The sequence below is a fragment of the Burkholderia mayonis genome (assembly GCF_001523745.2).
Lineage (GTDB): Bacteria > Pseudomonadota > Gammaproteobacteria > Burkholderiales > Burkholderiaceae > Burkholderia > Burkholderia mayonis.
Genome location: NZ_CP013386.1, coordinates 229176 through 459861, shown reverse-complemented (window position 1 = coordinate 459861; position 230686 = coordinate 229176). Strand labels below are relative to the sequence as shown.

The window sequence follows — 230686 nt, the reverse complement described above, 5'->3', positions numbered from 1 at the left end:
CCGCCCGACGCGTGCTGGTACAGCAGCGGGCTCGCCATATCGATTTCTTTCGTGAACACCATGTCGCCGTGCTCGCAACGCTCCGACGTATGGCCGCCCGAGGTCGACGCGGTCGCCGAACGCGGCTGGATGATCGAATGGTCCCAGGATTTCAGCTCGATCCAACCATCATGGTCCTTGTCCGCGGACTCGCCCTTGACGGCAGGATTACCGAACTTCAAGTACATGTCTAACATGGCCTACGACTCCCCAAAGAGGTGGTTTTAACGTCCTACCCGGGCGGCCCGCCCGGGCGATCTCAACTCGCTTATGAATTTGCCGGTTTGGGCAGATCAGCGACAAGGCGCAGAGAAATCGACAGCTCATCGAGCTGGAAGTGCGGGCGCAGGAACGCGACCGAACGATACGCACCCGGCTTGCCGGGAATCTCTGACACTTGTACGGAGGCTTCGCGCAGCGGGAACTGCGCTTTCTGTTCCTGAGTCGCGTTGTCGTCCAGCAACACGTACTGCGAAATCCAGCGATTGAGGAACGTTTCGACGTTCTGCGCGGACGCGAAACTGCCGATCTTGTCGCGCATCATCGCCTTCAGGTAATGCGCGATGCGCGATACCGAGAAGATGTACTGCAACTGCGCGGACAGGACGGCGTTCGCATTGGCGCTGTCGGTGCTGTATTTCTTCGGTTTCTGCACCGACTGCGCGGCGAAAAACGCGGCGTAGTCTGAATTCTTGCAATGCACGAGCGGGATGAAGCCGAGGTCGCTCAGCTCCTTCTCGCGGCGATCGGTGATCGCGATCTCGGTCGGGCACTTGAGCGCGATTTCGCCGTCGTCGGTCTTGAACGTGTGGGTCGGCAGATCCTCGACGAGGCCGCCGCCTTCGACGCCGCGGATCGCCGCGCACCAGCCGAAATCGTCGAACGCGGCCGTCAGACGCGCGGCGAACGCCCACGACGCGTTGCACCACAGGTATTTATTGTGATCGGTGCCGTCGACGTCCTCGACGAAGTTGAAGTTCTCCGCGATCGCGCCGTCCTTCGGATTGAACGGCAGGCGGCCGAGGAAGCGCGGCAGCGTGAGGCCGACGTAGCGCGAATCTTCGGAATCGCGGAACGACTTCCACTTCGCGTATTCGACGGTGTCGAACACCTTGCCGAGGTCGCGCGGCTTGCCGAGATCCGCGAACGACTCGAGGCCGAGCAGCTCGGGCGCGGCCGATGCGACGAACGGCGCGTGCGCGGCCGCCGCGACGTGCGACATCTGCTCGATGAAGTACAGGTCCTCCGGCTGGCGCGAGATCTCGTAATCACCGACCAGCACGCCGAACGGCGAGCCGCCGAACGTGCCGAATTCTTCTTCGTACACCTTCTTGAAGAGCGCGCTCTGGTCGAACTCGGACGCGTTCTTGAAATCGCGCACGAGATCGCGCTTCGGCGCGTGCAGCGCCTTGATCTTGATCGTCGATCCGGTGTTGCTTTCCTTCACCAGGTAGTCGAGCCCGCGCCACGTGCTCTCGAGACGCTGGAACTCGGCCGCGTGCATCACGGCCGAGAGCTGCGACGAGATCAGGCGATCGAGCTCCGCGACGCGCGCGTCGATCGTCGCCGACAGGTTGTCCGACACGACCACCGTGCCGTCGAGCACCTGATTGACGAGTTCGCCGATCAGATCCTTCGCGCGCGCATGCTCGGATTCGGATTTCGCGACCTTGCTCTTCTCGACGATGTCGTCGAGCAGCGAGGATTCCGTGCCGGCCTGAGCGCCGGTCGATTGGGCCGCAGCCGTTTGCTGGTTCATTTCGCCACCCCGTTACTCATTCGCCCTGCTTGTCGCCGCCGTCGGCGCTTTTCTTCAGCGCGTCCAACTGCTGCGTGTTCGACAGCACTTCGCTCAGCAGGTCTTCGAGCTTGTCGTTGCCGGCCAGTTTGTTGCGCAGATCGGCGAGCTTCGAGCGCGCCTCGAGCAGACGCCTGAGCGGCTCGACCTGCTCGACGACTTCGTCCGGATTGAAATCGTTGATCGAACGGAACTTCAGATCGACCGCGAACTTGCCGCCCGCTTCGCTCAGGCGGTTCTCCACCTGGAACGCGGCGCGCGGCTCGATCGCCTTCATCACGTCGTCGAAGTTGTCGCGATCGATGTTGACGAACTTGCGGTCGCGCAGCTTCGACTGCTCGACTTCCGACTGCCCGGCCAGATCGCCGACGACCCCGACGACGAACGGCAGTTCCTTGATCTCGATCGCGTCGCCCCGTTCGACCTCGTACGTCAGTTGGACGCGGGGCGGCCGCACTTTCTGCAAGCGCTTTTGAATGCTTTCTTTCTTCGCCATCGACGGCTCCCGATTAGTGTGTGGATCGCGCGCGGCTTAACGCAGCGCGCTGAACGGATCGCCGCCTGACGCCTTCGCGGGTGCCGGCGCGGGTGCCGGCGTCACAGGCGCGGCGGGGGCAACCGGCGCCGCAGGGGCGGCCGCCGTGCTGTTTTCGGCGGGCGCGGCCTCGTGCACGGGCGGCTTCGCGCGACGCACGATGCGGCGCTTCTTCACGACGGGCTTCGTCTGCTGCTCGGGCGGGAACAGCGCGGCTTCGCCGAGCGTGTCGCGCAGCTGCTTCGCGAGCGCCTGCGCATCCGACTTCGCGTCGCCCGCGAGCGACGAATCCTGACGCAGCTCGCCGAGCGATTCGGTCGCGATGCGCAGGCCCGCGACGGCAAGCACGCTCTTCGCCTGACGGTCGGTCTTGTCGCGCTGCAGCGCCTCCTGAGCGGCGACGATCGCCTGACCGTAGTGGCCCTGCTGAAACTGGATCTGCGCGATTCGCGACCACGGCTCTTCGCGTGTCGGATCGGATTTCGCAAGTTGCTGATAAAGGCCGATCGCGCGGTCCTGATCGCCTGCCTTCGCCACCGCGTCGGCGTCGGCCAACGACTTGTTGAATGCTTCGGACGTGGGCGGAGTCGGCTGCGATGCGCAACCGGCGATGATGCCGCAGGCCAACACTACCCCAGAAAGTTTTGCGAAGAGACGGTCTTTCATCGTTTATTTCCCCGGCGCGGGCGTTTTAAATCGTTGAGAATTCGTGATTTTGCTTTGCTACAAGCGCGCGGGTATAGTACCGATCAATTTTTCATAATTCAATCTTCGCGTGAAGAGCGGCCGTTTTAAAAGCAGCGCAGCGCGCCGCCCGACGCGGCCGCGCACGCCCGGGGAATCACGCGTGTACCGCTCCCAATGCAATTATTGCCGCAAAGGAATTTGATTTCGCCCAATTTGTGGAAATTTTTTCCGAATACAACGATACGGACGGCGATCTGTTCAGCAATTGAAGACGCAGACGTTTTTGTGCGGCCAAATCGGCCAAGCAACTGATAGTTTTGACAGGGAGCAAAGGGCGCCGCGCCCGGAAAATCGATGAATCCGCATGTGACTCGTTACGCGCTGCCGCTTGCCGCCTGCATCCTGCTCGGCGGCTGCGCGGCCGCCGTGCCGCTCCTCGGCTCGGCGGGCAGCGCCGCGCTGCAGATGGTGGGCGTCGGCAAGCCCGACGTGCCCGATTCGCAGAAGCCGCCGCGCAACGTCGGCCTGACGCTCTACGCCGCGCCGAACCTCAACGCCGCGAACGACAATCGCCCGCTCGCGCTCGTCGTGCGTCTCTACGCGCTGAAGGATCCGACGTCGTTCCAGCAAGCGCCGTTCGACAGCTTCACCGATCCGGCCAAGGAAAAGACCGCGCTCGGCAACGATCTCCTGAGCGTGCGCGAGATTACGCTGATTCCGGGACAGCGCTACAACGCGACCGAAAAGGTATCGCGCGAAGCGCAGGCATTCGGCATCGTCGCGCTTTTTCGCGACCCGGCGCTGCAGCGCTGGAAGCTGACGTTCGATCCTGCGAAGTCCGAGAAATCCGGCATAATCATCGGCCTGCACAACTGCGCGATGACTGTGACGGACGGCACCGTCCTTCCTTCGCAACAGGGCATGCCGACGGAGCGGCTCGATTTGCTCTCGTCGGTGAACTGCGGATGAAATTCGAGATGACATTTAAAAGTCATTTAACAAGGATTAACGATTCGCTTGCCAATCGCGACGCGAATAAACCGACCAACGGCCTAATCACATTTAAGCGGATTTAACATGAGTTATTCGGCCAAGGTGCTCTGGGGAGAAGGCCTCTTTCTGAGGCCGCAGCACTTTCAGCGGCAGGACGCGTATCACGAAGCGCGCCTCTTCGAATCGATTCAGACGATCCAGCCGTACAACTGGGGCGTGCGTTCGGTGCGGTTCGATCGCGATGCGCTCGGCAGCAACGTGTTGCGCGCAAGCGAACTGTCGCTCGTGTTCCCGGACGGCGCGCTCTACTCCGCGCCGCAGGCCGACGAACTGCCGCCGCCCATCGCGCTCGACACGCTGCCCGACGGCATCAACGAATTCACGTTCTACCTCGCGCTGCATCCGCTGCGCGAGACGGGCTCGAACTACGCGGAAAACCGCGACGGGGGCTTCGTGTCGCGCTTCGTCAGCGAGCAGGCGAGCGTCGCCGACCACTTCACCGACGCCGCCGACGCCGACATCACGTTCCTGAAGACCAACGTCAAGCTGATCGCGCACAGCGAGCCGCGCGATCAGTTGCTGTCGATCCCGCTCGTGCGCGTGCGCCGCACCGCGACGTCCGGCTTCGAGATCGACGACAGCTTCGTGCCGCCGTGCCTCGCAATCGAGGCGTCGCCGATCCTGCATCAGCGCCTGCGCCAGCTGATCGACGCGCTGCAGGCGAAGGTGAACGCGCTGTACGGCTTCCATCGCGAGCCGACGAAGAACATCATCGAATTCCGCTCGGGCGACATCGCATCGTTCTGGCTGCTGCACACGGCGAGCGCCGCGTTCGCCGCGCTCGCGCACCTGCACCAGCATTCGGCGCTGCATCCGGAGCGGCTGTTCCAGGAACTGCTGCGCCTCGCCGGCCAGCTGATGACATTCTCGAAGGGCCACGTGCTCGCCGATCTGCCCGCTTATCGGCATGACGATCCGGGCCCCGGCTTCGCGCGCCTCGACACGATCCTGCGCGACCTGCTCGAGACCGTGATCTCGACGCGCTACTTCGCGATCACGCTCGAGGAAGTGCGGCCGTCGTTCCATGTCGGACGGCTCGATTCCGGCAAGATCGACGACAAGACCGCGTTCTATCTCGCGGTGTCTGCCGACATGCCTTCCGTCGAGCTCGTCGAGGCCGTGCCCGCGCGCTTCAAAGTCGGCGCACCGGACGACGTCGACAAGCTCGTGCTGTCCGCGATGCCGGGCGTGCGGCTCGCATACACGCCGCAGGTGCCGCCCGCGATTCCCGTGCGCCCGGGCGCATGCTACTTCGCACTCGATGCGCGCAGCCCGCTCTATGAGCGGATGCTGCAGGCCCAGTCGGCGATGATCTACGCGCCGTCCGGAATCAACGATCTCAAATTCGAACTGATCGCCGTCACGTCATGAGTTACGCGCCTTCCCTTTTCGGCGACAACACGCCGCCCCCCGCGCCGCAAACGGCGTCGTCGACCGACGCCGGCTTCCAGGCGCGCTCGCTCGTCGATCTGCTGTACGACGGCTTCTTCATGCTGTTCCTGCTGAAGAACGGCCGCGAGCCGGGCGATGCATCGGAGTTCGGCACACGCATCCAGGAATTCTTGAGCGAGTTCGAGCGCGGCGCGAAGAAGCTCAACATCGCCGCCGAGGACGTCTATGCGGCGAAGTTCGCGTTTTGCGCGGCGATCGACGAATCGGTGCTGTCGTCGCAGTTCAAGATCCGCGCGGACTGGGAGCGCCGGCCGCTGCAGCTCGTGCTGTTCGGCGAGCAGCTCGCGGGCGAGAAGTTCTATCAGTATCTCGAAGAATGCCGCGCGCAAGGCGCAGCGCGGCTGCAGTCGCTCGAGGTGTTCCACATGTGCCTGTTGCTCGGCTTCCAGGGCAAGTATCTGCTCGAAGGGCCGGAGAAGCTCGCGTATCTGACCGCGCGGCTCGGCGACGAGATCGCGCACATGAAGGGTAAGCGCGCGCCGTTCGCGCCGCATTGGCCGCTGCCGGATCAGATCTCGCATCGGCTCAAGCGCGAGGTGCCGCTGTGGGCGATCGGGGCGGTGTTCGCGCTCGTCGGGCTGCTTGCTTACGCCGGGCTCAATACGTATCTGCGCAATAGCACCGTGAAGGCGTTGGCGCCTTATTCGCAGGTCATCAAGGTCGGGCCAGAGTCGGCTAATTTGACGATTTCGTTGCCTTGAGGGGAGCCCGGCTGAATGCCGGGCTTTTTATTTCGACCGATGCGATAGTCGCGGGGGGTTATCGATCTGGATGCACACACCGTTTGTGGCGAAAAATCACCAAGTCCATGTCGTGCGGGAGGGTGCTAACGATCCGGATAGTCTTCAAACTCCCATGCGCCAATTCGGCATAGCTTGGACGAGATCAAACCGATTCACATTCGGAAGTATCTGGACTGGCGAAAGGAGTCACCCGTTGCTGCCAACCGGGAGATCGCGTTGTTTTCGCACATCTTCAACAAGGCGAGGGAATGGGGTGCTACCGACCGCTCAAATCCTTGTGTCGGTGTTCGTAAGCACAGGGAATCGGGAAGAGATGGCTATATTGATGACGCCGCATACCGGAAGCTGTGGGAAAAGGCCGACGTGCCTCTACGCGAGGCAATGGACCTAGCCTATCTTACGGGCCAGCGGCCGGCCGACGTTTTGAAGCTGGACGAGCGCCACATCAGGGACGGCGTTTTGGAGGTTCGGCAGAACAAAACTCGTGCAAAGCTCAGGATCGAGATCGTCGGTCAACTTGCCTCGGCGATCAATCGCATCGCATCGCGGAAGTCTGGGCTAAAATTGCACTCGACCAAGCTCATCGTCGATGAGTCGGGAAACCCGCTTGCTCGAAACTCGCCTATTACCTCTCGCCAAGGCCGCGTGCCTCGATTGCGCCGCCCTGTCGCTGGAGGCGAACTCACATCCGCCGCATCCCCTGGCAACTTCTCCGTTTCCTGCATGAACGTCCTCCCGTCATCGCAATGGGAGAATCGTCGGCCATCAGCGACGTTCGCTCAATAACGGGGATTCTCGGGCGGATACTTCGCAACGGCCTGTGGTATGAAGTCAGCCGCAAGTTCGTCGATGAGATTGGCACATACTTCAAGCGGCTCGACGCCGAGCCGGCGAAGATGCCCGTTTATCAACATGCCAACGAGGGGCTATACAACGAGAGCGTCGTGAAGGAGAACGCCGGATTCGAGCTGCTCGACAAGAAAAACATCTCGTTCGGCAACGGCTACGACAAGATCGAGTTTTGCGACCTCGTGCGCGACGGGCGTGATCTCATCCACGTGAAGCTCTACCGGAGCTCGGCCACGCTCAGCCACCTCTTCGCACAGGGGAGCGTGTCCGCCGAGACCTTCATGCGCCACGAGGACTTCCGGGTCAAGCTTAACGAGAAGCTCCCCGCCGGCATGAAGCTTGATGACCCTCTCCAGCGTCCGAAGGCCGAGAACCGCCAGCGAGGCGTACCCGCTTGACGTGCGCCATATACGGACAACGGCGTCAGGTAACGGGCAACGCTCCGGCAACCACCTTCTCGACCGAGTGCGGCAAACCTTGGAACAAGGACTCGCGGAAGAAGCTTTTCACGGATGCAGTCAGAGCCGCTCAGCTTCCCGCTTCTGTCCACGGCACATTGGCGCGGTGGACGATGGGCCAGATCAGCGCCTTCTCCGGGTTGAGTTTGGGATAGTGGTTAGCCATCCGTCGACTCTAGTTCCGTTGCCGGCCCGCTGTAGGTCAGCGCAATATTTTCCTGTACCGGCTGCGACAGTACGCGGCTAAGCAACTGATCGGTTGCGACGCCTTCATAGCGAGTCGCCAGTGTGTTACGCAGTTTCAACAAACGAGCATTGGCGGTATCAACCAGCGAACCGAACGTGGCCGCCCGGACGCGACCATATTCCGGGTTGCCGAACTTCATCTCACGCTCGACTCCCGCCGCAATTTTCTGCCCGACGACCCATGCGCAGATGTAGGGCGCGCCGGACATGGCGCCCGACTGCGAGATATCCTGCACGTAGCCGCCCGCCTGATTGATATCCTTGCGAGTAAGCTGGAAGCCGCCTTTCTTCAACTCAATGACCAAAATCCGCTCCATTCGCGTGATCGTTGCGTCGGCAGGGTCAAAGCACTCGATACCCGTCATCTGCCATGTGGCCTGTTCCGGCAGCACCACGATGTCCGGACGGTTCCGATCGTTGATAAAGTGCGCCTGACTGCCTTTGAACAGCTCGCTGGCTACTGTCTTCAGCGTGGCGTTCGAACAGTATTCCTCCGACTCAAACTCCGGGCCGAACAGCCAGCGCGAGCGCAGGATCAATGGATGCAGTGTGTGTAGTTCATCGGTGGCAGGATCGCTCGCCAGACGTTGGATGGTTTCGATCACGCCTATACGGCTATCGATTTCATCAAGCACGCGCAAGGCATCCTTGACTGACCATTCGGCCAGAAGCCGGTCCAGACCATCAAGGTCATCCGCCTGCAACGTTGAAAGTTTTTGCAGCAATGCCGTACCGCTCTTTGACTTCTCAAGATGAATGACTGCCTTGACCGCTGTGGCGAGGAATTCCGGCGATACGGTCGGATGCGCCTGCGCCACTGCCTTCGTGAACTCGGCCACCTCCAGCCGCGCCCCCTGCCCCAGCCCCGCCAGCTCAGTCCGGTTCTGCGTCAGTGCATCCTCCGACGTCGCATCAACAATCTCTTCGGCGAGCCCCTGCGCGACCTTGCCGATATGCTCGGCGGTGGCGCGATATAACTCGCGTACGGCGTCGGTGGATCGAAATGCGGTCCAGTCCTGCTCCACGTCTGCTTCGTACCCTTCCGTATCGACGATCACCTTGTAGCGGCGGGCAAACCGGGTACGCCCATCGAATGTCGCCTGTCCCACCGACCATGATGGAGTACCCACGAGCCGTCGCTGCACCCAGAATGCAATACCCTGATGCAGCGAAGAATGATTGAGCCGCGTCGAGTCGATCACAATGATCGTGGCACGGTGGTCATTACCAAGATCAAGCGTTTCCTCGCTTACACGACCTTCGATCTCAGCGAAGGAACGCTGCACGCCATTGACCCGGATTTCGAACTCTGGATCATGGACAAAACGTGCCGCCAGCACCGTCAGGATTTCCTCGGCGTCAGGCAATTTACGGGTCACCCGTACAGCCAGCCGCGTACCACTACCCTTTCGACGGCCCGGGATTTCGCTACGAAGCACAAAAGGACTGGGACCTGATTCTGTGCCGACAATGAAACTCGCCAGATCACCGTCGCGCCAAGTTTGGACTTCGTACTCGTCTGCGAAACACAGCAGCCCATGCCGACCGACGCCGTTGCGTCCGTAAGCCCGGCGTGGGCGTGCAGTGCGCCCCGCCGGAAACTCGACATTCGGACCCTGATGCTTCTCACGGTTATAGCGCAGCGTCATCCAGCGTTTCTTGAACTGCGCGGGCGTCATGCCATGACCATTGTCCGTGACGGTCAACGTTTCACCGATCGCTGCGGGCAAAATCAGATCCACCTTCGTTGCACCTGCATCCCATGCATTCGCCACGAGTTCGGTCAGCGCCACCTGCGGGACGTGTGCCACCTGACCCAACTCGCGCAGCAGGTAATCATCCTCAAACAGTGCAGCCTGGGACGGTATATCTGGCATCGGCGGATTCCTCGGTGAGCGCATCAGGTCGGGCGGGTTGTCCGGCAGACCAAGCTTGAATCGATTGGTCGATCGGAATGCTACGCGCGGTTGTCATTGTAGGCAGGTTCTACCATCCCATCGAAATCGCTACGAGGGAACGGGTTACCACCAGAACGATGGAGGCGTCGCGCCGGCTGTAGACTTCCGGTCGCCCATCGGCGTCCACTTGATGAGTGAGGTTGCTGTAGCTTCCAGGCCAGGGCTTCAGTTGGCCGCATTGGATTCGGATCGACAGACCGCAATGAATCCAGCGTCGCGACAGCAATCGTCACGCATTAATACACCCAGTGCTCGTGCCGTACTGGCAATCGGTTCACCTCGTCGCGAATCTGCCGCCACTGCGGCATGAACCGATCCATCAACGACTGGAACCGCGCGTTATGGGTCGGCTCGATCAGGTGCAGCAGTTCATGCAGGAGGATGTATTCCAGACAATCTGATGGCTTGCGAGCCAAGTCCGTATTCAGGCGGATGTTGCCCGACACCGGATTGCAGCTTCCCCACTGCGTTTTCATGTGCTGCACGAGGACGCGGTGGGCTTTTACGCCCAGAAGCGGCTCCCATTTTTTCAGCAACGCGGGCACGGCAGCACGAAGCTGGTCCCGGTACCAGGCGTCAAGCAATTCGCAGCGACGGCTCGCGTCACTGCCGGGGCGTATGCTGAGTTCGAGCGTGGAATGCTTCAGCCGCACGGCGGGTGCCGAGTCTGCCTCTACGATGCGCAACAGGTAACGCTTACCCCAAACGTAGTGACTCTCCCGGTCCAAATATTCACGGGACGTCTCCCTTTCCTGCGAAAGCAGTTTGCGCTGCTGTCGCCTGATCCAGTCCAGCCGGGTGATCGCATACACGCGGATGATGTCGGGCGTCATGTGCAGGGGCGCAGAAATCCGCACACGACCGTCTGGCGGATACACGCTCAGATGGACATGCTTGATTTCCTTCCTGATCACATCGACCTGAAGATCGCCCAGGTCGATGCTATTACGCAACTCCACGATCAATACTCCTGCTTCTGCGCTTCGATGACCCGGAAAATAGCCTCGACTTCCAAATCGTCCTTCAGAATCTCCCACAGCGCTTGCTTGATGATGTTCTCGCGCGGCAGCACACCACGCCAGCCATCTGGGCGCACGCGCTTCACGGCCGCATCGAGTTCGAGCGACAACACCAGCGCCTGCTCCGGCGTGCGGCGATTGGCAATTATGAGGTTATTGAACAACGCGCGCTTGCCCCCCGTATCGAGCGCAATAGGCGTATCGTCCGACTTGCCTGCGTGCACCCGGGCCGCGAGGTCGGCCATCTGTTTCAGGTATTCCTCGTACTCGATGGCTTTTTCTTTGCGCTTTTTGATGATCTCATCGAGCAACGCCGACATCTTCGCGAAATATGCCGGATCGGTCAGGTGATCCTTGACGATCTTGCTGCGCACATTGTTCTCGATGGCCTCGGCGACCGACTGCCGGTCCTTCATACTGCCCAGTTTCTTCGCGATCGCATCGGCGATGCCGGTCTTCACGATCAGGTCGAGCAAACCGACGTTCTCAAACTCGGAAATCTTGCGCGGTTCGCTGGCCGCGATGTACGTGTCGATCAGGTGGCGCATGTCGGCTTCGTACGGCTTGAGATCAAGCGTCTCGCCGCTCGCCAGGCGAATCAACTCGCGCAGCTTCACATACTGGTCCAGGTCCTGGCGGATGATGACTTGTTGCAAAGCGCTGTAGCCTGCCTCATCCAGTTCATCAGCAATGAGCGCATAGGCACGGAGCAAGCCGACCACGCCTGTGTAGAAGGCGACACGCAGCGGCTCGCGGGCCTTGAGGTCGTCGCCAATCTCGGTATTGCCGCAAAAATAATGGATGTGTTCCAGCTCGCCCTTGGGCGGCTCAACCTTCTCCACCAGCAGCGCCAGCGCTTCCAGCGCCGCATCCAGACGCTCCTTACCCTTCTGGACCCTGCTCTCGAGCAGGATTTCGGGATCTGCACCACCTGCACTGTGGTCCAGCTCAGACGCATATACCGCGATGGCGTTTTCGACCTTCTTGAACAGGTCCTTGTAATCGACGATGTAGCCGAAATCCTTGTCAGCGGTATCCAGCCGGTTCGTACGGCAGATGGCCTGGAACAGTCCATGATCCTGCATGGACTTGTCGATATACAGATACGTGCAGGGCGGTGAATCGAACCCGGTCAGCAGCTTGTCCACGACGATCAGCAGCTTCATGCCGGCCGGCTCGTTGATGAACCGGGCCTTGGCCTGCTCCTCATACGTCTCGGTCTTCGACATGCCCGCCTTCGGCTGGACGTCCTTCAGCAGTTCGGTGTAGGTGTTGTAGATGAACTGTTTGTCGGTCTCGGTATTCGCGCCGGTTTCTTCCAGCGTCACGTCCTTGGCCAGCGGGTTGTACGACGTGACGACCGCGCACTTGCCCTTGAACGGTGTCTTCTGGAATAGTGTGAAATACTTGCATGCCTCGTAGATGCTGGAAGCCACCAGCATGGCATTGCCGCGTTCGCTGGAGAGTCGGGGCTTGATGCTGAAATCGAAGATGATGTCCTCGACCACGCGATCCATGCGGGCGCGCGAACTGAGCACCTGCTGCATCGTGCCCCACTGCTTTTTCAGTTCGTTTTTCTGCCAGTCGTTCAGCGGCTTGGTCCTCGATTCGAACCATTTGTCGATCTTGTCCTGGGAGCCGAGCTGCTGATCAATGTCGCGCGCCTCGTAGACGAGATCAAGTACGACCCCATCTTCCACTGCCTCGCTGAACTTGTAGGTATGAATGTAGCTGCCGAACACCTCGAGGCTGGTCGCGGCGTCGCGCTTGAGCAGCGGTGTGCCAGTGAAACCGATGAATACGGCCGATGGCATCATCGCCTTCATCACACGGTTCAGACGCCCGCCTTGCGTGCGGTGGCATTCATCGACGAACACGAAAAGATCACCCGCGGCACTGCCGGGCTGTGACTCGAGTTCCTTGATGAAGGCATCGAAGTCGCCATCACCGAGTCCCTTACCCGCACCGAACTTGTGCACGAGCGAGCACAGCAGGCGCGGTGTCGGCTGACCTAACCGCGTCATCAGGTCACGGCCGCTGCTGGTGCGGTGAATCGTCTCTCCACTGTCCTCGAACACGCGCTTGATCTGCTTATCGAGTTCATCGCGATCAGTAATGACGACGACACGGGCGTGAGGATTGTTTTCCAGAACCCATCGAGCCAGCAGCACCATCAGGATGCTCTTGCCCGCGCCCTGGGTATGCCAGATGATCCCGCCCTGGCGTCTGCGCACGTGTTCCTGCGCGGCCTTGATACCGAAATACTGGTGCACGCGCGGTAGCTTCTTGACGCCGCCATCGAACAGGACGAAGTCGTGCATCAGCTCGATGAGCCGGGCCTTGCTGCACATCCCGAGCAGATACTTGTCGAGCTTGTAACCGCTGTTATCCGCCTCGTCTTCTTTCCACTGGAGGAAGAATTTTTCCGGCGTGCCGGTCGTGCCGTATTGCAGCCCTTCGGAATCATTGCCAGCGAAGACGAACTGCACGGTACTAAAGAACCATGCATTGAACTCGGGCTTCTGGTTGGACAGGTTCTGCCGGATGCCATTGCCGATGCTGACACGGCTGTTTTTCAGTTCCAGCACACCGACGGCGATCCCGTTCACATAGAGCACGATGTCCGGGCGACGCTCGTATCCGCCCTTCAGGGTGACTTCCTCGGCAATCGCGAAATGATTGCGCGTTGGCTGCGACCAGTTGATGAGCCACACAGTCTGTGCGACCTTGTCGCCTTCGACCTTGACGGGAATGCCGTAGCGAAGAAGTTGATAGACGGCTTCGTTGTTGGCGTTTAGGTCGCGCTGCGGGTGGTTGGCTTCGGTCTTGAGCCGATAGATGGCCTGACTGATCTGGGCAGGGCGATAACCGGCATTGGTCAGATATGCAGTCAGCAATGCTTCTTCGACATTGCTGTTGTCGACGCGATCGGTCCAGTCGTCCAGATAGTCGTACTTCAACTGCCCGGTGAACAGCTTGATGACGCGGTTCTGCGTGGCTTTTTCTGACTTACCGATCTCATCGGTCATGTGGATCCCCTATACCAGTCTTGTCTTGCCCGTGAGCAGTTCCTGCATCATGCCCTGCTTCAGCAGACGGGTCTTGTCGCGTCGCGCTTCCAGCGTGGCCAGTTCGGCGTCCATGTCGGAGAGCACTTCGGCGATCGCAGCTTGCTCAGCAATGAACGGTAACGCGATCTCAGCACTCGCTATGTGACTACGGTTCGTGGAAAGCACCTTCGTCCCAGCAGCCAAACTGCGCAGATGCGCGCCGAATGCCGGAATGAATTGAAGGTATGCCTTAAATCCATCAGCAAGAATTCTTTTGTCGAAACGCACAGCGATGGTGTGCAGTCCCGCGACTACTTCTGTCCCTTCCGCACCGACAATCTCCACCGACTTGCCAACACCTGCCAAGTCTTCGGTAGCATCGACGAAAACAAGGTCACCACTAACCAGCCGTCCAAGGCGAACAGCTTTGTCCGCATCAAGGAACGGCATGATTGCCTTAGATGGATTTAGATAAACAGCCCCGGAAGTATGGATATCGCCATAGTGCAAATACTTGACGCTGCCATCGATGGATAATTCCGCGCGACTATACACGCCGTTCCGAATAAGCGTCGCATGATCACCTAGCCGTGTCACCGTCCACTCCCCCTCAAACCCCGGCAACCGCGTCTTGCCTGTGAGCAGTTGCTGCATGGCCGCCTGCTTGATGTCATGCTTCTTGGCGATCAGGGCGTCCAGGCTGGAGCGCAAGGCATCGACGTCGCTCAGGGCTGAGGCGATGGCGGATTGTTCCGCTGGAGGCGGTAGGACGACTTTTACGTCTGAAATAGGCCCCAGATTAATTTTCCGCGGAATCGCCGACGCCAAAGAGTGAAGCTCGACCTCTCTCTTAAAAGAGTGTGTCTTTGAGTATTGCTCGAAGTAGGCAGACGAGGCGCCGTGAATCTTCAAAAGCGCTAGGCTGACATAAAAGCTTGCATCAACGTCCCAGTTGATTAGCTTGCAATCACCGATGGAACCGATTCGCGTCATCAAGACATCCCCCCTCTCCATACGGAAAGAGCGCGTCAAGAACTTATGCTCATCAACTGTAATGAATTTTGTATCGTCAAAATTTCCGCTTGTGACATGCTCAACGCTGTAGAACGGAATGCCGACGGGCACGTATCTGGGCGTTTGATGAGTCCCGTCCTTTACGGTTGCGATGTCCCCAATACGGGTGACTATCCAATCGTCAGGAATATCGCCCACCTCGGTCTGCTTGTACTCCGGCTTCATCTCCACGTCACCCCCATCCGCAGCAGGTGGCCGTTTACCTTTTCCGACAGCGCAGCGACATCATCCAGCAGCCCAGGCAACGGACTTTCATAACGCAATGCCAGCTCACGCACGCGCTGGGTCAGGGACTGCGACACACGCTCGACCTCAGCTGAGACCGTGGCATACAGCGCAGCCAGCCACTTGTCATCGACCACCAGCGACTTGATTTCGGGCACCGTGAGTTTCGGATACTGCGCGTACGCCTTGGCATCCAGCTCAGCTTCCAGCTCACGCAGCGCTTTCTTCAGCTTCGCTTCCTTGTCGGCCAGCGCCTGCCACTGCTTCAGCACGGCCAGTTCGTCCGCCGCATCGGCATCGTCGCCGATCTCCCTTATGCGCTCCTTCACCGCCACCGCATTGATCTTTTCATATCCGGCAAACGCCTGATCCTCACCGCTATGCTCTTCTTCCAGCTCGGCAAGCGCGCTACTGGCCACCTCCAGGCAGGCGGTGGTTTCGTCGATGGCCTTCTGCTCGGCTGCAAAATATCGCGCCACGATGAGAGACTTCGGCAGCAGGTCGCACGTCCAGCCCCTGTCCTTTTCCTTACCCTTTTTGTCGGTCTCGATGATGCGATAGGTCTTGGCCACCCAGCCGTCGCTCGCCAGCAGGTAGGCATCGTCCTGCATCGTTTCCGCCCAATAATCCATCAGGTGCTGGTACACGTCGTAGGCGTCGATCAACGGCTTGCCTTCGTAGTGGCTCAGCAGTCCATCGGCCAGCTCCACGATCAACTGCTTCGGATGGAATCCGGGTTCCAGTGCTTTCAGCGTGTGCGCAGTGCGGGCGCGCCATTGCTCGAAGTGAGCCCCCATTTCATCGATGAAGGCCGCAAACTGCGGATGCTGAAGAATCGTCGACTTGATCGCCGCCTTATCCACTGCGAGATCGTAATAGCCAGGCGTTCTCCGCTTGAACAGGGTCTTTTTCAGTGCCGGACAGATCGCCCAATAGTCATCGAGCGCAGCCACGTCGGCGTCAGGAATGCCGCCATGCAGATGGCCCTTCAGGTCCTGAATATCTTCGGCCACGCTGCTGTCGATATAGCGCGGCAGGTTCAGGTTGAAATCGTTCTTCTCAATCTCGGCCACGCTCACCATGCGCGCATAGCGCGGATCGCTTTCATCCTGACGGTTGAACACGTCCACGATGCGGTGGATGTCCTGCTCGCGCAGGCGATTCTTCGGGCCGTCCTTGATGAAGCCCTGGCTCGCATCGATCATGAAGATGCCCTTGCGTGCCTGGGCGTCTTCCTTGTCGACGACGATGATGCACGCCGGAATGCCCGTGCCGTAGAACAGGTTAGCCGGCAAGCCGATGATGCCCTTGATGTATCCGTAGCGGATGAGGTTCCGGCGAATTTCGGCTTCCGCGTTACCGCGAAACAGCACGCCGTGCGGCAGGATGCACGCCCCCTTCCCGGTGGATTTCAGGCTGCGGACAATGTGCAGTAGGTAAGCGTAGTCGCCTTGCTTGGCCGGTGGCACGCCGAACGTATCGAATCGACCGTAGGGGTCGTTGATCGGGTCGAGGCCGGTGCTCCAGCGCTTGTCAGAGAACGGCGGATTGGCAACCACGAAATCGAACGTCTTGAGCCTGTCGCCATCCCTGAACTTCGGATCGGTCAGTGTATTACCTTGGCCGATCAGCGCCGTGGGATTGTCGTGCAGGATCATGTTCATGCGCGCGAGGCCACTGGTCGCGGAATCCTTTTCCTGACCGTACAGTGTGACTGACGTGGGCGCGGCGTCGCCGACCTTCAGCAGCAGTGAGCCCGAGCCGCACGTCGGATCGTACACGGTCGTCTCGCTGCTCGTTCGCGTGCTGCTGATGCCGATGATCTGCGCCATGATGCGGCTGACTTCGGCTGGCGTATAGAACTGGCCTTTGCTTTTGCCACTTTCGGTGGCGAAGTGGCGCATCAGGTATTCGTACGCGTCCCCGAGAATGTCATCACCGTCAGCGCGGTTCTTCGAGAAATCCAGATCGGGGTTCTCGAACACGGAGATCAGGTCGGTTAGACGTCTGACCATCTCCGCGCCAGTGCCGAGCTTGCCACTATCGTTGAAATCAGGCATGTCGGACAGCTTGTTGGCTGCCGCCAGCGGCCCGACGATTTTCTTGTTGATCTGGTCGCCAATGTCCGGCTTGCCTTTCAGGGCCACCATGTCCGCGAAACTGGCGCCTTCCGGGATCGTGATCGGAGCATAGCGCTGGCCGGCGTATTTATCACTGACGTACTTGATGAACAGCAGGACCAGCACGTAGTCCTTGTACTGGCTCGCGTCCATCCCTCCGCGCAACAGATCGCAAGACTCCCAGAGGGACGAGTACAGGTCGGATTTCTTGATTGCCATAGGCTTGTGTTGGAACGTGGGTCGGTACCTGCACGACAACTCAGGTGCCGGTTTGCCCTGAATTTTAAGGCATGCCAGCACGGCAGCGATTGAAAACCGCATTGGACATATATCACCTCTCCGAGCACGGCAGCAGCCTGCCCGCTCCGCCCGCGCGATCCCGCGCGGGCGAATCTCCCCGTGGAGCCGTGATGCCCGCTTATCCTTCACCCTTCGACTACCTGATCGCCTACGTGATCGTATTTACAGCTGGCGTACTTACGTCGGTGTGCCTGCGCCAGTACACCGGAAAAATTCGTCGGGAGGCTACTGCACATGCATGACCGCCCGCCCTTCCTTCCGTTCGACGATGACGAAGGCGCCTGGCTGCCCGAACTCCCTCGCCCGCAGGCCGGTACGCCGCCGCGCTTTGGCGCCGACACTGCATCCCGCGCAGAGGACGGGCGCAATTCCTGTCCGAAGTGCCAGTCGGTGCAAACGGAACCGCGCCACGTCGCACGGCGCATCGGCGGTGCTCGACCGCGCGCGCGCCGGCGTCGACGCGACGCTCGCGACCTATCGTAACGAACTGCGGAGACTGATCGATGAAAACGCCGCCGTGCGCACCTGGGCTGCTGGCGCTCTGCCTGACGACGTTGTGCGCCTGCACGCAAGCCCCGCCCTCACCGGCGCCGACGATTACGCTCAACGAATGCGCGAGCGTGACGCGCTGCACGATGCCGGCGATGGCGCCACGAACCAACGGTGAGCTGAGCGACGCGCTGCACGTCGCGCGCGCGGCGTGGGCGCGCTGCGCGTCCGAAGTCGACATGATCGCGACGTGCCAGGCGCGCATGTGGCGGGCGGACGGCCATGAATAAGCCGAACAGCCTGCGTGCGGCGCTCGTCGCCGCGTTGCCGCAGCTCAACGCGTCGCCGGATCAACTGCTCGTGTTCGTCAACGAAGGCCGGATCGAAGCGACGGGCACGCGCACGGCGTCGTTCGACTACGAATACGAGTGCGAGATCATCATTCGCGACTTCATCGGCAGCGCGGACGACGTAATGATCGCCGTCGTCGAGTGGGCGCGCGCGAATCAGCCGGACCTCGTGACGAACCGGGACGCGCGCCGCGACGGCATCACGTTTGTCGCGGACGTTCTGTCGAACAACGCGGTCGACCTCGGGCTCAAGGTGAAGCTGTCGGAAAGCGTCGTGGTCGGAACGGACGACGACGGCAACCGGACGGTCGAGCACATCGACGACGCGGCCGACGAGTGGCTCGCATGAAGAACGATCTTCAAGCGCTCGAAAAATGGGCCGGCGCGCTGCTCGCGAAGCTATCGCCGGCCGCCCGTCGTCAAATGCTGCGCGAGCTCGGCCGCGATCTGCGCCGCGCGCAGCAGTCGCGCGTCGCCGCGCAGCGGAATCCGGACGGCTCGGCGTACGCGCCGCGGAAGGTAAAGCGCGGCGGCAAGCGCCTGCGCGAGAAGGCCGGCCGCATCAAGCGCGAAGCGATGTTTCGGAAGCTGCGCGCGGCGCGCTATCTGCGAATCGACGTTGACGACGCGGGCCTGGCGATCGGCTTCGACGAACGGCTGTCGCGCATCGCACGTGTCCACCAGGAGGGCAAGAAAGCGCCCGTCGAGCCGGGCGGCCCGCTCGCGCAGTATCCGGTCCGCGTCGTGCTCGGCTTCGCCGACGCCGATCGCGAGCTCGTGCGCGATCGGCTACTACGCCACCTGAACCGCTGAACCGTTCACCGCGGCGTTGGACCGCGTCGATGCGATCGCGCAAGAGGCCACATTCGATCGGCATCGTATGCGGCCCTCGGCTGTATGTAATGGAACTGGACAATCATTCCAGGGCTACGCGAAAGTCGCCAACCTCGCCAAGCATGCTCCCCCTGTAGGCTTTCAAGGCCGACTCCCATTCATATTGCTTAGGATGCGCTGCAAACCAACTGTTGACAAAATTTTCTAGGCGATAGGTGCCACTCCAACCTTGGTTATCGCTTATCCAAAAGTCGTAAAGGTTGTTCGGGACGTTATCCGGCGAAAGCGTCTCCGCAAGCCATGACCAGAGATGATCACAGGGGATCATTGCGACGACGCCATAGATCGGCTCCATGAATTCGGCTACATAGTGTTCATGGGCAACATAAGCTTTTACTGCATCGTTCGGATTAATCGCTAGGATGTCTTTGATGTGCCACGACTTCATGATGGAACCGGTGTAAGACAGATAACCTTCATAGCGAGCCTGCGCAAAAGCTGCCAGCATGTCTTCATGATGTTCTTTCGCGCGCGCCTCAACCAGACGATAATCTTGCTCTGCCCGAACGCAGTATGCTGCGTCTTGCACTGTGTATTGCCCGTAATTGCAGGGAGGCAAGGTACCGTTAGCAATGCCTTGAATGTAAGGCGAGTTAAGGGCATCTTGTGCCAAGCTATAGCATGCTTCCCAGAGTCGAGAAGTAATCGAGTTGGCTGGCGGTGGCGATGTGGAAACGTCTAACTTCGCCAGCGATGGATGGTCTAGTTGGATACGCCGCGGCGTCCTCGTCACGAGTGGCTTCATCATCATGCGCCTTCTCTTTTATCGTGATACATTATTTTTTAGCGAAATAATTAATTAAATTTCGCATCGAAACTGATTAAATAGAGCTCGCCCCGTAGCTGAAAATTTACATTTTTAATTATCCCGATAGTAATGAGCCCGTCCAGCGCATTAACGACTCTAAGGCGCCGACGTTATTATAGGAGATGGGAATTAATATTTTGCCGCCGCCATTTAGATTGAGATTGAATCACATCATTCAATAGTCCGCCGAATCGTTTCATTTAACTGCTGCGCTGCCTGAACCCCTGAGTCATCCGTCGTAGCGTCGAGCCGGGCCGACGCGATCACGTGATACGTCGCGTTCGTCTCGCATCCTATCCAGTGCAAGCCTGCCTCGCGCGCCGCGGCGAGAAACGTACCCGAACCCGCAAACAGGTCGCACACGACGCCGCCGGCCGGCACGAGCCGCACGACCTCGCGCGCTATGTCGAGCGGCTTTCCGCATGACCTGATCGCGGAAATGAACGGCCACGTCGCCGAGACGAGCGCCGATCGCGAGCCGTGGGTCTGGATCATGGAAACGGTGCTGTCGGAGATCGACGGCGGCAACTACAAACACCCGTACACCTTCGATACGGTCGACGGCGAGTTCTGCCTGTTGCTGCGCACGGGCCACGTGATGGACCACCTCGCGCACACGAGCGCGCTGCGCGACAAATGGAACGGCCTGCCCGTGAAGTCCGACCGCGTGTTCAAGGCGCAGCTCAAGCACGCCGGCGTCGTGGTCGGCGAGAAGGAAGTCGAGCGCCGCATTTACACCCGCCGCGTGCCCTACCTCACGCCGGTTTCGCTCGAGCGCCTGGCCGTGTTCGGCCTGCACGTGTCGATCCGCGATGACCTGGCGACCGATGCACTCGAACGGGGGCACGCATGACCCGCTCTCAGCCATCGCGGCCGCCGTGCGGCCGTGCCCCTTCCCTCGTTCATTCCGGCCGCGTAGCGGCCCTGAAATCGGGTTTCCGCTGCGTGCGCCGATGCGCGCAGCAGTCGGCGCACGCCAACCCGCGGCCGCCGCTTGGTTCACTTCCCCCCGTTCCCCCCGCGAGTCGAAACGGCCGGGCAACAGCGCGAGCCGAGAGGAAGCGGGGCCGCGTGGGTGGATTTTTCCACAGCGACCGGGCAGGCAGCGCACGCGAATCGTGGATTTCGACGGTGTCCGCTCGTAAATCATTGATTCTTGAAGCGAGTGCCGCCGCGAGTCTCCCTCGATTTGCCACTAGTCGAGCCGCTTTTGCCATGAGTCCGGTTTTTGCGCTGGCCGCCGCCGTCCTTCTCTCTTCTCTCTCTATTTCATTGAAAAAGAAAGAGAAAGAAAGCGAGGAAGGGCAAGGCATAGGTCGAAACGGACTGCCACGAGTTGAGCGCGTTTTGCCATCAGTAACAGACGCTGCCTATTTTTTAGGCCATGAGTTTGTCGGTGTTGCCATGCCTGAATGATGGCAATTGATAGCGCACACACACCTTAAAAATCAAAGAGTTATGAGAGATTTTGGCGAAAACCACGAGTCCACTAGTTGTTCTGCGTGTTCCCCCCTTACGCGTTGAATATCACCATGCAAGAATATCCACGCCGCGGTCCGCAGCGCGGCGCAGGCGCATATCTCGGCCGCCAAGAACTGCGTGAATTGACCGGCACGCCGCAACGCGCGCGCCAAATCCTGTGGCTTGCTCAACAGGGTTGGCCGCACGTCGTTGACGTGCACGGACGCGTGTTGGTCGCACGCGCCTACCACGACAAACAAATGGGCATCATCGAATCGAAGCACACGCGCTCGCTACAGCTCACCTCGCCCGCATCGCTCAACCTTGGCGCTGTGTGATGGGTCGCAGAGCACAAACCGCTGGAGCGATCCCGCGCTTTCGGTCGCGCACGAACGCAGACGGAACCAAGCGTTGCCACGATAGACAGAAGCGCTCCAGATTGACCGGCACGACAGTGCTTGCGGGCAAGACCAGAACGTACACGAAGCGCGAGTTTCATCATTCTGTCACTCGCGACACCGCTCACCGTACGGAAGACATAGCGACCGTGACCGGTCAGTGCGTGGAGCTCTCGCAAGATCTGAACGGCCTGGGTCGCGAGCGGAACCAGATGCTCAGTCGAGGTCTTCGTCACAAGGTACCGCCACTCACCCTTGTCAAGATCGAATTGAGCCCACTCGGCCTTGCGCAGCTCTCCGGGTCGAGTGAACAGCATCGGTGCGAGCTTGAGCGCGCAGAGGACGGGAAACGTGCCGGAAAAGCCATCGAACGCCCGAAGCATGGCGCCGACCTTCGCCGGCTCCGTGATCGAAGCAAAATGCGTCGTCTGCGCCGGTGGAATGGCATTGACCAGATCACGAGCCGGATCAAGCTTACAATAGCCTTCCTTGATTCCGTAGCGGAATGCGCGACTGATCTCGCCGCGAATCTTGTGGGCTGTGAAACGAGCACCGCGACTGTCGATCCGCTTGAGGACCGTGAGGACTTCGGGCGCATCGATTTCCGCTACCGGCCGCTTGCCTATGAGCGGCGCACAGGCATTGTTGGGGCACGGAAGCCAAGCCATGACAGAGCACTACGTTCGGAAACGCGGTGTTGCCGTCAACCCGACCAAATGACTTCTCAAGTAAACTCTTAAGCGATATACTCAACGAGTATATATCAGCTATGGCTCGCGCCTTTGCTATGGATGCCCCGTGTTCCCAACAAGACTTTCTTCGCGGTGCGATGGAAGCGTTGCAAATGACGCGCAACCAGTTCGCTACGCGTATTGGAGCTAAACGCCGTGCATTGGATAACTGGCTTCTACCAACAGAATCAAAGGGACACAGAGCTATGCCTGAACACCTTTGGAAGTTCGTTGCGGAGATCACGGCACATGAGCCCGCGAACCAGTAAGTTCCGAAACATAGCGTTCCTCGCACCTTTTACTGACGAATTCATAATGTCATCAAGCCTCGACGTGGCTAATTTTGAGCTGCGCCATTCGGATGTTATCGATGTTGAAGCTGCTCTAAAGCCAGCAGCGAAAAAGAGCAAGAAAACCGATCGGGTCAATACCGGCGTTGCTACCAATGATTTGGTGCACTCTGCCTACGTTGATTCGAATGACGCTGTATTTCCGAACGTCCTCGAACTCTATGTTGCTCCGGGGTCGGTTATTGCCGATGTGACATACGGGAGAGGCGTTTTTTGGAAAAATGTTGACCTTGAGGAATACGAAATTTATTTTTCGGACCTAAAGAAAACGGGGATCCCAGAATTTGTTCGTGGTGGCATTGATAGCAGAAAACTACCTTATGGCGATGAGTCAATGGACGCCGTGGTTTTTGATCCGCCGTATATGCATACGCCCGGCGGGACCGCGCATAACGGTCATCAAAATTTTGAGAACTATTACGCAAACAACGCCGAACAGGACCACGATGTAGTTCAGCAGATTTGGGAAGAGACAAACGGCAAGCCACCGAAATATCACGAGGCGGTGCTTGATCTCTACTTCCGCTCTGCCCGCGAAGCCATGAGAGTTCTTAAGCCGGACGGTATCTATATCGTTAAATGTCAGGACGAGGTATGCACGAATCGCCAACGCCTGACACACGTGGAGATCACGATCGAGCTTGAGAAACGTGGTTTTGTTACGGAAGACTTGTTCGTCGTGGTCCAGACTGGACGCCCGGGAGTTTCAAGGCTAAAGACGAAGCAATACCACGCGCGCAAAAATCATTCTTACTTTATGGTCTATCGCAAGCCCAAAGCAAAAAAGAGGGCTCGCAAATAATCCGAGGCACCGGTTAAACCGGTGCCAAGTTGTTCCACTCGTGAAAGAATTGGCCGAAGGGCCGCACGTGTAATGGCGGGAACTGGTTCGCCAATGCGCCGTAGGCTGTCGGCATGTCAAGATAATAAATTCGTTGCAGTCGAGCTATGTACATCTGATACAGACGCCATTGCTCCGGTGTGCATATCTCAGTCACTTCACGTCGCTCGCTGTCCATTTTCGTTTCAGCGAGAAGCACCGGCGTGCCCATGAATCGTTCAGTCCCGTAGACCCCGTCAAGCAGTCGCTGGTGAGCCCATAGCATGATTGCCCGTTCACGCGTGGAGGTTTTGATAGGCATGTGGAACTTGCGCTGGCCTCGCCCCAAATTGAAAAGATAGTCCGTCGGCAACTCGGTGTTCTCGTCGTCGATGTTGAGTACCTGGATACGGTTTTGAGGCTCGGTACGAACTCGCCAAGCGAAGAAGAACGCCACAAAATATTCGAAGTACGTTCCAGGGGTCTTTTGGTCGCCCCTCTTTAGAAGATCGATGGCCGCACAGAAGGAGATGGCCATCGAATAGAGGGTCTTCGTGATCTCTTCGGCGGCCGGAAGGGGCGTATTTTCAGCATCGTCCAATGCAGCCCGCAGTTCCGTCCACCTCTCGGGGCGCGGGTCATACAGTGCGCGATTGATGGGTCGGCTGAGCTTTTCGTCGCTTTCGAAGGCGTCGTATTGCTTTCCAGCAACCCTTGAAGTCACTTGAACCCGCTGGTATCGACTGAGGACATCAAGCGCAGCGTGGTATGTCGCCGCGACGGCGTCCCCGGTTGCGGCTGTAAGGTAGCCATTGCGAGCCTGACGCCGCATGGCTTCATACGTCGCGAAGATTGGATCTCGATGTCTCGTTACCATGCCCCGTCGGCCCCTTTGCGCGCCCGTTTTGTAGAACAAGCGCTTTTTTGTAGAACAAAAAAATGCGGGCCCCATTTCTGGAACCCGCATGGGATTTGGTGCCGGCTGCAGGACTCGAACCCGCCACCTGATGATTACAAATCAACTGCTCTACCAGATGAGCTAAGCCGGCGTTGAGCCGAACATTCTACCTCATTTCACAATCTTGAGGCGAGGCCGGCCGCCTTTCGCGCGATCGCCGTCGCCATCGGACTTCGGCGGTTCGTCCGCGCGATCGCCGGATTCCGGCGCCGCGTCCGCTGCGCCCCGCGCGCCATCGGTCACTGCGGCCTGCCCACCGACGTCGTCGCCATCGTCCGCAGCGGCAAGCGCCTCGCCGCCGCCATCGTCGCCAGCCTCCGCGACGACGTCGACCTGAAACGCCATCCCCTGACCGTTCTCGCGCGCGTAGATCGCGAGCACATTCGCAATCGGCACCTCGATCTTGTGCGCCTTGCCCGAGAACCGCGCAGTGAACTCGATCCATTCGTTGCCCATCTGCAACTGGCTCGTCGCCTCGAAGCTGATGTTCAACACGATCTCGCCGTCGCGCACGAACTGCCGCGGCACGCGCGTCGACTTGTCGACCCGCACCGCAATGTGCGGCGTATATCCGTTATCCGTGCACCACTCGTACAGCGCGCGCAGCAGATACGGCTTCGTGGAAATCTCTTGCATCGCCATCCTCGAACAGAAGCGGATGCGGCGACGTCGCGCCGCCGCATCCGCTCCCCAGTCACATACAGCTTAACGACGCATAACCTTTTCGGACGGCGTCAGCGCTTCGATATAGGCAGGACGGCTGAAGATCCGCTCTGCATACTTCATCAGCGGCGCGGCGTTCTTCGACAGATCGATCCCGTAGTGGTCGAGACGCCACAACAGCGGCGCGATCGCGACGTCGAGCATCGAGAACTCTTCACCGAGCATGTACTTGTTCTTCAGGAAGATCGGCGCGAGCTGTGTCAGGCGATCGCGGATCGCGAGGCGCGCCTTCTCGTGGCTCTTCTCCGCCGCCTTGCCCTTCTCGTTTTCGAGCGTGCTCACGTGCACGAACAGCTCCTTCTCGAAGTTGAGCAGGAACAGGCGCGCGCGCGCGCGCTGCACCGGGTCGGCCGGCATCAGTTGCGGATGCGGGAAGCGCTCGTCGATGTACTCGTTGATGATGTTCGATTCGTACAGGATCAGATCGCGTTCGACGAGAATCGGCACCTGTCCGTACGGATTCATCACCGCGATGTCTTCCGGCTTGTTGAACAGATCGACGTCGCGGATCTCGAAATCCATGCCCTTTTCGAACAACACCAGCCGGCAACGCTGGGAGAACGGACAAGTCGTGCCGGAATACAGAACCATCATGTTTGCGTTTCCTCAAAAAGCCGAGGGCCAGCGCGCGGAAAACCACCCTACTCTTCCTTGCGCTGACCCCACGCCAGTCACGGCGTGATTACTTGATATCTTTCCAGTAGGCGGCGTTGAGCCGCCAGGCGAAGAAGGTCAGGACACCGAGGAACAGCAGCACCCACACGCCGAGGCGTTTGCGGGTCTGTTGCGCCGGTTCGGACATCCAGCTCAGGTACGCGACCAGGTCGCCGACGGCAGCATCATAATCCACCGGCGAAAGCGTCCCGGGCGTCACCTGCTGGAATCCGACGAGCTTGTTCACCTTCTCGCCCGTTTCCTCGTCCTTCTTTTCCTCGAATTTTGCAATGCGCTCCCCTTGAAGCTGCCACAGCACGTGAGGCATGCCGACGTTCGGGAACACGGCGTTGTTCCAGCCCGTCGGCCGCGTATCGTCGCGGTAGAACGTGCGCAGATACGTGTAGAGCCAATCACGGCTGCGGGCGCGCGCTTCGACGGACAGATCCGGCGGTGCGGCACCGAGCCAGGTCTTCGCGTCTTCCGGCCGCATCGCGACACTCATCGTGTTGCCGACCTTGTCGGTCGTGAACAGGAGATTCGCCTCGATCTCCTTCTGTGAGATACCGAGATCCGTCAGCCGGTTGTAGCGCATCAGGTTCGCACTATGGCAATTCAGGCAATAGTTTACAAACAACTGCGCGCCATGCTGCAAAGAGACGAGATTCTCCGTGTTGTCGGGCGCACGGTCGAGCGGAAATTCGCCCTCCTCGGCCCGCACGGATACGCTCGTCAGCAGACATGCCGACACAATAAACATTGCGAGCGTCGAAAGCAATTTCTTCATACTTATTCCTCCTCGCTCACGTCAGTGGGATTTGAACCGCACGCGTTCGGGCGGCTGCTTGAATTTGCCAAGCGGCGTCCAGAACGGCATGCCGAGGAAGAACGCGAAATACACGAGCGCGCATACCTGCGCGATCAGCGTCGCGGCAGGCGAAGGCGGCCGCGTGCCGAGGAACGCGAGCGTCAGGAACACGGCGACGAAGATCCCGAAGAACACCTTGTGGAAAAACGGCCGGTAGCGGATCGACTTCACCGGGCTGCGGTCGAGCCACGGCAGGAAGAACAGCGTGACGACGGCCGCGCCCATCACGACGACGCCCCAGAACTTCGACTCCGTGAAGTACATGAAGACGACGAGCGCCGCGGCGAGCGCGGGCAGCGCGATCTTCCACTTGCCGCGCGCGCGCACGAGCGCCAAGAGGCCGGACGCCACGAGCACGATCATCAGCACGATCTTGAACGGGTCGGTCGTCGCGCGAAGCATCGCGTAGAACGCGGTGAAGTACCAGACGGGCGCGATCTCGGGCGGCGTCTGCAGCGGATTCGCCGGGATGAAGTTGTTTGCCTCGAGGAAGTAGCCGCCCATCTCCGGCATGAAGAACAGGATCGCCGCGAACACCATCAGGAACACGCAAACGCCGAAGAAATCGTGCACCGAGTAGTACGGGTGGAACGGAATGCCGTCGAGCGGCACGCCCTTCTCGTCCTTCTTCTCCTTGATCTCGATGCCGTCCGGGTTGTTCGACCCCACTTCGTGCAGCGCGATCAGGTGCGCGACGACGAGCCCGAGCAGAACGAGCGGAATCGCGATCACGTGAAACGCGAAGAAGCGGTTCAGCGTGACGTCGGACACGACGTAGTCGCCGCGAATCCACAGCGACAGGTCCGGACCGATGAACGGAATCGCCGAGAACAGGTTCACGATCACCTGCGCGCCCCAGAACGACATCTGCCCCCATGGCAGCAGGTAGCCGAAGAACGCCTCGGCCATCAGGCACAGGAAGATCGCGCAGCCGAAGATCCACACGAGCTCGCGCGGCTTGCGGTATGAGCCGTACAGCAGGCCGCGGAACATGTGCAGGTAGACGACGACGAAGAACATCGACGCGCCCGTCGAGTGCATGTAGCGAATCAGCCAGCCCCACGGCACCTCGCGCATGATGTACTCGACCGACGCGAACGCGAGCGTCGAGTCGGGCTTGTAGTTCATCGTCAGGAAGATGCCCGTGACGATCTGGTTGACGAGCACGAGTAGCGCAAGCGACCCGAAGAAATACCAGACGTTGAAGTTCTTCGGCGCGTAGTACTCGGAAAGATGCTGCTTCCAGGTGGAAGTCAGGGGAAAGCGCCGGTCGACCCAGCCGAGCAAGCCGGTTGTGGAGATCTCTTTGTTATCGGTCGCCATTTACGCTTCTCCTTTCTCGTCCTTGCCGATCACGAGCATCGTGGCCGACGTGAACATGTAAGGCGGGACGTCCAGATTCTGCGGCGCCGGCTTGTTCTTGAAGACCCGTCCGGCGAGGTCGTAAGTCGAGCCGTGGCACGGGCACAGGAAGCCGCCCGGCCAGTCGTCGGGCAGGTTCGGCTGCGGCCCCGGCGTGAAGCGCGGGCTCGGCGTGCAGCCGAGGTGCGTGCACACCGCCATCACGACGAGAATGTTCTTGCGGTCGGCTCTCGACCGGTACTCGTTCGCGCAATACGCGGGCAACGGCATCGAGTACGGGGATTTCGACTGCGGATCGGCGACTTCCTTGTCGGCCTTGACGACGTCGGCGAGCATCGCATCGGTGCGGTTCAGCACCCAGACCGGCTTGCCGCGCCAGGCGACCGTGAGCATTTCGCCCGGCTTGAGCGCGCTGATATCGACCTCGACGGGCGCGCCCGCCGCCTTGGCCCTGGCAGACGGCGCCAACGACGCCGCGAAAGGTACGACGGTGGCGACGCCTCCTACGCCACCTGCTACGGATGTCGCAATCAGCCATGTCCGGCGGCCGCTGTCGACGCGTTCCTCTTCTTTGTCTCGCATTACACGCCCCAATTACGAGTTGGATTTCCGTCACGACATTTCACACCGCCGCTAGTTTGCTCGAATGGAGTCGGCATTTACAAGACCCGGACGTTAAATACCTTCCGAAGCCATTATTAATCAAGGGTTTCCCCGGGCTATCGAAATTTCCGGACCGATAATCGACGGAATGCGCACCGCATCGTGTTTTCTTTGGATGCGGTGCGACAATTCACGCAGTTAAACCGGGTTATGAATGTCGATAAAAATATGCTCGAGATCAAATCGTTCCGATAAATGCTGGCCGAGCGCCTGGATGCCGAAGCGCTCGGTCGCATGGTGCCCCGCCGCAACGAACGCGACGCCGCTCTCGGCCGACGCGTGCGTCACGTACTCGGACACTTCGCCCGTCAGGAACACGTCGGCGCCCGCGTCGATTGCCGCGTCGAAATAACTTTGCGCGCCGCCCGTGCACCATGCGACGCGGCGGAGCTGCTGGTCCGCATCGCCGAGCACGAGCGGCGTGCGGCCTAGCGTATTCTCGACCTTCGCGGTGAAGTGCTCGAGCGTGACGGGCATCGGCAGCGTCGCGAGCCAGCCGAGGTCTTGGTCGCCGAAACGGGCGTCGCCGATCAGGCCGAGGCGTTCGCCGAGCTGCGCGTTGTTGCCGAACTCGGGGTGCGCGTCGAGCGGCAGGTGAAACGCGAACAGGTTCAGGTCGTTCGCGAGCAGGCGCTTCAGGCGCTGGTACTTGCGGCCCGTGATTTGCGGCGCCTCATTGCGCCAGAAGTAGCCATGATGGACGAGTACCGCGTCAGCGCCCCATTCGAGTGCGCGGTCGAGAAACGCGAGCGAAGCCGTCACGCCGGTGGCGATTCTTTCAATCTTGCGACGGCCCTCCACCTGGAGGCCGTTCGGGCTGTAGTCCTTGAACCGCTCAATTTCGAGGGTATTGTTCAAGTACAATTCAAGTTCGATCCGATCCATATAAACCTCTAATATCTTCAAATGCTTAGACGCTTCTGGCTGTTCTTCGCCCAAGCGGTGACGGTGCTGCTCGCACTGATGTTCATCGTGGCGACGCTCAAGCCGCAATGGCTCCAACGGCAAGGACAACTCGGCAAACAGCTCGCGGCGCCGATCGTCGCGCTGCGGGAAGTCGCGCCCGGCGTCGGCGGCGCGCCCGCTCAATCCTCGTATGCGGACGCCGCGCAGAAGGCGATGCCCGCGGTCGTCAACGTATTCTCCAGCAAGGACGGTTCGCTGCCGCCCGATCCGCGTGCGAAGGATCCGCTCTTTCGCTATTTCTTCGGCGATCGCAACGCGCGGCGGCAGCAGGATGAGCCCGCGGCCAATCTGGGGTCGGGCGTCATCGTAAGCTCGGAGGGTTACATTCTAACGAACCAGCACGTCGTCGACGGCGCGGACCAGATCGAAGTCGCGCTCGCCGACGGCCGCACCGCGACCGCGAAGGTGATCGGCAGCGATCCCGAGACCGATCTCGCGGTGCTCAAGATCAACATGTCGAACCTGCCGACGATCACGCTCGGCCGGTCGGACCAGGCGCGCGTCGGCGACGTCGTGCTCGCGATCGGCAATCCGTTCGGCGTCGGCCAGACGGTCACGATGGGGATCATCAGCGCGCTCGGGCGCAACCATCTCGGCATTAACACGTTCGAGAACTTCATCCAGACCGACGCGCCGATCAACCCGGGTAACTCGGGCGGCGCGCTCGTCGACGTGAACGGCAACCTGCTCGGCATCAACACGGCGATCTACTCGCGCTCGGGCGGCTCGCTCGGGATCGGCTTCGCGATCCCCGTCTCGACCGCGCGCAACGTGCTCGAGAGCATCATCACGACGGGCGCCGTCACGCGCGGCTGGATCGGCGTCGAGCCGCAGGACGTGACGCCCGAGATCGCCGAGTCGTTCAGCCTCGCGCAAAAATCGGGCGCGATCGTTGCGGGCGTGCTGCAGGGCGGCCCGGCCGACAAGGCGGGGATCAAGCCGGGCGACATCCTCGTATCGGTCGACGGCGAGGAAATCACCGATACGACAAAGCTCCTGAACGTCGTCGCGCAGATCAAGCCGGGCACGCCGACCAAGGTGCACGTCGTGCGCAAGGGCAAGGAGCTCGACGTGACGGTCGTGATCGGCAAGCGGCCGCCGCCGCCGAAGCAGGCGCTCGACGAGCAGAATAGCGACGAGGAGGAGTAAGCAGGCGTCGGGACGGCCGAGACAACGCCCGCGACGCACGCTTCGCCGCCTTCCGGCGTGACGGCAAACAAAAAAAGCAACCCAAGTGAACTGCCCCTCAAAGGTTGGATCGGTGTCCAACTTCCTGGGGGCGATTCAAAGATAGGTTGCTTTTTTGTTTCTTGCTTCTGCCGCGTCTGATCGAACCGACCGCCCGACGCGAAGCGGCTCTGAGCAAAATCCGCGCAGGCCGCCGCTCGAATGGTCCACCGGGCGGTCGATGGCCTTTTAGTGGCCTTTACAACCAACCCAGCTACGCGCCGGCAAGCCCGGCCCACCGCCCGCTCAGCTCGCCGCGGTTTTGCCTTGGTCTTCTTCTTTCGGCGGCGGCTTGACGAAGAGCCGCGCCGCGATGATCCCCGCCTCGTACAACAGCACGAGCGGCAGCGCGAGCATCAGCTGCGAGAACACGTCGGGCGGCGTCACGACGGCCGCGACGACGAACGCGCCGACGATCACGTACGGCCGGATCTCCTTGAGCTTCTGCACAGTCAGCACGCCCATCCGCACGAGCAGCACGACGACGACCGGCACCTCGAACGTCACCCCGAACGCAACGAACATGCCGAGCACGAAGCTCAGGTAATTGTCGATATCGGTCGACATCTCGGCGCCGAGCGGCGCGTTGTAGTGCGCCATCACGCGGAAGATCGTCGGGAACACGACGAAGTACGCAAACGCCATCCCGCACAGGAACAGCACATAGCTGCTGCTGACGAGCGGCAAGACAAGCTTCTTCTCGTGCTGATAGAGCCCCGGCGCAACGAACGCCCAGATCTGGTACAGCACGATCGGCAGCGCAATCACGAGTGCGACGAGCATCGTCACCTTCATCGGCACGAAGAACGAGCCGGTGACGTCGGTCACGATCATCTTGCCGCCCTTCGGCAGGTTCTGCATCAGCGGCCGCGCGAGCAGCCGGAAGATATCGGGCGCCCAGTAGACGAGCCCGAGAAACACGACGATCACCGCCACGCCCGCCCGGATGATGCGGTCACGCAGTTCGACGAGATGGGAGATGAAGGTCTCTTCCGGACCTTCGTCCGGATTGTGCTGGGGGTCGCTCACACCGGCCCTCGGTTGAAATGACAAGCGCGATTCATCGCTCAGAAGAAACGCGCGGGACGGCGCAGGCTCGCCGGCTGGTGCCGCGCGACGCGCGCGGCGCCCGACTGCACCTGCGTGCGGCGCATCGTTGCGCGCTTGTACCAGACGGGCGTCGCCGTCTTCCTCACCCGCCAGTTGCGGCGCTTCGCCGACGCGGCGACGACGCTGCGCCACGACGGCTCGCCGAACGGCGCAGCCGAACCGTCCGACGCGTCGACGGCCGCCGGATCGCCCGACGACACCGTCGAGTTCCACGCGGCGTTGAGATCGCGTTCGTGCTCGCGCAGGTTGTCGTGGATCGTGTTCTCGACGTTGCGCGCCGCCTGCTCGAAATCGGTCTTCATCGTGCGCAGCGCATCGAGCTCGATCTCGCGCGAGACTTCCGCCTTCACGTCGTTGATGTAGCGCTGCGCGCGCCCGAAGAGCGCGCCCGCCGTCCGCGCGACGCGCGGCAGCCGCTCGGGGCCGAGCACGACGAGCGCGACGACGCCGATCAGCGCCATCTTTGAAAGACCGAGATCGAGCATCGCGGCAGTCCGTCAGCGTGTCTTATGCTTTGTGCGAATCGGACGAGCGCGACGCGGCTTCCTTCGCGTCGACGTCGACCGATCCCGAGCGCGGCAACTGCTGCGCGTCGGCGGGGGTTTCGCTCTCCTTCATGCCATCCTTGAAACCCTTGACCGCACTGCCGAGATCATTGCCGATGTTGCGCAGTTTCTTCGTGCCGAACACCAGCGCGACGATCAGCAACACGATCAGCCAATGCCAAATACTCAATCCGCCCATGATGAAACTCTCCTAAACCTCGCCGGTCTCGCGGCGCAAATCGCCGGCCCCGCGCCGGCTTCGTTCGGATGACGGGCGGCGCCCGTCATCTCATCCCATCCGGCGCCACGGACGCGGCCCGGCCAGAATATGCGCGTGCAGGTGATAGACCTCCTGCCCGCCGCCCGGCCCGGTATTGATCACCGTCCGGAACCCGGTTTCGCCGCCCGTATACGCGCAGCCCAGCTGCTCGGCGAGCCGCGCGACGAGAACCATCATTCTACCAAGCAGCGGCGCGTCTTCCTCGGTGACGGCGGACAGCGTCGGCACGTGCTTGCGCGGAATGACGAGCACGTGCGTATCGGCTGCGGGCCGGATGTCCCTGAAAGCGACGAATTCGTCGTCCTCGTGCACCCTCGTGCTCGGAATCTCGCCCGCCGCGATCTTGCAGAACAGGCAGTTCGGGTCGTGACTCATCGTGTTCCCCGACGCGTCCCGCCAGGCGTCAGAACCATGCCTGCGGATCGAGCGTCTTGTTGTCGTTCAAGTACAGCCAGCCTTTGATGATACGGTACAGCGTCCAGATCCACACCGCACCCAGCACGACGAAGCCGATCCCGACAAACAGCAGCGCAAAGCCGATCAGATACGCGATCAGCGCGCGCCAGAAGGTGCGGATCTGCCATTCGAAATGAGCCTGATACGCGGTGCCGAGCGTATCGTCGCGCTTCACGTAGTTGATGATGATCGCGACGATGCCCGTGATGCCGCCCGTCAGCCAGTGAATCGCGTATAGCAGGTAGAGGATGTGCGTCAACGTGCGCAACGATTGCTGGCGTTCGCTCTCGGTCGCGTTCTGGTATGGCGGCGGAAATTGGTTCGGCGACTCTGACATGATGCTATTCCCCTTTGATGACAAATCTTGCGCGGCGTGCGGCCGCATCGGCTCATCCGCCGTTTTCTTCGCGCTCGCGGCGCTTGCGCAGCGCCTTTTCCTCGATGCCCGACAACCCTTCGCGGCGCTCGAGCTCGGCGATCACGTCGGCGGGGCTCAGGTCGAAGTGCGACAGCGCGACGAGGCAGTGGAACCACAGGTCCGCGACTTCGCCGACGAGCGCGGACGGCGCGCCGCCCTGGCGCACGTCCTTCGCGGCGAGCACTACTTCGGTCGCTTCCTCGCCGATCTTCTTCAGGACCGCGTCGTCGCCCTTGTGGAAGAGGCGCGACACGTACGATTGCTCGGGATCGCCGCCCTTGCGGCTGTCGATTACGGCGGCGAGGCGCAGCAGCGTGTCTTCGATCGTCGATTGCGTCATTTGTAGATGTGTTCGGGGTCTTTGAGCACCGGATCGACCGCGACCCATTCGCCGTCGTCGACGGTGCCCTCGAATTTCTGGAAAAAGCACGAGCGCCGGCCGGTGTGGCACGCGATGCCCTCGACCTGCTCGACTTTCAGCAGCACGACGTCCTCGTCGCAGTCGATCCGCACTTCGTGCACGTGCTGCACGTGGCCCGACTCCTCGCCCTTGAACCACAGGCGCTGCCGCGAGCGCGAGTAGTACACCGCGCGCTTCAATTCAATCGTCTTCGCCAACGCCTCGCGGTTCATCCACGCAAACATCAGCACGTCGTTCGTCGCCGCGTCCTGCGCGATCGCCGGCACGAGGCCGTTCGCGTCCCAGCGGACCTTGTCGAGCCAGTCGCCCGGCTTCATTGCTTCGCTCATCACAACCTCACCGGAATACCGCGCTCGGCCAAGAAGCGCTTCGCCTCGCCGACCGTATGCTCGCCGTAGTGGAAGATGCTCGCGGCCAACACCGCGTCCGCGCGGCCTTCGGTGATGCCCGCCGCGAGGTGCTCGAGCGAGCCGACGCCGCCCGACGCGATCACGGGCACGGACACCGCGTCCGACACCGCGCGCGTCAACGCGAGATCGAAGCCCGCCTTCGTGCCGTCGCGGTCCATGCTCGTGAGCAGGATCTCGCCCGCGCCGAGCTCGGCCACCTTGCGCGCCCATTCGACGGCATCGAGGCCCGTGCCCTTGCGGCCGCCGTGCGTGAAGACTTCCCAGCGCGGCGCCTCGCCTTCGCCCGACACGCGCTTCGCATCGATCGCGACGACGATGCACTGCGAGCCGTACTTGTCGGCCGCGTCGCGCACGAGCTGCGGATTCGCGACCGCTGACGAGTTCATGCCGACCTTGTCCGCGCCGGCGTTCAGGAGGCGCCGCACGTCCTCGACCGCGCGCACGCCGCCGCCCACCGTGAGCGGAATGAACACCTGCGACGCGACCGCCTCGATGATCGGCAGGATCAGGTCGCGGCCGTCCGACGTCGCGGTGATGTCGAGGAACGTGAGTTCGTCCGCGCCCTGCTCGTCATAACGCCGCGCGATCTCGACGGGATCGCCCGCGTCGCGCAGTTCGACGAAATTGACGCCCTTGACGACGCGCCCGGCGGTCACGTCGAGACAGGGGATGATGCGTTTAGCTAGAGCCATGATGTTGCGCGGCATGCCGCGGGTAATGCCGCCCGCACGGGGCGGGCGGCTTGGCGAAAAGGCGGAGTGCCGAGGCGGCGCGTCAGGCGTCGTCGAGCTCGCCGTTCAGTTCGTCCGCGCGTTTCTGCGCGGCGGCGAAATCGAGGTCGCCCGAGTAGATCGCCCGGCCGCAGATCACGCCTTCGACACCTTCGTCTTCCACTTTGCAGAGCTTCTCGATGTCGCCGATATTCGACAGGCCGCCGCTCGCGATCACCGGAATGCCGACCGCCTGCGCGAGCTTCACCGTCGCCTCGATGTTGATGCCTTGCAGCATCCCGTCGCGGCCGATGTCGGTATACACGATCGACTCGACGCCGTAGTCCTCGAACTTCCGCGCGAGATCGATCACTTCGTGGCCCGTGAGCTTGCTCCAGCCGTCAGTCGCGACCTTGCCGTCCTTCGCGTCGAGGCCGACGATGATGCTGCCCGCGAACGCACTGCACGCATCCTGCAGAAAGCCCGGGTCCTTCACCGCCGCCGTGCCGATGATCACGTACGACAGCCCGGCGTCCAGATACTTCTCGATCGTCTCGAGGCTGCGGATGCCGCCGCCCAGCTGCACCGGGATTTCGTTGCCGACCTCCCCGAGAATCGCCTCGATCGCCTCGAGATTCTTCGGTTTGCCGGCGAACGCGCCGTTCAGGTCGACGAGATGCAAACGCCGCGCGCCGAGATCGACCCATTTACGGGCCATCGCCGCAGGATCCTCGGAAAAAATCGTCGCCTGGTCCATATCGCCTTGTTTGAGGCGCACACACTGACCGTCTTTAAGATCGATGGCCGGAATCAGCAGCATAGCAATCGGGTGTTGTCAGGGAAAAATGAAGAGGTCAAGAGGCGCGCGCCGGCCCATCCGGCGCGGTGCCGTCTCGCTAGTTTAGTACAACTCTTTCTGCGTATCCGCTCGCAAGGCCCGTGCGGCGGGCGACTTGCGCACGCCGGATGCGGCTCTCGCGCCACGTTCAGGGGTTCCAATGGACAAAATTCCGGTATAGCCGCAACCCCACTTCCGCGCTCTTTTCCGGGTGAAATTGGGTCGCGAAGAGATTGTCGCGCGCAACCGCGGACGTGAAGATGTCGCCGTATTCGGTCTCGCCCGCAATGTGCGCCGGGTTGTCCGGCACCACGTAATAACTATGCACGAAATAGAAATACGCGTTGTCCGGCACCCCCTCCCACAGCGGGTGCGGCCGCGCCTGGCGCACGCGGTTCCAGCCCATCTGCGGCACCTTGAAACGCGAGCCGTCGTCCTGCAGCCGGCCTTCGAGCTCGAAGCGCAGCACCTTGCCCGGCAGCAGGCCGAGGCCCTTCGTGTCGCCTTCCGCGCTCCAGTCGAACAGCATCTGCTCGCCGACGCACACGCCGAGGAGCGGCTTCGCGCGCGACGCCTCGATCACCGCCTCCTGCAACCCGGACTCGCCGAGGCAGCGCATGCAGTCGGGCATCGCGCCCTGGCCCGGCAGCACGACGCGGTCCGCCGCGCGGATCGCCTCGGGCCGGTCGACGATCTTCACGTCGGCGGCAGGTTCCGCCTTCATGAGCGCCTGCGCGACCGAGCGCAGGTTGCCCATTCCATAATCCACAATCGCAATCGAAGTTTTCATGTCAGTGCAGGCAACAATGCCTTCAGTCCATCGACGATGAATTCCACCGCCAGCGCCGACAGCATCAATCCCATCAAACGCGTGACGATGTTGATGCCGGTGCGGCCGATCCAGTGCGCGATCGGCTCGGCGAGCCGCATCGCAATGAAACAGATGAGCGCGAGCGCCGCGCCGATCGCGACGAGCCCGAGCCGGTCGTACCAGTGCCGGGCGTTCGCCGCGTAGACGATCACCGTGCTGATCGAGCCCGGCCCCGTCAGGAGCGGAATCGCGAGCGGCACGACGGCGACGCTGTTCTTCGACTCCGCCTCGTCGCGCTCCTCGGGCGTCGAGCGCGTGTTGCCGATCTGCGCGTTCAGCATCGAGATCGCCATCAGCAGCATGATGATCCCGCCGCCGACCTCCAGCGAGCCCACCGTGATCCCGAAGAAATCGATGATCTGCTGGCCGAGCAGCGTCGTCACAGCGATCACGCAGAACACGGAGATCGCCGCGATGCGGATCGTGTGTCGCCGCTCGGTTTCCGTCTGCTGGGCCGTCAGGCTCAGGAAAAACGGCACCGCGCCGAGCGGATTGATCAGCGCGAGCAGGGAGATGAACGATTTGAGCAGATCCATCGCAAGCCGGCGCAGCCGCCGCGGCCAGTGGGGTCGTTTTCGCTCCGGCTGGGAATCAGAGGCTGCCCTTCGTCGACGGGATCTGCCCCGCCGCACGCTCGTCGAGCTCCACCGCCATCCGCAGCGCGCGGCCGAACGCCTTGAACACCGTCTCGAGCTGATGGTGCGCATTGACGCCGCGCAGGTTGTCGATATGAAGCGTCACGCCCGCATGATTGACGAAGCCGCGGAAGAATTCGATCGACAGATCGACGTCGAACGTGCCGATTCGCGCACGCGTGAACGGCACGTGGAATTCGAGGCCCGGACGCCCGGAGAAATCGATCACGACGCGCGACAGCGCCTCGTCGAGCGGCACGTACGAATGGCCGTAGCGGCGGATGCCCTTCTTGTCGCCGATCGCCTTCGCGACGGCCTGGCCGAGCGAGATGCCGACGTCCTCGACCGTATGGTGGTCGTCGATATGGGTGTCCCCATGCGCTTCGATGTCGAGATCGACGAGACCATGGCGCGCGATCTGGTCGAGCATATGGTCGAGGAACGGAACGCCGGTCGCGAGTTTTTGCTTGCCGGTGCCATCGAGGTCGATCTTCACACGGATCTGCGTTTCGCTGGTGTTGCGAACGACTTCCGCCACGCGCATGGTGATTCCTTGAATTGACTGGTGTAGATGGGGACGAGAAAGACGGCGCCCCGGGGTGGCCCGTCAGGGCAGCGCCAGCTTCAGTGCGGCCAGAAGACGCGCGTTTTCTTCGGGAGACCCAACCGTTACGCGCACGCAATTGGCGAGCAATGGGTGCATTTTACTCACGTTTTTGATCAAAACCCGCTCAGTCAAAAGTACGTCGAACACGGCGGCCGCATCCGGCACCCGCACGAGCAGAAAATTGCCGGCGCTCGGGAACACCGTCGCGCCCGGCAGCGCGCCGATCGCGTGCGCGAGCCCGGTGCGCGCGTCGCGCAACTGCGCGGCCTGCGCGTCGAGCACGTCGAGGCGCGCGAGCAGGAACTCGGCCGCCGCCTGCGTCAGCACGTTCACGTTGTACGGCGGGCGCACCTTGTCGAACTGCGCGAGCCACGCGGGCAGCCCGACGAGGTAGCCCAAGCGGATGCCGGCCAGGCCGAGCTTAGACATCGTGCGCATCACGACGACGTTGTCGAACTCCGCCGCGCGCGGCAGCCAGCTGCGCTGCGCGAACGGCTGGTACGCCTCGTCGATCACGACGAGGCTCGCCTCCGCGGCCGCGATGATCCGCTCGATGTCCTCGTCCGGATACAGCGTGCCCGTCGGGTTGTTCGGATAGGCGAGATAAACGAGCGCCGGACGGTGCTCGGCGATGGCCGCGAGCATCGCGTCGACGTCGAGTGTCAGGTCGGCCGCGAGCGGCACGCCGACGAACTCGAGCTGCGCGAACTTCGCCGACAGCTCGTACATCACGAAGCCCGGCACCGGCGCGAGCACCTTCGCGCCCGGCTTCGCGCACGCCATCGCGAGCATGCCGATGATCTCGTCCGAGCCGTTGCCGAGCAGCACGTCGCACGCGGCGGGCACGCCCATCGCCGCGCGCAGCTTGTCGATCAGCACGGCGGGACGCGGCGCCGGATAGCGGTTCAGCGCGACGTGCGCGAGCCGCTCGCCGAGCTCGGCCGCAAGCGGCGCAGGCAGCGAATACGGGTTCTCCATCGCGTCGAGCTTCACGAAGCCCGCCGCATCCGGCACCGGGTAGCTCGTCATCGCGAGCACGTCGCGGCGGATGATGTCTTCTGGCGTAGTCATGGTGGCAACGGCGCACGGCGCCGGCATAGTCCCGGCCCAAGCGCCTCGCGCGACGCATGCGTCGCGCGGGAGCCGCTTCGCGGGCGGTCTCGGGTTGTCGTCTTTTTGGCTGGTCTCGTCTCGCGCTTCCGACGCGCTGGGCCTACCTTTAGCCTTTCTGGCGGTCGCCCGCCCCCTTCATCCGGTACTCGGCGCTCTTCGCGTGCGCCTGCAATCCTTCCCCATAGGCGAGTTCGGACGCGATCTCGCCGAGCGTATGCGCGCCTTCGGCGCTCACTTCGATCAGGCTCGAGCGCTTGAAGAAATCGTAGACGCCGAGCGGCGATGAGAAGCGCGCGGTGCGCGACGTCGGCAGCACGTGGTTCGGGCCCGCGCAGTAATCGCCAAGGCTCTCGCTCGTGTAGCGGCCGAGGAAGATCGCGCCCGCGTGGCGGATCTGCTTGCCCCATTGCTGCGGCTCGAGCGCGGAGATTTCGAGGTGCTCGGGCGCGATGTCGTTCGCAATCTTGCACGCCTCGCTCATGTCGCGCACCTTGACGAGCGCACCGCGGCCTTCGAGCGACGCGCGGATCACATCCTGGCGCGGCATCGTCGGCAGCAGCTCGTCGATCGCCTTCTCGACGCGCTCGATGAACGCATCGTCCGGGCACAGCAGGATCGACTGCGCGAGCTCGTCGTGCTCGGCCTGCGAGAACAGGTCCATCGCGACCCACGACGGATCGGTCGTGCCGTCGCACAGCACGAGGATCTCGGACGGCCCGGCGATCATGTCGATGCCGACGGTGCCGAACACGCGGCGCTTCGCCGACGCGACGTACGCGTTACCCGGGCCGCAGATCTTGTCGACGGCAGGCACTGTCGCCGTGCCGTACGCGAGCGCGGCCACCGCCTGCGCGCCGCCGATCGTGAACACGCGGTCGACGCCGCCGAGGAACGCGGCGGCGAGCACGAGGTCGTTCTTCACGCCGTCCGGCGTCGGCACGACCATCACGATCTCGCCGACGCCCGCGACGCGCGCGGGAATCGCGTTCATCAGCACCGACGACGGATACGCCGCCTTGCCGCCCGGCACGTACAGGCCGACGCGGTCGAGCGGCGTCACCTTCTGGCCGAGCACGGTGCCGTCGGATTCCGTGTACTGCCAGCTGTGGCTGCCGCACTCGATCTTCTGCTTCTCGTGGTAGCCGCGCACGCGCGCGGCCGCCGCCTCCAGCGCCGCGCGGCGCTTCGGCTCGAGGCTTTCGAGCGCCGCCGCCAGCGCGCCCTGCGGCAGCTCGAGCGCCGCGACGCTCTCTGCGTTCAGCCGGTCGAAGCGGTTCGTGTAGTCGAGCACCGCGGCGTCGCCGCGCGCCCTCACGTCCGCGAGGATCTGCGCGACCGAGCGCTCGATCGCGTCATCTTCGCTCGCCTCGAACGCGAGCACCGCGCGCAATTCGGCCGCGAATCCTTCGCTTGCCGAATCGAGTTTGCGAATCTTGATAGCCATGCTGTCATCCGTTCCGGTAATGCGCCGAAAACCGCGAGGGTCAGGCTCCGCTCCGCTGCGACGCGCGTTCGAACGCGTCGAGGAACGGCTTCAGCGCGGCGCGCTTCAGTTTCAGCGCGGCCTGGTTCACGACGAGGCGCGACGAGATCGGCATGATCTCCTCGACCTCGACCAGATTGTTCGCCTTCAGCGTGCCGCCAGAACTGACAAGGTCGACGATCGCGTCGGCCAGGCCCACGAGCGGCGCAAGCTCCATCGAGCCGTACAGCTTGATCAGGTCGACATGCACGCCCTTCGCGGCGAAGTGCTCGCGGGCGGTCTCGACGTACTTCGTCGCGACGCGCAGCCGCGCGCCCTGGCGCACCGCGTTCGCGTAGTCGAAGCCCGCCGGCACGGCAACCGACATCCGGCAGCACGCGATGTTCAGATCGATCGGCTGATACAGCCCGCCGCCGCCGTGCTCGAGCAGCACGTCCTTGCCGGCGACGCCGAAATCGGCCGCGCCATACTCGACGTAGGTCGGCACGTCGGTCGCACGCACGACGATCACGCGCAGGTTCGGGTCGGTGGTCGGCAGGATCAGCTTGCGCGACGTCTCCGGATCCTCGGCGACCGTCACGCCCGCCGCCGCGAGAAGCGGCACGGTTTCCTCGAAGATACGCCCTTTCGACAGCGCCAGCGTCAGCGGTGCGGTCATGCTTCGCTCCCTGAAATGCGGCGCACGTTCGCGCCGACGGCCGTCAGCTTCGCTTCCATCCGGTCGTAGCCGCGGTCCAAATGATAGATGCGGTCGACGAGCGTCTCGCCTTCCGCGCAAAGGCCGGCGATCACGAGGCTCGCCGATGCGCGCAGGTCGGTCGCCATCACGCTCGCGCCGGACAGCTTGGGCACGCCCGTGACGAGCGCCGTGTTGCCGTCGACCGCGATGCTCGCGCCGAGGCGGTTCAGCTCCTGCACGTGCATGAAGCGGTTCTCGAAGATCGTCTCGATCACCTGCGCGGAGCCGTCCGCGACCGCATTCAGCGCCATGAACTGCGCCTGCATGTCGGTCGGGAACGCCGGGTATTCCGACGTGCGGATCGCAACCGCGCCGGGGCGGCGGTCCATCTTCACGCGCAGCCGGTCGCCGCCTTCTTCGATCGTCACGCCCGCTTCGCGCAGCTTGTCGATCACCGCGTCGAGGATCTGCGCGCGCATGCCGGTCAGCGTCACGTCGCCGCCCGCCGCCGCGACCGCGCACAGAAACGTGCCCGCCTCGATCCGGTCCGGGATCACCGCGTGCGTCGCGCCGTGCAGCCTGTCGACACCCTGGATCACGAGCCGGTCGGTGCCGATCCCGTCGATCCTCGCGCCCATCGCGACGAGCAGGTGCGCGAGATCCGACACTTCGGGCTCGCGCGCGGCGTTCTCGATCACCGTCTCGCCGTCCGCGAGCGTCGCCGCCATCAGCAGGTTCTCGGTGCCCGTCACGGTGATCATGTCGGTGACGATCCGCGCGCCCTTCAGGCGCTTCGCGCGCGCCTCGATGTAACCGTGCTCGATGTGGATCTCGGCGCCCATCGCCTGCAGGCCCTTGATGTGCTGGTCGACGGGCCGCGCGCCGATCGCGCAGCCGCCCGGCAGCGACACCTTCGCATAGCCGAAGCGCGCAAGCAGCGGGCCGAGCACGAGGATCGACGCGCGCATCGTCTTCACGAGTTCGTACGGCGCGACCGGATTGTCGACACGCGACGCGTCGAGCACGACGCGCGCGCCGTCCGTCTCTTCGCGCATGCCCATCTGGTCGAGCAGCCTGAGCGTCGTCCGCACGTCCTTCAGGTTCGGCACGTTGTCGAGATGGACCGGCTCGGCGGTCAAGAGACCCGCGCAGAGGATCGGCAGCGCGGCGTTCTTCGCGCCCGACACGGCGATCTCGCCCGCCAAGCGGCGGCCGCCCTCGATCACGAGCTTGTCCGTTGCATGCGCGTGCGCATCCCGATTGCCGGCCGGGGTTGCCGTGGCGACGCGCTCGACGGCGCCGTGTTCGTTGACGGTGACTTGCACTGGCTGTTTCCGGTTATACGTTCTGCCATTCGGCGGGCGTCAGCGTCTTCATGCTGAGCGCGTGGATTTCCTGCTTCATGCGGTCGCCGAGCGCCGCATAGACGAGCTGATGCCGCTGGATCGGCCGCTTGCCCTCGAATGCGGGCGAGACGATCGTCGCGAAGAAATGCTGGCCGTCGCCTTCGACTTCCAGATGAGTGCAGGCAAGGCCCGCCTCGATGTATTGCTTGACCAGTTCGGGAGTCGGCAACATGAAATGTGCTCCTGTCAGTACGCGCCGGGCCGCCCGACGCGAATCGACGTGCGCCCACGGGCGGCGGCGAACGCAGCGAGCGGCAGTCGTTTCATATCAATGACGCAGTTTGTAGCCGGTGGCGAGGAGCCGCATCGCGATCAACGCGAGCAGCACGAAGAACCCGGCGACGACCGCGAGGCTGGCGAGCGGATCCACGTCGGCGACGCCGAAGAACCCGTAGCGGAAGCCGTCGATCATGTAGAAAAACGGATTGAGCCGCGACACCTCGCGCCACACGGGCGGCAGCGAGTGCGTCGAATAGAACACGCCCGACAGGAACGTGAGCGGCATGATGAGGAAGTTCTGGAACGCGGCGAGCTGATCGAACTTCTCGGCCCAGATCCCCGCGATCAAGCCGAGCGTGCCGAGGATCGCCGAGCCGAACAGCGCGAACGCGAGGATGTAGAGCGGCGCGGCGAAGCTCATCGGAATGAACCAGACCGTGACGATGAACACGCCCGCGCCGACCGCGAGCCCGCGCACGACGGACGCGAGCACGTACGCGCCGAAGATGTCCGCGTGCGACAGCGGCGGCAGCAGCATGAACACGAGGTTGCCCGTGATCTTCGACTGGATCAGCGACGACGAGCTGTTCGCGAACGCGTTCTGCAGCACGCTCATCATCACGAGGCCGGGCACGAGGAAGCTCACGTACGCGACGCCCGGATACACCTCGACGCGGCCCGTGAGCGCGTGGCCGAAGATCGTCAGATAGAGGAGCGCCGTGACGACGGGCGCGAGCACCGTCTGGAACGACACCTTCCAGAACCGCAGAATTTCCTTGTAGAACAGCGTGCGAAACCCGCTCATGCCAACCCCTCGATCACATCGGCGCCGTTCATCACTTGCACGAACACATCCTCCAGATCGGCCTTGCGGATCTCGATCTCGTCGAAGCCGCAGCCGGCCGCGCGGCACAGCGACAGGATTCGCTCGACCTCGTCGTAATCGGTGAGCCGCAGCAGATGCTCGGGCGCGGCAGCCGGCGCGGGCTCGGCTTCGAGCGCGCGCAGCTCGGCGGGCAGCGCGCCGTGCGACAGCCGCACGAACAGTTGCAGCCCCGAGAAGCGCTGCAGCAGCGCGCGCGTGCGGTCGAGCGCGACGACTTCGCCGCGCCTGAGCATCGCGATGCGGTCGCAGAGCGATTCCGCCTCTTCGAGGTAGTGGGTCGTCAGCACGATCGTGTGGCCCTCGCGGTTCAGCCGCGAGATGAACTTCCACAGCGTCTGGCGCAGCTCGACGTCGACGCCCGCCGTCGGCTCGTCGAGCACGATCACGGGCGGCCGGTGCACGAGCGCCTGCGCGACGAGCACGCGCCGCTTCATCCCGCCCGACAGCGCACGCATGTTCGCGTCGGCCTTTTCGGTGAGATCGAGGTTCGCCATCACTTCGTCGATCCAGTCGTCGTTGCGGTGAAGTCCGAAATAGCCGGACTGGATCCGCAGCGTCTCGCGAACCGTGAAGAACGGATCGAACACCAGTTCCTGCGGAACAACGCCGAGCGCGCGCCGCGCCGCCCGAAAATCCTTGACGACGTCGTGGCCGCGCACGGTGACGGTGCCTTCGTCGGCGCGCGCGAGGCCGGCGAGAATGCTGATGAGTGTGGTCTTGCCTGCGCCGTTCGGGCCGAGCAGACCGAAAAACTCGCCTTCCTCGACCGACAGGCTGACGCCCTTGAGCGCCTGAAGCGACTTGTAGCGCTTCTTGACGTGACGGATTTCTATGGCTGACATGACTGAGCGCGGCACAACGGCCGCGACGCCTTCTTTATGCTCGATGCAAATGGGGGAAATGGGGACTGTTCGGCAGTCCCGCAAAATGGTTGATTATAGGGCAAACCGGCGAGGCCGGCCGGCGCGGGGAACCCGGAGCCGGAACCCTGAAGCGCAAGCCCGTTGACGGCGTGAACAGGCGATAGGCCCGCGGGCGGCGTGGCAGCCGGCGGCGGGCCCGGACGCGAGCGTCAATGTCGCGCGGAGAGAAGCGCGTCGATGCCGTACGCCTGCGCGAGACTCGCAAGCTTCGGCGGCAGATTGAGGATGTCGAGCGTCACGCCGCGCGCACGCGCGGCGCGCTGCCATGCGAGCAGCACTGCGAGCGCCGACGAATCGAATTGCGCGAGCGCCCCGCAATCGACGGTCGTCGCGCCCGCATCGATGCGTGCAAGCCCCTCCGCGAGCGCGGCCGTCGCGCTCGCGTGGGTCAGCGTAGCACCGGAGTCGAAGCGGCTCACGATGCCTGCTTGCCCGACGCAAGCTGCTGGTTGCGCTCGGTCAGGAACTGGATCAGACCGTCGACGCCGCTTTGCTGGATCTTCTCGCTGAACTGCTGCTGGTACGTCTGGATCAGCCATGCGCCCAGCACGTTCAGGTCATACACGCGCCAGCCCTGCGCCGTCTTGTACAGGCGATAGTCGATCTGCACCGGCTGGCCATTGTTCATCGCAACCGTGCGCACGACGACGTCGGTCGCATCCGCATCGGCGCGGAACGGCGGGTACTGGATCTGCTGATCCGGCTTCAGCTGAGCGAGCGCGCCCGAATACGTGCGGATCAGCAGTTGCTTGAACTGCTCGATCACCTGCTGCTGCTGCGCGGGCGTCGCGGTGCGCCAGTTGCGGCCCATCGCGAGCTGCGTCGTGCGGCGGAAATCGGTGTACGGCAGGATGTCCTTGTTGACGATCGTGATGATGCGGGCGGTATCGCCCTGCTTGATCGTCTGCGCGCGCACTTCGTCGAGCACCTGCTGCGTCGCGGACTTGATGAGCGCCTGCGGATTCGACTGGTCGACTTCCGCGTGCGCGGTTGCCGCGCCGAACGAGAACAGCGCAGCAAAGACGGGGATCAGAAACAGTTTCTTCATAGGTATGACCTGCTTATGTGAGTCGATGCCAATCTTGGAACCGTCGATGGCGGCGCAAGTTCGCGCCGGCCGCCGTCAGAATCGTTTCCGGCTGTAACGAATGTAAGTGCCGGATCAGTGCAGCCGGATGCTCGGGAAGCGGATGCCGCCCGGCGACGGCGGCACGACCTGCTGCGCGGGCACGTTGGTCGCGCTGCTCGGGTTCGGTGCCGCGGCCGATGCAGGCGCCGCAGCCGCCGGCGCCGATACCGGGGCCGCGCCGGATGCCGCAGCCGGTGCGGAAGCCGCAGCCGCGCCGCTCGCGGGCGCCGCGGCGCCCTCTTCCGGCATCTCGTAATTCGGCGGCGGCGCTTCGTTGCCGTAGTCCGGCAGGTTCGACTGCGCGGCCGTGCCTCCGCCGATCAGTGCCTGACGGCGCTGCAGGTACGCGTTGCGCACGAACGAGTACTTGTCGATCGCGGCCGCCTCGAGCACGTCGCCCGCGCCGAGCAGGTTCGCCCGCGTGTTGACGAGGTTCAGGCCGAACAGGCCCCAGCTCACGCTGTCGGGCCGCACGTAGGTGAGCGGATTGCCGGCATAGTCGACGGCAAGGCCCGCCGTGTCGCGCACCGTGCTCGGGCCGAGCAGCGGCAGCACGAGGTACGGGCCGCTCGGCACGCCGTAGTGGCCGAGCGTGATGCCGAAGTCGTTTGCATGCTTCGGCAGGTTCGCGAGCGTCGCGACGTCGAACAGGCCGCCGACACCGAACACCGTGTTGATCACGACCCGCATGATGTCGCCGACGCCGTCGGCGATCTTCAGTTGCACGATGTTGTTCGCCGCGATGTAGACGTCGCCGATGTTCGAGAAGAAGTTCGTCACGCTGTCGCGCATCGGCTGCGGCACCGCCCATTGGTAGCCGCGCGCGACGGGCTTGAGCGCGTAGTGGTCGACCGTGTCGTTGAACGTGTACATCGTCCGGTTGAAGCCTTCGAACGGATCGCCCTTCGTCGGCGTATGCACGGTCGCGCAACCGCTCAATGCCGCGGCCGCCGTGATCGCCAGCACCGCCTGGCTGATGCGGATCGTCTGCATGATGTTCTTCCCCTCGTTTCTTCTGTCGTGTTCCGCTTGCGCGACGTTCATTGCGCCGCCGCGCCCGAAGCAGCCGACGCAGGCACACCCGACGCGGCAGGCGCCGGCGCGCCCAACGCCGCGGCGGCCGGCTTTGCGCCGCCCGCGTCCGCGGCCTTGCTGTACAGGAACTGGCCGATCAGGTTCTCGAGCACGATCGCAGACTGCGTCATCGTGATCGTGTCGCCCGCCTTCAGCATTTCCGTGTCGCCGCCCGGCTCGAGGCCGATGTACTGCTCGCCGAGCAGGCCCGACGTCAGGATCTTCGCCGAAGAATCCTTCGGAAACGGATACTGCTTGTCGATATCGATCGTGACGACCGCCTGGTAGGTGTTCGTGTCGAAGCCGATCGAGCCGACGCGGCCGACGACGACGCCCGCGCTCTTCACGGGCGCGCGCGGCTTCAGGCCGCCGATGTTGTCGAACTTCAGCTTGACCGCGTAAGTCGGCTGAAACGACAGCGAACTCATGTTGCCGACCTTCAGCGCGAGAAACAGCAACGCGAGAAAGCCCAACACTACGAAGAGGCCGACCCAGAAGTCGAGAGCAATCTTTTTCATCGTCATCCCAGAAAAGGCTTAGCTGAACATCAACGCGGTCAGCAGGAAATCGAGGCCGAGTACGGCGAGCGATGCGTACACGACAGTCTTGGTCGTCGCGTGCGACACGCCCTCGGGCGTCGGCTTCGCTTCGTAACCCTGAAACAGTGCGATAAACGTGACGGCGAAACCGAACACGATGCTCTTCAGCACGCCGTTGCCGATGTCGGCCCACACTTCGACGCCGCCTTGCATCTGCGACCAGAACGCGCCGGGATCGACGCCGATCAGCAGCACGCCGACGATGTAGCCGCCGAGCACGCCGACCGCGCTGAAGATCGCGGCGAGGAGCGGCATTGCGATGACGCCCGCCCACATCCGCGGCGCGATCACGTTCTTGAGCGGGTCGACCGCCATCATCTCGAGCGCGGTGAGCTGTTCGCCCGCCTTCATGAGGCCGATCTCGGCCGTGAGCGACGTGCCCGCGCGGCCCGCGAACAGCAGCGCCGACACGACGGGGCCCAGCTCGCGCACGAGCGACAGCGCGACGAGGAGGCCGAGCGCCTGCTCGGAGCCGTAGCGGTTCAGCGTGTAGTAGCCCTGCAAGCCGAGCACGAAGCCGACGAAGAGGCCCGACACAGCGATGATCACGAACGAATAATTGCCGAGGAAGTGGATCTGCTTCGTGACGAGCCGCGGCCGCCTCAGCAGCGAGAAGAATTCGAGCACGACGCGCGCGAACATCCGGGTCGCGTAGCCCGTGCGCTCGAGTCCGCCGAGCACGAAACGTCCGATCGCGCTGATCATCTGCGCCCTCCGCCAAGGCCGAAATCCGCCGCGAGCGGCTGGCTCATGTAATGAAATTTGAACGGGCCGTCCGGCGCGCCGTCGATGAACTGGCGCACGCTCGGATCAGTCGACGCACGAAGCTCGTCGGGCGTGCCCTCGGCGAGGACGCCGCCGTTCGCGAGGAAGTAGACATAGTCGGCGATCGCGAACGATTCCGGCACGTCGTGCGTGACGAGGATCGACGTCGCGCCGAGCGCGTGGTTCAGCGTGCGGATCAGGTTCGCCGTGATGCCGAGCGAAATCGGGTCGAGGCCCGCGAACGGCTCATCGTACATGATGAGTTGCGGATCGAGCGCGATCGCTCGCGCGAGCGCGATGCGCCGCGCCATCCCGCCCGATACTTCGGACGGCATCAGGTTGCGCGCGCCGCGCAGGCCGACCGCGTTGAGCTTCATCAGCACGAGATCGCGGATCAGGTCTTCCGGCAGGTTCGTGTGCTCGCGAAGCGCGAATGCAACGTTGTCGAACACCGACATATCGGTGAAGAGCGCGCCGAACTGGAACAGCATGCCCATCTTTCGGCGCAGCGCGTACAGGCCGTCGCGCGTCTGCGCGCCGACGTCGGCGCCGTCGAACAGCACCTGGCCGCGGCGCGCACGCACGAGGCCGCCGATCAGGCGCAGCACGGTGGTCTTGCCGCAGCCGGAACCGCCCATCACCGCGACCACCTGGCCGCGCGCGAAGCGCATGTTCAGATTCGACAGGACGAGGCGCTCGCCGTAGCCGAAATCGACGTCGTGAAGCGCTAGCAGGGACTCGGAGGAGGAGCTCACGGAGCTGACAATCCTTATACGCAGAACGCCGAATTATAGGGCCTGCATTCGAATGATGTCGTGAAGGCCTCTCAGGCGTTCCAGTCAGAGATTGTCAAATTATCGTCCGAATATTTGCTGCATCGCAATAATCGCCGCTCGGTAATCGGCTGCGGCCGTGACCGCGCTGACGACGGCCGCGCTGCCGACGCCCGCCGCCAGCACGGCGCCGAGCGTGTCGACGGTGATGCCGCCGATCGCGACGAGCGGCGCCTGCGGCCCCGCGAAGCGCGCATAGCGCGCGAGCCGCGCCAGGCCCTGCGGCGGCGCGGCGACCGCCTTCGTCGTGGTCGCGAACACCGGGCCGAGCGCGAGGTAGCTCGGCTTCACCTGCAGCGCGACGAGCATTTCGTAATACCCGTGGCTCGACAGCCCGAGCCGCACGCCGGCCTGCGCGATCGCCGCGAGATCGGCTGTCTCGAGATCTTCCTGGCCGAGGTGGATGCCGTACGCGCCCGCGTCGAGCGCGAGCCGCCAGTGATCGTTGATGAACACGCGCGCGTCCGGATGACGGCGGCCCGCGGCGACGGCCCGCCCGATCTGGGCGCGCAGCGCGTCGGGCGACGCATCCTTCACGCGCAGTTGCACAGTCTTCACGCCGCAGTCGAGCACCCGCTCGACCCATTCGGCGCTCGGCAGCACCGGATACAGGCCGAGCCGGTGCGGGCACGCCGGGAACGCGGACTCCGGTGACGCGGCCACATCGAGCGCGCGCGGAAAGCGCGCCGGATCGACGGGCCAGGAATCGTCGCCGCGCGCCTCGTCGCCGTCGCGCCACGCGAGCGCGAGCACGAGCGCATCGGGCGCCGGAAAGCCGCAATCGAGGAACGCGGCGAGCGCGGCGATCCAGTCTTCGGCGAGCGGCGCGCGCGCGGCGAGCGCATGGCGCGCCGCGCCGGCGTACAGCGTCGCCAACGTGTCGTCGATGACGATCGCCTGCGCGCCCGCCGTAGTCAGCCGCGCGAGATGGGCGGCGTCGGCATCGGCGTCGCCTGCGGTCGCGACCCACAGGTCGCCCGCGCGCGGATGCTCGGGCGGCGCAAGGCAGATCCGCGAGCGCGCCGCGGGCTGCGGCCACACGCCGAGCGTCGCGCGAATCCGCTCGGCGGCCTCGGTAAGCTCGTCGGCGGGCGGCCAGAACGCGTCGGGCAGCGCGGCGCTCATGCGTGGCTCCCGTCCTGGTGCCAGAACGGCATCCCGACGACGGGCGTGCTCGCGTGCGCGGTCTCGCGCGCGTCCATCGGCCCGGCCAGGTACGCGGCGCGCCCCGCCTCGACGCCCTGTGCGAACGCGCGCGCCATGATCTCCGGATGCGTCGCCTGCGACACGGCGGTGTTGAGCAGCACGCCGTCGAAGCCCCACTCCATCACCTGGCACGCGTGCGACGGCACGCCGAGCCCCGCGTCGACGATGAGCGGCACGTCCGGCAGCCGCTCGCGCAGCACGCGCAGCCCGTACGGGTTCACGACGCCCTTACCGGTGCCGATCGGCGCGCCCCACGGCATCAGCGCCTCGCAGCCCGCATCGAGCAGGCGCCGGCCGATCACGAGATCCTCGGTGCAGTACGGCAGCACCTTGAAGCCGTCCTTCACGAGCAGCGTCGCCGCCTCGATGAGACCGACCGGGTCCGGCTGCAGCGTGTAATCGTCGCCGATCAGCTCGAGCTTGATCCAGTCGGTTTCGAACACTTCGCGCGCCATCTGCGCGGTCGTCACCGCCTCGGCGACTGTCTGGCAGCCCGCCGTGTTCGGCAACAGCGGCACGTTGTGGCGCTTGAGCAGATCGAAGAAGCCGGCCTCGGCCGCACCGGCGTTCATCTGGCGCCGCAGCGCGACCGTCACCATGCCCGGCCGCGCGGCGGCGATCGAATCGGACAGCGACTGCAGAGACGGATAGCGCGACGTGCCGAGCAGCACGCGGCTCGCGAAGGTTGTGCCGTGCAGCGTGAGCGTGTCGGCGGAAGAAAGAGGCGTCATCGGAAGATCCTGTGGGGGCGGGTGCAGGGACGAAGCTGGCGCGCCAACGCGTCAGCCGCCTGCGACCGGATGCACGATGTCGAGCTTGTCGCCCGCGGCGAGTGCGCGTGCCGCGTGCTGCGTGCGCGCGACGAACGCGCCGTTGATCGCGACCGCGAACGGCGGCTGCACGCCGTATGCGGCGAGCGCGTCGGCGACCGTCGCGCCGTCGGGCAGCGAGAGCGTCTGTTGATTGATCTGGATGTCCATGATGCTGTCGATATCGATTGATCGGATCGGCGGGCCGCGCTCACGCGGGCGCGTGCGCCGCGCCTTGCTGCAGCAGCGCCGGCCAGCGCGCGTCGTGGCGCCACGCGGCGAACGTGTCGGCATCCTTCACCGTACGCTCGACAAGCGCCCGTGCGAAGCGGACCGCGGTGTCGGCGACTTCCGGCGCGATCATGAAGCCGTGCCGGTACAGGCCGTTGACCGCGAGCGTCGCACCACCATCCCAGACGAGCGCCGGGCGATGGTTGGGCAGCGTCGGCCGGCATTGCGAATTCAGCTCGAGAATGCGCGCCTCGCCGAACGCCGGATGCACCGAGAACGCGGCGCTCAGCAGCTCGAGCGCCGAGCGCACGCTGACGGGCGACATGTCCTCGCCCTCGATCTCGGTCGCGCCGATCACGTAGAGATCGTTCTCTTTCGGCGCGACGTAGAGCGGATAGCGCGGATGCAGAAGCCGCACGGGGCGCGTGAGGCCGATGCCCGGCGCGTGCACGCGCACGACCTCGCCGCGGATCCCGCGCAGCGTCGGCATCTGCGCCTTCGCGCCGAGCCCGCGGCAATCGATCGTGATGCGCGCGACGGGCGCCGCCTGCGGCTCGATTGCGGTGTTCCAGTGCGCGTCGACGCCGCGCTCGGCGAGGCCCGCAGCGAGCGCGCGCAGCACCTGGCGGTTGTCGAGCTGGCCTTCGCGCGGCAGCAGGAGGCCGTGCGCGAAGCGCCCGGCGAGCGCCGGCTCGGCCGCGTCGACCTGTGCGCCCGCGAGCGCGACGAGGCCACCGTCGAGCAGCTCGGCGCTCGCGTTCGCGCGCACGCGGCGCTCAAAGAGCGGCGCTTCCGCGCGGTCCGCGTGATGCCAGACGACGAGCGTGCCGTTGCGCTGGAAGAACACGGGCTCGGGCAGCTCGGCAAGCCAGCGCGGCCAGAGGTCGAGCGATGCGACGCCGAGATCGGAGATGAAGCGCTCGGCGCTCGCCGCTTCGGCGAGCGGCGCGAGCATCGCCGCCGCGACCCATGCGGCGGAACCCGAGCCCGCCGCATCGCCGCGCTCGTAGAGCGCGACGCGGTGCCCCGCGCCCGCGAGGCGCCACGCGATCAGACGGCCGACGAGGCCGCCGCCCAGCACCGCGAAATCGGGTTCAGACGCGTGCAGGTTCATCGCATCCGCCCGTCGTGTTCGTCACCGAGAGACGGCCCGAAAGGCGGGCCGGGGAAGCCGCCGCGGCCGACGGCTCGCAGCGAAGCAAAAGAACTGAAGATTGCACGGTCATCGATACCTTCCGTCACGCGCGAAGATGCGCACCCAAAAGGACGAAACCGGCGACTGAGGCCGGCCAGAACCATGCGACGCGCAGCTCGACAAAGCGACGGCGGCGGGCGCGGCCCGGCGGGATCGGAAACTTCCCGCGCCGGTATTACCCGGATCGGGTGCGAAGGGTCTCTCTCAGCCTCGCCGCGCATCCGGCCGTGCCGACCGGCAGGGCCGAGGCGCGCGAAGCACCCCTGTTTCGTCGACGGCCATTAGACCATAAAAGCGGAAACGGCAGCAAACCTCGGAATGCGGCAAATTCGCCTGCCGCACCGCGGCGCTGGCACAATGCCCGCAGGGCACGGCGCGCGAGCGACATCGCGGCGGCGGCGTGCCGATGTCGCTCCCGGCGTTAAGCGTCGTTTAAGACATGCTCGCCAGAATCCGCGGCACGCTCGCCGCGCGGCGGCGCCGAACGGGCGCGCCGGGCGCGGCGCGGCCGTCCGCCCGGCGTCGCCGGCCTCACATCAGGAAGCTCATGACTCAATCGATGCAAGCCCTCGCCCCCATTCCGGACGATCCGTCGCGACATCCGTCTCCGATATCCACGTGGAGCCTCATCAAGCCCTATTGGGTCTCCGAAGAGTGGAAGGTCGCGTGGGGACTGCTCGTCACGATCGTCGCGATCAATCTGACGCTCGTGTGGATCAACGTGCGGATCAACTCGTGGAGCGCGTCGTTCTACAACGCGCTGCAATCGAAGGACGTGCGCGACTTCCCGAGCCTGCTGATCACGTTCGCGGTGCTCGCGTTCGCGTTCATCATCCTCGCGGTGTACGGTCTCTACTTGCGGCAGATGCTCGGCTTCCGCTGGCGCCAGTGGCTGACGACGCGCTTCCTGCACGAATGGCTCGGCGACCGCAACTTCTACCGGATCGAGCGCGACCGGCTCGCCGACAACCCCGACCAGCGGATCGCAGACGACCTGCAGTCGCTCGCGTCGACGACGCTGTCGCTGTCGCTCGACCTGCTGTCGACGGTCGTCACGCTGATCTCGTTCGCGACGATCCTCTGGTCGATCGCCGGCGCGGCGACAATCACGCTCAGCGGCCACGCGATCACGATCCCCGGCTACATGGTGTGGGTCGCGATGATCTACGCGATCGCCGGTTCGTACGTGATGCACCGCTTCGGCCATCCGCTCGTGTCGATCAACTACCAGCAGCAGCGCGTCGAGGCGGACTTCCGCTTCAGCCTGATCCGCATCCGTGAGAACGCTGAGCAGATCGCGTTCTACAGCGGCGAGCCCGTCGAGACCGCACACGAGCAGAACCTGTTCCAGCGGATCCGCGAGAACTGGTGGCGCGTGATGCGCTACACGAAGCGCCTCACGTTCGTGCTGAACTTCTACGCGCAGCTCGCGAGCCTCTTTCCGATCGCGGTCGCCGCGCCCCGCTACTTCGCAGGCGCGTTCACGTTCGGCGTGCTGATGCAGATCAGCCGTGCGTTCAGCACCGTCAGCGACTCGTTCTCGTGGTTCATCAACAGTTACGGCACGCTCGCCGAGTGGCGCGCGACCGTCAACCGTCTGCGCGAATTCAAGCGTGTGATGGGCGCGTCGCACCTGAAGGAAGCGATGTCGCCCGCGACCGAGCACGGCGGCATCAACCTGCATTACGTCGACACGGCCGAAATCACGACGTCGGGCCTAAAGCTCGCGCTGCCGAATGGCGCGGCGCTCGCGTCGATTGGCGACGTCGCGATCCAGCCCGGCTCGCGCTGGCTCGTACGCGGGCCGTCCGGCTCCGGCAAGAGCACGCTGATGCGTGCGCTCGCGGGCCTCTGGCCGTTCGGCGACGGCGCGATCGATGCGCCCGTCGACGCGCGGATGATGTTCGTCCCGCAGCAGAGCTACCTGCCGATCGGCGCGCTGAAGGCGGCGCTCGCGTATCCGTCGGCCGTCGACACGTTCAGCGACGACGCATGCCGCGACGCGCTGCGCGCATGCGGCCTCGGCGACTACGCCGAGCGGCTCGGCGAGACCGGCCACTGGACGCGCATCCTGTCGCCCGGCGAGCAGCAGCGTCTCGCGGGCGCACGCGTGCTGCTGCACAAGCCCGACTATCTGTTCCTCGACGAAGCGACGAGCGCGCTCGACGCCGACAACGAAGCGCGCCTCTACCGGCTCTTCGACGAGCGGCTGCCGAAGGCGGCGATCGTCAGCATCGCGCACCGCGAATCGGTCGCATCGTTCCATGAGCAGACGCTCGACGTGCGCCGCGATGAAGCGAGGGTCGCCGCGTGAGCGGCGCACATTCTCGCGTCGCGCCGATCACGGGCGCGGGCTCGGAGATCAGCGCGGCGCGCGCACGCTCGCGGCGCCCGGCGGCGCGCTGATGCTGCATGCGCGCGGCGCGGACGAAGCCGCGCGCGAGCGGTTCGCCGCGGTGGACGATCGATGCCGCGCGGCGGGGCGCCGCATGCGCGGCGTTCGCCGCGGATCTCGCCGCCGGGCACGAACCGGAGATCAATTTCGACGGGGCGACGCTCGCGCGGTACGGCAGCGGGCGATGAGCGGCCGGTGCGTGGAGGTCGGCGATGCGCCAGCGGGACGCGCGGCCGCAGATCGTGTCCACGCTCGCCGACGATCGTAAATGCCAAGAAGTGTCGCCGAATGCCGGTCGGCGACGCAGCCGGTCATTTCGTCAGACAGGCGAAAGAGAGGATATCGAACGACAAGCGGCCGGCGCCGCGATCGCTTCGGGAACCTGAGCATTCGGCGAAATGCCGATCGACAACCAGGCCCCGCGCTACGCTCGCCCCGCCGTCATCCACGCAGCGCCGCCGACGCGAGCACCCGATGCTCGGCGCCCGGGCGCGTGAGAATGCTCTCGTAGAGCGTGAGCGTTTCGAACCGCAACGCGAGCGGTATGCCGCTTACGGCATCGTTCGCGCTGTCGGTCGCCACGCGATGCGCGTCACGCGGAAACCGCGCGATCGTCACGTGCGGCTTGAACGCGCGGCTGTCGGGCGGCAAACCGAGCTCGCGTAATGCGCCGCCCACCCGCTCGCCGAGCGCGAGCAATTGTGGCTGCGGCGCGAGCTCCGCGACGACGAGCCGCGCATGCGCGGTGCTCGGCCAGCAGACGACGCGCTCGACGTCGACGGGCGGCACCGCGTCGACCGCCGCGAGTTCGGCAAGGCGCGCGCCGAGCCGCTCGCTCTTCGTCCGCTCGACCGAGCCGAGGAACGCGATCGTCACGTGCAATTGGTCGCGCGACGTACGCCGCGCACCAGCGGCGACGGGCAGCGCCGCGAGCGCGTCGCGCGACGCCCGATCGAGCGTGAGCGCGACGAAGCAGCGCAGCCGGTCGCCCGCCATCGTCACCGCGCGGAGCCGAGCGGCCCCGCGGCCTGAGCCGCGCCCGCGCCACCTGCGCCGTGCGCCGCTGCGAGCTTGTCGCCCTGCGGCAGCGGCCCGTGATCGCCCCACACGTCTTCCGGGAGCACCTTGGCGAGCGTGGGAATCGTCTTGCGCGTGAACACCGGATCGGCCACGCCCGCCGCGCGCTGGCGCTGGTAATCGCGCCACGCGGCGAGCGCGTACTTGCCGAGCGCGAGGATCGCGAGCAGGTTGATGAGCGCCATCAGGCCCATGCTCGTGTCGGCCATCGCCCACACGAGCGGCAGTTGGCCGACGCTGCCGAACATCACCATCCCGAGCACCGCGAGACGGAAAATCAGCAGCGCGCCGCGTCGCCGCGTGACGAACTCGACGTTGCCTTCCGCATACGCGTAGTTGCCGATCACCGACGAGAACGCGAGGAAAAAGATCGCCACCGCCATGTAGATGCCTCCCCAGTCGCCGACGTGGCTCGAGATCGCGCGCTGCGTGAGCGCCGCGCCCTCCATCGACGTGCCCGGCTCGTACTGCCCCGACAACAGGATCACGAACGCGGTCGCGCTGCAGATCACGATCGTGTCGACGAACACGCCGAGCATCTGGATCAGGCCCTGCGTGACCGGATGCCGCGTGCTCGCGGTCGCGGCCGCGTTCGGCGCGCTGCCCATCCCGGCCTCGTTCGAGAACAGGCCGCGCTTCACGCCGATCGACACCGCCTGGCTCACCGCATAGCCGGCGAAGCCGCCCGCCGCCTGATCGAGGCCGAACGCGCTCTTCACGATGAGCACGATCATCTCCGGCACGAGCGCGACGTGCGTCGCGACCGCGTAGACGGCGAGCGCGAGATAGCCGATCGCCATCACGGGCACGATCACCTGCGCGACGTGCGCGATCCGGCGAATGCCGCCGAAGATGATCGGCGCCGTCAGCGCGACGAGCCCGAGCCCGACCGCGGCGCGGCTGAAGCCGAACGACGTGTTGAACGCCTCGGCGATCGCATTCGCCTGCACCGCATTGAACACGAAGCCGAACGCGAGGATCAGCGACAGCGAGAACAGCACGCCGAAGCCGCGCGAGCGCAGCCCGATCTGGATGTAGTACGCGGGGCCGCCGCGATACGTGCCGTCATGATGCGACACCTTGAAGATTTGCGCGAGCGTCGCTTCGACGAATGCGGACGACATCCCGACGAGCGCCGTCATCCACATCCAGAAGATCGCGCCCGGGCCGCCCACCGTCATCGCGACCGCAACGCCCGCGATGTTGCCCGTGCCGACGCGGCTCGCGAGCCCGGTCGCGAATGCCTGGAACGACGAGATGCTGCCCGGCTCGCCCTTGCTGCCGACGAGGCGCATGCTGAGGAACAGCGCGCGCAACTGGATCATCCTGAAGCGCAGCGTGAACCACACGCCGGCGCCGAGCAGCAGCGCAATCAGCACGTAGTTCCAGAGAATGCCGTTGATCCCGTCGATCAACGTATGCACAAAGCCTTCCATCCATCATCTCCTGATTTGGGGGCGGATTATTCTTGATTCCGGTCATAGCCGGCCGAGGGCCGACATGATATGACAGGTTTCGCCGACACTTACAAAATGAAATTTTTGTAGAGAAAGATGAAAGGATGTGCACGATGCGCGGCGCCCATCGACGACGCCTTCGCGATCCATGCGATGCGCGCGCCGCCGAGCGATCGCGCATAAAAAAACCGGGCGCCCTCATGGACGCCCGGTTCGTCGAAACGACGCTCTGGCGAACGACGCTCGCTCAGCGCGGCAGTTCCGAGCTGCCCGTCAGGTACGCGTCGACCGAGCGCGCGCACTGTCGGCCTTCGCGGATCGCCCAGACGACGAGCGACTGGCCCCGGCGCATGTCGCCCGCGGCGAACACCTTGTCGACCGACGTGTAGTACGCGCGATCGCCTTCGGTGCCCGCACGCGCGTTGCCGCGCGCGTCCTTCGCGACGCCGAACGCGTCGAGCACGGGCGCGGCCGGCTGCGTGAAGCCCATCGCGAGCAGCACGAGATCGGCCTTGATCTCGAACTCGGAATTCGGCACTTCCTGCATCTTGCCGTCGACCCACGCGACGCGCACCGCGATCAGCTTCTCGACCTTGCCGTTCTTGCCTTCGAAGCGCTTCGTCGCGACCGCCCAGTCGCGCTCGCAGCCTTCGTCGTGCGAAGACGACGTGCGCAGCTTGACCGGCCAGTACGGCCACACGAGCGGCTTGTTCTCCGCTTCGGGCGGCTGCGGCAGCAGCTCGAACTGCGTGATGTGCTTCGCGCCGTGGCGGTTCGACGTGCCGACGCAGTCCGAGCCCGTATCGCCGCCGCCGATCACGACGACGTGCTTGCCCTTCGCGAGCAGTTGATCGGGCACCTTGTCGCCCGCGTTCACCTTGTTCTGCTGCGGCAGGAAATCCATCGCGTAATGGATGCCCGCGAGCTCGCGGCCCGGCACCGGCAGATCGCGCGGCGTTTCCGAGCCGCCCGCGATCACGACTGCGTCGAACTCGTCCTTCAGCGTGTCGGGCGAGATCGTCTCCTTCGCCATGTTGCCGATCGACTCGGGCAGCGGCTCACGGCCGATGAACACGCTCGTGCGGAACGTCACGCCTTCCGCCTCCATCTGGCGCATCCGGCGGTCGATCAGCCACTTCTCGAGCTTGAAGTCGGGGATTCCGTAGCGCAGCAGGCCGCCGATCCGGTCGCTCTTCTCGAACACCGTCACGTCGTGGCCCGCGCGCGCGAGCTGCTGCGCGGCGGCGAGGCCCGCGGGGCCCGAGCCGACGACCGCGACCTTCTTGCCCGTCTTGTGCGCGGCCGGCTGCGGCTCGACCCAGCCTTCCGACCACGCTTTGTCGATGATCGCGTGCTCGATCGACTTGATGCCGACGGGATCGTCGTTGATCCCGAGCGTGCACGCCGCTTCGCACGGCGCCGGGCAGATGCGGCCCGTGAACTCGGGGAAGTTGTTCGTCGAGTGCAGCACTTCGATCGCCTGCCGCCAATCCTGGCGATACACGAGATCGTTGAAGTCCGGAATGATGTTGTTGACGGGGCACCCGTTGTTGCAGAACGGGATGCCGCAATCCATGCAGCGCGCGCCCTGGATCTTCGCATCCTCGTCGGTGAGTGCCGCGACGAACTCCTTGTAGTGCTTCACGCGTGTAAGCGGTGCTTCGTACGCCTCGTGGCGGCGTTCGAACTCCAGAAAACCGGTTGCCTTGCCCATAAGGTTCTCTTCTGAATCTGTTGAATCGAGTAAGGGGGACCCGCGCCCGTCCACCGGACGGGCGCGTTCGCTATGTCGTCGAGCCGCCCTGCATCAGGCGGCGAGCACCTCGTTGGCTTTCTTCTTCGCGCCGATTTCGCCGAGCGCGCGCTTGTATTCGTGCGGGAACACCTTCACGAACTGGCGGCGCGCCGCATCCCAGTTCTCGAGCAGCGACTTCGCGCGCGGCGAGCCGGTGAACTGGAAGTGACGCTCGACGAGCCCCTTGAGGAGCGCTTCGTCCGTCGCGCCGGCGTGCCAGAGTGCGGGATCGACCGTGCGCTCCTGCTCGGCCTGTTGCAGCACCGGATCGAGCGCGACCATCGACTTGTTGCACTTCGCGGCGAACGTGCCGTCCGGGTCGTACACGTATGCGACGCCGCCCGACATGCCCGCGGCGAAGTTGCGCCCGGTCTCGCCGAGCACGACGACCGTGCCGCCCGTCATGTATTCGCAGCCGTGGTCGCCCGTACCTTCGACGACCGCCGTCGCGCCCGAGTTGCGCACGCAGAAGCGCTCGCCCGCGACGCCGCGGAAGAACGCTTCGCCTTCGAGCGCGCCGTACATCACCGTGTTGCCGCAGATGATGTTCTCCTCGGACTTGCCGCGGAAGTCGTTGGTCGGACGGATGATGATCCGGCCGCCCGACAGGCCCTTGCCGACGTAGTCGTTGCCGTCGCCGACGAGGTCGAGCGTCACGCCCTTCGCGAGGAACGCGCCGAAGCTCTGGCCCGCCGTGCCCTTCAACTGGATGTGGACCGCGTCGTCGGCGAGGCCGTCGTGGCCGTGCTTCTTCGCGATCGCGCCGGACAGCATCGCGCCGACCGTGCGGTTCACGTTGCGCACCGGCTGGATGAACGACACGTGCTCGCCGTTCTCGATCGCGGCCTTCGCTTTCTCGATCAGCGTGTGGTCGAGCGAGCGCTCGAGGCCGTGGTCCTGCGACTCGAGGTGGCGGCGCGCAATGCCCTCGCAGCCTTCCGGCTGATAGAACACGCGCGTGAAGTCGAGGCCCTTCGCCTTCCAGTGCTCGACGCCGCGGCGCATGTCGAGCAGATCGGCGCGGCCGACGAGATCGTCGAACTTCGCGATGCCGAGCTGCGCCATGATCTCGCGCGCTTCCTCGGCGACGAAGAAGAAGTAGTTGACGACGTGCTCGGGCTGGCCCGAGAACTTCGCGCGCAGCACCGGATCCTGCGTCGCGACGCCGACCGGGCACGTGTTCAGATGGCACTTGCGCATCATGATGCAGCCTTCGACGACGAGCGGCGCCGTCGCGAAGCCGAATTCGTCCGCGCCGAGGAGCGCGCCGATCACGATGTCGCGACCCGTCTTCATCTGGCCGTCGGCCTGCACACGGATGCGGCCGCGCAGGCGGTTCAGCACGAGCGTCTGCTGAGTCTCGGCGAGGCCGAGCTCCCACGGCGTGCCCGCGTGCTTGATCGACGACAGCGGCGAGGCACCCGTGCCGCCGTCATGACCCGCGATCACGACGTGATCGGCCTTCGCCTTCGCGACGCCCGCCGCGACCGTGCCGACGCCCACTTCCGACACGAGCTTCACCGAGATGCTCGCGACCGGATTGACGTTCTTCAGGTCGTGGATCAGCTGCGCGAGATCCTCGATCGAATAGATGTCGTGGTGCGGCGGCGGCGAGATGAGACCGACGCCCGGCACTGAGTAGCGCAGCTTGCCGATGTATTCGGACACCTTGTGGCCCGGCAGCTGGCCGCCTTCGCCCGGCTTCGCGCCTTGCGCCATCTTGATCTGGATCTGGTCCGCCGACGCGAGGTACTCGGCCGTGACGCCGAAGCGGCCCGACGCGACCTGTTTGATCTTCGAGCGCAGCGAATCGCCTTCCTTGAGCGGAATGTCGCGGACGATTTCGTCGCCGATCACCGACTTCAGCGTGTCGCCGACCTTGATCGGAATGCCGCGCAGCTCGTTGCGATAGCGGTGCTCGTCCTCGCCGCCTTCGCCGGTGTTCGACTTGCCGCCGATCCGGTTCATCGCGATCGCGAGCGTCGTGTGCGCTTCCGTGCTGATCGAGCCGAGCGACATCGCGCCCGTCGCGAAGCGCTTGACGATGTCCTTCGCCGGTTCGACTTCGTCGATCGGAATCGCCTTCATCGGATCGACCTTGAACTCGAACAGGCCGCGCAGCGTCATGTGGCGCTTGGTCTGATCGTTGATGAGGTGCGCATATTCCTTGTACGTCTGGTACGAGTTGCCGCGCGTCGCGTGCTGCAGTTTCGCGATCGAATCGGGCGTCCACATATGGTCTTCGCCGCGCACGCGGAACGCGTACTCGCCGCCCGCGTCGAGCATGTCGGCGAGCACCGGGTTGTCGCCGAACGCGTCGCGGTGCAGGCGGATCGCCTCGTCGGCCACGTCGAAGAGGCCGATGCCGCCCACCTTCGACGCCGTGCCCTTGAAGTACTTGTCGACGAGCTCGGTCGACAGGCCGAGCGCCTCGAAGATCTGCGCGCCGGTATACGACATGTAGGTGGAGATGCCCATCTTCGACATCACCTTCTGCAGGCCCTTGCCGACCGCCTTCGTGAAGTTGTAGATCGCCTTCTCCGGCGACAGGTCGCCCGGCAGGCCTTCCGCCATCTTCGCGAGCGTTTCCATCGCGAGGTACGGGTGCACGGCTTCCGCGCCGTAGCCGGCCAGCAGCGCGAAGTGGTGCGTCTCGCGCGCGGAGCCCGTCTCGACGACGAGGCCCGTGCTCGTGCGCAGCCCCTGCTGCACGAGGTGCGTGTGGATCGCCGACGTCGCGAGGAGCGCCGGGATCGCGACGTTCTCGGCGTCCGTCTTGCGGTCCGATACGATGAGGATGTTGTAGCCCGACTTCACTGCGTCGACGGCTTCCGCGCACAGCGACGCGAGACGCGCCTCGATGCCTTCCTTGCCCCACGCGACCGGATAGCAGATGTTCAGCTCGTACGCGCTGAACTTGCCGCCCGTGTAGCGATCGATCGAGCGGATCTTCGCGATGTCCTTGAAGTCGAGCACGGGCTGCGACACTTCGAGACGCATCGGCGGGTTGATGTTGTTCGTGTCGAGCAGGTTCGGCTTCGGGCCGATGAACGACACGAGCGACATCACCATGTTCTCGCGGATCGGGTCGATCGGCGGGTTCGTGACCTGCGCGAACAACTGCTTGAAGTAGTGATAGAGCGTCTTGTTCTTGTTCGACATGACGGCCAACGGCGAATCGTTGCCCATCGAGCCGACCGCTTCCTCGCCCTGCTGCGCCATCGGGGCCATCAGGAACTTGAGGTCTTCCTGCGTGTAGCCGAACGCCTGCTGGCGATCGAGCAGCACGGCCGACGCGCGGCGCTCGGCCGCGACGTCCGCGTCCTCCGGCTCGATCTCGTCGAGCTTGATGCGGACCGCGTCGATCCAGCTCTTGTACGGCTTCGCGTTCGCGAGATTGTCCTTCAGCTCCTTGTCGTCGATGATCCGGCCGTGCTCCATGTCGATCAGAAACATCTTGCCCGGCTGCAGACGCCATTTCTTGACGATCTTCGATTCGGGAATCGGCAGCACGCCCGATTCCGACGCCATGATCACGAGATCGTCGTCGGTGATGATGTAGCGGGCCGGACGCAGGCCGTTGCGGTCGAGCGTCGCGCCGATCTGGCGGCCGTCGGTGAACGCGATCGCGGCGGGACCGTCCCACGGCTCCATCATCGCGGCGTGGTATTCGTAGAACGCGCGGCGGTTGTCGTCCATCAGCGTGTGCTGTTCCCACGCTTCCGGAATCATCATCATCACCGCGTGCACGAGCGGATAACCCGCCATCACGAGCAGCTCGAGGCAGTTGTCGAACGAAGCCGTATCCGACTGGCCCGGATAGATCAGCGGCCAAAGCTTCGGCAGATCGTCGCCGAGCACGTGCGACGCGATCGCGCCGGTACGCGCGTTCAGCCAGTTGACGTTGCCCTTCACCGTGTTGATTTCGCCGTTGTGCGCGATCATCCGGTACGGGTGAGCCAGTTCCCACGCGGGGAACGTGTTCGTCGAGAAGCGCTGGTGCACGAGCGCGAGCGCGGAGACGACGCGCTCGTCCTGCAGATCGCGGTAGTACACGCCGACCTGGCCGGCGAGCAGCAGCCCCTTGTAGACGACCGTGCGCGCGGACATCGACGGCACGAAGTATTCCTTGCCGTGCTTGAGCTTGAGCGCCTGGATCCGGTGGCTCGCGGTCTTGCGGATCACGTAGAGCTTGCGCTCGAGCGCGTCCGTCACCATCACGTCCTTGCCGCGGCCGATGAAGATCTGGCGAATCACGGGCTCGCTCGCCTTCACCGCGGGCGAGATCGGCATCGCATGATCGACCGGCACGTCGCGCCAGCCGAGCACGACCTGGCCTTCCGCCTTCACTGTGCGCTCGAGCTCCTGCTCGCACGCGATCCGCGACGCGCTCTCCTTCGGCAGGAAGATCATGCCGACCCCATATTCGCCGGTGGGCGGCAGCGTCACGCCCTGCTTCGCCATCTCCTCGCGATAGAACGCGTCCGGGATCTGGATCAGGATGCCCGCACCGTCGCCCATCAGCGGATCGGCGCCGACCGCACCGCGGTGATCGAGATTCTCGAGGATCTTCAGACCCTGCTCTACGATTTCGTGGGTCTTCTTGCCCTTGATGTGAGCGACGAAGCCGACGCCACAGGCATCGTGCTCGTTTTGCGGGTCGTACAGACCTTGCGCGGCGGGAATCGCGCTCTGCGGCTGCTGGTGGTCGATCATGGGGACACCGTCTGTAATGGGCCTAACGGCCGTTGAACCATTTGCTTGTTGCCCGTCGCCCCCGCCTCCCGGTGGAGCGCAACGCGGCCGGCCGGGACAGAGCGCACCGCGCCCGGACCGCCGGAATTCGGAATATACGCGACGAATCAATGGAATAGCAAATTAATGCCAATGATTTGCCCCCAATTATCATCTTGGTGCGCGATCATGCGTATTTATTGGGGCAGCATCAAAATGGGGCAAAAATAAGCGGCGCCCTCGGGTGCCGCCTTGCGCGCCGCCGTCGACGCGCTCACTGCTGGATGGGCGGCGTGTTCTCGCGCACCTTGCGGGGCCGCCCGCGCGGCAGCGGCGACACGCGCCGGTTCGCCGTGCGCGCCGCCCATTCGCGGTAGGTCTCGCCACCCAGCACCCAGCCCTTCAGCGTCGCCTGCTGGAGCTGATCGGCCTGGCGCTCGTCGAGCGGCTGCTCGCACAGCTCCTTGTACGCGCGCTGCCGCTCGAACGGCGTGTTGCCGAGCGCCCAGTACAGCGGATGGTCGGTGATCAGGCTATCGACGGTGAGGCCGACGTGATGGCGATAGCTCGACCAGCGGTACGCTTCGGGGCTCGTCACGAGTTGCGCGCGCACCGGGCTTATCTCGACGACGCGGCTCGCGAGCAGAAAGTAGCGCTCGCCCTCGATCACGGTCGCGCGATAGCGCCCTTCCCACAACGTGCCGCGTCGCGAGTAGCGCCGGTTGAAATGCGCGACGTAGCGGCGGCCGACCGCCTGCATCGCTTTCGGCAGGCTGGCCTCGTCGCTCGGCGTCACAAGAAGCTGGACCTGGCGCGGCAGCAGCACGTATGCATGCACCGCCAGATGATGATCGCGCGCCGCCGCCTTCAGGCAATCGATGAATAATTCGTAATCCTGGTCGTCGACGAACGCCGGTTGCTGATCCAGGCCGCGTAGAATCACGTGCTGCGGCTGATCGGGAACGTAAAGTCGTGCTAGCCGTGCCATGCTGAATGTCCGTTTGATCGCGTTAGGAAATACCCGAAGGCTCGTATAAGTGCGTCCGCGTCAAAGCCCGTCGCGGTGCGGGAATACGCACGGTCGTGCGAATTCTAGGGAAAATGCTCTAGCTTACAACTCTGTTCTGTTTGAAACGCCGTCGTCATAATGAGCACGCCCTTTTATCGGAGGAGACAAAGGATGAAACAAAAAATGGCCATTACGGGGGCCGTTGCGCTCGCTTTTGCGGCAGCCGCGACCGCAGCGCACGCGCAATCCGCAGGTAGCTTCTACGTCACGACCGGCTGGTTCCACCTCGCCCCTCAGGACAGCAGCGATCCGCTGAAAGTCATGAACGTCGGCGGCACGCCTGTCAACCAATCGGTGCCCAACACGGGAGCCGGCATCGACAATGCCGATACCATCGGTTTGGCCGCCGGCTACTTCGTGACGGATCACATCGTCACTGAATTGGTCGCCGGGATCCCGCCAAGGTTCAATCTGAACGGCGAGGGCTCGCTGCAACGATTCGGTGTACTTGGCCATGCATACCAATGGAGCCCAGCGCTCCTGCTCAAGTATTACTTCAACGATGCGAAAGCGAAGTTCCGGCCATACGTGGGCGTCGGCGCTTCCTACATCTGGTTCACCGGCGCCAAGATCACCAACAGCGTCTTCCAGCAAGGCGTGCTCGGCGGTCCGACGAGCGTGACGACGAGTAACCAGTGGGCGCCCGTCCTCAACGCAGGCTTCACCTACAACTTCACCGATCACTGGTTCGGCGGGCTTTCCGTCTCGTATATTCCGGTGAGCCTGACGGCTACGCTGACGACGCAACGCCCGACGCCAATCGGTACGCTCACGCAAACCTCGCAGGCGAAGATCCGACTGAACCCGATCGTGACCTACCTGAACATCGGCTACCGTTTCTAAGCGTAGTCGAATATTTGGGGAATGGTTAATTCCGCTGCAATTTGTAGCGGAATTTTCTTGAGGTTACGAGGCGGTCATCGCCTCTTGCTCCGGCGGGGTTCCGCCGGAGCGGTTTCGTTCCTGCATTGCACGCAAACCGCCGATTTCATCCTTCACGATCGGCAAAGCCCGGCCCGATCACGTCGATCCGGTCCGTGCAAATGACGTCCACGCCCCACTGCACGAGTTCGCGGGCCCGCGCGGGGTCGTTCACCGTGTACGCGAGAATGCGCAGCCCCGCCGCTTTAACGTCGCGCACGAGCGCCTCGTTGAATTGCGCGTGATGCGCGTGCAGCGACACGCAGCCGAGCCTTTGTGTCTCCTCCTGCCAATCGGCCGCAATCTCCTCGTACAGCATCCCGCGCGGCAGATCCGGCGCCGCCGCGCGCGCGGCGTCGAGCGCCGCCGCCGAGAACGACGACAGCAGCGGCGGCACGGCGGCGGCGCGCCACAGCGCGGCCGCTTCCGCCGCGACGACGCGTCCCGTTTCTTCGTCGCGCTCCGGGCACGGCTTGATCTCGACGTTCGCCGCCAGACCGAGCGCAAGGCAGCGCGCCGCCGCCTGCGCGAGCGTCGGCATCCGCTCGCCCGAAAAGCGCGCATCGAACCACGCGCCGGCGTCGAGCGCCTCGAGGGCCGCGTAGCGCATCGCGCGCGCGGGCCCCGTTCCGTTCGACGTGCGCTCGACCGTGTCGTCGTGCAGCAGGAACGCGACGCCGTCTGCCGACAGCTTCGCGTCGAATTCGACCATCGTGTGTCCGTAGCGCGCGCCCGTGTCGAGCGCGGCCAGCGTGTTTTCCGGCGCGAGCGCGCCGCCGCCGCGGTGCGCGACCACGCGCGGATAAGGCCAGGTTTGCAGGATCGTCATCGCAGTCTCGTCGGAAGCGGTGGGTCGCATCAGCCGGCGCGCTTGCCCGTCGCCGGATCGAAGAAATGCAGATGCTGCGCGGGCAGCGCGACGGGTAGCGTCTCGCCGCGCGCCGGACGCATCGCGTGCGGCAGCCGCACCGCGACGTCGTGCGTGCCCCAGCGGCCGTGCGCGAGGTTGTCCGCGCCGAGCAGTTCGCACGAATCGACCGCGAGCGATGCAGGCGCCGCGCCCGGCTGCGGCGTCATGTGCTCGGGGCGCACGCCGAGTATCCATTCGCGCCCGAGCGCGATCTCGCGGCCGACGCCCGCCCCCGCCGCGCCCGCGACCGGCAGCCTGGGGCCGCCGTCCGCGACGTCGAACGCCGCGCCGTCTTCGGACAGCCGCCCGTGCAGCAGGTTCATCGCCGGCGAGCCGATGAAGCTCGCGACGAACGTCGTCGCCGGTTTCTCGTACACGTCGACGGGCGCGCCGATCTGCTCCGCATAGCCGCGATTCATCACGATCACGCGCTGCGCGAGCGTCATCGCTTCGATCTGGTCGTGCGTCACGTAGACGCTCGTCGTCGCGAGGCGCGCGTGCAGCCGCTGGATCTCGAGACGCATCTGCACGCGCAGCTTCGCGTCGAGGTTCGACAGCGGCTCGTCGAACAGGAACACCGACGGCTCGCGCACGATCGCGCGCCCCATCGCGACGCGCTGCCGCTGCCCGCCCGACAGCTCGCGCGGCCGCCGCGACAAGAGCGGCCCGAGCTCGAGGATCTGCGCGGCCGCCTGCACGCGCGCGTCGATCAGCGCGCGCTCGACACCGCGGATCTTGAGCCCGTAGCCCATGTTCTGCGCGACCGTCATGTGCGGATACAGCGCGTAGTTCTGGAACACCATCGCGATGTCGCGATCCTTCGGCTCGAGCGCGTTGACGACGCGGCCGCCGATCTCGATCTCGCCTTCCGTCACCGTCTCGAGGCCAGCGATCATCCGCAACAGCGTCGATTTCCCGCAGCCAGACGGCCCGACGAGCACGACGAACTCGCCGTCGGCGATGTCGACGTCGATCCCGTGCAGCACGTATTGCGCGCCGTCGTAACTTTTCCTGACGCCCTTCAAGCTCAGCGCGGCCATGCTTCGACATCCTCCAGATTGCGTTTCATTTTTCCGAATCGACGAGACCGCGCACGAACCAGCGCTGCATCGCGAGCACGACGACGAGCGGCGGCAGCATCGCGACGAGCGTCGCCGCCATCACGAGATGCCACTCGGTCGCGGCGTCCCCGCTCGCGATCATCGATTTGATGCCGACGACGGCCGTCGTCAGCGACGCGTCGGTCGTGATCAAAATCGGCCACAGATATTGATTCCAGCCATAGATGAACGTGATTACGAAAAGCGCCGCGATGCTCGTCTTCGACAGCGGCAGCACGACGTCCCAGAAGAAACGCAGCGGCCCCGCGCCGTCGATGCGCGCGGCATCGACGAGCTCGTCCGGCAGCGTCATGAAGAACTGCCGGAACAGGAACGTCGCCGTCGCCGATGCGATGAGGGGCAGCGTCAGGCCCGCGTAGCTGTTCGTCAGATGCAGCGTCGATACGACCTGCACGGTTGGAAAGATCCGCACCTCGACGGGCAGCATCAGCGTGACGAAGATCAGCCAGAACGCGGCATTGCGCAGCGGAAAGCGGAAATAGACGATCGCGTACGCGGACAGGATCGATACCGCGATCTTGCCTACCGCGATCACGAGCGCCATCACGATGCTGTTCACGAGCAGCGTGCCGAACGGCGTCGTCATCCCGCCGCTGCCGCGCCGCCAGACGGCGGCGACGTTCTCGACGAGATGCGTGCTCGGCACGAGCCGCAGCGGCACCGTGAACACTTCGTGCGCGTTCATCGTCGCCGCGCAGAAGCCGACGTACACCGGGAACACGATGACCGCGATCCCGGCGATCAGCACCGCGTGGCAGAACAGGTCGAAGCCCTTGCGATTCTCGATCATGCGTATTGCACCCTCCGCTCGACGAAGCGGAACTGGACGACCGTCAGCACGACGACGATCGCCATCAGCACGACCGATTGCGCGCCCGAGCTGCCGATGTCGAGCCCCTGAAAACCTTCCGCGTAGATCTTGTAGATCAGCGTCTTCGTGCTCTGCCCCGGGCCGCCCGCGGTGGCGGCGTCGATCACCGGGAACGTGTCGAAGAACGCGTAGACGAGATTGACGACGAGCAGGAAGAAGCTCGTCGGCGACAGCAGCGGCAGCGCGATGTGAAAAAAGCGCCGCACGGGGCCCGCGCCGTCGATCGCCGCCGCCTCGATCAGCGAGCGCGGAATCGCCTGCAATCCCGCGTAGAAGAACAGGAAGTTGTAGCTGACCTGCTTCCACACCGACGCGATCACGACGAGCAGCATCGCCTGGCCGCCGTTCAGCGCGTGATTCCAGACGACGCCGAAGTGCGCGAGCGCATACGTGATCACGCCGATGCTCGGATTGAACAGGAACGCCCACAGCACGGCGGCGATCATCGGCGCGACCGCGTACGGCCAGATGAGGAGCGTCCGATACGCGCGAGCGCCGCGAATCACGCGATCGGCGCATGCGGCGAGCAGCAGCGACATGACGAGCCCGCAGACGGTCACGCTCGCGCTGAATGCGAGCGTCGTCTTGAACGACTCGACGTAGAGCGGATCGGCGAACAGGTGCGCAAAGTTGCCGAAGCCGACGAACTCGCTCGACGTGCCGAACGCATCCTGCATCTGCGTCGACTGCCAGAGCGCGACGCCCGCCGGCCATAGAAAGAAGATCGCGGTGATCGCGAGCTGCGGCGCGACGAGCATGTACGGCAAGGCGCTCGCGCCGAAACGGGAACGAGGTGTCATCGACAGGATTCCGAACAGACGTCAGACGAATGCTGCTGCGCGCGGCGGCCGGCGCGGCCCGCCCGCGCGCGAAGCGATGCGGGCGGACTGCGACGGCGGCTGCGACGCGCGGCGGCGGCGGACGCTCAACCGCCCGACTTCTCGAAGCGGCGCAGCAGCTCGTCGCCGCGCGCGGCGGCCGAATCGAGCGCCGCCTTCGGCGTCTTCTTCTGCGCCCACACCTGCTCGAGCTCCTCGTCGACGATCGTGCGGATCTGCGGCATGTTGCCGAGCCGCAGCCCCTTCGTATACGGCAGCGGCGGCTTGTTCATCATCTGCTTGATCGCGGTGTCCGCGCCAGGATGCTTCGCGTAGAAGCCCTGTTCGCGCGCGAGATCGTACGCGGCGGTCGTCACGGGCAGGTAGCCCGTGTCTTCGTGCCACTTCGCGGCGACGGCGGGCGAGCTCAGATACGCGAGAAATTTCGCGACGCCCTTATACGTGGCCGGATCCTTGCCCGCAAGCACCCATAGGCTCGCGCCGCCGATGATCGCGTTCTGCGGCGCGCCCTTCACGTTCGCGTCGTACGGCATCATCCCGGTGCCGAAGTCGAACTTCGCATACTTGTGGATCGTCGCGAGCGCGCCCGACGACGTCGTCATGATCGCGCAGTCGCCGCTGTAGAACTTCGCGGTCGCCTCGTCCTTGCGGCCGACGTACGTGAACGTGCCGTCCTTCGCCATGTCCTGCAGGAACTGGATGTGCGCGATCTGCTGCGGCTTGTTGAAGTCGAGCGTCGCATCGGCGCCGTCGAAGCCGTTGTTGCGCGTCGCGAACGGCAGGCCGTGCCACGCGCTGTAGTTCTCGAGCTGAATCCAGCCCTGCCAGCCCGTCGTGTAGCCGCACGCGTAGCCCGCTTTCTTCAGCTTTTCCGCGTCGGTCTTCACGTCGGCCCACGTCTTCGGCGGCTGGTTCGGATCGAGCCCCGCCTTCTTGAACGCGTCCTTGTTGTAATACAGCACGGGCGTCGAGCTGTTGAACGGCATCGACACGAGGTGCCCCGTCTTCGCATCGCTGTAATAGCTTGCGACCGTCGGCACGAACGCCTTCTCGTCGAGCGGCACGCCGGCCTGGCGGAACACGTCGGACACGGGCAACACCGCCTTCTTCGCCTGCATCATCGTCGCCGTGCCCACTTCGTACACCTGCAGGATCGCCGGCGCGTTGCCGCTGCGATATGCGGCGATGCCCGCCGCGAGCGCCTGGTCGTAGGTCCCCTTGAAGACCGGCACGATCTTGTAGTCGCTTTGCGATGCGTTGAATTGCGCGGCGATGTCGTTCACGCGCTCGCCGAGCGCCGCCTCCATCGCATGCCAGAACTGGATCTCGGTGGCCGCGCACGCCGCCTGCTGCGCGCCGAACCAAAGCACACTCCCGAACGCGAGCGAACGAACCAGCGTCTTGTATTTCATCGACCTCTCTCCTTTTCTCCTCGGTCCGGGCAACACGCGCCGCACCGCCGCCCGTCCGCGCCGGACGCGGCGAGCCGGACAGTTTAGTTTTCGTCCATGACAAACAAGCGTTGATACTCCTTCAGCGCAAAGCGATCGGTCATGCCGGCGATGTAGTGCGCGACGAGGCGCGGCTGCTGCGCGGCGTCCGCCGCCTGATAGTCGGGCGGCAGCAGGCGCGGGTCGCCGGTGAACGCGTTGAAGAGGCCGGTGACGACTCGTTGCGCCTTGCTCGCCATCCGCATCACGCGGTAGTGACGGTACAGGTTCTTGAACAGGAAGCGCTTGAGCGCCGCCGCCTGCGCGGCGATCCGCTCGCCGTGCGCGACGAGGGGCGGCGCCGCGCGCACGTCGTCGAGCGACGCCGGCGCGTGGCGCGCGAGATTGCGCGTCGTCGCGTCGATCAGATCGACGATCAGCGTGTTGATGATCCGGCGCACCGTCTCGTGCACGAGGCGGCGGCCTTCGAGATGCGGGTACTCGGCGAGCGCCGCCTCGTAATGGCCTTGCCACAGCTCGACTTCCGCGAGCTGCTCGATCGTGATGAGACCCGAGCGCAGGCCGTCGTCGACGTCGTGATTGTTGTACGCGATTTCGTCCGCGATGTTCGCGAGCTGCGCTTCGAGTGACGGCTGCCTGCCCTGCAGGAACCGCTCGCCGAGTTCGCCGAGCTTGCGCGCGTTCTCGCGCGAGCAGTGCTTGAGAATCCCTTCGCGGGTCTCGAAGCACAGATTCAACCCGTTGAACGCGCCGTAGTGCTCCTCGAGCTCGTCGACGACGGCAAGGCTCTGCAGGTTGTGCTCGAAGCCGCCGTAGTCGCGCATGCACGCGTTGAGCGCGTCCTGCCCCGCGTGGCCGAACGGTGTGTGGCCGAGATCGTGCGCGAGCGAGATCGCTTCGACGAGGTCTTCGTTCAGGCGCAGGTTGCGCGCGACGGAGCGGGCGATCTGCGCGACTTCGAGACTGTGCGTGAGACGCGTGCGGAACAGATCGCCTTCGTGGTTCACGAAGACCTGCGTCTTGTATTCGAGTCGTCTGAACGCGGTGGAGTGCACGATGCGGTCGCGATCGCGCTGGAACTCGGTGCGCGCGGCGGGCGGCGCCTCGGGATAGCGCCGGCCGCGCGATTGCGACGCGTGCGCCGCATACGGCGCAAGATGCGCTTCGAGCGCGGCGGTGGTCGGCGCGGCAACGGGAATCGTCTGCTCGCCGCCCGCGCGCGCGGGTTGCGCGTCGCGCGTTTCGCTTGGGATGCCGCCGGGTATTTCGCTCACCGTGTCGTGTCCTCCACGTCAAATGCGCCGGATCGGCCCGCGTCGCGTTACTGGGTGCTTGCCGCCAGCGTCGCGAAAACGGCGTCGTCCGGCGCCTGGCTAATGATCGTCTCGCCGAAGCGTTTTAGCAGAATGAACTTGATCGCGCCCGCTTCCGCCTTCTTGTCGACGCGCATCAGCTCGACGTAGCGCGCATCGCCCAGGCTCGGTGCGCGCGTCGGCAGATGCGCGGCCTCGACGACCTTGCGCAGCCGCACGCGCGACGCTTCGTCGAGATGGCCGACGCGCACCGACAAATCGGCCGCCATCACCATCCCGCAGCCGACCGCTTCGCCGTGCAGCCATTCGCCGTAGCCGAGACCCGCTTCGATCGCGTGTCCGAACGTATGGCCGAAGTTCAGGATCGCGCGCAGGCCGCCTTCGCGCTCGTCCGCGGCGACGACGCTCGCCTTGATCTCGCACGAGCGCTTGACCGCGTGCGCGAGCGCGCCCGGATCGCGGCGATTCAGCGAATCGACGTTCGCTTCGATCCAGTCGAAGAATTCGGCGTCGGCGATCGCGCCCGTCTTGATGATCTCGGCGACACCCGCCGCGAGCTCGCGATCGGGCAGCGTCGACAGCGCGCTGATATCGGCGATCACCGCTTGCGGCTGGTAAAACGCGCCGATCATGTTCTTGCCGAGCGGGTGGTTGATGCCCGTCTTGCCGCCGACCGACGAATCGACCTGCGACAGGAGCGTCGTCGGCACCTGGATGAACGGCACGCCGCGCATGTAGCACGCGGCGGCGAAGCCCGTCATGTCGCCGATCACGCCGCCGCCGAGCGCGATCAGCGTCGTCTTGCGATCGGCGTGCTGCTCGAGCAGGCCGTCGAAGATCAGATTGAGGGTTCCCCAATTCTTGTACGCTTCGCCGTCGGGCAAGACGACGGTCGACACACGCTTGCCGAGCGGCGCGAGTGCCGTGCGCAGCTTGTCGCCGTAGAGCGGATCGACGGTCGTGTTCGTGACGATCGTGACGGACGCGCCCGCGATGTGCTGTGCGAAGAGTTCGGTGCGGCCGATCAGATCGGCGCCGATGTGAATCGGATAGGCGCGCTCGCCCAGGTCGACATTGACGGTAATCATGCTTGTATTGGCTTGGCGACGATGCCCGCCATCTCGAGCTGCATCAGCACCATGTTGACGAGCCCGTTGACAGACGGACGGCCGGTCTCGATGACGAAGTGCGCGCATTCGCGATAGAGCGGATCGCGCGCCTCGTACAGCGCTTCGAGCTTGGCTTTCGGATCGTCGGTTTGCAACAGCGGGCGGTTCTTGTCCTTGCGCGTACGCAGCCAGAGGTCGTGCGGATTCGCGCGCAGATAGACGACGAGGCCGCGCGAGTGCAGGCGTTCACGGTTTTCGGGACGCAGGATCGCGCCGCCGCCCGTCGCCAGCACGATGTTCTCGCGCTGCGTGAGCTCGGCGATCATCTGCGCCTCGCGGTCGCGGAAGCCGGCCTCGCCTTCGAGTTCGAAGATGACCGGAATGCGCGCACCCGTGCGCGCCTCGATCTCGTGATCCGAATCGAAGAACGGTCTGTCGAGCCGGCGCGCGACCGCCCGGCCCACGGTGGTCTTACCCGCCCCCATGAGCCCGACGAAAATTACGTTCACGTGTGGGTCCCGCGCTTGCAACGGCTTCCTCTGCTTCAATGAGTGTGTCGCGCAGCTTACTGGCAAAGCGCCCGCCTTGTCGAGCCTGGCTCCCACGGGTTCAGGGCCCGATCACGACGGTCGGCGTGATATAGACGACGAGTTCGCTGCGTTGCGCGCGCAGCGCGCGATGTCTAAAAAGCACGCCCAACACCGGTATTTTGCCCAAGAGCGGCACGCGAGTCACATCGTCGCGGTCGTCGCTCTCGAAAATCCCGCCGATCGACACGGTTCCGCCGTTTTCGACCTCGACGCGCGTCTGCACGTGCTTCGTATGGATCGCGGGGCCGGATGCGGTTTCCTCGCCGACGCTGTCCTTCGCGATATCGAGATCGAGAATCACGCGCCCGTCGGGCGTGATCTGCGGCTCGACTTCGAGCTTGAGGGTTGCGCGCCGGAACTGGACGCCGGATACGCCGTTGCCGACTTTCGCCTGATACGGCAGCTCGGCGCCCTGCTCGACGACGGCCTTCGTCCGGTCAGCCGTCACGACGCGCGGGCTCGACACGATCTGGCCCCGGCCCTCCGACTCGAGCGCGCTCAGCTCGACGTCGAGCAAGCGGCTCGCACGCGCGGCAAACAGCGTCAGACCGGCGGTCGCCGCGTCGAAGCCGCCGATCGGCCGTGCGGTGAGGTCGGCCAGCGTGCCGTTGCGGCCGGCGACGACGCCCGTCGCTCGATCGCCCGCATCGGGCGCACGCAGCGCGAGGCGCGCGCCGAGATTGCGCGAGAACCCGCGGTCGCCCTCGACGATCCGCGCTTCGATCAACACTTGCCGCGACGGCGTATCGAGCTTGCCGATCAGATCGGCAATCTGTGCGAGACGTCCCGACAGGTCGGTAACGAACAGCAGATTTGTCCGAGGATCGGCGAGCGCCGAGCCGCGCTTCGACAGGGTCCGCTGTCCGGCCGAGCCGGCGAGGAGGCGCTGCACGTCGGCCGCACGCGCGTAGCGAAGCATGAAGCTGCGGCTCGCGAGCGGCTCGAGCTCCGCGGCGCGTGCGTGCGCGTCGAAACGCAGGCGCTCGCGCTCCGCAAGTTCGGCGACGGGCGCGATCCATATCACGCTGCCGCGCCGCGCCATCGCGAGACCGTGTGCTTCCAGCAGCGCGTCGAACGCGCTGCGCCAGCGAACATGGTTCAGACGCAACGACACGGTGCCGTGCACGCGCTCGCTGACAACTATATTGAGGCCCGTGAAGCGCGCGAACGCGTCGAAGACCGCGGCGAGGCTCGCCTGCTGCAGGTTGAGGGAGATCGGGTGATCGTCGTCGGATTCGGCGATGGTGCCGGCGGGGGTGATGGCTGTGGCTGTGGCTGTGGCTGTGGCGGTGGCGGTGGCTGTGGCCGTGGCGGCGTCGGCGTCCGGCGACAGCGAGCGAGGCTCATCGCTCATTCGCTGCGCCGGCGCAAGCGGAACGGGTGGCCCTTCCAGCGCGGCGTCCGCCGTTTGCGCGGGCCCCGGCGCAATGCCGGCTGCCGATGCGACGCCGGCCGACGCCGAATCGACAGACGCCCCGGCCGCCTGCGCCACGCCGTTCGCCGCCTGCGCCACGTCGTCGGCGAGTTCGGCTGCACCGCCCTCGTCGCCTACGTCTTGCAGCCGTTCCGCAACCGAAGCGCGTGCGGAATCGGCTCGCCACGCCGCTACCGGCAACGGCGCGCGATCCGCCGGCCCGACCGATGCGGCCGCCGACCACCCAACGGGCGCCCCAGCGGGCAAAGGCGGCAGCGACGCCGCAGCCTCGCCCGCCGTTGCGATCGCGCACCCTATCAATAATCGAGCGAATCCGCGCATCATCCTGTCGCGCCCCCCACCGTCATTACGCGACGCCTGCCGTCGTGCGTCGCGAGCGTAACGCCGCCGACTTCGATCCGCGCGAGGCGATCGCCGCCGATCCTCTGCCCCGGCGCGATGGACCACGCGTCGTCGCCGCGCTCGAACAGCGCGAGCCCGCTGCGCCGGTCGCGAAGCACGCCGACGAGTCGCGCCGCGTCGGCGGCGCCTTCGACGGCCAGCATCGGTATCGTCGAAAAAGGATCGGCGAACGGCGCCTCGCGCACGTTCGCGGGCCGCTGTCCGGCACCGGCCGGCAGCGCCGGCCATACATCGAGCCGGGCGTCGAGCACGGTGGTGGCGCCGCCGTCGCGCTTCACGCTTGTCGCGATAGGCACGATGAGCGCAGGCAACGCAGCAAGCCCCGACAGAAAGCGGTACAGCGCACCAAAGTCGCCTTCCGCACTCATCGCGAACGCGTAAACACCGCCGTCGTCACGCCGTTCGTCGGCGCGCTCGCCTTCGATTCGTTCGAGCTTGCGCATCCGCAACCCGCTCGCGTCCGCGTAACTGGCAATTCGCAGCGCGAGATCTGCGGGTGTCTGCCGTTCGCCCAGCGAGCGGCCATGGCCCGCAGACGATGCCGGCGGCGCGGCAAGGAGTCGCCGCGCACGGGCCTCGCGCGAAGCAACTGCTTCGAGTGCCATTCTGCTTTGCTCGACGCCGCCCCAATCCGCGTCGCGGCCCGCGTGCGCGCCGCACGCGAACACGCCGCCTGCGAGCGCTGCTCCCGCCGCGGCCCGCCAACCGGCGCCCGAAATCCGGCGAAAATCGGCAAGCCGCATCCAGGCGAGCCAGGCCGCCGATCGTCCATCCGGCATATTCACGCGCCCTCCCGTATGCCCGCCCGCGCGCGTGTCGCGACGCCGGCGACGCGGCTTTGCCGGCCCCCGGGCCAGCGAATCCGCACCGAGAAGGCAAGCGACCGGCCACCGCCCGCTTCGCGCCCCCATGCTGCCCGCGCGGCCTGCAAGCCTGCGACCTCCATCGTCCAGCCGCGCTGCGCAGCCTCGAGCTCGCGCAGCCAGCGCTCGGCCGACCCGTGATCGAGCGCGCTCGCTTCGAGCAGCGCCTCGTGCCCGTCGCAGCGGATCGAACGCAGCCGCACGCCGTCGTAGCGCAACTGCTGCAGTGCGTCGAACAGATCGACCGTGCGTGCGTGCGGCTCGGCACGCCCGATCGCCAACGCCGCGCGTTCGCGCTCGGCATCGCGCAAGCGCGCCGCCTGCTCCGCTTCTTTCAATTGCGGCGCCCACGCGGCAAGCCGGCGCTCCATCAGCGCCCGCTGCGCATCGAAGCGGGCGCGCTCGAACGAGCGGCCGACGCGCCATAGCGCAATGCCCGCAAGCCCCGCCCAGGCGGCGGCAGCCAACTCGCCGAGCACGCGCCGCCGCGCACGGCGCGCATCGCGCGCCCGGTGCGGCAGCAGATTGAAGCCGCCAAGCCATGCGCGCCGTATCTGCGGATCGCGCGGCACCGCGCCGCTCGCTGCGCTCGGCGTCATTCGAACACCCCGCGCAGCGCGAGCCCGTACGCCACCGCGAAACCCGGCGAATGGGCATACGCCTCGTCGATCGCACCCAGCGGACCGCACGCCGCACATTCGAACGGCAGGACGATGCAGCCGAGCAGGTCGCCGACGTCGGCGAGCGAAATCTGTGCGCCGCCGAGCCATTCCAGATCCCCGGCGACGAACGCACAGCGCGGCGCGCCGGCCCGTGCGAGTTCGCGCAGCGCATCGGCAAGATCCGCGTGTTCGAGTGCCGGATAGCGGATCTGCGCGGCGACCGCGTCGGCCGACACGAGCCAGCCGTGCACGCCGCCCTCGCCGATCCATATACCGAGATACGGCTCGCCCTCGTCGACCTCGCGTACGGCGACATGACGTATCGCCCGCAACGCGGCGGGCGGCTCGCCGTCGACCGCGATGAGTTCGATACCGGCCGACGCGGCGGCCTCCATCCGCACATCGAGATGCACGTGCGCCGCCGTCGCGAACGCAACCTCGCGCGGGGCAACCGCGTCGTTTACACACCAATCGACCGCGAGCGCGTCGCGCGCGAGCCCGGTGAGCCGCTCGGCCGCCGCGCGCACGGCAGACTCGACGGCCGCCCCGGCTTCGCCGCGCGGCCACGCGAGCGTCGCGGTCGAGAATGCGCCGTCCGGCAGCGCCATCACGCCCACCATCGTCCGCCGCGCCATGCCTACCGGCGGCCGCGCCCGCGGCGATCGGCCGAGCGCCGTCGCCAGCGCTGCCGCCACAGCCGACCAATCAGCGTCGGCCGGCTCGTCGAACACACCGGCCGGCAGCGGCTCCGCGTCGAGCGCCTCGAGCCGCACCGTGCCGCCGCGAACGCGCCGACTCAGCACCGCGATTCGCACCGCGCGCCGGTTTACGTCGATCCCCGCTGCAAAGCGTCGGCCGATCGACCACCACGAACGTTCTTGCATCCCTGTCCTCCATGAACGCGCCTCCCGTCGAAGCGCGATACGGAGCCATTTTGCAAAGCCGCCCGGCGCGCCGGGAGTCTGCCGAACGGCCAACGCCTGCGCCGCCCGGCTACAAGCGCGCTACAGTGAGTCATCGGCGCGCCGCGTGGCCGCGCCGCGCCGGTTCCCGTCCGGAACCTTCCGGAGTCCGGCAAAACCGGGCAGCTATAATCGCGGGACTGTTTTTTTGGTGTGCCTATGCAATCTACGAATCCTACGTCCCCGCCTCCCCCGCCCGAGCTTCGCCGCCGCCCGCTGTGGCTGAAGCTCGCGCTCGGTGTCGCAGGCGTGTGCGTGGCGCTCGCAGCCTGCGTCGGGCTCGTGCTCGGCTACGCGCTCGTCGTCGCGTCGCCGAACATGCCGTCGCTCGACGCACTGACCGACTACCGACCGAAGGTGCCACTGCGCATCTACACGGCGGATCACGTGCTGATCGGCGAATTCGGCGAGGAGCGCCGGGACATCGTCCATCTTCAGGACGTCCCGGATTCGCTGAAGAAAGCGGTGCTCGCAATCGAGGACGCGCGCTTCTACGAACACGGCGGCGTCGATCTGACAGGCATCATCCGCGCCGGCATCGTCGCACTGACGAACGGCCATGCGACACAGGGCGCGAGCACGATCACGATGCAGGTCGCGCGCAACTTCTTCCTGTCGAGCGAGAAAACGTACACCCGCAAGATCTACGAGATGCTGCTCGCGTACCGGATCGAGCGCGCGCTGACGAAGGATCAGATTCTCGAGGTCTACATGAATCAGATCTTTCTGGGGCAGCGCGCGTACGGCTTCGCCGCAGCGGCGCACGCTTACTTCAACAAGGATCTGAAGGACATCACGCTTGCCGAGGCGGCGATGCTGGCCGGCCTGCCGAAAGCGCCGTCCGCGTACAATCCGGTCGCCAACCCGAAGCGCGCGAAGGTCCGGCAGCAGTACATCCTGCAGCGGATGCTCGAACTGAACTTCATCACGCGCGAACAGTACGACGAGGCGATCGCCGAGCCGCTCGTCGTCAAGAGCCCGAGCCGTGAATACAGCGTGCACGCGGAATACATCGCCGAGATGGTGCGGCAGATGATGTACGCGCAGTACAAGGACGAGGCGTACACGCGCGGGCTCAACGTCGTCACGACGATCGATTCCGCAGACCAGACGCTCGCGTACCGCGCGCTGCGCAAGGGCCTGATGACGTATGACCGGCGCCGCGGCTATCGCGGGCCGGAAGGCTTCATCGAGCTTGCCGCGAACGCGGACGACCGCGAGCAGGCGATCGACGACGCGCTCGTCGATCATCCGGACAACGGCGAGCTGATCGCGGCCGTCGTCACCGAGGCGAGCCCGCGGCAGATTCGCGTCGTATTCTCGAACGGCGGCGACGCAACGGTGAGCGGCGACGATCTGCGCTTCGCCGCCAGCTCGCTGTCGACGAATGCGCAGCCGAACAAGCGGATCCGCCCCGGCGCGATCGTGCGCGTCTTCAAGAACGACGACGGCTCATGGGCGATCGGGCAGTTGCCGCAGGTCGAAGGCGCGTTCGTTTCGATCGTTCCGCAGGACGGCGCGATCCGCTCGCTGATCGGCGGCTTCGATTTCAACAAGAACAAGTTCAACCACGTAACGCAGGCGTGGCGACAGCCGGGCTCGTCGTTCAAGCCGTTCATCTACTCGGCATCGCTCGACAAGGGGCTCGGCCCCGCGACGATCATCAACGACGGCCCGCTTTACTTCAGCGCCGCCGAAACGGGCGGCCAGCCGTGGGAGCCGAAGAACTACGGCGGCGGCTTCGAAGGCCCGATGTCGATGCGCACCGCGCTGCAGCGCTCGCGCAACCTGGTGTCGATCCGCATCCTCAACCACATCGGCCCCAAATACGCACAGCAGTACATCACGCACTTCGGCTTCGACGCGGATCGCCACCCGGCTTACCTGCCGATGGCGCTCGGCGCGGGCCTCGTCACGCCGCTGCAAATGGCGGGCGCGTTCTCGGTGTTCGCGAACGGCGGCTACCGGATCAATCCGTATCTGATCGCCGAAGTGACCGATTCAAGCGGCAACATGGTCGCGCGCGCACAGCCGCTCGTCGCCGAGCAGAACGCGCCGCGCGCGATCGATCCTCGCAACGCGTACGTGATGAACAGCCTGTTGCAGAGCGTCGCACAGCGTGGCACGGGCGCACGCTCGAACGTGCTGAAGCGTACCGATCTCGCGGGCAAGACCGGTACGACGAACGACTCGCGCGACGCGTGGTTCGGCGGCTACCAGCACACGCTCGCGGCGATCGCGTGGATCGGCTACGACAGCCCGCGCAGCCTCGGCGATCGCGAAACCGGCGGCGGTCTCGCATTGCCCGTATGGATCGACTACATGGGCCCCGCGCTCAAGAACGTGCCGGAATACAAGATGCCGATGCCCGACGGCGTCGCGACGCTCGGCGGCGAACTGTATTTCGATCAGTTCACGCCGGGCCACGGCTTCGTCGCGACGGTCGGCGTGAACCTGCCAGCCGCGCCGCCCGACTCCGCAAGCATCGTGCCCGAGCACGTCGACGAGCAGGAGAAGCAGGACATCATGAACCTGTTCCGCGGCGGCAACTGAGCGTCGTTCGCCAAACGAAAAAGCGGCCTTCGGCCGCTTTTTCCATCTGGGGCTCTGCTCGGCGGCGCTCGCACGGCGTGCGCTCGCCTGCGCGCCGCAGCCGAATCACGCGCTGAACGTGATCGGCATTCCGGCCTGCTGGGTCGCGTAGCCGGTCAGCGCCGCGAAGAACTCCTGGCCGCTGCGCGTATCGCGCCACGCGCCGTCGACGAACCGGTAATGGAAACCGCCCGCTTTCGCGGCGATCCAGACTTCCTGCATCGGCGGCTGCAGGTTCACGATGATCTTCGAGCCGTTCTCGAACGTGAGCGTGAGCACGCTGCCGTTGCGCTCGAGATCAATGTCGGCGTCGCCGTCGTTGGCGTCGTCGACCGACCGCTCGACGGCCGTCAGCACGGCTTCGGCCCGGGTCAGGTAATCAGTATCGGACATGCTAAACTCTATCGATTCAATTGTTTAGGGACGGTCATGCGTATCGTTTTCCAGATGAGCGCGATTGTAGCGGCTTTGGCGCTCGCAGGCTGCGGCCAGCGCGGCCCGCTGTACATGCCGGTCGTGCCGCCGCTGCCGCCCAAGCCAACTGAACAGACGCTGCCGCCGTCGGACATGACGCCCGACGCCGAAACGGCGTCGGTGCGCGACAACGGCGCATCCGGCGCCGCCGGCGCGCCGCTCACGCTGTCGCCCGACCTGTCGACGCAACGCACGCCGCAGGCGGCACCCGCGTCCGGCGCCTCTTCCGCCCAATGACCGATCCTGCATGACTCAAGCTGCATTTGACTATGTCGACGGCGCGCTCCACGCCGAGCGCATCGCCGCCGCCGAACTCGCCGATCGTTTCGGCACCCCGCTGTTCGTCTATTCGCGCGCCGCGCTCACCGCGGCCTACGAGGCCTATGCAAATGCGTGCGCGGGCCGCCGCGCGTCGATTCACGTCGCCGTGAAGGCGAACAGCAACCTCGGCGTGCTGAACGTGTTCGCGCGGCTCGGCGCGGGCTTCGACATCGTGTCGGGCGGCGAGCTCGCCCGCGTGCTCGCGGCAGGCGGCCGTGCGCAGGACGTCGTGTTCTCTGGCGTCGGCAAGAGCGCGGACGAAATGCGCGCCGCGCTCGAAGCGGGCGTCAAATGCTTCAACGTCGAATCGATTCCGGAGCTCGACCGGCTGAACGCCGTCGCAGCGTCGCTCGGCAAGCGCGCGCCCGTGTCGCTGCGCGTGAATCCGGATGTCGATCCGAAAACGCACCCGTACATCTCGACCGGGCTGAAGGCGAACAAGTTCGGCATTGCGTTCGACGAAGCGCGCGCGACCTACCGCGCGGCGGCCGCGTTGCCGAACCTCGATGTGGTCGGCATCGACTGCCACATCGGCTCGCAGATCACCGAACTGAGCCCGTACCTCGACGCGATCGACAAGCTGCTCGACCTCGTCGAGCAGATCGAGGCGGACGGCGTGAAGATCCACCACGTCGACGTCGGCGGCGGGCTCGGCATCACGTACGACGACGAAACGCCGCCCGACATCGGCGCCTACGTGCGCGCGGTGCTCGAGCGCATCGACGCGCGCGGCCACGGCCATCGCGAGATATGGTTCGAGCCGGGCCGCTCGCTGACGGGCAACGCGGGCATTCTGCTCACGCGCGTCGAATTCCTGAAGCAGGGCGACGAAAAGAACTTCGCGATCGTCGACGCGGCGATGAACGATCTCGCACGTCCGGCGATGTACGAAGCGTTTCACGCAATCGAGCCGGTGAAGCCGCGCACGGACATCGCGGCGGCGGTCTACGACGTCGTCGGTCCGGTCTGCGAGAGCGGCGACTGGCTCGGCCGCGAGCGATCGCTCGCGATCGCGCCGGGCGATCTGCTCGCGATTCGCTCCGCAGGCGCGTACGGCTTTACGATGAGCTCGAACTACAACACGCGGCCGCGCGCGGCCGAGGTGATCGTCGACGGCGCGAACGCGTATCTCGTGCGGCCGCGCGAGACGGTCGAAAGCCTGTTCGAGCGCGAATCGGTCCTGTCCGACGGCAAGTGAGCGAACACCGGCTCGCGTGCGCGGCCAGCCGGTGAGATCCGATCAAATGGCAAAAGGCGATGTCCGTTCATTCGGGCATCGCCTTTTTGTGTGCGTGCCGCGCAATGCGACATACGTCGTACATGCGATATGCGCAATGCGTACGCGACACGCGACACGCTACGATACACGCCCGCCTGCCTGAGCCCCGCGCCAGCGCTGCCGCGCCCACACGGCTACCCGCCAGCCGAGCAACACGAGCACGATCACGCCGTACAGCTTCGGCAGCACGAGATCGTGCTTGCCCGCCTTCATCCACCAGAAATGCAGGATGCCGAACGTCGCGATCGCATAAATCGCCCTGTGCAGCGTCTGCCAGTGCCGGCCGAGCCGACGCGCGATCGCGCGCGGCGACGTCGCGGCGAGCGGAATCAGCAGCACGAACGCGACGAAACCGACGGTGATGAACGGGCGCTTCACGACATCCTTCACGATATCCATCACGTCGAACCACTTGTCGAACCAGATGTAAGTCGTGAAGTGCAGCATCGCGTAGAAAAATGCGTAGAGCCCGAGCATGCGCCGCAGCCGCAGCAGCGCGTTGATGCCCGTCAGCCGGCGCAGCGGTGTGACGGCGAGCGTGATGCACAGGAACACGAGCGTCCAGAGCCCCGTCGAGCGCGTGATGAACTCGATCGGATTCGCGCCCAGCCGGTCGGTCATCCCGAAGAACACGATGCGCGCGAGCGGATACAGCGACGCGACGAACACGGCGATCTTCACGGGCGCGAGCCAGCGCGGCGCGCCGCCCGCCCGGCCAACGTCCCGGCGCGGCGCGCGGCCGCGCACGCCGGCGCCCGCGGTCGTCCCGGCGAATGTCGAGGGTTGCATATCGTTCTCCATTCGCCGTTACTCAGAAGTACTTCTTCAGATCCATGCCGCGATACATCGACGCGACCCAATCGCCATAGCCGTTGAACATCAGCGTCTTGCGCTTCGGCGTGAAGAATCCGTCTTCGCCGATGCGCCGCTCGGTCGCCTGGCTCCAGCGCGGATGGTCGACGTTCGGATTGACGTTCGAATAAAAGCCGTATTCGTTCGGCGCGTACGTGTTCCAGCTCGTCGGCGGCTGATGCTCGACGAAGCGGATCTTTACGATCGACTTCGCGCTCTTGAAGCCGTATTTCCACGGCACGATCACCCGCACCGGCGCGCCGTTCTGATTCGGCAGCACCTGTCCATAGACGCCCATCGTGAGCAGCGTCAGCGGATTCATCGCCTCGTCCATCCGCAGTCCTTCGGAATACGGCCAGTCGAGGATCGGCGCCGACAGCCCCGCCATCTGCGACGGATCCGCGAGCGTGATGAATTGCACGTATTTCGCGTTGCCGGTCGGCTCGACTCGCTTGATGAGCTCCGCGAGCGGAACGCCGATCCACGGAATCACCATCGACCAGCCCTCGACGCATCGCAGCCGGTACACGCGCTCTTCGAGCGGCGCGAGCTTCAGCAGCTCGTCGATGTCGTAGACCTTCGGATTCCTGATCTCGCCCTCGACCGACACGCGCCACGGATGCGGCCGCAGCGTGCCGGCGTTGCGCGACGGATCGCCCTTGTCGGTGCCGAATTCGTAGAAGTTGTTATAGGTCGTGATGTCTTTGAACGACGTCACCTTCTCAGGGACGACGAACTTCGGATTGGTCTGCGCAGCGAGCTTGCGCGCCTTCGGATCGGGCGACGAGTAAGCCGCGAACGCGAGCCCGTGCGCGCCGATGAGCCCGCCCGCCGCGGCGACGCCCGCCGCCTGCAGGATACGGCGGCGGTTCTCGAACACCGCTTGCGGCGTGATTTCGCTGCGCGGGATGTCGTCGCCGGCAAGCGTTGCGCGCTGCGCCTTCTTGATCAACATGTCGATGCTCCGTTCTGCCAGTCGGGACACTCGCGTCCCGACAATCCTTGGACCCAGTTCCGCGCCAGCCGTTTCGGCAGCGTACCGCCAAATGCCCGGCGCAAGAAAAAACCGCCGGGCACGTAGTGCGTCGGCGGTTATTAGTCGTTCGAACGGCGCGGATCTTACAGCTTGCCGTAGCTGTGCAAGCCGGACAGGAACATGTTGACGCCGAGGAACGCGAACGTCGTGACGAGGAGGCCGGTCAGCGCCCACCACGCGGCGACCGCGCCGCGCAGCCCTTTCATCAGACGCATGTGCAGCCACGCCGCATAGTTCAGCCACACGATGAGCGCCCAGGTTTCCTTCGGATCCCAGCTCCAGTAGCCGCCCCACGCCTCGGCCGCCCACAGCGCGCCGAGGATCGTCGCGATCGTGAAGAATGCGAAGCCGACCGCGATCGACTTGTACATCACGTCGTCGAGCACTTCGAGCGCCGGCAGGCGATCGGCGAGCACGCCGCGCTCCTTCACCAGATACGCGACCGCGACCATCGCCGACAGCGCGAAGCTGCCGTAGCCGATGAAGTTCGCGGGCACGTGGATCTTCATCCACCAGCTCTGCAGCGCGGGAACGAGCGGCTGGATCTGCTGCGCGTCGCGCGCGATCGAATACCACATCAGGAAGCCAACCGCCGCGCTGATCACGAGCAGCACGAACGCGCCCAGCGCGCGCGTGCCGTAATGCCCTTCGTAATACAGATAGAGGAGCGCGGTGATGAGGCTGAACAGTACGAATACTTCGTACAGATTCGACACAGGAATGTGACCGACGTCCGCGCCGATCAGATACGACTCGTACCAGCGCACCATCAAGCCGGTGAAGCCCATCAGCACGGCGACCCACGTGAGCTTCTGGCCGATCGCACCGCCGGACTCGGAGCGCGACAGCATGCCGATCCAGTAAAAAAGGGTGGCGAGCACGAAGAGCGCGCTCATCCACAGGATTGCCGACTGGCTCGACAGGAAGTACTTGAGCAGGAACGCCGAATCCGCTCGCGCGAGGTCGCCCTGATAGATCTGCAGCGACAGCAGCGACAGCGCGGCGATCGCCGCCATCAGGAGCCGCGCGGGCTTCCAGCGCCAGCCGAGCACGATGAGCGCCGGCACGGTGCCGATCAGCACGGCCTTGTCGTAGTAATCCATGTGCGCGTGGTATTGCGCGAGCGCGAAGCCCGCGCCGGCCACGAGCGCCAGCGCGAACAGCCAGTCGACGAGCGACAGGCGGCGCAGGAACGGCCGGTCGTCGAAGAGCGCCGGCTCGGCCGCGACGGAAGCGCGCGGCGCGGGGGATGACGAAACTTGGGTCAGATCCATGATGTTACCGAGTCGAGTCCTTGGAACCAGCGCCGTCGGGCGCGCGGGAGGCAGGCGGCGCGCCCAATGCGGCCCCGGCCGCATCGCGCGTCTGCACGAATTCCTTTTCGAAGTCGAATGTCTTGCGTGCGGTGGACATCGCCATCAGCACGCTGACGCCCGCGCCCGTATCCTTGAGCCAGAACCAGAGGCGTCGCTCGCGCACGTAGAACATCGCGAAGATGCCGGCGACGAGCAGCAGGCTGCCAAGATACACCAGATTCTTGCCCGGCGCGCGCGTCAGCTGGAACACCGAGGCCTGCACCTGCCTGAACGAATCGAGCTGCAGATAGACGGGTGCGCCGTACAGGAAGCTGTCCGACAGCGCGTTGATCGCGTTCTGCACGAAGCGGACCGTGTCCTGCGCCTGCTGGACGGGCGGCTCGTTCGCACGCTCGCGCACGACTTGCCAGACTTCCCACATCGAGCCTTCGAGCATCCGCAGCAGTAGCGCGGCGGCCTTCTCCTTTTCTTCCTTCGGCACCGACCGGTCGATGAACGTCGCGACCGCCTGGAAACCGCCGATCGGATTGCCGTCGGCGCCACGGCCGATGCTGCCGTCCGCGCCCGCAAAAAGGGTCAGGACGCGTTGCGCGCTGTCATCGAGGCGGTCACGCAACGCGGCGTCGCCCGCGCCGAGCGAATGCTGCGCGAAGCGGCGCGCCGCCTCGGTGCGCACCGCCGGATCTTCGAGCGCCGCGCGCAGCCGCATCCATTCGCCGACCGTGTCGCGGCTGTCGGCCGGAATCCGCAGATAACGGAACGGATCGTTCGGACTCGCGCGCACGCCGGCGAGGAACACACGGTCGCCCCCCATGTCGATGGGCAGCATGTAGTTGTTGAATTCGCGCGCCTGGCCGTCCTTGCCGCGCACCTTGTACTGAACCGACGGCCCGATGTTGTGCAGTTCGAGCGGCTTCGACGTCTTTGCGCCGGAGCCGAGCCGCTCGTCGAAGATCTCCTTGATCGAGCGGTTCGCCGCGACGCCGCGCGCGTCGGTCTTGCCGTTCGCGTCGGTGACGTTCTCGACGTTGATCGCGCGGAAATCCGAGAACTCGACCGTTTCGCCGTCGGCGCCCGCCATCGCCAGCGGCACCGAGTTGCCGATCGTGCCCTTGAACGGGAACGTCGCGGCGCTCGAGCCCATCATCGGATACGCGGTCATTTCCATCAGCGAGCCGCCGTCCTGGAAGCTCGACTGGTAGATCGACACACCCTTGTACGTGAACGGCTTGTTGACTTCGACGCGCACGGGAATCCGCTTGCCGGTCTCGCGATCGACGACGACGATGTCGCTCGCGAAGAGCTTCGGCATGCCGGTCGAGTAATAATCGACGATGAACTTCTCGAGCTGGATCGAGAACGGCAGATCCTGGATCAGCGAACCGGTCGGCTGATTGAGGATCGCGGTCGACACGTACTGGCCCTCCGGCACCCAGGCGTAGCCGCGGAACGTCGGGTTCGACGCGGACAGCCGGTGCTCGGCGCCGATCTCGCTAATCGCCGCGCTCGAGTTGACGGGGCTCTTGCCGAACATCCACATCTGGAATTTGATCGGCAGGTTGCTGTCGAGCAGGCCGCCGACGCAGATCACGACGATCGCGAGGTGCGCGGCGATGTAGCCGAACTTCGTCAACGCGCCGCGCTTCGCGGCGACGAGCGTCGCGCCGTCCGATTCGCGCACGACGAGCCGGTAGCCCGCCTTCGCGACGAACGCAACAATGGTCTGCGTCGCGCGTGCGCGATCGCCCGCGACCGCGAACTCGGCCTTGTGATGGAACGCGCGCAGGCTGCCTTCGCGGACCTTGTCCTTCCAGCTCTTCGCGTCGGCGACCATCTTCGGCGCGTTGCGGATCACGCAAAGCGAGATCGACACGACGAGGAAGATCAGGATCAGCATGAACCACCACGCGCTGTAGACCGTATAGAGGCTGAGCGAGCGGAAGATGTCGGCCCAGAACGGGCCGAACTGATTGACGTAGTTAGGATACGGATCGTCCTGCGTGAGGACCGTGCCGATGATGCTCGCGATCGACAGGACGACGAGCAGCGCGATCGCAAAACGCATCGAGCTCAGCAGCTCGACCGCGCGCTTGACCGCGGACTGGCCCGCTCTCGACTGCAACCCCGACGTGGTAACGCTCATTCAAACTCCAACTCACAGCAAAAAAGGGCAAGGCGGCCGTGCTTCGACGGCGCCCCACCCTTTTCTTGTTCTAGCGGCCGCTGCGTGGACGGCCGGCTCGTTCATTCGGCTCGCGAACCGGGATCGGCTCAGTGCAGGCCAGCGATGTAATCGGCGACGGCCTTGACTTCGCTGTCCGTCAGCCGGAGCGCGATCTGATGCATCGCCTCGTTGTTGCGCGTGCCCTGCTGGAACGCGGTCAACTGCGCGACCGTGTAGTCCGCCCACTGGCCCGACAGCCGCGGATACTGGACCGGAATGCCCTGTCCCGTCGGCCCGTGGCAGCTCGCGCAGGCGGGCACGCCCTTCTCGGCGATGCCACCGCGATAGATCTTCTGACCGACCGGCACGGTGGCCGCGTTGCGCGCGGCGCCGAGCTTGGCCGACTGCGACCCGTAATAGGCGGCGACGCTGCGCGCATCCTGATCGTTCAGCGCGCTCGCGAATCCGACCATCACGGAATTGACGCGCACCGGCCCCTTCGCGCCCGGCTGCGTCTTGAAATCGTGCAACTGCTTGACCAGATAATCAGGGTGCTGACCGGCGAGCTTCGGAAACGAGCCCGTTGCACTGTTGCCGTCGACGCCGTGGCACGCCACGCACACCTGCGCCGCGATCGCCTTGCCCCGGTCGAGATCCGGCTTTGCCGCATCCGCCGCTTTTGCCTCCGCCATGAAACCAACGAGCCCCGCTACTGCGAACTGAAGCACCACCAAAGACTTGCTCAGTCGATTCATTCGCACACCTTGTTTCGTCTTGTGGGAGTTGTGAGGTTCTGCAAAAAACGACGGCGCCGAGTCTACCGTAGAAGCGCGCTCCTCAGCTTCCACCACCTGCGGCAAATGCGTCGTATTGTACAATACCCCGATGAAAGCCCCGGTGCCCATCAGGGCTACTTCGGGGCTCCCCGCCTTCCACCGCGCGGCCTGCGCCGCCAGTCTCCCTCCTGTGCCATGGCCTTCTTGCTCCATCAAGCCCGCTTCCTCACGACCGTCAATCATCTACGCGACCTGCCGCCGACCGTGCAGCCCGAAATCGCGTTCGCCGGCCGCTCGAACGCCGGCAAATCGACGGCGATCAACGTGCTTTGCAATCAGAAGCGGCTCGCTTTCGCGTCGAAGACGCCCGGGCGCACGCAGCACATCAACTATTTCTCGGTCGGCCCGGCGGCGGAGCCCGTCGCGAACCTCGTCGACCTGCCGGGCTACGGCTACGCGGAAGTGCCGGGCGCCGCGAAGGCGCACTGGGAGCAGTTGCTGTCGACATATCTGCAGACCCGCCCGCAGCTCCGCGGCATGATCCTGATGATGGATTCGCGCCGGCCGCTCACCGAGCTCGATCGCCGGATGATCGAGTGGTTCGCGCCGACCGGCAAGCCGATTCACACGCTGCTGACGAAGTGCGACAAATTGACGCGGCAGGAAAGCACCAACGCGCTGCGCGCGACGCAGAAAGGCCTCGACGCGTATCGGGACGCCGGCTACGTGGGCAAGCTGACCGTGCAGCTTTTCTCGGCGCTGAAGCGCACCGGGCTCGACGACGCGCATGCGCTGATCGAAAGCTGGGTGCGGCCCGCGGCCGCCGACGAAGATCGCAGCGCTGTAGCAGAATGACGATCGTGCAGCGTGCGTTGTGAAGCCGCGCCTGCCTGACGGATGTCGCGATTCGATTCGTGCGGCCCATAAAAAAACCCGCCGTTCAACGGCGGGTTAAACAGCCTAATCGAAAAACGACAGGCACCCGCTCAGGGAGGAGAAGCGGGGAGCATTGCGCAGTGCGCGTTGCTCGATCGCTATCATATACCATTGTCTCAAAAGTTTACCGAAGGGAACTGTAAGCTTCCTTCGCACACGGATCCCAGCCATTCCGCCATGAGCATCCATCCGCTGTACCGTCCGCGCCGCATGCGCCGCGACGATTTCTCGCGCCGCCTGATGCGCGAAAACATCCTCACCACGAACGACCTGATCTACCCCGTGTTCGTCGTCGAAGGCACGAACGTGCGCCAGCCGGTGCTGTCGATGCCGGGCGTCGAGCGCGTGTCGGTCGATCTGCTGATGGGCGTCGCCGAGCAGTGCGTCGCGCTCGGCGTGCCGGTCCTGTCGCTCTTTCCGGCGATCGAGCCGTCGCTGAAGACGCCCGACGGCCGCGAAGCCGCCAACCCCGAAGGGCTGATCCCCCGCGCGGTGCGCGAGCTGAAGCGCCGCTTCCCCGAACTCGGCGTGCTGACCGACGTCGCGCTCGATCCGTACACGAGCCACGGCCAGGACGGCGTGCTCGACGAGTCCGGCTACGTGCTCAACGACGAAACGCTCGAGATCCTCGTCGAGCAGGCGCGCGCGCAAGCGGAAGCGGGGGTTGACATCGTCGCGCCGTCGGACATGATGGATGGCCGCATCGGCGCGGTGCGCGAGATGCTCGAGAGCGACGGCCACATCCACACGCGGATCATGGCGTACTCCGCGAAGTACGCGTCCGCGTTCTACGGCCCGTTCCGCGACGCGGTCGGCTCCGCGTCGAATCTCGGCAAGAGCGACAAGATGACCTACCAGATGGATCCGGCCAACAGCGACGAGGCGCTGCGCGAAGTGCGCCTCGACATCGACGAAGGCGCGGACATGGTGATGGTGAAGCCCGGCATGCCGTACCTCGACATCGTACGCCGCGTGAAGGACGAATTCCGCTTCCCGACCTACGTTTACCAGGTGAGTGGCGAGTACGCGATGCTGAAGGCCGCCGCGCAGAACGGCTGGCTCGATCACGACAAGGTCGTGCTCGAATCGCTGCTCGCGTTCAAGCGTGCGGGTGCAGACGGCATCCTCACGTACTTCGCGCTCGACGCGGCGCGGCTGCTGCGCGCGCAGAAGTGAGCGCACGGCCGGCGTCCCGCGAACAAAGGGGGACGCGCCGGTTGTGAAAACAAAAACGGCGAGGCATCGAGCCTCGCCGTTTTTGTTTTCACCTGATTAACGGGCGACGACCGCAATGCGCGCGGCACGAATCCGATCGCGCAGCCCGCTTCGATTCGTCACGACGCCGACAACACGGCCGGCAGCGCCATGCGATCGAGGCTGCGCAGAAAACGATCCGCAGACTGATAGCCGACGACACGCCCGCGTTCCTGCCCGTTCCGATCGAACACGATGATGCCGGGCGGCCCGAACAACCCGAAACGCTTCAAGAGCGCCTGATCGTCCGGCGTGTTTGCGGTGACGTCCGCGCGCACGAGATGCATTTGCGCGAGCCGCGCCTCGACGCGCGCGTCGGAGAACGTCAGATGCTCCATCTCCTTGCAGCTCACGCACCAGTCCGCATAGAAGTCGAGCATCACGGGCTGCGCCGACGTCTTCACGATCTCGTCGAGCTCGGCGACCGAACGCGCCGGCGCGAACGCCGGCCCTTCGTGCGCGGCCGCGCCGGCATTCGCCACGGCGCCGCTGGGCGCCGCTCGCGCCGCCAACACCGCGAGCGGGCGCAGCGGATCAGTCGAGCCCGCTGCCAAGCCGACGAGGAGCATCGCGGCCCAGATCGCGAGCGCAGCGCCGAGCCCGCGCCCGAGGCGGCGCCAGATCGACGACGAGCCCGAATGCGGCGTGAAAAGCCCGAGCGCGGCGGCGGCGATCAGCAGCCACAACGCGCCCAGGCCGAGCTGCGACGCGGCGTTCAGCACCGGCCAGACGATCCACAGCGCGGCAGCGAGCAGCACCACGCCGAAGAACACCTTCACGCCGTCCATCCAGGCGCCGGCGCGCGGCAGCAACGTGCCTGCGCCGAGCCCGATGACGAGAAGCGGAACGCCAAGGCCGAGCCCCATCGAAAAGAGCGCCGCGCCACCGAGAAACGCATTGCCGGTATGCGCGATGAACGCGAGTACCGCGAAAAGCGGCGCGGTCATGCATGCGCCGACGACAAGCGCTGACAGTGCGCCCATCGTTGCGACGGCGGCGAAGCGCCCGCCCTTGCGCGGCCCGGAAGTCTGTGCGGCGCCGCTCTGCCAACGCTGCGGCAGCGCGATGTCGATTCCGCCGATCAACAGCAGCGCGAACACCGTGAGGAGCAGCGCGAACGCGCCGAGCACCCATGGATTCTGCAGCCAGGCGCCGAGGCTCTGCCCGACCAGCGCGGCCACGACACCGAGCGCCGTATAGACGAGCGCCATGCCGATCACGTAGGTGAGCGACAACGCGAAGGCGCGCGTGCGCGTCGCATGCGCGCCTTCGCCGACGATGATCGCCGACAGGATCGGAATCATCGGATACGAGCAAGGCAACAGGCTCAGCACCATGCCGGCCACGAAATAGAGTGCGATGATCGTCAGGAACCCGTGGCCCTCGAGCAGTGAGCGCGCGTAGTCGGCGCTTGTCACGCGCTCGTACCAGCTGCCGCCGTCGGCCGCAGACGGATCGGCACCGGCGGCGGCCACCGGCGTCGCTCCGTTGGCGCCGAGCGCCGCGCCGTCGATCCGCACGACATGCTCGGCGGGCGGATAGCAGATCCCTTCGTCCGCGCAGCCCTGCGACGTCACCGCGAGCTCAAACGGCCCCGACGCTTGTTTGACCGGCAGGTGGACCGTCAGGTCGCCGCGGTAGGTTTCGACATTCTTCTGGAACGTCGGATCGAACTTCACGTGTCCGGCCGGCAGTTGCGGCTCGCCGAGCGTCGCCGAGCCGCTTTTCACGGCGAACGCGAACCGCTCGCGATACATGTAATAGCCGTCGGCGATCTTGAAACGGATGTCGACCTGTCCCGGTGCCTCGCTCGCACTGAATTTGAATGCGACCGCGGGATCGAGAAAATCGTCTGCGGCGCGCGCCGCGAACGACGCGCCGAACAGCACGCCGAGCATTGCGACAACGGCGAGCAGGAAGCGGAGGCGGGACTGCGCGTGAAGCGGAATGCGGTTAAACATGAAATGAACGCTGAGTTTCGGTGGCGACCCACTGGCCGTAGGCGGCGGACGCCGTCGCCTGCCATGAGACGATCTCCGGGACGTCATACGGATGGTGCGACTGGATATACCGCTCGAGTTCCAGCGCTCGCACGGCGCTCGTCTTGAACAGGAGCTGGATCTCGGCGGCCGTCTCGACCTTGCCCTGCCAATGGTAGCTCGAACGGATCGTGCCGAGCTCGGACACGCACGCGGCGAGCCGGGCCGACAGCGCGCCGTCGGCGAGCGCGCGGGCAACGGCGGCGTCGGGCACGGTCGTCAACATCATCACGATCACCATTCGCGCCTCCGTCATCTGCGTTGAAACGTCATATCGTATCGCACGTCGTGAAAGCGCGTGAACGATGCGCGCCGCGTCAATCCGACGCACGGAATCGATCAACGAAAACAAAAAGGGCCAAGCATCGCTTGGCCCTTTTTGTTACGTACCGGAAGACGCTTATTCGGCTTCCTGGACGTTTTCGGTCTCTTCGACTTCCGGACGGTCGAGCAGTTCGACGAGCGCCATCGGTGCATTGTCGCCGACGCGGAAACCGAACTTCAGGATGCGCAGGTAGCCACCCGGACGGTTCGCGAAACGCGGGCCGAGGACGTCGAACAGCTTCGCGACGGAATCGCGATCGCGCAGGCGGTTGAACGCCAGGCGGCGGTTTGCGAGCGACGGCTTTTTGCCGAGCGTGATCAGCGGCTCGACGACTTTACGGAGTTCCTTCGCCTTCGGCAGCGTCGTCTTGATGACTTCGTGCTCGATCAGCGAGTTGGACATATTGCGGAGCATAGCCAGACGGTGGCTGCTCGTGCGGTTCAGTTTCCGCAGACCGTGACGGTGACGCATTTCGGTTTCCTTGATTCAAAGTTTTGATCCAGCTCTTCTATCGCGCGAGAAAATCAGGCGCACGGGCCGGTACGGGGAAAAAAGCAAGATGCGGATTCTAAAAGAAAATCCGCACCTTGACCAGTTACAGCGATAACCGGAATTACTTGTCGAGACCAGCCGGCGGCCAGTTCTCGAGCTTCATGCCCAGCGTGAGACCGCGCGAAGCGAGCACTTCCTTGATCTCGTTCAGCGACTTACGGCCGAGGTTCGGCGTCTTCAGCAGCTCGTTTTCCGTGCGCTGGATCAGGTCGCCGATATAGTAGATGTTTTCGGCCTTCAGGCAATTCGCCGAACGGACGGTCAGCTCGAGATCATCGACCGGGCGCAGCAGGATCGGGTCGATCTGCGGCGCGCGCGACGGCGCTTCCGCGGCCGTTTCCGTGCCTTCCAGCGCCGCGAACACGGACAGCTGGTCGACGAGGATGCGTGCCGATTGGCGGATCGCTTCTTCCGGCGTGATGACGCCGCTCGTTTCGATGTTCATCACGAGCTTGTCGAGATCGGTACGCTGTTCGACACGCGCGCTCTCGACCGCATAGCTCACGCGGCGAACCGGCGAGAACGACGCGTCGAGGACGATGCGGCCAATGATCTTCGCCGTTTCGTCGCCATAGCGGCGCACGTTGCCCGGCACATAGCCGCGACCCTTTTCGACCTTGATCTGCACGTCGAGCTTGCCGCCCTTCGACAGATGCGCGATCACGTGATTCGGGTTGATGACTTCGCAGTCGTGGGCCAGTTCGATATCGCCGGCCGTCACGACGCCTTCGCCTTCCTTGCGCAGCGTCACCGTGACTTCGTCGCGGTTATGCAGCTTGAACACCACGCCCTTCAGGTTCAGCAGCAGGTTGACGACGTCCTCTTGCACACCATCAAGCGTCGAATACTCGTGCACGACACCGGCGATCGTCACTTCGGTCGGCGCATAGCCGACCATCGACGACAGCAGTACGCGGCGAAGCGCATTGCCCAAGGTGTGGCCGTAACCGCGTTCGAACGGCTCCATCACCACTTTCGCGTGGTTCTCGCCAAGCGATTCCACGGCGATGATCTTGGGTTTCAACAAACTGGTTTGCATAGGTTTTCCTTTTCAATACCCTCGGCTCGTTACACCGATAAGGCTGACCGGTAACAACCTGAAAATGAACAGCCGAGGCCCTGCCTTGCGAAACGCAATGAGCAGGATTCCTCGGCCATCAATCGGATTAACGCGAATACAATTCGACGATCAGGCTTTCGTTGATGTCGCCCGCGATGTCGGCGCGCTCCGGCACTTGCTTGAATGTGCCTTCGAATTTCTTCGCATCGACCGCAACCCAGCTCGCCAGGCCGCCTTGCTCGGCCAGCGACAGCGCTTCGACGATACGCGCCTGCTTCTTCGACTTTTCGCGAATCGAGATCACGTCGCCAGGCTTCACTTGCTGCGACGGGATATTCGCGACGACGCCGTTCAGCGTGATGGCCTTGTGGCTCACGAGCTGACGCGCTTCAGCGCGGGTCGAACCGAAGCCCATGCGGTACACGACGTTGTCGAGACGCGACTCGAGCAGTTGCAGCAGGTTTTCACCCGTGTTGCCCTTGCGGCGATCGGCTTCAGCGAAGTAGCGGCGGAACTGACGCTCCAGCACGCCGTAGATGCGCTTGACCTTCTGCTTTTCGCGGAGCTGCGTGCCGTAATCCGACGTGCGCGCACCCGAGGTACGGCCGTGCTGACCCGGCTTGCTGTCGAGCTTGCATTTGTCGGCGAGCGAGCGGCGCGCGCTCTTCAGGAACAGATCGGTGCCTTCACGGCGGGACAGCTTGGCTTTGGGGCCGATATAACGTGCCACTTTGCATTCCTCTATCTATCGGTCACGCGGACCTGAATCCGCGCTAGTTCGCGCCCTTTGGGACGAACGGTGGGCTTAATCAATCAAATGCGCCTTCAAAAAAAGCGCAGCCCGTCGACGCATGGCGGCGACAGGCAAGGCGCCAACGCATCGTTAGATGCGGCGACGCTTCGGCGGACGGCAGCCGTTGTGCGGAATCGGCGTCACATCCGAAATCGCAGTGATCTTGATGCCGAGGCCGTGCAGTGCGCGCACCGCTGACTCGCGGCCCGGGCCGGGGCCCTTGATCCGCACTTCCAGATTCTTCACGCCATATTCCATCGCCACGCGGCCAGCCGACTCGGCAGCCACCTGTGCGGCGAACGGCGTCGACTTGCGCGAGCCCTTGAAGCCCTGGCCGCCCGACGTCGCCCACGCCAGCGCATTGCCCTGGCGATCGGTGATCGTGATGATCGTGTTGTTGAACGACGCGTGAACGTGAACCACGCCTTCAGCGACGTTCTTCTTAACCTTTTTGCGAACGCGTTGCGCCGCGGAGTTCGAAGCCTTAGCCATTACGTTTTCCTGTAACTGTCAGTTCCGCTTATTTCTTCAGCGCTTGTGCTGCGCGACGCGGACCCTTGCGAGTACGGGCGTTCGTACGCGTACGCTGGCCACGCAGGGGCAGGCCCTTGCGATGACGCACGCCACGATAGCAGCCGAGATCCATCAGGCGCTTGATGTTCATCGTCACTTCACGGCGCAGATCGCCTTCGACGACAAACTTGCCCACTTCTTCACGCAGCTTTTCGAGGTCTGCGTCGGTCAGGTCCTTGACCTTCTTCGAGAAAGCCACACCAGAAGCCGCGCAAATGCTGCGCGCGCGCGTGCGGCCGATACCAAAAATCGCCGTCAGACCGATTTCGGTATGCTGGTGGTTCGGGATGTTAACCCCTGCGATACGAGCCATTGTTGTTCCTCAAACAAAAAGCGCAAACAAACGCGCAGTCAGCCTTGACGTTGCTTGTGACGCGGATCCGAGCTGCAGATCACGCGAACCACGCCTTTGCGCTTGATGATCTTGCAATTGCGGCAAATGCGCTTAACCGATGCCATCACTTTCATGATATTACCCTTTTTCTAAATCACTTCGCCCGGAACACGATCCGTGCACGAGACAGATCGTAAGGCGTCAATTCAACCGTCACCTTGTCGCCGGGAAGGATACGAATGTAGTGCATCCGCATCTTTCCGGAGATATGTCCCAATACGACATGGCCGTTTTCCAGCTTCACCCGGAAGGTCGCATTCGGAAGGTTTTCGATCACCTCACCCTGCATCTGGATTACATCGTCCTTGGCCATAGGTCCTTTTTAACGCATTGGGATGTTGCCGCCCTTGAAGTTGGCCTTCTTGAGCAGCGACTCATACTGTTGCGACATAACGTACGACTGCACCTGCGCCATGAAGTCCATCGTGACGACGACAATGATCAGCAGCGACGTTCCACCAAAATAAAACGGCACGTTCCAGCGCAGCACCAGGAACTCCGGCAGCAGACACACGAAGACGATATAGACCGCACCGGCCAGCGTGAGACGCGTGAGGATCCGGTCGATGTACCGTGCGGTCTGGTCGCCCGGACGGATGCCCGGAACGAACGCGCCGCTCTTCTTCAGGTTGTCCGCGGTTTCCCTGCTGTTGAACACCAGCGCGGTGTAGAAGAAGCAGAAAAACACGATTGCCAGCGTGTACAACAGCACGTACACCGGCTGGCCCGGCTTCAGCGCTTCCGCGACGTTGTGCAGCGTATCGGACAGCCAGCCCTTGCGCTCGCCCGAGCTGAACCAGCTCAGGATCGTCGCCGGGAACAGGATGATCGACGACGCGAAGATCGGCGGGATCACGCCCGACATGTTCAGCTTCAGCGGCAGGTGCGACGACTGCCCGCCGTAGATCTTGTTGCCGACCTGACGCTTCGCGTAGTTCACGAGGATCTTGCGCTGACCGCGTTCGATGAACACGACCAGGTAAGTCACCGCGGCAATCAGAACGACGATGATGATCGCCGAAATGATGCTCATCGAACCCGTGCGCACCAGCTCGAACAGCCCACCGACGGCATTCGGGAACCCTGCTGCGATCCCGCCGAAGATGATGATCGAGATACCGTTGCCGAGACCGCGCTCGGTGATCTGCTCGCCGAGCCACATCAGGAACATCGTGCCCGTCACCAGCGTGACGACCGTCGTCAGACGGAACACCGCGCCCGGATCGGTCACGAGCCCCGGCTGGTTCTCCAGCGCGGCGGCGATGCCGAAAGCCTGGAACGTCGCGAGCACCACGGTGAAGTACCGCGTGTACTGCGTGATCTTCCGCTGTCCGGCCTGCCCTTCCTTCTTCAGCGCCTCGAGCTGCGGCGACACGATCGCCATCAGCTGCATGATGATCGACGCCGAAATGTACGGCATGATCCCCAGCGCAAAGATCGTGAAGCGCGACAGCGCGCCACCCGAGAACATGTTGAACATGCCCAGGATGCCGCCCGCCTGGCTCTGGAACAGCTTCGCCAGTTGATCCGGGTCGATGCCCGGCACCGGAATGTGCGCGCCGATGCGATAGACGATCAGCGCCAGCAGCAAGAACATTGCACGCCGGCGCAGATCGCCGAACTTCGCCGTGCTTCGACCGGGTTTTGCGAGACTCGGACTGTTAGCCAAGTATCTTCTCCGATGCAAATGCTAGTGACGGCACGCGTTGCGTGTCACTCGGCAAACGAACCGCCGGCCGCTTCGATCGCGGCGCGCGCACCCTTCGTCGCACCCAGACCCTTGACGACGATCTTGCGCTTCAGTTCGCCCGTCGCGATGATCTTCGCGCTCTTCGTCAGTTCGCCGACGAGGCCGGCTTGCTTCAGAGCGAGCAGATCGATTTCGTCGACCGGCAGCTTCTCGAGGTCGGAGAGGCGCACTTCACCGACGAATTCCTTCGTCAGCGACGTGAAGCCCCGCTTCGGCAGACGACGCTGCAGCGGCATCTGACCGCCTTCGAAGCCGACCTTGTGGAAGCCGCCCGAACGCGATTTCTGACCCTTGTGACCACGGCCGGCCGTCTTGCCGAGGCCAGAACCGATGCCGCGACCGACGCGACGCTTAGCGTGCTTCGCGCCTTCGGCCGGCTTCAGGTTATTCAATTCCATATCAACTCCTTGATCCGTAGTCGGCCGCTTAACCGATGACCTTCACGAGGTACGAGACCTTGTTGATCATCCCGCGCACCGCCGGCGTATCCTGCAGCTCGCTGACCGAGTTGAGACGGCGCAGACCCAGACCGCGCACGGTAGCGCGGTGCGTTTCGCGGGTCCCGATCAGGCTCTTCACGAGCTGAACCTTGACAGTTTTTTCAGACATGGTGACCACCTGGGCTTAGCCCAAAATATCTTCGACGGACTTGCCGCGCTTCGCCGCGATGTCGGCCGGGGTCGACTGCTTGCGCAGGCCGTCCAGCGTCGCACGAACGAGGTTGTACGGATTCGTCGAACCGTGGCTCTTCGCAACGACGTTCTGCACGCCCATCACGTCGAACACCGCGCGCATCGGGCCGCCGGCGATCACGCCCGTGCCGCCCTTCGCCGGAGCGAGGAGGACTGCCGACGCGCCGTGCTTGCCGTGCACTTCGTGTTGCAGCGTGCCGTTCTTGAGCGGCACCTTGAACATGTTGCGGCGAGCCTGTTCCATTGCCTTCTGGACAGCGACCGGCACTTCCTTCGCCTTGCCCTTGCCCATACCGATACGGCCGTCACCATCGCCGACCACGGTCAGCGCGGCGAAGCCGAGAATCCGGCCACCCTTCACGACCTTGGTCACGCGATTGACCGAAATCATTTTTTCGCGAAGGCCGTCGTCGCGCTCGTCAGCCTGAACTTTCGCTTGCATCTTTGCCATGACGAATTCCTTCCTTAGAACTTGAGCCCAGCTTCACGAGCTGCCTCAGCCAGCGCCTTCACGCGGCCGTGGTAGCGGAAGCCCGAGCGGTCGAAGGCGACGGATTCGATGCCGGCGGCCTTGGCCTTCTCAGCAATGCGCTTGCCGATCAGCGTCGCAGCGTTAACGTTGCCACCCTTGCCCGACTTGTCGGCAAGCTGAGCACGCACTTCCGCTTCGAGCGTCGACGCGCTGGCGAGCACCTTGGTGCCGCAGGGCGAAAACACTTGCGCGTAGATGTGCGTGTTCGTGCGATGCACGGCGAGACGCGCGACCTGCAACTCAGCGATCTTGATACGCGTCTGGCGAGCGCGGCGCAGGCGAGATTGAGTCTTATCCATGATTGCGCACCCTTACTTCTTCTTCGTTTCTTTGAGGATCACAACCTCGTCGGAATAGCGCACGCCCTTGCCCTTGTAAGGCTCCGGCGGACGGTAACCGCGGACTTCCGCAGCCACTTGACCGACTTGTTGCTTGTTGATCCCCTTGATCACGATTTCGGTTTGCGTCGGGGTTTCAGCCTTGATGCCTTCCGGCATCTGGTGCACCACCGGGTGCGAGAAACCCAGCGACAGGTTCAGCTTGTCGCCTTGCGCTTGCGCACGATAACCGACGCCAACCAGCGTCAACTTGCGCTCGAAACCCTTGGTCACGCCGTGCACCATGTTCGCGATGATCGCGCGCATCGTGCCCGACAGTGCATTTGCTTCGCGGCTGTCGTCAACCGGCGACAGGTTCAGCGTGCCGTCGTTGTTCGCCACGCTCACGAGCGGATTGACCGCTTGCGTGATCGTGCCCAGCGGCCCCTTGACGGTGATGGAGCCGTCGGCCAGCTTGACTTCCGCGCCTTGCAGCGCGATCGGGCTCTTACCTACTCGAGACATGTTCCTCTCTCCTTTCGGCTTTAAGCGACATAGCAGATGACTTCGCCGCCGACGCCCGTAGCGCGCGCCTTGCGGTCGGTCATCACGCCCTTTGGCGTCGACACGATTGCCACACCGAGGCCGTTCATGACCTGCGGAATCTCGTTACGGCCGCGGTACACGCGCAGGCCCGGCTTCGACACGCGCTCGAGGCGCTCGATGACCGGACGGCCCGCGTAGTACTTCAGCGCGATGTTCAGTTCGGCCTTCGCGCCGTCCGCCTTCACGGCGAAATCGTCGATATAGCCTTCGTCCTTCAGGACCTGCGCGATCGCAACCTTGACCTTCGACGAGGGCATCGCCACCGAAACCTTCTCGACCATCTGCGCGTTGCGGATGCGAGTCAGCATATCGGCGATAGGATCACTCATGCTCATTTATGTTTCTCCTATTACCAGCTCGCCTTGGTCAGGCCAGGAATCTCGCCACGGAATGCGATTTCACGAATCTTGTTGCGCGCGAGGCCGAACTTGCGGAACGTGCCACGCGGACGGCCCGTGATCGCGCAGCGGTTACGCTTGCGGGTCGGGTTTGCGTTGCGGGGCAGTTGCTGCAGTTCCAAACGAGCGGCGTAACGCTCCTCTTCGGACTTGCTCGCGTCGTCGATGATCGCCTTCAGTTCAGCACGCTTCGGAGCGTACTTTTGCGCAAGGCGAGCGCGCTTCTTTTCACGTTCGATCAGTGCCAGTTTAGCCACGGTAACCTCAGTTTCTGAACGGGAACTTGAAGCTGGCGAGCAGAGCCTTCGCTTCGTCGTCGGTCTTCGCGGTCGTCGTGATGCTGATGTTCAGCCCACGCAGCGCGTCGATCTTGTCGTAATCGATTTCGGGGAAAATGATCTGCTCTTTCACACCGATGTTGTAATTGCCGCGGCCATCGAAAGCACGACCCGACACGCCGCGGAAGTCGCGCACGCGGGGCAGCGCAACCGTCACGAAACGATCGAGAAATTCGTACATCGCACGGCCACGCAGCGTGACCATCGCCCCGATCGGGTAGCCCTGGCGGATCTTGAAGCCCGCGATTGCCTTGCGAGCCTTCGTCACGACCGGCTTTTGACCCGCGATCTTCGTCAGGTCGCCAACGGCGTTCTCGATGATCTTCTTGTCGGCGACCGCTTCGCCAAGACCCATGTTCAGGGTGATCTTGGTGATGCGCGGCACTTCCATGACCGACTTGTAGCCGAACTTCTCGATCAGGCCGGGAACAACCTTCTCTTTATAAAACTCTTGAAAACGTGCCATTTCTCTACTCCGCAGCGTCAGGCGCTCAGCACGGCACCGGTCGTCTTCAGGAAGCGAACCTTCTTGCCATCCTCGACCTTGATGCCAACACGCGAAGCCTTGCCGTTCGCGTCGACCAGTGCGACGTTCGAAATATGCAGCGGCATCGTCTTCGCTTCCACGCCGCCCGTCGCCCCCTTCATCGGGTTCGGCTTCACATGCTTCTTGACGAGGTTGATGCCCTCGACCGTCACATGCTCGGCGCCCACGGCCAGCACGACACCGCGCTTGCCCTTGTCCTTGCCGGTGACGACGATCACTTCGTCACCCTTGCGAATCTTGTTCATCGCGACTCCTTACAGCACTTCCGGCGCCAGCGAGACGATCTTCATGAATCGTTCGCTACGCAACTCACGCGTGACCGGCCCGAAAATACGGGTGCCGATCGGCTCGAGCTTGTTATTCAAAAGCACAGCGGCGTTGCCGTCGAACTTGATCAGCGAGCCGTCTTGACGACGAACGCCCTTGGCGGTGCGGACCACCACGGCGTTGTAGATTTCGCCTTTCTTCACGCGCCCGCGCGGCGTTGCCTCTTTGACGCTCACCTTGATGATGTCGCCAATGCTGGCATAACGACGCTTCGAGCCGCCGAGCACCTTGATGCACATGACTTCACGCGCACCCGTGTTGTCGGCCACTTCAAGCCGAGATTCGGTCTGGATCATGGTTTGTCTTTCCCAACTTAATCCGGATACGCCACCATGGCGCATACGGTCAGTCTTGGTCCCGTCAGCCAATCGGCTGCTTGGGTTGGAACAGCAGCGACGGCAAACGAAACCCGCCATCGCAAATCGGTGAATCCTTCGGAGCAGGCCTGACGCCAGTCCGCTTCCCCCACCAGTCACTTCGCCCGCGACGGGGCTCCCATAAAGAGGGAAGACCGGGATTATAACAAATAATCCCGGTCACGCAAGCAAAAACTTTGCGATTTCAAGCACTTCGTTGCCGAAGTGCCTTTACTGCCTGATCCCGCTTAGATCACGCGGGCTGCCTCGACGAGACGCGACACCGCCCAGGCCTTCGTCTTCGAAACAGGACGGGTTTCCTGGATTTCGACGAGATCGCCTTCGTTGTAGGTGTTCGCTTCATCGTGCGCGTGGTACTTCTTCGAACGCACGACATACTTGCCGTAGATCGGGTGCTTGACGCGGTGCTCGACCAGCACGGTGACGGTCTTGTCCATCTTGTTGCTGACGACCTTACCGACGAGCGTCCGCTTCAGCGAGGTTTTCACGCTATCGTTCATTTCTGGTTCGCCTTCTGAGTCAGGACGGTCCGCACACGTGCGATGTCGCGACGAACCTTCTTCAGCTGGCTCGTGTTCGTGAGCTGCTGGGTCGCGAGTTGCATGCGCAGGCCGAATTGCGCCTTCAACAGGTCCGACAGCTCCTTGTTGAGCGCGGCCTGATCTTTCTGGAGAAGTTCGGAAGCCTTCATGTTTTCTCCTTAGGCGCCGAGCTGACGCACGATGAACGTCGTCTTCAGCGGCAGCTTCGCTGCGGCCAGACGGAACGCTTCACGTGCCAGTTCTTCGGTTACGCCATCCATTTCGTACAGCATCTTGCCCGGCTGAATCTCGGCGACGTAGTACTCAGGGTTACCCTTACCGTTACCCATCCGCACTTCGGCCGGCTTCTGAGAAATCGGCTTGTCCGGGAAGATGCGAATCCAGATGCGGCCGCCACGCTTGATGTGACGCGTCATTGCACGACGCGCCGCCTCGATCTGACGCGCGGTCAAACGGCCGCGACCGACAGCCTTCAGGCCGAACTCACCGAACGACACGGCGTTGCCGCGCGTGGCGATACCGGTGTTACGCCCCTTCTGCTCTTTGCGATACTTCCTGCGTTTCGGTTGCAGCATCGTTATTCTCCAGTCTTGCCGTCTTCCGGCTTGCCGGCGCCACGGCGCGGTGCGCCACGGCGAGCACCCGGAGCACCGCCTTCGCCGTCACGGCGCGGGCGACGGTCGCCCGGACGCGCATTGCGACGCGGACGCTTGTCTTCGGCTACTTCTTCCACCACCGGCGCGTCGTTGCGGCCGAGCGTATCGCCCTTGTACACCCACACCTTGACGCCGATGACGCCGTACGTCGTCTTCGCTTCCGACGTCGCGTAGTCGATGTCGGCGCGCAGCGTATGCAGCGGCACGCGGCCTTCGCGGTACCATTCGGTACGGGCGATTTCGATGCCGTTCAGACGACCGGCGCTCATGATCTTGATGCCTTGGGCGCCAAGACGCATCGCGTTCTGCATCGCACGCTTCATCGCGCGGCGAAACATGATCCGGCGCTCGAGCTGTTGCGTGATCGAATCGGCGATCAGCTGCGCATCGGTTTCCGGCTTGCGGATTTCTTCGATGTTGACGTGAACCGGAACACCCATGCGGCGCTGCAGTTCCGTCTTCAGCAGTTCGATATCCTCGCCCTTCTTACCGATGACGACACCCGGACGCGAGCTGAAAATCGTGATGCGCGCGTTCTTTGCCGGACGCTCGATGACGACGCGACCGACCGAAGCGTTCTTCAGCTTCTTCTTCAGGTATTCACGAACACCGATGTCTTCCTGCAACATCGCCGCGAAATTGTTGTTGTTCGCGTACCAGCGCGACGCCCAATTGCGGCTGACGGCCAAACGGAAGCCAGTCGGATGAATTTTCTGTCCCATCGTATGACCCCTTAATTCCCGACCGTCACAGTGATGTGACAGGATTGCTTCTCAATGCGGTTGCCGCGGCCCTTGGCGCGCGCGGTGAAACGCTTGAGCGATGCCGCCTTGTCGACATAGATGCTCTTGATCTTGAGCTCGTCGATATCGGCGCCTTCGTTGTGCTCCGCATTCGCGATCGCCGACAGCACGACCTTCTTCACGATGCCAGCCGCCTTCTTCGGCGAGAACGTCAGAACGTTCAGCGCCTTGTCGACCGGCAAACCGCGGATCTGGTCAGCCACAAGGCGCGTCTTCTGCGCCGAGATGCGGGCACCGCGATGAATTGCTTTCACTTCCATCTTGATAGCCCCTTATTTCTTGGCCTTCTTGTCGGCCGCATGACCCTTGAACGTACGGGTCAGTGCGAACTCGCCAAGCTTGTGGCCGACCATGTTTTCCGAGATGTACACCGGAACGTGTTGACGGCCGTTGTGCACGGCGATCGTCAGACCGATGAAGTCCGGAAGGATCGTCGAACGACGCGACCAGGTCTTGATCGGCTTCTTGTCGCGCGAAGCTGCAGCCGCCTCAACTTTCTTCAGCAAATGGGCGTCGCAGAACGGACCTTTTTTAACAGAACGTGCCATTGCCTACTCCTTAACGCTTGTGACGGCGCTGGACGATCATCGTCGTCGTGCGCTTGTTGCGACGCGTACGGAAGCCCTTCGCCGGCGTGCCCCACGGGCTCACCGGGTCGCGACCCGCTGCAGTCTTGCCTTCGCCACCACCGTGCGGGTGGTCGACCGGGTTCATTGCAACGCCACGGACCGTCGGGCGGATACCGCGCCAGCGATTTGCACCGGCCTTGCCGATCTGGCGCAGGCTGTGCTCTTCGTTGCCGACTTCACCGATCGTCGCGCGGCACTCGATGTGCACGCGGCGGATTTCGCCCGAACGCAGACGAACCTGCGCGTACAGGCCTTCGCGAGCCAGCAGCATCGCCGACGTACCGGCCGAACGCGCCATCTGCGCGCCCTTGCCCGGCAGCATTTCGATGCAGTGGATCGTCGTACCGACCGGAATGTTGCGGATCGGCAGCGTGTTGCCTGCACGAATCGGCGCTTCCGAACCCGACATCAGCTGCTGGCCGACCGTCACGCCCTTCGGCGCGATGATGTAACGGCGTTCGCCGTCGGCGTACAGCACCAGCGCGATGTTCGCGCTGCGGTTCGGGTCGTACTCGAGACGCTCGACCTTCGCCGGGATGCCGTCCTTCGTGCGACGGAAATCGATCACGCGGTAGTGCTGCTTGTGACCACCACCCTGGTGACGCGTCGTGATGCGGCCGTTGTTGTTGCGGCCAGCCTTGGAGCTCTGCGTGTCGAGCAGCGCTGCGTGCGGCTTACCCTTGTGCAGATCCTTGTTGACCACCTTGACCATCGCGCGGCGACCCGGCGAAGTCGGCTTAACTTTCACGATTGCCATGATTACTTGGCCTCCGCTTCAAAGTTGATTTCCTGGCCGGGCTTCAGGCACACGTATGCCTTCTTCACGTCCTTGCGGCGGCCCATCGAGCGGCCGAAGCGCTTGTGCTTGCCCTTCTGAACCAGCACGTTGACCGAATCAACTTCAACCTTGAACAGCAGCTCGACAGCCGCCTTCACTTCCTGCTTCGTGGCATCCGGTGCGACTTCGAACACGACTTGCTCGTTCTTGTCGGCAACCAGCGTCGCCTTTTCGGAGATCACCGGTGCGAGCAGGACCTGCATCAAACGATGATCGTTCTTGCGAATCTCGCTCATGACAGCAACTCCTCGATCTGGGCGACCGCAGCCTTCGTGACCAGCACTTTCTTGAAGTAGATCAGCGACAGCGGGTCAGCGTAGCGCGGCTCGACAACTGCCACGTGCGGCAGGTTGCGCGACGCGAGGTACAGGTTTTCGTCGACCGTGTCGGTGATGACCAGCACGGATTCGAGACCCATGGCCTTGAACTTGTCGGCCAGCAGCTTGGTCTTCGGCGCCTCGAGAACGATGTCCTCGACGACCGACAGACGGCCTTCGCGAGCCAGCTGCGAGAAGATCGAGCAGAGACCTGCGCGATGCATCTTCTTGTTGACCTTGTGCGAGAAGTTTTCGTCGGGCGAGTTCGGGAAGATCCGGCCGCCGCCACGCCACAGCGGGCTCGACGACATACCGGCACGAGCACGGCCCGTACCCTTCTGGCGCCACGGCTTCTTGGTCGTGTGCTTGACTTGCTCGCGATCCTTCTGGGCGCGGTTGCCCTGGCGAGCATTCGCCTGGTAAGCAACGACGACCTGGTGGATCAGCGCCTCGTTGTAGTCACGGCCGAACACGACGTCCGACGCGTTGACCACCGCACCTTCCTGACCATTCGAATTCAGGAGCTTGAGTTCCATTATTTCGCCCCCTTCACGGCACGCGTCTTCACGGCCGGCGTCACGAAAACCTTGCCGCCCTTCGCACCCGGAACTGCACCCTTGACGAGCAGCAGCTTGCGGTCGGCGTCGATGCGAGCGATTTCGAGGTTCTGAACCGTCACCGTCTCGTCACCCATGTGACCCGTCATGCGCTTGCCCGGGAACACACGACCCGGATCCTGCGCCATGCCGATCGAGCCCGGCACATTGTGCGAGCGCGAGTTACCGTGCGACGCACGGCCGGAACCGAAGTTGTAACGCTTGATCGTGCCGGCGTAGCCCTTACCGATCGACACGCCTTGCACGTCGACCTTCTGACCCACTTCGAACAGATCCGGACCGACGATGGAACCATTCGACAGCTCGGCTGCCTTGGCCGCATCGATGCGGAATTCCTTGAGGATTTCACCGGCTTCGACACCGGCTTTGGCGAGATGACCTGCCAGCGGCTTCGTCACGCGCGATGCGCGGCGGGAGCCGAATGCAACCTGCACGGCCGTGTAGCCGTCGGTTTCAACAGTCTTGATCTGCGTCACGCGGTTGTCCGACACGTCGAGCACGGTGACGGGAATCGAATCCCCTTCAGCCGTGAAGATACGGGTCATGCCAACCTTGCGACCTACGAGTCCAAGGCTCATCGTTTTCTCCATTCCCGACTGCGATTGGTCGGGGCTAATTTACAAAACGCCGTGACCCAGGGAGGCCCCAGGTCGCCAGCTTTTTACGCAAATACGCGAAAAGCCTTGCATTATAGCGAGGCCCCTCGTTTTCCGCAAGCAATCAATGACTTAGCGCGACCCGGCAAGCCGGGCGGCGCTGGAAGCCTTATTGCAGCTTGATTTCCACGTCGACGCCAGCCGGCAGGTCGAGCTTCATCAGCGCGTCGACCGTCTTGTCGGTCGGGTCGACGATGTCCATCAGGCGCTGGTGGGTGCGGATTTCAAGCTGGTCGCGCGACGTCTTGTTGACGTGCGGCGAACGGAGGATATCGAAGCGCTGGATACGCGTCGGCAGCGGCACGGGGCCACGGACGATCGCGCCGGTCCGCTTTGCCGTGTCGACGATCTCGGCAGCCGACTGATCAATCAGACGATAGTCGAAAGCCTTCAGGCGAATGCGGATTTTTTGCTGCTGCATGGCGATTCCTTCAAAAGAGCGAGGCGATATTGCACCGCCGGATCACAAAAAGAACGTAGGACCGGGCATCCGCGGAGAGCGGGCGCCCGGCCTCGGGCGCTGAATATTACTACAAACTGCGGATCGTCGATATTACTCGATGATCTTGGCGACGACGCCGGCGCCGACGGTACGGCCACCTTCGCGGATCGCGAAGCGCAGACCTTCTTCCATCGCGATCGGCGCAATCAGCTTCACCGTGATCGACACGTTGTCGCCCGGCATCACCATTTCCTTGTCCTTCGGCAGCTCGATCGAGCCCGTCACGTCCGTCGTACGGAAGTAGAACTGCGGGCGGTAGTTGTTGAAGAACGGCGTGTGACGACCACCTTCGTCCTTCGACAGCACGTACACTTCAGCCGTGAAGTGCGTGTGCGGCGTGATCGAACCCGGCTTCGCCAGAACCTGGCCGCGCTCCACGTCTTCACGCTTCGTGCCGCGCAGCAGGATACCGACGTTGTCGCCTGCCTGACCCTGGTCCAGCAGCTTGCGGAACATTTCCACGCCCGTGCAGGTCGTCTTCACCGTCGGCTTGATACCGACGATTTCGATTTCCTCACCAACCTTGATCACGCCGCGCTCGACACGACCCGTCACCACCGTACCGCGGCCCGAGATCGAGAACACGTCTTCCACCGGCATCAGGAACGCACCATCGACCGCGCGCTCCGGCGTCGGGATGTACGTGTCCAGCGCGTCCGCCAGGTTCATGATCGCCACTTCGCCCAGCTCGCCCGTGTCGCCTTCCAGCGCCAGCTTCGCCGAACCCTTGATGATCGGCGTGTCGTCGCCCGGGAAGTCGTACTTCGACAGCAGTTCGCGCACTTCCATCTCGACCAGCTCGAGCAGTTCCGCGTCGTCCACCATGTCGCACTTGTTCAGGAACACGATGATGTACGGAACGCCAACCTGACGCGCCAGCAGAATGTGCTCACGCGTTTGCGGCATCGGGCCGTCTGCCGCCGAGCACACCAGGATCGCGCCGTCCATCTGCGCCGCGCCCGTGATCATGTTCTTCACGTAGTCAGCGTGGCCCGGGCAGTCGACGTGCGCGTAGTGGCGGTTCGCCGTCTCGTATTCCACGTGCGCCGTGTTGATCGTGATGCCGCGCGCCTTTTCTTCCGGCGCCGCGTCGATCTGGTCGTATGCCTTCGCTTCGCCGCCGAACTTCTTCGTCAGCACCGTCGTGATCGCCGCCGTCAGCGTCGTCTTGCCGTGGTCAACGTGACCAATCGTACCAACGTTCACGTGCGGCTTGGTCCGCTCGAATTTGCCTTTTGCCATGACTCTCTTCTTTCAAAAATAATCAGTTGTATTGTCGAGTTACTTCGACTTGGCGCTGATGATCGCATCAGCAACGTTCTTCGGAGCTTCAGCGTAGTGCTTGAACTCCATCGTGTACGTTGCACGACCTTGCGTCAGCGAACGCAGCGACGTCGAGTAGCCGAACATTTCCGACAGCGGCACTTCGGCGCGAACGATCTTGCCGCCGCCGACCATGTCATCCATGCCCTGAATGATGCCGCGACGACCCGACAGATCGCCCATCACGTTGCCCATGAAATCTTCAGGCGTCTCGACTTCCACAGCCATCATCGGCTCGAGCAGAACCGGATCGGCGCGGCGCATTGCTTCCTTGAACGCCATCGAACCAGCCATGCGGAACGCATTTTCGTTCGAGTCGACGTCGTGGTACGAGCCGAAAGTCAGCGTGACCTTGACGTCCACCACCGGGAAGCCTGCCATCACACCGCTCTTCAGGGTTTCCTGAATACCCTTGTCGACCGAAGGAATGAATTCGCGAGGAATCACACCGCCCTTGATCGCATCAACGAATTCATAACCCTTGCCTTGCTCGCTGCGCTCAAGCGTAATCACCGCATGGCCATACTGACCACGGCCGCCCGACTGCTTGACGAACTTGCCTTCCACATCCGCGGCCGACTTGCGAATGGTTTCGCGATATGCCACCTGTGGCTTGCCGACCGTCGCTTCCACGCCGAACTCACGCTTCATCCGGTCAACCAGGATTTCGAGGTGGAGCTCGCCCATGCCCGAAATGATCGTTTGACCGGATTCTTCGTCGGTCTGCACGCGGAACGATGGATCTTCCTGAGCGAGACGGTTGAGCGCCAGGCCCATCTTTTCCTGGTCAGCCTTCGTCTTCGGCTCGACTGCCTGCGAAATCACCGGCTCCGGGAAAATCATGCGTTCGAGCACGATCGGATGTGCCGGATCGCACAGCGTGTCGCCCGTCGTCGCTTCCTTCAGGCCGACCGCCGCGGCGATGTCGCCGGCGCGCACTTCCTTGATTTCTTCGCGCTGGTTCGCGTGCATCTGCAGAATACGGCCGAGACGTTCCTTCTTGTCCTTGGTCGCGTTGAGCAGCGTATCGCCCGAATTCACCACACCCGAATACACGCGGAAGAAGATCAGTTGCCCGACGAACGGGTCGGTCATGATCTTGAACGCGAGCGCCGAGAATTTCTCGTCGTCGGCAGCGCGGCGTTCCGTCTTCTCGCCATTTTCGAGTTCGCCCGTAACCGGCGGAATATCGACCGGCGACGGCAGGAAGTCGATCACGGCGTCGAGCATACGCTGCACGCCCTTGTTCTTGAACGCGGTACCGCACAGCATCGGCTGGATTTCGCAAGCGATCGTGCGATCTCGCAGGCCCTTGACGATTTCCGCCTCGGCCAGCTCGCCCGCCTCGAGATACTTGTTCATCAAGTCTTCGCTCGATTCGGCCGCTGCTTCAACCATCTTCTCGCGCCACTCGTTGCACGTATCGGCGAGTTCAGCCGGGATGTCGACGTAGTCGAACTTCGTGCCTTGGGACGCCTCGTCCCAAATGATCGCCTTCATCTTGATGAGGTCGACGACGCCCTTGAAGGTTTCTTCCGCGCCGATCGGCACCACCACCGGCACCGGGTTCGCCTTCAGACGCGTCTTCAGTTGGTCGTAGACCTTGAAGAAGTTCGCGCCGGTACGGTCCATCTTGTTGACGAACGCAAGACGCGGCACCTTGTACTTGTTCGCCTGGCGCCACACCGTTTCCGACTGCGGCTGCACGCCGCCCACTGCGCAGTAGACCATGCACGCACCGTCGAGGACGCGCATCGAGCGCTCCACTTCGATCGTGAAGTCGACGTGCCCCGGGGTGTCGATGATGTTGATGCGGTGTTCCGGATAGTTGCCGCCCATGCCCTTCCAGAAGGCGGTGGTCGCAGCGGACGTGATCGTGATGCCACGCTCCTGTTCCTGCTCCATCCAGTCCATCGTTGCAGCGCCGTCGTGAACTTCACCGATCTTGTGGTTCACACCGGTGTAAAACAGAATGCGCTCGGTCGTCGTCGTTTTGCCGGCGTCGATGTGAGCGCTAATACCGATGTTGCGGTAGCGCTCGATAGGAGTCTTACGAGCCACTTTGATCCTCTATTGGTTGGCGCGATGCGACCCTTGTCGCAGCACACCTCAACACAAACGGGCGAGGCGCTCGAAAAGCGCACCCGCCCGGAATTTTTCCGCTAACAGCCCAGCCTGGCGCTTAGAAACGGAAGTGCGAGAACGCCCGGTTGGCTTCCGCCATCCGGTGAACTTCGTCGCGCTTCTTCATCGCGCCGCCGCGGCCTTCAGCCGCTTCGGAGAGCTCACCGGCCAGACGCAGCGCCATCGACTTCTCGCTACGCTTCTTCGCAGCCTCGCGCAACCAGCGCATCGCCAATGCCATACGACGCGACGGGCGCACTTCGACCGGAACCTGATAGTTGGCACCACCAACGCGACGGCTCTTCACTTCGACGACCGGCTTCACGTTGTTGAGCGCAACCGTGAACACTTCCAGCGGGTCCTTGCCACCCTTGGTCTGGATTTGTTCGAATGCGCCATAAACGATGCGTTCAGCGACCGACTTCTTGCCGGACAACATCAGCATGTTCATGAACTTGGCTACATCTACGTTGCCGTACTTCGGATCCGGCAACACTTCCCGCTTGGGGACTTCGCGACGACGCGGCATGTTTCTTCCTTTACCTGTTCAGTTGGAGCTCGAAAGCCCCGCGGTCACCAACTAACCCGATCTCATCTGCTCGACTAACCAGCTTGGCCGGGTGACCACTTACTCGACAGCACCGGCAATCCGGCACCACCGCCTTAACCGCCCGGAGGCGATCTCCATTCAGAGGCAGCTTACTTCGCAGCCTTCGCACGCTTCGCGCCGTACTTCGAGCGAGCTTGCTTACGGTCCTTGACGCCCTGCGTATCCAGCGAGCCGCGAACCATGTGGTAACGCACACCCGGCAAGTCCTTCACACGGCCGCCGCGGATCAGCACAACCGAGTGTTCCTGCAGGTTGTGGCCTTCACCGCCGATGTACGAAATCACTTCGAAGCCGTTCGTCAGACGAACCTTGGCGACCTTACGGAGTGCCGAGTTCGGCTTCTTCGGCGTCGTCGTGTACACACGGGTGCACACGCCGCGACGCTGGGGGCAGTCCTGCAAGGCCGGGCTCTTGCTCTTCGTCGTTTCCGACGTGCGGCCTTTGCGAACCAGTTGATTGATGGTTGGCATTGTTTATTCCTGAAATTGACCAAAAACGACACGTCGGCCTCGGGCAAAGCGAAATCCGACGTGCGTGACACTCCGGAACGCGTATGCGACCCAGGGCTAGCGCCCAGGAATCAACCCACCGAGAACCGGAACCCGGCATGATATTCCGAAAATCCCAAGTGAGTCAACAGCTTGCGTGATTTTTGGTGCCAGATGCGGGCGCCGGCGACGCGCGTCAGGCCGCTTCGACGACCTCGAGGATCTCATCGCCGAAGCGGTCGAGCTTGCGCGCGCCGATCCCCGGAATATGGCGCAGATCGTCGATCGACTCCGGCGCGTTGCGGGCGATCTCCGCGAGCGTCGCGTCGTGGAAGATCACGTACGCGGGCACGCCGTCGCTCTTCGCGGTTTCCGCCCGCCACGCGCGCAACCGCTCCCAGCACGCGCGCTCGCGCGGATTCATGCCGGCCGTCGGATCGACGCGTGCGCCGCTGCGGCCCGACGACTGGCGGGTGCGCGCCGGCTTCACGTAGCGACGCAGCGTGACCTTCTCCTCGCCCTTCAGCACCGGCTTGCTCGCCTCGGTCAGCACGAGCGCGCCAAAGCCGCCGTGATCGACGGCGAGGTAGCCGAACGCGACGAGCTGCCGGAAGATCGCGCGCCATTCGGGCTCGGACAGCTCCGCGCCGATGCCGAACGTGCTGAGATTCTCGTGGCCGCGCTGCAGCACCTTCTCGTTGCGCGCGCCGCGCAGCACTTCGATCAGGTGGCTCGCGCCGAAATTGAAGCCGCTCGCGCGCTGCGCCCGAAACACGCACGACAGCGCCATCCGCGCCTCGCGCGTCGCGTCCCACGTCGCCGGCGGCTCCAGACAGGTGTCGCAGTTGCCGCACGGCGCGCTCGTCTCGCCGAAATACGCGAGCAGCCGGACGCGGCGGCACGACGCCGTCTCGCACAGCCCGAGCAACGCATCGAGCTTCGACGTCTGGACGCGCTTGTGCGTGTCGTCGGCGTCCGACTCGTCGATCATCTTGCGCTGCTGGACCACGTCGCCGAGCCCGTACGCCATCCACGCGTTGGCGGGCATGCCGTCGCGACCCGCTCGGCCCGTCTCCTGATAGTAGCCTTCGACGCTCTTCGGCAAATCGAGGTGCGCGACGAAGCGCACGTCCGGCTTGTCGATGCCCATCCCGAACGCGATCGTCGCGCACATGACGACGCCTTCTTCGCGCTGGAACATTTCCTGGTGCCTCTGGCGGATTTCGAATTCCATCCCCGCGTGATACGGCAGCGCGCGAACCCCTTGCGCCTTCAGCCACTCGGCCGTCTCCTCGACCTTGCGGCGCGACAGGCAGTAGACGACGCCCGCGTCGGTCGTGCCGTCCGCATTCGTGTGCTCTGCCCGGATAAAGTCGAGCAGCTGCGCGCGCGCGTTGTCCTTCTCGACGATCCGGTAGCGAATGTTCGGCCGATCGAAGCTCGATACGAAAATCCGCGCGTCGTCGAGCGCGAGCCGCTGGACGATCTCGTCGCGTGTGATCGCGTCGGCGGTCGCCGTCAGCGCGATCCGCGGGACGTCCGGGAAGCGCTCGTGCAGCACCGACAGCTGGATGTATTCGGGCCGGAAATCGTGCCCCCACTGCGACACGCAGTGCGCCTCGTCGATTGCGAAGAGGCCGATGCGGGCGCGCTCGATCAGATCGAGGAAGCGCGGCGTCATGAGCCGCTCGGGCGCGACGTAGAGCAGATCGATGTCGCCGTCGCGCAGCGCGCGCTCGGTCGCGGCCGCCTCGGCGCCGGAGAGCGTCGAATTCAGATACGCAGCGCGCACGCCGACTTCGGACAGCGCGGCGACCTGGTCCTGCATCAGCGCGATCAGCGGCGACACGACGATGCCGGCGCCGCGACCCGCCTCGCTGCGCACGAGCGCCGGAATTTGATAACAGAGCGACTTGCCCCCGCCCGTCGGCATCAGCACGAGACAGTCGCCGCCCGCCGCGACGTGCTCGACGATCTCGCCCTGTTGACCTCGGAAGGCGGGATAGCCAAAGACTTCGTTGAGAATTTCGAGCGCGCGGGACATGGATCGAATGGAGGACAGCGAAAAGAGCCGGTGGGCGGAATTTTACCAACGTCCCCGCAATGAAAGGGGAACGGCGTTCGCACGTTGTCCGTTCGGCGGACTCGCCGCCGAACGGTTCGCAAAAAAAAACCGCCCGGTCGAAACCGGGCGGCTTCATCAGCAGACTGGCAAAGCGGCTCGCGCCGCTTCACTTACTCCGCCGGATGCTGCGGCTCTTCGGCAGGCGCTGCCGGCGTGCCGAACTCGAACGCCTCTTCCGCTGCGATCTGGTCGAAACGCTCGCGATCCGACAGTTCCTTCGCCTTGCGCGCCTTGTGGAACGCGAGGCCCGTACCCGCCGGAATCAGACGACCGACGATCACGTTTTCCTTCAGGCCACGCAGATCGTCGCGCTTGCCCATGATCGCGGCTTCGGTCAGCACGCGGGTCGTTTCCTGGAACGATGCCGCGGAGATGAACGAGTCGGTCGACAACGACGCCTTCGTGATACCCAGCAGGATGTTGTCGTACGTCGCCGGACGCTTGTCCTCGGCGATCATGCGATCGTTCTCGTCCAGCATGTCCGAACGCTCGACCTGCTCGCCAGGGATGAAACGCGTATCGCCGTTGTCGACGATCTGCACGCGGCGCAACATCTGACGTACGATCACTTCGATGTGCTTGTCGTTGATCTTCACGCCCTGCAGACGGTACACGTCCTGCACTTCATCGACGATGTAGCGCGACAGCGCCTCGATACCCTGCAGACGCAGGATGTCGTGCGGATCGGCCGGGCCGTCCACGATCATTTCGCCCTTGTTGACGACCTGAGCATCGTGGACCAGCACCTGCTTTTCCTTCGCAATCAGGAACTCGTGCTGGTTGCCCTCGAGATCCGTGATGACGAGACGCTGCTTGCCCTTCGTGTCCTTGCCGAACGACGTCGTACCGGTGACTTCCGCGAGAATGCCCGCATCCTTCGGCGAACGCGCTTCAAACAGCTCGGCGACTCGCGGCAGACCGCCGGTAATGTCACGCGTCTTCTGCGCTTCGGTCGGGATACGCGCGAGCACCTCACCCACCTGCACCTGCTGACCGTCCTTCACGGTGATCAGCGCGCCGACCTGGAAGCCGATCTGCACCGCGTGCTCCGTGCCCGGGATCTTCACTTCTTCGCCGTTCGCGTCGAGCAGCTTCACCTGCGGACGCACGCTCTTCGAAGCTTGCGAACCGCGGCGCTTCACGTCGATCACGACGAGGGTCGACAGGCCGGTCACGTCGTCGATCTGCTTCGCGACCGTCACGCCTTCCTCGACGTTCTCGAATTTCACCGTACCGCCGTACTCGGTGATGATCGGACGCGTCAGCGGATCCCACGTGGCCAACTGCGTACCCGCCTTGATCTGCGCGCCGTCGAGCTGCAGCAGCGTCGCGCCGTACGGCACCTTGTGGCGTTCGCGCTCGCGGCCGATATCGTCCGTGATCATCGCCTCGCCCGAACGCGAGATGACGATCTGCTCGCCCTTCGCGTTCGTGACGTAACGCATCGTCGCCGTGAAGCGCACGGTACCGTTGCTCTTCGCTTCGACCGACGAAGCCACTGCCGCACGCGATGCCGCACCGCCGATGTGGAACGTACGCATCGTCAGCTGCGTGCCCGGCTCACCGATCGACTGCGCCGCGATCACGCCGACCGCTTCGCCGACGTTCACGAGCGAGCCGCGGCCGAGGTCGCGGCCGTAGCACGACGCGCACAGACCGTAGCGCGTTTCGCAGGTCAGCGCCGTGCGCACGCGCACTTCGTCGATGCCGAGGCGCTCGATCTCTTCGACCGCCGTTTCGTCGAGCAGCGTGCCGGATTCGTACAGGGTTTCCTGCGTTTCCGGATTCACGACGTCCGCCACCGCGACGCGGCCGAGGATACGGTCGCGCAGCGCTTCGACGACTTCACCGCCTTCGACGAGCGCCTTCATCGCGACGCCGTTGGACGTACCGCAATCGTCCTCGACGACGACGAGATCCTGCGTCACGTCGACGAGACGACGGGTCAGGTAACCCGAGTTCGCCGTCTTCAGCGCCGTATCAGCCAGACCCTTACGTGCACCGTGGGTCGAGATGAAGTACTGCAACACGTTCAGGCCTTCACGGAAGTTCGCGGTAATCGGCGTCTCGATAATCGAGCCGTCCGGCTTCGCCATCAGGCCGCGCATACCGGCCAGCTGACGAATCTGCACCGCCGAACCCCGGGCGCCCGAGTCGGCCATCATGTAGATCGAGTTGAACGATTCCTGACGCGTTTCGTTGCCGTCGCGGTCCGTCACCGGCTCCGTCGACAGCTGCTCCATCATCGCCTTGCCGACCGCTTCCGACGTCGCCGACCAGATGTCGACCACGTTGTTGTAGCGTTCCTGCGCGGTGACGAGACCCGACATGTACTGGCGGTCGTACTCCTTCACCTTCTTCGCGGCGTCGCCGACGATCGTTTCCTTCTGCGGCGGCACGAGCATGTCGTCGACGCAAATCGAGATGCCGGCGCGCGTCGCGAGACGGAAGCCCGACTGCATCAGCTGGTCGGCAAACACCACCGTCGCGCGCAGACCGCACTTGCGGAACGCGGTGTTGATGAGGCGCGAGATTTCCTTCTTCTTCAGCGGCTTGTTCAGCACCGAGAACGGCAGGCCGGCCGGCAGGATTTCCGACAGGATCGCGCGGCCGACGGTCGTCGCGTACAGTGAGATCTTCGGCACGAACTGCGGCGCGCCTTCCGACGTGTCCTCGTTGCGGACCATTTCGGTGATCCGCACGTTCACGCGCGATGCGAGCTCGACTTCCTTGTTCTCGTACGCGCGGAGCACTTCCGACACGCCGGTGAACGTCAGGCCTTCGCCCTTCGCATTGATCGCTTCGCGGGTCGCGTAGTACAGACCCAGCACGATATCCTGCGACGGCACGATCGACGGATCGCCGTTCGCCGGGAACAGCACGTTGTTCGACGCGAGCATCAGCGTGCGCGCTTCCATCTGCGCTTCGAGCGACAGCGGCACGTGAACGGCCATCTGGTCACCGTCGAAGTCGGCGTTGAACGCCGCGCAGACGAGCGGGTGCAGCTGGATCGCCTTGCCTTCGATCAGCACAGGCTCGAACGCCTGGATGCCGAGACGGTGCAGCGTCGGCGCGCGGTTCAGCATCACCGGGTGCTCGCGGATCACCTCTTCGAGGATGTCCCACACGACTGCCGTCTGGTTCTCGACTTCCTTCTTCGCGGCCTTGATGGTCGTCGCGACGCCCATCACTTCCAGCTTGTTGAAGATGAACGGCTTGAACAGCTCGAGCGCCATCAGCTTCGGCAGACCGCACTGGTGCAGCTTCAGCGTCGGGCCGACCACGATGACCGAACGGCCCGAGTAGTCGACGCGCTTGCCCAGCAGGTTCTGACGGAAGCGGCCGCCCTTGCCCTTGATCATGTCCGCGAGCGACTTCAGCGGACGCTTGTTCGCGCCCGTCATCGCCTTGCCGCGGCGGCCGTTGTCGAGCAGCGAGTCGACGGCTTCCTGCAGCATCCGCTTTTCGTTGCGGACGATGATTTCCGGCGCCTTCAGCTCGAGCAGACGCTTCAACCGGTTGTTACGGTTGATCACGCGGCGATACAGGTCGTTCAGGTCCGACGTCGCGAAACGGCCGCCGTCCAGCGGCACGAGCGGACGCAGTTCCGGCGGCAGCACCGGCAGCACTTCGAGGATCATCCACTCGGGCTTGATGCCCGAGCGCTGGAACGCCTCGAGGACCTTCAGGCGCTTCGCGTACTTCTTGATCTTCGCTTCCGAGCCGGTGTTCTTCAGCTCGGTGCGCAGCGTCTCGACCTGCTCGTCGATGTTGATCGCGCGCAACAGTTCACGCACGCCTTCCGCGCCCATCTCGGCGCGGAATTCGTCACCGTATTCCTCGACCTTGTTGTAGTAATCCTCTTCGGTCATGATCTGACGCGCCTTCAGCGGCGTCATGCCCGGATCGATCACCACGTATGCTTCGAAGTACAGCACACGCTCGATGTCGCGCAGCGTCATGTCGAGCACCATGCCCAGGCGCGACGGCAGCGACTTCAGGAACCAGATGTGCGCGACCGGCGAGGCCAGCTCGATGTGGCCCATCCGTTCACGACGCACCTTCGCGAGCGTTACTTCGACGCCGCACTTCTCGCAGATCACGCCGCGGTGCTTCAGGCGCTTGTACTTGCCGCACAAGCACTCGTAGTCCTTGATCGGGCCGAAGATCTTCGCGCAGAACAGACCATCGCGCTCCGGCTTGAACGTACGGTAGTTGATCGTTTCGGGCTTCTTCACTTCGCCGAACGACCACGAACGGATCTTGTCCGGCGAAGCCAGACCGATCTTGATCGCGTCGAAAACTTCTTCCTGTTGGACTTGCTTGAATAGATCGAGCAGAGCTTTCATTGCCTTCTCTCCGTAGTCCGATTAATTGCGGTCGAGATCGATGTCGATACCGAGCGAGCGGATTTCCTTCACGAGCACGTTGAAGGATTCCGGCATGCCTGCATCGATCACGTGATCGCCCTTGACCAGGTTCTCATAAACCTTGGTCCGGCCGGTCACGTCGTCCGACTTCACCGTCAGCATTTCCTGCAGCACGTACGATGCGCCATACGCTTCGAGCGCCCACACTTCCATTTCACCGAAACGCTGGCCGCCGAATTGCGCCTTGCCGCCCAGCGGCTGCTGCGTGACGAGCGAGTACGGGCCCGTCGAACGCGCGTGCATCTTGTCGTCGACCAAGTGGTGCAGCTTCAGGTAGTGCATGTAACCGAGCGTCACGCGACGCTCAAACATCTCGCCCGTGCGACCGTCGTACAGACGAACCTGGTTCTTCGACGGGTTCATACCGAGCTGTTCGGCGATGTCGTCCGGGAATGCCAGGTCGAGCATCTTCGACATTTCTTCTTCGGTCGCACCGTCGAACACCGGTGTCGCGAACGGCACGCCTTCGCGCAGGTTCTTCGCCAGTTCGAGGATCTCGTCGTCGCTGAAGCTTTCCAGATCTTCCGCGCGGCCCGACTCGTTGTAGATCTTCGTCAGGAACACGCGCAGTTCCTCGATCTTCGTCTGACGCGCCAGCATTTCGCCGATACGCCAGCCGAGGCCTTTCGCGGCCCAGCCGAGGTGCACTTCCAGAACCTGACCCACGTTCATCCGCGACGGCACGCCGAGCGGGTTCAGCACGACATCTGCCGGACGACCGTCGGCCATGTACGGCATGTCTTCGATCGGAACGATCTTCGACACGACACCCTTGTTACCGTGACGGCCTGCCATCTTGTCGCCGGGCTGCAGACGGCGCTTCACCGCGAGATACACCTTGACCATCTTCAGCACGCCCGGCGGCAGTTCGTCGCCTTGCGTGAGCTTCTTGCGCTTCTCTTCGAACGCGAGGTCGAACTGGTGACGCTTCTCTTCGATCGAGTTCTTGATCGCTTCGAGCTGCGCGGCCGCTTCGTCGTCCGCGAGGCGGATGTCGAACCAATGGTAGTGGTCGAGATCTTCCAGGTAAGCCTGGTCGATCTTCGTGCCCTTCGCGAGCTTCTTCGGACCGCCGTTCGCGACCTTGCCGACGAGCATGCGCGCGAGACGCTGGAACGCGTCGCCTTCCACGATGCGCAACTGATCGTTCAGGTCGAGACGATAGCGCTTCAGTTCATCGTCGATGATCTGCTGCGCACGCTTGTCGCGCTGGATGCCTTCACGCGTGAAGACCTGGACGTCGATCACGGTGCCGCTCATGCCCGACGGCACGCGCAGCGACGTGTCCTTCACGTCCGACGCCTTCTCGCCGAAGATCGCGCGCAACAGCTTCTCTTCCGGCGTGAGCTGGGTTTCGCCCTTCGGCGTCACCTTGCCGACCAGCACGTCGCCCGCTTCGACTTCCGCACCGATGTAGACGATGCCCGATTCGTCGAGACGGCCGAGCTGGACTTCCGCCAGGTTCGAGATGTCGCGCGTGATTTCTTCCGGCCCGAGCTTCGTGTCGCGTGCAACGACGTTCAGCTCTTCGATGTGGATCGACGTGTAGCGATCGTCGGCCACGACCTTCTCCGAGATCAGGATCGAATCCTCGAAGTTGTAGCCGTTCCACGGCATGAACGCGATCAGCATGTTCTGGCCGAGCGCGAGCTCGCCCAGATCCGTCGATGCGCCGTCGGCCAGCACGTCGCCGCGCGCAACCTTGTCGCCCATCTTCACGATCGGACGCTGATTGATGTTCGTGTTCTGGTTCGAACGCGTGTACTTGATCAGGTTGTAGATGTCGACGCCGACTTCACCCGCAACCGCTTCGTCGTCGTTCACGCGAATCACGATACGGCCCGCGTCCACATAATCGACGACGCCGCCGCGCAGCGCCTGCACCGTCGTACCCGAGTCGACCGCCACAGTACGCTCGATGCCGGTACCGACGACGGGCTTCTCGGGACGCAGACACGGCACGGCCTGACGCTGCATGTTCGAGCCCATCAGTGCGCGGTTCGCGTCATCGTGCTCGAGGAACGGAATCAGCGAAGCCGCAACCGACACGATCTGCGACGGCGCCACGTCCATATACTGGATGCGATCCGGCGTGACCATCATCGTTTCGCCGGCTTCGCGCGACGACACCAGTTCGTCGACCAGCTGACCGTTGTCGTCGATCGCCGCGTTCGCCTGCGCGATCATGTAGCGGCCTTCTTCGATCGCCGACAGATAGTCGATCTGATCGGTCACCTTGCTGTCGGCGACCTTGCGGTACGGCGTCTCGAGGAAGCCATACTCGTTCAGGTGCGCGTACAGGGCGAGCGAGTTGATGAGGCCGATGTTCGGACCTTCCGGCGTTTCGATCGGGCACACGCGGCCATAGTGGGTCGGGTGCACGTCGCGGACTTCGAAGCCCGCGCGCTCGCGCGTCAGACCGCCCGGACCCAGTGCGGAAACGCGGCGCTTATGCGTGATTTCCGACAGCGGGTTGGTCTGGTCCATGAACTGCGACAGCTGCGACGAACCGAAGAACTCGCGGATCGCCGACGAGATCGGCTTCGAGTTGATCAGGTCGTGCGGCATCAGGTTTTCGCTTTCGGCCTGGCCGAGGCGTTCCTTGACCGCGCGCTCGACGCGCACGAGACCCGCGCGAAACTGGTTCTCCGCCAGTTCGCCGACGCAGCGCACGCGACGGTTGCCGAGGTGGTCGATGTCGTCGACTTCGCCCTTGCCGTTGCGCAGTTCGACGAGGATCTTGATCGTCGCGAGGATGTCGTCGTCCTGCAGCGTCATCGGGCCAGTGATTTCGTCACGGCCGACGCGGCGGTTGAACTTCATGCGGCCGACCTTCGACAGGTCGTATGCGTCTTCGCTGTAGAACAGACGATTGAATAGCGCCTCGACGGCTTCTTCCGTCGGCGGCTCGCCCGGACGCATCATCCGGTAGATCGCGATGCGCGCGGCCGTCTTGTCGACGGTTTCGTCGACGCGCAGCGTCGACGAGATGTACGGACCCTGGTCCAGATCGTTTGTGTAGAGCGTCTGGATTTCCTTGATCTTCGCTTCGCGCAGCTTCTCGAGCACGCCTTCCGTGATCTCGTCGTTCGCGTTCGCGATCACTTCGCCCGTGTCGCCATCGACGACGTTCTTCGCCAGCACGCGGCCGAGCAGATAGTCTTCGGGCACCGAGATGTACTTGGTCTTCGCGGCTTCGAGATCGCGAATGTGCTTCGCGTTGATCCGCTTGTCCTTCTGGACGATGACCTTGCCTTCGCGATCGGTGATGTCGAAGCGCGCGACTTCGCCGCGCAGGCGCTCGGGCACGAACTCCATCTGCGCGCCTTCGTCCATCAGCGTGAAGTTGTCGAAGACGAAGAAGTTCGCGAGGATCTGTTCCGGCGTGAGGCCGATCGCCTTCAGCAGGATCGTGACCGGCATCTTGCGACGACGGTCGACGCGGAAGTACAGCACGTCCTTCGGATCGAATTCGAAGTCGAGCCAAGAGCCGCGGTACGGAATGATCCGCGCGGAGAACAGCAGCTTGCCCGAGCTGTGCGTCTTGCCCTTGTCGTGTTCGAAGAACACGCCGGGCGAACGGTGCAGCTGCGACACGATCACGCGCTCGGTGCCGTTGATGACGAACGAGCCGGTCGGCGTCATGAGCGGAATTTCGCCCATGTACACTTCCTGTTCCTTGACTTCCTTGACGACGGGCTTGCTCGGCGACTCCTTGTCGAGGAGCACGAGGCGCACCTTCGCGCGCAGCGCCGAGCAATAAGTCAGGCCGCGCTGCTGGCATTCCTTGATGTTGAACGCCGGCGACGATAACGCATAGCTCACGAACTCGAGACGAGCGAAGCCGTTATGCGAGACGATGGGAAACACCGACGTGAAGGCGGCCTGCAACCCTTCGGACTTGCGTTGCGCTGTGAGCACATCGGCTTGCAGAAATGTGCTGAATGATTCAAGCTGGGTGGCCAGCAGGAAAGGCACTTGGTGAACGATGGAACGCTTCGCGAAACTCTTGCGAATGCGCTTCTTCTCGGTGAAGGAATATTGCATACGATCTCCGAATCACGACGGGCGCTATCGAGGCGGGATACCTTGACGTGTCAAACCCGAGTGTTCACCGACTGAGACCCGATGGCCGTCCGACGGCACGAGCCGAGAAGCTTGGTGGTTGGCCGCTACCAACCGCTGGCTGACGGCAGCGGATGCCTGTGTTGCCCGCTGCCCGACCAAACTTGCCTTCTGCAGTCGCTTCAGAAGACAAAGAAAATCGCCGATCGATGGTGGATGGGCGTTTTTCTTTGGCTTCTAGGGGTGCTCGTCCGACTCTCTTCAAAGAGTGTCAAAACACCGCTCCCACAAAGCACAAAAAGGCCGGCGGTGAAAAACCGCCAGCCTTCGCACAGCGCGTCGAAACTTACTTGATTTCGACCTTCGCGCCAGCTTCTTCCAGCTTCTTCTTCGCATCGTCAGCAGCGGCCTTGTCCACGCCTTCCTTGACGGGCTTCGGTGCGCCGTCGACGAGGTCCTTCGCTTCCTTCAGGCCCAGGCCCGTGAGTTCGCGAACGGCCTTGATGACGGAAACCTTGTTGGCGCCGGTTTCAGCCAGAACGACCGTGAATTCGGTCTTCTCTTCAGCAGCAGCAGCAGCGCCGCCGGCGGCCGGGCCAGCAACTGCGACAGCAGCAGCCGACACGCCAAACTTCTCTTCGAACGCCTTGACCAGCTCGTTCAGTTCCAGAACGGTCATCCCTTCGACTGCTGCCAGGATGTCTTCTTTTGCGATTGCCATTTGAAATACTCCTAAATTGAATTCGGATACAGCCAGCGATCTGTTGTGCCCGGATGCGTCCGCTTATGCAGCTTCGGCCTGCTTCTTCTCCGCCAGCGCAGCCAGAGCGCGCGCAAAGCCGGAAACAGGCGCCTGCATGACGAACAGCAGCTTCGAGAGCAGTTCTTCGCGGCTCGGGATGCTGGCCAGCGCTTGCACGCCGGCCTTGTCCATCACCTTGCCATCGAACGAACCGGCCTTGATGACCAACTTGTCATTGCTCTTGCTGAAGTCGTTGACGATCTTCGCAGCAGCAATGGCATCTTCCGAGATGCCGTAGATCAGGGGGCCAGTCATCTGCTCCGCCAGCGGAGCAAACGGCGTACCTTCGACGGCGCGGCGCGCCAGCGTGTTCTTCAACACGCGCAGGTAAACCTGTTGCTCGCGCGCTTTCGCGCGCAGCGTGGTCAGATCGCCAACCGTAATCCCACGATACTCAGCCAGCACAACGGTCTGGGCCTTCGCAACTTGCGCGGCGACCTCAGCAACGACGGCTTGCTTGTCTTCTCTATTAAGCGGCACGGTTAGCCTCCAGAATCGATACGCTCCGCATGACGCGTCGCGTACCTCGTTCAACAACGGCGTCCGACTCGTTAGGAGTATTTCCGCCGAAGATCGTCGATCGCTCGTCGACCTTCCGCTTCACCACTGCAAAACATTTTCGGGTTCGCCATCTGCGTTGGCTTGCATTAAGGGATCGCCCGGCTGCAGCTTTCCCACCAACGGTCTTTGATAACCGGCCGTCCGACGATGCTGCATCGAACGACCGCCCAAAGCCCTTTTGAGCCGCTTCTCGCGGAAGCGGCCCGAATACTTCGCTTACTGCGCGGCCAGCGAGCCCTGGTCGACGCGAACGCCGATGCCCATCGTGCTCGACAGCGCGATCTTGCGCAGGTACACGCCCTTGCTCGTCGCCGGCTTCGCCTTCTGCAGCGCTTCGATCAGCGCCGACAGGTTCGTGCGCAGCGCGGTCGGCTCGAATGATGCACGGCCGATCGTTGCGTGGATGATGCCCGCCTTGTCGACACGGAATTGCACCTGGCCTGCCTTCGCATTCTTCACTGCGGTCGCGACGTCCGGCGTGACCGTACCGACCTTCGGGTTCGGCATCAAGCCGCGCGGACCGAGGATCTGACCCAGCGTACCGACGATACGCATCGTGTCCGGCGAAGCAATCACGATGTCGAAGTCCATTTGACCGGCCTTGATCTGCTCAGCCAAATCTTCCATACCGACCACTTCGGCGCCTGCAGCGCGCGCTTGCTCGGCTTTCTCGCCTTGCGCGAACACGGCGACACGGACCGACTTGCCGGTACCGGCCGGCAGCACGACCGAACCACGAACGACCTGGTCCGACTTCTTCGCATCAATGCCGAGCTGAACCGCGACGTCGATCGACTCGTTGAACTTCGCGCTCGCGCATTCCTTCACGAGAGCCAAAGCCTCGTCGATCGCGTACAACTTCTGACGGTCGACCTTAGCGGCAAATGCCTGACGGCGCTTCGAGATCTTGGCCATTTACACGCCCTCCACAGTGATGCCCATCGAGCGTGCGCTACCAGCGATGGTGCGAACGGCCGCGTCGAGATCAGCTGCCGTAAGATCCGGCATCTTGGTCTTGGCGATTTCTTCCGCTTGCGCGCGGGTGATCTTGCCGACCTTGTCGGTGTGGGGCTTGCTCGAACCCTTGTCGACCTTCGCCGCCTTTTTGATCAGGACCGTCGCGGGCGGGGTCTTCATCACGAACGTGAAGCTCTTGTCCGCGTATGCCGTGATGACGACCGGCACCGGCAGGCCCGGCTCCATGCCTTGAGTCTGAGCGTTGAACGCCTTGCAGAACTCCATGATGTTCAGGCCGCGCTGGCCCAGTGCCGGACCGACCGGCGGCGACGGGTTGGCTTTACCTGCAGGGATCTGCAGCTTGATAAAGCCGATAATCTTCTTTGCCATTTGAAAACCTCGTTGGAACGCATGAAAGCGCCCGGTGAGTGATAACGCGGGTTCGTCCTGCGACTACTTGCGCTCCTCAACGACCATTAGCGCGGGCCGTAAGCGCGAAGGTGGGCAGCTCCCAGAGCTGCCCACCTGAAATTTGCTCAAACCTTTTCGACCTGGCCAAACTCCAATTCAACCGGCGTTGCGCGACCGAAAATGGTGACCGACACGCGAACTCTCGATTTTTCGTAGTTCACTTCTTCGACCGTGCCGTTGAAGTCCGTGAACGGACCTTCCTTCACGCGCACCATCTCGCCGACTTCGAACAGGGTCTTCGGGCGTGGCTTCTCCACGCCTTCCTGCATCTGCGACATGATCTTTTCGACTTCCCGCGGGGAAATCGGACTCGGGCGATTGCGCGCCCCACCGACGAAACCGGTGACCTTCGCGGTGTTTTTCACGAGGTGCCACGTTTCGTCCGTCATTTCCATTTCCACCAGCACGTAGCCGGGGAAGAAACGACGCTCGGTCACCGCCTTGTGACCGCCTTTGACCTCAACCACTTCCTCGGTCGGAACCAAGATCTGGCCGAACTTGTCCTGCATGCCGGCACGCTCGATGCGCTCTTGAAGCGCACGTTGCACGCTCTTCTCCATACCGGAGTAGGCGTGCACGACGTACCAACGTTTTCCGCTCGGGGATGCCGGAGTATCGCTCATATCATTTCCAACCCAGAATCACCGAGAAAATCACCCATTCGATGGATTTATCGCTTATCCAAAGAAGGAGAGCCATGACCAGCACAAAACCGAAAACGACAAGCGTGGTTTGCGTGGCTTCCTTGCGCGTGGGCCAAACGACTTTACGCACTTCGCGATACGAATCCTTCGCAAAAGCAACGAAGCTCTTGCCCGGAAGCGATATCAACGCAACGCCCACACCGGCGATCACCCCCACTGCCAGAGCAGCGCCGCGGATATACCACTCCTTGCCATCCAGCAAGAAGAAGCCCGCGAATCCGGCCAAGACCAACAATACACCCAGGGCCAGCATCAGCTTATCGCCGGAGGTATTTACAGTTTCGACGGAAGGATTCGCCATAACACTCTTAAAACAAACGCCACGCAAAAGAACGTGGCTTATGTGGCAGGGGCAGAGGGAATCGAACCCCCAACCTTCGGTTTTGGAGACCGACGCTCTGCCAGTTGAGCTATACCCCTAGACCATGTTGGGACCGGCTGACACCGCCCCCCCCAAACTGTCGATCAACAAGTAACTGGCTTACTCGATGATCTTGGCGACGACGCCGGCGCCGACGGTACGGCCACCTTCGCGGATCGCGAAGCGCAGACCTTCTTCCATCGCGATCGGCGCAATCAGCTTCACCGTGATCGACACGTTGTCGCCCGGCATCACCATTTCCTTGTCCTTCGGCAGCTCGATCGAGCCCGTCACGTCCGTCGTACGGAAGTAGAACTGCGGGCGGTAGTTGTTGAAGAACGGCGTGTGACGACCACCTTCGTCCTTCGACAGCACGTACACTTCAGCCGTGAAGTGCGTGTGCGGCGTGATCGAACCCGGCTTCGCCAGAACCTGGCCGCGCTCCACGTCTTCACGCTTCGTGCCGCGCAGCAGGATACCGACGTTGTCGCCTGCCTGACCCTGGTCCAGCAGCTTGCGGAACATTTCCACGCCCGTGCAGGTCGTCTTCACCGTCGGCTTGATACCGACGATTTCGATTTCCTCACCAACCTTGATCACGCCGCGCTCGACACGACCCGTCACCACCGTACCGCGGCCCGAGATCGAGAACACGTCTTCCACCGGCATCAGGAACGCACCATCGACCGCGCGCTCCGGCGTCGGGATGTACGTGTCCAGCGCGTCCGCCAGGTTCATGATCGCCACTTCGCCCAGCTCGCCCGTGTCGCCTTCCAGCGCCAGCTTCGCCGAACCCTTGATGATCGGCGTGTCGTCGCCCGGGAAGTCGTACTTCGACAGCAGTTCGCGCACTTCCATCTCGACCAGCTCGAGCAGTTCCGCGTCGTCCACCATGTCGCACTTGTTCAGGAACACGATGATGTACGGAACGCCAACCTGACGCGCCAGCAGAATGTGCTCACGCGTTTGCGGCATCGGGCCGTCTGCCGCCGAGCACACCAGGATCGCGCCGTCCATCTGCGCCGCGCCCGTGATCATGTTCTTCACGTAGTCAGCGTGGCCCGGGCAGTCGACGTGCGCGTAGTGGCGGTTCGCCGTCTCGTATTCCACGTGCGCCGTGTTGATCGTGATGCCGCGCGCCTTTTCTTCCGGCGCCGCGTCGATCTGGTCGTATGCCTTCGCTTCGCCGCCGAACTTCTTCGTCAGCACCGTCGTGATCGCCGCCGTCAGCGTCGTCTTGCCGTGGTCAACGTGACCAATCGTACCAACGTTCACGTGCGGCTTGGTCCGCTCAAACTTTTCCTTGGCCATTTTCAACTCCCGAAAGGAATTTCACATGTTGCGCCGCGCGCAAACAGACACCGACTACTTCACTGGTGCCCATGGGCAGGATCGAACTGCCGACCTCTCCCTTACCAAGGGAGTGCTCTACCACTGAGCCACATGGGCGCTTTACGCTTCAACTGCTTGAACTGGAGCGGGTGAAGGGAATCGAACCCTCGTCGTAAGCTTGGAAGGCTTCTGCTCTACCATTGAGCTACACCCGCAAGGATCAGCAACGATTCCCTATACCGCTCTGTGCTTATGTCTTGGTGGAGGAGGTTGGATTCGAACCAACGTAGGCGTAAGCCAACAGATTTACAGTCTGCCCCCTTTAGCCACTCGGGCACCCCTCCGTAGAGAACTGACGATTATGGGAGCACATCGAATTCGTGTCAAGCGCTTCGTTGAGATTATTTGCACCTTCTTCGAGCGCGCCGATGTCGTCCGACCTGTGCCGCCGCTTTTCGGTTGCCGTCGCATCGGCAACGGGGCTGTCTATGCGCGCTACTGAACCGAACGAGAACGTCTGGTACCGCCTTTCGTCGCTTCCGCTCGCCCAGCAAGAAACGCGCCGGGAAACGGAAGACCTGAATCATACGGTGTTGGAAGAGTGCCGCCAAGTGCCGGCCTTATCCAACGGCAAAGGAGTCTGAGCGGGGTTTTGGGGGCCGATCATTGCAGGATGGTGATCGATATGGATACAGCTGTCGTAAGCGATCATTGATCGACGCCCTGTTCCTGCGAGGCTGGACGGGCGACGATTGTGTCCACTTGAACGAGGAGGTGGACGCAATGACAGAGCACAGCGACGATCTGAGGTCACGCCTGGTGACGGGCTTCGAACGCGACGGGCGGCGCCGGCGTTTTGATCCGCAGGCCAAGCTTGAATTGGTCCAGGCATGTATGCAACCGGGCGTATCGGTCGCGAGGATGGCGCTGGAGCACGCGGTGAACGCCAACCTGCTACGCAAGTGGATCAGGGACTGGGGGTTGGAGTTGACCCGTTTCCGTGGACACCTATCCTTTGGAACAGGAGGTGCCTGCCATGGGAAAGCACCACAACCCCTACGCGCCGGAATTTCGGGCGCAAATGGTCGAGTTAGTCAAAGCCGGGCGCTCGCCAGAAGAGCTTGCGCGTGAGTTCGAGCCGACGGCGCAAACGATCTACAACTGGGTCGCGCAAGCCGATCGCGACAGCGGCAAGCGGCATGATGGCTTGACGACAGCGGAGCGCGAAGAGCTTACGCGACTTCGTCGCGAGAATCGCCAACTGCGGCTTGAACGAGAGATCCTCTCAAAAGCCGCGGCCTGGTTTGCACGGGAGACCGGAACGGTGCCCGAAAAGGGTTCGAATTCATGAAAGCGAACCAGGCCAGCTTGCCTATTGCGACGATGGCGCGGCTGCTGCAGATTTCGGCCAGCGGCTATTACGCGTGGATCTCGCGCAGCCCATCGAAACGGGCGTGCAGCGACACCGATCTGCTCGGGCGTATTCGAGCCATTCATGCAAGCTCGCGCGGCACGTACGGCATGCCTCGCATCCATGCGGAGCTTGTCGAGCATGGCATGCATGTCGGGCGCAAACGTATTGCCAGTCTGATGCGTATAGCGGGTCTGTGCGGCGTGAGCCGGCGGCGCTGGATCAACACGACGCGGCGGCAGCCCGGCGCACGGCCCGCACCCGATCTCGTGCAACGGCACTTCGTGGCCGACGCCCCCAACCGACTGTGGGTAGCCGATGCCACCTACGTGCCGACAGCCGAAGGCTTCCTCTATCTCGCCGTCGTGCTCGATGTCTTCAGTCGCCGCATTGTCGGCTGGGCGATGTCCAATCATCTGTACACGGAGCTGATGCTGCGTGCGCTCGACATGGCCCTCGTGCAGCGTCGCCCCGAGGGCGTCATTCATCACTCGGATCAAGGGTGCCAATACACGTCGCTTGCCTTCGGCCGGCGCTGTCGCGAAGCGGGGGTACGCCCCTCGATGGGCACAGTGGGCGATTGCTTCGACAACGCCATGTGCGAGAGCTTCTTTGCCACGCTCGAATGCGAACTGCTGGCCCGCTCGCATTTCCAATCGCACGAGCAAGCTCGACGTGAGTTGTTCGCCTTCATTGAGGGCTGGTACAACCTCGGCCGCCGACACAGCGCGATCGGCTACCACACACCAATCCGCTACGAAACGATGTATCAACAAAAAATGCCCGCTGCGGGCGAGTTGCCCACCGCCGGCCGGCATCGCGGTCGTGATAGGCGACCCGCCGACCGACCGTGGACAACTCGCGCAAACGCCCAACCTGGAGGACATCAACCGAGAGAAGATTCAACTGTCTAACCGTCCACGGAAACGGGTCACCCCCAGGTGACCAGGAAGTGACCGTGGTGGCCCACATGAGCTGGGCATTTCTGAACAGACGCTTCGCAACTGGGTGAAGGCTGAGGCGTCACTACCCCCGCCGACCGGCCAAGATAGTTGTCGCTCGGGCAGCCATTGTAATTGACAATCTACAGCGAGAGCTTCCGCAAGCCCAAACCGACGCCGAAAAGCGGCCCAGGCGCCGTTACGCGGTAACACCTGGTCGAGGGATCGAGGCGATCCGACGGGAGTGGGCGTAAAAAACAAAACCCCCGCCTGGCTGGGCGGGGGTTCTGAGAGGGGGAGCCTGACGATTACCTACTTTCACACGGGCAATCCGCACTATCATCGGCGTAGAGTCGTTTCACGGTCCTGTTCGGGATGGGAAGGGGTGGGACCGACTCGCTATGGTCATCAGGCAAAGAGGGATGTCGCGGTGCATCGCAGCGCGACCAATCGGGAAGAAGCAGTAATGTTGGGTTGTGAGCTGTATCTCACACGTACGCGGTACTTCAACCGTCGTACGTCGAGTGCCTTGCACTCGACGCTCGATATCCGTAAGCGCTGAAGCGCTAACGGCTATCGAGACAGACTTGTTATAGGATCAAGCCTTACGGGCAATTAGTATCGGTTAGCTGAACGCATTACTGCGCTTACACACCCGACCTATCAACGTCCTGGTCTCGAACGACCCTTCAAGGGGATCAAGTCCCCGGGGAAGTCTCATCTTAAGGCGAGTTTCCCGCTTAGATGCTTTCAGCGGTTATCTCTTCCGAACATAGCTACCCGGCGATGCGACTGGCGTCACAACCGGTACACCAGAGGTTCGTCCACTCCGGTCCTCTCGTACTAGGAGCAGCCCCCTTCAAACTTCCAACGCCCACGGCAGATAGGGACCAAACTGTCTCACGACGTTTTAAACCCAGCTCACGTACCTCTTTAAATGGCGAACAGCCATACCCTTGGGACCGGCTACAGCCCCAGGATGAGATGAGCCGACATCGAGGTGCCAAACACCGCCGTCGATATGAACTCTTGGGCGGTATCAGCCTGTTATCCCCAGAGTACCTTTTATCCGTTGAGCGATGGCCCTTCCATACAGAACCACCGGATCACTATGACCTGCTTTCGCACCTGCTCGACTTGTCGGTCTCGCAGTTAAGCACGCTTATGCCATTGCACTATCAGCACGATTTCCGACCGTACCTAGCGTACCTTCGTACTCCTCCGTTACGCTTTGGGAGGAGACCGCCCCAGTCAAACTGCCTACCATGCACTGTCCCCGACCCGGATCACGGGCCAAGGTTAGAACCTCAAACAAACCAGGGTGGTATTTCAAGGACGGCTCCACCGAAACTAGCGTTCCGGTTTCATAGCCTCCCACCTATCCTACACAGATCGGTTCAAAGTCCAATGCAAAGCTACAGTAAAGGTTCATGGGGTCTTTCCGTCTAGCCGCGGGTAGATTGCATCATCACAAACACTTCAACTTCGCTGAGTCTCGGGAGGAGACAGTGTGGCCATCGTTACGCCATTCGTGCAGGTCGGAACTTACCCGACAAGGAATTTCGCTACCTTAGGACCGTTATAGTTACGGCCGCCGTTTACCGGGACTTCAATCAAGAGCTTGCACCCCATCATTTAATCTTCCGGCACCGGGCAGGCGTCACACCCTATACGTCCACTTTCGTGTTTGCAGAGTGCTGTGTTTTTATTAAACAGTCGCAGCCACCAGTTTATTGCAACCCCTTCACCCTTCCCCCGCAGGGGGGTCAAGCTACCAGGGCGTACCTTATCCCGAAGTTACGGTACCAATTTGCCGAGTTCCTTCTCCCGAGTTCTCTCAAGCGCCTTAGAATACTCATCTCGCCCACCTGTGTCGGTTTGCGGTACGGTCATTGTTAAACTGAAGCTTAGAGGCTTTTCTTGGAACCACTTCCAATTGCTTCGCTCCCTAAAGAGCTCGCGCCACACCCTTGAATTCCGCACCCGGATTTGCCTAAGTGCCTTCTCCAATGCAGCGACCGGGACTTCCAACACCCGGACAACCTTCCGCGATCCGTCCCCCCATCGCATTTAACAATGGTGCAGGAATATTGACCTGCTTCCCATCAGCTACGCATTTCTGCCTCGCCTTAGGGGCCGACTCACCCTACGCCGATGAACGTTGCGTAGGAAACCTTGGGCTTACGGCGAGGGGGCCTTTCACCCCCTTTATCGCTACTCATGTCAGCATTCGCACTTCCGATACCTCCAGCACGCTTTTCAACGCACCTTCGCAGGCTTACGGAACGCTCTCCTACCATGCGTGCAAGCACGCATCCGCAGCTTCGGTATATGGCTTAGCCCCGTTACATCTTCCGCGCAGGACGACTCGATCAGTGAGCTATTACGCTTTCTTTAAAGGGTGGCTGCTTCTAAGCCAACCTCCTGACTGTTTTAGCCTTCCCACTTCGTTTCCCACTTAGCCATATTTGGGGACCTTAGCTGGCGGTCTGGGTTGTTTCCCTCTTGACACCGGACGTTAGCACCCGATGTCTGTCTCCCGTGATTGCACTCTTCGGTATTCGGAGTTTGCTATGGCGGGGTAATCTGCAATAGACCCCCCAACCATGACAGTGCTCTACCCCCGAAGGTGAGACACGAGGCACTACCTAAATAGTTTTCGGAGAGAACCAGCTATTTCCAGGTTTGTTTAGCCTTTCACCCCTATCCACAGCTCATCCCCTAACTTTTCAACGTTAGTGGGTTCGGACCTCCAGTACGTGTTACCGCACCTTCATCCTGGCCATGGATAGATCACCTGGTTTCGGGTCTACGCCCAGCAACTGAACGCCCTATTCGGACTCGCTTTCGCTACGCCTGCCCTATTCGGTTAAGCTTGCTACTGAACGTAAGTCGCTGACCCATTATACAAAAGGTACGCCGTCACCCCTTACGAGGCTCCGACTGTTTGTATGCATGCGGTTTCAGGATCTATTTCACTCCCCTCCCGGGGTTCTTTTCGCCTTTCCCTCACGGTACTGGTTCACTATCGGTCGATCACGAGTATTTAGCCTTGGAGGATGGTCCCCCCATCTTCAGACAGGATTTCACGTGTCCCGCCCTACTTGTCGTACACCTAGTTCTTTCATACTGTTTTCGCCTACAGGGCTATCACCTGCTACGGCCGCACTTTCCAGAGCGTTCGGCTAACAATACAAATAAAGAGTACAGGCTCTTCCCATTTCGCTCGCCACTACTTTGGGAATCTCGGTTGATTTCTTTTCCTGCGGTTACTTAGATGTTTCAGTTCACCGCGTTCGCTTCACTAGACCTATGTATTCAGTCTAGGATGACCCAAAAGGGCCGGGTTTCCCCATTCGGACATCTACGGATCAAAGCTCGTTTGCCAGCTCCCCGTAGCTTTTCGCAGGCTACCGCGTCCTTCATCGCCTGTGATCGCCAAGGCATCCACCACATGCACTTGTTCGCTTGACCCTATAACGAGTCTGTCTCATCTTTCGACGCTACAGTCGCTACAGGTTGAGTTCTCGCGTGTCGCTCAGCGTTAGTGCCTAGCACTTACACTGAGCCCACACTACGTGTGTGCCGTATTCCAATTGAGCCGAACATTAAGTTCGAATCATCTTGAGATACATCGATACAATCACAACCCGGATAACTTCCACGTCCATCTCAAGACGCTTCCGCTATCCAAATTACTTACTTCTTCCAGATTGTTAAAGAACGACAGCCGATACTTTCGCATCACTCTGACTGGCTCAATCGCCAATGCCAAATCCTCGGTTCACGTTCGAACCAAGCACTTCGCATTGAAGATTGTGGTGGAGGCAGACGGGATCGAACCGACGACCCCCTGCTTGCAAAGCAGGTGCTCTCCCAGCTGAGCTATGCCCCCATACAGAGACTTCACCCAGGTTTCCTGCGCCAGACAACTTGGTGGGTCTGGTTGGATTCGAACCAACGACCCCCGCCTTATCAAGACGGTGCTCTAACCGACTGAGCTACAGACCCCTGAGTCTGTCTTAATTTACAGCCGATAAGCGTGAGCGCTCAACTTCGCGGATAGCTCGAGAAAGGAGGTGATCCAGCCGCACCTTCCGATACGGCTACCTTGTTACGACTTCACCCCAGTCATGAATCCTACCGTGGTGACCGTCCTCCTTGCGGTTAGACTAGCCACTTCTGGTAAAACCCACTCCCATGGTGTGACGGGCGGTGTGTACAAGACCCGGGAACGTATTCACCGCGGCATGCTGATCCGCGATTACTAGCGATTCCAGCTTCACGCACTCGAGTTGCAGAGTGCGATCCGGACTACGATCGGTTTTCTGGGATTGGCTCCCCCTCGCGGGTTGGCAACCCTCTGTTCCGACCATTGTATGACGTGTGAAGCCCTACCCATAAGGGCCATGAGGACTTGACGTCATCCCCACCTTCCTCCGGTTTGTCACCGGCAGTCTCCTTAGAGTGCTCTTGCGTAGCAACTAAGGACAAGGGTTGCGCTCGTTGCGGGACTTAACCCAACATCTCACGACACGAGCTGACGACAGCCATGCAGCACCTGTGCGCCGGTTCTCTTTCGAGCACCCCCGCCTCTCGGCAGGGTTCCGACCATGTCAAGGGTAGGTAAGGTTTTTCGCGTTGCATCGAATTAATCCACATCATCCACCGCTTGTGCGGGTCCCCGTCAATTCCTTTGAGTTTTAATCTTGCGACCGTACTCCCCAGGCGGTCAACTTCACGCGTTAGCTACGTTACTAAGGAAATGAATCCCCAACAACTAGTTGACATCGTTTAGGGCGTGGACTACCAGGGTATCTAATCCTGTTTGCTCCCCACGCTTTCGTGCATGAGCGTCAGTATTGGCCCAGGGGGCTGCCTTCGCCATCGGTATTCCTCCACATCTCTACGCATTTCACTGCTACACGTGGAATTCTACCCCCCTCTGCCATACTCTAGCCTGCCAGTCACCAATGCAGTTCCCAGGTTGAGCCCGGGGATTTCACATCGGTCTTAGCAAACCGCCTGCGCACGCTTTACGCCCAGTAATTCCGATTAACGCTCGCACCCTACGTATTACCGCGGCTGCTGGCACGTAGTTAGCCGGTGCTTATTCTTCCGGTACCGTCATCCACCCCGGTTATTAGCCAGAATGATTTCTTTCCGGACAAAAGTGCTTTACAACCCGAAGGCCTTCTTCACACACGCGGCATTGCTGGATCAGGCTTTCGCCCATTGTCCAAAATTCCCCACTGCTGCCTCCCGTAGGAGTCTGGGCCGTGTCTCAGTCCCAGTGTGGCTGGTCGTCCTCTCAGACCAGCTACTGATCGTCGCCTTGGTAGGCCTTTACCCCACCAACTAGCTAATCAGCCATCGGCCAACCCTATAGCGCGAGGCCCGAAGGTCCCCCGCTTTCATCCACAGATCGTATGCGGTATTAATCCGGCTTTCGCCGGGCTATCCCCCACTACAGGACATGTTCCGATGTATTACTCACCCGTTCGCCACTCGCCACCAGGTGCAAGCACCCGTGCTGCCGTTCGACTTGCATGTGTAAGGCATGCCGCCAGCGTTCAATCTGAGCCAGGATCAAACTCTTCAGTTCAAACCTGTTACTGTTTTCGGTTGTTTCCAACCGGTCGCTCACTCAAAGCTGACAGGTCGTGAATTGCTTCACAAACCTGACTTACTTTAGTGTGAGACTCTTGATACTTTCGCTTTCGATCCGAAGATCGCCCGCTCCATCAAGCGCCCACACTTATCGGCTGTTCATTGTTAAAGAGCACATCTGCGAGAAGTACTTCCTACTTCGGACCACCCTCTCAGCAGCGCTGCGTTGTCTGCAGCAGAGAAATGAGATTATGATCACTTATTTGCAGCGCGTCAACAACTTTTTACTGCCCCGTCGCGCACCGCCTCAATCACCTTCCCGCACCCTCGGCCGACTAACCCGCCAACCGTCTCGCCTCAAGCGCCGGAACCTCCCACTTCTTCTTTCGCGTCGCGTTTCCGTTACCGCGAAAGAGGCGTGATTCTAGGCACCATTCCGCTTTCGCGCAAGCACTTTTTAAGGGTCTCATTAAATTTCTTGTATCGACGTGGCGCACCCCGTCGATACAGCGCGTTCACCGGCGTCCGGCAGCCGCCACCAAGCGTTCCAGAGGCACTGCGTCGGCCATCGCCGCATACCCCGCATCGCTCGGATGAATATCGTCACCGCTGTTATAGCGGCGCTGTAGTTCCGACGGCTTCGACGGATCACGCAGCGCGGCATCGAAATCCACCACGCCGTCGAACGCACCCGACGCCCGAATCCACTCGTTGACCTGGCGGCGGATCGCGTCGCGCGCAGGCGGCAACGACGCAGGCGTCAGCGTCGCACCGAACACCGCGACGCCGCGCGCATGCGCGGCAGCAATCACCCGGCGGTAGCCTTCGATCAGCGCCTGTGCGTCGACCTGCGTGTGCGGCGCATCGCAATCGAGCCCCGAACGGGCGGGCATCGCCGCGAAATTGATGTCGTTGATGCCGATCAGCAGCACCGCGACCTTCACGCCAGCGAGCGTCAGCACGTCGCGCTCGAAACGACGCTCGAGCGCGACGCCGTAGCAGCGGGAGTCGCTCAGCAGCCGGTTCCCACTGATGCCGAGATTCACCACGCCGATGTCGTGCGCTCCCGCGCGCTCGAGGCGGGCCGCGAACGCATCCGGCCAGCGCCGATTGCGGTTCAGGCTTGAGCGCAGGCCGTCGGTGATCGAATCGCCCACCGCCGCGATCGTCGCCGCGCCCGGCTGCGCCGCCTCGACCGAGAGCTCGGCCACCCAGGCGGACTGTGTGAAGTGCGTCCGGTATGCGTCGGGCGCAACGTCACCCGCATGGTTGCCCGGCGTCGACACGTAATTGACCTGATTCGCGACACGATGCCAGACCGTCATCGTCTGGCGGCCATTCATATATAGGCTGAGCGCGTATGGTTCGCCAGCCGTCACGCCGTATGCGACCGGATCGCTTTCCCGCTCCTGACCAGCCGGCACTTCGATCTCGCGCCGCCCGCCGAATGTCACGGCCGCCAAACGGTCGTCCGTCACTGCGGCGCCGCCCGCCGAGCGGCCGATGCTCACCTCGCCGATCACGAGCGGCGTCTTGCCGTACGCATTGCTCACGCGCACACGGATCGCCCGTCCCGAGAGCGTCGGATAGACGATCTGGCGGACAGTGCGGCCCGCGACGTCCGGCGCACGATACAGCGGCGGCGGCGCCGCGAGATCCGGAATTGGCTGCAGCGCCGTCGCCCATGACGCGACCCAGCGGGTCGGCTGTGTCGGTGCGGTGGCTTGCGCAGCGCTCGCCATCTGGGATGCGACCAGCGCGAGATAGCATGAAAGAGCGAAAAGCCAACGTCGGGGCGTCATTCGAAACTCCTCACTGCAAAACTCTGGATTGTGCCTGATGGCGGTCCGCGCGCTCCGTTGAACGAGGGAATCATGCTCGGCGCCGGCTTGTCGGTTCTCGGGCCGCTGACCAGCAATCTATGAATCCAGCGAGTCGGGTTCGGGGTTCGGACATTCCAGAACAGAATTCAGGCGTCTACCTCGCAACTCGGTGCGATCCTTCAGCAGAACCGGCACGCCACCCGCAGCAAATCGCCGTCACCCGATCCGCGAATCTCGCTCATCCGCTAAAATGATTTATTAACCGACCGGTCGGTTGGTTTATACTGCGTGAACATTCCACCTGGACGAGAACATCGCCATGTACACGCAATCCCTCGACATCCCCGGCAACGTCGCGCCGCTCGATGCCGCCGCCGATTCGTCTGAACAAGCCGGATTCGATGCCGTCATCGCCGCCGACGGCAAGATCGAACCGCAGGACTGGATGCCCGACGCCTATCGCAAGACGCTCGTGCGGCAGATTTCGCAGCATGCGCACTCGGAAGTCGTCGGCATGCTGCCGGAAGGCAACTGGATCACGCGTGCGCCGAGCCTGAAGCGCAAGGCGATCCTGCTCGCAAAGGTCCAGGACGAAGCCGGTCACGGTCTCTATCTATATAGCGCCGCGGAAACGCTCGGAGTGTCGCGCGACGCGCTGATCGACGCACTGCACGCGGGCAAGGCCAAGTACTCGAGCATCTTCAATTATCCGACTCTCACGTGGGCGGACGTCGGCGTGATCGGTTGGCTCGTCGACGGCGCCGCGATCATGAACCAGATTCCGCTCTGCCGCTGCACGTACGGCCCGTATGCGCGCGCAATGATCCGCGTCTGCAAGGAGGAATCGTTCCATCAGCGGCAAGGTTTCGACGCACTGCTCGCGATGATGAAGGGCACCGACGCGCAGCGCGCGATGGTGCAGGACGCAGTGAACCGCTGGTGGTGGCCCGTGCTGATGATGTTCGGCCCGCCCGACGCCAATTCCGTCCACAGCAACCAGTCGGCCAAATGGGGGATCAAGCGGATCTCGAACGACGACCTGCGGCAGAAGTTCGTCGACGCAACGGTCGAGCAGGCCAAGGTGCTCGGCGTCACGCTGCCCGACCCCGATCTCAAGTGGAACGACGCGCGCGGCCATTTCGACTACGGCGCGCTCGACTGGGACGAATTCTGGCGCGTCGTCAACGGCGACGGCCCGTGCAACAGGGAGCGCCTCGCGACCCGCGTGAAGGCGCACGACAACGGCGCGTGGGTCCGCGAAGCCGCGCTTGCGCATGAGGAAAAGCGCCGCCGCCGTGCGCAGCAGCAAGCGGCATGACGCGCGCGAAGCGCGACGCCGCCATCCGTATTCAGGAGATTCAGGAGAAAGCGATGAACAAAGAATGGCCAATCTGGGAAGTCTTCGTGCGCAGCAAGCAAGGGCTCGACCACAAGCACTGCGGAAGCCTGCACGCGGCCGACGCGTCGATGGCGCTGCGCATGGCGCGCGACGTCTATACGCGCCGCCAGGAAGGCGTGAGCATCTGGGTCGTGCCGTCGGCGGCGATCACCGCGTCCGATCCGAACGAAAAGGCCGAGATGTTCGAACCGGCGGGCGACAAGATCTATCGCCATCCGACGTTCTACACGCTGCCCGACGAAATCAACCACATGTGAGCGGCAGGCCATGACGACGACCCCACAACACCTCGCCTACTTGCTGCGCCTCGCCGACAACGCGCTGATCCTCGGTCAGCGCAACGCCGAATGGTGCGGCCACGGTCCGGTCCTCGAGGAAGACATCGCGCTCACGAACATGAGCCTCGACCTGATCGGCCAGGCGCGCCTGCTGTATACGCACGCGGCCGAGCTCGAGCGGCAGCTCACCGGCGCCGCGCGGACCGAGGACGACTACGCGTACTTCCGCACCGAGCGCGAATTCGCGAATTACACGTTCGTCGAGCTGCCGCACTACGGCCCGCTCTGCGGCACCGCGCACGCGGAGCTCGACTACGCGGTGACCGTCGTGCGCAACTTCTTCTATTCGACGCTGATGCTGCATGTCTGGAGCGCGCTCGAGGCGTCGGGCGACGCGCAGCTCGCGGCGATCGCGGCGAAGTCGCTGAAGGAGACGCGCTATCACGAGCACCACGCGCGCGAATGGCTGATCCGCTTCGGCGACGGCACCGATGAGTCGCATCGCCGCGCGCTCGCCGCGCTCGACTATCTGACGCCATACACGCGCGAGTTCTTCGCGGCGGACGCCGTCGACGACGCGGCGGCCGCGGCCGGCATCGGCCCGGCGATCGCGTCGCTCGAGCCGGCGTGGCGCGCGGACGTCGATGCGACGCTCGCCGAGGCGACGCTCGCGCTGCCTGCGGCCGGCGAATACGTGCCGACCGGCAAGCGCGGCGAGCACTCCGAGCACATGGGCTATCTGCTCGCGGAGCTGCAGAGCGTCGCGCGCCAGTATCCGGGCGCGTCCTGGTAAGCCCGGGCGCGACGAACGACGAACGACGGAACCAGACGATGTCAGCCCTCCCCGCATCCGCCTCCGACCAAACGACCACCGCCATCGACGGCGCGGGCAACGGCCGCACCGCCTCCGCGCACGGCGACGCTCCGCTCGTCGCCCGCGCATGGGTCGCGCTCGAAGCCGTGCCCGATCCGGAAATTCCGGTCGTGTCGATCCGCGATCTCGGCATCCTGCGCGACGTGCGCCATGCCGCTGACGGCACGCTCGAAGTCGTCATCACGCCGACCTACTCCGGCTGCCCGGCAATGCAGCAGATCGCGGAAGATATCGACGCCGCGCTGCGACGGGCCGGTATAGCGCCGCACCGGACCGTGACCGTGCTCGCGCCCGCATGGACGACCGACTGGATCACCGCCGACGCCCGCGAGAAGCTCCGCGCCTATGGCATCGCGCCGCCCGTCGGCCAATGCGGCAGCGTCGGCGACACCGGCACCGCCCTCGCGCAGCGCGTCGTGCGCTTCATGCCGAAGCCGCTCGCCGCGCCCATCTGTCCACGCTGCGGCTCCGCGCACACCGAGCGGCTCGCGCAGTTCGCGTCGACCGCGTGCAAGGCGCTCTATCGCTGCGTCGACTGCCGCGAACCCTTCGACTACTTCAAACCTTATTGATATGGCGACTCCGCAATTCCATCCACTGCGCATTCGCGACGTGCGGCCCGAGACCGCCGACGCCGTCACGGTGTCGTTCGAGGTGCCGCCCGAGCTGCGCGACGCGTACCGCTTCACGCAGGGCCAGTTCGTCACGCTGAAGGCGCACGTCGACGGCGAGGAAACCCGCCGCTCGTACTCGATCTGCGTCGGCACGACCGACTACGATCGCGACGGCGAGCTGCGCATCGGCATCAAGCGCGTGCGCGGCGGCCGCTTCTCGAACTTTGCGTTCGATACGCTCAAGCCCGGCCATATGATCGACGTGATGACGCCGGATGGCCGCTTCTTCACGCACCTGAACGCCGACCACGGCAAGCAGTACGTTGCGTTCGCAGGCGGCTCGGGGATCACGCCCGTGCTCGCGATCGTCAAGACGACGCTCGAGCTCGAGCCGCGGAGCGCGTTCACGCTGATCTACGGCAACCGCAGCGTCGACTCGATCATGTTCGCCGAGGAACTCGAGGATCTGAAGAACCGCTTCATGGATCGATTCGTTCTCTATCACGTGCTGTCGGACGACTTGCAGGACGTCGAGCTGTTCAACGGCGTGCTCGACCAGGCCAAATGCGCGGCGTTCCTCGATTCGCTCGTGCCCGCCGCGACGATCGACGAAGCATTCATCTGCGGCCCGGCGCCGATGATGGATGCCGCCGAGGCCGCGCTCACCGCGGCCGGCGTGCCGCACGAGCGGGTGCACGTCGAGCGCTTCGGCACGCCGCTGCCGCAGGCGGGCGTGCCCGCCGTCGAGATCACCGACGACATGCCCGCCGCCGACCTCGAGATCGTGCTCGACGGCAAGAAGCGCAAGCTGCGCCTGCCGTACGAAGGCGTGAGCCTCCTCGACGTCGGGCTACGCGCGGGCCTCGCGCTGCCGTACGCGTGCAAGGGCGGCGTGTGCTGCACGTGCCGCGCGAAGGTGCTCGAAGGCGAGGTGCGGATGGAGAAGAACTACACGCTCGAGCCGCAGGAAATCGCCGACGGCTTCGTACTCACCTGCCAATGCCATCCGGTCAGCGACAAGGTCGTCGTCAGCTACGACGATCGATAGGCGGCGTCTTGCCGCGCGGTTACTCGCCGCCGCCCATCTCGCTTACACTAGGGGCCGCCCGCGGGCCGGACGCACGATGCGCCGGCTCCCGGGCGGCTTTTCTCATGTTGACGACAGGCCAATGAGCACCATCCACGTGACCATGGGCGGCTCCGCCGCCGCTTCTCTTCGCATCGCGCTCGCCGACGCGGGCCGCGACGAAAGCGTCGTCGAGCTGTTCGACGATCTGTCGATCGGCCCGCTGCGCGGCGCCGACGACACGCCGGAGGTCCGCGCGGCGTTCTGGGAGCGCGTGATCGGCGACGTGCAGCAGGACTGGACGGCCGGGCTCGGCGACGACTCCGCGACACTCGAGACGCTCGCGGCCGGCACGGGCCAGGTTGTCGTCTGGCACGCGCACAGCGTCGCCGATCAGCTGATGCTAAGGCGCGTCGCCTACCATCTGCGCAACACGCCGCAGCGCCTCAACGAGGTGCGGCTGTCGAGCGCGGACATCGACGATCCGCAAGCGTGGGTGCGGCTGCGCGCCGACCAGGCGACGGCCACCGGCATCTTCTCGCCCGCCCAGCTCCTCGCGAAGCTGCCGGAAGCGGCGCCGATCTCGGTGCTGCGGATCAGCCGGCTCGCGCTCGAATGGCAGGAAGCGAAGCAAGCGAACGCCGAGCTGCGCTACTGGATCTGCAATACGTTCAAGAGCGGCCACTACGCGGACATCGACGCGCTCGTGCTCGAGCATGCGCCCGACGAATGGGGTCCCGCCGCGCGCACGGTCGGCGCGGTGATGGCGTTCGCCGACCGCGGCCACCTGTTCGTCGGCGACACGATCGCGTTCTGGCGCTGCCGCGAGCTCGCGGCGGCCGGCCGCATCGAGCTGCAGGGCGCCGCCCATTCGATCGACCATCTGAAGACGGCGACGCTGCGCGTCGCGCCCGCCGTCGCCGTCCCCCGCTAACCCGACCCCGCATCCATCACACACCGAATCACATGGCCCGCACCCGAGCCCCCGATCACGAATCCCAGCGCGAACAGATCCTCGATCTCGCCGCCGCCAAGTTTGCGCAGACGAGCTACCCGAGCACGTCGATGACCGACCTCGCGAACGCGAGCGGCACGTCGAAGGCGCGGCTTTATCACTATTACGAGGGCAAGGAAGCGATCCTGTTCGACCTGCTCGACCGCTACACGAAGCGGCTGATGCTGATCATCGCCGAGGTCGAGGGCGCGAGCCAGCGGCGCGGGCTCACCGAGCGCGAAGCGTTCGCCGAGCTCGTGCAGGCGTTCCTCGTCGAATACGAGACGTCGCACAGCCGCCACGTCGCGCTGCTGAACGATGTGAAGTACCTCGAGGACACGCAGCGCCAGATCATCCTCGGCCGCCAGCGCGACATCGTCGCCGCATTCGCGCGCCAGCTCGCGCGCGCGTATCCGGAGCGAATCTCGAAGGACAACCAGACGCCCGTGACGATGATGGTGTTCGGGATGATCAACTGGACGTTCACGTGGCTGAAGCCGGGCGGCCGCCTCGGTTATCGCGACTTCGCCGAGCAGGTGATCGGCATGATCGAGCACGGCCTGGGCGGCTGAATCGTCTGATTTATTGCGGGGCAGCATACGTTGCGCCAACGTAACAGTGCGACGCTTTGCATACACCTCCATCAAAAATCCTTAAAATATCAATAAAAACATAGACTTATTCTCTCGAATCAGTGAGTCTAGAGTCCGGCCTCAACACGAATATCCGGGTTTTCCCCAATCTCCGCACGGCCGTTCAGCTAAAATTGCGCTGCGTTGCACAATTCTGCTGCACGGTCTTTATGAGGAACCCACGATGAACAAGCCAGACCTTCGCCCTGCCGATGCGGTCGGCGTCGCCGGTCCCGCGCCAGTTCTCGTTCGGGAACTGGCTTCCGGCGACCGTCAACAACTGCTCACCCACTTTCTCGCGCTCGACGAAGACGATCGTCTGCTGCGCTTCGGTCAAGCGGTGCCCGATCACGTGATCGAGAATTACGTCCGCACGATCGACTTCGGCCGCGACACCGTGTTCGGCGTGTTCGACCACGCGCTCGAACTGATCGGCGTCGGCCATCTCGCCTATCTGCCCGCGGAAGGCGACAAGCGCACCGCCGAATTCGGCGTGTCGGTGCTCGAACGCGCGCGCGGCCAGGGCGTCGGCTCGAAGCTGTTCGAACGCGCCGCGATCCGCAGCCGCAACACGCACGTCACGACGCTGTACATGCACTGCCTGTCGCGCAACGCGACGATGATGCACATCGCGAAGAAGTCCGGAATGCGCATCGAGTACGCGTACGGCGAAGCCGATGCGTATCTGTCGCTGCCGCCCGCCGACCACTCGACGATCATCGCCGAGATGATGCAGGAGCAGGCGGCCGTGTTCGACTACGCGCTCAAGCGCCAGGCGCGACGCGCGACGCAGATCTTCGAATCGCTGCTGCCCGCGGGCCTCACCGCGTAACGCGCGGCGCTTCGCATCCGCCGAGCAGGAACGAAGACGGGCGGCCCACGACGGGCCGCCCGTTTCCTTTTCGGCGACGCAAGATTCAGCGGATCGGCAGCGCGGTCGTCTCCTTGAAGCGCTCGAGCGAGAAGCTCGTTTTCACGTCGATCACCGACGGATGGTGCAGCAGCTGCTCCTGCATGAAGCGAGAAAAATGCGCCATGTCCTCGACTTGCACGCGCAGCAGATAGTCCATGTCGCCCGTCATCGCGTGGCACGCGACGACCTCCGGCCACGCCTGCACCGCCGCGCGGAACAACTCGGCGTGCGTCGCGCCCGCGCGCGCGGACGTCTCGTCGCCGCGCGCGGGCACGACGCCGCCGCGCTTCTCCAGGCGCACGCTCACGTAGGCGAGCAGGTCGAGCCCGAGCTTCTGCGGGTCGAGCAGCGCGACATAGCCGGTAATCACGCCCATCTCCTCGAGCCGGCGGATTCGCCGCAGACACGGGCTCGGCGACAGATTCACCCGCTCGGCGATGTCCTGGTTCGACAAGCGCCCGTTCTCCTGAAGAATCGCAAGAATGCGCCGGTCAATCGCATCCAATTCCACGTGCGCCATTTTCTGCCTCCCTGCCTGTTCGTGCGGACGAGAAATTGCGCAAGCGTAGCGTTACACGACAAAGTTCGCAAGTTTCCGCCCTGCCCGCCCCGCTACACTTTGCCGCAGATACTCACCTAAGACGCATGCCCCGCCGAGGGCTAGGAGACGCTATGCAATTCCCCACCTGGGACAATCCCGTCGGTACCGACGGCTTCGAATTCATCGAATACACCGCCCCCGATCCGAAAGCGCTCGGCCAACTATTCGAGCGGATGGGCTTCACCGCGGTCGCCCGTCACCGCCACAAGGACGTGACGCTGTACCGCCAGGGCGACATCAACTTCATCATCAATGCCGAGCCGGCCTCGTTCGCGCAGCGCTTCGCACGGCTGCACGGGCCGTCGATCTGCGCAATCGCATTCCGCGTGCAGGACGCCGCGAAGGCATACAAGCACGCGCTCGAGCTGGGCGCATGGGGCTTCGACAACAAGACGGGCCCGATGGAGCTGAACATCCCGGCAATCAAGGGGATCGGCGATTCGCTGATCTATTTCGTCGACCGCTGGAAGGGCAAGAACGGCGCGAAGCCGGGCGCGATCGGCGACATCAGCATCTACGACGTCGATTTCGAGCCGATTCCGGGCGCCGATCCGAACCCGGTCGGCCACGGCCTCAGTTACATCGATCACCTGACCCACAACGTCCATCGCGGCCGGATGCAGGAATGGGCGGAGTTCTACGAGCGCCTGTTCAACTTCCGCGAGGTCCGCTACTTCGACATCGAAGGCAAGGTGACGGGCGTGAAGTCGAAGGCGATGACGTCGCCGTGCGGCAAGATCCGGATTCCGATCAACGAGGAAGGCTCGGACACCGCGGGCCAGATTCAGGAATACCTGGACGCGTATCACGGCGAAGGCATTCAGCACATCGCGCTCGGCGCGACCGACATTTACAAGGCGGTCGACGGCCTGCGCGCGAAGAGCGTGGCGCTGCTCGACACGATCGACACGTACTACGAGCTCGTCGATCGCCGCGTGCCGAACCACGGCGAGCCGCTCGACGAACTCCGCAAACGCAAGATCCTGATCGACGGCGCGCGCGACGACCTGCTGCTGCAGATCTTCACCGAAAACCAGATCGGGCCGATCTTCTTCGAGATCATCCAGCGCAAGGGCAACCAGGGCTTCGGCGAAGGCAACTTCAAGGCACTGTTCGAATCGATCGAGCTCGATCAGATCCGCCGCGGCGTCGTGCAGGACAAGGCGTAAGCGAGACCGCGCGAAGCGCCGCCGCGAACGTGCCGCGCGCCGAGCGCGGCCGCGCAAACAGAAAGGGCGGGAATCCCGGGATTCCCGCCCTTTTGCGTTATCGATCATCGGGCGACGGGCCGGCGATCGCGCGCCGTCTCGCGCCGCGCCCGTCGCGGATCACATTTGCGCCGCGCCGCCGCGCTCGCCGGTCGCGGCGCCCGCGAGCGCCGGCGCCTCCGCACCGCCCGCTGCCGCAAGCTGCAGCATCTGGGTGCTCGCCGTCGCCAACACGCTCGCGCCTTCCGAGCGCGCCGGCCCGCTCATCGCGAAAAACGCCGCGGACACCATCAGGAAATTCTGGATATATCGAGTCTTCATTGCACCTCCATTGCAACCGTCCGGCACGCATTCGCGCCGCCGGCACGAGCCGGCGCCGCCCGGCGCAACCGGACAGGGCCCCAGAGACTAACGGCATTCGCCGCGCGAGGCCCGCCGTTTTACATGCGCTTACAGCCTGTAACGCATTGATTCCTCACGTTTTCGAGTTGCACGCCACCGATTTTTGAAGCGCAGCGGCGGGTTTTTCCCAGTGCTACCATCGAACGAAACCCGCCAATATTCGGGCCGACTGACGCGTCCACAAGACGCCGACGCGCCGTTAGTTTTGGCGATCCCGAACCGGGTGAGGAGACACCGCATGAACGCCCCGCTAGACGCAGGCCAGCGCGCATCGCTCGAAGCCGCGCTGCAATCCGTCACGCTAGACGACAAATACACGCTCGAACGCGGCCGCGCGTACATGAGCGGCATCCAGGCGCTCGTGCGCCTGCCGATGCTTCAGCAGGAGCGCGATCGCGCCGCAGGTCTGAATACCGCCGGCTTCATTTCCGGCTACCGGGGCTCGCCGCTCGGCGGGCTCGATCTGTCGCTGTGGAAGGCGAAACAGCACCTCGCCGCGCATCGGATCGTGTTCCAGCCCGGCCTCAACGAAGACCTCGCGGCGACGGCCGTCTGGGGTTCCCAGCAAGTCAATCTATATCCGGGCGCGAAGCATGACGGCGTGTTCGCGATGTGGTACGGCAAGGGCCCGGGCGTCGACCGCACGGGCGACGTGTTCAAGCACGCGAACTCGGCCGGCTCGGCGCCGCACGGCGGCGTGCTCGTGCTCGCGGGCGACGATCACGCGGCGAAGTCGTCGACGCTCGCGCATCAGTCGGAGCACATCTTCAAGGCATGCGGGCTGCCCGTGCTGTTCCCGTCGAACGTGCAGGAATATCTCGATTTCGGTCTGCACGGCTGGGCGATGAGCCGCTACTCTGGCCTGTGGGTCGCGCTGAAGTGCGTGACGGACGTCGTCGAATCGTCGGCTTCCGTCGACATCGATCCGCATCGCACCGAAATCGTGCTGCCGTCCGACTTCATCATGCCCGACGGCGGCCTGAACATCCGCTGGCCCGATCCGCCGCTCGTGCAGGAAGCGCGCCTGCTCGACTACAAGTGGTACGCGGCGCTCGCATACGTGCGCGCGAACAAGCTCGACCGCATCGAGATCGATTCCCCCAACGCGCGCTTCGGCATCGTCACGGGCGGCAAGGCGTACCTCGACGTGCGCCAGGCGCTCGTCGATCTCGGTCTCGACGACGAAACCTGCGCGCGGATCGGCATTCGTCTCTACAAGGTCGGCTGCGTGTGGCCGCTCGAGGCGCAAGGCGCACAAGCGTTCGCGCGCGGGCTCGACGAGATCCTCGTCGTCGAGGAAAAGCGCCAGATTCTCGAATACGCGATCAAGGAAGAGTTGTACAACTGGCCGGACGGCCAGCGACCGCGCGTCTTCGGCAAATTCGACGAGAAGGACGGCGCGGGCGGCGAATGGTCGGTGCCGATGGGCAACTGGCTGCTGCCCGCGCACTACGAGCTGTCGCCCGCGATCATCGCGAAGGCGATCGCGACGCGGCTCGATAAGTTCGAACTGCCGTCCGACGTGCGCGCGCGGATCGCCGCGCGGATCGCGGTGATCAACGCGAAGGAAACCGCGCTCGCGAAGCCGCACGTGACGATCGAGCGCAAGCCGTGGTTCTGCTCCGGCTGCCCGCACAACACGTCGACGAACGTGCCCGACGGCTCGCGCGCGATCGCGGGCATCGGCTGCCACTACATGACGGTCTGGATGGACCGCAGCACGAGCACGTTCAGCCAGATGGGCGGCGAAGGCGTGCCGTGGATCGGCCAGGCGCCGTTCACCGACGAAAAACACGTGTTCGCGAACCTCGGCGACGGCACCTACTTCCACTCGGGCCTCCTCGCGATTCGCGCGGCGATCGCGTCGAAGGCGAACATCACGTACAAGATTCTCTACAACGACGCGGTCGCGATGACGGGCGGGCAGCCCGTCGACGGGGTGCTGACGGTGCCGCAGATCACGCACCAGCTCGCGTCGGAAGGCGCGAAGAGGATCGTGATCGTCACCGACGAGCCGCAGAAATACGACGGCCACACGTCGCTGCTCGCGCCGGGCGTGACGATCCATCATCGCGATCGGTTCGACGACGTCCAGCGCGCGCTGCGCGAGATCGAAGGCACGACGATCCTGATCTACGACCAGACCTGCGCGACCGAGAAGCGCCGCCGCCGCAAGCGCGGCGCGTATCCGGATCCGGCAAAGCGCGTCGTGATCAACGAGGCGGTCTGCGAAGGCTGCGGCGACTGCTCGGTGCAGTCGAACTGCCTGTCGGTCGAGCCGCTCGAGACCGAATTCGGCACGAAGCGGCAGATCAACCAGTCGACCTGCAACAAGGATTTCTCGTGCGTGAAGGGCTTCTGCCCGAGCTTCGTGACCATCGAAGGCGGCAAGCTGCGCAAGCCGAAGGCCGCGTCGGCCGACGCGCGCGCGCTGCCGCCGATCCCCGAGCCGGCGCTGCCCGCGATCGACCGCGCGTACGGCGTGCTCGTCACAGGCGTCGGCGGCACCGGCGTCGTGACGATCGGCGCGCTGCTCGGAATGGCCGCGCACCTCGAAAGCAAAGGCGTGACGGTGCTCGACGTGACGGGCCTCGCGCAAAAGGGCGGCGCGGTGATGAGCCACGTGCAGATCTCGTACGCGCCCGCCGACATCCACGCGACCCGCATCGCGATGGGCGAAGCCGATCTCGTGATCGGCTGCGACGCGATCGTCACGGCGGGCGACGAATGCACGTCGCGGATGCGTCACGGCGTGACGCGCGTCGTCGTCAACAGCGCGAAGACGCCGACCGCCGAGTTCATCAAGAATCCGAAGTGGTCGTTCCCGGGCGCGAGCGCCGAGCTCGACATCCGCGCGGCGGCGGGCGATGCGGTCGATCTCGTCGACGCGAGCCGCTTCGCGGTCGCGCTGCTGGGCGACGCGATCTACACGAATCCGTTCGTGCTCGGCTACGCGTGGCAGCGCGGCTGGCTGCCGCTCACGCACGCGTCGCTCGTGCGCGCGATCGAGCTGAACGGCGTGCAGGTCGAGCAGAATCGCGCGGCGTTCGAATGGGGCCGTCGCGCGGCCTTCGATCCGGCGAGCGTGCGCGCCGGGGCGGCGGGCGGTGTGCAAGCGGGCGCGACGGTGATCTCGCTGCATACGAAGAAGGCGATCGACGCGCTGATCGCGACGCGCGTCGAGCACCTGAGCGCGTATCAGAACGCCGCGTACGCGGCGCGCTTCTCGGCCGCCGTCCACAAAGTGCGCGAAGCCGAGCGCACGCTCGGCGCCGACACCGCGCAGGAGCCGCTCACCGAGGCGGTCGTGCGCAATCTCTACAAGCTGATGGCGTACAAGGACGAATACGAGGTCGCGCGGCTGCAGTCCGATCCTGCGTTCGCCGCGAAGCTCGCCGAGCAGTTCGAAGGCGACTGGAAGCTCAGGTTCCACCTCGCGCCGCCGCTCTTCGCTAAGAAGGATGCGCGCGGCCGCCTCGTCAAGCGGCAATACGGACCGTGGATGATGCCGGCGTTTCGCGTGCTCGCGAAGCTGAAGTTCTTGCGCGGCACCGCGCTCGACGTGTTCGGCCGCACCGACGAACGGCGCACCGAGCGCGCACTGATCGGCGAATACGAGGCGCTCGTGCACGAGTTGCTCGACGGCCGGCTCACGCGCGACACACTGCCGCTCGCGATCGAGCTCGCGAGCCTGCCGGACGGCATCCGCGGCTATGGGCACGTGAAGGAGAACAACCTGCACGCGGTGCGCGGAAAGTGGGAGCGGTTACTCGCGCAGTGGCGCTCGCCGGAGGGCGGCCAGACGCGAAACGTCGCGTAGCGCGGCGGCCCGCGATCCGCCGCGCCGGCGACGGCGCAAACCGCGCGGACGACGACGCGACGACGCGACGCCGGACCCGCCGCCGGCGCACGCGGGCATCGGCGTTCACCGCCGGGCGAACATGCGATGCTCGTCGCTCGACAACGGCGCGACGGCGGGCGCGACAAATCCGGCGCCCGCAAATCGCGTGCTTCGCACGCCGCGCATGCGCCAATGAAAAAAGCGGCCACCCGACCGGGCGACCGCCTTTCGTCTCGTCCCGACGCCGCATGCCGGGAAGGCTTGCCGCGTCCGCATCCGTCCGCGCGTTACTTCACCTGAACGTTCGCCGCGGCGACGGCCGTCATGTTGATGATCCGACGCACGGTCGCGGCCGGCGTCAGGATGTGCACCGGCTTGCTCGCGCCGAGCAGGAACGGGCCCACCGTCACGCCTTCGCCGCCGACCATCTTCAGCAGGTTGTACGCGATGTTCGCCGCCTCGACGTTCGGCATGATCAGCAGGTTCGCCTCGCCCGACAGCGTCGTGCCGGGGAACGCGGCCTTGCGGACCACTTCGGAGAGCGCCGCGTCGCCGTGCATTTCGCCGTCGACTTCGAGGTGCGGCGCACGCTCGACGATCAGCTTGCACGCTTCGGCCATCCGGCGCGACGACGCCGACGGCGCGCTGCCGAAGTTCGAGTTCGACAAGAGCGCCGCCTTCGGCGTGATGCCGAAGCGCTCGATCTCGGCCGCGGCCTGGATCGTCATGTCGGCGAGCTGCTCGGCGCTCGGCTCTTCGTTCACGTACGTGTCGCACATGAACAGGTTGCGGCCCGGCAGCATCAGCAGGTTCATCGCCGCGAAGTGCTCGGCGCCCGACGCGCGGCCGAGCACCTGCTCGATGAACTTCAGGTGGCTGTGATACGTGTCGATCATCCCGCAGATCATGCCGTCGGCGTCGCCGAGGTGCACGAGCATCGCGCCGATCAACGTGTTGAACTTGCGCAGCGCGGCCTTCGCGACTTCGGGCGTCACGCCGTCGCGCGCGCCGATCTCGTGGTACGCCTGCCAGCATTGCTGGTAGCGCGGATCGTCCTCCGGATTGACGATCTCGAAATCGACGCCGCCCGTGAGCTTCGAGCCGATCTTCTTGAGACGCATCTCGACGACGGACGGACGGCCGACGATGATCGGCTTCGCGATCTTTTCCTGCAGCACGAACTGCGCGGCGCGCAACACGCGCTCGTCCTCGCCCTCGGCGAACACGATGCGCGCGGTCTTCGTCTTCGCGGTCGCGAACACGGGACGCATCACCATGCCGGTGCGGTAGACGGTCGCGCCGAGCTGCTCGCGGTACGCATCCATGTCGGCGATCGGGCGCGTCGCGACGCCCGATTCCATCGCGGCCTGCGCGACGGCGGGCGCGATCTTGATGATGAGGCGCGGATCGAACGGCTTCGGAATCAGGTATTCCGGGCCGAATTCGAGCGAGTGGCCTTCATACGCCTTCGCGACTTCCTCGCTCTGGTCGGTTTCCTGCGCGAGCTCGGCGATCGCGCGCACGCACGCGAGCTTCATCTCTTCGGTGATCGTCGTCGCGCCGACGTCGAGCGCGCCGCGGAAGATGAACGGGAAGCACAGGACGTTGTTGACCTGGTTCGGGTAGTCGGAGCGGCCCGTCGCGACGATCGCGTCCGGGCGCACCGCCTTCGCGTCTTCCGGGCGGATTTCCGGCTCCGGGTTCGCGAGCGCGAGGATGAGCGGCTGGTCCGCCATCGTCTTCACCATATCCTGCTTCAGCACGCCCGCGCTCGAGCAGCCGAGGAACACGTCCGCGCCCTGGATCGCGTCGGCGAGCGTGCGCGCGCCGGTCGTCGCCGCGTAGCGCTGCTTCGACGGATCGAGGCTGCCGCGCCCCTCGTAGATCACGCCCTTCGAATCGGCGACGAGCACGTTCGCCTTGTCGAGGCCGAGCTTCACGAGCAGGTCGAGACACGCGATCGCCGCCGCGCCCGCGCCCGAGCAGACGAGCTTCACGCTCGACAGATTCTTGCCGACCACCTTCAGGCCGTTCAGGATCGCCGCCGACGCGATGATCGCGGTGCCGTGCTGATCATCATGGAAGACGGGGATCTTCATCCGCTCGCGCAGCTTCTGTTCGATGTAGAAGCACTCGGGCGCCTTGATGTCCTCGAGGTTGATGCCGCCGAGCGTCGGCTCGAGCATTGCGATCGCCTCGACGAGCTTGTCCGGATCGGACTCGGCGAGTTCGATGTCGAACACGTCGATGCCCGCGAACTTCTTGAACAGGCACCCCTTGCCCTCCATCACCGGCTTCGCGGCCAGCGGGCCGATGTTGCCGAGGCCGAGCACCGCGGTGCCGTTCGTCACGACGCCGACGAGATTGCCGCGCGACGTGTATTTCTGCGCGTCGAGCGGATCGGCGTAGATCGCATCGCACGCCGCGGCGACCCCCGGCGAATATGCGAGCGACAGATCGAGCTGGTTCGACAGCGGCTTGGTCGGCGTGACCGAAATCTTGCCGGGTTTCGGATTCTGGTGATAGGCGAGAGCGGCCTGCTTCAGTTGTTCGTCCATGATTGACCTGCGAGAGACTGACGTAATTATCTAAAGACTCAGTACCGAGCACCGGGAGCCGCGGATGCGGGAATCGAAGGGATGGTCGACTGTGGCGGCCGTCGCGAGCCGGATCGGCGCGACATGTAACCTTGGCGGGTGGCAAGCGGAAAGTACAAAGCACCGAGCAAATACTGAGGGTCGCCTAGTGTACACCGCGTGCAGGCCCGTCAGTTGCTGCGCCGCGGCAGCCCGTTGCTTCGGCGTGCTTCCTTTCAATGCCGCAAGCAAGCGGCAAATCCGCCTGTCCGGACGCTCGCGCGACGCCCGCAGCCACCATCCGGCCGCCGAAAATCTGCCGCCCGGGCGGCGTCGCGCGGCTCGAAAAGCGCTCAAATCGGGTAAAATAACGGGCTACGCGCGCAGCGATGCGGCTCGACGCCGGCGGTCACGCCCACGTCGGCCCGCAGCCCGGCCCTCACGGCCGGAATCACGCGAGCTGCGCCACCGGGCCGCGCCCGCCCCTCGCTCACCATCAAGGAACGCCCCCATGACAGGCTTCGATCGTCAGACGATCTCCGACACGACCGCCAAAATCCTGCTCGAAGTGCAAGCGGTGCACTTCAACGCCGACAAACCCTTCATCTTTACGTCCGGATGGGCGAGCCCCGTCTACATCGACTGCCGCAAACTGATCTCGTTTCCGCGCGTGCGCCGCGGCCTGATGGAAATGGCGGAAGCGACGATCCTGCGCGACGTCGGCTTCGAGCAGATCGACGCGGTGGCGGGCGGCGAAACCGCCGGCATCCCGTTCGCCGCATGGATCGCCGACCGGATGATGCTGCCGATGCAGTACGTGCGCAAGAAGCCGAAGGGTTTCGGCCGCAACGCGCAGATCGAGGGCCACCTGGAAGAAGGTTCGCGCGTGCTGCTCGTCGAGGACCTGACGACCGACAGCCGCAGCAAGATCAACTTCATCAACGCGCTGCGCACGGCGGGCGCGACGGTAAACCACTGCTTCGTGCTGTTCCACTACGACATCTTCAAGGAAAGCGTATCGGTCCTGAAGGACATCGACGTCGACCTGCACGCGCTTGCGACGTGGTGGGACGTGCTGCGCGTCGCGAAGGCGTCGGGCTACTTCGAAACGAAGACGCTCGACGAAGTCGAGAAATTCCTGCACTCGCCGGCCGAATGGTCGGCCGCGCACGGCGGTGCGACGGGCGCGCAGGCGTAACGCGAGCCCGCTTCGCCAGCGAGAAGTCCGCGCTGCGCAAAGAACCGCCTGCCGTCGATGACGGCGGGCGGTTTTTTTATGCGCGCGCTCGCGGCCGGCGCGATCTTTCGGTCAGGCGTGCCGCGTCGTGACGCGTTTCTCGCCGTGTGGCGCGTCGGTTCAGCGCTCGTCCGCGGCCTTTACTTGGCCGCACGGCGCGCCGCCCGCGATCGCCTGCCGCGTGCCGACCGTTTCGTCACCCCGCAATCCGCGTTACGCCTGCTGCGGGCTGGCGGCATCTCCATCTTGTCGCACGTCGCCGCCTCGCCCCCGCCTCGTCCCGCCTCGTCCCGCCTCGCACCTGACCGCACCGCCGACCGCGCCTCTCGAATGCTCGTCCGGTCGTGCGTCACCGGCTCCCGATGCCGGGCTGCCCCCACTGCCACCCGTTTTTTGTCGCGCCGCCGCCGCGTTTCGAGCCGCCGTTGCACGTCACTTCCGTATCGCGATGCATGCACCCCGCGCCGTCCCGGCGGCAACAACCGCCCCGCAGCCGGAACCAGCGGCAGACGCCGTCGCACGAAGTTGACGAGACTGCCGCCGCCATGCGTCCCCTAATGCTAGACTTGGCCTCATATTCGGGTTCGAGCATCACATCTCGACAACGATCAGCGCCGGGTCGCCCCGGCACAAGTGACGGGAGAAGGGCCATATGCGTGTGGGTCGCCGAGTCGTTCCGCCTGGTTCGCCCCGTCGTCTGCTTTCGCTCGCCCTCGCCTGCGTCGCCCTTTTCGATCTGCTCGCCGGTTCGCGCGCGCTCGCCGAAGACGCGTTCACGCTGACGAGCGACGACCTGCGCCCCGGCGGGCGCGTCGGCGCGGTGCTCGTATTCAATCAAGGCGACTGCAAGGGCGGCAACCGCTCGCCGCAACTCGCCTGGCGCCACCCGCCGCCCGGCACGAAGGGCTTCGCCGTCACGATGTTCGATCCCGACGCGCCCGGCCGCGGCTGGTGGCACTGGGCCGTCGCCGGCATCCCGGCGAACGTGTCGAGCCTGCCCGCCGACGCGAGCGCGTCCGGCTATCTGCGCAAGCTCGGCGCGACCGAGGCGCGCAACGATTTCGGCGTCGACGGCTATGGCGGCCCGTGTCCGCCGCCCGGCAAGCCGCACCGCTACGTGATCACCGTCTACGCGCTGAAAGCGACCGACTTGCGCGTCGCGACGGGCCGCCCCGCACAGATGTTCGACCATGAGATCGGCACCGAGACGATCGGCTCCGCGCAACTCGTCGTCACATACGGCCGCTAGTCTCCGACGAGGTGCGGCGCGCTCGCGATTCGCTCCATCCGGGAAATTCAGTCGCACGCGACAGCGGTCGTACGCGTCATTTCGCACCGCTACACTCTTTTCGCCTGCCGTCCGCACGCGTCGCCGCGGGCAGCCATCGTCCGCCGCGCGGCCCGTCCGGGACGCGCGGCTTCGTCGTCTCATCTTGGAGAAACGGGAATGTCGAACATCGTCATCGTCTATCACAGCGGCTACGGCCACACGAAAAAGCTCGCCGAATCCGTGCTCGCGGGCGCGCAGGACGCGGGCGCGAACGCGCGGCTCGTCGCCGTCGGCGATCTCGACGACGCCGGCTGGGCCGCGCTCGACGCCGCCGACGCGATCGTCTTCGGCGCGCCGACCTACATGGGCGGCCCGTCGGCCGACTTCAAGAAGTTCGCCGATGCGACGTCGAAAGCGTGGTTCGGCCAGAAATGGAAGGACAAGATCGCGGCGGGCTTCACGAACTCCGCGTCGATGAACGGCGACAAGTTCTCGACGATCCAGTATTTCGTCACGCTCGCGATGCAGCACGGGATGGTGTGGGTCGGCACGGGCCTGCTGCCCGCGAACACGAAGGCGTCGACCCGCAACGACATCAACTACGCGGGCGGCTTCACCGGCCTCCTCGCGCAATCGCCGTCGGACGCGTCGCCCGCCGAAGCGCCCGCGAGCGGCGATCTCGAGACCGCGAAGGCGTTCGGCGCGCGCGTCGCGGCCGCGACCGCCCGCTGGCTCGCCGGCCAGTGATCCGCGCGTGATCCGCCCTTGATTCGCCCTTGATTCGCCAAGGGGCCGAATCACTTGCGCCGCCCGGCCGGTTTTTTTCGGCCGGGCCGGTTACGATGCCGCGCATCACGTCTTAAAATGGCGTTTTTCACGGCGGCGACGCGCCGCCCGCCCCGATCCAGCGAGAGCGAGATGAGCACGAAAGTTTTTGTCGACGGCCAGGAAGGCACGACCGGTCTGAAGATCTTCGAATATCTGTCCGCGCGCAGCGACGTCGAAATCCTGCGCATCGACGAAGCGAAGCGCAAGGACGTCGACGAGCGCCGCCGCCTCATCAACGCGTCGGACGTCACGTTCCTGTGCCTGCCCGACGCCGCGTCGCGCGAATCGGCGACGTTCGCCGAGAACCCCGACACAACGCTGATCGACGCGAGCACCGCGTTCCGCACGAGCGCCGACTGGGCGTACGGCCTCCCCGAGCTGAACCGCGCGCAGCGCGAGCGCATCCGCGCCGCGAAGCGCATCGCGGTGCCGGGCTGCCACGCATCGGCGTTCGTGCTCGCGATGCGCCCGCTCGTCGACGCGGGCGTCGTCGCGCCGGATTTCGCCGCGCACAGCTACTCGATCACGGGCTACAGCGGCGGCGGCAAGAAGATGATCGCCGATTACGAAGCGGGCGGCGCGAAGCTCGCGAGCCCGCGTCCGTACGCGCTCGGCCTCGCGCACAAGCATCTGCCGGAGATGGCCGCGCACACGGGCCTCGCGAGCGCGCCGATCTTCACGCCGATCGTCGGGCCGTTCTACAAGGGCCTCGCCGTCACCACGTACTTCACGCCGAGCCAACTCGCAAAACGCGTGACGCCGCAGGACGTTCAGCGCGTGCTCGCCGAGCACTATGCGGGCGAGGCGTTCGTGCGCGTCGCGCCGTTCGACGCGGCCGAGAACCTCGACGAAGGCTTCTTCGACGTGCAGGCCTGCAACGACACGAATCGCGTCGACCTCTTCGTGTTCGGCACGGCGGAGCGCTTCGTCACGGTCGCGCGGCTCGACAACCTCGGCAAGGGCGCGTCAGGCGCCGCGATCCAGTGCATGAACCTCAACGTCGGCGCGGCCGAGGACACGGGGCTCAAGCGCTGAACGACACATTGCTTGCGGCACAAGACAAGCCGGCCCGAGAGGCCGGCTTTTTATTGCATCGAATGAGAATTGAAAATTATTCAAATAACGCCACGGCATTGACAGATATTTACAAACTTTCATTTCCATCCAAAAACAAATCTTGAAAACTACAAAGCCGTAATGACTATCCCGGATAGGGATTCACCCGATGCACGTGCTGAAAATGCTTGATCCAACACCACCCGACACAAAAAAAACCCTGTAAAAACAAGGGCCACCACATTCCACCGGACGAATTTCAAACCTTCATCTCGTTTTAATTTCCTCGCTTCCGCCTCTTGCTTCGCCATCCCGAATACAACGGAATGTTTAAATTGTCTTATTTAGACGATTCCATCAATTGACAGCTGAAAACGACGCAGCCAAATTAGCCCACACAATTAAACACATTGGAGACAGAGGCATGTCGGACGCCTTTTCAAAAGGGGTGGCAATGGCCATAGCCCTCGCCCCTTTGTTCGCCGCCTGCAGTGGAGGGGGCGGCGGCACTCCGGCTCCCATCGACGTTACACAATGCTCCGGCGCGAGCTGCGGCGTCCAGGGACCGCCGAGCTCGGCCGCGGGCAATACGTCGCTTTGCCCCGCCAGTGCGGACATCGGCAGCAGCACGTATCTCGGCGGCGCAGGCAGCGGTGAAATCGTGAGCCTGAACATCAACGCGGCAACGATGACGTACACGCTCAAGTGGCTCGAGTCGCCGATTCCGCTCGCGACCGGGACGGTCACGCCGACGCGCGCCGGCACGACGATCACGGGCAGCGTCGCGCACCCGCCCGCCGGCACGCTGCCGACCGCCGAGCAGACGCGCTGCGCGTTCGTGCTGCTGCCGGGCAGCGGCACGTCGCCCGCGACGAACTCAACCTACTCGACCGCAGCGGACTTCAACCAGGCGAACCCGCCGATGATCCTCGTCGGCTTCGGCGTCGCGGGCGGCGGCATCCCGGGCGCGACGGTTCAGTACAGCGGCCTCACGATCATCCCGGGCGTGCTGCAGAACATCGGCCAGGTGCCGCAGCGTCACTTCGACTTCTATCCGTTCCTCGCCTTCTCGAACACGACGGCCGATCTCACGAAGCTGCCTGGCACGTACAACGCGCTCCTCTATCACCTCGTGCCGTCGGGCAACTACGCGACGAAGGGGATCAATTCGAGCGAGACATTCGATTCGAACGGCGCGTGCACGTCGACGAGCACGTCGGGCTGCATGACGACGGGCAACCCGTGGACGTCGAGCGGCAGCGGCTACTTCAACAGCACGCAGGCGCCGCAGGTCCTGCCGCAAACGCAATTGCCGCTCATCGGCGCGACGGGCAAGTCGGCGGTCGCGCACATGGTGCTCGGCCAGTTGAACGGCGCGACCGTGCCCGTCGTCGTGCGCACGGGCAACGTGAACCTCGGCACGCCGCCGCTGCACACCGACGCGCAGGTCGACGACGAGTCCGGCATCGCGGTGCTCGGGCCGGCAACGGCGCTCGCGCTGGGCAGCATCGACGGCGGCTATGCAGGCGCGGACTCGAACTTCAAGTACACGGCGACGGTGGTCAAGGGGACGACGGCCACGTTCGTCAATCCGAGCACGCAACAGGCGGAAACCGGCCTCAACCTCGACTACGGTCAGTCGACGCCGGGCCTCCTCGGCGTCACGACGACCGATACGTCGGCGCCGGGCTTCGTGATCGCGAACGGCGGACTGTTCGCGGCGCTGATCCAGGGCACCGTCAACGGCGGGATCACGCAGAGCTCGGCGATCGCAGGACAGACGCCGTCCGCGCCGTACTTCGGCGTCGGCGCGCAGGTCAGCAAGTAACGAGACCCGAACGCACGATCCGGCGCGACGCATCGCGCCGGATCGTGCCGCAGCGGGCGAAATCGAGAGCGGCCGACAGGGAGCTGGCCGCCGGATAAAGACAATTCTGGAGTTTGGAGGAGCAACATGAAGCAGCGGAATCTCATTTTGGCGATGGCCTGCGCCGCGCCCTTCATTTCGGCGTGCAGCGGCGGCAGTAGCGGCAGCGATTCGCAGCCGCTCGTCGAAACGGCACTCTGCCCGTCGACGGTCGACTACAGCACGGTCTACACGGGCGGCGGCGGCGACGGCGAACTCGTCAAACTGCAGATCGACACGACGAAACTCACCTGGCAGATCACCTACGTCGCGTCGCCGATTCCGCAAACGACGGGCACCGCCGCGCCGTCGCGCGCCGGCACGACCCAAAACGGCACGCTCACGCAGGAAACCTTGCTGCCGACGCAAAAGCTCAACAACTGCGCATACCGCCTGAACGGCGCGAGCCTCGATCCGAACCGGCCGGCGCGCATTTTCCTCGGCATGGGCATCGTAGGCGGCACGATTCCCGGCGCGGAGCTTCAGTACGGCGGCCTGCTCGGCCAGGGCGCGATTCCCGACACCAAGTTCCCGTACTATCCGTTCATCGCATTCTCAACGCTCGAAACCAACATCGCCAAGCTCGCCGGCACGTATAGCCAGCTCGGCTACGGTCAGGTGGCGTCGCAAAGCTTCGCGCCCGTAACGATCGACGCGAAGGTGACGATCAACCCAGACGGCACCTGGATCCGCTGCGACTCGACGGGCATCTATGCCGGCACTTGCCGCCAGCCCGGCACGAACCTCGTGCAATCGCCGAACGGCACCGGCGCGTTCGAGACCGATCACTTCCAGAGCCAGCTGAAGCCGACGCTCTCGACGGTCCCGCAAGCGAAGGGCTTCCTCATCGTCGGCAAGGTGAACAACCAGCTCGTACCGGTCATGATCCGCACGGGCGTCGCCAATCCGAACCCGACGCCCGACGCGAACGGCGTGCCGGGCCTCACCGCCGACGACGAATCGAGCATCTCGCTCCTCGCGCCGCAGACGGCGATCAACGTCGGCTTCGTCAACGGCGAATACATCGGTGTCGACAGCCAGTTCGACTACCGTTCGACGGTGCTCGTCGACAAGCAGGCGACGCTTCTCGATCCGTTCAATCCGTCGCAAGCATCGCTCGCCACCGCGCTCAATCTCGACTACACGCAGACGGTGCCGGGCACGATCACGTCGACGCACGTCGGCGCGAGCAGTTCGACGCCGACCGGCAAGTTCATCTTCACCGGCGCGGGCGGGGCATTTGGCTTCCTCGATATGTCGAACTCGTCGTCGCCGTATTTCACGGTCGGCGCCTTCGTGCAATAAGCGCCAGAGAGGCCGTATGAAAAAAATACTCTGCGCGGCGCTCGGCGCCGCCGCATTGACGCCGCTCGCCGCTCACGCGCAAAGCGCAGGCAGCAACGTCGTCACGCTCGGCTGGTTCCACGTGATGCCGCAGCAAAGCACCACGCCGCTCACGACGAGCGTCGCGCCGACGCCGATCAACACGCCGCTCGGGCTGACGGGATCGTTCACGTCGCCGGGCACCGGCACGCGCACGAGCGGCGCGGACACAGTCGGCCTGACCACGAGCCACTTCCTGACCGACAACATCGCGGTCACGACGGTGGCGGGCGTGCCGCCCGTCTTCAAGATCACCGGGCAAGGCACGATCCGCCCGCCCGGACCGGCGGGCGCGCTCGCGTCGCAAAACCTCGGCGATCCGCAGATCAACCCGATCGTCAAGAGCGTGCGTCAGTGGAGTCCGGCCGTGCTGTTCCAGTACTACTTCGCGCAGGCGAACTCGAAGGTCCGGCCGTTCGTCGGAATCGGCGTGTCGTACAACTGGTTCAGCGATCTTCAGCTGAACCGCAACTTCGTGAAGTCGACGCAGGACAACCTCGGCGCCGTGCTCGCCGCGGGCGCCGGCAAGCCGGGACCGACGCAGGTGTCGGCGAAGGCGTCGTCGTCGTGGCAGCCGGTGTTCAATGCGGGCATCACGTACAACTTCACCGATCACTGGGGCCTGCTCGCATCGGTCACGTACATCCCGCTGAAGACGACGTCGACAGTGACGATCAAGGCCGCCGACGGGACGGTGCTGGCGGAATCGAAGAACGAGCTGAAGGCGGATCCGATCGTCAGTTTCGTCGCAGTGTCCTACAAGTTCTGACGGAGGGTCGGCGCGGGCGTCGCTCGAATGCCGATGAACCAAAAAAAAGCCCGCCTGAAGAGGCGGGCTGAATCCATATCAGAGGAGACATGGAGGAGACGGTTCAAACTATACCGGTTTGTTTGACGCAATGCAACATTCCCATCGAGAAAATACGGATTTTCCCTTGAATGCCGGCTCTAATGAGCCGGCATTTTTGCTTCGTCCCCTGATCGCCTGCGGTTTTCCGCCTCCAGCACCGCGACGAGCCGCTCGCGCAGCAGCTCGACCGGCCGCATCAGCCGCCCCGGCAGCACGCCGTGCACGAGCCACACGTTGATCCCCGGCTCGACGTCCGCCGTGTCGACGACCTGCAGCGCATCGCGGTGCGGGCTGCGCGCGAGCGCGGCCGTCGACGCGATGCCGAGCCCCGCCCCGCGCGCGACGAGCGACAACTGCAAGTCCGAGCCGAACGCCTCGACCGCGACGTCGAACGGCAGTCCCGCCGCGCTGAACGCGCGGCTCAGCGCCGAGCGCATCCCGCAACCATCCTGGCTCAGCACCCACGGATAGCGCGACAGCGCGTCGAGCGGCACCGGCCCCGGCGGCAGCGCGAAGTCGCGCGCGGCGACGAGCACGGTCGGCTGCACGCCGAGCAGCGTCGACACGAGCGTCTCCGGCATCGGGAAGCTCGCCGGCATCATCACCGCGGCGGCGTCGAGCGCCGCGCGCTCGACGCTTTGCAAGAGCGCCGGCGACCAGCCGGCCGTGATCCGCAGCGTGAGGCGCGGAAATGCTTCGCGCAGCCGGTCGATCGGCCCTTCGAGCGCGAGCTCCGACAGAAACGGCGGCACGCCGATCCGCAGCTCGCCCGCCGGCTCGCTGCCGGGCGCGGCGACGGCGAGCAGTTCGTCGACCGAGCGCAGCACGTTGCGCGCGAGCGCGTAAACCTCGCGGCCCGCCGCGCTCGGCTTGAGCGGCTTGCTCTGCCGGTCGAGGAGCGGCACGCCGAGCGTCGTCTCGAGGTTCTGCACGCGCCGCGTGAGACCCGGCTGCGTCAAATGGAGCTTGGTCGCGGCGGCCACCATCGAGCCGCTGTCGACGACCGCCACGAAAGCTTGGAGATCGCGCGTATTCAAAACAAACTCGCATAATCATATTAAAGATATTTCAATTGTCGCATAACAAGCGCGTCTCTACGATGAGAGCTCTTCACGTTTCCAAGGCCATTTCGATGAACCGCTCAGCCGATCTTCGCGCCGACTCGCTCGCCAACCGACCGTGCGCCTCTCCCGCGCTAACGCTCACGCCCGCGCTCACCGTGTTCTTCTCCGTGACGGTCGGCATGATCGTCCTCAACCTGTTCGCCGCGCAGCCGCTGACCGGCCCGATCGCCGCCGATCTGCGCCTGCCGTCGAGCCTGACCGGGCTCGTCGCGATGCTGCCGCAGCTCGGCTATGCGGCAGGCCTCGCGCTGCTCGTGCCGCTCATCGACCTGATCGAGAACCGCCGGCTCATCGTAACGACGCTCGCCGTCTGCGCAGCGACGCTCGCGCTGCCCGCCGTCACGCGCTCGGGCACCGTGTATCTCGCCGCGGTGTTCATCGCGGGTGCGGCATCGAGTGTGATCCAGATGCTCGTGCCGATGGCAGCGTCGATGGCGCCGGAGAAGAAGCGCGGCCGCGCGGTCGGCAACGTGATGAGCGGCCTGATGCTCGGCATCCTGCTGTCGCGGCCGCTCGCGAGCCTGATCGCCGGCACGGCCGGCTGGCGCGCGTTCTACGGCACGGCGGCCGCCGCCGACATCGCGATCGCCGCGGTGCTCGCCGCGAAACTGCCGCCGCGCGCGCCGTCGCTGTCGACCCGCTATGCAGCGCTGCTCGGCTCGCTCTGGACACTCGTCTCGACCGAGCGCGTGCTGCAGCGGCGCGCGCTGTCCGCCGGGCTGTCGATGGGCGCGTTCAGCGCGTTCTGGACCGCGATCGGCTTGCGTCTCGCCGCCGCGCCGTTCGGCCTCGGGCTGCATGGAATCGCGATGTTCGCGTTCGCCGGCGCGACGGGCGCGATCGTCACGCCGTTCGCGGGCCTCGCCGGCGACCGCGGCTGGGAGCGCGGCGCGTTGCGCGGCGCGCATGTGGCGATGCTCGTCGCGTTGGCGGCATTGGGCGTCGCGGGCGCGGACTGGGGCGGCTTCGACGCGACCGCACACCCGATGCTCGCACTCGCGTTGCTCGTCGCCGGCGCAGCGGCGCTCGATGCAGGCGTCGTCGCCGACCAGACGCTTGGCCGCCGCGCGATCAACCTGCTGAATCCCGCCGCGCGCGGGCGGCTCAACGGGTTGTTCGTCGGGTTGTTCTTCGTCGGCGGGTCGCTCGGCGCGATGCTGGCGGGCGCGGCGTGGGCATGGGCGGGCTGGGGCGCGGTATGCGCGGTGGGCTTCGCGTTCGCGGGCGCCGCGTTCGCGCTGGACTGGGTCGCCGTGCGGCGGCGTACGGAATGCTGAAAAAACGACGCCCCGCGTCGTCGCCGATGCAGGGCGTTTTCGCCGTTTATGGAAGCGCGATCGGCGTGCTGCGATTCATCGACGCTCGAGGTCGCAGTCGACCGCGCGGAGCGCTTCATCGCCGCCCGAGATTCCGCGGGACTCGAGGCCGCCTGTCGCTTCGATTCGTGCGAGCCGGCAACGCGCCTGCAACCGCGTTTCGTCAGTCGGCGTGCCGCGAACTTCGGCGCGAGCCGCCTGCGCGCTTTCGCCATCTCACGAACGGCGATGCGGCGCGCGTGCGGCGGCTTTACCGCTTCGCCGACTCATCACTGCGCCGACTTGACGACTCACCGGCTGAAGCACGCCGCTCAGTGCCGCACGAGCGCCATCATCGCGCCGAAGCCGACGAACAGGCCACCCGTCAGACGGTTGAAAATCTTCGCGACGTTCGCACTCCGGAGCGTCACGCCGATCCGCGTGCCGAACGACGCATACACGATGTACCAGCTCACCTCGATGACCGCGAATGTGGCGACGAGGATGCCGAACTGCGGCAGCGTCGGCACGGACGCGTCGATGAACTGCGGCAGGAGCGCGGCGGCGAACAGGATTGCCTTCGGGTTGCTGCCCGCGACGAGAAAGCCATTGCGAAAGAGCGCCCAGCGCGACGCGGACGCGCTCGCGCGGCCCGCTTGCGGCGCGGCGTCGGCGGCATCCGCGGCGGATTCCGCGTCGACGCGCGCGCGCCACGCCTTCACGCCGAGATAGATCAGATACGCGGCGCCCGCGAAGCGGAGCGCATCGAACATCGCCGGCCACGCTTCGAGGAACACGCCGAGCCCCGCGGCGGATACCGACAGCATCGCGACGAGCGCCGTCATGCAGCCCGCCATTGTCGCCGTCGAACGCCGCAGCCCGTGACGCGCGCCGTGCGTCATCACGAGCAGCATGTTCGGACCGGGAATTGCCGACACGACGAACACCGTCGCGACAAACAGCCACCACGTATGCAGATTCATTACCGCCCCGCTATCGAAATGGAAATGGAAGCGTCGATTATGCCGGGGAACGTGCGTCGTTGTCTGCGGCGGGGCGGCCGCAAGCCGCTCGCGGCTCCGGTACGCGTCACCGCCCCGCCCGGCGCGCCGCGACCTGCCCGAGCACTGCGAAATCCTTGTCGCCGTCGCCGTGCGCGACCGCTTCGATCAGGCTGTCGCGCACGACGCTCGCGACAGGCAGCGGCACCGACAACGCGTCGCCCGCCTCGAGCGCGAGCCGCACGTCCTTCAAGCCGAGCCGCGCCTTGAAGAGCGCCGGCTCGTAGCGCGATTCGGCGATCATCGCGCCGTAGCCCTGATAGACGGGGCCGGGGAACACGCTGTTCGTGATCACGTCGAGATAGTCGTTCATCGCGACGCCGTGCGCGGCGAGCAGCGCCGCCGCCTCGCCCATCGTCTCGATCGCCGATGCGATCGTGAAGTTGGCCGCGATCTTCACCGCATTCGCGTGTTGCGGCAGCGAGCCGAGCCGCCAGGTCTTCTGGCCGATCGCGTCGAACGCGGGCTGCATCCGGTCGATCGCCTCTGCGGGTCCGGCCGTGATGATCGTCAGGCGCGCCGCCGCCGCGACGTGCGGACGCCCCATCACGGGCGCCGCGACATAGTGGATCCCGCGCGCCGCGTGCGCATGCGCGAGCTGCTCGGCGAGCGCGACGGAGATCGTCGCCATGTTCACGTGGATGAGGCCGCGAGGCGCATGCTCGAGGAGCGACGCGTCGAACACGCCGCGCGCAGCCGCGTCGTCGGCGAGCATCGAGAACACCGCGTCGCCCGTGAATGCTTCGGCGACCGTCGCGACGTGCTGCGCGCCTAGTTCGACGAGCGGCGCAACGCGTTCGGCCGAACGGTTCCACACCCGCACGCGATGCCCCGCCTTCAGTAGATTCGCCGCGATGGCGCCGCCCATCTCGCCCACGCCGATAAATCCGATGTCCATGTCCTGTTCCTTGTATTCGTCATATCCGTCGAAAGCACGAGTAAAGCACAGGCGCGCGACATTTGCCGTCTCGCACCCATCGACTCGCACGACGTGCGGGAAACGCGCGGCGGTGCGATACTTCATCGATGGTCACCGTGACTTTCCGCTTCTATGAGGAGTTGAACGATTTCCTCGCGCGGCCGCTGCGCCGCCGAGCATTCGAGCACGCGTGCATGCGCGGTGCGAGCGTCAAGCATGCGATCGAAGCGCTCGGCGTCCCGCACACCGAAGTCGAGCTGATTCTCGTCAACGGCGAATCGTCGCCGTTCGGCCGCGTGCTCGAGCACGGCGACCGCGTCGCCGTCTACCCGGCCTTCGAAGCGATCGACATCCGCCCGCTGCTGCGCGTGCGCGCTGCGCCGCTGCGCGTCACGCGCTTCATCGCGGACGCGCATCTCGGCGGGCTTGCGCAATTGCTGCGTCTCGCGGGCTTTGACACGCTGTACGACAACCACTATCCGGACGACCTGATCGAGGCGATCGCCGCGCGCGAAGCGCGGATCGTCCTCACGCGCGATCGCGAGCTGCTCAAGCGCCGCACGATCACGCACGGCTGCTACGTGCGCGCGCTGAAGCCGCAGGCGCAGCTGCGCGAGCTGTTCGACCGGCTCGATCTGGCCGGCAACGCGCGGCCGTTCCGGCTGTGCCTGTCGTGCAACGCGCCGCTGCGACGCATCGATCCTGCCGAAGCCGAAGGCCGCGCGCCGCAAGGCGTGCTGCAGCGCCACACGCGTTTCGTCACCTGCGACGTGTGCCGCCGCGTGTTCTGGGAAGGCTCGCACTGGCAGCGAATGCGCGCGCTGATCGATCACGTGTCGCAACCGAAGCCGCCGCACGCGTGACGCGCGCATAAAAACAAACCCCGCGTTCGCGAGAACGCGGGGTTCGTCATGACGAGCCACGACGGCGGGATGCGCCGCCGCGGGCAAGCGCTTACTGCTGCGCGCCCTTGCCGTTCGTACCGGCTGCCGAAGCGGCAGAGGCCTTCGCCTTGGCCTTCTCCGAACCGTGCAGCTTCAGCTCGTGCTTCGGCTTGCTCTTGTCATGCTTGACAGCCGAAGCAGCCGCCGGCGCCGAAGCTGCCGGTGCCGATGCTTGTGCGAACACGGAAGCCGAAGCGAATGCGATAGCGGCGGTTGCCACCGAAGCGATGATCTTCTTCATTGTTTTTCCTTGAATATCCAAACGGAAATATCCGGTTAATCACGATGCGTTGGAGCGCATCCGGCGCCGGTATTGTTCGAGGTTCACGATGCACACCCTACAAAATGCAAGGATTTCGTCAGCGTGAACACTCGTGCGCCGGTTCTATAACGCAGCGAATGCACGCCGCGTTGACACGCTTCGCACGTCTTTCGAGCCGATTCGAATTTGGCTCGAAACATCAAATAGATAGCACGATCGTCCGGAATTTCCTGGATCTCGGTCAAATGCATCGCACTGAAATGGCTCGCGCCATTCGAATCTCGCGCTTTAACCTGTCCGATCAAATTCGAAGCGAATTCGATTCGATGAGCGAATGTGTCGCATCTCGCCGGCTGGTCGCGATGGAAACGACGCCGGGCGACGCCGCGCTGCGGTCGCGCGCATCGTGAAAGCATCGCATCGAATGGCAGGACGCCGGCGAGCGCGGCGAAGCAGTCGCCGAACGTGGCGAAGCGATGGTGCGGGACCGATGACCGGCAATCGTGCGCATCAGCGAACCCACGCGTGAAGCGCGACATGTAGTGCGAATGTTCGATCCGCGCATCGCGCATGCGTGCCGGTATGTGCCGGTACATGTCGATACGCGCAACAATCGATGCTCGACACGCCACACCGTTCTCGCAAGACGCGCGGCATGCCGGCGCGCTCGACATCGGCCGACCGCGCACGACCGCACGCCGCCGTGCGATGCCATCGCGTTTGCCCGGCGTTCGATTCGCGCACGATGCACGTCGTCGTAAACGATCGCAATCGGCGCGATGCGCGCGAACGAAAACAATTTTTAACACAAACGATGCGCCTGCCTTGTTAGGCTCGCGACACGCTCGGATTTTCCTCAATCTCGTCGGCGCACCGCCCTTCACGCGACGTCGCGCATCGGAACGATGCGGAATGCATGGAATCCGGATGCGTTTTTGCCGAATGACTCACCTTGGATCGCCCATGAAATCGACTCGGATTCTCGCCAGCTGCGCGCTCGTCGGCGCCGTCGCGGCGCTCGCTGGTTGCGCAGGCTCACCGGCGAACGGCCCGCAGGCCGAATCGCCCAGCGGCCGGATCATCTACGTCGCGTCGCCGCGCAGCCCGACCGACGTCGAGCGCTGCCTGACGAGTCGCGTGCCGCAGGCGCGCGTCGCGCAGCACAATCCGACCACGGTCCTGATCGGCCCGTACTCGTCCGATTCCGATTGGACCGTCACGCTCGCGCCGACCGCGTCGGCCGGCACGAACATCGGCGTCTATCGCCCGCGCAGCGGCGACGGCGATCCGGAGGAGTCGGAACTGCGCTTCCACATCGCGCGCTGCGCGGTCTGATGCGCATCGAACGACGAACGTCACGCAACGCGCATCGCCGCAAGCGAGCGGCGCGCGATCGATGCCCTCACTGCGTCGCGGCTGCGCGCCGCGCACTTCGCCACGTCGCGCAGGCCACGAGCAGCAGCAGCACGCCGATCAGCGCGAACGGCGCCTGCGGGCGCCAGTCGTACAGCGCGGTGCCGACGAGCGGCGCCACGATCATGCTGAGCCCCTGCGCGACCGACATCGTGCCCGCACACGCGCCCTGCTCGCGCGCATCGACCGCCGCGCTCGCGAGTGCGGCGACGGCCGGAAACGACGCCCCCATCCCGAACGCCGCGACGAGATAGCCCGCGCAGACGGCCATCGGCTGCGCCGATTCGACGAGCAGCACCGACGCGAATCCCGCCGCGCTCGCGAGCGCGCCCCAGCGCAGCCATTGCAGCGGCGCGATGCGCGGCAGCCGCGCAACCGCCGACTGCATCACGATCAGGCCAAGCCCCGCGCAGCCGAGCGCACAGCCGACGACGGCCGCCGCGTGCCGCGCGTCGACGTGCAACCAATCGATCACATAAAACCCGAGCGCGCTGTTCGCGATCGCGATGACGCTGTACAGCGCGAATGCGCTGAGCCACGGCCTCCGGATCCGCGCGTCGGTCATCTTGAGCCGCGGCGGCGCACCGCGCGCCTCGCGCGGCCGCGCATCATCGAGGCGGCCGAGCCCCGGCAGGCCCGCGAGCGGCAATAGCGCGAACACGGCGAGCGTCGCGGCAAGATCGTAACGGCCGATCCAGCCGGCGAGCGGCGGCGCGATCACCATGCCGATCGCGCCCGCCGCGCCGAAGCGCGCCATCGTCGCCGCACGCCGCTGCGGCGCGGTGCGGTCCGCGATCCACGCGGTCGCCGCGACGGGCAGCCCCGCAAAGCAGCCGCCCATCGCCGCGCGCGTGACGAACAGCGCGGCCAGGCTCAGCGCGAGCGACGGCACGCCGTTCGCGCCGTCTCGCAGCGCCCACCACACGTAGAGCGCGAGCAGCAGGTAGCAGGCGACAAAGCCCGCGATCGCGGTTCGCATCGCCGGCACGCGGCCGCGGATGTCCGCGGCGCGCCCCCAGCGACGCGCAGTCGCAATCCAGACGACTCCGACGACGGCGATGACCGCGCCGATGTGCGACGCCTGCAGATGCAGCATCCGCGCGAGCGGCGCCGCGATCGCGACGAATGCGTAGTTGCCCGCCATCATCGTGAAGTTCGCGATGAGGAGCGGCGTCAGCGGCAAGCCGGCGCGCTCGGCGGCGGCCGGGGTTTCAGCGGAAGTCGTAGACATGAGGCTCCTGTTCGTTCGATGAATGGATGCGCAACGCGCGCGCGGGCGCGTCAACGGCGCGCGACGTGAGCGGCGAGACGCGCGTGCGCGGCGACGAGCGCCGCTTCGGTCGCGTCCCAGCCGAGACAGGGATCGGTAATCGAGCAGCCGTAGCGCAGCGCGTCGGCCCCGTCGTCGAGCGACTGCCGCCCTTCTTCGAGAAAACTCTCGAGCATCACGCCGCGGATCGAGCGATTGCCGGCGCAGATCTGGTCGACGATGTCGTCGAGCACCGCGACCTGCCGCGCATGCTGCTTGTCGCAGTTCGCATGCGAGCAATCGACGACGACGTTCGTCGGCAGCCGGTTCGCGCGCAGCGCGTGCTCGGCCGCCGCGACGCTCGCGGCGTCGTAGTTCGGGCCGTCGCGGCCGCCTCGCAGCACGAGGTGCGCGTACGGATTGCCGTCGGTGTGCAGCACGACCGGATAACCTTCGTCGTGCAAGCCGATGAACGCGTGCGGCCGCATGCTGCTCTGCATCGCGTGAATCGCGATCTCGACGCCGCCGTCCGTGCCGTTCTTGAATCCGACCGGCATCGGCAGCCCCGACGCCATCTCGCGATGCACCTGCGATTCGGTCGTGCGCGCGCCGATCGCCGCCCAGCTCACGAGATCGCCGAGGTAATGCGGCGTGACGAGATCGAGCGCCTCGATCGCGGCCGGCAGCCCAAGCGCGTTCACTTCGCACAGCAGCCGGCGCGCGGTCGCGAGCCCTTCGTCGATCCGATAGCTGCCGTCGAGGCGCGGATCGTTGATGAGCCCCTTCCAGCCGACCGTCGTGCGCGGCTTTTCGAAATACACGCGCATCACGACGCAGAACACGTCCCGCACCGCATCCGCGAGGCGCGCGAGATGCAGCGCGTAGTCGAGCGCCGCCTGCGGATCGTGGATCGAGCACGGTCCGACGATCGCGAGCCAGCGCGGATCGCGCTGCTCGAGAATCGCCTGCACTTGCCGTCGGCCCGCGTCGACGGTCGTCTGGATGGTCGCCGAGAGCGGATAGCGGCGGCGCAGCGCGGCGGGCGTCGGCAGCCGCATGCCGACCCGCTGCCGCGCGACGCTCGCACGCGCCCCGGCCACGCCGCCGTTCGGGTACAGGGTGATGTTTTTCATAACCGGATAGCGAGAGAAGAGAAGTAGCCGGTGCGCCTGTCCGCCGCGCGCCGGCTGCCGCGTCACGCACCGAGCGTCGCGCCGCCGTCGACGCACAGGCTGTGCAGCGTCACGTGGCGCGATGCGTTCGACAGCAGGAACAGCACGGCCGACGCGACGTCGTCCGGATCGGCGATCCGGCGCAGCGGGATGCCGGTCCGGAACGCGGGCAGCGAGCCCGCGATCACCGCGTCGACGCTGCACTCGTCGGTCCAGAGCTGGCGCTGCATCTGCGTGTCGGTCGAGCCGGGCGCGACGACGTTGCAGCGAATCCCGTGCTCGGCGAGTTCGAGCCCGAGGCATTTCGTGAATTGATGCGCGGCCGCCTTCGACGCCGCATAGGCCGCCATCTGCGTCCGCGGAACGAGCGCCGCGTTCGAGCCGACCGTGACGATGCTGCCTGCGCGCCGCGGGATCATCCGCTGCGCGACCGCGCGCGACAGATGGAACACGCCGTGCGTGTTGACGGCGAAGCTGTGCGCCCAGTCTTCGTCGCTCAGCGTGCGGACGTCGGCGAGACGCAGGATGCCCGCGACGTTCGCGAGCATGCCGATCGGGCCGAGCGTCGTATCGATGCGTTCGACGGCCGCTCGCACCGCGTCGGCATTCGCGACGTCGACGTCGAACGGATGGATGCGCCCGCCGACCGATTCGGCATCGGCTGCGAGCTGCGCGAGCGCATCCGCACGCACGTCGAGCGCTGCGACGGCGATGCCGCGCGCGGCCAGCGCACGGGTGACCGCCGCGCCGATGCCCTGCGCGGCGCCGCTCACCACGGCGACGGTCCCCGGAAAATCGGTGAAGGTGCTGCTCATCGGATCAAGCTCCTGAAAAATCGTCGAAGTTGCGCGCGTCCCAGCGAAGACGCTCGGCGAGCGCCGCGCCGATCTCGGCCATCGGCGCGGGATCGGACATCCCGTCGTGCGAGCACGCGAGCGTGCGGCACGCGAGCGCACCCGGCCGCAGATGGACTTCCCATGCGCCGGGCGCCGGCGCGTGCGCTGGATTGCGGGCCGCACGAAACAGCAGCACCTCGCCGTCGTAGCGCGGCGTCTTGCTTGTACGGAACAGCCGCATCTGCCGCAGCATCTGCTCCGCATGCGCGTCGAGGCCCGCCGCGCCGAGCGCGGCGAACGCGCTGTTCGCACGCAGCAACCGCTGGCGCAGCACGTCGTCTGCGACGCCTTCGGTCTCGAAATCGCCGTTCGCGGTCAACAGGATCTGCAACGCATCGCGCAGCGTCGGCATTGGATGCGCAGCCCACGCCGACGCGGGATAGCTGTCCATCAGCGCGAGCAGGCCGATCGCGTGCCCGTCGCCGCGCAGCTTCGCGGCGACGCCGTGCGCAAGCGCGCCGCCCAGCGACCAGCCGAGCAAGTGGTACGGCCCGTCCGGCTGCAACGCGCGCACGCGCGCCGCATAGCACTCGACGAGCGCATCGAAGTTTCGCGCTTCGCACGTCTCGCCGATCGCCAATTGCAGACCGTGCACGGTCGCATCCGGCAGATGGCGCGCGACGCGCAGATAGCCCCATGCGAGTCCGTCGGCCGGATGAATGCAGATCAGCGCAGGCGCGCCTGCCGGGCCGGACTGGATCGCGAGCGTCGGCGCGAACGCGTCGTGCGCGGTCCGCGGCCGGTGATACGCGAGCGGCGCCGTCAGCGCGTGCGCGAGCGCCTGCACGGTCGCGTGACGGAACAGCATCGACACCGGCACGTCGCGCCGCAGCTCGATTGCAAGCTGCGCGGCCGCCTGGATCGCCTGCAGCGACTTGCCGCCCAGGTCGAAGAAATTCGACGCGCTCGTCAGCGACACGTCGCCGAGCACCTGCCGCCAGACCTTCATCACCTGCCGTTCCAGCGCGCTCGCGCCGACATCGTGGCCGACGGCATCCGCCTGACGCTGCGTCGCACGCTGCAGCAGCGCCTTGCGGTCGGTCTTCCCGTTCGGATTGCGCGGTAGCGCGTCGAGCACGTGCCACGCGTCGGGAATCGCGGGCGACGGCAGCGATTGCTCAAGCAGCGCGCGCAGCGCGTTCACGTCGCGTTCGCCCGCGACGAACGCCGTCAGCGTGCAGATTCCCGCGCCGCGCGCCACCGGCACGACGGCGGCTTCGCGCACGTTCGGCATCCGAAGCAACAAATTCTCGATCTCGAGCGGCTCGATGCGCAGGCCGCTGATCTTCACCTGATGATCGATGCGGCCGGCGAATCGCAACTGCCCTTCGTGCAAGTGCGCGAGGTCGCCCGTTCGATACGCGCGCTCGCCGGTGTCCGGCAGCGCGACGAAACGCGCAGCGGTCAGTTCGGGACCGTGCAGATACTCGAGCGCGAGCGCATCGCCGACGAGCACCAGCTCGCCGACTCGCCCGGCCGCAACCGGATACAGCCGCTCATCGACGATCCGCGCATCGACGCCCGGGCGCGGGCGGCCGATCGGCACTGCGTCGCCTGCGGTCCAGACGGCTTGCGGGCCGCCGACGCGTGCGGCCGTCGCGATGATCGTCGCTTCGGTCGGCCCATACGTGTTCATCAACACTTGCTGCGGCAGCAGCTCGCGCCAGCGCGCGATCCGTTCGGGCAGCGCGGCCTCGCCGCCGACGATCGTCAATCGCACGCCGCCGAGCTGGCGCGCGGCCTCGGCATCGAGCGCGTGCGCGAGCACGTGCCAGTACGCGGTCGGCAAATCGAGTACGGTAATCCCGAGACGCTCGATCGCGGCGGCGAACGTCGCGACCGAATCGAGCATCGCGTCGTCGCGCAGCACGAGCGTCGCGCCGCGGCAGAGCGTGACGAAGATCTCCTCGAGACTCGCATCGAAATGCAGCGGCGCGAACTGCAGCACGCGATCGGCCGGGCCGACGCCGTACAGCGCGCGCGTGCTCGCGACGAACTGCGCGAGCGCGAAGCGGCCGACCAGCACGCCATTCGGTCTGCCGGTCGAGCCGGACGTGTAGAGCAAATAGGCGGGATGCCGAGGGTCCGGTTCGATGCGCAGCGCGGCGTCGAGGAGTGCGCTGCGCGTGGCGTCGGCGTCGGCGTCGGCGTCGGCGTCGGCATCCAATGCATCCGATGCGCCGAATGCGTCGATCTCGTCGAGATCGAGCGTCGTCGCCGCGCCTGCATTGCGCCGCCATGGTGCACGCGTCAGCACGAGATCAGGTGCGGCGTCCGCGAGCACGCTCGCCATGCGCTGCGCGGGACCGTCCGGATCGAGCGGCACGAACGCCGCGCCGACCTGCAGCACGGCAAGCATCGACGCGATCGCATCGAGCGAGCGCGGCGCAAGTATCGCAATCCGGCTGCGGTCGTTCGTGCCGTGCCCGGCGAGCGCGGCGGCGATCGCATCGACACGCGCGAGCAGCGCCCGGTAATCGATCCGCGTGTCGCCCGCTTCGATCGCGATCCGGCTCGGCGCACGCTCGGCCGCCTGCCGTACGAGCGCGAGCACGTCGACGACGGGTTCGACAAGCGGCTCGCCACGGCAAATCGACAGCGGCGGCAGATCGCGCAGCAACGGCTCGAGCGGCGCATCCGGCTCGTGCGCGGCGAACGCGAACAGCCAGTCGGACAGGCTGTCCGCGAGCGCCGACGCGCGCGTGTCGTCGTACGCATTCGGATTCGCTTCGAGCGCGACATGCCATGCGCCGTCGCGCACGACGAGCGTCACATTCAGATCTTTGACGGGGCCGCCGCTCACGGGCCGCGTGTCGCTCTTCAATCCGGCGAATGCGATCCGCCGGTCGAACGGCATCAGATTCACCGCCTGGTTGAACAGAAACGTGTTGTGCTCGAGCAGGCCGAGATCGCCGCGAATCCATCCGTAGCGGTAGTACAGATGCGGCCGGATCGCACGCAGATCGCGGATCGTGTCGGCCGCGAGCGTGCGCGGCGTCGCGTCCGCGCGAACGTGCACGCGAAGCGGCACGATGTTCATCGCCATGCACGGCACGTTGAGCGCGGGCGTGCCGAGGCGGTTCATCACTGGCAGGCCGAACGTCAGGTCGCGCTGGCCCGCCTGCTTGCCGAGCCACACGCCGATCGCGGCCAGCATCCAAGCGGTCCATTCGGCGCCCGCGCGCTCGGCGGCCGCGCAAAGCGTGCGGACCTGCGCCGACTCGAGCGTCAGCACGCGCCGCCGCGCCGTGTTGCCGACGTCCCGCTTCGGCGCGATCTCGGCGGGTGCGGGCACGTCGCGCAGATGCTCGATCCAGAACGCGCGATCGCGCTCGAAGCGGCCCGTCTCGCGATACGCGGCTTCCGCTGCGACGACTCGCTCGATGTTCCAATCGGGCAGCGCAGGCAGCGGCGTCGCCGCGACGCGCGCGTTGTAGCGCGCGGCCGCCGCTTGCTGGATCAGGCTGTAGCCGAACCCGTCGATCGCTATGTGATGAATCTGCAGATACCACCAGTGGCGCTGCGGCGACAGCCGCAGCAACGCAGTTCGGTACAGCACGTCCGACGTCACGTCGCAGCAGACCGACAGCGACGCCTGCATCCACGCATGCGCGGCCGCGCCGGGATCGTCGTGCGCACTGAAGTCGACGACGGGCAGCCGCGCGCACGCGGGACGGCGATGCTGCCAAAGCGTGTCGTCGGCCCATTCGAAGTGCATGTGCAGCGTGTCGGCGCGATCGATCACTTCTTCGACGCCAGCGACAAGCGCGTCGACGTCGAGCACGCCGACGAGCTCGATCGCCTCGGCTGTGAGATAGCCCGGATCTTCCGGGTCGACCTGTTGCGCGACCCAAATGCCGTATTGCGCGGAGGTCGCGCGCATCCGTTGACTCGTGTGCTGCATGTAGCCTTGTGCGGAAGAAGAAAAGAATAGGCGATGCGCGTCAGGCGCGCCGCCAGTCGACGACCAGTTGCTTGTTGCGCGCCATTAGCGCGAGGTGCTCGTCCATCACGTACTGGATCTGTTCGAGCTTCTCGATCGAATCGGCTTCGCAGCGGATGCTCAAGGTGTCGTCGGTGCGCAGCACGTGGCACTTGCCGTACGGAAAGTCGATCGCCGCGCGATGCGCGTCGAACGCGACCGGCACCTTGATCGCGTAGTGCTTGCACATCTTGAACAGCACGCGGTCGGCCTGCGGCACCGTGAGTTCGGCGGTGCTGACGAGGAGCGCATCCGACGGCGCGTTCGAATCCGGCTGTTGCATCGTCGTTCCCCCCGTCATGCGGCCACGCGGTCCGCGCGTTGAAGCAGTTGCGCCCATGCGGCGAGCGTCGGCGCTTCGGCGAGCTGCACGAACGACACGTCGCGCCCCGCCTGACGCCACGTCTCGACGAGCGTCATGATCCGCACCGAGTCGAGCCCATGGTCGAGCAGGTTGTCGTGCGGCGGCAGGTCCGCTGCGGCGATCTGCAGCAAGCGCGCAACCTGCGCCGCGACGGCCGCGATCGATTCCGGCTCGGCCGCGGCCCGCCGATCGTCGGCGAGCTCGCGCGCGAGCACGACCTTGCCGCAGCGGCGCGCGACGTAATCGAGCGCCATCCGATGCTCGTGCTCGGAGAAATCGGCGAGTGCATCGGCAACGAAGAACGGCTGGACATCCTTCATGAACGCCTCGCATGCGGTCATCAGGCAGCCGATATGCGCATAGATGCCGCAGATCGCGAGCTGGTCGCGCTGCGCGCCGCGCAGCATCGATTCGAAATCCGAACGTTGAAATGCGCTGTAGCGCCACTTGTCGAGAACGATGTCGCCCGATGCCGGCGCGAGCGCCGAGCAGATCGGCGCGCGCCCGGGCTGCGCGGTCAGGCCCGGTCCCCACATGTCGGTCAACAGCCCGCGCTCGGCGGCCGATTGCTGCGGCAACTGCGCGGTGTAGTACACCGGCATGCCGTTCGCGTGCGCGAAATCGATCAGGCGACGCACGTTCGCGATCGCATCGGGAATCGGCGCCGCGTCGCGATCGTAGAAGTCGAGGAAGTAGTCCTGCATGTCGTGCACGAGGAGCGCCGCGCGAGCGGCGTCGAAGCGCCATGCGACGCGACTCTCGGGGATGTCCGCAGGCATCGGATATGAAGGGATCTTCGGAATGGCCATATCGATCTTGAAGTTATTTTGGAGTGTCAAGGAACGCCGCACGCGAGGTCAGCCGACGGTCGCTTCGGCCGTGGCCAGCCGGTTCGCGATGTCGCTGCGCAGCGCTTTCTTGTCGGTCTTGCCGACGGGCGTCTTCGGGAATGCGCCGACGAATTCGATTCGATCGGGAATCTTGTAGGCGGCGATGCCTTGCTCGCGCAGGAAGCGCAGCAGCTCCGTCGCGCGCGGCGTCGGCTCGCTGCCGATCACGTACGCGCAGCTCTTCTCGCCGAGATACGGATCGGGCATCGCGACGAGCGCCGCGTCGACGACGCCCGGATGCGCGAGCAGCAGATGCTCGACCTCTTCGGCCGCGATCTTCTCGCCGCCACGGTTGATCTGATCCTTCGCGCGCCCTTCGACGACGAGATGACCGGCCGCGGTCATCCGCACGCGGTCGCCCGTCCGATAGAAGCCGTCCGGCGTAAACGCGCGCACGTTGTGCGCGTCCGCTTTGTAGTAGCCTCGAATCGTGTACGGCCCGCGCGTCAGCAGATGCCCTACCTCGCCCGGCGCGACCGGACGATCGCCGTCGTCGACGATGCGGATCTCGTCGTCCGAGGAAATCGGCCGACCTTGCGTGTGGACGACCACGTCGACGGGATCGTCGAGCCGCGTGTAGTTGACGAGACCCTCAGCCATCCCGAATACCTGCTGCAGCTTCGCGCCGAGCTCCGGCTCGATGCGCCGCGCGAGTGTCACGTCGAAGCGCGCGCCGCCGACCTGCACGACGCGCAGACTCGCGAGCGCGACGCGCCGTTTCGCGGCGGCGGCAAGCCACACGGGAACGAGCGACGGCACGAGCGCTGCGATCGTCACGCGTTCGCGCTCGATCAACGGAAATGCCTGATCGGGACTGCCGCCGTCGCACAACACGACGGTGGCGCCTGCGTACAGCGCGCCGAACGTGCCGGGCGAGCTCAGTGCGTAGTTGTGCGCGACGGGCAGCGCGCACAGGTAGACACTCGCTTCGTCGAGCCCGCAGATGCGCGCGCTTTCGCGGATGCTGTACAGATAGTCGTCATGCGTGCGTGGAATCAGTTTCGGCGTACCCGTGCTGCCGCCCGACAACTGCAGAAACGCGACTTCGTGCGCGCCTGGGCCGTCTGGCAGCGCGATCGCTTCGTCGTCGCCCAGATCGGCCAGCGCGACGTGCTCGCCCGCATCGCCGACGATCAGCACGTGCTCGAGCGTCGGCGCTTCCGCCTGCACGGTCTTCGCGAGTGCGCGGTAGTCGAATCCGCCGTGCCGGTCCGCCGCGACGTATGCGACCGCTTCCGCGTGCCTGCAAAAGTGGCCGATCTCCTGCCTGCGATGCGCGGGCAGCGCGAACACGGGCAGCGCGCCGAGCCTGAACAGCGCGAAGACGACCGCGAAGAACTCGACGCAGTTCGGCAACTGGACGACGACGCGATCGTGCGGACGAATACCGCGCGCCGCGAGTCCGCGCGCGACGCGCGTCGCTTCGTTCGCGAGCCGCCGGTACGACCAGCGCGTGTCGCCGTCGACGAGCGCGATGCGCTCGCCGTGCCGCGTGGCAAGCTCGTCGAGCAGGTCTCCGAACGATTGCCCTTGCCAATAGCCTTTGCGCCGATACTCGGCTGCGACGCCGTCCGGCCACGGCGTCCAATGCGCGAGCGTCATGCGACGATCCCCGAGGCCGCGTCGGTCGTGTCGGTCGCATCGGTTGCCGCCGTTCGATCGACGCCCATCGCGTCGAGCATCGTGCGGAACTTCGCGGCCGTTTCCGCGAGCTCCGCTTCCGGCCGAGAATCGCCAACGATGCCCGCGCCCGCGAAGAGCCGTAACGTGTCGCCCCGCGCTTCCGCGCAGCGGATCGTGACGATCCACTCGCCGTCGCCGCGTGCATCGACCCAGCCGAGCGTGCCCGCATAGAAGCCGCGATCGAACGGCTCGGCGCGCAGGATCGCTTCGCGCGCGTCGCTGCGCGGATGGCCGCAAACAGCTGGCGTCGGATGCAGCGCGAGCGCGAGCGCCAGCGCATCGGCGCTCGTTTCGCCGGTGACTTCGGTCGACAGATGCCACATCGTCTGCGTATGGACGAGCGACGGACGCGCGGGCACGACGAGCTTCTTGCAGAACGGCGCGAGGCTTTCCTTCACCGCGTCGACGACGACGCGATGCTCGTCGAGATCCTTCGCCGACGCGAGCAGCGCCTCCGCGCGCCTGCGGTCTTCGACCGGATCGCTGCTGCGCGGCGCGGACCCGGCGAGCGGATTCGCGCGCATCACGCCCTGGAAGCGGCTGACGAGCAGCTCGGGGCTCGCGCCGAGCAGCGTGCGCCCGTCTCCGACGTCGACCGAAAACGTATAGCCGTGCGGATTGCGCGCGGCGAGCCTTTCGATCAGCGCGCGCACGTCGACCGGCTGCGTGCCCGTCAGCTCGAGCGTGCGTGCGAGCACGACCTTGTCGAGATGCCCGGCGCGAATGCTCGCGACCGCTTGCGCGACGGCGGCCGCATAATCGTCGCCCGACGGCGTCGCGCGCGTGTCGTAGCGATGCGCGGCGGGCGGCGGCGCCTGCACGTCGGCGAGCGGGCCGCCGCGCAGCATCGCGCGCACGACGCTGAGCGCCGCGGGACGCTCGACGTCGAACGGCACCGCGCCGACGACCGCCGCATCGTCGTGCCCCTGCTCGCGAGCTTGCGCGAGCGCACGCTGCACGCGCGCGCCGAGCGGCTCGTCCGCATGCGGCACTCGCTCGACGATGTCCTGCGCGAGCAGCGTATGGCTCGGCGTCGCGAAGAAGAGCGCCGCATCGGGCTCGTATGCGTCGAGCATATTCTGGATAACTGATAAAGACTCAGGCTTGGGAAGCGCGTTCACGTTCTGCTCTCCGAATTCGATTCGTCTGGATCGACGCGCCGCGTCGCGCGGCGCGTTCGCATTACATCTCTGCGGTGAGACTCACCGCGATGCGGCGGCCCTGGTCGACGAGCCAGTTGCCGCTCAGGCCGGTCGCCCGCGTGCGGTCGTCGATCGGCACCATTCTGTTCGTCAGGTTCAGCACCGCGAAATTGACCGAGAGGTGCTTGTCGATCCGGTAGCGCCCGCCGATGTCGAACGTCGTCGTCGACGGCCGTTCGCGCACGCCCTGCGCGCCGTTGCGGAACGCGGCCCAGTACTCGGTGCCTGTGTAGTTGACGTTCGCGTACAGATCGAGGCGCGGCGTCGGCGTCCAGTCGACCTGCACGTTGAATTTGTGCTTCGGCGTCTTGTCGAGCGGAAAGCCGTCGAGCGAGCTGCCGTTGAACGCCTTCTCGCCGCTGCCCTCGCGGCGCGATTGCGTGAACGTGTAAGCGCCCGAGATCTTCACTTGCTTCACGACGCGCGCGCCCGCACCGATTTCGAGCCCGTACAGCTTCACGCGGTCGACGTTGTCGTACACGTAGATATTGCGGCCGGGCGAGCGCGGATCGGCGACGCCCGAGTCGTAGCTCGCGACCTTGTTCTTGAACAGGTTGTTGAACAGCGTGAGGCTCACGTGGCTCTCGCCGCGGTCGTAACGGATGCCGAGCTCTTCGCTCAGACTCGTTTCCGGCTTCAGGTCCGGATTGCCGCACAGCGTGCCGGGCACCGCGCCCGCCGCGCCGCCCGACGTCATACAGTAGCCGGCCGTGCTCTGACGCAGCGACGGCGGCTTGAAGCCGGCGGACACGCCGCCGCGCAGCGTGAGCGTCGGGCTCAGCTTGTAGACGCCATACGCGCGCGGGCTCACGTGGCTGCCGTAGCGCTCGTCGTGGTCGAGCCGCACGCCCGTCGTCAGCGTGAACTGGCTGTTGAAGAAGTAATCGTTCTCCGCAAAGAGCGCCCAAGCATTGCGCTGGATGCTGTCCGAGTTGACGCCGTAGCCCTTCGGCACCGCATCCTGCCGCCCCGCGCCGGACAGCCGCGACCAGATGTGCTGCGCGCCCGCCGTCAGGATGTTGTGCTCGCCCCACCACGGCACTTCGACCTTGCCTTCGAGCACGGTGTCGGTGATCGCCGGCTTCACGGGCGACGGCGCGAGCGCCGTCCATTGCTCCTGCGTGCCGCGTTCGCCATACAGCGACAGCGTCGAATTGCCGAAGCCCCAGCGGCCGTTGTGCGTGATGCCCCAGTAGTCGCGCACGTGGCGCGTCTCGACGATCGTCGTCGCGGCCGTATTCGGCTTCGCGGGCGCGATGCTCTTGCCCGGCGTGCTCAGATAGCTGAACTGATCGTGGCCCGCGTTCAGCGTGATGTCTTGATTGCTCGCGGGCTTCGCGGTCAGCTTCACGTCGAAGTTCGCGACGCGCTGTCCGTTCGCGCCGCCCGTCGCACTGAGCGGGTAGTAGATGCGGTCTTCGCTCCGATGCAGCGCGCGCCCCGACACCTGCAGGCCAAGCACGTCGCGCTTCAGCGGGCCGCCGACCCAGAAGTCGACGCTTTGCGTGTCGCCCTGATTCGATTCGAGCTGAAACACGCTGCCCGCCGTAATAGTGCCGCCCCAGCGCTTCGGCACCTTGCGGGTGATCACGTTGATCACGCCGCCCATTGCGTCGGCGCCGTACAGCGACGACATCGGCCCGCGCACGACCTCGATCCGCTCGATCGCGGAGAGCGGCGGCAGCAGGTTGCTCTGCACACCACCCGTGCCGCGGTTCATCGTCTCGCGGGTGGTCTGGCGGCGGCCGTCGACGAGGATCAGCGTGTATTCGCCGGGCATCCCGCGAATCGAGATGTCCTGATCGTTCGGCGACGCGCCGACGACGCTCACGCCCTCGACCTTGCCGACGATGTCGGCGAACGACGTGTACGGCTTCGCCTCGATCTCGTCGCGGGTGATGACGGAGATGCTCGCGGGCGCCTCCTTGATCGCCTGCTCGCGCTGGCTGGCGGTCACGACGATCGCCTTCAGCGCGGCGGCATCCTCGACGGGCGCGGGCTCGGCAGCCTGCTGCGCCCATCCGACGGACGCCCCCATCATGTATAGACCGGCGGCGACCGCCGGCTTTATCGCAAAGCCTGGAACGTGACTCGACATAACGACTTTCTAGCTCGACAAATGGAATTGATTCTCATTTCCATTATCAATGACGAAAGGCGTTGATAGATTTGTGAAAGGTACGAAATTGTTTGCGCAACGCGACGTCGTGCTCGACGCCGCGCGCGACGCTCCGTGCTCAGTGCTGGCCGCTGCGGCGCGCGAGCTTCGGCGTCACACCGAAGCGCCGCTTGTACGCGGTCGCGAAGTTCGCCGCGCTCGTGTAGCCCGCGAGCGCCGCCGCCTGCTTGACGCTGATCGCGTCGCGCTCGAGCGCGAGGCGCGCGCGCTGCAAGCTGCTTTCGCGCAGGAAGTCGAAGATCGTCGTGCCATAGACGCTGCGGAACTGGCGCTGCATCGCGTTCGCGTTCATCCCCACCTGGCGCGCGATGTCGTCGAGCGACAATTGTTGCGCGGCCTCGCTGCCGAGGAACGCGCGCAAATCGGCCATCCGGCGATAGCCGCGCGAGCCGAGGCTCGCCGCGTCCGACGCCGCGCCCGCCGCGGGCAAATGCTGGTCGGCTTGCAGCGGCGCGAGCGCTTCGGCGAGCAGATCGAGCACGCGGCTTTCGAGGTAGATCGCCTGGAGCATCGGCTGATATGCGGGCGGCCGCACGATCTGCTCGGCGAGCGCGATCGCGCGCGGCGTCGGCTGCCAGAAGCGCACCGACAGATGCGCGGACAGCAGCGAATCGAGCCGCTCGGGCATCGCCGCGCGGCTTGCCGTCTGCAGGTGCTGCAGCCATTCGCCCGAGATGCCGAGACTCAAGCGGCGCGCATAGCCGCCCTTGCTGATACGCCGGCTGAACGTGTCCGGCTCGACCGCGTTCACGAGGAACGCCCGCATTTCGCCCAGCGGCTTGCGGCCGAGCCGCCGGGCCTGCCGTGCGTCCGGCCGGCAAGCGGTCGTCAGCACGATGCGGCGATCGCCGTACGACACGTCGAGCTCGCCTTCGAGCAACAGCACGAGATGCAGCCCCGCTGTGCATTGACCGGACATGACCGCGTCGAACTCGTCGATTGCGTCGTCCGCATGAACACGCAGGCCCGGCCGTACTTCGCGGACCTTGGCGACATGCGCCGCATGGTCGCGGCGACCGGAAGGAAACAGGTTTTCTACGCGCGCATTCAATTTCTTCGACCCCGCCCGCACTTCGCTCGCCCCTCGACGCCGCGGCCCGGCGACGCACGTCGCCGCTCACGCAAACCATTCCGTTGCTCGGCCAAACATCGGACGCGGCTACAGGGGCGTAATCTCGGTTAGAATTAAATGAGAATAATTATCATTTATATCGTATCGGGAATAGCGTGAGAAACACAAGCAGATTTTGGTCACTGCTTTGCGCATGGTTGACCGCGGCGTTGATCCATTCCGCACACGCGCAGCAGACCGTCACCGATCTCGCGGGCCGCACCGTCCGCCTGCCGTCGCACGTCGAGCGCGTGCTGCTCGGCGAAGGGCGTTTGCTGCCCGCGCTCGCGATCGTCGAACGCGGCGACCCGAGCCGCCGGCTAGTCGGCATGATGGGCGACTTCGAGCAACTCGATCCGGCAAGCTACGCGCAGTGGCGCGGCACGTTTCCGCATCTGGACGACGTGCCGCGGATCGGCCGTTCGCAGGCGGGCAGCTTCAGCGACGAACGCGCGCTCGCGCTGCGACCGCAAGTCGCGATCTTCGGACTGGGCGGCGGCCACGGCCCCGGCGAGCGCGATCGCGAGACGCTCGCGCGGCTCGAAGCGGCAGGCGTCGCGATCGTGTTCGTCGATTTCCGGCACGACCCGCTCGGCAACACGCCGCGCAGCGTCGCGGTGCTCGGCCAGGTGTTCGGCGCGTCCGAGCGCGCGGCCGCGTTCAATGCCGAGTGGCAGCGGCAGCTCGACGTCGTCCGGCAGCGGCTGAAGACCGCGCATCCCGCCGCGCCGACCGTGTTTCTCGAAAGCCGCGTCGGTCTCGCGACCGACTGCTGCGACACGATGACGGGCATGATGGGGCGCCTCCTCGATGCCGCCGGCGGCGCCAATGTCGCGAAGGGCATCGTGCCCGGCGAGCACGGAATGCTTAATCCCGAATACCTGCTGAGCCGCCAGCCGTCGGTCTACATCGGCACCGCGATCGGCTCCGCGCAGACGCTGCAAAGCGCACCGCAGCGCATCGCGCTCGGCGCGGGCGTGTCCGCCGACGTCGCTCGGCGCTCGCTCGAGCAATCACTGCGGCGACCGCAGCTCGCGCCACTCCGGGCGATCCGGCAAGGCCGCGCGCATGCGATCTGGCATCACTTCTACAACTCGCCGTTCAACATCGTCGCCGTGCAGGCGATGGCCAAATGGCTGCATCCCGAGCTGTTCGCCGATCTCGATCCGCGCCGCACGCTCGAGCAGATGTACGCGCGCTTTCAGCCGGTCGCGCTGAACGGCGAATACTGGATCAGCGAGGCGCGCTGACATGACCGGCTCCCCTTCCGCGACGCGACGCTCGCTGCTGCTCGCCGGGATCGGCAGCGCGCTGTCCCCGCTGCCTTGCCACGCGGCGCCGGCGAGCGCCGCTCACGGCGTCCGGCGCATCGATACGCTGCCCGGCCTCACCGACGCGCCCGCCGTCCAGACGCCGCGAAGCCGTCAGATCGACGTGTCGATCGCCGGCCAGCGACGGCGCATCTTCGTCGCGCTGCCGCCGCAGCCCGTACCGCCCGCGGGCCATCCGGTGCTGTACGCGCTCGACGGCAATGCGGTGTTCCATCTGTTCGCGCAGCTCGCGCGCAATCACGCGGCGCGGCCGGGCGCCGATCCGGCGAACGTACCCGCGATCGTCGCGCTCGGCTATGCGACCGACGCGTCGTACGACATGCAAGCGCGCGCCGCCGACTACACGCTCGCGCCGCTCGTGGGCAACGCGCCGAACCACGCGGTCGATGCGGCCGCCACGGTCGACGACGCGACCGATGCCGATGCGCGCCGTGCCGCCGGCACGCTGCGCACCGGCGCGGACCGCTTCCTCGATTTCGTCGAGCACGACCTCCAGCCGTGGCTCGCGCAGCAATTCGCCGTCGACGCGCGCCGCCAGACGCTGTTCGGTCATTCGTACGGCGGGCTGCTCACGCTGTACGCGCTGCTTACGCGCACGCACCTGTTCCAGCGCTACGTCGCGGCGAGCCCGTCGATCTGGTGGGGCGACCGCGCGCTGCTGCCGTTTCGCGACCGCTTCGTCGAACGCGCCGCGCCGCTCGATACGCGCGTCGACCTGCTCGTCACCGCAGGCGGTCTCGAAGAAGGTGTGCCGAATCCCGATCCAGAGCGTGCGCGGCGTCAGCAAGCGCGCAAGCAGGTCAGCTCCGCCCGCGAGTTCGTGCAAAGCGTGCAGCCGGTGCGCGGCCTGCACGCCGAATGCCGCGTGATCGCCGGCGAAGATCACGGCAGCCTCGTGCTGCCGAGCGCCGCGCTCGCCGTGCGCATCGCCGCCGGGCCCATCGCGGCAGTCACCGCTGTCCCGTCCGATTCACGCGCATGAATACGCTGCCCGTTTCGCAAACGTCGCTCAGGACACGCTACCGTGCGATCGCCGCGCGCCGCCTCGCCGCGCTCGCGCTGCTCGCCGGCCTGCTCACGACGCTCGTCGTGATCGACGTCGCCACGGGGCCGTCGACGTTCGCGCCCGCCGACATCGTCGCCGGGCTCTTCTCCCCCGACAGCCTGCCGCTCGAACAGTGCGTGATCCTGTGGAACGTGCGCCTGCCTTACGCGCTGATGGCGATCCTCGTCGGCGCCGCGCTCGGCCTCGCCGGCGCCGAAATGCAGACCGTGCTCAACAACCCGCTCGCGAGCCCGTTCACGCTCGGCCTGTCCGCCGCCGCGAGCGTCGGCGCATCGATCGTCGTGCTCGCCGGCTGGCAGCTCGCCGTATGGAACGAGAACCTCGCGCTGTCGCTCGGCGCATTCGCGAGCGCGACGGCCGCGACGCTCCTCATCGTCTGGCTCGCATGGCGGCAAGGCGCGACGACCGAGACCGTCGTGCTGTTCGGCATCGGCCTGATGTTCAGCTTCGAGGCACTGCTGTGGCTGTTGCAGTTCATCGCCGACAGCAACGCGCTCGAGCAGATCGTGTTCTGGAGCATGGGCAGCCTCGCGCGCGCGAGCTGGAGCAAGATCGCGATCCTCGCGTGCGTGCTCGCCGCGTGCGCGCTGTGGGCGAGCGCGCACGTGTGGTCGATGACCGCGCTGCGCGCCGGCGAAGAGCAGGCGCGCAGCATGGGCATCGCCGTCGAGCGGCTGCGGCTCGTCACGCTCGTGCGCATCAGCCTCCTGTCCGCGACCGCGCTGTCGTTCGTCGGCACGATCGGCTTCGTCGGGCTCGTCGGGCCGCACATCGCGCGGCTTCTCGTCGGCGACGATCACCGCTACTACCTGCCGGGCGGCATGCTCGCGGGCGCAATCATGCTGTCGAGCGCGTCGATCCTCAGCAAGACGCTCATCAGCGGCCTCGTGTTGCCGATCGGCATCATCACCGCGCTCGTCGGCGTGCCGCTTTTCATGACGCTGATCAGTCGGCGCAGACGCGATGGCTGAGCTGCGAATCGACCGTCTGAGCGTCGCGTATGGCCGCCGCGCGATCCTCGACGAACTCACGCTGCGCCCGATCGAGCCGGGCTGCATGGTGGCGGTGCTGGGGCCGAACGGCGTCGGCAAGTCGACGCTGCTGCGCGCAATCGCGCAGCTCGTGCGCGCACGCGGCTCGGTCTCGCTCGATCGCGTCGACCTGCTGCGCGGCTCGCGGCGCGAGCACATGCGGCGCGTTGGCTATCTCCCGCAAACACTGCCCCAGGCGTCGACGCTCCTCGTCTACGAAGCGGTCAGCGGCGCGCTGCGCGCGACGTGCGGCGGGCTGTCGAGCGCCGAGCACGACGCGCGGCTGCAGGCGGTGTTCGAGCAGTTACGCCTGCACCGGCTCGCGATGAAGCCGCTCGACAGCCTGTCGGGCGGCCAGCGCCAGATGGTCGGCCTCGCGCAGGTACTGGTGCGGCACACGCCGCTCCTGCTGCTCGACGAGCCGACGAGCGCGCTCGACCTGCGCTGGCAATTGCTCGCGCTGGAAGCGATGCGCGACGCGGCAAGCCGCCGGTCGGCGATCGTCGTCGTCGCGATGCACGACCTGAATCTCGCATCGCGCTTCTGCGACCGGATGGTGCTGCTCGGGCCGGACGGCGTGCTGGCGGACGGCTTGCCGTCGGAAGTGCTCGAACCGACGCGCTTGCGGCGCGCCTATGCGGTCGATGCGCGGGTCGAATGCACTTCGGCGGGAGAGCACCTCGTACTCGTCGAGCGGGCGGTTCCTGGCGTCGATTACGAGACGACGGGCCGGTAAGCGCGACCGCGCCGTCCGGGCTTTTCATCGGCACGCACGCGGCGGAGATGCTTGCGCATGCATGCTTCGCTCTCTTCGGAGTCTTTTCCTTGTGCATGTCGATTCGCATTCGGCTGCGGATCGCGCTGCTCGGTAACGAAGGCAATCCGCATTCAGCCGCGCAACATTACGCCTCCCGCGAGCCCGTTTCTGTGCGCCTCCGCGAACGCTCGATGGCTGCAAGCTTGCTCGAATCCGAATCGACGCGACGACGCATCGGCACGCCTTTCTCCATCCAATCGATTCGAACCGAACACAGTTCTCATCAACCCTGCCAATGCGGCTTTGTTCCATTCGACTCGTCGACTGCCTTCAGCGTCGACACAAGCGCCGTCGGCCGTTTTGTCTTCAATTCTTTTAATTGATGTATGTATACATAGTAAGAGTTAACAATAGCGTCCCTTTCCTGTGGACAACCCGGGTTTTCCCAGACGGATCAGAGCAGCATCGATTCCATAACCGTATCGGCTGTGCGTGAATATCCGCCGCGAGCGAAGGATAACTTCGACGCGTTTGGAAGCGAGGCCGGTTTTATCAAGATTTGGTCCACAGGCTGGGCGGCGAGTTATCCCAAGGATTTCCAGAGCTGGGTGTGGATAACTCTTGTTCTTCGCACGCAGGCCCAATGTTTTCCTGTGTACGGGCTCGCGCGATTGAATCGCCTTTTGTCTATCAAGCCGGACATCCCTGCGAAGCGCCGAGCGTGGATGCAGCGGTGATCGGTAAATTGAGAAACGATGCTTGCGCTGCGGTCTTTGCTCGTTAGTTGCAAAGTGGTTTTTGCATTCGCTTTCGTGGCCGTTTCACGTCGACGCGCACAAACCCGGCATTCAGTCGAACGAGCCCGAAAAGCGCAGCCGAATCAGCGCTCCCAGCGCTTGCCGAACGACACCGTCGCTTCGCACATGCAGCCGATCAACACGCCGACTATCCCGACGAACGTGACCGTGATCCCGAGCGACGAGAGCGCCGACGCATCGGGCGCGCGGATCGCGACGCCGATTGCCACAAGCATGCCGAAGAGCATCGCGCATGCACACGCCATCGAATAGCCGCGCATCAGTTTCGGATAGCGCGAGCGAGACGGCCCAATGGCACGAAAAAGCGCGTAGCCGAAACAGAAGACGTAGATGGCAACCGGCAACCCTGTAGACGCAACCCAACTGCTCTCGATCGGCATGATCGGACTCCGTAAATGTCGTCGTTCGGATGGAACACGCAATCGGGACGAATCGTGCACGACGATGCGCCGTCATGTGGCCATAGTTTCTTTTTCTGAAATTAAGACAAATACAGGAACATCCACTCGCGAACAGCCACTAGCATAGCGCCAAATACCAGACTCCGACCGAGGGGCATCTGTTCATGCATGCTGGAGACACTGCTCGATGCATCCACCGATTCGCCGCGCGAACCGATACGCGCGTTTCACGCCAGCCATCGCCGCCGAACGCCGACTGCGCCGGACGGCGTCGTGTTCCGATTCGCTGCGCCTTGTCCGTCTCCTCTTCCATTTAAGCCACGCCGGCCCGCGCAAGCGAACCGCGCGCACCTGAAACTGCGCCTGCGCGCCTTCGCACAGCCGATCCATGTCCACTCGCCGTCGTTGCGGCGAGGCAAGACACGCGTCCGCCGCATGACGCCGACGTGCGCTACGCCAATTTCACCAAACCCGAAGGAGACGTCCCCATGGAGAAAAGAAGCACCGAAACCGACCTACATCGAGGACTCGGGCAACGGCAGATGCGCTTGATCGCGCTCGGCGCGGCGATCGGCGTCGGCCTCTTTCTCGGCTCGGCCAACGCGATCAAGATGGCGGGGCCCGGCATCGTCCTGTCGTACATCATCGGCGGCGCCGTGATCTTCGTGATCATGCGCGCGCTCGGCGAGATGGCTGTGCACGAGCCGGTCGCCGGTTCGTTCAGCCGCTACGCGCGCAACTATCTCGGGCCGCTCGCCGGCTATCTGACGGGCTGGAACTACTGGTTCCTCTGGCTCGTCACCTGCATCGCCGAAATCACCGCGGTCGGCATCTACATGGGCATCTGGTTCCCGGACGTGCCGCGCTGGATCTGGGCGCTCGCCGCGCTGGCCGCGATGGGCTCCGTGAATCTGCTCACCGTGAAGGCGTACGGCGAATTCGAATTCTGGTTTGCGCTGATCAAGGTCGTGACGATCGTCGTGATGATTGCGGTCGGCATCGCGATGATTGCGTTCGGCATCGGCAATCACGGCGTGCCGATGGGCATCTCGAATCTCTGGGCGCACGGAGGCTTCTTTCCGAACGGCGCGCAGGGCGTACTGATGTCGATGCAGATGGTGATGTTCGCGTATCTCGGCGTCGAGATGATCGGGCTGACGGCGGGTGAAGCGGAGAATCCGCAGAAGTCGATTCCGGGCGCGATCAACTCGGTGTTCTGGCGCATCCTGCTCTTTTACGGCGGCGCGCTGTTCGTGATTCTGTCGATCTATCCGTGGAACGAAATCGGCACGCAAGGCAGCCCGTTCGTGATGACGTTCGAGCGGCTCGGCATCAAGACGGCCGCGGGCATCATCAATTTCGTGGTGCTCACGGCGGCGCTGTCGTCTTGCAACGGCGGCATCTTCAGCACCGGACGCATGCTGTACAACCTCGCGCAGCAGGGCCACGCGCCGCGCGCGTTCGGCGAGACGACGGAAGGCGGCGTGCCGCGCCGGGCGATCGTCGTGTCGATGGCGGCGCTGCTCGTCGGCGTGCTGCTCAACTATCTCGTGCCGGAAAAGGTGTTCGTCTGGGTAACGTCGATCTCGACGTTCGGCGCGATCTGGACGTGGGGCGTCATTCTCGTCACGCAGATGAAGTTTCGCGCAAGCCTTGCACGGGCCGAGGAACGTGCGCTGCGGTTTCGGATGCCGTTCTGGCCTTACGGCTCATGGATTGCGCTTGCGTTTCTCGTGCTCGTGATCGGGTTGATGGCGTATTTTCCGGATACGCGGATCGCACTTTATGTCGGGCCGGCTTGGCTCGTGTTGCTCGTCGTGCTGTATTACGTGCTGAAGCTCGAGCCGGAAGGCGGGAAGTCGGCGAGGTTGGCGCGGAGGTATGGGCAGGGGTGATTAACGAATGAACGGCGCGCGGCGGTTGGCCGGGTGGGATCGGGGGCGAACCGCCGAGCCAAATGAAAAGGGCCTAGCCATCCGGCTAAGCCCTTGAATTCGATTGGTGGAGCGGAGGAGGATCGAACTCCCGACCTTCGCATTGCGAACGCGACGCTCTCCCAGCTGAGCTACCGCCCCTCACCAACAACTAATAATCATATATCACTCAATCGGCGATTGGCAACAGGTTTGCGCCGGTTATTTCGACGGCGCGCCGGCCAGCACCCATTGGACAACCGAGCGCACGTCCGTGTCGCTCATCCGCGGGTGCGCGGGCATCGGAATCGCACCCCAGACGCCGGAGCCGCCGTCCTTCACCTTCTTCACGAGCTTCGGCACGGCCTGCTGATCGCTCTTGTAGCGCTCGGCGATCTGCTGGAACGACGGCCCGACGAGCTTGCGATCCACCGCATGGCAGCCCATGCACGCGTTGCTGCGCGCAACCTTCAAGCCGTCGCCGACGTCCGCGCGCGCCGGCGCGCTCGCCAGCGCGCAGCCAAGCGCAGCGACAACCACACCCATCATCCGTTTCACGAACAACGCAACCCTCATGGCGTCCCCGCCTTCGGATTGCCAGGATGCACGCTCGTCGAATTGGAGATCGGCGCGGGCGCCTGCAGCGGCGTCGCGGTAACGCTCGAATCCGGCACCGCGCCCACCGTCGCACCTTCTGACGCGGGCGCGGCAGCCGCCGACGCGCCGCTCGCGGGCGTCGCAGCCTTCAGCGCGTCTGCTTCCTGCGGCTTGATGTATTGGAACACCTTGACGACCTTCTCGACGCCCGGCACGCGGCTCGCGACATCGGCGCCGCGATTGCCTTCGTCGGTCGTCACGAGACCCATCAGATAAACGTTGCCGCGCTCGCACACCACCTTGTAGTTGTTCGCGGAGATGCCCTTCTCGGCGATCATCGCGGTCTTCACGCGGCCTTCGAGGTACGAATCGTTCGCCCGGTCGGACAGCGAGCTCGCCGGCCCGACCACGAGTTCGTTGACGATCGCGCTCACGTTGTTGATCCCGCGGACGATCTCTTCAGCGCGCTGTTTCGACGCGTCGTTCGGCACTTCGCCCGTCAGCAGCACGCGGCGGTTGAACACCGTCACGTTCGTATGCGAGCCGTCCGGCAGCCCGTTGTTCAGTTGCGTCAGCGCCTTCACCTGGATCTCGCGATCCTCGGTCTGCGCGCCGAGCGTGCGGCGATCGGTCGCGACGAGCGCGCCGCCGCCCGCCGCCGCGCCGGCGACCGCGAGCACGCAGCCCTGCAGCGTCGCGGCAAGGCCGGCCGACAGGCCGATCACGAGCGTGGTTCTCACTAGCGTCTGTCTGACGCGGCTGTTACTCATCGACGGCTCTCCTTCGAATCAATCCTCGCCCAGCAGCATCGCGTCGATGCCGTCGCACAGGCAGTGGATGGTCAACAGATGGACTTCCTGGATGCGCGCCGCCCGTTCGGACGGCACGCAGATCTGAATATCGGTGTCAGCGAGCGACGCGCCGAGGTGCCCGCCCCCGTTACCCGTCAGCGCGACGACGATCATCTCGCGCTCACGCGCCTCTTCGACTGCGGCCAGCACGCGCGGCGATTCGCCGAGGGGGTCGAGCACGAGCAGCACGTCGCCCGTCTGGCCGAGCGCGCGCACTTGTTGCGCAAAGATCTGGCCGGCATCGCCGGCGGCGCCCGCGCGGCTCGCGTCGGTGTGGAGCGCAAGCCCCGGCAGGCCGGGCCGCTCGCGCTCGAACCCGCCGATCAGCGCGGCGGCGAGCCGCTCGGCCGCGGCGGCCGACGGGCCGTCGCCGCACGCGACGATCTTGTTGCCGTTCGCGAGCGCCATGAACATCGCGTCGACGGCCGCGGCGATCGGCAGGGACAGCGCATCGAGCGCTTCGTGGACGAGCGCAGCGCTGTCGCGAATATGTTGCTGAATACGTTCGACTGACATCGATTCCTAATCGGTACTACGCGCGTGGTCTATGTCGCGCGGCATCGTGAGTGCGGCGAGTTTACCGCACTCCGCCCTCGCCGCCCGTCCGTCGCCGCAACTCCTTACATCTCGACACAAGCTAGCCGGCGTCGTCGATGCGAAATGCATCGCGCAGCCACTCGAGCCGACCGCTTTCGAACGCGACGACGTCGAAGCGGCACGGGCTGACGCCGCCCGTTCGCGCCCAGAACGCGTGCGCGGCGAGCACCAGCCGCTTTCGCTTGCGCGCGCCGACGCTCGCCGCCGCGCCGCCGTAGCGGCCGCTCGTGCGCGCGCGCACTTCGACGAACACGAGCGTGCCGTCGCGCTCGCGCATCACGAGATCGATTTCGCCGCCGCGCACGGTCACGTTGCGCGCGACGAGCGCGAGCCCCGCGCGCTCGAGGAAGCGCTGAGCGCGCGTCTCGAACGCAGCGCCGACGACGCGCTTGGACCCGGCCGTCACAGAAAAGTTGTCGCGCGGCGCGGCTTTAGCGCCGTCCGCCTCCTGCCGTGCCGCGCGCGCGTGGCACAATGCGATGCTTCTTCCGTTTGCGCCGTATGCGGGCGCCTTTCGTGTCATGACTTCCCTCCTCGATCTTGCGCAGGCGCAGCAGTATCCGACGGGCGCCCTCTACGTCGTCGCGACGCCGATCGGCAACGCCGCCGACATCACGCTGCGCGCACTGCACGTGCTCGCGCTCGCCGACCGCATCGCCGCCGAGGACACGCGCAACACGGGCCAACTGCTCGCGCGCTACGGAATCTCGAAGCCGCTCGTCGCAGTGCACGAGCACAACGAGCGTGCGGCCGCGGCGAAGCTGATCGACCACCTGCGCGCGGGCGAGCGGATCGCGTACGTGTCGGACGCCGGCACGCCGGGCATTTCCGATCCGGGCGCGAAGCTCGTCGAAGCAGTGCGCGCCGCCGGCCACGGCGTGATCCCGCTGCCGGGCGCGAGCGCGGCGAGCGCGGCCGTGAGCGTCGCGGGCGACTGGGCCGGCGCGTTCACGTTCGCGGGCTTCCTGCCGCCGAAGCCGAAGCAGCGCGACGCGGCGCTTCAGCAACTGAAGGCGCACCCATACGCGCTCGTGTTCTACGAGGCGCCGCACCGGATCGTCGAGACGGTCGAAGCGCTCGCGGCCGCGCTCGGCGGCGCACGCCGCCTGCTGATCGCGCGCGAACTCACCAAGCTACACGAGGAGTTGTTCGAGGGCACGCTGGCCGAAGGGCCAGCGTGGCTGCGCGCCGACACGAACCGGCAGCGCGGCGAGTTCGTGCTTGTCGTCGAACGCACACCCGAGGACGATCACGCCGACGACGAAAGCGCGCACGATGCGCTGCTCAAGCTGCTGCTCGACGAAGTGCCGGTAAAGAGCGCGGCGAAGCTCGCCGCGGCGTTGACGGGCGCGTCCCGCAACGCGCTGTACGCGCGGGCGCTCGCACTGAAGGGCGACGAGGAAGAGTAAGGATTCGCTGCAAAAGCGAAAGGGCCGCGCGAGGCGGCCCTTTTTCGTACGCATTCGGTCGACTTTCGGCCGACGCGACGCGTTCGTCGCGATTACTTCGCCGCGTTCGATGCGAGCGTCTCGTCGCGGGCGACACGCGCCTCTTCGGGCGACAGGCCCTGGATCTTCACCCGTGCGGTGCCTGCGTGGACGAGGCCGATCACCTTCGCCGCCGCGTACGACAGATCGAGAATCCGGCCGCGCGAGAACGGGCCGCGATCGTTGATCTTCACGACCACCGACTTGCCGTTCGCCTGGTTCGTCACGCGCACGTACGACGCGAGCGGCAGCGTCCGGTGCGCGGCCGTGAGTTCGTTCATGTTGAAGCGTTCGCCGTTCGCGGTGCGGCGGCCGTGGAACCCCTTGCCGTACCACGACGCCCGGCCGGTCTGGCGGAAGTCGGAAACGTCGGCGGCGTCGATCGGCTTCGCGTTCGCGAGCGATTGGCGCGATGCATCCTGCGAGCCCGCGGCGGGCATCGAGGCGAGCGCCGTGTCGAAGTTCAGCGGTGCGCCCGCCGTTTCCTTATTGTTGTTGGCCGCGCCCGAAGCGGCCGTGCGCAGCGCGTCCCTCGACGCAGCGCCTTTCGCCTGTTCGGCGGTCGGTGCGTTCGGCGGCACCGCGCAGCCTGTCAGCGCGAAAAATACAGCTAAAGTCCCGAGGTGCCTCGGTAATCGAAATCTCATCGACGTGTCGCCTGCTTGTACGGGTCGCTTTTTTACCGATGCGACCCGGACGGACATGCACGCCCCATCCGCGCTCGCGCGCGGGCGGCCTGCATCTGGCGCGGCTCACGTTCTGCCGCAACCGGTCCTGATTAGCTTTCACGTCTGGCGCAACCTGTCCCCGGCAGCCTGACCAGACCCCACATGCCGCCAATCGAACATGGCTTCCACGTTCGTGCGCGTCGTAGACTCAAACGCGCAGGAACGGCGGCATAGGCCTCATCCGGCGTCGCGGCAGCAGGGCCGCAGCGGACGCGTTGCGCCCGGCCGGACAAGACGTGAGCACCGACGAATCGGTACTGGATGCACCGCCGGACATCCGGCGGGCGATTGCATTGACGGTGTCACAAGAACCGAAATAAAGGGTTCCGAACACCCACTGACGACGTGGTCTTCCACGTACACTGGGCCGCATTATACATAAACGAAAACGGTCGCCTCAAAAACGGGGGGCTGGGACGATTGATTCTCTCTATGATCGAAACAATCGATATTGAGCTGCCGCGCGCGGCCGGCAATCTGCCCGGCCAGTACAATCAGGGGTTTTAACCGCCGCTCGCGCCATGAAAGTCACGCTCATTCCGGTCACGCCGTTCCAACAGAACTGCTCGCTGCTCGTCTGCGAGAAGACGGGGCGCGCCGCCGTCGTCGATCCCGGCGGCGATCTCGATCTAATCGAGCAGGAAGTCGTGCGGCAGAACGTCGAGGTTGAGAAGGTGCTGCTCACGCACGGCCACGTCGACCATTGCGCGGGGGCAAAGCGGCTCGCCGCGCATTACGGCGTGCCGATCGAGGGGCCGCACGAAGAAGAACGCTTCTGGATCGAGAAGCTGCCGATGCAGAGCGAGCGCTTCGGCTTCCCGGCCGCCGAGACGTTCGACCCCGACCGCTGGCTCGACGACGGCGACACCGTCGCGTTCGGCGACGAATCGCTCGAGGTCTATCACTGCCCGGGCCATACGCCCGGCCACGTCGTGTTCTTCAGCCGCGCGCACCGGCTTGCGATCGTCGGCGACGTGCTGTTCGCCGGCTCGATCGGCCGCACCGATTTCCCGCGCGGCAATCACGCGGACCTGATTCGCTCGATCCGCGAAAAGCTCTGGCCGCTCGGCGACGACGTGACGTTCGTCCCTGGCCACGGCCCCGTGTCGACGTTCGGCAACGAGCGCCGCACGAATCCGTTCGTTGCTGACGGGGTGGCGGGATGAACGTTGCGACGACCGTCACGAGCCGAGAAATCTACGTCAGCACCGACGTCGAAGCGGACGGCCCGATCCCGGGCCCGCACTCGATGCTGAGCTTCGCGTCCGCCGCGTTTACCGAGGACAAGCAACTGATCGCGACCTTCTCCGCCAATCTCGAGCTACTGCCGGGCGCGGCGCCGCATCCGGTACAGGACGCGTGGTGGAAGACGCAGCCGGAAGCGTGGGCCGCATGCCGGCGCGATCTGCAGGCGCCGGAGGCGGCACTCGTCGCGTACGTCGAATGGGTCGAGGCGCTGCCCGGCAAGCCGGTGTTCGTCGCGATGCCGGCAGGCTTCGATTTCACGTTCATGTTCTGGTACATGATGCGTTTCGCCGGACGCTGCCCGTTCTCGTGGTCCGCGCTCGACATCAAGACGCTCGCGTTCGCGCTGACGGGTCTGCCGTACCGCAAGGCGATCAAGCCGCGCTTCCCGAAGCACTGGTTCGACGACCATCCGCACACGCACATCGCGCTCGACGATGCGATCGAACAGGGCGCGCTCTTTTGCAACATGCTCGCCGACCTGCGCGCGATGCAGGCTGCGAAGCCGTCGGCGCCGCCGCTCGAAGAAGCAGACGATTCAGCACAAAATGCCGCCGACGGCCCGAGAAATTAGCGAATATCGCTCGTCTTAACCGCTTCGGATTGCCTTTCCTTCCACCCGCCTCTACCATTGGCAAATGTTGTAGCCGCTTTGGAGGCGCAGGTGACCCTCGATACCTTTTCGCAAAAAATCCTTCGCCTGTTGCAGCTCGACGCGCGCCGCTCCGTGCAGGAGATCTCCGATCAGGTAGGCCTCTCCAGCACGCCATGCTGGCGCCGCATCAAGGACATGGAGCAGTCCGGCGTGATCCAGCGCTACACCGCCCTCCTCGATCGGGAGAAGCTCGGGCTCCATATCTGCGCGCTCGCGCACGTCCACCTGACCCGCCACAACGAGGGCGGCGTCGAGCAGTTCGAGCGGGAGATCGCGACCTGCCCCGAAGTGACCGAGTGCTACAGCACGACGGGCGAAGCCGATTACATCCTCAAGATCGTCGCGCCCGACATCAAGGCTTACGACATCTTCCTGCACGAGCGGATCTTCAAGATTCCCGCCGTGTCGCAAGTGCGCACGAGCGTCGTGCTGCGCGAGATCAAGTTCGACACGCAACTGCCGCTCTGACGCGCGTGGAGCGTTGCGGGCGCTCCGGTGCTTGGGCGCTTCGCGCAACCACATGCAATGGTGAGCGGCGCGAGCCCGCGCGCCGCGCATAGTCCAATCAGAGCGGCCGGCCGACCGTCGCCGCGTCGCTCGACGCGAGCGCGCGCGAAATGCCGAGGCGCCGCGCGCCGAACCGGCGCTTCAACGCTTCGATGTCCAAACGAGCAGCCGGATCGCCGTCGGCCGCGCGCTCGCCGCCTGCGTACGCGTCCTGCGCGAGCGTGAGGTCGATTTCGAGCCCCGTGCTCAGATAGTGCAGGTTAATCGCGCTTGCCCGCAGCCCGGCTTTTTCGAGCATCGCCTCGATCTGTCCCTCGATCTGGTCGCGAGGCGGCAAGTCGAGCACCGCGCGGCGCGCGACGTCATGCTCCGGATCGACGTGGATCAGCGCGTCGAGCACGCGCCGGTCCGTGAGCACACGCGCCCGCGCGGCCTCCGCGATATAGTGCCCCTCGGAGACGGACATCATCGGATCGACGAGGATGTGCACGTCGACGAGCGCCGAGTCACCCATCTTGCGGGTGCGCAGATCGTGCACGTCGCGCACGCCGGGCGTCGACACGATGAGCGCGCGGATCTCGGCGGATGCGTTCTCGTCGAGCGCACGGTCCGACAGATCCTGCAGCGCGTCCCAGCCGAACGTCCAGCCCATCCGCGCGACCATGAAGCCGACGATCGCCGCGGCGATCGGATCGAGGACGCGCACGCCCGCCAGGCTGCCGATGATGCCGAGCGCGACGACGAGCGACGACGCGGCGTCCGAACGCGCATGCCACGCGTTCGCGACGAGCATCGCCGAGCGCACGCGCTGCGCCTCGCGCAGCATGTAGCGGAACAGCGCCTCCTTCGACAGCAGCACGACGACGGCGACCGCGAGCGCGCTCGCATGGACGGGCGGAATGTCTTCGAGATGCACGAGCCGATCGCCGGCGCGCCACAGCATCCCGACGCCGACCGCGATCAGGATCGCGCCGAGAAAGAATGAAGCGACCGTTTCATAACGGCTATGGCCGTAATTATGATCGGCGTCCGGTTTTGCGCCGCTGTGCCGATTCGCGAGCAGTACCACAAAATCGGAAACCAAATCCGACAAAGAGTGGACGCCATCCGCAATCAAAGCTTGAGAATGCGCAATTAGACCGACAGCCACCTGCAGCGTCGCCAGAATCACGTTGAGCACGATGCTGACGAACGTGCTCTTGCGAGCGACCGCCTGCTTTTCCGAGGCCAAGTCGTCGTTTGAAAATGTAGACATGAAATATCGGATGCGGCGAAAGATACCGCAATTCTATCAAGCGAGTCTTGAAAGCGCTCGAGCCCGGACCAAAAAAACAAGCAAAATCAATCGCTTATGAAAACGCAACGCATTTTCATTTACAACTAAACATGACATTTATGTGACAAATGCCGGCCGCGAGCGCCGGCTTCCAAAACACAAAAGGCCACGCTCCCCTCGAGGGGCGTGGCCTTTTGTGTTTGGCAGGCAGGATGCGCTCAGATTGCGAATTGCTCGCGATTCTTGCCGGCGATCCAGCGAGGAGGCTTCCCACGGCCCGACCATGTCGCGCCGGATTCCGGGTCGCGGTATTTCGCCGCGACGCCGGCGCGGGGACGACCCGCCTTTCCGACTTTGCCACGACCGAGACCGAGTTCTGCGAGCGTGAAACCGTAATCGGCGATCTTTTGCTTGACGTCGCTCAATACCTCCGCGTATTCGCGCGACTTGGCCTCTTCGATCTGCTTCTCCAGCTTCTCTCGCTGAGCGAGAAGGTCCTTGTAAGAAGACATAAATTCCCTTTTATCTGACCAAATGGTGCCGATCTTCAGCCGGCTTGCCATCTTAACTAACGATGCCTCGGATAATCGGATCAAAGGTTAGCACAAAAAAGAAATCAGCGAATACCGTATCGCAGAAAATAAGCGTTGTATTTTGTGATTTGATTGTTCAAATTGACCAGCATCCGCTTCATTTGCAATTATTGCTAGTCTTACAAGCGGATTGGCTGAATTCAGTACATATTTTAAGCTCGCAAATTGCGCAATTGACCTGGGCGATCGAATTAGAAGTTTTCATGAAACGAAAGGTTCCACGGATTCAAAGCGTAGCCGTCGCCTTATCTCGTTTAATACGCCCGCAATGTGCGCAATCGCTCATAATCGGCCCCGCTGCTTTACGTAAACGAAACGGCCGCCGCCTCCCATAACGCCGCGGACAGCGCATCGGCATCCATTTTCGGCACGTCGAACGGCGTGCGCCGCCTCGATCCATTCAAACGCCAGTCCGCGCCGTAGCGGTCGACGCCGAGCAATTCGAGCCCTATGCGCCGCGCTCGCGACGCGTCGTATTCGTCCCATAGCGCGCGCTCGTCGTCGTACCCGACAGGCGCGAGCGGATCCAGTTCGGCCGCGTCGAGCCAGCCCATCCGCCCGAATCCGCCGATATAGCGCAGCCGCTCGCACGTGAGCGCCCAGAACGTGAAATCGCCGAGCGCGAGATAGCGTTCGCCGTCCGGGTGATAGCGAAGGTAGCGCGCAGCGACGTGCGGATCGATGCCGGCCGGCTCGAAGCGGCCGACGAGCGTCGCGCGTTCCGCCTCGAGCACGCTGTCCGACGCGCCCGCCGCATCGCCCAGGCCGTCGACGACGAGAAACCCGGCGCGCGGATCGGCCGCGAGATTGCGCGTGTGCTCGGCGAGCCCGCTCACGAGCACGACCGGCCGGTGCTGCGCGTCGACCGCGTACGGCACGACGGTCGGATACGGATAGCCTTCGGGCGCGTGGGAGTGCGTCGCGAGCGTGCCGAGCGCATTGCGGTGTAGAAGATGAAGCGGCAAGACGGCGGAAATGTGCACGTGTGTGATCCTCGCATGCGGGGGTGAAACGCTCGGGCCGGACCGGCGTCCGTCCGGGCCGGGCGCGCCGAACGCGTCGGCGCGCCCGGCAGGTGCGATCGGCGGGCCCTCAAGCCAACGGCGGCGGCGCACGCCAAGCATGCACTCGCCGACGCATCGCGCGCAACCCGGCAAGCGCAAGCAAGACGCGACGCGCTCCGCTAGAATCTGCGCTGTTTTGCTAAACGCCGCGTAAGCTTCGCGCGCCGTTCCCACCCAATCTCCCCCTGATCTCACCCCGTCTCCCGCCGAGCCTTCCTTCCGTGTCCGATCAGTCGCCCGATCTCGCTTCGCCCGCCTCCATCCATCGCCGGCTTCCGGCATCCGCCCGCCAGCGCGCGCGGGCGGCGACGATGGCGCTCTTCTTCGTCGCCGGCATGATGTATGCGTCGTGGGGCGTGCACGTACCGACCGTGCGAGACAAGTTCGCGTTGTCGCCCGCGCTGCTGTCGTTCGCACTCCTCGCGGCCGCGATCGGCTCGATCGTCGCGATGACGACCAACGCGCGCTGGATCGCGCGCGTCGGCTCCCGCACCGCGTGCCTGGCGGGCGGCCTCGCGATGTCCGCATGCGGCGCGCTGATCCTCGTCGTGCCGTCCTACCCGCTGCTGCTCGCGGTGCTCGTGTTGTTCGGCTTCTCGATGGCGACGCTCGACGTTGCGATGAACGCCGAGGCGAGCGCGGTCGAATCGGCGTTCGACAAGCCGATCATGTCGATGCTGCACGGGATGTTCAGCGTCGGCGGAATGGCGGGCGCCGCCGCGGGCGGCGCGCTGCTGTCGGCCGGCATGGCGAGCGCCGCGCATCTCGCGTTCGCCGCGCTCGCGAGCGCGCTCGTGCTCGTCGTCGCATGCCCGGCAGTGCTGCCGCACGTGCCGCACGCCGATGCCGCCGCGGCCGGCGGCCCGCGCGCGAACCGCTGGCGTTCGACCCCGCTGTGGGCGCTTGGCGCGATCGCGCTCATCGCGCTGATCGCCGAAGGCGCGATGTACGACTGGGCGACTGTTTACATGCGCGACGTCGTATCCGCGTCGCCGGCGTTCTCGAGCGCGGCGTACGCGGCGTTCTCGGGCGGCATGGCCGCCGCGCGTTTCGCGGGCGATGCGGTCCGCGCACGCTTCGGCGCGCCGCACCTCGTCTGCGCGAGCGCGACGCTCGCGTGCGTCGGCATGATCGGCGCGCTCGCGCTGCCGTATCCGCTCGTTGCACTGGCGGGCTTCACGCTGATGGGCCTCGGCCTCGCCAATATGATGCCCGTGCTGTTCGCCGCCGCCGCGCGGGTCGAAGGCATCCACGCGGCCGAAGGGCTCGCGCACGTTGCGGGGCTCGCGTACTTCGGGCTGCTGTTCGGGCCGGTCGTGATCGGCGCGGTCGCGCAGGCGGCCAATCTTTCAGTCGGGCTGTCGATCGTCGCGCTGTGTGCGGCGCTCGTCGCGAGCGTCGCGCCGAAAGTGCTGAGCCGGCTGAAGATCTGATCCGGCGCCGGCAAGCCTCCGAGGCATTCGCCCGATCACCCGCTCCGCTTGTCCTCTTTCTTCCTCTCAAAAAACGAGGCGCGCACGCCTTTCGGCATGCGCGCCCCGCCCCCTCCGTCAGCCGCGCAGACGGTTACATCTTGACTTCGTCCAGGAACGTCTTCTTGCCGTTCTTGTAGTCGTACAGCGAAATCACGCCGTGCTGCAGATCGCCCTTCGAATCGAAGGTCGTCGTGCCGATCACGCCCGTGTAGTTCGTCTTCGGCATCGCCGCGAGGATCTTCGCCGGATCGGTCGAGTTCGCGCGCTTCATCGCGTCGACGATGATGTACACCGCGTCATACGTAAACGGCGCGTAGATCTGGATCGGCTGGCCGAAGCGCTTCTCGTACTTCGCCCTGAACGCCGCACCGCCCGGCATCTTCTCGAGCGACGCGCCCGCTTCCGAGCACACGACGTTGTCGGTCGCATCGCCCGCCAGGTCCGACAGCTTTTCCGTGCAGACGCCGTCGCCCGCAAGGATCTTCGCGCGCAGGCCGAGCTGCTTCGCCTGCTTCGCGAACGGGCCGCCCGTCGCGTCCATGCCGCCGTACATCACGGCATCCGGATTTTCACCCTTGATCTTCGTCAGGATCGCGCGGAAGTCGACCGCCTTGTCGTTCGTCGCGTCGTGCGACACCACCTTCAGGCCGAGCGCCTTCGCCTTCTTCTCGAATTCGTTCGCGAGGCCCTGGCCGTACGCGGTCGAATCATCGACGACGGCGACACTCTTGATGCCCTTCGAGCGCGCGTAGTTGGCGAGCGCCGGACCTTGCTGTGCGTCGGTCGCGACGACGCGGTAGGTCGTCTTGAAGCCTTGCTGCGTATAAGCCGGATTCGTCGCCGACGGCGAGATCTGCACGATGCCCGCATCGCTGTAGATCTTCGACGCCGGGATCGACGTGCCCGAGTTCAGGTGGCCGACCACGGCGACGACCTTGTCGTCGACAAGCTTCTGCGCAACCTGCGTCGCGGTACGCGGGTCGGCCGCGTCGTCCTGTGCATCGAGCTGGAGCGTGATCTTCTGGCCGCCGATCGTGAGACCCTTCGCATTGATCTCCTCGACCGCGAGACGCGCGCCGTTTTCGTTGTCTTTGCCGAGGTGGGCGATCCCGCCCGTCAACGGTGCGACGTGGCCGATCTTGACGATCTGGTCGGCAGCGGCGTTCGTGGCGGCTGCAGCCAACAGCATAGCTGCCGCGCTGATCGGCAGCAGCTTTTGCATCTTGATATTCATGGAAGTCTCCAGTTTCAATCCAAAAAACGCCTTCACCGACGCCCCGCACCGATCCTCGTGTTCGACAAAAAATCACTGGACGATTCGCCGGCTGCATTGGTTTATGCACTTGCACCAATCAAGCGCGCGATGCACCGCATGCGGGGCGGCCCTCACGTGCTTGCGCGCAAGTGTAGGCGATCAAATTAATAAGTGGGACGTTTTTAGAGAACTGGGACGACTACCGATGTCGCGCTTGCGGCGAACCTGGTCCGATCGGCCGCAAACCCGCTAAACGTAAGGGTTTCCGCCAATTCGGATGAGGAAATGAAAGGCGCAATTAATGATTGGGAAAGCGATTTCAATCATGTTTTTAATCAATGTCTTCCGGTTGAAATAATTCGGTGAACAGAGCGTGTCGGACAACGCGGGCGGCGCGCGTTTTTGTCGCGCCGGCCGATTCGTCAGTCAACCGAAATAATGTGGCGCGAAAGCGTCGCGCGCCACTCCGAGTCGAGCGCATCGATCAGTTGCGCGGTCGTTTGTGCGGCGTCGCGGTGCTTGCCGAGCGGTGCGCCCTGGCCGGACCACAGCGACAGATACTCGGCGTCGCCTGCGCGCGCGGCTGCTTGCCGCAGCTCTTGCGTCAGCGCGTTTTGCATCGGGTACGGCGCGACCGAATCGAGTCGCTCGGTCAGTTGCGCCATCAGCGCGTTGCGGATGCCGCGTGCATGCCGGCCCGTGATCGCGCGCGTGACGGCCGTCGACGTGTCGTCGCTCGCGAGCAGGCGTGCCTTCCAGCACGCGGGGATCGCGCTTTCCGCGCACGTGAGGAACGCGGTGCCGAGCTGCGCCGCCTGCGCGCCGAGCACAAGCGCGGCGGCGATCCCGCGTCCGTCCATGATGCCGCCCGCCGCGAGCACCGGCAGGCCGGTCGCGTCGACGAGCTGCGGCACGAGCGCCATCGTGCCGACGAGCGCGTCTTCGGCCGAGCCGATGAACGTGCCGCGATGGCCGCCCGCTTCCGCGCCCTGCGCGCAGATCGCGTCGGCGCCCGCCGCCTGCCACGCGAGGCCTTCGGCGACGTGCGTCGCGGTGCCGATCACGTACGTGCCCGCCGCCTGCAGCCGCGCGACGTCTTCCTTGTCGAGCACGCCGAACGTGAAGCTCGCAACCGGCACGCGCGCGTCGACGAGCGCATCGAGCTGCGCGCGAAAGTCGGGCGCGTAGCGCGCGGGCGGCGCACCGGGCGGCAGCCCGAACTGCGCGCGCAATGGGTCGATCGCGGCAAGCGCGCGACGCACGGTCGCGTCGTCCGGATGCGCGTCGGGCAGCACGAACAGATTCACGGCGAACGGACGGCTCGTCGCCGCGCGCACCGCGGCGATCTCGGCGGCGAGCCTGTCGGGCGCGAACGACGCGCCGCCCAGGCTGCCGAGCGCGCCGGCATTGGACGCGGCCGCGACGAGTGAGGGCGTCGTCGCGCCGACCATCGGCGCCTGCACGAGCGGCAGGCGCAATTCGAAGCGGGCGGAGAACGGAGTCGGGGCAATGCGGGAAGTCATGGCGAATCCTCGAATGGATGCAGGGATGCGGATGCGGTCACGCGGGAGACGGGCGGGATCGAACGACCGATGCAACGACTGTAACCGCGCGCGACGGCACTGAAAAATGAATAATCCAGATCGATCCGATCGCGCGGCGAGAAGGCTCGCGCGAACACATCGGGCACGGGCGTTGCGCGGGCATCGCTCGGCACTGCATCGACGAAGGTTTGATGGCACACTGAGTCCCGCTTTTACATTCACCGTCAGGACCGTTACCGGTCCTGCTTTGCCAGGAGATCAGCATGGCTTCGCAATGGATCGACATCCCCGCAGGCAACGACGCGTTCGGCGGCTATCTCGCGCTGCCCAAGCGCGGCAAGGGCCCGGCCGTCGTCATCATTCAGGAGATCTTCGGCGTCAACAGCCACATTCGCTCGGTCGCCGACCAGTACGCGGCCGACGGCTACGTCGCGCTCGCGCCCGACGTGTTCTGGCGCACGCAGCCGCGCGTCGAGCTCGGCTACGAGGGCGCGGACCGCGAAAAAGGCATCGAGTTGCTTCAGAAGACCGACGTCGCGCAGGCGGTCGCCGACATCGGCGCGGTCGCCGCGGCGCTGCGTGCGCGCCCCGAGGTCGCGGGCAAGCTCGCCGCGATCGGCTATTGTTTCGGCGGGCGCCTCGCGTATCTCGCCGCGGCGCGGCAGCACGTCGACGTCGCGGTCGCGTATTACGGCGGCGGCATCCAGAATCATGTCGACGTCGCGGCGAAGATCGCGCAGCCGATCCTCTTCCACTACGCGGGCCACGACCAGTCGATCCCGCCCGATGCAGTCGACAACGTGAAGGCCGCGTTCGCCGGCCGCGCGAACGCCGAGTTCTACCTGTATCCGGACGCGCAGCACGGCTTCAACTGCTCGGATCGCGCGACGTACGACCAGCGCGCGGCGGCGCTCGCGCACGGCCGCACGCTGACGTTCCTCACCGAACATCTGTAAGCTGCATGCAATCGCCGCACCCGCGCGCGATGCGCGGGCGCGGGCGCCGCTTCACCCGTTCCGAATTCCGCATTCCGAATTCCGAATCGGTAGCCGCTCGTCACCACGGGAGATGACCGTGCAGTCCGACTATCTGTCTCACGACGCAATCGGTCTCGCGCAGCTCGTCGCGCGGCGCGAAGCCAGCGCGCGCGAGCTGCTCGATGCCGCGATCGGCCGCGCGGAAGCGCTCAATCCGGCGCTCAACGCAATCGTGCTGAACGACTACGCAGCCGCGCGCGACCGCGCGACGAATGGCGCGCTCGACGGGCCGCTCGCCGGCGTGCCGTATCTCGTCAAGGATCTCGGCTCCGCGGTGGGCGGGCTGCCGCTGTCGCTCGGCAGCCGCCACTATCGCCACTACGTGCCGGCCGAAGATTCGCCGCTCGTCGCCCGGACGAAGGCGGCCGGGCTCAACATCTTCGGCAAGACCAACACGTCCGAACTCGGGCAGATGCCGTACACCGAGCCCGCGCTGTTCGGCGCGTGCCGCAACCCTTGGAATCTCGATCACACGCCAGGCGGCTCCAGCGGCGGCTCCGCGGCGGCCGTGGCCGCGGGCATCGTGCCGCTCGCGCACGCGTCCGACGGCGGCGGCTCGATCCGGATTCCCGCGTCGTGCTGCGGGCTGTTCGGCTTCAAGCCGTCGCGCGATCCGGCGCTCGCGCCGTGGCCCGTGCCGGGCGAAATCGTCGTCGAGCATGCAGTCTCGCGCAGCGTGCGTGACAGCGCGCTCCTCCTCGACATCACGACGGGACGGGCCGCACCGGGCCGGCTCGATGCCGCCGGCGCGCCCGACGCGTACCTCGGCGCGCTCGACGCGCCACCGCCCGCGCTCAAGATCGGCTATGTGACGGACCCGATGCTCGCGCCGGCGCTGTCCGCCGACGTGCTCGACGCGCTCGACGGGGCTGCGTCGCTTGCCGCGTCGCTCGGGCATATCGTCGAGCCGACGTCGCTCAATCTCGACTTCGCGCAGGTCAACGAAGTGTTCCTGACGATCTGGGCGACGATCGCCGACGAGCTCGTGCTCGGCGCGGAAAACATCACCGGACGCAAGCCCGCGCGCGCCGAATTCGAGCCCGCGACCTGGGCGATGGCGCAGGTCGGCCGCCGGCTCGCGCGCGAGCGGCTGCCGCACATGCTCGAGCTGCAGCGGCAGATCACCGCGCGCGTCGCGGGCCTCGTATCGCGCTACGACGTGATCTTGTGCGCGACGCTTGCCGCGCCGCCGATCAAGATCGGCGAGATGCAGCCGACGCCGTTCGAGACGCGGCAGATGGAGATGCTCGGCGTGCTGCCGGTGAAGCCGCTGCTGAAGCGGATGCTCGCGGAGGCGTCGCAGAAGGCGTTCGCGTGGGCGGGCTGCACCGAGCTCTTCAATCTGACCGGGCAGCCGGCGATGTCGGTGCCGCTGCATTGGACGCCGCGCGGATTGCCGGTCGGCGTTCAGTTCGTCGCGCGCCACGGCGACGACGCCCGGCTCTTCAAGCTCGCGCGCCAGCTCGAGCTCGCGCGCCCGTGGTTCGACAAGCGGCCGCCGCTCGTTCGCGCGCAGGCATGAACGGCGTGCAGTGGCGCGGCGGCGCTTCGTTGCGCGCCGCGCCTGTCGATCGAACACGGAAATTCGGGCAAAAAAAGAGGCGAAACCGAAAGGTTTCGCCTCGTCGTACTCGCTGACGCGCCGCCTGCGCGCCAGCCGGCGTCAGAGACCCAGCCGCTCGCAGACGAGCTTCGTCGCCGCCGCGCCGTTCAGCGTGTAGAAGTGCAGACCGGGCACGCCCGCGTCGATCAGTCGCCGGCAAAGACCCGTGACGACGTCCGCGCCGAATGCGCGGATCGAGTCCTTGTCGTCGCCGAAGCTCTCGAGCCGGCGCGCGACCCAGCGCGGCACTTCCGCGCCGCACATCTCGGAAAAGCGCATGAGCTGCGAGAAGTTCGTGATCGGCATGATGCCGGGCACGATCGGCACGTCGACGCCGAGCTTCGCCGCGTCTTCGACGAAGCGGAAGTACGCGTCCGCATTGTAGAAGTACTGCGTGATCGCGGCGTTCGCCCCCGCCTTCACCTTGCGCACGAAGTTCTCGAGATCGGCCTTCGGCGAGCGGGCCTGCGGGTGGTACTCCGGATAGGCGGCGACTTCGATCCGGAACCAGTCGCCGTGCTCGGCGCGGATGAAGCTGACGAGCTCGGACGCATAGCGCAGCTCGCCCACCTCGCCCATGCCGGACGGCAAATCGCCGCGCAGCGCGACGATGTGGCGGATGCCGTGCGAGCGGTACTGGTCGAGAATCGCGCGCAGGCTGTCCTTCGACGAGCCGATGCAAGACAGGTGCGGCGCGGCTTCGAGCCCCGCCTTCTGCATGTCGAGCACGGTGTCGAGCGTGCCTTGCTGTGTCGAGCCGCCCGCGCCGAACGTGACGGACACGAATTTCGGCTTGAGCGGCGCGAGCTGCGCGCGCGTCGCGCGCAGCTTGTCGACGCCTTCCGCCGTCTTCGGCGGAAAGAATTCAAAGGAAAGTTCGATCGGGTTCATGATTCAGGGATCACCCCGTCAGCCGATGTTGCGCTGACCGAAGATCAGGGCGGACAGCAGCCATGACACGATGCTGTACAGGATCGAACCGAAGAACGCGGACCAGAATCCCGACACTTCGAAACCCTTCAGCAGCGACGCCGCGAGCCAGAAGCACAGCGCGTTCACGACGAGGATGAAGAGGCCGAGCGTGACGATCGTCACGGGCAGCGTGAGCAGGATCAGGATCGGCCGGATCACCGCATTGATGAGGCCCAGCACGACCGCGACGATGAGCGCCGTGCCGAAGCTCTTGATGTGGATCGACGGCACGAGGTACGTGATGATCAAGAGCGCGAGCGCGTTGATGATCCAGGTCAGGATGACGGTCATGTGAAGCTCCTTCTGCGGTTGACGATCCGGCCGGGTGCGGCCGCCCCGGAAGATGAGAACGCACGACGCGTCGGGCGGCGCACTTCGCCCGCCGACGCGCCGCGCGCGGCGGACGTCAGGCGAGCGGCCGCCCGGCGCCCGCGCGCCGGGTACGGATCAAGATATCAGTAACGATAGTGATCCGGCTTGAACGGGCCCGCCTTCGGCACGCCGATGTACGACGCCTGATCGTCGGACAGCTCGGAGAGCTGCGCGCCGATGCGCGCGAGGTGCAGGCGCGCGACCTTCTCGTCGAGATGCTTCGGCAGCACGTACACCTTGTTCTCGTACTGCTCGCCGCGCACGAACAGCTCGATCTGCGCGAGCGTCTGGTTCGCGAACGAGTTCGACATCACGAACGACGGGTGGCCGGTCGCGCAGCCGAGGTTCACGAGGCGGCCTTCCGCCAGCAGGATCACGCGCTTGCCGTCCGGGAAGATGATGTGGTCGACCTGCGGCTTGATGTTTTCCCACTGGTACTGGCGGGTCGACGCGACGTCGATTTCCGAATCGAAGTGGCCGATGTTGCAGACGATCGCGTTGTGGCGCATCGCCTTCATGTGATCGTGGCCGATCACGTGGAAATTGCCGGTCGCCGTCACGAAGATGTCTGCCTTGTCGGCCGCGTATTCCATCGTCACGACGCGGTAGCCTTCCATCGCCGCCTGCAGTGCGCAGATCGGATCGATTTCCGTGATCCACACGGTAGCTCCAAGGCCGCGCAGCGATTGCGCGCAGCCCTTGCCCACGTCGCCGTAGCCCGCGACCACCGCAACCTTGCCCGCGATCATCACGTCGGTCGCGCGCTTGATGCCGTCGACGAGCGACTCGCGGCAGCCGTACAGGTTGTCGAACTTCGACTTCGTCACCGAATCGTTCACGTTGAACGCCGGGAACGGCAGGCGGCCGTCCTTTTCCATCTGATACAGGCGGTGCACGCCCGTCGTCGTCTCTTCGGTGACGCCCTTGATGTGCGCGAGGCGCTTCGAGTACCAGTTCGCGTCGATGTCGAGGTGGCGCGCGATCGACTTGAAGAGCGCGACTTCTTCCTCGTTGGTCGGCTTGGCGATCGCCGAGCGGTCCTGCTCGGCCTTCGCGCCGAGGATGAGGAGCAGCGTCGCATCGCCGCCGTCGTCGAGGATCATGTTCGCGAACTCGCCGTTCGGCCATTCGAAGATGCGGTGCGAGAACTCCCAGTATTCGTCGAGCGACTCGCCCTTGAACGCGAAGACGGGCGTGCCGGCTTCGACGATCGCGGCCGCCGCGTGATCCTGCGTCGAGAAGATGTTGCACGACGCCCAGCGGACGTCGGCGCCGAGCGCCTTCAGCGTCTCGATCAGCACGCCCGTCTGGATCGTCATGTGCAGCGAACCCGCGATGCGCGCGCCCTTGAGCGGCTGCTGCGCCTTGTATTCGTCGCGGATCTGCACGAGGCCGGGCATCTCGGTCTCGGCGATGTTCAGCTCCTTGCGGCCCCAGCCGGCAAGCGCGATATCGGCGACGACGTAATCTTGCGAGGAATTGGAATCGATGACAGCGGCGTTCATCACGCCCTCCTTTCTAAAAAAGTTCTAGAAAATTGTGACGTGAGCGCCGTTCAAGTAAGCGGCCGGCATCGGCAGGAACGATCGCCGCTACGCGACGATACTGCGCCGACACACCGCTCGGTTGACCATTTCCGAGCCTGGCGGGCGGGGCCCGTCGCAACGCTCCTCGGAAACGAGGTGGGATTGTAGCAAATCGAGACGAAATTTTCCTATCGGGCGGGCCGGCCGCTCGCGCGCGGCATTTCGTCCGGCTTCGTCGGCGCGCTTTCCCGTTTCGCGCCCGATCGTCGCACGGACGGCTCAGCTCTCCGTGCCGACCCACGTCTGCTCGCGCAGCTTCGCGCGTAGCCGCGCGACCGCCTGGCTGTGCAGCTGGCATACGCGCGACTCGCTCACTTCGAGCACCGCGCCGATCTCGCGCAGGTTCAGGCCGCGCTCGTAGTACAGCGACATCAGCAGCTTCTCGCGCTCGGGCAGGTGCTCGATCGCATCGACGAGCGCGCTGCGCAGATGACCGTCGAGCAGCGCGGACAGCGGATCGGCGTGGTCGGCGCGGTAGCGGTCGAGGAACGGCTCGTCGTCGGCCGAGCGGTCGAAATCCTCGTAATAGACAAGCTGGCTGCCGTGCAGATCCTGCAGCATCGACTGGTATTCGCCGAGCGGCATCTGCAGATGCGCGGCGACCTCCGTTTCGTTCGCCGAGCGGCCGAGCCGCTGCTCGACCTGGTGAACCGCGTGCTCGACTTCGCGCGATGTCTTGCGCAGGCTGCGCGGCAGCCAGTCGTTGCTGCGCAGCTCGTCGAGCATCGCGCCGCGGATCCGCTGCGTCGCGTAGGTCTCGAACTGCGCGCCCTGATCTTCCTTGTAACGGCTCGCCGCGTCGAGCAGGCCGATCATGCCGGCCTGGATCAGATCGTCGAGGTCCACGCTCGCCGGCATCTTCGCGACGAGCTGCAGGCCGAGACGACGCACGAGCGGCGCGTATTGCGTCAGCACTTCGTCCTGGGAAATCTTGCCTTGAGCGTTATACATCGTGCCCTCTCTTCGTCGTGGCGTTCAGGCGGCATGAGCCGCACCCCGTTCAAACGCCGAACTTCCCGTCCGGACCCGGCCGACGCCCGGACCCGGGCGCATCGGCCAATACAGCAGATCGGCAGCGATCTGCCGGTAATCGCGCGCCGCCGCCGCCGACGGAAACGCGTCCACCACCGTGTGCGCGAGCCCGCGCGCGCGCTCGATCAGCGTATCGGCGGCGACGCATCCGGCGTCCGACAGCGACACCCGCAGATAGCGGCTCGCGACGCCCGCGAGGTTCTCGTACGCGGCCTTCGCGTCGGCGGCGCTCTGCACGTGATTCGTCAGCACGCGGAACTGCGCGAGCGCATGCGCGTAATGCAGCCGCTTCATGCACGCGTACGCCTCGGTGATCGCCGACGCCGACACGCGCGTGACGACGAGCACGTCGTGCGCGTCGCGCGCGAGCGCCGACAGCGCGCCGTTCGCGTCGAGCTGCGCGTCGATCAGCACGATGTCCGCCGCGCCGTCGCCGAGCGTCGCGAGCTGCGTCTCGCTGTAGCCGCCGCGCGCGAGCCGCGACGCCTCGCATATCGCGAATCCGAGCTCGTGCCGCACCGGCTCGCCGCCGCGCAACCACGAGCCGCACAGCGTCGCCGAGATCGAGCGGACGTTCGCGCGCTCGTCGACGACGAGCACGTCCTTGCCGAGCGCGGTCAGCGCCGCGGCGAGATTCGCGACCGTCGACGTGCAGCCGACGCCCGACGGTCCGCCCGTCACCGCGACGACGCGCGACGCGCGTCCGGCGAGCAGGCGCCGCAATCCTTCGGCCTGGTCGGTGATGCGTTTATCCAAAGCGGACCTCGTGCAGTTCGTTGCCTGCGCGCACGCTCAACGCGGACAGCATCGCCGGAAGATCGTCGTCGTGCGGCACGAACGGCGAATCCTCGCGCGGCGCGCAGAACGCGCTCTTCAGCAGGAATTTCTTCGTCGCGACGTACAGGTTCTCGGGTACTTTCTGGCCGGTCGACACGTAGTGCACCGGCAGCTTGTAGCGGATCACCGTGTCGAGCACGCCGCCCAGGTTGCTCGCCTCGTCGAGCTTCGTCAGGATGCAGCCCGCGAGATCGGGCAGGGCCGCTTTAGGCTGGCCGGCCGCGCTGCGGTACGCCTGCACGACTTCGTTCAGCGTGTCGCCGTGGCTCGTCGCGTTCAGCAGCAGCAGGCGCTGCACCGGCGTGTCCGCGCCGTGCAGCATCGCGATCTGGTCGGACACCGTGCGGTCGCGCTGGCTCATGCCGATCGTGTCGATCAGCACCATGTGCTTGTTGCGCAGCTCGGCGAGCGCGAGCTGCAGATCGCCGCCATCCTTCACCGCGTGCACCGGCACGCCGAGAATCTTGCCGAAGATGCGCAGTTGCTCGTGGCCGCCGATCCGGTAGCTGTCCGTCGTCAAGAGCGCGACCTTGCTCGCGCCGAAGCGCATCACGCAGCGCGCCGCGAGCTTCGCGGTCGTCGTTGTCTTGCCGACGCCCGTCGGCCCCATCAGCGCGAACACGCCGCCGCGCTCCATCAGCGCGTCCTCGCTGTCGAGCACGGGCAGGTTTGCCGCGAGCACCGTGTGCGCCCAGTCGGCCGCCGCGTCGAGCGTGTCGTAGCCTCCGCCTTCCGGCAGGTTGTCGACGACCATCCGCACGAGCTGCGCGGAGAAGCCCGCCGCGAACAGATATTTGGTCAGCGCGCCGTGCACCGGATTGCGGCGCTGGCGCTCGTTCCACATCAGGCCCGCGAACTGTTCTTCCATCAGCTCGCGCAGCGAGCCGAGCTCCTGCATCACCGTGTCGTTGACGATGCGCTCGATGCGCGCCTTCACCGCGTCCGCGACGACGGTCGCCGTGTCTTCAGGCAGGCGCAGCGCCGCGGCCCCCGACGTTGACGCATCGTCGGCCGGCAGCCGGCGCACGGTGTTGCGCACGATGTCGCGCGCCCATTCGGGCGGCTCGTCGGCGGCCGCGCGCTCGCGCGGCGCATGCGGGGCAGCCGTCGCCGCGCGCGGACGCGCGACGAGTTCCTCGTGCTGCTTCGTCAGCCGCTTCGCATGCTCGACGAGCCACGGTGCAGGCTCGGACGGCGCAGAGGCCGGCTGCGCGACGGCGGCCGGCGCATCGTCGTCGGCTGCCGCATCGACGCTCGCGCCGAACACCGACGAGAACACGTCGGGGATGCCGCCCGCCGCGTAAGGATTCGCGGCGGCGCGCAGCGCCGACGCGTTCGCCGAAGGAAAGATGACCGAGGCGGCGGGCGACGCGAACGACGGCGCTGAAGACGGATACAGCGCCGGCTGGCGCAGCGCTTGCGGCTGCGGCTGGGCCGCGCCGTGTGCGGCTTCGGCGGCCGCGCGCTGCGTCGAGATTTCGGCGAGCTCGGCGGCGGGCAGCGCGACGATCTCGACACGACCGTCGTCGAGCGTCCGGTTGGACAGTACCGCCGCGTCGGCGCCCATCGCTTCGCGCACGAGGCGCAGCGCGTCGCGGCTCGTCGGGCCAATGAATTTGCGAATGTTCAAGCGGTACCCCCGATGACGTTAACGACCTTGATCGTGCGCGTGTCCGGCACTTCGGCGTAGGACAGCACTTTCAATTGCGGCAGGCTGCGCCGCAGGAAACGCGCGAGCATCGCGCGCAGCGCGTGCTGGACGAGCAGCACGGGCGGCAGCCCCATGTTCTGTTGACGCAGCATCGCGTCTTGCGTGCCGATGAGCAGCGTGTGCGCGAGGCCCGGCTCGAGGCCAGGATTCGCGCCGGTGGCGAGCGCCTGCGACAGCACGCGCTCGAGATTCGCGTCGAGTCCCATCACCTGCATCTCGCCCACGCCCGGATACCACTGCTGAGTGATCGCGCGGCCAAGCGCGAGACGCACGGCGGCCGTGAGCTCGTACGGATCGGTGATGCGGCCCGCCTGCTCGGACACGGCCTCGATGATCGTGCGCATGTCGCGTATCGGCACGCCCTCGTCGAGCAGGTTCTGCAGCACCTTCTGCAGCGTGGTGAGCGAGATCGTCTTCGGCACGAGGTCCTCGACGAGCGACGGCGCATCCTTGCCGGTCCGCTCGATGAGCGCCTGCACTTCCTGGCGGCCGAGCAGCTCGGCCGCGTGCTGGACGACGAGGTGATTGAGGTGCGTCGCGACGACCGTGCTCGCGTCGACGACCGTGTAGCCGTACACCTGCGCCTGCTCGCGCAACGACGTGTCGATCCAGACGGCAGGCAGCCCGAACGCCGGGTCCTGCGTCGGCGCGCCCGGCAGCGCGGCCGTCACCTGGCCCGGATTGATCGCGAGCCACTGACCCGGGTACGCTTCGCCGACGCCGACCTCGACGCCCTTCAGCGCGATCCGGTAAGCGTTCGGACGCAGCTCGAGGTTGTCGCGGATATGGATGACGGGCGGCAGGAAGCCGATTTCCTGCGCGAACTTCTTGCGGATGCTCTTGATCCGCTTGAGCAGTTCGCCGTCGGTGTTCTTGTCGACGAGCGGAATCAGCCGATAGCCGACTTCGAGGCCGAGCGGATCGATGAGCGTGACGTCTTCCCAAGTCGCTTCGTGGCTGTCGGCCGGCAGCGCTGCCGGCGGCGCGATCTCGGCGACCATGCCCGCCGCCTTCCTCGCGGCTTCGCGCTTCGTCAACGTCCGCGACAGCCAGATCGCGCCGGCGCCGAGCAGCAGGAACGCGAAGTGCGGCATGTTCGGGATGAGGCCCATCAGCACGATGATCGAGCCCGTGATCATCAAGACGCGCGGGTTCGTGAAGAGCTGCGTCGTGAGCTGCGTGCCGATGTCCTCGTCGGTCGCGACGCGCGACACGATCACGCCCGCCGCGGTCGAGATCACGAGCGACGGGATCTGCGCGACGAGGCCGTCGCCGATCGTGAGCAGCGTGTAGTTCTTGCCCGCCGCGGCGAAGCTCATGTCGTGCTGGAGCATCCCGACGATCAGGCCGCCGATCACGTTGATCGCCATGATGATGAGGCCCGCGATCGCGTCGCCGCGCACGAACTTCGACGCGCCGTCCATCGACCCGTAGAACTCCGCTTCCTGCGCGACCGCCTGGCGGCGCTTCTTCGCCTGCTCTTCGTTGATGAGGCCGGCGTTGAGGTCGGCGTCGATCGCCATCTGCTTGCCGGGCATCGCGTCGAGCGTGAAGCGCGCGGACACTTCGGCGATCCGGCCCGCGCCCTTCGTGATCACCATGAAGTTGATGATCATCAGGATCACGAACACGACGATGCCGACTGCGAAGTTGCCGCCGACGAGGAAGTGGCCGAACGCCTCGATCACCTGGCCGGCCGCGTCGGGGCCCGTGTGGCCTTCGAGCAGCACGACGCGCGTCGACGCGACGTTCAGCGACAGGCGCAAGAGCGTCGAGAACAGCAGCACGCTCGGGAATGCGGCGAAGTCGAGCGGCTTCATCGTGTACATGCTGACGAGCAGCACCATCACCGACAGCGCGATGTTGAACGTGAAGAACAGATCGAGCAGCAGCGGCGGCAGCGGCAGGATCATCATCCCGAGAATCATGCAGATGAGGATCGGGCCCGCGAGCGCGCGCAGGTTCGCGCCGTCGAGAAGCTGCGCGCGCTTGCCGAGGAAACCGGCCGGCATGTTCATGCGGCGCCTCCGGCGGCGTGACGGCCAAGCACGTCGTCAGCCTCTTCCTGCTCGTCTTCCGGCGCGACGTGCTTGCCCTTGTCGAGCTCGGCGGGCACCTCGAGATCGACGGGCGTCTCGGGCGCGATCCCGCCTTCGGCGCGGAAGCGCTTCAGCTGATACACCCACGCGAGCACTTCGGCGACGGCCGAATACAGCGTGCCCGGAATCTCGCGTTCGAGATCGACGTTGTGATAGAGCGCGCGAGCGAGCGGCGGCGCTTCGAGGAGCGGCACGTGGTGCTCGGCCGCGAGCTCGCGGATCCGCGCGGCGACGAGGTTCACGCCCTTCGCGACGACCTTCGGCGCGCGCATCTCGCCGTCCGTGTACTTGAGCGCGACCGCGAAGTGCGTCGGGTTCGTGACGACGACGTCGGCCGTCGGCACGTTCGCCATCATCCGGCGGCGCGCCATCGCGCGCTGCTGTTGGCGAATCCGGCCCTTCACATGTGGATCGCCTTCGTTCTCGCGGTGTTCGCGCTTCACTTCTTCCTTCGTCATGCGCAGCTTCTTGTTGTACTGCCAGAGTTGATACGGCACGTCGAGGCCCGCGACGACGAGCATTCCCGCGACCGTCATCCCGCAGCACACGGCGACGAGATGCAGCGCGTCGGCGAGCGCCGCGTGGAGCGGCTGCGTCGCGAGGCCGAGCAATTCGTCCTTGCTGCGCCAGATCGCGATGCCGCCGATCCCGCCGACGACGAGCGTCTTCGCGATCGACATCCCGAGCTGGATCGGCCCTTGAATCGAGAAAATGCGGCCGAGGCCCGTGATCGGATTCAGGCGCTCGAACTTCAGCTCGAACGTCTTCGTCGACACGAGCCAGCCGCCGAGCGCCATCGGCGCGGCGAGCGCCGCGACGCCCGTCAGCGCGAGCAAGGGCGCGAGCGCGTAGAGACCTTCGAGGCTCAGGCTGCCCGCGTGCGACAGCATCCGATGGGTGTCGAACGCGGTTGCGCGGTCGAACGAGAACGCCGCGTGCAGCATCGTGCGCAGATGCTCGCTGATCGGGCCGGACAGGAGCCACGCGCCGTAGAAGCCCGCCGACAGCAGCGCGAACGAAGCCAGCTCGCGCGAGCGCGCGACCTGCCCCTCCTCGCGCGCCTTCTCGCGGCGCTTGGGCGTCGCGGCTTCTGTCCGTTCGAGATCGCTGTCCTCTGCCACGAGGGCCTCCATGCGGGCGCGGCGGGATGCCGCTTTTCAGTGACACCGATTATTCCCGCGGCGGTCAACGGGCGATCGGTCGAGGAAAGCGGGGAAACGGGGGTATTTCTCGGAATCGGTTGCGGCGTTGAAGGGCGGGCGTTAAGCGGGTTTTGGGGGCGGGATCGGCGGCGGGCGACCCTTGCAGCCAACGTCTTCATGCTTGCCGCGCGCGCCGCCGAAACGGGCCCGCCCGCTGGAAAACGCCGACGCGGTCTCGAAGGGCGTGTTTGCGGCGAGCCCGGCGCTCGGCGCCTATGCTCGAGCGCCCGCGCCCGCCCGCCGCTCACCGCAACGCGCGCGACGCGAGCGCGTCGGCCGCGAAGACGCCCGACAGCATCGATGTCGTCACGCCGAAGCCCGGATATGTCGTCTGGCCGGCGAGATACAGCCCGTCGATCGGCATCGCGTGTGGAAACTGCTGATCCGGCCGCGCGGCGGGCGACAGCCCGTAAAGCGCGCCTTCGTACAGGCCGAGCCGCTCCGCATGACCCCGCGGGCTCGTCACGCGCAGCGTCGCGATGTCGAGCCGGTGCCGGCCCGCGAGCGCGTCGATCCAGGGCTGCGCGGCCGCCGTCTTCGCGGCGTCGGTCCACGCGTCGAGCGGCGTGTGCGCGTCGACGGCCGCGAACATCTCGACAATGCTGCCGCCCGGCGGCGCGAGCCCGGGCAGCGTGACCGTCGGCACCGTGTAGTTGAACCAACGCACGCCGTCCGGCTGCGGCGACAGCATCGCCCGCTGGTCGCCCGCGGGCGGCAGATGGTTGACCGAATACGCGACGGGCTCGATCCGGTTGCGCAGCCCGAGCTGGATGCCGAGCACGCGATGCGACAAAGGCGCGCGGGCGACGCGGCGCAACATCGCTCGCGGCGCGTCGGCAGCCTCGACGAGGCGCGCGAACGTCGCCATCCCGCTCACGGTCGACACGACCGCATCCGCGTCGATCTGCTTGCCCGACGCGAGCGTGAGCCCGCGCACGCGGCCGCCCGCGACGCGAATCCGCATGACCGCCGCCCCCGTGTGCACCTGTCCGCCGTGCGCAACGAACGCGTCCGCGAGCGCGCGCGGAATCGCGCCCATCCCGCCTTCGGGCAAATACAGGCCGTCGTCGAGGAGCGCGATCAATCCGACGATCTGCGAGACAGGCGTGCGCTCGGCGGGCAGCCCCGTGTACAGCGTGACCGCGGCGAGCGCCGCGCGCGCGTCCGGATCGGAGAAATCGCGCGCGAGCTCGGCCGCGAGCGTGCCGCGCAGCTTCGGCAGATGACGCCAAGTCTTCGCGAGGAAATGCGGCAGCGACCGCGGCCGGATCAGCAGATCGTCGACGAAGACCTGCAGCAGCGGCCGCCATTTGTCGACGCAGCGCGCAATCTCCGCCCGCAGCACCGCGCTGCGCTCGGCGCCTTGCGCACCGTCGACGAACGCCGCACCGCGCGCGCCGAGCGTCACACGCGTGCCGTCCGGCAGCCACGACGCCTGCGGCACCGTGATCGGCCGCAGCGGCGCGCATGCCGCGCGATCGAGCCCGAGCCGCGCGAACGCGTGATCGAGCAGGCGCGGCAGCGCGACGAACAGCGCGCCGTCGTTGAAGCGAAAGCCGTCGACGTCGGTCGTCGATGCGCATCCGCCCACCACGTCGCGTGCCTCGTAAAGCCGCACATCGCAGCCCCGGCGCGCGAGCTCGACGCCCGCCGCAAGGCCCGCCACGCCGCCGCCGACGATCGCGACACGCGTCACACCGATTGGCTTCATTCCGTGTCTCCGCTGCGGAGAAGCCCGTATTGTCGTCGAAAGGCGGCGAACGCGAAGGACCGACGGCAGCGAAACGGCAGGCGGGCGCTCAGCCGGCCGCGGCCCGCTGCAGCGCCGCGAGGTCGATTTTCTTCATCTGCATCAGCGCCTGCATCGTGCGCGACGCCTTCGACGGATCGGCGCCCGTCAGCAGTTCCGGCAGTTGCGCGGGCACGATCTGCCACGACAGCCCGAAGCGGTCCTTGAGCCAGCCGCACTGCTGCGCGCTCTCGTCGCCGCCCTCGGACAGCCGGCGCCAGTAGTAATCGATCTCGTCCTGCGTTGCGCAGTTGACGACGAACGACACGGCCGGATTGAACTGGAACGCGGGGCCGCCGTTCAGCGCGACAAAGCTCTGGCCGTCGAGCTCGAAGGCGACCGTCATCACGGTGCCCTCGCCCTGCCCGGACGCCTGCGCGCCCTCGCTGCCGTAGCGGGCGACGCGCGTGATCTTTGCGTCGTCGAACACCGATACGTAGAACGTCGCGGCTTCCTCGGCGTTGCCGTCGAACCACAGGAAGGGGGTGATGCGCTGCACACGTGCCGCCATGACGTCTCTCCTCGTGAGTCTTCCTCTGCGGAACAACCTGACGATGATAGGCGCTCGCGGCGCGTGCGGCCGCGCATCTTTCGTAGTGCTCCATGCAAAAGGGCGCGATTTCTCGCGCCCTTTGTCGTCAGTGTGCGGCGCGCCGGCGCCCGGAGCCCCGGATGCCGGCGCGCGCCGCCCGTTGCGTCAGAATGCGATATATGGGGCCGGCCCGCCGCTGCCGCTCTGGTCCACCCCGAAGTACAGCGTCTTGCCGAAGAAGTGCGGCAGGCCGAAGTCGAGCATCCGTGTGTCGCCGAACGGACCGCCCAGGTTCGGCACCGCGGACTTGTACGACGAGAACAGCGAGTTCGCGTTGGCGATCGAGATCGACGGCGACGCCTGCGCGCCGTTCAGGCCGATGACGGTGGCCGTCGTCGACTGCGTGGTCGATGGGCAGTAGAACGACGAGTTGTTGCTGCAAACGGGCAGCGTGACGGCCGTACTGCCGCCCGTGTCGAAGAAGTACGCGTTCGATCCGGTGTCGAAGAACGCCGTACTGATCGCGCGGCCGAGCAACGTGCCCGTCAGGTCGCCCGCCGTCGTCGACGTGAGCTTGGTCACGCCCGCCGGCAGCGCGTTGTTCGCCTGCGTGTTGATGCCGAACGTCAGCGTGCCGGTCGCACTGCCGCCTGACGGCGGATTCATCGCGACGACCACGCCGTTGTTGTCGGCCGGAAAGCGCGGCACCGGATTCGCGACCTGCTGCGCGAGCGGCACCGTCGTGACCTGGCAGCTCGAGTTGCCGTTCGGGCACGCATAGTAGTTGCTGTAGAGCGTCGACGTCACGCAGTTCGCGCCGCAGTCGTACGGCGCGGGCCCGATCCCGAGGATGCCGTTCGCGCCGAGGTCGGCGGCCGTGTTCGACGGCGAATTGCCGTTCGAGCACGACGTCGGCACGCCGGACGTGCCGAGGTCGCCGATGATCTGGACCGGCAGCGAGCTCGCCTGTTCGCCGGCGATCTTCACGTCGGCGGTGCGCACGGTGCCCCATGTGTAGCTCGTCACGAACTTGCCGCACTCGACGAGCGCGCCGCCGCTCACGCTCGACACGGGCAGGCTGCCGAGCACGTTCGACGCGGCGGTGTTGACGATCCGCAGCCCGTACGACGCAGTGTCGACGAGCACGTTGTCGATCGTCTGGCACGTCGACGTGCCGGGCGCGCAGATCGTCACGCTGACGGTCGGCATGTTGACGACGGTCGCGACGCCCGTGCTGACGGTGATCGCCGCCTGGTTCGACGCGAGCGGCGTGCCGGACGAGCCGCCCGAACCACCGCCCGCGGACGTGCTGCCGCCGCCGGAACCGGTGTTGACGGACGCGTTCGAGCCGCCGTCGCCCCCGCCGCCGCAAGCGGCGACGAGTGCGACCGTGGCCGCGGCGAGGCTCAGCGCGCCGAGCCAGCGAGTCAGAGTGTATTGGAAGCGCAAGATCTGTCCCCTCCCGTCGCGATCACTGGACGTCGTTGCTGGAGAAGCCGGCAGGCAGCGCCTGCGGCAGCCACGCCTGACCGGAGTACGAGCCCATGTGGCCGCCCGTGTGGACGACGAGCCCGCTCGTGTCGATCGCGGCCGGCGCGCGCGGCCCGCGTGCGGCGTGGGACGCCTTCACGCCCGCCTCGTATTGCGGGAAATAGCTGCCGAGCAGATCAGAGAGATCCGGCGCGACGGGGCCTCGCCACGACAACGCGAACACGGTGCCTGCCGTCGAGACGTACTCGCGCACGACAGTGCCCGAGCCGAGCGTGGTTTCCCGCACTGTGTAGCCGACGGCGGCCGTCGATGCGCCGCCCGCCGCATGGATGCTGCGCTGCATCGAACGCACCGTCGCGGCGGTATCCGCGGCGGGCGGTGTCATCGGCGCGCCGCCGAGGCCCGCGTGGACGGGCGCGGCAAGCCACGCGCACATGAAGCCGGCCGCCGTCGCGGCGATCCGGCGAAATCGACTCGATCTCACTCCATTCCTCCTCGAATTCAGGCTCTGCATCTCGGGCGGCGTGACGTCTGCCGGTTCACGCACCGCTCATTATCGACAATCGAAAGCGAAAAGAAAGCCATCGAGAGCCCGCAAACCAGGAGCGTAGTATGCCTGTCTCTTATGTCAGGAGCCTATTGGCATTAATCTTGACGATCTCTTAAATACTGCAAAACAAATCGACTCAAAAGCCGAGGCTCGCCAGCAGATCGTCGACTTGCGCCTGATCCTGCACGACATCCGCCTTCCCTTCCGGGTTGATTTGCGGCCCATTCAGCAGCGATTCCGGCGTGATCGCGCCGCCCGCCTGCTCGGCGGCGAGCGCGGCGGCCGTTGCGGCGAACTGCTCGCGCCGTTCGGGCGCGATGTTTTCGACCAGCACGGTCAGCAGTTGCTGCTCGATCAGATAGACCATATCCATGATCTTCTTGATCACCTGGCCCGTCAGATCCTGGAAGTCCTGCGCGAGCATGATCTCGAGCAATTGCGCGTTGGTCGCGCCCGTCGCCTCCGGCAACGCGCGCAGGAACGCACGCGTGTCGTCCATCAGGACGCGCACTTCCGCGCGCTCGATCGGCGATTCGTACCACTTCGCCCAGCGCGCGTCGAGCGCCGCGGCCTCTTCCTGCAGGCGCACCTGCACGGGCTTCGCGATCTCGATCGCGGTCAGCACGCGCTCGGCCGCCTGCTCGGTCATCGCGACGACGTAGCGCAGCCGATCGCGCGCATCCGGCACGGCTTCCGCTGCCTTCTCGACGTGCTTGTCGAGTCCCAGCTCGCGCATCGAGTCGCGCAGCGTGCGCGTCAGTTGGCCGATGCGCGCGAGAATACGGTCGCTCGCCAGATCGGCGGCGTCGGCAAGGCGTTCGTCGGCACTCGCGCCGGCAAGCGCCGCATTGATCGGCTCGTTCACGTCAGCTCCCCGCTTTCGCCATCTTTTCCAGAATCTTGTTGAGCTTCTCGTCGAGGGTCGCCGCCGTAAAGGGCTTCACGACATAGCCGCTCGCGCCCGCCTGCGCGGCCGCGATGATGTTCTCCTTCTTCGACTCGGCCGTCACCATCAGCACCGGCAGATGCGACAGCGACGCGTCCGCGCGGATCTCCTTCAGCATCGCGAGGCCGTCGAGGTTCGGCATGTTCCAGTCGGAGATCACGAAGTCGTAGCCGCCGCCGCGCAGCCGCGCAAGCCCGGCGAGGCCGTCCTCCGCCTCGTCGACGTTCGAATAGCCCAGCTCTTTCAACAAGTTGCGGACGATCCGACGCATCGTCGGAAAATCGTCCACCACCAAAATCTTCATGCTCTTGTCCATCATCTCTGTTCCTTTCCTGATTCGTGTCCTGTAACGGTCGCGCCTAGGGTTACACGCGCTGCACGCGGTCGCCCATCGACGCAAGGCGCGCCATGATACGGCGACTCATGTCGGAAAGGGGCGCGACGTCGTCGACGCCGCCCATCGCGATCGCCTCGCGCGGCATCCCGAACACGACGCAGCTCGCCTCGTCCTGGGCGAACGTATACGCGCCCGCCTTTTTCATTTCAAGCAGCCCGGCCGCGCCGTCGCGGCCCATCCCGGTCAGGATCACGCCGAGCGCGTTCTTGCCCGCGTGCTGCGCGGCCGAGCGGAACAGCACGTCGACCGACGGGCGATGGCGGTTGACGGGCGGATCGTCCGACAGATGCGCGATGTAGTTCGCGCCGCTTCGCGCGAGCAGCAGGTGCGCGTGGCCGGGCGCGATGTACGCGTGGCCCGGCAGCACGCGCTCGCCGTGCTCCGCCTCCTTCACCGAGATCCGGCACAGTCCGTTCAGGCGCTGCGCGAACGAGCGCGTGAAGCCGGGCGGCATGTGCTGCGCGATCAGGACGGCGGGCGCGTCGGGCGGCAGCGGCGTCAGCACCTCGCGGATCGCCTCGGTGCCGCCCGTCGACGCACCGACGATGATCAGCTTCTCGGTACTGACGAGCGGATTGTTGATGAGCGGCGCGGCGGCGCCGGCGTGGCCGGGCGCGGCGGCGGCCGCGTGCGGCTGCGGATTCTGCCGCACGCGCGCGCGCGACGCGGCGCGCACCTTGTCGGCCAGCCTTTCCGAGTATTCGAGCATCCCGTCGCGAATCCCGACGCGCGGCTTCGTGACGAAGTCGACCGCGCCGAGCTCGAGCGCGCGCAGCGTGATTTCCGAGCCGCGCTCGGTCAGCGACGACACCATCACGACCGGCATCGGCCGCAGGCGCATCAGCTTCTCGAGGAAGTCGAGGCCGTCCATCCGCGGCATTTCGACGTCGAGCGTCAGCACGTCCGGGTTGTGCTGCTTGATCAGCTCGCGCGCGACGAGCGGATCGGGCGCCGTCGCGCACACCTCCATGTCGGGCTGGCTGTTGATGATTTCGGTCATCAAGCTGCGGATCAGCGCCGAATCGTCGACACACAGCACTTTGATTTTCTTCTGCACAGCGTTCAAGCCTCCTGCTTTCTTGTGGCGGGCTGCGACGCGGCCCGCGTACCGAACAATTCGATGCGGGGCTTCGCATCCGCCTTGGGCGCGGGCGTCCCGAACAGCTCGACGCGCGGGCGCGGACGGGCGGCGCGCTCGCCCCGCGCCTCGCGCGCGAGCGCGGCTTCCCGCTCGGCGACGTCGGGCGCCTGCACGCGCAACTTCTTCACCATCGCCTGCCCCGTGTGCGGCATGAACGCGACCTTGCGCGGATGCACGCCCTGCAGATCCTCGGCGGTGATGCGGATGCGCTCGAGCGCGAGATAGCGGCGCGCGAAATCGGCGTTGCGATCGCCGATGTTGATCGTCGTCATCCCGGCGAGCACGGCCGCCCCGCCGAACACCTTCGCTTCGAAGCGCTCGCGGCGGCCGCCCGCCTTGATGAGCTCGTTGATCAGCACTTCCATCGCGTACGCGCCGTAGCGCATCGATTCGGACGCGGCGGCGGACGGGTCCGCGCCGTCGTCCGGCAGCATGAAGTGGTTCATCCCGCCGATCCGCGCGATCGGATCGTGCAGGCACGCGGCGACGCACGAGCCGAGCACGGTGACGAGCACCATGTCCTCGCGCGTCGTGTAGAACTCGTTCGGCAGCAGCTTCACGCCGCGGCGGTGGAAGTGCGCGTCGAAATAATGATTGGTCGCGATCGGCAGCCCGCTCATCGGAGTTCCTCCTCGGCCGCGGCCGCGCCGATGCGCGAACGCACGCGCGGCGCGGCGGAATACCCGTCGCGCGTCAGCTCGTAGACCGTCTGCCCGCGCAGATGGAACGCCTGCGTCACGTACGTGAAGTTCTCCGAATGGCCGGCGAACAACAGGCCGCCCGGCTTCATCAGCGGCTCGAAGCGCGCGAGCACCTGCGACTGCGTCGGCTTGTCGAAGTAGATCATCACGTTGCGGCAGAAGATCGCGTCGAACGGCTTCGTGAAGCCGTAGTCGGCGTCCGTCAAGTTGAGCTGCGCGAAGCGGATCATCGCGCGCAGCTCGGGGCGCACCTTCACGCGGCCCGCCTGCGTACCCGTGCCTTTCAGGAAGAAGCGCTTGAGCCGCTCGGGCGACAGGTGCTTCACCTGCTCGAACGCATAGACGCCAGCTTCCGCCTTCGCGAGCACCTGCGTGTCGAGGTCGGTCGCGAGCACGGTCGCCGAGCGCGCGGCCGAATCGCCGAGCGCCTCGACGAGCGTCATCGCGATCGAATACGGCTCTTCGCCCGTCGACGCCGCCGAGCACCACACCGATACCGGCTGTTCGCGGCGCTTGACGAATTCGGCGAGGATCGGGAAGTGATGCGACTCGCGGAAGAACGCAGTCAGGTTCGTCGTCAGCGAGTTCGTGAACGCTTCCCATTCGGCCGGGTCGTTTTCACGCTCGAGCAGCTCGAGGTAGTCGCAGAAACGGTTGAGTCCGCGCGCGCGCAGGCGCCGCGCAAGGCGGCTGTATGCCATGTCGCGCTTGTGCTCGGACAGCGAGATGCCCGCGCGCCGATGGATCAGCGCGCGGATCTTCGTGAAGTCGGCGGACGTGAATTCGAAGTCCCGCGCAGCGTCGCCCGACCGTTCTTGCGGTTCGAGTGCGTCGAGACGAGAGGCGGCGCGTGCGGGCATCATGGCTCAAAAGGTTTCCCAGTCGTCGTCGGAGGACGCCGAGGCGGCCGCGGGCTTCGACTCGCCCGACAGCACCGGGCGCTTGAGCGCGAAGGAGGACGCGGAAGCGGCGGCAGCTTGCGGCGCGGCGGCCGCGCCGGCCTTGCTTGGCGACGGATGCGCGGCTGCGCCCGGCTTCGCGAGCTTCGGCGCATAGGCGGAAGACGCCGGGGACGCGGCCGACTTCGGCGCGTCGGCGGGCTTCTTCGCGGGCTGCGGCGCAGTGCCATGCGCCGCGCGGGCGCCGAGTGCGGCAGCCGGCGCCGCGGCGGCCGAAGCCGACGACGATCCGGACGCGCCGGTGGTCGCAGGCTTGCCGGCAGCGGGCGCGCGTGACGTCGTCGAAGCAGCCGACGGCTCGCTCGGCGACCCCGCGTTCGCATGCGCCTTCGCACCCGACGAAGCCGCGCCGGACGGCGCCGCGGCGGACGCGATCCCGCCTTCGACCCGCCAGACCGACACGACCTGCGTCATCTGCCGCGTCTGCTCTTCGAGCGACGCGGCAGCGGCGGCCGCCTCTTCGACGAGCGCCGCGTTCTGCTGCGTGACGGCGTCCATCTGGCTGACCGCGCGATTCACCTGGACGATACCCGTCGACTGCTCTTCGGACGCCGCGCTGATCTCGCCCATGATGTCCGTCACGCGGCGCACCGCCTGAACGATCTCGGCCATCGTCGTGCCCGCGCGCTCGACGAGCGCCGAGCCGCTTTGCACCTTGTGCGCGGAGTCGCCGATCAACTGCTTGATTTCCTTGGCGGCCGTCGCGCTGCGCTGCGCGAGCGAGCGCACCTCGCCCGCGACGACCGCGAAGCCTCGGCCCTGCTCGCCCGCGCGCGCCGCTTCGACGGCCGCGTTCAGCGCGAGGATGTTGGTCTGGAATGCGATGCCTTCGATCGTGCCGATGATGTCGGCGACCTTCGTCGAGCTCGCCGCGATGTCCTGCATCGTCGTGACGACCCGGCCGACGACCTCGCCGCCTTGCGTCGCGATGTCGGAAGCGTTGACCGCGAGCTGGCTCGCCTGCCGCGCGTTCTCCGCGTTCTGGCGCACCGTGCCCGTGAGCTGCTCCATGCTCGACGCGGTTTCCTGCAGCGACGCCGCCTGCGATTCGGTGCGCGCCGACAGATCGGCGTTGCCGCTCGAGATCTCGCGCGCGCCGGCGTCGACCGCCGCCGCGCCGCGATGCACGGCCTTCACCATGTCGGCGACGGCCGCCTGCATCCGGCCGATGCCGTGGAACAGCCGGCCGATTTCGTTCTTGCCCGCGCCCTGCGACGCTTGCGTGAGGTCGCCCGCCGAGATCCGCTCGAACTGCGCGATCGCGACGTTGAGCGGCTGCACGATGAGCCCACGCAGCGCGAAGCGAATGCCGATCACCATCAGGAACGCGATGACGATGCCCGCCGCGATCAACGCAATCATCAGCGAAATGCGCGCCTGCGTCGCGTCGAAGCGCGATTCCGCGCGCTTCGAATACGCGGCGACCACCGCGGACGCCGCGCTGTCGTATGCGACGAACATCGGGCTGATCTTCGTGTCGGCGATCGCGTGATACGCGGCGAGGTCGCCCGCATGCGCGGCCGCGAATTCCGGCTCGACGCCTTCCTTCGTCAGCGTCGCGTAGCGCGCGGCGAGCGCGTCCGTGAGCGCCTGGTCGATGCCTTCCTTCGATGCCGCGAGATACGTCTGCCAGTTCTGCGCCGACTTCGCGTACAGCTCCTGCGCGCGCGACAGCACCTTCTGCGCCTCGTCGGCGTTGCCGGCCTCGGACAGCGTCTTGAAACGGTCGAGCGCGACGCGCGAGCGCAGCAGGTACGACGACGCGTCGTCGAGCGTGTGGATCGTCGGCAGATCGCCGTGCGCGATCGCGTCGAGCGAGCGGCTCGCGTGATTGAGCGCGTACAGCCCGAGCCCGCCGACCAGCGCGGCGACGAGCACCAGCATTAATCCGACGGCCGTCAGCGTCGTGCGGATCGACCAGTTGTGCAGCATCGTCAGCTCCCCCGTAGTTCCGTTGCGTGCGTCGCGTGCGACAGCGCGGCGCGCCCGTTCACGCGCCGAGCGTGTCGATCAGCGCCATCTCCTTGCTCGTCATCAGCTTCTCGATGTCCATCAGGATCAGCATCCGGCCGTCGACCGTGCCGAGACCCGTCAGGTATTCGGTCGTCAGCACGCCGCCGAACTCCGGCGCCGGCATGATCTGCTCGGTGGACAGCGTGAGCACGTCGGACACGCCGTCGACGACCATCCCGACGACGCGGTGCGCGACGTTCAGGATGATCACGACCGTCTGATGGTCGTAGTCGACGCGGCCGAGATGGAACTTGATCCGCATGTCGACGATGGGCACGATGATCCCGCGCAGGTTGATCACGCCCTTGATGAACTCGGGCGCGTTCGCGATCCGCGTGACGCTGTCGTAACCGCGGATTTCCTGCACCTTGAGAATATCGATGCCGTATTCCTCGTCGCCGAGCGTGAAGACGAGAAACTCCTGGCCCGCCGCGTCGCCCTGCTCGGCGTCGCGGCGGTTGGCCGCGTTCGCGGCGGCCGAATTGTTCGTTTGGACTTCGGACACATTAGCCCCCAGGTCGATGGATGACGTAAGTTAGGACGCGGCGAGCGCGGCGCTCGCGTGCGCGCCGTGCGTCGAGCGGGTTTCGCGATTGAGCGCCGCGACGTCGACGATCAGCGCGACGCTGCCGTCGCCGAGAATCGTCGCGGCGGAAATGCCGTACACCTTGCGGTAGTTCGTCTCGAGGTTCTTGACGACCACCTGCTGCTGGCCCACCAGTTCGTCGATCAGCATCGCGAAGCGGCGGCCTTCCGTCTGCATGATCGTGACGATGCCCTGCGTCGGATCGGTGCGCGCGTCGTCGACCGAGAACACCTCGTGCAGCGCGACGAGCGGCAGATATTCGCCGCGCACGCGCACGACGCGCTCGCCGTTGCCGATCGTGTAGATGTCTTCGGCCGACGGCTGCAGCGACTCCATCACGAAGTTGAGCGGCAGGATGAAGATCTCGCTGCCGACCTTCACCGACATCCCGTCGAGAATGGCGAGCGTGAGCGGCAGCACGATCCGCGTCGTCGTGCCACGGCCGGCCTGCGACGAGATCTCGACGTGCCCGCCCATCGACTGGATGTTGCGCTTGACGACGTCCATCCCGACGCCGCGGCCGGACACGTCGGTCACGACTTCGGCCGTCGAGAAGCCCGGCGCGAAGATGAGGTTCCACACCTCGTCGTCGCTGATGTTCTCGGAGATCTGCATCCCCTGCTTCGCGGCCTTCGCGAGGATCCTGTCGCGGTTCAGGCCCGCGCCGTCGTCACTGACCTCGATCACGATGTTGCCGCCGTGATGCGCGGCCGACAGCACGAGCTGGCCGACCGCATCCTTGCCCGCCGCGCGGCGCGCCTCGACGGTTTCGATCCCGTGGTCGAGGCTGTT

At 64.9% G+C, this 230686-nt stretch carries 219 protein-coding genes, 8 tRNA genes, 3 rRNA genes, 5 pseudogenes and 2 riboswitches (2 of these 237 only partly in view); of the genes and pseudogenes, 57 read left to right on the top strand and 178 right to left on the bottom strand.

Annotation, left to right across the window (positions count from 1 at the left end; genetic code table 11):
- The 4 genes from WS70_RS02395 to WS70_RS02380 form a co-directional block, all read right to left on the bottom strand.
- A protein-coding gene (locus WS70_RS02395; protein ID WP_059473103.1) for an Hcp family type VI secretion system effector crosses the window boundary here: on the bottom strand, positions 1–236 show its start. 268 nt of this gene lie to the left of the window's left edge; only the first 236 of its 504 coding nucleotides appear in the window; it begins with the start codon at positions 234–236; the stop codon falls past the left edge of the window.
- A 71-nt stretch (positions 237–307) separates the two neighbouring features.
- On the bottom strand, positions 308–1798 hold the full coding sequence (gene tssC / locus WS70_RS02390) for a type VI secretion system contractile sheath large subunit (protein ID WP_059473102.1): 1491 nt from the start codon (positions 1796–1798) through the stop codon (positions 308–310).
- Positions 1799–1814: 16 nt separating this feature from the next.
- A complete protein-coding gene (gene tssB / locus WS70_RS02385; protein WP_059598337.1) occupies positions 1815–2333 on the bottom strand; it encodes a type VI secretion system contractile sheath small subunit in 519 nt (172 codons plus the stop codon).
- 36 nt (positions 2334–2369) lie between these two features.
- A complete protein-coding gene (locus WS70_RS02380) occupies positions 2370–3038 on the bottom strand; it encodes a tetratricopeptide repeat protein (protein WP_059598338.1) in 669 nt (222 codons plus the stop codon).
- 375 nt (positions 3039–3413) lie between these two features.
- Here WS70_RS02380 and tssJ point away from each other — a divergent pair, with 375 nt between their 5' ends.
- From tssJ to WS70_RS02355, 5 genes are all read left to right on the top strand, one after another.
- Entirely contained in the window at positions 3414–4028 is a 615-nt protein-coding gene (gene tssJ / locus WS70_RS02375) for a type VI secretion system lipoprotein TssJ (protein WP_059473099.1), read from the top strand.
- 108 nt (positions 4029–4136) lie between these two features.
- Positions 4137–5483, top strand: a complete 1347-nt coding sequence (gene tssK, locus WS70_RS02370; RefSeq protein ID WP_059473098.1) for a type VI secretion system baseplate subunit TssK — start codon at positions 4137–4139, stop codon at positions 5481–5483.
- Positions 5480–6265 (top strand): type IVB secretion system protein IcmH/DotU, encoded by a 786-nt coding sequence (gene icmH, locus WS70_RS02365; RefSeq protein ID WP_059473097.1) that lies wholly within the window; start codon positions 5480–5482, stop codon positions 6263–6265. The genes tssK and icmH overlap by 4 nt, the downstream gene beginning before the upstream one ends.
- Positions 6266–6439: 174 nt before the next feature.
- Complete coding sequence (locus WS70_RS02360; protein ID WP_226382802.1) at positions 6440–7093, top strand: tyrosine-type recombinase/integrase; 654 nt, start codon at positions 6440–6442, stop codon at positions 7091–7093.
- Positions 7054–7554 carry a TIGR04141 family sporadically distributed protein gene (locus WS70_RS02355; RefSeq protein ID WP_059473096.1) on the top strand — a complete coding sequence of 167 codons (501 nt, stop codon included), beginning with the start codon at positions 7054–7056 and terminating at the stop codon, positions 7552–7554. Before WS70_RS02360 ends, WS70_RS02355 begins: the two co-directional genes overlap by 40 nt.
- A gap of 218 nt (positions 7555–7772) precedes the next feature.
- Here the strand turns inward: WS70_RS02355 and WS70_RS02345 are convergent, their stop codons facing one another.
- The 5 genes from WS70_RS02345 to WS70_RS02325 all read right to left on the bottom strand — a co-directional run bounded on the left by WS70_RS02345 (position 7773) and on the right by WS70_RS02325 (position 17525).
- Complete coding sequence (locus tag WS70_RS02345) at positions 7773–9737, bottom strand: ATP-binding protein (RefSeq protein WP_082722425.1); 1965 nt, start codon at positions 9735–9737, stop codon at positions 7773–7775.
- 317 nt (positions 9738–10054) lie between these two features.
- Positions 10055–10771: a M48 family metallopeptidase gene (locus WS70_RS02340; protein ID WP_418230147.1), complete on the bottom strand. Its 717-nt coding sequence runs from the start codon at positions 10769–10771 to the stop codon at positions 10055–10057.
- An 8-nt stretch (positions 10772–10779) separates the two neighbouring features.
- Positions 10780–13866 carry a type I restriction endonuclease subunit R gene (locus WS70_RS02335; protein WP_059473094.1) on the bottom strand — a complete coding sequence of 1029 codons (3087 nt, stop codon included), beginning with the start codon at positions 13864–13866 and terminating at the stop codon, positions 10780–10782.
- A 9-nt stretch (positions 13867–13875) separates the two neighbouring features.
- Positions 13876–15126 (bottom strand): restriction endonuclease subunit S, encoded by a 1251-nt coding sequence (locus tag WS70_RS02330; protein WP_059598339.1) that lies wholly within the window; start codon positions 15124–15126, stop codon positions 13876–13878.
- Entirely contained in the window at positions 15123–17525 is a 2403-nt protein-coding gene (locus WS70_RS02325; RefSeq protein WP_059598340.1) for an N-6 DNA methylase, read from the bottom strand. The genes WS70_RS02330 and WS70_RS02325 overlap by 4 nt, the downstream gene beginning before the upstream one ends.
- A 319-nt stretch (positions 17526–17844) precedes the next feature.
- Here WS70_RS02325 and WS70_RS32670 point away from each other — a divergent pair.
- The 4 genes and pseudogenes from WS70_RS32670 to WS70_RS02305 form a co-directional block, all read left to right on the top strand.
- Positions 17845–18189, top strand: a pseudogene (locus WS70_RS32670) (hypothetical protein); the annotation flags it as partial.
- Positions 18110–18385 (top strand): Rz1-like lysis system protein LysC, encoded by a 276-nt coding sequence (gene lysC / locus WS70_RS32665; RefSeq protein WP_226382801.1) that lies wholly within the window; start codon positions 18110–18112, stop codon positions 18383–18385. The pseudogene WS70_RS32670 and the gene lysC, both read left to right, overlap by 80 nt.
- Positions 18378–18794 (top strand): phage tail protein, encoded by a 417-nt coding sequence (locus WS70_RS02310; RefSeq protein WP_059472116.1) that lies wholly within the window; start codon positions 18378–18380, stop codon positions 18792–18794. The genes lysC and WS70_RS02310 overlap by 8 nt, the downstream gene beginning before the upstream one ends.
- A complete protein-coding gene (locus tag WS70_RS02305; protein WP_082722422.1) occupies positions 18791–19258 on the top strand; it encodes a phage virion morphogenesis protein in 468 nt (155 codons plus the stop codon). The genes WS70_RS02310 and WS70_RS02305 overlap by 4 nt, the downstream gene beginning before the upstream one ends.
- A 103-nt stretch (positions 19259–19361) precedes the next feature.
- Here WS70_RS02305 and WS70_RS02300 read toward each other — a convergent pair whose 3' ends face one another.
- Together WS70_RS02300 and WS70_RS02295 are read right to left on the bottom strand one after the other, a co-directional pair.
- Positions 19362–19952 (bottom strand): thiaminase II/PqqC family protein, encoded by a 591-nt coding sequence (locus WS70_RS02300; protein ID WP_108033887.1) that lies wholly within the window; start codon positions 19950–19952, stop codon positions 19362–19364.
- 366 nt (positions 19953–20318) lie between these two features.
- A pseudogene (locus WS70_RS02295) lies at positions 20319–20564 on the bottom strand (DNA methyltransferase); the annotation flags it as partial.
- Here WS70_RS02295 and WS70_RS02290 point away from each other — a divergent pair.
- From WS70_RS02290 to WS70_RS02280, 3 genes and pseudogenes are all read left to right on the top strand, one after another.
- Positions 20563–21000 (top strand): annotated as a pseudogene (locus WS70_RS02290) (toprim domain-containing protein); the annotation flags it as partial. The pseudogenes WS70_RS02295 and WS70_RS02290 sit on opposite strands and share 2 nt — an antisense overlap.
- A gap of 218 nt (positions 21001–21218) precedes the next feature.
- Positions 21219–21563, top strand: coding sequence for a hypothetical protein (locus WS70_RS32660; RefSeq protein WP_082722387.1), 345 nt, complete (start codon positions 21219–21221; stop codon positions 21561–21563).
- A gap of 116 nt (positions 21564–21679) precedes the next feature.
- Positions 21680–21946: a DUF4224 domain-containing protein gene (locus tag WS70_RS02280; protein ID WP_203235997.1), complete on the top strand. Its 267-nt coding sequence runs from the start codon at positions 21680–21682 to the stop codon at positions 21944–21946.
- Positions 21947–22140: 194 nt separating this feature from the next.
- Here the strand turns inward: WS70_RS02280 and WS70_RS02275 are convergent.
- Positions 22141–22638, bottom strand: a pseudogene (locus WS70_RS02275) (tyrosine-type recombinase/integrase); the annotation flags it as partial.
- 414 nt (positions 22639–23052) lie between these two features.
- Between WS70_RS02275 and WS70_RS02260 the strand changes: the two are divergent.
- Complete coding sequence (locus WS70_RS02260; protein ID WP_082722386.1) at positions 23053–23889, top strand: DNA methyltransferase; 837 nt, start codon at positions 23053–23055, stop codon at positions 23887–23889.
- A 13-nt stretch (positions 23890–23902) separates the two neighbouring features.
- Here the strand turns inward: WS70_RS02260 and WS70_RS02255 are convergent, their stop codons facing one another.
- From WS70_RS02255 to WS70_RS02220, 8 genes are all read right to left on the bottom strand, one after another.
- Positions 23903–24784: a hypothetical protein gene (locus WS70_RS02255; protein ID WP_203235995.1), complete on the bottom strand. Its 882-nt coding sequence runs from the start codon at positions 24782–24784 to the stop codon at positions 23903–23905.
- 96 nt (positions 24785–24880) lie between these two features.
- Positions 24881–24956, bottom strand: a tRNA-Thr gene (locus WS70_RS02250).
- Between the two features lie 20 nt (positions 24957–24976).
- Positions 24977–25501, bottom strand: a complete 525-nt coding sequence (locus tag WS70_RS02245; RefSeq protein WP_059472260.1) for a ClpXP protease specificity-enhancing factor — start codon at positions 25499–25501, stop codon at positions 24977–24979.
- 69 nt (positions 25502–25570) lie between these two features.
- Entirely contained in the window at positions 25571–26182 is a 612-nt protein-coding gene (locus WS70_RS02240) for a glutathione S-transferase N-terminal domain-containing protein (protein ID WP_010106845.1), read from the bottom strand.
- An 88-nt stretch (positions 26183–26270) separates the two neighbouring features.
- On the bottom strand, positions 26271–27029 hold the full coding sequence (locus WS70_RS02235; RefSeq protein WP_059472246.1) for a cytochrome c1: 759 nt from the start codon (positions 27027–27029) through the stop codon (positions 26271–26273).
- A 21-nt stretch (positions 27030–27050) separates the two neighbouring features.
- Positions 27051–28433 (bottom strand): cytochrome b, encoded by a 1383-nt coding sequence (locus WS70_RS02230; protein WP_059472245.1) that lies wholly within the window; start codon positions 28431–28433, stop codon positions 27051–27053.
- On the bottom strand, positions 28434–29054 hold the full coding sequence (gene petA, locus WS70_RS02225; protein WP_059598039.1) for a ubiquinol-cytochrome c reductase iron-sulfur subunit: 621 nt from the start codon (positions 29052–29054) through the stop codon (positions 28434–28436).
- Between the two features lie 219 nt (positions 29055–29273).
- Positions 29274–30020, bottom strand: coding sequence for a Nif3-like dinuclear metal center hexameric protein (locus WS70_RS02220; protein WP_059472243.1), 747 nt, complete (start codon positions 30018–30020; stop codon positions 29274–29276).
- Positions 30021–30041: 21 nt separating this feature from the next.
- On the opposite strand from WS70_RS02220, the gene WS70_RS02215 reads away from it, so the two are divergent.
- Positions 30042–31250 (top strand): Do family serine endopeptidase, encoded by a 1209-nt coding sequence (locus tag WS70_RS02215; RefSeq protein ID WP_059472242.1) that lies wholly within the window; start codon positions 30042–30044, stop codon positions 31248–31250.
- Positions 31251–31574: 324 nt separating this feature from the next.
- Here WS70_RS02215 and tatC read toward each other — a convergent pair whose 3' ends face one another.
- The 29 genes from tatC to WS70_RS02065 form a co-directional block, all read right to left on the bottom strand.
- Entirely contained in the window at positions 31575–32357 is a 783-nt protein-coding gene (gene tatC / locus WS70_RS02210; RefSeq protein WP_059472241.1) for a twin-arginine translocase subunit TatC, read from the bottom strand.
- 38 nt (positions 32358–32395) lie between these two features.
- Entirely contained in the window at positions 32396–32923 is a 528-nt protein-coding gene (gene tatB / locus WS70_RS02205; RefSeq protein WP_059472240.1) for a Sec-independent protein translocase protein TatB, read from the bottom strand.
- A gap of 22 nt (positions 32924–32945) precedes the next feature.
- Positions 32946–33182 (bottom strand): Sec-independent protein translocase subunit TatA, encoded by a 237-nt coding sequence (gene tatA, locus WS70_RS02200; RefSeq protein WP_059472239.1) that lies wholly within the window; start codon positions 33180–33182, stop codon positions 32946–32948.
- 90 nt (positions 33183–33272) lie between these two features.
- The gene (locus tag WS70_RS02195; RefSeq protein ID WP_010106855.1) at positions 33273–33638 is read right to left on the bottom strand and encodes a histidine triad nucleotide-binding protein; all 366 of its coding nucleotides are present in this window, start codon (positions 33636–33638) and stop codon (positions 33273–33275) included.
- A 28-nt stretch (positions 33639–33666) separates the two neighbouring features.
- On the bottom strand, positions 33667–34056 hold the full coding sequence (locus tag WS70_RS02190; RefSeq protein ID WP_059472238.1) for a DUF4870 family protein: 390 nt from the start codon (positions 34054–34056) through the stop codon (positions 33667–33669).
- 52 nt (positions 34057–34108) lie between these two features.
- Complete coding sequence (locus tag WS70_RS02185) at positions 34109–34477, bottom strand: phosphoribosyl-ATP diphosphatase (protein ID WP_059472237.1); 369 nt, start codon at positions 34475–34477, stop codon at positions 34109–34111.
- Positions 34474–34887 carry a phosphoribosyl-AMP cyclohydrolase gene (hisI, locus tag WS70_RS02180; protein ID WP_059472236.1) on the bottom strand — a complete coding sequence of 138 codons (414 nt, stop codon included), beginning with the start codon at positions 34885–34887 and terminating at the stop codon, positions 34474–34476. The genes WS70_RS02185 and hisI overlap by 4 nt, the downstream gene beginning before the upstream one ends.
- A complete protein-coding gene (gene hisF / locus WS70_RS02175; RefSeq protein WP_059472259.1) occupies positions 34887–35660 on the bottom strand; it encodes an imidazole glycerol phosphate synthase subunit HisF in 774 nt (257 codons plus the stop codon). The genes hisI and hisF overlap by 1 nt, the downstream gene beginning before the upstream one ends.
- Before the next feature lie 82 nt (positions 35661–35742).
- The gene (hisA, locus tag WS70_RS02170; protein WP_059472235.1) at positions 35743–36498 is read right to left on the bottom strand and encodes a 1-(5-phosphoribosyl)-5-[(5-phosphoribosylamino)methylideneamino]imidazole-4-carboxamide isomerase; all 756 of its coding nucleotides are present in this window, start codon (positions 36496–36498) and stop codon (positions 35743–35745) included.
- Positions 36499–36664: 166 nt separating this feature from the next.
- Complete coding sequence (hisH, locus tag WS70_RS02165) at positions 36665–37306, bottom strand: imidazole glycerol phosphate synthase subunit HisH (RefSeq protein ID WP_059472234.1); 642 nt, start codon at positions 37304–37306, stop codon at positions 36665–36667.
- On the bottom strand, positions 37303–37923 hold the full coding sequence (locus WS70_RS02160; RefSeq protein WP_059472233.1) for a YchE family NAAT transporter: 621 nt from the start codon (positions 37921–37923) through the stop codon (positions 37303–37305). Before WS70_RS02160 ends, hisH begins: the two co-directional genes overlap by 4 nt.
- 55 nt (positions 37924–37978) lie before the next feature.
- Positions 37979–38566: an imidazoleglycerol-phosphate dehydratase HisB gene (gene hisB / locus WS70_RS02155; RefSeq protein ID WP_059472232.1), complete on the bottom strand. Its 588-nt coding sequence runs from the start codon at positions 38564–38566 to the stop codon at positions 37979–37981.
- 63 nt (positions 38567–38629) lie between these two features.
- Positions 38630–39700 carry a histidinol-phosphate transaminase gene (gene hisC, locus WS70_RS02150; protein WP_059472231.1) on the bottom strand — a complete coding sequence of 357 codons (1071 nt, stop codon included), beginning with the start codon at positions 39698–39700 and terminating at the stop codon, positions 38630–38632.
- Positions 39701–39848: 148 nt separating this feature from the next.
- A complete protein-coding gene (hisD, locus tag WS70_RS02145) occupies positions 39849–41186 on the bottom strand; it encodes a histidinol dehydrogenase (RefSeq protein ID WP_059472230.1) in 1338 nt (445 codons plus the stop codon).
- Between the two features lie 40 nt (positions 41187–41226).
- Complete coding sequence (gene hisG / locus WS70_RS02140; RefSeq protein WP_059472229.1) at positions 41227–41883, bottom strand: ATP phosphoribosyltransferase; 657 nt, start codon at positions 41881–41883, stop codon at positions 41227–41229.
- Positions 41880–43229, bottom strand: a complete 1350-nt coding sequence (gene murA / locus WS70_RS02135; protein ID WP_059598038.1) for a UDP-N-acetylglucosamine 1-carboxyvinyltransferase — start codon at positions 43227–43229, stop codon at positions 41880–41882. The genes hisG and murA overlap by 4 nt, the downstream gene beginning before the upstream one ends.
- Positions 43230–43242: 13 nt before the next feature.
- On the bottom strand, positions 43243–43482 hold the full coding sequence (locus WS70_RS02130; RefSeq protein ID WP_059472227.1) for a BolA family protein: 240 nt from the start codon (positions 43480–43482) through the stop codon (positions 43243–43245).
- Between the two features lie 96 nt (positions 43483–43578).
- Complete coding sequence (locus WS70_RS02125; RefSeq protein ID WP_059598037.1) at positions 43579–44334, bottom strand: ABC transporter permease; 756 nt, start codon at positions 44332–44334, stop codon at positions 43579–43581.
- Positions 44331–45257, bottom strand: coding sequence for an ABC transporter ATP-binding protein (locus WS70_RS02120; protein WP_059472225.1), 927 nt, complete (start codon positions 45255–45257; stop codon positions 44331–44333). The genes WS70_RS02125 and WS70_RS02120 overlap by 4 nt, the downstream gene beginning before the upstream one ends.
- 230 nt (positions 45258–45487) lie before the next feature.
- Positions 45488–45757 carry an STAS domain-containing protein gene (locus WS70_RS02110; protein ID WP_059472224.1) on the bottom strand — a complete coding sequence of 90 codons (270 nt, stop codon included), beginning with the start codon at positions 45755–45757 and terminating at the stop codon, positions 45488–45490.
- A complete protein-coding gene (locus WS70_RS02105) occupies positions 45754–46386 on the bottom strand; it encodes an MlaC/ttg2D family ABC transporter substrate-binding protein (RefSeq protein ID WP_059472223.1) in 633 nt (210 codons plus the stop codon). The genes WS70_RS02110 and WS70_RS02105 overlap by 4 nt, the downstream gene beginning before the upstream one ends.
- A 114-nt stretch (positions 46387–46500) precedes the next feature.
- Positions 46501–47460 carry an MlaA family lipoprotein gene (locus WS70_RS02100; protein WP_059472258.1) on the bottom strand — a complete coding sequence of 320 codons (960 nt, stop codon included), beginning with the start codon at positions 47458–47460 and terminating at the stop codon, positions 46501–46503.
- Positions 47461–47507: 47 nt separating this feature from the next.
- Positions 47508–48065 carry an outer membrane lipid asymmetry maintenance protein MlaD gene (mlaD, locus tag WS70_RS02095; RefSeq protein ID WP_059472222.1) on the bottom strand — a complete coding sequence of 186 codons (558 nt, stop codon included), beginning with the start codon at positions 48063–48065 and terminating at the stop codon, positions 47508–47510.
- Positions 48066–48077: 12 nt separating this feature from the next.
- A complete protein-coding gene (mlaE, locus tag WS70_RS02090; protein ID WP_059472221.1) occupies positions 48078–48845 on the bottom strand; it encodes a lipid asymmetry maintenance ABC transporter permease subunit MlaE in 768 nt (255 codons plus the stop codon).
- The gene (locus WS70_RS02085; RefSeq protein WP_059472220.1) at positions 48842–49660 is read right to left on the bottom strand and encodes an ABC transporter ATP-binding protein; all 819 of its coding nucleotides are present in this window, start codon (positions 49658–49660) and stop codon (positions 48842–48844) included. The genes mlaE and WS70_RS02085 overlap by 4 nt, the downstream gene beginning before the upstream one ends.
- 99 nt (positions 49661–49759) lie before the next feature.
- Positions 49760–50863, bottom strand: a complete 1104-nt coding sequence (thiE, locus tag WS70_RS02080) for a thiamine phosphate synthase (protein WP_082722385.1) — start codon at positions 50861–50863, stop codon at positions 49760–49762.
- Positions 50860–51675 (bottom strand): thiazole synthase, encoded by an 816-nt coding sequence (locus tag WS70_RS02075; protein ID WP_059472219.1) that lies wholly within the window; start codon positions 51673–51675, stop codon positions 50860–50862. Before WS70_RS02075 ends, thiE begins: the two co-directional genes overlap by 4 nt.
- 51 nt (positions 51676–51726) lie before the next feature.
- Entirely contained in the window at positions 51727–51924 is a 198-nt protein-coding gene (gene thiS / locus WS70_RS02070) for a sulfur carrier protein ThiS (RefSeq protein WP_059472218.1), read from the bottom strand.
- Between the two features lie 40 nt (positions 51925–51964).
- Positions 51965–53098 (bottom strand): FAD-dependent oxidoreductase, encoded by a 1134-nt coding sequence (locus WS70_RS02065; protein ID WP_059598036.1) that lies wholly within the window; start codon positions 53096–53098, stop codon positions 51965–51967.
- Positions 53099–53323: 225 nt separating this feature from the next.
- A riboswitch (TPP riboswitch) is annotated at positions 53324–53454 on the bottom strand.
- A gap of 272 nt (positions 53455–53726) precedes the next feature.
- Here WS70_RS02065 and WS70_RS02060 point away from each other — a divergent pair.
- Positions 53727–55493, top strand: a complete 1767-nt coding sequence (locus WS70_RS02060; protein ID WP_059472256.1) for an ABC transporter ATP-binding protein/permease — start codon at positions 53727–53729, stop codon at positions 55491–55493.
- Between the two features lie 522 nt (positions 55494–56015).
- Here the strand turns inward: WS70_RS02060 and thpR are convergent.
- The 5 genes from thpR to WS70_RS02030 form a co-directional block, all read right to left on the bottom strand.
- The gene (gene thpR / locus WS70_RS02050) at positions 56016–56576 is read right to left on the bottom strand and encodes an RNA 2',3'-cyclic phosphodiesterase (protein ID WP_059472216.1); all 561 of its coding nucleotides are present in this window, start codon (positions 56574–56576) and stop codon (positions 56016–56018) included.
- The gene (locus WS70_RS02045; RefSeq protein WP_059472215.1) at positions 56573–58087 is read right to left on the bottom strand and encodes an alanine/glycine:cation symporter family protein; all 1515 of its coding nucleotides are present in this window, start codon (positions 58085–58087) and stop codon (positions 56573–56575) included. Before WS70_RS02045 ends, thpR begins: the two co-directional genes overlap by 4 nt.
- A 268-nt stretch (positions 58088–58355) precedes the next feature.
- Positions 58356–59822 carry a glutamate synthase subunit beta gene (locus WS70_RS02040; RefSeq protein ID WP_059472214.1) on the bottom strand — a complete coding sequence of 489 codons (1467 nt, stop codon included), beginning with the start codon at positions 59820–59822 and terminating at the stop codon, positions 58356–58358.
- A gap of 93 nt (positions 59823–59915) precedes the next feature.
- Entirely contained in the window at positions 59916–64619 is a 4704-nt protein-coding gene (locus tag WS70_RS02035; RefSeq protein ID WP_059598035.1) for a glutamate synthase-related protein, read from the bottom strand.
- A gap of 292 nt (positions 64620–64911) precedes the next feature.
- Positions 64912–65625, bottom strand: a complete 714-nt coding sequence (locus WS70_RS02030; RefSeq protein WP_010106907.1) for a transposase — start codon at positions 65623–65625, stop codon at positions 64912–64914.
- 192 nt (positions 65626–65817) lie between these two features.
- On the opposite strand from WS70_RS02030, the gene WS70_RS02025 reads away from it, so the two are divergent.
- On the top strand, positions 65818–66549 hold the full coding sequence (locus WS70_RS02025; RefSeq protein WP_059472212.1) for an OmpW/AlkL family protein: 732 nt from the start codon (positions 65818–65820) through the stop codon (positions 66547–66549).
- 145 nt (positions 66550–66694) lie between these two features.
- On the opposite strand, the gene ugpQ is transcribed toward WS70_RS02025, so the two are convergent.
- From ugpQ to pilM, 12 genes are all read right to left on the bottom strand, one after another.
- Entirely contained in the window at positions 66695–67456 is a 762-nt protein-coding gene (ugpQ, locus tag WS70_RS02020) for a glycerophosphodiester phosphodiesterase (RefSeq protein ID WP_059598044.1), read from the bottom strand.
- Positions 67457–67485: 29 nt separating this feature from the next.
- On the bottom strand, positions 67486–68577 hold the full coding sequence (locus tag WS70_RS02015) for a sn-glycerol-3-phosphate import ATP-binding protein UgpC (RefSeq protein WP_059472211.1): 1092 nt from the start codon (positions 68575–68577) through the stop codon (positions 67486–67488).
- A 25-nt stretch (positions 68578–68602) separates the two neighbouring features.
- Entirely contained in the window at positions 68603–69448 is an 846-nt protein-coding gene (gene ugpE / locus WS70_RS02010) for a sn-glycerol-3-phosphate ABC transporter permease UgpE (RefSeq protein WP_059472210.1), read from the bottom strand.
- Positions 69445–70329 (bottom strand): sn-glycerol-3-phosphate ABC transporter permease UgpA, encoded by an 885-nt coding sequence (gene ugpA, locus WS70_RS02005; protein ID WP_059472209.1) that lies wholly within the window; start codon positions 70327–70329, stop codon positions 69445–69447. The genes ugpE and ugpA overlap by 4 nt, the downstream gene beginning before the upstream one ends.
- Before the next feature lie 125 nt (positions 70330–70454).
- Positions 70455–71780, bottom strand: coding sequence for a sn-glycerol-3-phosphate ABC transporter substrate-binding protein UgpB (gene ugpB / locus WS70_RS02000; protein WP_059598034.1), 1326 nt, complete (start codon positions 71778–71780; stop codon positions 70455–70457).
- Between the two features lie 83 nt (positions 71781–71863).
- The gene (locus tag WS70_RS01995; protein ID WP_059598033.1) at positions 71864–73093 is read right to left on the bottom strand and encodes a deoxyguanosinetriphosphate triphosphohydrolase; all 1230 of its coding nucleotides are present in this window, start codon (positions 73091–73093) and stop codon (positions 71864–71866) included.
- A 47-nt stretch (positions 73094–73140) separates the two neighbouring features.
- Positions 73141–74220 carry a 3-dehydroquinate synthase gene (gene aroB, locus WS70_RS01990; RefSeq protein WP_059598032.1) on the bottom strand — a complete coding sequence of 360 codons (1080 nt, stop codon included), beginning with the start codon at positions 74218–74220 and terminating at the stop codon, positions 73141–73143.
- Positions 74217–74771: a shikimate kinase gene (locus WS70_RS01985; protein ID WP_059472205.1), complete on the bottom strand. Its 555-nt coding sequence runs from the start codon at positions 74769–74771 to the stop codon at positions 74217–74219. Before WS70_RS01985 ends, aroB begins: the two co-directional genes overlap by 4 nt.
- A 79-nt stretch (positions 74772–74850) precedes the next feature.
- Complete coding sequence (locus WS70_RS01980) at positions 74851–76590, bottom strand: type IV pilus secretin PilQ (RefSeq protein ID WP_059598031.1); 1740 nt, start codon at positions 76588–76590, stop codon at positions 74851–74853.
- Positions 76587–77387, bottom strand: coding sequence for a hypothetical protein (locus tag WS70_RS01975; RefSeq protein ID WP_059598043.1), 801 nt, complete (start codon positions 77385–77387; stop codon positions 76587–76589). The genes WS70_RS01980 and WS70_RS01975 overlap by 4 nt, the downstream gene beginning before the upstream one ends.
- A 62-nt stretch (positions 77388–77449) precedes the next feature.
- Complete coding sequence (locus WS70_RS01970; protein ID WP_059472203.1) at positions 77450–78130, bottom strand: hypothetical protein; 681 nt, start codon at positions 78128–78130, stop codon at positions 77450–77452.
- On the bottom strand, positions 78127–79077 hold the full coding sequence (gene pilM / locus WS70_RS01965) for a pilus assembly protein PilM (RefSeq protein ID WP_059472202.1): 951 nt from the start codon (positions 79075–79077) through the stop codon (positions 78127–78129). Before pilM ends, WS70_RS01970 begins: the two co-directional genes overlap by 4 nt.
- A 237-nt stretch (positions 79078–79314) precedes the next feature.
- Here pilM and WS70_RS01960 point away from each other — a divergent pair, with 237 nt between their 5' ends.
- Positions 79315–81708 (top strand): penicillin-binding protein 1A, encoded by a 2394-nt coding sequence (locus WS70_RS01960; RefSeq protein WP_059472201.1) that lies wholly within the window; start codon positions 79315–79317, stop codon positions 81706–81708.
- Positions 81709–81813: 105 nt separating this feature from the next.
- Here WS70_RS01960 and cyaY read toward each other — a convergent pair whose 3' ends face one another.
- Entirely contained in the window at positions 81814–82140 is a 327-nt protein-coding gene (gene cyaY, locus WS70_RS01955) for an iron donor protein CyaY (RefSeq protein ID WP_059472200.1), read from the bottom strand.
- A 36-nt stretch (positions 82141–82176) separates the two neighbouring features.
- Here cyaY and lptM point away from each other — a divergent pair, with 36 nt between their 5' ends.
- A complete protein-coding gene (gene lptM / locus WS70_RS01950; RefSeq protein ID WP_059598030.1) occupies positions 82177–82458 on the top strand; it encodes an LPS translocon maturation chaperone LptM in 282 nt (93 codons plus the stop codon).
- A gap of 10 nt (positions 82459–82468) precedes the next feature.
- Entirely contained in the window at positions 82469–83740 is a 1272-nt protein-coding gene (lysA, locus tag WS70_RS01945; RefSeq protein WP_059472198.1) for a diaminopimelate decarboxylase, read from the top strand.
- A 159-nt stretch (positions 83741–83899) separates the two neighbouring features.
- On the opposite strand, the gene msrQ is transcribed toward lysA, so the two are convergent.
- The 5 genes from msrQ to WS70_RS01920 all read right to left on the bottom strand — a co-directional run bounded on the left by msrQ (position 83900) and on the right by WS70_RS01920 (position 89944).
- The gene (msrQ, locus tag WS70_RS01940; RefSeq protein WP_059472197.1) at positions 83900–84622 is read right to left on the bottom strand and encodes a protein-methionine-sulfoxide reductase heme-binding subunit MsrQ; all 723 of its coding nucleotides are present in this window, start codon (positions 84620–84622) and stop codon (positions 83900–83902) included.
- A gap of 10 nt (positions 84623–84632) precedes the next feature.
- Positions 84633–85628, bottom strand: coding sequence for a protein-methionine-sulfoxide reductase catalytic subunit MsrP (msrP, locus tag WS70_RS01935; protein ID WP_059472196.1), 996 nt, complete (start codon positions 85626–85628; stop codon positions 84633–84635).
- 164 nt (positions 85629–85792) lie between these two features.
- Positions 85793–86983 (bottom strand): c-type cytochrome biogenesis protein CcsB, encoded by a 1191-nt coding sequence (ccsB, locus tag WS70_RS01930; RefSeq protein WP_059472195.1) that lies wholly within the window; start codon positions 86981–86983, stop codon positions 85793–85795.
- A 4-nt stretch (positions 86984–86987) separates the two neighbouring features.
- Positions 86988–89168 carry a cytochrome c biogenesis protein ResB gene (locus WS70_RS01925; RefSeq protein WP_059598029.1) on the bottom strand — a complete coding sequence of 727 codons (2181 nt, stop codon included), beginning with the start codon at positions 89166–89168 and terminating at the stop codon, positions 86988–86990.
- Between the two features lie 128 nt (positions 89169–89296).
- Entirely contained in the window at positions 89297–89944 is a 648-nt protein-coding gene (locus tag WS70_RS01920) for a c-type cytochrome (protein WP_059598028.1), read from the bottom strand.
- 216 nt (positions 89945–90160) lie between these two features.
- Here WS70_RS01920 and yihA point away from each other — a divergent pair, with 216 nt between their 5' ends.
- Together yihA and hemB are read left to right on the top strand one after the other, a co-directional pair.
- The gene (gene yihA, locus WS70_RS01915) at positions 90161–90820 is read left to right on the top strand and encodes a ribosome biogenesis GTP-binding protein YihA/YsxC (RefSeq protein ID WP_059598027.1); all 660 of its coding nucleotides are present in this window, start codon (positions 90161–90163) and stop codon (positions 90818–90820) included.
- A 258-nt stretch (positions 90821–91078) separates the two neighbouring features.
- Complete coding sequence (hemB, locus tag WS70_RS01910) at positions 91079–92077, top strand: porphobilinogen synthase (protein WP_059472191.1); 999 nt, start codon at positions 91079–91081, stop codon at positions 92075–92077.
- A 158-nt stretch (positions 92078–92235) separates the two neighbouring features.
- On the opposite strand, the gene dsbD is transcribed toward hemB, so the two are convergent.
- The 49 genes from dsbD to WS70_RS01665 form a co-directional block, all read right to left on the bottom strand.
- Entirely contained in the window at positions 92236–94116 is a 1881-nt protein-coding gene (gene dsbD, locus WS70_RS01905) for a protein-disulfide reductase DsbD (protein ID WP_059598026.1), read from the bottom strand.
- On the bottom strand, positions 94109–94435 hold the full coding sequence (cutA, locus tag WS70_RS01900; protein ID WP_059472189.1) for a divalent-cation tolerance protein CutA: 327 nt from the start codon (positions 94433–94435) through the stop codon (positions 94109–94111). The genes dsbD and cutA overlap by 8 nt, the downstream gene beginning before the upstream one ends.
- Positions 94436–94594: 159 nt before the next feature.
- Positions 94595–94990, bottom strand: a complete 396-nt coding sequence (gene rplQ / locus WS70_RS01895) for a 50S ribosomal protein L17 (RefSeq protein WP_004197924.1) — start codon at positions 94988–94990, stop codon at positions 94595–94597.
- A 142-nt stretch (positions 94991–95132) separates the two neighbouring features.
- Complete coding sequence (locus WS70_RS01890; RefSeq protein ID WP_009888441.1) at positions 95133–96110, bottom strand: DNA-directed RNA polymerase subunit alpha; 978 nt, start codon at positions 96108–96110, stop codon at positions 95133–95135.
- 127 nt (positions 96111–96237) lie between these two features.
- A complete protein-coding gene (gene rpsD / locus WS70_RS01885) occupies positions 96238–96861 on the bottom strand; it encodes a 30S ribosomal protein S4 (RefSeq protein ID WP_059598025.1) in 624 nt (207 codons plus the stop codon).
- Positions 96862–97014: 153 nt separating this feature from the next.
- A complete protein-coding gene (gene rpsK, locus WS70_RS01880; RefSeq protein WP_010106947.1) occupies positions 97015–97416 on the bottom strand; it encodes a 30S ribosomal protein S11 in 402 nt (133 codons plus the stop codon).
- Between the two features lie 28 nt (positions 97417–97444).
- Positions 97445–97810, bottom strand: coding sequence for a 30S ribosomal protein S13 (rpsM, locus tag WS70_RS01875; protein WP_010106948.1), 366 nt, complete (start codon positions 97808–97810; stop codon positions 97445–97447).
- A 38-nt stretch (positions 97811–97848) separates the two neighbouring features.
- Positions 97849–97965, bottom strand: coding sequence for a 50S ribosomal protein L36 (gene rpmJ / locus WS70_RS01870; protein WP_004199844.1), 117 nt, complete (start codon positions 97963–97965; stop codon positions 97849–97851).
- Positions 97966–97985: 20 nt separating this feature from the next.
- Complete coding sequence (infA, locus tag WS70_RS01865) at positions 97986–98204, bottom strand: translation initiation factor IF-1 (RefSeq protein ID WP_004521905.1); 219 nt, start codon at positions 98202–98204, stop codon at positions 97986–97988.
- 9 nt (positions 98205–98213) lie between these two features.
- Positions 98214–99560 carry a preprotein translocase subunit SecY gene (gene secY / locus WS70_RS01860; RefSeq protein WP_006029294.1) on the bottom strand — a complete coding sequence of 449 codons (1347 nt, stop codon included), beginning with the start codon at positions 99558–99560 and terminating at the stop codon, positions 98214–98216.
- A gap of 44 nt (positions 99561–99604) precedes the next feature.
- On the bottom strand, positions 99605–100039 hold the full coding sequence (gene rplO / locus WS70_RS01855) for a 50S ribosomal protein L15 (protein ID WP_010106951.1): 435 nt from the start codon (positions 100037–100039) through the stop codon (positions 99605–99607).
- Positions 100040–100067: 28 nt separating this feature from the next.
- Positions 100068–100250: a 50S ribosomal protein L30 gene (gene rpmD, locus WS70_RS01850; RefSeq protein WP_010106952.1), complete on the bottom strand. Its 183-nt coding sequence runs from the start codon at positions 100248–100250 to the stop codon at positions 100068–100070.
- A gap of 15 nt (positions 100251–100265) precedes the next feature.
- Entirely contained in the window at positions 100266–100784 is a 519-nt protein-coding gene (gene rpsE, locus WS70_RS01845) for a 30S ribosomal protein S5 (RefSeq protein WP_010106955.1), read from the bottom strand.
- A gap of 14 nt (positions 100785–100798) precedes the next feature.
- The gene (gene rplR / locus WS70_RS01840) at positions 100799–101164 is read right to left on the bottom strand and encodes a 50S ribosomal protein L18 (RefSeq protein ID WP_010106956.1); all 366 of its coding nucleotides are present in this window, start codon (positions 101162–101164) and stop codon (positions 100799–100801) included.
- Between the two features lie 12 nt (positions 101165–101176).
- Positions 101177–101707 (bottom strand): 50S ribosomal protein L6, encoded by a 531-nt coding sequence (gene rplF, locus WS70_RS01835; RefSeq protein WP_010106957.1) that lies wholly within the window; start codon positions 101705–101707, stop codon positions 101177–101179.
- Between the two features lie 20 nt (positions 101708–101727).
- Complete coding sequence (gene rpsH / locus WS70_RS01830) at positions 101728–102123, bottom strand: 30S ribosomal protein S8 (RefSeq protein ID WP_059472186.1); 396 nt, start codon at positions 102121–102123, stop codon at positions 101728–101730.
- A 14-nt stretch (positions 102124–102137) separates the two neighbouring features.
- Positions 102138–102443, bottom strand: coding sequence for a 30S ribosomal protein S14 (gene rpsN, locus WS70_RS01825; protein WP_010106961.1), 306 nt, complete (start codon positions 102441–102443; stop codon positions 102138–102140).
- 7 nt (positions 102444–102450) lie between these two features.
- Positions 102451–102990, bottom strand: a complete 540-nt coding sequence (rplE, locus tag WS70_RS01820; protein ID WP_004202757.1) for a 50S ribosomal protein L5 — start codon at positions 102988–102990, stop codon at positions 102451–102453.
- Positions 102991–103007: 17 nt separating this feature from the next.
- A complete protein-coding gene (gene rplX / locus WS70_RS01815; protein WP_059472185.1) occupies positions 103008–103316 on the bottom strand; it encodes a 50S ribosomal protein L24 in 309 nt (102 codons plus the stop codon).
- Positions 103317–103325: 9 nt separating this feature from the next.
- A complete protein-coding gene (gene rplN / locus WS70_RS01810) occupies positions 103326–103694 on the bottom strand; it encodes a 50S ribosomal protein L14 (protein ID WP_004197951.1) in 369 nt (122 codons plus the stop codon).
- Between the two features lie 308 nt (positions 103695–104002).
- Entirely contained in the window at positions 104003–104275 is a 273-nt protein-coding gene (rpsQ, locus tag WS70_RS01805; protein ID WP_004201274.1) for a 30S ribosomal protein S17, read from the bottom strand.
- Complete coding sequence (gene rpmC, locus WS70_RS01800; RefSeq protein WP_004199856.1) at positions 104272–104466, bottom strand: 50S ribosomal protein L29; 195 nt, start codon at positions 104464–104466, stop codon at positions 104272–104274. Before rpmC ends, rpsQ begins: the two co-directional genes overlap by 4 nt.
- 9 nt (positions 104467–104475) lie before the next feature.
- Entirely contained in the window at positions 104476–104892 is a 417-nt protein-coding gene (gene rplP, locus WS70_RS01795; RefSeq protein ID WP_006029288.1) for a 50S ribosomal protein L16, read from the bottom strand.
- Positions 104893–104894: 2 nt separating this feature from the next.
- Positions 104895–105695: a 30S ribosomal protein S3 gene (gene rpsC, locus WS70_RS01790; protein ID WP_010106966.1), complete on the bottom strand. Its 801-nt coding sequence runs from the start codon at positions 105693–105695 to the stop codon at positions 104895–104897.
- Positions 105696–105706: 11 nt separating this feature from the next.
- A complete protein-coding gene (gene rplV, locus WS70_RS01785) occupies positions 105707–106036 on the bottom strand; it encodes a 50S ribosomal protein L22 (protein ID WP_004199272.1) in 330 nt (109 codons plus the stop codon).
- Between the two features lie 12 nt (positions 106037–106048).
- Positions 106049–106324, bottom strand: a complete 276-nt coding sequence (gene rpsS, locus WS70_RS01780) for a 30S ribosomal protein S19 (protein WP_004199273.1) — start codon at positions 106322–106324, stop codon at positions 106049–106051.
- A gap of 10 nt (positions 106325–106334) precedes the next feature.
- Positions 106335–107162 carry a 50S ribosomal protein L2 gene (gene rplB / locus WS70_RS01775; RefSeq protein ID WP_059472184.1) on the bottom strand — a complete coding sequence of 276 codons (828 nt, stop codon included), beginning with the start codon at positions 107160–107162 and terminating at the stop codon, positions 106335–106337.
- Between the two features lie 2 nt (positions 107163–107164).
- Positions 107165–107479 (bottom strand): 50S ribosomal protein L23, encoded by a 315-nt coding sequence (gene rplW, locus WS70_RS01770; protein ID WP_059472183.1) that lies wholly within the window; start codon positions 107477–107479, stop codon positions 107165–107167.
- On the bottom strand, positions 107476–108096 hold the full coding sequence (gene rplD / locus WS70_RS01765; RefSeq protein ID WP_006029285.1) for a 50S ribosomal protein L4: 621 nt from the start codon (positions 108094–108096) through the stop codon (positions 107476–107478). Before rplD ends, rplW begins: the two co-directional genes overlap by 4 nt.
- Positions 108096–108755, bottom strand: coding sequence for a 50S ribosomal protein L3 (gene rplC, locus WS70_RS01760; protein WP_059472253.1), 660 nt, complete (start codon positions 108753–108755; stop codon positions 108096–108098). Before rplC ends, rplD begins: the two co-directional genes overlap by 1 nt.
- 187 nt (positions 108756–108942) lie before the next feature.
- Positions 108943–109254, bottom strand: coding sequence for a 30S ribosomal protein S10 (gene rpsJ, locus WS70_RS01755; protein ID WP_004199280.1), 312 nt, complete (start codon positions 109252–109254; stop codon positions 108943–108945).
- A 132-nt stretch (positions 109255–109386) separates the two neighbouring features.
- Positions 109387–110577 carry an elongation factor Tu gene (gene tuf, locus WS70_RS01750; RefSeq protein ID WP_038802782.1) on the bottom strand — a complete coding sequence of 397 codons (1191 nt, stop codon included), beginning with the start codon at positions 110575–110577 and terminating at the stop codon, positions 109387–109389.
- A 39-nt stretch (positions 110578–110616) separates the two neighbouring features.
- Positions 110617–112719, bottom strand: a complete 2103-nt coding sequence (fusA, locus tag WS70_RS01745; RefSeq protein WP_059472181.1) for an elongation factor G — start codon at positions 112717–112719, stop codon at positions 110617–110619.
- Positions 112720–112840: 121 nt separating this feature from the next.
- A complete protein-coding gene (gene rpsG, locus WS70_RS01740) occupies positions 112841–113311 on the bottom strand; it encodes a 30S ribosomal protein S7 (protein ID WP_004198359.1) in 471 nt (156 codons plus the stop codon).
- Between the two features lie 170 nt (positions 113312–113481).
- Positions 113482–113862 (bottom strand): 30S ribosomal protein S12, encoded by a 381-nt coding sequence (rpsL, locus tag WS70_RS01735; protein ID WP_010106973.1) that lies wholly within the window; start codon positions 113860–113862, stop codon positions 113482–113484.
- A gap of 214 nt (positions 113863–114076) precedes the next feature.
- Positions 114077–115924, bottom strand: a complete 1848-nt coding sequence (recQ, locus tag WS70_RS01730) for a DNA helicase RecQ (RefSeq protein ID WP_059472180.1) — start codon at positions 115922–115924, stop codon at positions 114077–114079.
- A 191-nt stretch (positions 115925–116115) separates the two neighbouring features.
- Positions 116116–120354: a DNA-directed RNA polymerase subunit beta' gene (rpoC, locus tag WS70_RS01725; RefSeq protein WP_059472179.1), complete on the bottom strand. Its 4239-nt coding sequence runs from the start codon at positions 120352–120354 to the stop codon at positions 116116–116118.
- 21 nt (positions 120355–120375) lie between these two features.
- Positions 120376–124482 carry a DNA-directed RNA polymerase subunit beta gene (gene rpoB, locus WS70_RS01720; protein ID WP_059472178.1) on the bottom strand — a complete coding sequence of 1369 codons (4107 nt, stop codon included), beginning with the start codon at positions 124480–124482 and terminating at the stop codon, positions 120376–120378.
- 364 nt (positions 124483–124846) lie between these two features.
- A complete protein-coding gene (rplL, locus tag WS70_RS01715; RefSeq protein WP_038754735.1) occupies positions 124847–125221 on the bottom strand; it encodes a 50S ribosomal protein L7/L12 in 375 nt (124 codons plus the stop codon).
- A 63-nt stretch (positions 125222–125284) separates the two neighbouring features.
- A complete protein-coding gene (rplJ, locus tag WS70_RS01710) occupies positions 125285–125782 on the bottom strand; it encodes a 50S ribosomal protein L10 (protein ID WP_059472177.1) in 498 nt (165 codons plus the stop codon).
- 297 nt (positions 125783–126079) lie between these two features.
- Positions 126080–126778, bottom strand: coding sequence for a 50S ribosomal protein L1 (gene rplA / locus WS70_RS01705; protein WP_059472176.1), 699 nt, complete (start codon positions 126776–126778; stop codon positions 126080–126082).
- Entirely contained in the window at positions 126779–127210 is a 432-nt protein-coding gene (rplK, locus tag WS70_RS01700) for a 50S ribosomal protein L11 (RefSeq protein WP_059472175.1), read from the bottom strand.
- Positions 127211–127356: 146 nt separating this feature from the next.
- The gene (nusG, locus tag WS70_RS01695; RefSeq protein WP_004525645.1) at positions 127357–127914 is read right to left on the bottom strand and encodes a transcription termination/antitermination protein NusG; all 558 of its coding nucleotides are present in this window, start codon (positions 127912–127914) and stop codon (positions 127357–127359) included.
- 1 nt (position 127915) lies between these two features.
- Complete coding sequence (gene secE / locus WS70_RS01690; protein ID WP_059472174.1) at positions 127916–128296, bottom strand: preprotein translocase subunit SecE; 381 nt, start codon at positions 128294–128296, stop codon at positions 127916–127918.
- A gap of 43 nt (positions 128297–128339) precedes the next feature.
- Positions 128340–128415: transfer RNA gene (locus WS70_RS01685), tRNA-Trp, on the bottom strand.
- 61 nt (positions 128416–128476) lie between these two features.
- Positions 128477–129667 carry an elongation factor Tu gene (gene tuf / locus WS70_RS01680; RefSeq protein WP_038802783.1) on the bottom strand — a complete coding sequence of 397 codons (1191 nt, stop codon included), beginning with the start codon at positions 129665–129667 and terminating at the stop codon, positions 128477–128479.
- Positions 129668–129730: 63 nt separating this feature from the next.
- A tRNA-Thr gene (locus tag WS70_RS01675) sits at positions 129731–129805 on the bottom strand.
- A gap of 24 nt (positions 129806–129829) precedes the next feature.
- Positions 129830–129903 (bottom strand) — tRNA-Gly (locus tag WS70_RS01670).
- 43 nt (positions 129904–129946) lie between these two features.
- Positions 129947–130032: transfer RNA gene (locus tag WS70_RS01665), tRNA-Tyr, on the bottom strand.
- 84 nt (positions 130033–130116) lie between these two features.
- Between WS70_RS01665 and WS70_RS31315 the strand changes: the two genes are divergently transcribed.
- The 3 genes and pseudogenes from WS70_RS31315 to WS70_RS01655 all read left to right on the top strand — a co-directional run.
- Positions 130117–130332, top strand: a complete 216-nt coding sequence (locus tag WS70_RS31315) for a hypothetical protein (RefSeq protein ID WP_156438233.1) — start codon at positions 130117–130119, stop codon at positions 130330–130332.
- A 139-nt stretch (positions 130333–130471) separates the two neighbouring features.
- A complete protein-coding gene (locus tag WS70_RS33770) occupies positions 130472–130819 on the top strand; it encodes a transposase (RefSeq protein WP_418230146.1) in 348 nt (115 codons plus the stop codon).
- Positions 130725–131872: pseudogene (locus WS70_RS01655) on the top strand (IS3 family transposase); the annotation flags it as partial. The gene WS70_RS33770 and the pseudogene WS70_RS01655, both read left to right, overlap by 95 nt.
- A 467-nt stretch (positions 131873–132339) precedes the next feature.
- Here WS70_RS01655 and rrf read toward each other — a convergent pair.
- The 6 genes from rrf to WS70_RS01620 form a co-directional block, all read right to left on the bottom strand.
- Positions 132340–132453, bottom strand: a 5S ribosomal RNA gene (rrf, locus tag WS70_RS01650).
- Positions 132454–132634: 181 nt separating this feature from the next.
- Positions 132635–135514: ribosomal RNA gene (locus WS70_RS01645) — 23S ribosomal RNA — on the bottom strand.
- A gap of 345 nt (positions 135515–135859) precedes the next feature.
- Positions 135860–135935: transfer RNA gene (locus WS70_RS01640), tRNA-Ala, on the bottom strand.
- A gap of 39 nt (positions 135936–135974) precedes the next feature.
- Positions 135975–136051: transfer RNA gene (locus WS70_RS01635), tRNA-Ile, on the bottom strand.
- A 61-nt stretch (positions 136052–136112) separates the two neighbouring features.
- Positions 136113–137645: ribosomal RNA gene (locus WS70_RS01630) — 16S ribosomal RNA — on the bottom strand.
- Together the 16S, 23S and 5S rRNA genes with 2 tRNA genes alongside form the textbook arrangement of a ribosomal RNA operon.
- A 520-nt stretch (positions 137646–138165) precedes the next feature.
- Positions 138166–139452: an SGNH/GDSL hydrolase family protein gene (locus tag WS70_RS01620; protein ID WP_059597541.1), complete on the bottom strand. Its 1287-nt coding sequence runs from the start codon at positions 139450–139452 to the stop codon at positions 138166–138168.
- A 340-nt stretch (positions 139453–139792) separates the two neighbouring features.
- Between WS70_RS01620 and paaA the strand changes: the two genes are divergently transcribed.
- The 8 genes from paaA (at position 139793) to WS70_RS01580 (ending at position 146162) form a co-directional block, all read left to right on the top strand.
- Positions 139793–140791 (top strand): 1,2-phenylacetyl-CoA epoxidase subunit PaaA, encoded by a 999-nt coding sequence (gene paaA / locus WS70_RS01615; RefSeq protein ID WP_059471406.1) that lies wholly within the window; start codon positions 139793–139795, stop codon positions 140789–140791.
- 53 nt (positions 140792–140844) lie between these two features.
- The gene (gene paaB, locus WS70_RS01610; protein WP_059471449.1) at positions 140845–141129 is read left to right on the top strand and encodes a 1,2-phenylacetyl-CoA epoxidase subunit PaaB; all 285 of its coding nucleotides are present in this window, start codon (positions 140845–140847) and stop codon (positions 141127–141129) included.
- 10 nt (positions 141130–141139) lie between these two features.
- Complete coding sequence (paaC, locus tag WS70_RS01605) at positions 141140–141943, top strand: 1,2-phenylacetyl-CoA epoxidase subunit PaaC (RefSeq protein WP_059471407.1); 804 nt, start codon at positions 141140–141142, stop codon at positions 141941–141943.
- 38 nt (positions 141944–141981) lie between these two features.
- Positions 141982–142596 (top strand): 1,2-phenylacetyl-CoA epoxidase subunit PaaD, encoded by a 615-nt coding sequence (gene paaD, locus WS70_RS01600; protein ID WP_059471408.1) that lies wholly within the window; start codon positions 141982–141984, stop codon positions 142594–142596.
- Between the two features lies 1 nt (position 142597).
- Positions 142598–143686, top strand: coding sequence for a 1,2-phenylacetyl-CoA epoxidase subunit PaaE (gene paaE / locus WS70_RS01595; protein ID WP_059471409.1), 1089 nt, complete (start codon positions 142598–142600; stop codon positions 143684–143686).
- Positions 143687–143807: 121 nt separating this feature from the next.
- Entirely contained in the window at positions 143808–144638 is an 831-nt protein-coding gene (locus tag WS70_RS01590; RefSeq protein ID WP_059471410.1) for a DUF1835 domain-containing protein, read from the top strand.
- A 32-nt stretch (positions 144639–144670) separates the two neighbouring features.
- Entirely contained in the window at positions 144671–145270 is a 600-nt protein-coding gene (locus tag WS70_RS01585) for a TetR/AcrR family transcriptional regulator (protein WP_059471411.1), read from the top strand.
- A gap of 244 nt (positions 145271–145514) precedes the next feature.
- Entirely contained in the window at positions 145515–146162 is a 648-nt protein-coding gene (locus WS70_RS01580; RefSeq protein ID WP_010106994.1) for a GNAT family N-acetyltransferase, read from the top strand.
- Positions 146163–146247: 85 nt separating this feature from the next.
- On the opposite strand, the gene WS70_RS01575 is transcribed toward WS70_RS01580, so the two are convergent.
- The gene (locus tag WS70_RS01575; RefSeq protein ID WP_059471412.1) at positions 146248–146763 is read right to left on the bottom strand and encodes an Lrp/AsnC family transcriptional regulator; all 516 of its coding nucleotides are present in this window, start codon (positions 146761–146763) and stop codon (positions 146248–146250) included.
- Positions 146764–146915: 152 nt separating this feature from the next.
- Between WS70_RS01575 and hppD the strand changes: the two genes are divergently transcribed.
- Positions 146916–148013: a 4-hydroxyphenylpyruvate dioxygenase gene (gene hppD / locus WS70_RS01570; RefSeq protein ID WP_059471413.1), complete on the top strand. Its 1098-nt coding sequence runs from the start codon at positions 146916–146918 to the stop codon at positions 148011–148013.
- A gap of 159 nt (positions 148014–148172) precedes the next feature.
- On the opposite strand, the gene WS70_RS01565 is transcribed toward hppD, so the two are convergent.
- Positions 148173–148373 carry a hypothetical protein gene (locus WS70_RS01565; protein ID WP_059471414.1) on the bottom strand — a complete coding sequence of 67 codons (201 nt, stop codon included), beginning with the start codon at positions 148371–148373 and terminating at the stop codon, positions 148173–148175.
- 319 nt (positions 148374–148692) lie between these two features.
- Here WS70_RS01565 and WS70_RS01560 point away from each other — a divergent pair, with 319 nt between their 5' ends.
- Complete coding sequence (locus WS70_RS01560) at positions 148693–152274, top strand: indolepyruvate ferredoxin oxidoreductase family protein (protein ID WP_059597542.1); 3582 nt, start codon at positions 148693–148695, stop codon at positions 152272–152274.
- A 308-nt stretch (positions 152275–152582) separates the two neighbouring features.
- Here WS70_RS01560 and WS70_RS01555 read toward each other — a convergent pair whose 3' ends face one another.
- Positions 152583–154853 (bottom strand): NADP-dependent malic enzyme, encoded by a 2271-nt coding sequence (locus WS70_RS01555; RefSeq protein WP_059471416.1) that lies wholly within the window; start codon positions 154851–154853, stop codon positions 152583–152585.
- Between the two features lie 529 nt (positions 154854–155382).
- On the opposite strand from WS70_RS01555, the gene WS70_RS01545 reads away from it, so the two are divergent.
- The 7 genes from WS70_RS01545 to WS70_RS01510 all read left to right on the top strand — a co-directional run bounded on the left by WS70_RS01545 (position 155383) and on the right by WS70_RS01510 (position 163320).
- Complete coding sequence (locus tag WS70_RS01545) at positions 155383–156069, top strand: orotate phosphoribosyltransferase (protein WP_059471417.1); 687 nt, start codon at positions 155383–155385, stop codon at positions 156067–156069.
- Between the two features lie 691 nt (positions 156070–156760).
- Positions 156761–157357, top strand: a complete 597-nt coding sequence (locus WS70_RS01540) for a YbhB/YbcL family Raf kinase inhibitor-like protein (protein ID WP_059471418.1) — start codon at positions 156761–156763, stop codon at positions 157355–157357.
- A 198-nt stretch (positions 157358–157555) separates the two neighbouring features.
- Positions 157556–158125, top strand: a complete 570-nt coding sequence (locus WS70_RS01535; RefSeq protein ID WP_059471419.1) for a flavodoxin family protein — start codon at positions 157556–157558, stop codon at positions 158123–158125.
- 171 nt (positions 158126–158296) lie between these two features.
- Complete coding sequence (gene argC / locus WS70_RS01530; protein WP_059597574.1) at positions 158297–159241, top strand: N-acetyl-gamma-glutamyl-phosphate reductase; 945 nt, start codon at positions 158297–158299, stop codon at positions 159239–159241.
- Between the two features lie 475 nt (positions 159242–159716).
- The gene (locus WS70_RS01520; protein WP_059597543.1) at positions 159717–161090 is read left to right on the top strand and encodes a DUF2957 domain-containing protein; all 1374 of its coding nucleotides are present in this window, start codon (positions 159717–159719) and stop codon (positions 161088–161090) included.
- 126 nt (positions 161091–161216) lie between these two features.
- Positions 161217–162473, top strand: coding sequence for a DUF2957 domain-containing protein (locus WS70_RS01515; protein ID WP_059471421.1), 1257 nt, complete (start codon positions 161217–161219; stop codon positions 162471–162473).
- A gap of 16 nt (positions 162474–162489) precedes the next feature.
- Positions 162490–163320 (top strand): OmpW/AlkL family protein, encoded by an 831-nt coding sequence (locus WS70_RS01510; RefSeq protein ID WP_059471422.1) that lies wholly within the window; start codon positions 162490–162492, stop codon positions 163318–163320.
- 179 nt (positions 163321–163499) lie between these two features.
- Here the strand turns inward: WS70_RS01510 and WS70_RS01505 are convergent, their stop codons facing one another.
- Complete coding sequence (locus WS70_RS01505) at positions 163500–164438, bottom strand: LysR family transcriptional regulator (protein WP_059471423.1); 939 nt, start codon at positions 164436–164438, stop codon at positions 163500–163502.
- A gap of 95 nt (positions 164439–164533) precedes the next feature.
- Between WS70_RS01505 and WS70_RS01500 the strand changes: the two genes are divergently transcribed.
- Positions 164534–165802 carry an MFS transporter gene (locus WS70_RS01500; protein ID WP_059597544.1) on the top strand — a complete coding sequence of 423 codons (1269 nt, stop codon included), beginning with the start codon at positions 164534–164536 and terminating at the stop codon, positions 165800–165802.
- Positions 165803–166152: 350 nt separating this feature from the next.
- Here the strand turns inward: WS70_RS01500 and WS70_RS01495 are convergent, their stop codons facing one another.
- Together WS70_RS01495 and WS70_RS01490 are read right to left on the bottom strand one after the other, a co-directional pair.
- Positions 166153–166803 (bottom strand): LysE family translocator, encoded by a 651-nt coding sequence (locus WS70_RS01495; RefSeq protein ID WP_059597545.1) that lies wholly within the window; start codon positions 166801–166803, stop codon positions 166153–166155.
- Between the two features lie 106 nt (positions 166804–166909).
- The gene (locus tag WS70_RS01490; RefSeq protein ID WP_059471451.1) at positions 166910–167779 is read right to left on the bottom strand and encodes an NAD(P)-dependent oxidoreductase; all 870 of its coding nucleotides are present in this window, start codon (positions 167777–167779) and stop codon (positions 166910–166912) included.
- Positions 167780–167907: 128 nt separating this feature from the next.
- On the opposite strand from WS70_RS01490, the gene WS70_RS01480 reads away from it, so the two are divergent.
- Positions 167908–168663: a Mut7-C RNAse domain-containing protein gene (locus tag WS70_RS01480; RefSeq protein ID WP_059471427.1), complete on the top strand. Its 756-nt coding sequence runs from the start codon at positions 167908–167910 to the stop codon at positions 168661–168663.
- 91 nt (positions 168664–168754) lie between these two features.
- Here the strand turns inward: WS70_RS01480 and WS70_RS32105 are convergent, their stop codons facing one another.
- The gene (locus tag WS70_RS32105; RefSeq protein WP_059471428.1) at positions 168755–168985 is read right to left on the bottom strand and encodes a hypothetical protein; all 231 of its coding nucleotides are present in this window, start codon (positions 168983–168985) and stop codon (positions 168755–168757) included.
- A gap of 83 nt (positions 168986–169068) precedes the next feature.
- Positions 169069–169815, bottom strand: coding sequence for a hypothetical protein (locus WS70_RS01470; protein WP_159082852.1), 747 nt, complete (start codon positions 169813–169815; stop codon positions 169069–169071).
- A 154-nt stretch (positions 169816–169969) separates the two neighbouring features.
- On the opposite strand from WS70_RS01470, the gene WS70_RS01465 reads away from it, so the two are divergent.
- Positions 169970–170341: a hypothetical protein gene (locus tag WS70_RS01465; protein ID WP_059471430.1), complete on the top strand. Its 372-nt coding sequence runs from the start codon at positions 169970–169972 to the stop codon at positions 170339–170341.
- 67 nt (positions 170342–170408) lie between these two features.
- On the opposite strand, the gene WS70_RS01460 is transcribed toward WS70_RS01465, so the two are convergent.
- From WS70_RS01460 to WS70_RS01415, 10 genes are all read right to left on the bottom strand, one after another.
- The gene (locus tag WS70_RS01460; RefSeq protein WP_059597547.1) at positions 170409–171650 is read right to left on the bottom strand and encodes an MFS transporter; all 1242 of its coding nucleotides are present in this window, start codon (positions 171648–171650) and stop codon (positions 170409–170411) included.
- Between the two features lie 50 nt (positions 171651–171700).
- Positions 171701–172801 (bottom strand): 3-deoxy-7-phosphoheptulonate synthase, encoded by a 1101-nt coding sequence (locus WS70_RS01455; protein ID WP_059597548.1) that lies wholly within the window; start codon positions 172799–172801, stop codon positions 171701–171703.
- A 62-nt stretch (positions 172802–172863) separates the two neighbouring features.
- Positions 172864–173655: a 2,3-dihydro-2,3-dihydroxybenzoate dehydrogenase gene (locus WS70_RS01450; RefSeq protein WP_059597549.1), complete on the bottom strand. Its 792-nt coding sequence runs from the start codon at positions 173653–173655 to the stop codon at positions 172864–172866.
- A 4-nt stretch (positions 173656–173659) separates the two neighbouring features.
- Positions 173660–177619 (bottom strand): non-ribosomal peptide synthetase, encoded by a 3960-nt coding sequence (locus WS70_RS01445; RefSeq protein ID WP_226382799.1) that lies wholly within the window; start codon positions 177617–177619, stop codon positions 173660–173662.
- 61 nt (positions 177620–177680) lie between these two features.
- Complete coding sequence (locus WS70_RS01440) at positions 177681–178001, bottom strand: DUF2218 domain-containing protein (RefSeq protein ID WP_108033987.1); 321 nt, start codon at positions 177999–178001, stop codon at positions 177681–177683.
- Positions 178002–178015: 14 nt separating this feature from the next.
- On the bottom strand, positions 178016–178891 hold the full coding sequence (locus WS70_RS01435; protein WP_197419261.1) for an isochorismatase: 876 nt from the start codon (positions 178889–178891) through the stop codon (positions 178016–178018).
- A gap of 48 nt (positions 178892–178939) precedes the next feature.
- Positions 178940–180574, bottom strand: a complete 1635-nt coding sequence (locus WS70_RS01430) for a (2,3-dihydroxybenzoyl)adenylate synthase (RefSeq protein ID WP_059471436.1) — start codon at positions 180572–180574, stop codon at positions 178940–178942.
- Positions 180571–181776 (bottom strand): isochorismate synthase, encoded by a 1206-nt coding sequence (locus tag WS70_RS01425; RefSeq protein WP_059471437.1) that lies wholly within the window; start codon positions 181774–181776, stop codon positions 180571–180573. Before WS70_RS01425 ends, WS70_RS01430 begins: the two co-directional genes overlap by 4 nt.
- A 61-nt stretch (positions 181777–181837) precedes the next feature.
- Positions 181838–183955: a TonB-dependent receptor domain-containing protein gene (locus tag WS70_RS01420; protein ID WP_059597551.1), complete on the bottom strand. Its 2118-nt coding sequence runs from the start codon at positions 183953–183955 to the stop codon at positions 181838–181840.
- 139 nt (positions 183956–184094) lie between these two features.
- The gene (locus tag WS70_RS01415) at positions 184095–184955 is read right to left on the bottom strand and encodes a helix-turn-helix transcriptional regulator (protein WP_082722311.1); all 861 of its coding nucleotides are present in this window, start codon (positions 184953–184955) and stop codon (positions 184095–184097) included.
- Positions 184956–185317: 362 nt separating this feature from the next.
- Here WS70_RS01415 and WS70_RS01410 point away from each other — a divergent pair, with 362 nt between their 5' ends.
- The 5 genes from WS70_RS01410 (at position 185318) to WS70_RS31310 (ending at position 189715) form a co-directional block, all read left to right on the top strand.
- Entirely contained in the window at positions 185318–186397 is a 1080-nt protein-coding gene (locus tag WS70_RS01410) for an ABC transporter substrate-binding protein (protein WP_226382797.1), read from the top strand.
- A gap of 1 nt (position 186398) precedes the next feature.
- Positions 186399–187460, top strand: coding sequence for an alpha/beta hydrolase (locus tag WS70_RS01405; RefSeq protein WP_059471441.1), 1062 nt, complete (start codon positions 186399–186401; stop codon positions 187458–187460).
- Positions 187457–188515, top strand: coding sequence for a FecCD family ABC transporter permease (locus WS70_RS01400; RefSeq protein ID WP_059597554.1), 1059 nt, complete (start codon positions 187457–187459; stop codon positions 188513–188515). Before WS70_RS01405 ends, WS70_RS01400 begins: the two co-directional genes overlap by 4 nt.
- Positions 188508–189311 carry an ABC transporter ATP-binding protein gene (locus tag WS70_RS01395; protein WP_059597555.1) on the top strand — a complete coding sequence of 268 codons (804 nt, stop codon included), beginning with the start codon at positions 188508–188510 and terminating at the stop codon, positions 189309–189311. The genes WS70_RS01400 and WS70_RS01395 overlap by 8 nt, the downstream gene beginning before the upstream one ends.
- A gap of 95 nt (positions 189312–189406) precedes the next feature.
- Positions 189407–189715, top strand: a complete 309-nt coding sequence (locus WS70_RS31310; RefSeq protein WP_159082851.1) for a hypothetical protein — start codon at positions 189407–189409, stop codon at positions 189713–189715.
- Positions 189716–190212: 497 nt separating this feature from the next.
- Here the strand turns inward: WS70_RS31310 and WS70_RS01390 are convergent, their stop codons facing one another.
- Complete coding sequence (locus WS70_RS01390) at positions 190213–190530, bottom strand: hypothetical protein (RefSeq protein WP_059471444.1); 318 nt, start codon at positions 190528–190530, stop codon at positions 190213–190215.
- A gap of 509 nt (positions 190531–191039) precedes the next feature.
- Between WS70_RS01390 and WS70_RS01380 the strand changes: the two genes are divergently transcribed.
- Entirely contained in the window at positions 191040–192446 is a 1407-nt protein-coding gene (locus tag WS70_RS01380) for an amino acid permease (protein ID WP_059597556.1), read from the top strand.
- A gap of 104 nt (positions 192447–192550) precedes the next feature.
- Here the strand turns inward: WS70_RS01380 and WS70_RS01375 are convergent.
- The 5 genes from WS70_RS01375 to WS70_RS01355 all read right to left on the bottom strand — a co-directional run bounded on the left by WS70_RS01375 (position 192551) and on the right by WS70_RS01355 (position 194984).
- Positions 192551–192626 (bottom strand) — tRNA-Ala (locus WS70_RS01375).
- A 60-nt stretch (positions 192627–192686) separates the two neighbouring features.
- Positions 192687–193040: a c-type cytochrome gene (locus tag WS70_RS01370; protein WP_059597557.1), complete on the bottom strand. Its 354-nt coding sequence runs from the start codon at positions 193038–193040 to the stop codon at positions 192687–192689.
- On the bottom strand, positions 193037–193831 hold the full coding sequence (locus WS70_RS01365; protein ID WP_059597558.1) for a BON domain-containing protein: 795 nt from the start codon (positions 193829–193831) through the stop codon (positions 193037–193039). The genes WS70_RS01370 and WS70_RS01365 overlap by 4 nt, the downstream gene beginning before the upstream one ends.
- Positions 193832–193849: 18 nt before the next feature.
- Positions 193850–194428 carry an SIS domain-containing protein gene (locus tag WS70_RS01360; protein ID WP_059473785.1) on the bottom strand — a complete coding sequence of 193 codons (579 nt, stop codon included), beginning with the start codon at positions 194426–194428 and terminating at the stop codon, positions 193850–193852.
- A 121-nt stretch (positions 194429–194549) separates the two neighbouring features.
- Positions 194550–194984 (bottom strand): YraN family protein, encoded by a 435-nt coding sequence (locus WS70_RS01355; protein ID WP_162498974.1) that lies wholly within the window; start codon positions 194982–194984, stop codon positions 194550–194552.
- A gap of 46 nt (positions 194985–195030) precedes the next feature.
- On the opposite strand from WS70_RS01355, the gene rsmI reads away from it, so the two are divergent.
- Positions 195031–195918: a 16S rRNA (cytidine(1402)-2'-O)-methyltransferase gene (rsmI, locus tag WS70_RS01350; protein ID WP_059473787.1), complete on the top strand. Its 888-nt coding sequence runs from the start codon at positions 195031–195033 to the stop codon at positions 195916–195918.
- Positions 195919–196010: 92 nt separating this feature from the next.
- Here the strand turns inward: rsmI and WS70_RS01345 are convergent, their stop codons facing one another.
- Positions 196011–196643: a septal ring lytic transglycosylase RlpA family protein gene (locus tag WS70_RS01345; protein WP_059473788.1), complete on the bottom strand. Its 633-nt coding sequence runs from the start codon at positions 196641–196643 to the stop codon at positions 196011–196013.
- Between the two features lie 602 nt (positions 196644–197245).
- On the opposite strand from WS70_RS01345, the gene WS70_RS01335 reads away from it, so the two are divergent.
- From WS70_RS01335 to WS70_RS01325, 3 genes are all read left to right on the top strand, one after another.
- On the top strand, positions 197246–197890 hold the full coding sequence (locus WS70_RS01335) for an MBL fold metallo-hydrolase (protein ID WP_059473789.1): 645 nt from the start codon (positions 197246–197248) through the stop codon (positions 197888–197890).
- A complete protein-coding gene (locus WS70_RS01330) occupies positions 197887–198543 on the top strand; it encodes a 3'-5' exonuclease family protein (RefSeq protein WP_059597559.1) in 657 nt (218 codons plus the stop codon). Before WS70_RS01335 ends, WS70_RS01330 begins: the two co-directional genes overlap by 4 nt.
- A gap of 90 nt (positions 198544–198633) precedes the next feature.
- Positions 198634–199092: an Lrp/AsnC family transcriptional regulator gene (locus WS70_RS01325; RefSeq protein ID WP_004195771.1), complete on the top strand. Its 459-nt coding sequence runs from the start codon at positions 198634–198636 to the stop codon at positions 199090–199092.
- 97 nt (positions 199093–199189) lie between these two features.
- Here the strand turns inward: WS70_RS01325 and WS70_RS01320 are convergent, their stop codons facing one another.
- The 3 genes from WS70_RS01320 to WS70_RS01305 all read right to left on the bottom strand — a co-directional run bounded on the left by WS70_RS01320 (position 199190) and on the right by WS70_RS01305 (position 201983).
- On the bottom strand, positions 199190–200386 hold the full coding sequence (locus WS70_RS01320; protein ID WP_059473791.1) for a cation diffusion facilitator family transporter: 1197 nt from the start codon (positions 200384–200386) through the stop codon (positions 199190–199192).
- Positions 200387–200625: 239 nt separating this feature from the next.
- Positions 200626–200919, bottom strand: a complete 294-nt coding sequence (locus tag WS70_RS01315; RefSeq protein WP_010107038.1) for an H-NS histone family protein — start codon at positions 200917–200919, stop codon at positions 200626–200628.
- A gap of 383 nt (positions 200920–201302) precedes the next feature.
- Positions 201303–201983, bottom strand: coding sequence for a HugZ family pyridoxamine 5'-phosphate oxidase (locus WS70_RS01305; RefSeq protein ID WP_059597560.1), 681 nt, complete (start codon positions 201981–201983; stop codon positions 201303–201305).
- A gap of 302 nt (positions 201984–202285) precedes the next feature.
- Between WS70_RS01305 and WS70_RS01295 the strand changes: the two genes are divergently transcribed.
- Positions 202286–203497: an MFS transporter gene (locus WS70_RS01295; protein ID WP_059473793.1), complete on the top strand. Its 1212-nt coding sequence runs from the start codon at positions 202286–202288 to the stop codon at positions 203495–203497.
- 133 nt (positions 203498–203630) lie between these two features.
- Here WS70_RS01295 and WS70_RS01290 read toward each other — a convergent pair whose 3' ends face one another.
- From WS70_RS01290 to WS70_RS32275, 3 genes are all read right to left on the bottom strand, one after another.
- Positions 203631–204773: a branched-chain amino acid ABC transporter substrate-binding protein gene (locus WS70_RS01290; RefSeq protein WP_059597561.1), complete on the bottom strand. Its 1143-nt coding sequence runs from the start codon at positions 204771–204773 to the stop codon at positions 203631–203633.
- Between the two features lie 443 nt (positions 204774–205216).
- Complete coding sequence (locus tag WS70_RS01285) at positions 205217–206317, bottom strand: NAD(P)H-dependent flavin oxidoreductase (protein WP_059473795.1); 1101 nt, start codon at positions 206315–206317, stop codon at positions 205217–205219.
- Positions 206314–206538 (bottom strand): hypothetical protein, encoded by a 225-nt coding sequence (locus WS70_RS32275; RefSeq protein ID WP_203235994.1) that lies wholly within the window; start codon positions 206536–206538, stop codon positions 206314–206316. The genes WS70_RS01285 and WS70_RS32275 overlap by 4 nt, the downstream gene beginning before the upstream one ends.
- A gap of 63 nt (positions 206539–206601) precedes the next feature.
- On the opposite strand from WS70_RS32275, the gene WS70_RS01280 reads away from it, so the two are divergent.
- Complete coding sequence (locus tag WS70_RS01280; protein ID WP_059597562.1) at positions 206602–207294, top strand: dienelactone hydrolase family protein; 693 nt, start codon at positions 206602–206604, stop codon at positions 207292–207294.
- Positions 207295–207406: 112 nt separating this feature from the next.
- Positions 207407–208897, top strand: a complete 1491-nt coding sequence (locus WS70_RS01275) for an amidase (RefSeq protein WP_059473797.1) — start codon at positions 207407–207409, stop codon at positions 208895–208897.
- A gap of 141 nt (positions 208898–209038) precedes the next feature.
- On the opposite strand, the gene metF is transcribed toward WS70_RS01275, so the two are convergent.
- The 20 genes from metF to cheA all read right to left on the bottom strand — a co-directional run.
- Positions 209039–209869, bottom strand: a complete 831-nt coding sequence (metF, locus tag WS70_RS01270; protein ID WP_059473798.1) for a methylenetetrahydrofolate reductase [NAD(P)H] — start codon at positions 209867–209869, stop codon at positions 209039–209041.
- Between the two features lie 18 nt (positions 209870–209887).
- Positions 209888–210241: a phage holin family protein gene (locus WS70_RS01265; protein WP_059473799.1), complete on the bottom strand. Its 354-nt coding sequence runs from the start codon at positions 210239–210241 to the stop codon at positions 209888–209890.
- 164 nt (positions 210242–210405) lie between these two features.
- On the bottom strand, positions 210406–211827 hold the full coding sequence (gene ahcY / locus WS70_RS01260) for an adenosylhomocysteinase (protein WP_059473800.1): 1422 nt from the start codon (positions 211825–211827) through the stop codon (positions 210406–210408).
- A 34-nt stretch (positions 211828–211861) separates the two neighbouring features.
- A riboswitch (S-adenosyl-L-homocysteine riboswitch) is annotated at positions 211862–212001 on the bottom strand.
- A 126-nt stretch (positions 212002–212127) separates the two neighbouring features.
- A complete protein-coding gene (locus WS70_RS01255) occupies positions 212128–212859 on the bottom strand; it encodes an RNA polymerase sigma factor FliA (RefSeq protein ID WP_059473801.1) in 732 nt (243 codons plus the stop codon).
- A 24-nt stretch (positions 212860–212883) separates the two neighbouring features.
- Positions 212884–213696 (bottom strand): MinD/ParA family ATP-binding protein, encoded by an 813-nt coding sequence (locus WS70_RS01250; RefSeq protein ID WP_059597563.1) that lies wholly within the window; start codon positions 213694–213696, stop codon positions 212884–212886.
- Positions 213689–215407 (bottom strand): flagellar biosynthesis protein FlhF, encoded by a 1719-nt coding sequence (flhF, locus tag WS70_RS01245; RefSeq protein WP_059473803.1) that lies wholly within the window; start codon positions 215405–215407, stop codon positions 213689–213691. Before flhF ends, WS70_RS01250 begins: the two co-directional genes overlap by 8 nt.
- Positions 215404–217506: a flagellar biosynthesis protein FlhA gene (flhA, locus tag WS70_RS01240; protein ID WP_059473804.1), complete on the bottom strand. Its 2103-nt coding sequence runs from the start codon at positions 217504–217506 to the stop codon at positions 215404–215406. Before flhA ends, flhF begins: the two co-directional genes overlap by 4 nt.
- Positions 217503–218708 (bottom strand): flagellar biosynthesis protein FlhB, encoded by a 1206-nt coding sequence (gene flhB, locus WS70_RS01235; RefSeq protein WP_059473846.1) that lies wholly within the window; start codon positions 218706–218708, stop codon positions 217503–217505. The genes flhA and flhB overlap by 4 nt, the downstream gene beginning before the upstream one ends.
- Before the next feature lie 325 nt (positions 218709–219033).
- The gene (locus WS70_RS01230) at positions 219034–220500 is read right to left on the bottom strand and encodes a phytoene desaturase family protein (RefSeq protein WP_059473805.1); all 1467 of its coding nucleotides are present in this window, start codon (positions 220498–220500) and stop codon (positions 219034–219036) included.
- A gap of 88 nt (positions 220501–220588) precedes the next feature.
- The gene (locus WS70_RS01225) at positions 220589–221089 is read right to left on the bottom strand and encodes a VOC family protein (RefSeq protein ID WP_059473806.1); all 501 of its coding nucleotides are present in this window, start codon (positions 221087–221089) and stop codon (positions 220589–220591) included.
- Between the two features lie 186 nt (positions 221090–221275).
- Positions 221276–222559: a DUF3443 domain-containing protein gene (locus WS70_RS01220; protein ID WP_059597564.1), complete on the bottom strand. Its 1284-nt coding sequence runs from the start codon at positions 222557–222559 to the stop codon at positions 221276–221278.
- Between the two features lie 22 nt (positions 222560–222581).
- The gene (locus WS70_RS01215; protein WP_059473808.1) at positions 222582–223085 is read right to left on the bottom strand and encodes a DUF2844 domain-containing protein; all 504 of its coding nucleotides are present in this window, start codon (positions 223083–223085) and stop codon (positions 222582–222584) included.
- A gap of 202 nt (positions 223086–223287) precedes the next feature.
- Positions 223288–224016, bottom strand: a complete 729-nt coding sequence (cheZ, locus tag WS70_RS01210; RefSeq protein ID WP_059473809.1) for a protein phosphatase CheZ — start codon at positions 224014–224016, stop codon at positions 223288–223290.
- Position 224017: 1 nt separating this feature from the next.
- Positions 224018–224413 carry a chemotaxis response regulator CheY gene (gene cheY / locus WS70_RS01205; protein ID WP_059473810.1) on the bottom strand — a complete coding sequence of 132 codons (396 nt, stop codon included), beginning with the start codon at positions 224411–224413 and terminating at the stop codon, positions 224018–224020.
- A gap of 49 nt (positions 224414–224462) precedes the next feature.
- Entirely contained in the window at positions 224463–225551 is a 1089-nt protein-coding gene (locus WS70_RS01200) for a protein-glutamate methylesterase/protein-glutamine glutaminase (RefSeq protein WP_059473847.1), read from the bottom strand.
- Between the two features lie 5 nt (positions 225552–225556).
- Positions 225557–226255 carry a chemoreceptor glutamine deamidase CheD gene (cheD, locus tag WS70_RS01195; RefSeq protein ID WP_059473811.1) on the bottom strand — a complete coding sequence of 233 codons (699 nt, stop codon included), beginning with the start codon at positions 226253–226255 and terminating at the stop codon, positions 225557–225559.
- Positions 226252–227199 carry a CheR family methyltransferase gene (locus tag WS70_RS01190; RefSeq protein ID WP_059473812.1) on the bottom strand — a complete coding sequence of 316 codons (948 nt, stop codon included), beginning with the start codon at positions 227197–227199 and terminating at the stop codon, positions 226252–226254. The genes cheD and WS70_RS01190 overlap by 4 nt, the downstream gene beginning before the upstream one ends.
- Positions 227200–227202: 3 nt before the next feature.
- A complete protein-coding gene (locus WS70_RS01185; RefSeq protein WP_059597565.1) occupies positions 227203–229227 on the bottom strand; it encodes a methyl-accepting chemotaxis protein in 2025 nt (674 codons plus the stop codon).
- Between the two features lie 58 nt (positions 229228–229285).
- Positions 229286–229813, bottom strand: a complete 528-nt coding sequence (cheW, locus tag WS70_RS01180) for a chemotaxis protein CheW (RefSeq protein ID WP_059473814.1) — start codon at positions 229811–229813, stop codon at positions 229286–229288.
- A 30-nt stretch (positions 229814–229843) separates the two neighbouring features.
- Positions 229844–230686: the end of a chemotaxis protein CheA gene (gene cheA, locus WS70_RS01175; RefSeq protein ID WP_059597566.1), read on the bottom strand. 1455 nt of this gene lie beyond the right edge of the window; the window shows 843 of its 2298 coding nt (coding positions 1456–2298); its start codon lies off the right edge, out of view; it ends in the stop codon at positions 229844–229846.

Bases quoted from the DNA above. Each gene is read 5' to 3' on its own strand.
- rplF (WP_010106957.1), bottom strand. From the start codon at position 101,707: ATGTCTCGAGTAGGTAAGAGCCCGATCGCGCTGCAAGGCGCGGAAGTC.
- WS70_RS01185 (WP_059597565.1), bottom strand. From the start codon at position 229,227: ATGCTGCACAACTGGTCGATCCGCACGACGCTGACGGCCGTCGGATTA.
- WS70_RS01970 (WP_059472203.1), bottom strand. From the start codon at position 78,130: ATGACGCCGAGCGCAGCGAGCGGCGCGGTGCCGCGCGATCCGCAGATA.
- WS70_RS01580 (WP_010106994.1), top strand. From the start codon at position 145,515: ATGAACAAGCCAGACCTTCGCCCTGCCGATGCGGTCGGCGTCGCCGGT.
- rplB (WP_059472184.1), bottom strand. From the start codon at position 107,162: ATGGCAATCGTGAAAGTTAAGCCGACTTCGCCGGGTCGCCGCGCGATG.
- WS70_RS01540 (WP_059471418.1), top strand. From the start codon at position 156,761: ATGCGTGTGGGTCGCCGAGTCGTTCCGCCTGGTTCGCCCCGTCGTCTG.
- WS70_RS01315 (WP_010107038.1), bottom strand. From the start codon at position 200,919: ATGTCTTCTTACAAGGACCTTCTCGCTCAGCGAGAGAAGCTGGAGAAG.
- tssJ (WP_059473099.1), top strand. From the start codon at position 3,414: ATGAATCCGCATGTGACTCGTTACGCGCTGCCGCTTGCCGCCTGCATC.
- WS70_RS01520 (WP_059597543.1), top strand. From the start codon at position 159,717: ATGGCCATAGCCCTCGCCCCTTTGTTCGCCGCCTGCAGTGGAGGGGGC.
- rpmD (WP_010106952.1), bottom strand. From the start codon at position 100,250: ATGTCTGAAAAAACTGTCAAGGTTCAGCTCGTGAAGAGCCTGATCGGG.
- WS70_RS01560 (WP_059597542.1), top strand. From the start codon at position 148,693: ATGAACGCCCCGCTAGACGCAGGCCAGCGCGCATCGCTCGAAGCCGCG.
- paaB (WP_059471449.1), top strand. From the start codon at position 140,845: ATGAACAAAGAATGGCCAATCTGGGAAGTCTTCGTGCGCAGCAAGCAA.
- hisH (WP_059472234.1), bottom strand. From the start codon at position 37,306: ATGAAAACTTCGATTGCGATTGTGGATTATGGAATGGGCAACCTGCGC.
- WS70_RS01400 (WP_059597554.1), top strand. From the start codon at position 187,457: ATGAATACGCTGCCCGTTTCGCAAACGTCGCTCAGGACACGCTACCGT.
- WS70_RS01565 (WP_059471414.1), bottom strand. From the start codon at position 148,373: ATGAAGACTCGATATATCCAGAATTTCCTGATGGTGTCCGCGGCGTTT.
- hisC (WP_059472231.1), bottom strand. From the start codon at position 39,700: ATGACTACGCCAGAAGACATCATCCGCCGCGACGTGCTCGCGATGACG.
- WS70_RS01585 (WP_059471411.1), top strand. From the start codon at position 144,671: ATGGCCCGCACCCGAGCCCCCGATCACGAATCCCAGCGCGAACAGATC.
- WS70_RS01515 (WP_059471421.1), top strand. From the start codon at position 161,217: ATGAAGCAGCGGAATCTCATTTTGGCGATGGCCTGCGCCGCGCCCTTC.
- WS70_RS02260 (WP_082722386.1), top strand. From the start codon at position 23,053: ATGTCATCAAGCCTCGACGTGGCTAATTTTGAGCTGCGCCATTCGGAT.
- WS70_RS02380 (WP_059598338.1), bottom strand. From the start codon at position 3,038: ATGAAAGACCGTCTCTTCGCAAAACTTTCTGGGGTAGTGTTGGCCTGC.
- cheY (WP_059473810.1), bottom strand. From the start codon at position 224,413: ATGGACAAGAGCATGAAGATTTTGGTGGTGGACGATTTTCCGACGATG.
- rplL (WP_038754735.1), bottom strand. From the start codon at position 125,221: ATGGCAATCGCAAAAGAAGACATCCTGGCAGCAGTCGAAGGGATGACC.
- WS70_RS02030 (WP_010106907.1), bottom strand. From the start codon at position 65,625: ATGGCACGGCTAGCACGACTTTACGTTCCCGATCAGCCGCAGCACGTG.
- rplP (WP_006029288.1), bottom strand. From the start codon at position 104,892: ATGCTGCAACCGAAACGCAGGAAGTATCGCAAAGAGCAGAAGGGGCGT.
- WS70_RS01190 (WP_059473812.1), bottom strand. From the start codon at position 227,199: ATGATGCCCGCACGCGCCGCCTCTCGTCTCGACGCACTCGAACCGCAA.
- WS70_RS02075 (WP_059472219.1), bottom strand. From the start codon at position 51,675: ATGACGCCTCTTTCTTCCGCCGACACGCTCACGCTGCACGGCACAACC.
- cutA (WP_059472189.1), bottom strand. From the start codon at position 94,435: ATGGTGATCGTGATGATGTTGACGACCGTGCCCGACGCCGCCGTTGCC.
- rplN (WP_004197951.1), bottom strand. From the start codon at position 103,694: ATGATCCAGACCGAATCTCGGCTTGAAGTGGCCGACAACACGGGTGCG.
- WS70_RS02120 (WP_059472225.1), bottom strand. From the start codon at position 45,257: ATGTCAGCCATAGAAATCCGTCACGTCAAGAAGCGCTACAAGTCGCTT.
- rpsK (WP_010106947.1), bottom strand. From the start codon at position 97,416: ATGGCTAAGGCTTCGAACTCCGCGGCGCAACGCGTTCGCAAAAAGGTT.
- WS70_RS02345 (WP_082722425.1), bottom strand. From the start codon at position 9,737: ATGCCAGATATACCGTCCCAGGCTGCACTGTTTGAGGATGATTACCTG.
- rplC (WP_059472253.1), bottom strand. From the start codon at position 108,755: ATGAGCCTTGGACTCGTAGGTCGCAAGGTTGGCATGACCCGTATCTTC.
- WS70_RS01920 (WP_059598028.1), bottom strand. From the start codon at position 89,944: ATGAATCGACTGAGCAAGTCTTTGGTGGTGCTTCAGTTCGCAGTAGCG.
- WS70_RS02065 (WP_059598036.1), bottom strand. From the start codon at position 53,098: ATGAACCTGCACGCGTCTGAACCCGATTTCGCGGTGCTGGGCGGCGGC.
- WS70_RS01465 (WP_059471430.1), top strand. From the start codon at position 169,970: ATGAAATCGACTCGGATTCTCGCCAGCTGCGCGCTCGTCGGCGCCGTC.
- aroB (WP_059598032.1), bottom strand. From the start codon at position 74,220: ATGATTACCGTCAATGTCGACCTGGGCGAGCGCGCCTATCCGATTCAC.
- argC (WP_059597574.1), top strand. From the start codon at position 158,297: ATGAGCACGAAAGTTTTTGTCGACGGCCAGGAAGGCACGACCGGTCTG.
- pilM (WP_059472202.1), bottom strand. From the start codon at position 79,077: ATGCAAGAACGTTCGTGGTGGTCGATCGGCCGACGCTTTGCAGCGGGG.
- WS70_RS01390 (WP_059471444.1), bottom strand. From the start codon at position 190,530: ATGCCGATCGAGAGCAGTTGGGTTGCGTCTACAGGGTTGCCGGTTGCC.
- thiS (WP_059472218.1), bottom strand. From the start codon at position 51,924: ATGGACATCCAGATCAATCAACAGACGCTCTCGCTGCCCGACGGCGCG.
- tatA (WP_059472239.1), bottom strand. From the start codon at position 33,182: ATGGGCGGATTGAGTATTTGGCATTGGCTGATCGTGTTGCTGATCGTC.
- lptM (WP_059598030.1), top strand. From the start codon at position 82,177: ATGCGTATCGTTTTCCAGATGAGCGCGATTGTAGCGGCTTTGGCGCTC.
- WS70_RS01370 (WP_059597557.1), bottom strand. From the start codon at position 193,040: ATGAGGGTTGCGTTGTTCGTGAAACGGATGATGGGTGTGGTTGTCGCT.
- dsbD (WP_059598026.1), bottom strand. From the start codon at position 94,116: ATGTTTAACCGCATTCCGCTTCACGCGCAGTCCCGCCTCCGCTTCCTG.
- WS70_RS01380 (WP_059597556.1), top strand. From the start codon at position 191,040: ATGGAGAAAAGAAGCACCGAAACCGACCTACATCGAGGACTCGGGCAA.
- paaC (WP_059471407.1), top strand. From the start codon at position 141,140: ATGACGACGACCCCACAACACCTCGCCTACTTGCTGCGCCTCGCCGAC.
- WS70_RS02060 (WP_059472256.1), top strand. From the start codon at position 53,727: ATGACTCAATCGATGCAAGCCCTCGCCCCCATTCCGGACGATCCGTCG.
- WS70_RS02355 (WP_059473096.1), top strand. From the start codon at position 7,054: ATGGGAGAATCGTCGGCCATCAGCGACGTTCGCTCAATAACGGGGATT.
- WS70_RS02015 (WP_059472211.1), bottom strand. From the start codon at position 68,577: ATGGCCGCGCTGAGCTTGAAGGGCGTCAGGAAAAGTTACGACGGCGCG.
- WS70_RS02100 (WP_059472258.1), bottom strand. From the start codon at position 47,460: ATGCAGACGATCCGCATCAGCCAGGCGGTGCTGGCGATCACGGCGGCC.
- WS70_RS01320 (WP_059473791.1), bottom strand. From the start codon at position 200,386: ATGTCTACATTTTCAAACGACGACTTGGCCTCGGAAAAGCAGGCGGTC.
- hemB (WP_059472191.1), top strand. From the start codon at position 91,079: ATGAGCATCCATCCGCTGTACCGTCCGCGCCGCATGCGCCGCGACGAT.
- rpsQ (WP_004201274.1), bottom strand. From the start codon at position 104,275: ATGAACGATAGCGTGAAAACCTCGCTGAAGCGGACGCTCGTCGGTAAG.
- rplQ (WP_004197924.1), bottom strand. From the start codon at position 94,990: ATGCGTCACCGTCACGGTCTGCGGAAACTGAACCGCACGAGCAGCCAC.
- WS70_RS32105 (WP_059471428.1), bottom strand. From the start codon at position 168,985: ATGAAGAAGATCATCGCTTCGGTGGCAACCGCCGCTATCGCATTCGCT.
- rpsH (WP_059472186.1), bottom strand. From the start codon at position 102,123: ATGAGCATGAGTGATCCTATCGCCGATATGCTGACTCGCATCCGCAAC.
- rplA (WP_059472176.1), bottom strand. From the start codon at position 126,778: ATGGCCAAGATCTCGAAGCGCCGTCAGGCATTTGCCGCTAAGGTCGAC.
- WS70_RS01365 (WP_059597558.1), bottom strand. From the start codon at position 193,831: ATGAGTAACAGCCGCGTCAGACAGACGCTAGTGAGAACCACGCTCGTG.
- hisI (WP_059472236.1), bottom strand. From the start codon at position 34,887: ATGAGCGAAGCAATGAAGCCGGGCGACTGGCTCGACAAGGTCCGCTGG.
- WS70_RS01430 (WP_059471436.1), bottom strand. From the start codon at position 180,574: ATGACGCTCGCGCATTGGACGCCGTGGCCGGACGGCGTCGCAGCCGAG.
- recQ (WP_059472180.1), bottom strand. From the start codon at position 115,924: ATGTCCCGCGCGCTCGAAATTCTCAACGAAGTCTTTGGCTATCCCGCC.
- rpoC (WP_059472179.1), bottom strand. From the start codon at position 120,354: ATGAAAGCTCTGCTCGATCTATTCAAGCAAGTCCAACAGGAAGAAGTT.
- tuf (WP_038802783.1), bottom strand. From the start codon at position 129,667: ATGGCCAAGGAAAAGTTTGAGCGGACCAAGCCGCACGTGAACGTTGGT.
- ugpE (WP_059472210.1), bottom strand. From the start codon at position 69,448: ATGATCGAGAATCGCAAGGGCTTCGACCTGTTCTGCCACGCGGTGCTG.
- WS70_RS01265 (WP_059473799.1), bottom strand. From the start codon at position 210,241: ATGACCGTCATCCTGACCTGGATCATCAACGCGCTCGCGCTCTTGATC.
- WS70_RS02255 (WP_203235995.1), bottom strand. From the start codon at position 24,784: ATGGTAACGAGACATCGAGATCCAATCTTCGCGACGTATGAAGCCATG.
- WS70_RS01495 (WP_059597545.1), bottom strand. From the start codon at position 166,803: ATGAATCTGCATACGTGGTGGCTGTTTGTCGCGACGGTGTTCGTCGTG.
- tuf (WP_038802782.1), bottom strand. From the start codon at position 110,577: ATGGCAAAAGGCAAATTCGAGCGGACCAAGCCGCACGTGAACGTTGGT.
- hisA (WP_059472235.1), bottom strand. From the start codon at position 36,498: ATGCTGCTGATTCCGGCCATCGATCTTAAAGACGGTCAGTGTGTGCGC.
- paaD (WP_059471408.1), top strand. From the start codon at position 141,982: ATGTCAGCCCTCCCCGCATCCGCCTCCGACCAAACGACCACCGCCATC.
- metF (WP_059473798.1), bottom strand. From the start codon at position 209,869: ATGAACCCGATCGAACTTTCCTTTGAATTCTTTCCGCCGAAGACGGCG.
- hppD (WP_059471413.1), top strand. From the start codon at position 146,916: ATGCAATTCCCCACCTGGGACAATCCCGTCGGTACCGACGGCTTCGAA.
- WS70_RS01280 (WP_059597562.1), top strand. From the start codon at position 206,602: ATGGCTTCGCAATGGATCGACATCCCCGCAGGCAACGACGCGTTCGGC.
- tssB (WP_059598337.1), bottom strand. From the start codon at position 2,333: ATGGCGAAGAAAGAAAGCATTCAAAAGCGCTTGCAGAAAGTGCGGCCG.
- WS70_RS01490 (WP_059471451.1), bottom strand. From the start codon at position 167,779: ATGGACATCGGATTTATCGGCGTGGGCGAGATGGGCGGCGCCATCGCG.
- rpmJ (WP_004199844.1), bottom strand. From the start codon at position 97,965: ATGAAAGTGATGGCATCGGTTAAGCGCATTTGCCGCAATTGCAAGATC.
- WS70_RS01480 (WP_059471427.1), top strand. From the start codon at position 167,908: ATGGTCACCGTGACTTTCCGCTTCTATGAGGAGTTGAACGATTTCCTC.
- infA (WP_004521905.1), bottom strand. From the start codon at position 98,204: ATGGCCAAGGACGATGTAATCCAGATGCAGGGTGAGGTGATCGAAAAC.
- WS70_RS01405 (WP_059471441.1), top strand. From the start codon at position 186,399: ATGACCGGCTCCCCTTCCGCGACGCGACGCTCGCTGCTGCTCGCCGGG.
- WS70_RS02335 (WP_059473094.1), bottom strand. From the start codon at position 13,866: ATGACCGATGAGATCGGTAAGTCAGAAAAAGCCACGCAGAACCGCGTC.
- WS70_RS02185 (WP_059472237.1), bottom strand. From the start codon at position 34,477: ATGACGCAATCGACGATCGAAGACACGCTGCTGCGCCTCGCCGCCGTA.
- tssK (WP_059473098.1), top strand. From the start codon at position 4,137: ATGAGTTATTCGGCCAAGGTGCTCTGGGGAGAAGGCCTCTTTCTGAGG.
- WS70_RS31310 (WP_159082851.1), top strand. From the start codon at position 189,407: ATGTCGATTCGCATTCGGCTGCGGATCGCGCTGCTCGGTAACGAAGGC.
- WS70_RS02230 (WP_059472245.1), bottom strand. From the start codon at position 28,433: ATGGCGACCGATAACAAAGAGATCTCCACAACCGGCTTGCTCGGCTGG.
- WS70_RS01500 (WP_059597544.1), top strand. From the start codon at position 164,534: ATGAACCGCTCAGCCGATCTTCGCGCCGACTCGCTCGCCAACCGACCG.
- rplO (WP_010106951.1), bottom strand. From the start codon at position 100,039: ATGGAATTGAATAACCTGAAGCCGGCCGAAGGCGCGAAGCACGCTAAG.
- WS70_RS01555 (WP_059471416.1), bottom strand. From the start codon at position 154,853: ATGGACGAACAACTGAAGCAGGCCGCTCTCGCCTATCACCAGAATCCG.
- WS70_RS02045 (WP_059472215.1), bottom strand. From the start codon at position 58,087: ATGGAAGGCTTTGTGCATACGTTGATCGACGGGATCAACGGCATTCTC.
- WS70_RS02130 (WP_059472227.1), bottom strand. From the start codon at position 43,482: ATGTTGCCGACTCCCGAACTGGTCAAGCAATACATCGAGGCGGGCCTT.
- mlaE (WP_059472221.1), bottom strand. From the start codon at position 48,845: ATGATCAGCGCGATCGGACGTTTCGTGCTCGGCGGACTCGAGCGCACG.
- rpsL (WP_010106973.1), bottom strand. From the start codon at position 113,862: ATGCCAACCATCAATCAACTGGTTCGCAAAGGCCGCACGTCGGAAACG.
- WS70_RS01575 (WP_059471412.1), bottom strand. From the start codon at position 146,763: ATGGCGCACGTGGAATTGGATGCGATTGACCGGCGCATTCTTGCGATT.
- WS70_RS02040 (WP_059472214.1), bottom strand. From the start codon at position 59,822: ATGGGCAAGGCAACCGGTTTTCTGGAGTTCGAACGCCGCCACGAGGCG.
- WS70_RS01285 (WP_059473795.1), bottom strand. From the start codon at position 206,317: ATGACTTCCCGCATTGCCCCGACTCCGTTCTCCGCCCGCTTCGAATTG.
- rpsE (WP_010106955.1), bottom strand. From the start codon at position 100,784: ATGGCAAAGATGCAAGCGAAAGTTCAGGCTGACGAGCGCGACGACGGC.
- cheD (WP_059473811.1), bottom strand. From the start codon at position 226,255: ATGAGCGGGCTGCCGATCGCGACCAATCATTATTTCGACGCGCACTTC.
- WS70_RS01960 (WP_059472201.1), top strand. From the start codon at position 79,315: ATGCAATCTACGAATCCTACGTCCCCGCCTCCCCCGCCCGAGCTTCGC.
- ugpA (WP_059472209.1), bottom strand. From the start codon at position 70,329: ATGACACCTCGTTCCCGTTTCGGCGCGAGCGCCTTGCCGTACATGCTC.
- rplR (WP_010106956.1), bottom strand. From the start codon at position 101,164: ATGGATAAGACTCAATCTCGCCTGCGCCGCGCTCGCCAGACGCGTATC.
- lysA (WP_059472198.1), top strand. From the start codon at position 82,469: ATGACTCAAGCTGCATTTGACTATGTCGACGGCGCGCTCCACGCCGAG.
- WS70_RS01275 (WP_059473797.1), top strand. From the start codon at position 207,407: ATGACCGTGCAGTCCGACTATCTGTCTCACGACGCAATCGGTCTCGCG.
- thiE (WP_082722385.1), bottom strand. From the start codon at position 50,863: ATGAGCGCCGCGCTGCCCGACGCGTTCTGGCCGCCCGCCGACGAGCTT.
- rpsC (WP_010106966.1), bottom strand. From the start codon at position 105,695: ATGGGACAGAAAATTCATCCGACTGGCTTCCGTTTGGCCGTCAGCCGC.
- icmH (WP_059473097.1), top strand. From the start codon at position 5,480: ATGAGTTACGCGCCTTCCCTTTTCGGCGACAACACGCCGCCCCCCGCG.
- WS70_RS01230 (WP_059473805.1), bottom strand. From the start codon at position 220,500: ATGAAGCCAATCGGTGTGACGCGTGTCGCGATCGTCGGCGGCGGCGTG.
- WS70_RS02240 (WP_010106845.1), bottom strand. From the start codon at position 26,182: ATGATGGTTCTGTATTCCGGCACGACTTGTCCGTTCTCCCAGCGTTGC.
- WS70_RS02330 (WP_059598339.1), bottom strand. From the start codon at position 15,126: ATGAAGCCGGAGTACAAGCAGACCGAGGTGGGCGATATTCCTGACGAT.
- WS70_RS02220 (WP_059472243.1), bottom strand. From the start codon at position 30,020: ATGGATCGGATCGAACTTGAATTGTACTTGAACAATACCCTCGAAATT.
- ahcY (WP_059473800.1), bottom strand. From the start codon at position 211,827: ATGAACGCCGCTGTCATCGATTCCAATTCCTCGCAAGATTACGTCGTC.
- WS70_RS01450 (WP_059597549.1), bottom strand. From the start codon at position 173,655: ATGAGCAGCACCTTCACCGATTTTCCGGGGACCGTCGCCGTGGTGAGC.
- flhA (WP_059473804.1), bottom strand. From the start codon at position 217,506: ATGAACATGCCGGCCGGTTTCCTCGGCAAGCGCGCGCAGCTTCTCGAC.
- WS70_RS33770 (WP_418230146.1), top strand. From the start codon at position 130,472: ATGACAGAGCACAGCGACGATCTGAGGTCACGCCTGGTGACGGGCTTC.
- WS70_RS02125 (WP_059598037.1), bottom strand. From the start codon at position 44,334: ATGAGCGGGTTTCGCACGCTGTTCTACAAGGAAATTCTGCGGTTCTGG.
- WS70_RS01510 (WP_059471422.1), top strand. From the start codon at position 162,490: ATGAAAAAAATACTCTGCGCGGCGCTCGGCGCCGCCGCATTGACGCCG.
- WS70_RS02280 (WP_203235997.1), top strand. From the start codon at position 21,680: ATGCAAGAATATCCACGCCGCGGTCCGCAGCGCGGCGCAGGCGCATAT.
- hisF (WP_059472259.1), bottom strand. From the start codon at position 35,660: ATGGCTCTAGCTAAACGCATCATCCCCTGTCTCGACGTGACCGCCGGG.
- rplV (WP_004199272.1), bottom strand. From the start codon at position 106,036: ATGGAAGTGAAAGCAATTCATCGCGGTGCCCGCATCTCGGCGCAGAAG.
- hisD (WP_059472230.1), bottom strand. From the start codon at position 41,186: ATGGCTATCAAGATTCGCAAACTCGATTCGGCAAGCGAAGGATTCGCG.
- tssC (WP_059473102.1), bottom strand. From the start codon at position 1,798: ATGAACCAGCAAACGGCTGCGGCCCAATCGACCGGCGCTCAGGCCGGC.
- WS70_RS02325 (WP_059598340.1), bottom strand. From the start codon at position 17,525: ATGGCAATCAAGAAATCCGACCTGTACTCGTCCCTCTGGGAGTCTTGC.
- secE (WP_059472174.1), bottom strand. From the start codon at position 128,296: ATGGCGAATCCTTCCGTCGAAACTGTAAATACCTCCGGCGATAAGCTG.
- paaE (WP_059471409.1), top strand. From the start codon at position 142,598: ATGGCGACTCCGCAATTCCATCCACTGCGCATTCGCGACGTGCGGCCC.
- WS70_RS01395 (WP_059597555.1), top strand. From the start codon at position 188,508: ATGGCTGAGCTGCGAATCGACCGTCTGAGCGTCGCGTATGGCCGCCGC.
- WS70_RS02245 (WP_059472260.1), bottom strand. From the start codon at position 25,501: ATGCAAGAGATTTCCACGAAGCCGTATCTGCTGCGCGCGCTGTACGAG.
- WS70_RS02025 (WP_059472212.1), top strand. From the start codon at position 65,818: ATGAAACAAAAAATGGCCATTACGGGGGCCGTTGCGCTCGCTTTTGCG.
- WS70_RS02160 (WP_059472233.1), bottom strand. From the start codon at position 37,923: ATGGATCTGCTCAAATCGTTCATCTCCCTGCTCGCGCTGATCAATCCG.
- WS70_RS01335 (WP_059473789.1), top strand. From the start codon at position 197,246: ATGAAAGTCACGCTCATTCCGGTCACGCCGTTCCAACAGAACTGCTCG.
- msrP (WP_059472196.1), bottom strand. From the start codon at position 85,628: ATGTTGATCAAGAAGGCGCAGCGCGCAACGCTTGCCGGCGACGACATC.
- WS70_RS01620 (WP_059597541.1), bottom strand. From the start codon at position 139,452: ATGACGCCCCGACGTTGGCTTTTCGCTCTTTCATGCTATCTCGCGCTG.
- rpoB (WP_059472178.1), bottom strand. From the start codon at position 124,482: ATGCAATATTCCTTCACCGAGAAGAAGCGCATTCGCAAGAGTTTCGCG.
- WS70_RS01460 (WP_059597547.1), bottom strand. From the start codon at position 171,650: ATGTCTACGACTTCCGCTGAAACCCCGGCCGCCGCCGAGCGCGCCGGC.
- WS70_RS01455 (WP_059597548.1), bottom strand. From the start codon at position 172,801: ATGAAAAACATCACCCTGTACCCGAACGGCGGCGTGGCCGGGGCGCGT.
- WS70_RS01225 (WP_059473806.1), bottom strand. From the start codon at position 221,089: ATGGCGGCACGTGTGCAGCGCATCACCCCCTTCCTGTGGTTCGACGGC.
- WS70_RS31315 (WP_156438233.1), top strand. From the start codon at position 130,117: ATGTCGTCCGACCTGTGCCGCCGCTTTTCGGTTGCCGTCGCATCGGCA.
- WS70_RS01440 (WP_108033987.1), bottom strand. From the start codon at position 178,001: ATGCAACAGCCGGATTCGAACGCGCCGTCGGATGCGCTCCTCGTCAGC.
- WS70_RS01435 (WP_197419261.1), bottom strand. From the start codon at position 178,891: ATGGCCATTCCGAAGATCCCTTCATATCCGATGCCTGCGGACATCCCC.
- rpsS (WP_004199273.1), bottom strand. From the start codon at position 106,324: ATGGCACGTTCTGTTAAAAAAGGTCCGTTCTGCGACGCCCATTTGCTG.
- WS70_RS02310 (WP_059472116.1), top strand. From the start codon at position 18,378: ATGAATAAGCCGAACAGCCTGCGTGCGGCGCTCGTCGCCGCGTTGCCG.
- rpmC (WP_004199856.1), bottom strand. From the start codon at position 104,466: ATGAAGGCTTCCGAACTTCTCCAGAAAGATCAGGCCGCGCTCAACAAG.
- WS70_RS02105 (WP_059472223.1), bottom strand. From the start codon at position 46,386: ATGAAGAAACTGTTTCTGATCCCCGTCTTTGCTGCGCTGTTCTCGTTC.
- petA (WP_059598039.1), bottom strand. From the start codon at position 29,054: ATGCGAGACAAAGAAGAGGAACGCGTCGACAGCGGCCGCCGGACATGG.
- WS70_RS01925 (WP_059598029.1), bottom strand. From the start codon at position 89,168: ATGAGCGTTACCACGTCGGGGTTGCAGTCGAGAGCGGGCCAGTCCGCG.
- ccsB (WP_059472195.1), bottom strand. From the start codon at position 86,983: ATGGATCTGACCCAAGTTTCGTCATCCCCCGCGCCGCGCGCTTCCGTC.
- msrQ (WP_059472197.1), bottom strand. From the start codon at position 84,622: ATGGAGAACGATATGCAACCCTCGACATTCGCCGGGACGACCGCGGGC.
- WS70_RS01590 (WP_059471410.1), top strand. From the start codon at position 143,808: ATGAGCACCATCCACGTGACCATGGGCGGCTCCGCCGCCGCTTCTCTT.
- WS70_RS02235 (WP_059472246.1), bottom strand. From the start codon at position 27,029: ATGAAGAAATTGCTTTCGACGCTCGCAATGTTTATTGTGTCGGCATGT.
- rpsM (WP_010106948.1), bottom strand. From the start codon at position 97,810: ATGGCTCGTATCGCAGGGGTTAACATCCCGAACCACCAGCATACCGAA.
- ugpB (WP_059598034.1), bottom strand. From the start codon at position 71,780: ATGAAATACAAGACGCTGGTTCGTTCGCTCGCGTTCGGGAGTGTGCTT.
- yihA (WP_059598027.1), top strand. From the start codon at position 90,161: ATGGCCTTCTTGCTCCATCAAGCCCGCTTCCTCACGACCGTCAATCAT.
- nusG (WP_004525645.1), bottom strand. From the start codon at position 127,914: ATGAGCGATACTCCGGCATCCCCGAGCGGAAAACGTTGGTACGTCGTG.
- WS70_RS01980 (WP_059598031.1), bottom strand. From the start codon at position 76,590: ATGATGCGCGGATTCGCTCGATTATTGATAGGGTGCGCGATCGCAACG.
- WS70_RS01360 (WP_059473785.1), bottom strand. From the start codon at position 194,428: ATGTCAGTCGAACGTATTCAGCAACATATTCGCGACAGCGCTGCGCTC.
- rsmI (WP_059473787.1), top strand. From the start codon at position 195,031: ATGACTTCCCTCCTCGATCTTGCGCAGGCGCAGCAGTATCCGACGGGC.
- rplK (WP_059472175.1), bottom strand. From the start codon at position 127,210: ATGGCAAAGAAGATTATCGGCTTTATCAAGCTGCAGATCCCTGCAGGT.
- WS70_RS01290 (WP_059597561.1), bottom strand. From the start codon at position 204,773: ATGAATATCAAGATGCAAAAGCTGCTGCCGATCAGCGCGGCAGCTATG.
- WS70_RS02195 (WP_010106855.1), bottom strand. From the start codon at position 33,638: ATGAGTCACGACCCGAACTGCCTGTTCTGCAAGATCGCGGCGGGCGAG.
- WS70_RS01420 (WP_059597551.1), bottom strand. From the start codon at position 183,955: ATGTCGAGTCACGTTCCAGGCTTTGCGATAAAGCCGGCGGTCGCCGCC.
- hisG (WP_059472229.1), bottom strand. From the start codon at position 41,883: ATGACCGCACCGCTGACGCTGGCGCTGTCGAAAGGGCGTATCTTCGAG.
- ugpQ (WP_059598044.1), bottom strand. From the start codon at position 67,456: ATGACGATCCTGCAAACCTGGCCTTATCCGCGCGTGGTCGCGCACCGC.
- rpsJ (WP_004199280.1), bottom strand. From the start codon at position 109,254: ATGCAGCAGCAAAAAATCCGCATTCGCCTGAAGGCTTTCGACTATCGT.
- tatB (WP_059472240.1), bottom strand. From the start codon at position 32,923: ATGCTCGATCTCGGTCTTTCAAAGATGGCGCTGATCGGCGTCGTCGCG.
- lysC (WP_226382801.1), top strand. From the start codon at position 18,110: ATGAAAACGCCGCCGTGCGCACCTGGGCTGCTGGCGCTCTGCCTGACG.
- rplW (WP_059472183.1), bottom strand. From the start codon at position 107,479: ATGAGCGAGATTCGCAAGAACGATCATCGTTTGATGCAGGTCCTGCTC.
- WS70_RS01890 (WP_009888441.1), bottom strand. From the start codon at position 96,110: ATGCAAACCAGTTTGTTGAAACCCAAGATCATCGCCGTGGAATCGCTT.
- mlaD (WP_059472222.1), bottom strand. From the start codon at position 48,065: ATGACGATGAAAAAGATTGCTCTCGACTTCTGGGTCGGCCTCTTCGTA.
- WS70_RS01415 (WP_082722311.1), bottom strand. From the start codon at position 184,955: ATGTCCGGTCAATGCACAGCGGGGCTGCATCTCGTGCTGTTGCTCGAA.
- WS70_RS01535 (WP_059471419.1), top strand. From the start codon at position 157,556: ATGTCGAACATCGTCATCGTCTATCACAGCGGCTACGGCCACACGAAA.
- hisB (WP_059472232.1), bottom strand. From the start codon at position 38,566: ATGCGCGTGGCGGAAGTCGTTCGCAACACCAGCGAAACGCAGATCCGT.
- WS70_RS02035 (WP_059598035.1), bottom strand. From the start codon at position 64,619: ATGATCGACCACCAGCAGCCGCAGAGCGCGATTCCCGCCGCGCAAGGT.
- rplE (WP_004202757.1), bottom strand. From the start codon at position 102,990: ATGGCACGTTTTCAAGAGTTTTATAAAGAGAAGGTTGTTCCCGGCCTG.
- cyaY (WP_059472200.1), bottom strand. From the start codon at position 82,140: ATGTCCGATACTGATTACCTGACCCGGGCCGAAGCCGTGCTGACGGCC.
- rplX (WP_059472185.1), bottom strand. From the start codon at position 103,316: ATGAACAAGATTCGCAAGGGTGACGAAGTGATCGTCGTCACCGGCAAG.
- WS70_RS02305 (WP_082722422.1), top strand. From the start codon at position 18,791: ATGAAGAACGATCTTCAAGCGCTCGAAAAATGGGCCGGCGCGCTGCTC.
- WS70_RS01345 (WP_059473788.1), bottom strand. From the start codon at position 196,643: ATGAGATTTCGATTACCGAGGCACCTCGGGACTTTAGCTGTATTTTTC.
- WS70_RS02215 (WP_059472242.1), top strand. From the start codon at position 30,042: ATGCTTAGACGCTTCTGGCTGTTCTTCGCCCAAGCGGTGACGGTGCTG.
- rplD (WP_006029285.1), bottom strand. From the start codon at position 108,096: ATGGAACTCAAGCTCCTGAATTCGAATGGTCAGGAAGGTGCGGTGGTC.
- WS70_RS01545 (WP_059471417.1), top strand. From the start codon at position 155,383: ATGACAGGCTTCGATCGTCAGACGATCTCCGACACGACCGCCAAAATC.
- WS70_RS01330 (WP_059597559.1), top strand. From the start codon at position 197,887: ATGAACGTTGCGACGACCGTCACGAGCCGAGAAATCTACGTCAGCACC.
- WS70_RS01445 (WP_226382799.1), bottom strand. From the start codon at position 177,619: ATGCGCGCGACCTCCGCGCAATACGGCATTTGGGTCGCGCAACAGGTC.
- WS70_RS01255 (WP_059473801.1), bottom strand. From the start codon at position 212,859: ATGTATAACGCTCAAGGCAAGATTTCCCAGGACGAAGTGCTGACGCAA.
- paaA (WP_059471406.1), top strand. From the start codon at position 139,793: ATGTACACGCAATCCCTCGACATCCCCGGCAACGTCGCGCCGCTCGAT.
- WS70_RS02190 (WP_059472238.1), bottom strand. From the start codon at position 34,056: ATGTCAGAGTCGCCGAACCAATTTCCGCCGCCATACCAGAACGCGACC.
- rpsG (WP_004198359.1), bottom strand. From the start codon at position 113,311: ATGCCGCGTCGTCGCGAAGTCCCCAAGCGGGAAGTGTTGCCGGATCCG.